General features: G+C 63.2%; 206 protein-coding genes, 1 tRNA gene, 1 other RNA gene and 4 pseudogenes (1 of these 212 running past the window's edge). 105 read left to right on the top strand and 107 right to left on the bottom strand.

Translation table 11 applies throughout. The annotated features are described in order from the left end of the window. From MESCI_RS01045 to MESCI_RS01015, 7 genes are all read right to left on the bottom strand, one after another. Positions 1–526: the 5' portion of an ABC transporter ATP-binding protein gene (locus MESCI_RS01045; protein WP_013528082.1), read on the bottom strand. The gene continues 488 nt to the left of window position 1, outside the view; 526 of the gene's 1,014 nt are visible here — the first part of the coding sequence; its start codon is at positions 524–526; the stop codon falls past the left edge of the window. Next, positions 519–1,631: an ABC transporter ATP-binding protein gene (locus tag MESCI_RS01040; RefSeq protein ID WP_013528081.1), complete on the bottom strand. Its 1,113-nt coding sequence runs from the start codon at positions 1,629–1,631 to the stop codon at positions 519–521. The genes MESCI_RS01045 and MESCI_RS01040 overlap by 8 nt, the downstream gene beginning before the upstream one ends. 2 nt (positions 1,632–1,633) lie before the next feature. Continuing rightward, on the bottom strand, positions 1,634–1,840 hold the full coding sequence (locus MESCI_RS01035; protein ID WP_013528080.1) for a hypothetical protein: 207 nt from the start codon (positions 1,838–1,840) through the stop codon (positions 1,634–1,636). After that, the gene (locus MESCI_RS01030) at positions 1,837–2,787 is read right to left on the bottom strand and encodes a carbohydrate ABC transporter permease (RefSeq protein ID WP_013528079.1); all 951 of its coding nucleotides are present in this window, start codon (positions 2,785–2,787) and stop codon (positions 1,837–1,839) included. The genes MESCI_RS01035 and MESCI_RS01030 overlap by 4 nt, the downstream gene beginning before the upstream one ends. Beyond that, on the bottom strand, positions 2,784–3,731 hold the full coding sequence (locus MESCI_RS01025; RefSeq protein ID WP_013528078.1) for a carbohydrate ABC transporter permease: 948 nt from the start codon (positions 3,729–3,731) through the stop codon (positions 2,784–2,786). Before MESCI_RS01025 ends, MESCI_RS01030 begins: the two co-directional genes overlap by 4 nt. Positions 3,732–3,840: 109 nt before the next feature. Continuing rightward, positions 3,841–5,172 carry an ABC transporter substrate-binding protein gene (locus tag MESCI_RS01020; protein ID WP_013528077.1) on the bottom strand — a complete coding sequence of 444 codons (1,332 nt, stop codon included), beginning with the start codon at positions 5,170–5,172 and terminating at the stop codon, positions 3,841–3,843. A gap of 277 nt (positions 5,173–5,449) precedes the next feature. Continuing rightward, complete coding sequence (locus MESCI_RS01015; protein ID WP_013528076.1) at positions 5,450–6,139, bottom strand: PIG-L deacetylase family protein; 690 nt, start codon at positions 6,137–6,139, stop codon at positions 5,450–5,452. Positions 6,140–6,167: 28 nt separating this feature from the next. Here MESCI_RS01015 and MESCI_RS01010 point away from each other — a divergent pair, with 28 nt between their 5' ends. The 5 genes from MESCI_RS01010 to nhaA all read left to right on the top strand — a co-directional run bounded on the left by MESCI_RS01010 (position 6,168) and on the right by nhaA (position 12,846). Then, the gene (locus tag MESCI_RS01010) at positions 6,168–7,058 is read left to right on the top strand and encodes a DMT family transporter (protein WP_013528075.1); all 891 of its coding nucleotides are present in this window, start codon (positions 6,168–6,170) and stop codon (positions 7,056–7,058) included. 47 nt (positions 7,059–7,105) lie between these two features. Next, positions 7,106–9,568, top strand: coding sequence for an ATP-dependent helicase HrpB (hrpB, locus tag MESCI_RS01005; RefSeq protein WP_013528074.1), 2,463 nt, complete (start codon positions 7,106–7,108; stop codon positions 9,566–9,568). 26 nt (positions 9,569–9,594) lie between these two features. Next, a complete protein-coding gene (locus MESCI_RS01000; RefSeq protein ID WP_013528073.1) occupies positions 9,595–10,926 on the top strand; it encodes an ActS/PrrB/RegB family redox-sensitive histidine kinase in 1,332 nt (443 codons plus the stop codon). Positions 10,927–11,011: 85 nt separating this feature from the next. Further along, entirely contained in the window at positions 11,012–11,575 is a 564-nt protein-coding gene (locus tag MESCI_RS00995; protein ID WP_013528072.1) for an ActR/PrrA/RegA family redox response regulator transcription factor, read from the top strand. Positions 11,576–11,637: 62 nt separating this feature from the next. Further along, positions 11,638–12,846: a Na+/H+ antiporter NhaA gene (gene nhaA, locus MESCI_RS00990; RefSeq protein ID WP_013528071.1), complete on the top strand. Its 1,209-nt coding sequence runs from the start codon at positions 11,638–11,640 to the stop codon at positions 12,844–12,846. A 14-nt stretch (positions 12,847–12,860) separates the two neighbouring features. Here the strand turns inward: nhaA and MESCI_RS00985 are convergent, their stop codons facing one another. The 4 genes from MESCI_RS00985 to cueR all read right to left on the bottom strand — a co-directional run bounded on the left by MESCI_RS00985 (position 12,861) and on the right by cueR (position 15,563). Further along, positions 12,861–13,361: an MmcB family DNA repair protein gene (locus tag MESCI_RS00985; protein WP_050596417.1), complete on the bottom strand. Its 501-nt coding sequence runs from the start codon at positions 13,359–13,361 to the stop codon at positions 12,861–12,863. A 91-nt stretch (positions 13,362–13,452) separates the two neighbouring features. Continuing rightward, positions 13,453–13,713, bottom strand: coding sequence for a hypothetical protein (locus MESCI_RS00980; protein WP_063171103.1), 261 nt, complete (start codon positions 13,711–13,713; stop codon positions 13,453–13,455). 937 nt (positions 13,714–14,650) lie between these two features. Then, on the bottom strand, positions 14,651–15,082 hold the full coding sequence (locus tag MESCI_RS00975; RefSeq protein WP_013528068.1) for an OsmC family protein: 432 nt from the start codon (positions 15,080–15,082) through the stop codon (positions 14,651–14,653). Positions 15,083–15,140: 58 nt separating this feature from the next. Beyond that, a complete protein-coding gene (gene cueR / locus MESCI_RS00970; RefSeq protein WP_013528067.1) occupies positions 15,141–15,563 on the bottom strand; it encodes a Cu(I)-responsive transcriptional regulator in 423 nt (140 codons plus the stop codon). 226 nt (positions 15,564–15,789) lie between these two features. On the opposite strand from cueR, the gene MESCI_RS00965 reads away from it, so the two are divergent. Beyond that, entirely contained in the window at positions 15,790–16,407 is a 618-nt protein-coding gene (locus MESCI_RS00965) for a L,D-transpeptidase (RefSeq protein WP_013528066.1), read from the top strand. A 111-nt stretch (positions 16,408–16,518) separates the two neighbouring features. On the opposite strand, the gene MESCI_RS00960 is transcribed toward MESCI_RS00965, so the two are convergent. The 7 genes from MESCI_RS00960 to MESCI_RS00930 form a co-directional block, all read right to left on the bottom strand. Beyond that, positions 16,519–16,845: an NIPSNAP family protein gene (locus MESCI_RS00960; protein WP_013528065.1), complete on the bottom strand. Its 327-nt coding sequence runs from the start codon at positions 16,843–16,845 to the stop codon at positions 16,519–16,521. 82 nt (positions 16,846–16,927) lie between these two features. Next, on the bottom strand, positions 16,928–17,497 hold the full coding sequence (locus MESCI_RS00955; RefSeq protein WP_013528064.1) for a NifU family protein: 570 nt from the start codon (positions 17,495–17,497) through the stop codon (positions 16,928–16,930). Between the two features lie 189 nt (positions 17,498–17,686). After that, positions 17,687–18,178 (bottom strand): universal stress protein, encoded by a 492-nt coding sequence (locus MESCI_RS00950; RefSeq protein ID WP_013528063.1) that lies wholly within the window; start codon positions 18,176–18,178, stop codon positions 17,687–17,689. A gap of 92 nt (positions 18,179–18,270) precedes the next feature. Continuing rightward, positions 18,271–19,338, bottom strand: a complete 1,068-nt coding sequence (trpS, locus tag MESCI_RS00945) for a tryptophan--tRNA ligase (RefSeq protein WP_013528062.1) — start codon at positions 19,336–19,338, stop codon at positions 18,271–18,273. 170 nt (positions 19,339–19,508) lie between these two features. Then, positions 19,509–21,116 carry a murein biosynthesis integral membrane protein MurJ gene (gene murJ, locus MESCI_RS00940; protein WP_013528061.1) on the bottom strand — a complete coding sequence of 536 codons (1,608 nt, stop codon included), beginning with the start codon at positions 21,114–21,116 and terminating at the stop codon, positions 19,509–19,511. Between the two features lie 46 nt (positions 21,117–21,162). After that, positions 21,163–23,964 (bottom strand): [protein-PII] uridylyltransferase, encoded by a 2,802-nt coding sequence (locus MESCI_RS00935; RefSeq protein ID WP_013528060.1) that lies wholly within the window; start codon positions 23,962–23,964, stop codon positions 21,163–21,165. A 78-nt stretch (positions 23,965–24,042) separates the two neighbouring features. Beyond that, complete coding sequence (locus tag MESCI_RS00930; RefSeq protein ID WP_013528059.1) at positions 24,043–24,867, bottom strand: glycosyltransferase family 25 protein; 825 nt, start codon at positions 24,865–24,867, stop codon at positions 24,043–24,045. A 189-nt stretch (positions 24,868–25,056) separates the two neighbouring features. On the opposite strand from MESCI_RS00930, the gene MESCI_RS00925 reads away from it, so the two are divergent. The 3 genes from MESCI_RS00925 (at position 25,057) to MESCI_RS00915 (ending at position 28,929) form a co-directional block, all read left to right on the top strand. Beyond that, positions 25,057–27,561: a heavy metal translocating P-type ATPase gene (locus MESCI_RS00925; RefSeq protein WP_013528058.1), complete on the top strand. Its 2,505-nt coding sequence runs from the start codon at positions 25,057–25,059 to the stop codon at positions 27,559–27,561. 43 nt (positions 27,562–27,604) lie between these two features. Beyond that, positions 27,605–27,997, top strand: coding sequence for a CopM family metallochaperone (gene copM / locus MESCI_RS00920; protein ID WP_013528057.1), 393 nt, complete (start codon positions 27,605–27,607; stop codon positions 27,995–27,997). A gap of 86 nt (positions 27,998–28,083) precedes the next feature. Beyond that, positions 28,084–28,929, top strand: a complete 846-nt coding sequence (locus MESCI_RS00915) for an aldo/keto reductase (protein ID WP_013528056.1) — start codon at positions 28,084–28,086, stop codon at positions 28,927–28,929. Here MESCI_RS00915 and mutS read toward each other — a convergent pair whose 3' ends face one another. Then, positions 28,930–31,659 carry a DNA mismatch repair protein MutS gene (mutS, locus tag MESCI_RS00910; protein WP_013528055.1) on the bottom strand — a complete coding sequence of 910 codons (2,730 nt, stop codon included), beginning with the start codon at positions 31,657–31,659 and terminating at the stop codon, positions 28,930–28,932. It lies immediately after the preceding gene. Between the two features lie 213 nt (positions 31,660–31,872). Here mutS and MESCI_RS00905 point away from each other — a divergent pair, with 213 nt between their 5' ends. After that, on the top strand, positions 31,873–34,152 hold the full coding sequence (locus tag MESCI_RS00905; RefSeq protein WP_013528054.1) for an NADP-dependent malic enzyme: 2,280 nt from the start codon (positions 31,873–31,875) through the stop codon (positions 34,150–34,152). A 33-nt stretch (positions 34,153–34,185) separates the two neighbouring features. Here MESCI_RS00905 and MESCI_RS00900 read toward each other — a convergent pair whose 3' ends face one another. Together MESCI_RS00900 and MESCI_RS00895 are read right to left on the bottom strand one after the other, a co-directional pair. Then, positions 34,186–34,887 carry an antitoxin Xre/MbcA/ParS-like domain-containing protein gene (locus tag MESCI_RS00900; protein ID WP_013528053.1) on the bottom strand — a complete coding sequence of 234 codons (702 nt, stop codon included), beginning with the start codon at positions 34,885–34,887 and terminating at the stop codon, positions 34,186–34,188. A gap of 389 nt (positions 34,888–35,276) precedes the next feature. Next, on the bottom strand, positions 35,277–36,269 hold the full coding sequence (locus tag MESCI_RS00895) for an adenosine kinase (RefSeq protein ID WP_013528052.1): 993 nt from the start codon (positions 36,267–36,269) through the stop codon (positions 35,277–35,279). 230 nt (positions 36,270–36,499) lie between these two features. Here MESCI_RS00895 and MESCI_RS00890 point away from each other — a divergent pair, with 230 nt between their 5' ends. Both MESCI_RS00890 and MESCI_RS00885 read left to right on the top strand, forming a co-directional pair. Next, positions 36,500–37,432 carry a DMT family transporter gene (locus tag MESCI_RS00890; RefSeq protein WP_013528051.1) on the top strand — a complete coding sequence of 311 codons (933 nt, stop codon included), beginning with the start codon at positions 36,500–36,502 and terminating at the stop codon, positions 37,430–37,432. Positions 37,433–37,522: 90 nt separating this feature from the next. Further along, positions 37,523–38,233: a sulfate transporter family protein gene (locus MESCI_RS00885; protein ID WP_013528050.1), complete on the top strand. Its 711-nt coding sequence runs from the start codon at positions 37,523–37,525 to the stop codon at positions 38,231–38,233. 9 nt (positions 38,234–38,242) lie between these two features. On the opposite strand, the gene MESCI_RS00880 is transcribed toward MESCI_RS00885, so the two are convergent. The 6 genes from MESCI_RS00880 to MESCI_RS00855 form a co-directional block, all read right to left on the bottom strand. Continuing rightward, positions 38,243–39,241 (bottom strand): proline racemase family protein, encoded by a 999-nt coding sequence (locus MESCI_RS00880; protein ID WP_013528049.1) that lies wholly within the window; start codon positions 39,239–39,241, stop codon positions 38,243–38,245. A gap of 13 nt (positions 39,242–39,254) precedes the next feature. After that, complete coding sequence (locus MESCI_RS00875; protein ID WP_013528048.1) at positions 39,255–40,058, bottom strand: isocitrate lyase/PEP mutase family protein; 804 nt, start codon at positions 40,056–40,058, stop codon at positions 39,255–39,257. Between the two features lie 80 nt (positions 40,059–40,138). Further along, positions 40,139–40,993 (bottom strand): hypothetical protein, encoded by an 855-nt coding sequence (locus MESCI_RS00870; RefSeq protein ID WP_013528047.1) that lies wholly within the window; start codon positions 40,991–40,993, stop codon positions 40,139–40,141. A gap of 69 nt (positions 40,994–41,062) precedes the next feature. After that, positions 41,063–41,725 (bottom strand): HAD family hydrolase, encoded by a 663-nt coding sequence (locus MESCI_RS00865; protein WP_013528046.1) that lies wholly within the window; start codon positions 41,723–41,725, stop codon positions 41,063–41,065. Further along, complete coding sequence (dut, locus tag MESCI_RS00860; protein ID WP_013528045.1) at positions 41,725–42,210, bottom strand: dUTP diphosphatase; 486 nt, start codon at positions 42,208–42,210, stop codon at positions 41,725–41,727. Before dut ends, MESCI_RS00865 begins: the two co-directional genes overlap by 1 nt. A gap of 165 nt (positions 42,211–42,375) precedes the next feature. Continuing rightward, positions 42,376–42,846 carry an Lrp/AsnC family transcriptional regulator gene (locus MESCI_RS00855; protein ID WP_013528044.1) on the bottom strand — a complete coding sequence of 157 codons (471 nt, stop codon included), beginning with the start codon at positions 42,844–42,846 and terminating at the stop codon, positions 42,376–42,378. A 115-nt stretch (positions 42,847–42,961) separates the two neighbouring features. On the opposite strand from MESCI_RS00855, the gene MESCI_RS00850 reads away from it, so the two are divergent. Continuing rightward, positions 42,962–43,210, top strand: a complete 249-nt coding sequence (locus MESCI_RS00850; protein WP_013528043.1) for a DUF6356 family protein — start codon at positions 42,962–42,964, stop codon at positions 43,208–43,210. A 335-nt stretch (positions 43,211–43,545) separates the two neighbouring features. On the opposite strand, the gene MESCI_RS00845 is transcribed toward MESCI_RS00850, so the two are convergent. Further along, on the bottom strand, positions 43,546–44,622 hold the full coding sequence (locus MESCI_RS00845; RefSeq protein ID WP_013528042.1) for an NAD(P)/FAD-dependent oxidoreductase: 1,077 nt from the start codon (positions 44,620–44,622) through the stop codon (positions 43,546–43,548). A 121-nt stretch (positions 44,623–44,743) separates the two neighbouring features. Here MESCI_RS00845 and MESCI_RS00840 point away from each other — a divergent pair, with 121 nt between their 5' ends. The 3 genes from MESCI_RS00840 to MESCI_RS00830 all read left to right on the top strand — a co-directional run bounded on the left by MESCI_RS00840 (position 44,744) and on the right by MESCI_RS00830 (position 47,959). Next, entirely contained in the window at positions 44,744–45,340 is a 597-nt protein-coding gene (locus MESCI_RS00840) for a TetR/AcrR family transcriptional regulator (protein WP_013528041.1), read from the top strand. Continuing rightward, complete coding sequence (locus MESCI_RS00835; RefSeq protein WP_013528040.1) at positions 45,337–46,266, top strand: haloalkane dehalogenase; 930 nt, start codon at positions 45,337–45,339, stop codon at positions 46,264–46,266. The genes MESCI_RS00840 and MESCI_RS00835 overlap by 4 nt, the downstream gene beginning before the upstream one ends. A 100-nt stretch (positions 46,267–46,366) precedes the next feature. Continuing rightward, positions 46,367–47,959 carry a peptide chain release factor 3 gene (locus MESCI_RS00830; RefSeq protein ID WP_013528039.1) on the top strand — a complete coding sequence of 531 codons (1,593 nt, stop codon included), beginning with the start codon at positions 46,367–46,369 and terminating at the stop codon, positions 47,957–47,959. A 75-nt stretch (positions 47,960–48,034) separates the two neighbouring features. Here MESCI_RS00830 and MESCI_RS00825 read toward each other — a convergent pair whose 3' ends face one another. Beyond that, positions 48,035–48,505, bottom strand: a complete 471-nt coding sequence (locus MESCI_RS00825) for a VOC family protein (protein WP_013528038.1) — start codon at positions 48,503–48,505, stop codon at positions 48,035–48,037. A gap of 268 nt (positions 48,506–48,773) precedes the next feature. On the opposite strand from MESCI_RS00825, the gene ilvD reads away from it, so the two are divergent. Next, positions 48,774–50,618: a dihydroxy-acid dehydratase gene (ilvD, locus tag MESCI_RS00820; protein ID WP_013528037.1), complete on the top strand. Its 1,845-nt coding sequence runs from the start codon at positions 48,774–48,776 to the stop codon at positions 50,616–50,618. Positions 50,619–50,782: 164 nt separating this feature from the next. Here ilvD and MESCI_RS00815 read toward each other — a convergent pair whose 3' ends face one another. Beyond that, positions 50,783–52,537: an ABC transporter ATP-binding protein gene (locus tag MESCI_RS00815; protein WP_013528036.1), complete on the bottom strand. Its 1,755-nt coding sequence runs from the start codon at positions 52,535–52,537 to the stop codon at positions 50,783–50,785. A 169-nt stretch (positions 52,538–52,706) separates the two neighbouring features. Between MESCI_RS00815 and MESCI_RS00810 the strand changes: the two genes are divergently transcribed. Together MESCI_RS00810 and MESCI_RS00805 are read left to right on the top strand one after the other, a co-directional pair. Next, the gene (locus MESCI_RS00810; protein ID WP_013528035.1) at positions 52,707–54,008 is read left to right on the top strand and encodes an amidohydrolase family protein; all 1,302 of its coding nucleotides are present in this window, start codon (positions 52,707–52,709) and stop codon (positions 54,006–54,008) included. A 149-nt stretch (positions 54,009–54,157) separates the two neighbouring features. After that, the gene (locus MESCI_RS00805; protein WP_013528034.1) at positions 54,158–55,081 is read left to right on the top strand and encodes a DMT family transporter; all 924 of its coding nucleotides are present in this window, start codon (positions 54,158–54,160) and stop codon (positions 55,079–55,081) included. A 7-nt stretch (positions 55,082–55,088) separates the two neighbouring features. Here the strand turns inward: MESCI_RS00805 and MESCI_RS00800 are convergent, their stop codons facing one another. Further along, positions 55,089–55,991, bottom strand: a complete 903-nt coding sequence (locus tag MESCI_RS00800) for a phosphotransferase family protein (protein ID WP_013528033.1) — start codon at positions 55,989–55,991, stop codon at positions 55,089–55,091. A 103-nt stretch (positions 55,992–56,094) separates the two neighbouring features. Here MESCI_RS00800 and MESCI_RS00795 point away from each other — a divergent pair, with 103 nt between their 5' ends. Further along, positions 56,095–56,727 (top strand): class I SAM-dependent DNA methyltransferase, encoded by a 633-nt coding sequence (locus MESCI_RS00795; RefSeq protein WP_164753586.1) that lies wholly within the window; start codon positions 56,095–56,097, stop codon positions 56,725–56,727. A 1-nt stretch (position 56,728) separates the two neighbouring features. Here MESCI_RS00795 and MESCI_RS00790 read toward each other — a convergent pair whose 3' ends face one another. Both MESCI_RS00790 and MESCI_RS00785 read right to left on the bottom strand, forming a co-directional pair. Beyond that, complete coding sequence (locus tag MESCI_RS00790; RefSeq protein ID WP_013528031.1) at positions 56,729–59,182, bottom strand: GcvT family protein; 2,454 nt, start codon at positions 59,180–59,182, stop codon at positions 56,729–56,731. Continuing rightward, entirely contained in the window at positions 59,179–60,066 is an 888-nt protein-coding gene (locus MESCI_RS00785) for a phosphotransferase family protein (protein ID WP_013528030.1), read from the bottom strand. The genes MESCI_RS00790 and MESCI_RS00785 overlap by 4 nt, the downstream gene beginning before the upstream one ends. A gap of 403 nt (positions 60,067–60,469) precedes the next feature. Here MESCI_RS00785 and MESCI_RS00780 point away from each other — a divergent pair, with 403 nt between their 5' ends. Continuing rightward, a complete protein-coding gene (locus MESCI_RS00780; protein WP_013528029.1) occupies positions 60,470–61,246 on the top strand; it encodes a DeoR/GlpR family DNA-binding transcription regulator in 777 nt (258 codons plus the stop codon). Here the strand turns inward: MESCI_RS00780 and MESCI_RS00775 are convergent. Both MESCI_RS00775 and MESCI_RS00770 read right to left on the bottom strand, forming a co-directional pair. Then, on the bottom strand, positions 61,243–62,142 hold the full coding sequence (locus tag MESCI_RS00775; RefSeq protein ID WP_013528028.1) for an NAD(P)/FAD-dependent oxidoreductase: 900 nt from the start codon (positions 62,140–62,142) through the stop codon (positions 61,243–61,245). The genes MESCI_RS00780 and MESCI_RS00775 overlap by 4 nt on opposite strands. Further along, entirely contained in the window at positions 62,132–62,581 is a 450-nt protein-coding gene (locus tag MESCI_RS00770; RefSeq protein WP_013528027.1) for an RrF2 family transcriptional regulator, read from the bottom strand. The genes MESCI_RS00775 and MESCI_RS00770 overlap by 11 nt, the downstream gene beginning before the upstream one ends. A 263-nt stretch (positions 62,582–62,844) precedes the next feature. Between MESCI_RS00770 and MESCI_RS00765 the strand changes: the two genes are divergently transcribed. From MESCI_RS00765 to MESCI_RS00735, 7 genes are all read left to right on the top strand, one after another. Further along, entirely contained in the window at positions 62,845–63,501 is a 657-nt protein-coding gene (locus tag MESCI_RS00765) for a DedA family protein (protein ID WP_013528026.1), read from the top strand. Positions 63,502–63,576: 75 nt separating this feature from the next. Beyond that, positions 63,577–64,488: a LysR family transcriptional regulator gene (locus MESCI_RS00760; protein WP_013528025.1), complete on the top strand. Its 912-nt coding sequence runs from the start codon at positions 63,577–63,579 to the stop codon at positions 64,486–64,488. A gap of 219 nt (positions 64,489–64,707) precedes the next feature. Beyond that, the gene (locus MESCI_RS00755) at positions 64,708–65,862 is read left to right on the top strand and encodes an ABC transporter substrate-binding protein (protein WP_013528024.1); all 1,155 of its coding nucleotides are present in this window, start codon (positions 64,708–64,710) and stop codon (positions 65,860–65,862) included. 229 nt (positions 65,863–66,091) lie between these two features. After that, entirely contained in the window at positions 66,092–67,102 is a 1,011-nt protein-coding gene (locus MESCI_RS00750) for an ABC transporter ATP-binding protein (RefSeq protein ID WP_013528023.1), read from the top strand. 14 nt (positions 67,103–67,116) lie between these two features. Beyond that, positions 67,117–68,067, top strand: a complete 951-nt coding sequence (locus MESCI_RS00745) for an ABC transporter permease (RefSeq protein ID WP_210161359.1) — start codon at positions 67,117–67,119, stop codon at positions 68,065–68,067. Next, positions 68,057–68,872, top strand: coding sequence for an ABC transporter permease (locus MESCI_RS00740; RefSeq protein WP_013528021.1), 816 nt, complete (start codon positions 68,057–68,059; stop codon positions 68,870–68,872). Before MESCI_RS00745 ends, MESCI_RS00740 begins: the two co-directional genes overlap by 11 nt. Positions 68,873–68,970: 98 nt before the next feature. Then, on the top strand, positions 68,971–70,398 hold the full coding sequence (locus tag MESCI_RS00735; RefSeq protein WP_013528020.1) for a gamma-aminobutyraldehyde dehydrogenase: 1,428 nt from the start codon (positions 68,971–68,973) through the stop codon (positions 70,396–70,398). Positions 70,399–70,568: 170 nt separating this feature from the next. On the opposite strand, the gene MESCI_RS00730 is transcribed toward MESCI_RS00735, so the two are convergent. From MESCI_RS00730 to MESCI_RS00685, 11 genes and pseudogenes are all read right to left on the bottom strand, one after another. Continuing rightward, the gene (locus tag MESCI_RS00730) at positions 70,569–70,883 is read right to left on the bottom strand and encodes a hypothetical protein (protein ID WP_013528019.1); all 315 of its coding nucleotides are present in this window, start codon (positions 70,881–70,883) and stop codon (positions 70,569–70,571) included. A gap of 54 nt (positions 70,884–70,937) precedes the next feature. Further along, a complete protein-coding gene (locus tag MESCI_RS00725; protein ID WP_013528018.1) occupies positions 70,938–71,300 on the bottom strand; it encodes a nuclear transport factor 2 family protein in 363 nt (120 codons plus the stop codon). Positions 71,301–71,381: 81 nt separating this feature from the next. Beyond that, complete coding sequence (locus tag MESCI_RS00720) at positions 71,382–71,861, bottom strand: carboxymuconolactone decarboxylase family protein (RefSeq protein WP_013528017.1); 480 nt, start codon at positions 71,859–71,861, stop codon at positions 71,382–71,384. Positions 71,862–71,971: 110 nt separating this feature from the next. Then, positions 71,972–73,525, bottom strand: a complete 1,554-nt coding sequence (locus MESCI_RS00715) for an alpha/beta fold hydrolase (RefSeq protein WP_013528016.1) — start codon at positions 73,523–73,525, stop codon at positions 71,972–71,974. A 113-nt stretch (positions 73,526–73,638) separates the two neighbouring features. After that, the gene (locus MESCI_RS00710) at positions 73,639–73,950 is read right to left on the bottom strand and encodes a formate dehydrogenase subunit delta (RefSeq protein ID WP_013528015.1); all 312 of its coding nucleotides are present in this window, start codon (positions 73,948–73,950) and stop codon (positions 73,639–73,641) included. Further along, positions 73,940–74,770, bottom strand: a complete 831-nt coding sequence (gene fdhD, locus MESCI_RS00705; protein ID WP_013528014.1) for a formate dehydrogenase accessory sulfurtransferase FdhD — start codon at positions 74,768–74,770, stop codon at positions 73,940–73,942. The genes MESCI_RS00710 and fdhD overlap by 11 nt, the downstream gene beginning before the upstream one ends. A gap of 2 nt (positions 74,771–74,772) precedes the next feature. Further along, positions 74,773–77,262 (bottom strand): annotated as a pseudogene (gene fdhF / locus MESCI_RS00700) (formate dehydrogenase subunit alpha); the annotation flags it as partial. 59 nt (positions 77,263–77,321) lie between these two features. Continuing rightward, positions 77,322–77,685: pseudogene (locus MESCI_RS33250) on the bottom strand (2Fe-2S iron-sulfur cluster-binding protein); the annotation flags it as partial. 10 nt (positions 77,686–77,695) lie between these two features. After that, positions 77,696–79,252, bottom strand: coding sequence for a formate dehydrogenase beta subunit (locus MESCI_RS00695; RefSeq protein WP_013528012.1), 1,557 nt, complete (start codon positions 79,250–79,252; stop codon positions 77,696–77,698). Next, complete coding sequence (locus MESCI_RS00690; protein ID WP_013528011.1) at positions 79,249–79,728, bottom strand: formate dehydrogenase subunit gamma; 480 nt, start codon at positions 79,726–79,728, stop codon at positions 79,249–79,251. Before MESCI_RS00690 ends, MESCI_RS00695 begins: the two co-directional genes overlap by 4 nt. Before the next feature lie 176 nt (positions 79,729–79,904). Beyond that, a complete protein-coding gene (locus MESCI_RS00685; protein WP_013528010.1) occupies positions 79,905–80,819 on the bottom strand; it encodes a LysR family transcriptional regulator in 915 nt (304 codons plus the stop codon). Positions 80,820–80,970: 151 nt separating this feature from the next. Here MESCI_RS00685 and MESCI_RS00680 point away from each other — a divergent pair, with 151 nt between their 5' ends. Together MESCI_RS00680 and MESCI_RS00675 are read left to right on the top strand one after the other, a co-directional pair. Further along, positions 80,971–81,612 (top strand): DUF47 domain-containing protein, encoded by a 642-nt coding sequence (locus tag MESCI_RS00680; RefSeq protein WP_013528009.1) that lies wholly within the window; start codon positions 80,971–80,973, stop codon positions 81,610–81,612. A gap of 3 nt (positions 81,613–81,615) precedes the next feature. Then, the gene (locus MESCI_RS00675; protein ID WP_013528008.1) at positions 81,616–82,620 is read left to right on the top strand and encodes an inorganic phosphate transporter; all 1,005 of its coding nucleotides are present in this window, start codon (positions 81,616–81,618) and stop codon (positions 82,618–82,620) included. 11 nt (positions 82,621–82,631) lie between these two features. Here MESCI_RS00675 and MESCI_RS00670 read toward each other — a convergent pair whose 3' ends face one another. Next, the gene (locus MESCI_RS00670) at positions 82,632–83,009 is read right to left on the bottom strand and encodes a VOC family protein (RefSeq protein ID WP_013528007.1); all 378 of its coding nucleotides are present in this window, start codon (positions 83,007–83,009) and stop codon (positions 82,632–82,634) included. Between the two features lie 269 nt (positions 83,010–83,278). Here MESCI_RS00670 and MESCI_RS00665 point away from each other — a divergent pair, with 269 nt between their 5' ends. Continuing rightward, on the top strand, positions 83,279–84,460 hold the full coding sequence (locus MESCI_RS00665; RefSeq protein ID WP_013528006.1) for an Mrp/NBP35 family ATP-binding protein: 1,182 nt from the start codon (positions 83,279–83,281) through the stop codon (positions 84,458–84,460). Positions 84,461–84,490: 30 nt separating this feature from the next. Here MESCI_RS00665 and MESCI_RS00660 read toward each other — a convergent pair whose 3' ends face one another. After that, the gene (locus tag MESCI_RS00660; RefSeq protein ID WP_013528005.1) at positions 84,491–84,943 is read right to left on the bottom strand and encodes an SRPBCC family protein; all 453 of its coding nucleotides are present in this window, start codon (positions 84,941–84,943) and stop codon (positions 84,491–84,493) included. A gap of 146 nt (positions 84,944–85,089) precedes the next feature. Here MESCI_RS00660 and MESCI_RS00655 point away from each other — a divergent pair, with 146 nt between their 5' ends. The 4 genes from MESCI_RS00655 (at position 85,090) to MESCI_RS00640 (ending at position 89,777) form a co-directional block, all read left to right on the top strand. Beyond that, positions 85,090–86,895 (top strand): IlvD/Edd family dehydratase, encoded by a 1,806-nt coding sequence (locus MESCI_RS00655; protein ID WP_013528004.1) that lies wholly within the window; start codon positions 85,090–85,092, stop codon positions 86,893–86,895. A gap of 215 nt (positions 86,896–87,110) precedes the next feature. Then, a complete protein-coding gene (locus MESCI_RS00650; protein WP_013528003.1) occupies positions 87,111–87,929 on the top strand; it encodes a chromate resistance protein ChrB domain-containing protein in 819 nt (272 codons plus the stop codon). Next, positions 87,926–89,314 carry a chromate efflux transporter gene (gene chrA / locus MESCI_RS00645; RefSeq protein ID WP_013528002.1) on the top strand — a complete coding sequence of 463 codons (1,389 nt, stop codon included), beginning with the start codon at positions 87,926–87,928 and terminating at the stop codon, positions 89,312–89,314. Before MESCI_RS00650 ends, chrA begins: the two co-directional genes overlap by 4 nt. 64 nt (positions 89,315–89,378) lie before the next feature. Beyond that, positions 89,379–89,777: a hypothetical protein gene (locus MESCI_RS00640; protein ID WP_013528001.1), complete on the top strand. Its 399-nt coding sequence runs from the start codon at positions 89,379–89,381 to the stop codon at positions 89,775–89,777. A 146-nt stretch (positions 89,778–89,923) separates the two neighbouring features. On the opposite strand, the gene MESCI_RS00635 is transcribed toward MESCI_RS00640, so the two are convergent. The 3 genes from MESCI_RS00635 to pdxR form a co-directional block, all read right to left on the bottom strand. Then, positions 89,924–91,153 (bottom strand): aromatic ring-hydroxylating oxygenase subunit alpha, encoded by a 1,230-nt coding sequence (locus MESCI_RS00635; RefSeq protein ID WP_013528000.1) that lies wholly within the window; start codon positions 91,151–91,153, stop codon positions 89,924–89,926. A 62-nt stretch (positions 91,154–91,215) separates the two neighbouring features. Beyond that, positions 91,216–92,805 (bottom strand): trimethylamine methyltransferase family protein, encoded by a 1,590-nt coding sequence (locus MESCI_RS00630; RefSeq protein ID WP_013527999.1) that lies wholly within the window; start codon positions 92,803–92,805, stop codon positions 91,216–91,218. 192 nt (positions 92,806–92,997) lie between these two features. Then, positions 92,998–94,491 (bottom strand): MocR-like pyridoxine biosynthesis transcription factor PdxR, encoded by a 1,494-nt coding sequence (gene pdxR, locus MESCI_RS00625; protein ID WP_013527998.1) that lies wholly within the window; start codon positions 94,489–94,491, stop codon positions 92,998–93,000. Positions 94,492–94,814: 323 nt separating this feature from the next. Here pdxR and pgi point away from each other — a divergent pair, with 323 nt between their 5' ends. After that, positions 94,815–96,458 (top strand): glucose-6-phosphate isomerase, encoded by a 1,644-nt coding sequence (gene pgi / locus MESCI_RS00620; protein WP_013527997.1) that lies wholly within the window; start codon positions 94,815–94,817, stop codon positions 96,456–96,458. Between the two features lie 5 nt (positions 96,459–96,463). After that, a complete protein-coding gene (locus MESCI_RS00615) occupies positions 96,464–97,186 on the top strand; it encodes an HAD family hydrolase (protein ID WP_013527996.1) in 723 nt (240 codons plus the stop codon). A gap of 354 nt (positions 97,187–97,540) precedes the next feature. Here MESCI_RS00615 and MESCI_RS00610 read toward each other — a convergent pair whose 3' ends face one another. Further along, positions 97,541–98,278, bottom strand: a complete 738-nt coding sequence (locus MESCI_RS00610; protein WP_013527995.1) for a class I SAM-dependent methyltransferase — start codon at positions 98,276–98,278, stop codon at positions 97,541–97,543. Continuing rightward, the gene (locus MESCI_RS00605) at positions 98,275–100,260 is read right to left on the bottom strand and encodes a long-chain fatty acid--CoA ligase (protein WP_013527994.1); all 1,986 of its coding nucleotides are present in this window, start codon (positions 100,258–100,260) and stop codon (positions 98,275–98,277) included. The genes MESCI_RS00610 and MESCI_RS00605 overlap by 4 nt, the downstream gene beginning before the upstream one ends. A 454-nt stretch (positions 100,261–100,714) precedes the next feature. Here MESCI_RS00605 and MESCI_RS00600 point away from each other — a divergent pair, with 454 nt between their 5' ends. The 5 genes from MESCI_RS00600 (at position 100,715) to MESCI_RS00580 (ending at position 105,977) form a co-directional block, all read left to right on the top strand. Further along, on the top strand, positions 100,715–102,307 hold the full coding sequence (locus tag MESCI_RS00600; RefSeq protein ID WP_013527993.1) for an ABC transporter substrate-binding protein: 1,593 nt from the start codon (positions 100,715–100,717) through the stop codon (positions 102,305–102,307). A 50-nt stretch (positions 102,308–102,357) separates the two neighbouring features. After that, positions 102,358–103,365 carry an ABC transporter permease subunit gene (locus MESCI_RS00595; RefSeq protein ID WP_013527992.1) on the top strand — a complete coding sequence of 336 codons (1,008 nt, stop codon included), beginning with the start codon at positions 102,358–102,360 and terminating at the stop codon, positions 103,363–103,365. 70 nt (positions 103,366–103,435) lie between these two features. Continuing rightward, positions 103,436–104,290, top strand: a complete 855-nt coding sequence (locus tag MESCI_RS00590; protein ID WP_224618710.1) for an ABC transporter permease subunit — start codon at positions 103,436–103,438, stop codon at positions 104,288–104,290. A 2-nt stretch (positions 104,291–104,292) separates the two neighbouring features. Continuing rightward, the gene (locus MESCI_RS00585) at positions 104,293–105,147 is read left to right on the top strand and encodes an ABC transporter ATP-binding protein (protein WP_013527990.1); all 855 of its coding nucleotides are present in this window, start codon (positions 104,293–104,295) and stop codon (positions 105,145–105,147) included. After that, positions 105,147–105,977 (top strand): dipeptide ABC transporter ATP-binding protein, encoded by an 831-nt coding sequence (locus MESCI_RS00580; protein WP_013527989.1) that lies wholly within the window; start codon positions 105,147–105,149, stop codon positions 105,975–105,977. Before MESCI_RS00585 ends, MESCI_RS00580 begins: the two co-directional genes overlap by 1 nt. 85 nt (positions 105,978–106,062) lie before the next feature. Here MESCI_RS00580 and MESCI_RS00575 read toward each other — a convergent pair whose 3' ends face one another. The 5 genes from MESCI_RS00575 to MESCI_RS00555 form a co-directional block, all read right to left on the bottom strand. Continuing rightward, positions 106,063–107,337, bottom strand: coding sequence for a cysteine desulfurase-like protein (locus MESCI_RS00575; RefSeq protein ID WP_013527988.1), 1,275 nt, complete (start codon positions 107,335–107,337; stop codon positions 106,063–106,065). Positions 107,338–107,383: 46 nt separating this feature from the next. After that, on the bottom strand, positions 107,384–108,058 hold the full coding sequence (locus MESCI_RS00570) for an amino acid ABC transporter permease (RefSeq protein ID WP_013527987.1): 675 nt from the start codon (positions 108,056–108,058) through the stop codon (positions 107,384–107,386). 153 nt (positions 108,059–108,211) lie between these two features. Beyond that, positions 108,212–109,009, bottom strand: a complete 798-nt coding sequence (locus MESCI_RS00565; RefSeq protein WP_013527986.1) for an ABC transporter substrate-binding protein — start codon at positions 109,007–109,009, stop codon at positions 108,212–108,214. Between the two features lie 73 nt (positions 109,010–109,082). Further along, complete coding sequence (locus tag MESCI_RS00560) at positions 109,083–109,232, bottom strand: hypothetical protein (protein WP_174299054.1); 150 nt, start codon at positions 109,230–109,232, stop codon at positions 109,083–109,085. 190 nt (positions 109,233–109,422) lie between these two features. Then, positions 109,423–110,184, bottom strand: a complete 762-nt coding sequence (locus MESCI_RS00555) for an HpcH/HpaI aldolase family protein (protein WP_013527984.1) — start codon at positions 110,182–110,184, stop codon at positions 109,423–109,425. A 121-nt stretch (positions 110,185–110,305) separates the two neighbouring features. Between MESCI_RS00555 and MESCI_RS00550 the strand changes: the two genes are divergently transcribed. Next, on the top strand, positions 110,306–111,397 hold the full coding sequence (locus MESCI_RS00550) for an LLM class flavin-dependent oxidoreductase (RefSeq protein WP_013527983.1): 1,092 nt from the start codon (positions 110,306–110,308) through the stop codon (positions 111,395–111,397). 24 nt (positions 111,398–111,421) lie between these two features. Here MESCI_RS00550 and MESCI_RS00545 read toward each other — a convergent pair whose 3' ends face one another. The 13 genes from MESCI_RS00545 to MESCI_RS00485 all read right to left on the bottom strand — a co-directional run bounded on the left by MESCI_RS00545 (position 111,422) and on the right by MESCI_RS00485 (position 125,267). Then, positions 111,422–111,817 (bottom strand): RidA family protein, encoded by a 396-nt coding sequence (locus MESCI_RS00545; protein WP_013527982.1) that lies wholly within the window; start codon positions 111,815–111,817, stop codon positions 111,422–111,424. A 77-nt stretch (positions 111,818–111,894) separates the two neighbouring features. After that, on the bottom strand, positions 111,895–113,043 hold the full coding sequence (locus tag MESCI_RS00540) for an acyl-CoA dehydrogenase family protein (protein WP_013527981.1): 1,149 nt from the start codon (positions 113,041–113,043) through the stop codon (positions 111,895–111,897). A gap of 75 nt (positions 113,044–113,118) precedes the next feature. Continuing rightward, positions 113,119–113,931 (bottom strand): enoyl-CoA hydratase family protein, encoded by an 813-nt coding sequence (locus tag MESCI_RS00535; protein WP_013527980.1) that lies wholly within the window; start codon positions 113,929–113,931, stop codon positions 113,119–113,121. Beyond that, positions 113,928–114,398 (bottom strand): MarR family winged helix-turn-helix transcriptional regulator, encoded by a 471-nt coding sequence (locus MESCI_RS00530; protein WP_013527979.1) that lies wholly within the window; start codon positions 114,396–114,398, stop codon positions 113,928–113,930. The genes MESCI_RS00535 and MESCI_RS00530 overlap by 4 nt, the downstream gene beginning before the upstream one ends. Then, complete coding sequence (locus MESCI_RS00525; protein ID WP_013527978.1) at positions 114,392–115,165, bottom strand: SDR family NAD(P)-dependent oxidoreductase; 774 nt, start codon at positions 115,163–115,165, stop codon at positions 114,392–114,394. The genes MESCI_RS00530 and MESCI_RS00525 overlap by 7 nt, the downstream gene beginning before the upstream one ends. After that, complete coding sequence (locus tag MESCI_RS00520) at positions 115,162–117,456, bottom strand: bifunctional salicylyl-CoA 5-hydroxylase/oxidoreductase (protein WP_013527977.1); 2,295 nt, start codon at positions 117,454–117,456, stop codon at positions 115,162–115,164. Before MESCI_RS00520 ends, MESCI_RS00525 begins: the two co-directional genes overlap by 4 nt. Positions 117,457–117,596: 140 nt before the next feature. Next, a complete protein-coding gene (locus tag MESCI_RS00515; RefSeq protein ID WP_013527976.1) occupies positions 117,597–118,196 on the bottom strand; it encodes a VOC family protein in 600 nt (199 codons plus the stop codon). Between the two features lie 78 nt (positions 118,197–118,274). Next, positions 118,275–119,111 (bottom strand): ATP-binding cassette domain-containing protein, encoded by an 837-nt coding sequence (locus MESCI_RS00510; protein ID WP_013527975.1) that lies wholly within the window; start codon positions 119,109–119,111, stop codon positions 118,275–118,277. Beyond that, positions 119,104–119,985: an ABC transporter ATP-binding protein gene (locus MESCI_RS00505; protein WP_013527974.1), complete on the bottom strand. Its 882-nt coding sequence runs from the start codon at positions 119,983–119,985 to the stop codon at positions 119,104–119,106. The genes MESCI_RS00510 and MESCI_RS00505 overlap by 8 nt, the downstream gene beginning before the upstream one ends. Then, positions 119,982–120,830 carry an ABC transporter permease gene (locus MESCI_RS00500; RefSeq protein ID WP_013527973.1) on the bottom strand — a complete coding sequence of 283 codons (849 nt, stop codon included), beginning with the start codon at positions 120,828–120,830 and terminating at the stop codon, positions 119,982–119,984. The genes MESCI_RS00505 and MESCI_RS00500 overlap by 4 nt, the downstream gene beginning before the upstream one ends. Further along, entirely contained in the window at positions 120,823–121,830 is a 1,008-nt protein-coding gene (locus tag MESCI_RS00495; protein ID WP_013527972.1) for an ABC transporter permease, read from the bottom strand. Before MESCI_RS00495 ends, MESCI_RS00500 begins: the two co-directional genes overlap by 8 nt. 222 nt (positions 121,831–122,052) lie before the next feature. Next, positions 122,053–123,582 carry an ABC transporter substrate-binding protein gene (locus MESCI_RS00490; protein WP_013527971.1) on the bottom strand — a complete coding sequence of 510 codons (1,530 nt, stop codon included), beginning with the start codon at positions 123,580–123,582 and terminating at the stop codon, positions 122,053–122,055. Between the two features lie 110 nt (positions 123,583–123,692). Then, complete coding sequence (locus tag MESCI_RS00485) at positions 123,693–125,267, bottom strand: phytoene desaturase family protein (RefSeq protein ID WP_013527970.1); 1,575 nt, start codon at positions 125,265–125,267, stop codon at positions 123,693–123,695. A gap of 118 nt (positions 125,268–125,385) precedes the next feature. Here MESCI_RS00485 and MESCI_RS00480 point away from each other — a divergent pair, with 118 nt between their 5' ends. The 5 genes from MESCI_RS00480 (at position 125,386) to MESCI_RS00460 (ending at position 132,316) form a co-directional block, all read left to right on the top strand. Then, positions 125,386–126,177, top strand: a complete 792-nt coding sequence (locus tag MESCI_RS00480) for a cyclase family protein (RefSeq protein ID WP_013527969.1) — start codon at positions 125,386–125,388, stop codon at positions 126,175–126,177. A gap of 314 nt (positions 126,178–126,491) precedes the next feature. Then, positions 126,492–128,063, top strand: a complete 1,572-nt coding sequence (locus MESCI_RS00475; protein WP_013527968.1) for a phytoene desaturase family protein — start codon at positions 126,492–126,494, stop codon at positions 128,061–128,063. Then, positions 128,063–128,545, top strand: coding sequence for a MarR family winged helix-turn-helix transcriptional regulator (locus MESCI_RS00470; RefSeq protein ID WP_013527967.1), 483 nt, complete (start codon positions 128,063–128,065; stop codon positions 128,543–128,545). Before MESCI_RS00475 ends, MESCI_RS00470 begins: the two co-directional genes overlap by 1 nt. A gap of 44 nt (positions 128,546–128,589) precedes the next feature. Then, entirely contained in the window at positions 128,590–130,743 is a 2,154-nt protein-coding gene (locus MESCI_RS00465; RefSeq protein ID WP_013527966.1) for a thiamine pyrophosphate-dependent enzyme, read from the top strand. Beyond that, positions 130,736–132,316 carry an indolepyruvate oxidoreductase subunit beta family protein gene (locus MESCI_RS00460; protein ID WP_013527965.1) on the top strand — a complete coding sequence of 527 codons (1,581 nt, stop codon included), beginning with the start codon at positions 130,736–130,738 and terminating at the stop codon, positions 132,314–132,316. The genes MESCI_RS00465 and MESCI_RS00460 overlap by 8 nt, the downstream gene beginning before the upstream one ends. A gap of 5 nt (positions 132,317–132,321) precedes the next feature. On the opposite strand, the gene MESCI_RS00455 is transcribed toward MESCI_RS00460, so the two are convergent. From MESCI_RS00455 to MESCI_RS00420, 8 genes are all read right to left on the bottom strand, one after another. Beyond that, positions 132,322–134,058: a sulfatase-like hydrolase/transferase gene (locus MESCI_RS00455; RefSeq protein ID WP_245268581.1), complete on the bottom strand. Its 1,737-nt coding sequence runs from the start codon at positions 134,056–134,058 to the stop codon at positions 132,322–132,324. 174 nt (positions 134,059–134,232) lie between these two features. Next, the gene (locus MESCI_RS00450; RefSeq protein ID WP_013527963.1) at positions 134,233–134,520 is read right to left on the bottom strand and encodes a GCG_CRPN prefix-to-repeats domain-containing protein; all 288 of its coding nucleotides are present in this window, start codon (positions 134,518–134,520) and stop codon (positions 134,233–134,235) included. A gap of 111 nt (positions 134,521–134,631) precedes the next feature. Beyond that, positions 134,632–135,093, bottom strand: coding sequence for a periplasmic heavy metal sensor (locus MESCI_RS00445; protein ID WP_013527962.1), 462 nt, complete (start codon positions 135,091–135,093; stop codon positions 134,632–134,634). After that, the gene (locus tag MESCI_RS00440; RefSeq protein ID WP_013527961.1) at positions 135,090–135,542 is read right to left on the bottom strand and encodes a hypothetical protein; all 453 of its coding nucleotides are present in this window, start codon (positions 135,540–135,542) and stop codon (positions 135,090–135,092) included. Before MESCI_RS00440 ends, MESCI_RS00445 begins: the two co-directional genes overlap by 4 nt. A gap of 86 nt (positions 135,543–135,628) precedes the next feature. After that, positions 135,629–136,171 carry an RNA polymerase sigma factor gene (locus MESCI_RS00435; protein ID WP_013527960.1) on the bottom strand — a complete coding sequence of 181 codons (543 nt, stop codon included), beginning with the start codon at positions 136,169–136,171 and terminating at the stop codon, positions 135,629–135,631. Positions 136,172–136,216: 45 nt separating this feature from the next. After that, positions 136,217–136,648, bottom strand: coding sequence for an EF-hand domain-containing protein (locus tag MESCI_RS00430; protein ID WP_013527959.1), 432 nt, complete (start codon positions 136,646–136,648; stop codon positions 136,217–136,219). A gap of 151 nt (positions 136,649–136,799) precedes the next feature. After that, entirely contained in the window at positions 136,800–136,988 is a 189-nt protein-coding gene (locus MESCI_RS00425) for a YodC family protein (RefSeq protein ID WP_013527958.1), read from the bottom strand. A gap of 446 nt (positions 136,989–137,434) precedes the next feature. Next, on the bottom strand, positions 137,435–138,313 hold the full coding sequence (locus MESCI_RS00420) for a LysR substrate-binding domain-containing protein (protein ID WP_276325700.1): 879 nt from the start codon (positions 138,311–138,313) through the stop codon (positions 137,435–137,437). Between the two features lie 132 nt (positions 138,314–138,445). Here MESCI_RS00420 and MESCI_RS00415 point away from each other — a divergent pair, with 132 nt between their 5' ends. From MESCI_RS00415 to MESCI_RS00390, 6 genes are all read left to right on the top strand, one after another. Further along, positions 138,446–140,563 carry an oxidoreductase gene (locus MESCI_RS00415; RefSeq protein ID WP_338048525.1) on the top strand — a complete coding sequence of 706 codons (2,118 nt, stop codon included), beginning with the start codon at positions 138,446–138,448 and terminating at the stop codon, positions 140,561–140,563. Further along, positions 140,560–141,564 (top strand): ABC transporter substrate-binding protein, encoded by a 1,005-nt coding sequence (locus tag MESCI_RS00410; RefSeq protein WP_013527954.1) that lies wholly within the window; start codon positions 140,560–140,562, stop codon positions 141,562–141,564. Before MESCI_RS00415 ends, MESCI_RS00410 begins: the two co-directional genes overlap by 4 nt. Before the next feature lie 85 nt (positions 141,565–141,649). Continuing rightward, complete coding sequence (locus MESCI_RS00405; protein ID WP_013527953.1) at positions 141,650–142,537, top strand: ABC transporter permease; 888 nt, start codon at positions 141,650–141,652, stop codon at positions 142,535–142,537. Continuing rightward, complete coding sequence (locus tag MESCI_RS00400; RefSeq protein ID WP_013527952.1) at positions 142,530–143,672, top strand: quaternary amine ABC transporter ATP-binding protein; 1,143 nt, start codon at positions 142,530–142,532, stop codon at positions 143,670–143,672. Before MESCI_RS00405 ends, MESCI_RS00400 begins: the two co-directional genes overlap by 8 nt. A gap of 3 nt (positions 143,673–143,675) precedes the next feature. Further along, on the top strand, positions 143,676–144,563 hold the full coding sequence (locus MESCI_RS00395; RefSeq protein ID WP_245268580.1) for an alpha/beta fold hydrolase: 888 nt from the start codon (positions 143,676–143,678) through the stop codon (positions 144,561–144,563). 29 nt (positions 144,564–144,592) lie between these two features. Beyond that, a complete protein-coding gene (locus MESCI_RS00390; RefSeq protein ID WP_013527950.1) occupies positions 144,593–145,573 on the top strand; it encodes a GlxA family transcriptional regulator in 981 nt (326 codons plus the stop codon). A gap of 50 nt (positions 145,574–145,623) precedes the next feature. On the opposite strand, the gene MESCI_RS00385 is transcribed toward MESCI_RS00390, so the two are convergent. Continuing rightward, positions 145,624–145,699 (bottom strand) — tRNA-Thr (locus MESCI_RS00385). A 331-nt stretch (positions 145,700–146,030) separates the two neighbouring features. Here MESCI_RS00385 and MESCI_RS00380 point away from each other — a divergent pair. Beyond that, positions 146,031–147,170, top strand: coding sequence for a hypothetical protein (locus MESCI_RS00380; RefSeq protein ID WP_164753685.1), 1,140 nt, complete (start codon positions 146,031–146,033; stop codon positions 147,168–147,170). 20 nt (positions 147,171–147,190) lie between these two features. On the opposite strand, the gene MESCI_RS00375 is transcribed toward MESCI_RS00380, so the two are convergent. After that, a complete protein-coding gene (locus MESCI_RS00375) occupies positions 147,191–148,792 on the bottom strand; it encodes a cisplatin damage response ATP-dependent DNA ligase (protein WP_013527948.1) in 1,602 nt (533 codons plus the stop codon). A 4-nt stretch (positions 148,793–148,796) separates the two neighbouring features. After that, positions 148,797–149,807: a ligase-associated DNA damage response exonuclease gene (locus MESCI_RS00370; protein WP_013527947.1), complete on the bottom strand. Its 1,011-nt coding sequence runs from the start codon at positions 149,805–149,807 to the stop codon at positions 148,797–148,799. Positions 149,808–149,913: 106 nt separating this feature from the next. Between MESCI_RS00370 and MESCI_RS00365 the strand changes: the two genes are divergently transcribed. Both MESCI_RS00365 and MESCI_RS00360 read left to right on the top strand, forming a co-directional pair. Then, entirely contained in the window at positions 149,914–150,843 is a 930-nt protein-coding gene (locus tag MESCI_RS00365) for a class I SAM-dependent DNA methyltransferase (RefSeq protein WP_013527946.1), read from the top strand. A 286-nt stretch (positions 150,844–151,129) separates the two neighbouring features. Continuing rightward, positions 151,130–151,492 (top strand): hypothetical protein, encoded by a 363-nt coding sequence (locus tag MESCI_RS00360; RefSeq protein ID WP_013527945.1) that lies wholly within the window; start codon positions 151,130–151,132, stop codon positions 151,490–151,492. On the opposite strand, the gene MESCI_RS00355 is transcribed toward MESCI_RS00360, so the two are convergent. From MESCI_RS00355 to MESCI_RS00325, 7 genes are all read right to left on the bottom strand, one after another. Continuing rightward, entirely contained in the window at positions 151,493–152,434 is a 942-nt protein-coding gene (locus tag MESCI_RS00355) for a 2-hydroxyacid dehydrogenase (RefSeq protein WP_013527944.1), read from the bottom strand. 29 nt (positions 152,435–152,463) lie between these two features. Continuing rightward, entirely contained in the window at positions 152,464–154,095 is a 1,632-nt protein-coding gene (locus MESCI_RS00350; protein WP_013527943.1) for an ABC transporter ATP-binding protein, read from the bottom strand. Beyond that, positions 154,092–155,237 carry an ABC transporter permease gene (locus MESCI_RS00345; protein ID WP_013527942.1) on the bottom strand — a complete coding sequence of 382 codons (1,146 nt, stop codon included), beginning with the start codon at positions 155,235–155,237 and terminating at the stop codon, positions 154,092–154,094. The genes MESCI_RS00350 and MESCI_RS00345 overlap by 4 nt, the downstream gene beginning before the upstream one ends. Further along, complete coding sequence (locus tag MESCI_RS00340; protein WP_013527941.1) at positions 155,237–156,334, bottom strand: microcin C ABC transporter permease YejB; 1,098 nt, start codon at positions 156,332–156,334, stop codon at positions 155,237–155,239. Before MESCI_RS00340 ends, MESCI_RS00345 begins: the two co-directional genes overlap by 1 nt. 30 nt (positions 156,335–156,364) lie before the next feature. Then, entirely contained in the window at positions 156,365–158,233 is a 1,869-nt protein-coding gene (locus MESCI_RS00335; RefSeq protein ID WP_013527940.1) for an extracellular solute-binding protein, read from the bottom strand. Beyond that, positions 158,233–160,110: an extracellular solute-binding protein gene (locus tag MESCI_RS00330; protein ID WP_013527939.1), complete on the bottom strand. Its 1,878-nt coding sequence runs from the start codon at positions 160,108–160,110 to the stop codon at positions 158,233–158,235. The genes MESCI_RS00335 and MESCI_RS00330 overlap by 1 nt, the downstream gene beginning before the upstream one ends. Before the next feature lie 157 nt (positions 160,111–160,267). Then, positions 160,268–160,945, bottom strand: coding sequence for a c-type cytochrome (locus MESCI_RS00325; protein WP_013527938.1), 678 nt, complete (start codon positions 160,943–160,945; stop codon positions 160,268–160,270). A gap of 192 nt (positions 160,946–161,137) precedes the next feature. Here MESCI_RS00325 and MESCI_RS00320 point away from each other — a divergent pair, with 192 nt between their 5' ends. Both MESCI_RS00320 and MESCI_RS00315 read left to right on the top strand, forming a co-directional pair. Then, the gene (locus MESCI_RS00320) at positions 161,138–161,866 is read left to right on the top strand and encodes a 3-deoxy-manno-octulosonate cytidylyltransferase (protein ID WP_013527937.1); all 729 of its coding nucleotides are present in this window, start codon (positions 161,138–161,140) and stop codon (positions 161,864–161,866) included. 9 nt (positions 161,867–161,875) lie between these two features. Continuing rightward, positions 161,876–162,739 (top strand): prephenate dehydratase, encoded by an 864-nt coding sequence (locus MESCI_RS00315; protein ID WP_013527936.1) that lies wholly within the window; start codon positions 161,876–161,878, stop codon positions 162,737–162,739. On the opposite strand, the gene MESCI_RS00310 is transcribed toward MESCI_RS00315, so the two are convergent. Genes MESCI_RS00310 through MESCI_RS00300 form a run of 3 tightly spaced genes read right to left on the bottom strand, consistent with a single transcriptional unit; the run spans position 162,736 to position 164,484 of the window. Further along, positions 162,736–163,041 (bottom strand): Dabb family protein, encoded by a 306-nt coding sequence (locus MESCI_RS00310; protein ID WP_013527935.1) that lies wholly within the window; start codon positions 163,039–163,041, stop codon positions 162,736–162,738. The genes MESCI_RS00315 and MESCI_RS00310 overlap by 4 nt on opposite strands. Positions 163,042–163,078: 37 nt before the next feature. Beyond that, entirely contained in the window at positions 163,079–164,023 is a 945-nt protein-coding gene (nudC, locus tag MESCI_RS00305) for an NAD(+) diphosphatase (protein ID WP_013527934.1), read from the bottom strand. A 41-nt stretch (positions 164,024–164,064) separates the two neighbouring features. Further along, a complete protein-coding gene (locus tag MESCI_RS00300; protein ID WP_013527933.1) occupies positions 164,065–164,484 on the bottom strand; it encodes an HIT domain-containing protein in 420 nt (139 codons plus the stop codon). A 172-nt stretch (positions 164,485–164,656) separates the two neighbouring features. On the opposite strand from MESCI_RS00300, the gene ffs reads away from it, so the two are divergent. The 13 genes from ffs (at position 164,657) to MESCI_RS32480 (ending at position 176,634) form a co-directional block, all read left to right on the top strand. Next, positions 164,657–164,753, top strand: an RNA gene (gene ffs / locus MESCI_RS00295) — signal recognition particle sRNA small type. 105 nt (positions 164,754–164,858) lie between these two features. Then, positions 164,859–166,676: a DNA polymerase III subunit gamma/tau gene (locus tag MESCI_RS00290; RefSeq protein ID WP_013527932.1), complete on the top strand. Its 1,818-nt coding sequence runs from the start codon at positions 164,859–164,861 to the stop codon at positions 166,674–166,676. A 30-nt stretch (positions 166,677–166,706) separates the two neighbouring features. Continuing rightward, positions 166,707–167,030 carry a YbaB/EbfC family nucleoid-associated protein gene (locus MESCI_RS00285; protein ID WP_013527931.1) on the top strand — a complete coding sequence of 108 codons (324 nt, stop codon included), beginning with the start codon at positions 166,707–166,709 and terminating at the stop codon, positions 167,028–167,030. 14 nt (positions 167,031–167,044) lie between these two features. After that, positions 167,045–167,452, top strand: coding sequence for a hypothetical protein (locus MESCI_RS00280; RefSeq protein ID WP_013527930.1), 408 nt, complete (start codon positions 167,045–167,047; stop codon positions 167,450–167,452). A gap of 230 nt (positions 167,453–167,682) precedes the next feature. Beyond that, positions 167,683–168,609 carry a cell wall hydrolase gene (locus MESCI_RS00275; RefSeq protein ID WP_013527929.1) on the top strand — a complete coding sequence of 309 codons (927 nt, stop codon included), beginning with the start codon at positions 167,683–167,685 and terminating at the stop codon, positions 168,607–168,609. A gap of 192 nt (positions 168,610–168,801) precedes the next feature. Next, positions 168,802–169,407: a recombination mediator RecR gene (gene recR / locus MESCI_RS00270; RefSeq protein ID WP_013527928.1), complete on the top strand. Its 606-nt coding sequence runs from the start codon at positions 168,802–168,804 to the stop codon at positions 169,405–169,407. A gap of 26 nt (positions 169,408–169,433) precedes the next feature. Further along, positions 169,434–170,747 carry a lytic murein transglycosylase gene (locus MESCI_RS00265; RefSeq protein ID WP_013527927.1) on the top strand — a complete coding sequence of 438 codons (1,314 nt, stop codon included), beginning with the start codon at positions 169,434–169,436 and terminating at the stop codon, positions 170,745–170,747. Between the two features lie 261 nt (positions 170,748–171,008). Continuing rightward, on the top strand, positions 171,009–172,652 hold the full coding sequence (locus MESCI_RS00260) for an ABC transporter substrate-binding protein (protein WP_013527926.1): 1,644 nt from the start codon (positions 171,009–171,011) through the stop codon (positions 172,650–172,652). 18 nt (positions 172,653–172,670) lie between these two features. Further along, positions 172,671–173,738 (top strand): ABC transporter permease, encoded by a 1,068-nt coding sequence (locus MESCI_RS00255; protein ID WP_013527925.1) that lies wholly within the window; start codon positions 172,671–172,673, stop codon positions 173,736–173,738. Further along, positions 173,735–174,655 (top strand): nickel transporter permease, encoded by a 921-nt coding sequence (gene nikC / locus MESCI_RS00250; RefSeq protein ID WP_013527924.1) that lies wholly within the window; start codon positions 173,735–173,737, stop codon positions 174,653–174,655. Before MESCI_RS00255 ends, nikC begins: the two co-directional genes overlap by 4 nt. 10 nt (positions 174,656–174,665) lie before the next feature. Next, positions 174,666–175,511 carry an ABC transporter ATP-binding protein gene (locus MESCI_RS00245; RefSeq protein ID WP_013527923.1) on the top strand — a complete coding sequence of 282 codons (846 nt, stop codon included), beginning with the start codon at positions 174,666–174,668 and terminating at the stop codon, positions 175,509–175,511. Then, positions 175,508–176,257: an ABC transporter ATP-binding protein gene (locus MESCI_RS00240; protein WP_013527922.1), complete on the top strand. Its 750-nt coding sequence runs from the start codon at positions 175,508–175,510 to the stop codon at positions 176,255–176,257. Before MESCI_RS00245 ends, MESCI_RS00240 begins: the two co-directional genes overlap by 4 nt. 224 nt (positions 176,258–176,481) lie before the next feature. Beyond that, complete coding sequence (locus MESCI_RS32480) at positions 176,482–176,634, top strand: hypothetical protein (protein ID WP_210161355.1); 153 nt, start codon at positions 176,482–176,484, stop codon at positions 176,632–176,634. Positions 176,635–176,646: 12 nt separating this feature from the next. Here the strand turns inward: MESCI_RS32480 and MESCI_RS00230 are convergent, their stop codons facing one another. Genes MESCI_RS00230 through MESCI_RS00220 form a run of 3 tightly spaced genes read right to left on the bottom strand, consistent with a single transcriptional unit; the run spans position 176,647 to position 181,957 of the window. Next, positions 176,647–179,745 carry an efflux RND transporter permease subunit gene (locus MESCI_RS00230; RefSeq protein ID WP_013527921.1) on the bottom strand — a complete coding sequence of 1,033 codons (3,099 nt, stop codon included), beginning with the start codon at positions 179,743–179,745 and terminating at the stop codon, positions 176,647–176,649. Next, the gene (locus MESCI_RS00225; RefSeq protein ID WP_013527920.1) at positions 179,742–180,821 is read right to left on the bottom strand and encodes an efflux RND transporter periplasmic adaptor subunit; all 1,080 of its coding nucleotides are present in this window, start codon (positions 180,819–180,821) and stop codon (positions 179,742–179,744) included. Before MESCI_RS00225 ends, MESCI_RS00230 begins: the two co-directional genes overlap by 4 nt. Next, a complete protein-coding gene (locus tag MESCI_RS00220) occupies positions 180,818–181,957 on the bottom strand; it encodes an efflux RND transporter periplasmic adaptor subunit (RefSeq protein WP_013527919.1) in 1,140 nt (379 codons plus the stop codon). Before MESCI_RS00220 ends, MESCI_RS00225 begins: the two co-directional genes overlap by 4 nt. A gap of 244 nt (positions 181,958–182,201) precedes the next feature. Between MESCI_RS00220 and MESCI_RS00215 the strand changes: the two genes are divergently transcribed. After that, positions 182,202–183,479 (top strand): 4-aminobutyrate--2-oxoglutarate transaminase, encoded by a 1,278-nt coding sequence (locus tag MESCI_RS00215; protein WP_013527918.1) that lies wholly within the window; start codon positions 182,202–182,204, stop codon positions 183,477–183,479. Between the two features lie 30 nt (positions 183,480–183,509). Here MESCI_RS00215 and MESCI_RS00210 read toward each other — a convergent pair whose 3' ends face one another. Continuing rightward, on the bottom strand, positions 183,510–184,763 hold the full coding sequence (locus tag MESCI_RS00210; RefSeq protein WP_013527917.1) for an NAD(P)/FAD-dependent oxidoreductase: 1,254 nt from the start codon (positions 184,761–184,763) through the stop codon (positions 183,510–183,512). Between the two features lie 432 nt (positions 184,764–185,195). Between MESCI_RS00210 and MESCI_RS00205 the strand changes: the two genes are divergently transcribed. The 18 genes from MESCI_RS00205 to trmB all read left to right on the top strand — a co-directional run bounded on the left by MESCI_RS00205 (position 185,196) and on the right by trmB (position 202,472). After that, on the top strand, positions 185,196–186,485 hold the full coding sequence (locus tag MESCI_RS00205; protein ID WP_013527916.1) for an imelysin family protein: 1,290 nt from the start codon (positions 185,196–185,198) through the stop codon (positions 186,483–186,485). Between the two features lie 112 nt (positions 186,486–186,597). Beyond that, positions 186,598–186,909: a (2Fe-2S)-binding protein gene (locus MESCI_RS00200; RefSeq protein ID WP_013527915.1), complete on the top strand. Its 312-nt coding sequence runs from the start codon at positions 186,598–186,600 to the stop codon at positions 186,907–186,909. Further along, the gene (gene bfr, locus MESCI_RS00195) at positions 186,875–187,360 is read left to right on the top strand and encodes a bacterioferritin (RefSeq protein WP_013527914.1); all 486 of its coding nucleotides are present in this window, start codon (positions 186,875–186,877) and stop codon (positions 187,358–187,360) included. Before MESCI_RS00200 ends, bfr begins: the two co-directional genes overlap by 35 nt. A gap of 12 nt (positions 187,361–187,372) precedes the next feature. Continuing rightward, the gene (locus tag MESCI_RS00190; RefSeq protein WP_013527913.1) at positions 187,373–188,974 is read left to right on the top strand and encodes a di-heme oxidoreductase family protein; all 1,602 of its coding nucleotides are present in this window, start codon (positions 187,373–187,375) and stop codon (positions 188,972–188,974) included. Further along, the gene (locus tag MESCI_RS00185; protein ID WP_013527912.1) at positions 188,974–190,053 is read left to right on the top strand and encodes an imelysin family protein; all 1,080 of its coding nucleotides are present in this window, start codon (positions 188,974–188,976) and stop codon (positions 190,051–190,053) included. The genes MESCI_RS00190 and MESCI_RS00185 overlap by 1 nt, the downstream gene beginning before the upstream one ends. Before the next feature lies 1 nt (position 190,054). Beyond that, complete coding sequence (locus MESCI_RS00180; protein ID WP_013527911.1) at positions 190,055–191,161, top strand: DUF1513 domain-containing protein; 1,107 nt, start codon at positions 190,055–190,057, stop codon at positions 191,159–191,161. A gap of 94 nt (positions 191,162–191,255) precedes the next feature. Then, on the top strand, positions 191,256–191,933 hold the full coding sequence (gene tsaB, locus MESCI_RS00175) for a tRNA (adenosine(37)-N6)-threonylcarbamoyltransferase complex dimerization subunit type 1 TsaB (RefSeq protein WP_013527910.1): 678 nt from the start codon (positions 191,256–191,258) through the stop codon (positions 191,931–191,933). A gap of 83 nt (positions 191,934–192,016) precedes the next feature. Beyond that, the gene (gene rimI / locus MESCI_RS00170; protein ID WP_013527909.1) at positions 192,017–192,511 is read left to right on the top strand and encodes a ribosomal protein S18-alanine N-acetyltransferase; all 495 of its coding nucleotides are present in this window, start codon (positions 192,017–192,019) and stop codon (positions 192,509–192,511) included. Between the two features lie 21 nt (positions 192,512–192,532). Then, positions 192,533–193,333 (top strand): lyso-ornithine lipid O-acyltransferase, encoded by an 801-nt coding sequence (gene olsA, locus MESCI_RS00165; protein ID WP_013527908.1) that lies wholly within the window; start codon positions 192,533–192,535, stop codon positions 193,331–193,333. A gap of 74 nt (positions 193,334–193,407) precedes the next feature. Continuing rightward, complete coding sequence (miaB, locus tag MESCI_RS00160) at positions 193,408–194,817, top strand: tRNA (N6-isopentenyl adenosine(37)-C2)-methylthiotransferase MiaB (RefSeq protein ID WP_013527907.1); 1,410 nt, start codon at positions 193,408–193,410, stop codon at positions 194,815–194,817. A gap of 83 nt (positions 194,818–194,900) precedes the next feature. Beyond that, a complete protein-coding gene (locus tag MESCI_RS00155; protein WP_023758127.1) occupies positions 194,901–195,893 on the top strand; it encodes a PhoH family protein in 993 nt (330 codons plus the stop codon). Between the two features lie 18 nt (positions 195,894–195,911). Next, positions 195,912–196,412 (top strand): rRNA maturation RNase YbeY, encoded by a 501-nt coding sequence (ybeY, locus tag MESCI_RS00150; RefSeq protein ID WP_013527905.1) that lies wholly within the window; start codon positions 195,912–195,914, stop codon positions 196,410–196,412. A 28-nt stretch (positions 196,413–196,440) separates the two neighbouring features. Further along, positions 196,441–197,571, top strand: coding sequence for a hemolysin family protein (locus MESCI_RS00145; RefSeq protein ID WP_013527904.1), 1,131 nt, complete (start codon positions 196,441–196,443; stop codon positions 197,569–197,571). 16 nt (positions 197,572–197,587) lie between these two features. Next, positions 197,588–198,058, top strand: a complete 471-nt coding sequence (locus MESCI_RS00140; protein ID WP_013527903.1) for a VOC family protein — start codon at positions 197,588–197,590, stop codon at positions 198,056–198,058. A 101-nt stretch (positions 198,059–198,159) separates the two neighbouring features. Continuing rightward, positions 198,160–199,752: an apolipoprotein N-acyltransferase gene (gene lnt / locus MESCI_RS00135; protein ID WP_013527902.1), complete on the top strand. Its 1,593-nt coding sequence runs from the start codon at positions 198,160–198,162 to the stop codon at positions 199,750–199,752. A 141-nt stretch (positions 199,753–199,893) separates the two neighbouring features. Next, positions 199,894–200,313 carry a helix-turn-helix domain-containing protein gene (locus MESCI_RS00130; protein WP_013527901.1) on the top strand — a complete coding sequence of 140 codons (420 nt, stop codon included), beginning with the start codon at positions 199,894–199,896 and terminating at the stop codon, positions 200,311–200,313. A gap of 169 nt (positions 200,314–200,482) precedes the next feature. Further along, complete coding sequence (metK, locus tag MESCI_RS00125) at positions 200,483–201,748, top strand: methionine adenosyltransferase (protein ID WP_013527900.1); 1,266 nt, start codon at positions 200,483–200,485, stop codon at positions 201,746–201,748. A gap of 22 nt (positions 201,749–201,770) precedes the next feature. After that, positions 201,771–202,472 (top strand): tRNA (guanine(46)-N(7))-methyltransferase TrmB, encoded by a 702-nt coding sequence (gene trmB / locus MESCI_RS00120; RefSeq protein ID WP_013527899.1) that lies wholly within the window; start codon positions 201,771–201,773, stop codon positions 202,470–202,472. Between the two features lie 66 nt (positions 202,473–202,538). Here the strand turns inward: trmB and MESCI_RS32195 are convergent, their stop codons facing one another. Continuing rightward, on the bottom strand, positions 202,539–202,706 hold the full coding sequence (locus MESCI_RS32195; protein WP_013527898.1) for a hypothetical protein: 168 nt from the start codon (positions 202,704–202,706) through the stop codon (positions 202,539–202,541). 299 nt (positions 202,707–203,005) lie between these two features. Between MESCI_RS32195 and rimP the strand changes: the two genes are divergently transcribed. The 11 genes and pseudogenes from rimP to MESCI_RS00070 all read left to right on the top strand — a co-directional run bounded on the left by rimP (position 203,006) and on the right by MESCI_RS00070 (position 215,254). After that, on the top strand, positions 203,006–203,650 hold the full coding sequence (rimP, locus tag MESCI_RS00115; RefSeq protein ID WP_013527897.1) for a ribosome maturation factor RimP: 645 nt from the start codon (positions 203,006–203,008) through the stop codon (positions 203,648–203,650). 49 nt (positions 203,651–203,699) lie between these two features. Continuing rightward, on the top strand, positions 203,700–205,295 hold the full coding sequence (gene nusA / locus MESCI_RS00110) for a transcription termination factor NusA (RefSeq protein ID WP_013527896.1): 1,596 nt from the start codon (positions 203,700–203,702) through the stop codon (positions 205,293–205,295). A gap of 38 nt (positions 205,296–205,333) precedes the next feature. Continuing rightward, positions 205,334–205,984: an RNA-binding protein gene (locus tag MESCI_RS00105; protein ID WP_013527895.1), complete on the top strand. Its 651-nt coding sequence runs from the start codon at positions 205,334–205,336 to the stop codon at positions 205,982–205,984. Then, positions 205,981–208,557: a translation initiation factor IF-2 gene (gene infB / locus MESCI_RS00100; protein ID WP_013527894.1), complete on the top strand. Its 2,577-nt coding sequence runs from the start codon at positions 205,981–205,983 to the stop codon at positions 208,555–208,557. Before MESCI_RS00105 ends, infB begins: the two co-directional genes overlap by 4 nt. Before the next feature lie 125 nt (positions 208,558–208,682). Then, positions 208,683–209,123 (top strand): 30S ribosome-binding factor RbfA, encoded by a 441-nt coding sequence (gene rbfA / locus MESCI_RS00095; RefSeq protein WP_013527893.1) that lies wholly within the window; start codon positions 208,683–208,685, stop codon positions 209,121–209,123. Continuing rightward, positions 209,123–209,792: pseudogene (gene truB / locus MESCI_RS00090) on the top strand (tRNA pseudouridine(55) synthase TruB); the annotation flags it as partial. The gene rbfA and the pseudogene truB (MESCI_RS00090), both read left to right, overlap by 1 nt. 86 nt (positions 209,793–209,878) lie before the next feature. Further along, a pseudogene (gene truB, locus MESCI_RS33245) lies at positions 209,879–210,118 on the top strand (tRNA pseudouridine(55) synthase TruB); the annotation flags it as partial. 44 nt (positions 210,119–210,162) lie between these two features. Beyond that, positions 210,163–211,257 (top strand): magnesium/cobalt transporter CorA, encoded by a 1,095-nt coding sequence (corA, locus tag MESCI_RS00085; protein ID WP_013527891.1) that lies wholly within the window; start codon positions 210,163–210,165, stop codon positions 211,255–211,257. Between the two features lie 139 nt (positions 211,258–211,396). Next, on the top strand, positions 211,397–211,708 hold the full coding sequence (gene rpsO / locus MESCI_RS00080; protein ID WP_269470859.1) for a 30S ribosomal protein S15: 312 nt from the start codon (positions 211,397–211,399) through the stop codon (positions 211,706–211,708). A gap of 278 nt (positions 211,709–211,986) precedes the next feature. Then, positions 211,987–214,134 carry a polyribonucleotide nucleotidyltransferase gene (gene pnp / locus MESCI_RS00075; RefSeq protein WP_013527890.1) on the top strand — a complete coding sequence of 716 codons (2,148 nt, stop codon included), beginning with the start codon at positions 211,987–211,989 and terminating at the stop codon, positions 214,132–214,134. Between the two features lie 100 nt (positions 214,135–214,234). Then, positions 214,235–215,254 carry a class I SAM-dependent methyltransferase gene (locus tag MESCI_RS00070; protein ID WP_013527889.1) on the top strand — a complete coding sequence of 340 codons (1,020 nt, stop codon included), beginning with the start codon at positions 214,235–214,237 and terminating at the stop codon, positions 215,252–215,254. A 72-nt stretch (positions 215,255–215,326) separates the two neighbouring features. Here MESCI_RS00070 and MESCI_RS00065 read toward each other — a convergent pair whose 3' ends face one another. From MESCI_RS00065 to fabA, 4 genes are all read right to left on the bottom strand, one after another. After that, positions 215,327–216,871, bottom strand: coding sequence for a putative bifunctional diguanylate cyclase/phosphodiesterase (locus MESCI_RS00065; protein ID WP_013527888.1), 1,545 nt, complete (start codon positions 216,869–216,871; stop codon positions 215,327–215,329). 207 nt (positions 216,872–217,078) lie between these two features. Continuing rightward, positions 217,079–217,891, bottom strand: a complete 813-nt coding sequence (gene fabI / locus MESCI_RS00060) for an enoyl-ACP reductase FabI (RefSeq protein WP_013527887.1) — start codon at positions 217,889–217,891, stop codon at positions 217,079–217,081. Between the two features lie 13 nt (positions 217,892–217,904). Continuing rightward, entirely contained in the window at positions 217,905–219,125 is a 1,221-nt protein-coding gene (gene fabB / locus MESCI_RS00055) for a beta-ketoacyl-ACP synthase I (RefSeq protein WP_013527886.1), read from the bottom strand. 51 nt (positions 219,126–219,176) lie between these two features. Next, positions 219,177–219,692, bottom strand: coding sequence for a 3-hydroxyacyl-[acyl-carrier-protein] dehydratase FabA (gene fabA, locus MESCI_RS00050; RefSeq protein WP_013527885.1), 516 nt, complete (start codon positions 219,690–219,692; stop codon positions 219,177–219,179). A 242-nt stretch (positions 219,693–219,934) separates the two neighbouring features. On the opposite strand from fabA, the gene irrA reads away from it, so the two are divergent. Continuing rightward, positions 219,935–220,366, top strand: a complete 432-nt coding sequence (gene irrA / locus MESCI_RS00045; RefSeq protein WP_064995785.1) for an iron response transcriptional regulator IrrA — start codon at positions 219,935–219,937, stop codon at positions 220,364–220,366. Positions 220,367–220,412: 46 nt separating this feature from the next. Next, positions 220,413–220,820, top strand: coding sequence for a DUF4260 domain-containing protein (locus MESCI_RS00040; RefSeq protein WP_013527883.1), 408 nt, complete (start codon positions 220,413–220,415; stop codon positions 220,818–220,820). Here the strand turns inward: MESCI_RS00040 and MESCI_RS00035 are convergent. Continuing rightward, positions 220,793–221,353 (bottom strand): SH3 domain-containing protein, encoded by a 561-nt coding sequence (locus MESCI_RS00035; protein ID WP_013527882.1) that lies wholly within the window; start codon positions 221,351–221,353, stop codon positions 220,793–220,795. The two genes, MESCI_RS00040 and MESCI_RS00035, sit on opposite strands and share 28 nt — an antisense overlap. A 209-nt stretch (positions 221,354–221,562) precedes the next feature. Here MESCI_RS00035 and MESCI_RS00030 point away from each other — a divergent pair, with 209 nt between their 5' ends. Continuing rightward, positions 221,563–222,564, top strand: coding sequence for a 2-hydroxyacid dehydrogenase (locus MESCI_RS00030; protein WP_013527881.1), 1,002 nt, complete (start codon positions 221,563–221,565; stop codon positions 222,562–222,564). Positions 222,565–222,611: 47 nt separating this feature from the next. Here the strand turns inward: MESCI_RS00030 and MESCI_RS00025 are convergent, their stop codons facing one another. The 5 genes from MESCI_RS00025 to dnaA all read right to left on the bottom strand — a co-directional run bounded on the left by MESCI_RS00025 (position 222,612) and on the right by dnaA (position 228,017). Then, on the bottom strand, positions 222,612–223,100 hold the full coding sequence (locus MESCI_RS00025) for a GNAT family N-acetyltransferase (protein ID WP_013527880.1): 489 nt from the start codon (positions 223,098–223,100) through the stop codon (positions 222,612–222,614). A 4-nt stretch (positions 223,101–223,104) separates the two neighbouring features. Further along, the gene (locus MESCI_RS00020; RefSeq protein WP_013527879.1) at positions 223,105–223,860 is read right to left on the bottom strand and encodes a molybdopterin-synthase adenylyltransferase MoeB; all 756 of its coding nucleotides are present in this window, start codon (positions 223,858–223,860) and stop codon (positions 223,105–223,107) included. 31 nt (positions 223,861–223,891) lie between these two features. Beyond that, the gene (gene recF, locus MESCI_RS00015; RefSeq protein WP_013527878.1) at positions 223,892–225,037 is read right to left on the bottom strand and encodes a DNA replication/repair protein RecF; all 1,146 of its coding nucleotides are present in this window, start codon (positions 225,035–225,037) and stop codon (positions 223,892–223,894) included. An 82-nt stretch (positions 225,038–225,119) separates the two neighbouring features. Beyond that, positions 225,120–226,238, bottom strand: coding sequence for a DNA polymerase III subunit beta (gene dnaN, locus MESCI_RS00010; protein ID WP_013527877.1), 1,119 nt, complete (start codon positions 226,236–226,238; stop codon positions 225,120–225,122). Between the two features lie 303 nt (positions 226,239–226,541). Then, complete coding sequence (gene dnaA / locus MESCI_RS00005) at positions 226,542–228,017, bottom strand: chromosomal replication initiator protein DnaA (RefSeq protein ID WP_127387494.1); 1,476 nt, start codon at positions 228,015–228,017, stop codon at positions 226,542–226,544. Positions 228,018–228,161 lie beyond the last annotated feature (144 nt).

The following is a 228,161-nucleotide window of genomic DNA, read 5'->3' as shown; positions in this document are numbered from 1 at the left end:
GCCGCAGATCCGCCCGCAGCTTGGCGTCGAGCGATGACAGCGGCTCGTCCATCAGATAGATGGACGGTTTGCGCACCAGCGCGCGGCCGATGGCGACGCGCTGCATTTCGCCGCCCGAAAGCTTGGTCGAGCGGTTGGCGAGCTTGTGATGGATGCGCACCATCTTCGCCACCTCCTCGACCCGGCGGCGGATCTGGTCTTCCGGCATTTTCCGCGCCGGCGAGCGCAGCGGAAAGGCGAGATTGTCGAACACCGACAGATGCGGATAGAGCGAATATTGCTGGAAGACGAAGGCGGTGTCGCGCTCGGCCGGCGACAGCGTCGTGGCATTGTGTCCGCCGATCTCGATCGTGCCGCTGTCCGGCCGTTCCAACCCGGCGATGAGCCGCAGCGTCGTCGTCTTGCCGGCCCCGGTTGGCCCGAGCAGCACGACGAATTCACCATCTGCTATGTGCAGGTCGAGGCCGTCGACGGCGACATGGTCGCCGAAACTCTTGGTCACGTTCTTGATGTGCACCTCAGCCATGCTGGGCCCTCCGTTCCGAGGCGACATCGTGGATCGCGGTTCTCACCGCGCGGCCCGATCCCTTCTCGAACAGCGACAGCCGCGCGCTGCTCAGCGTCAGGCCGACATGGTCGCCGGTGGCGAGCCTGATTTCGGCCGGTACGCGTGCCTTGATGATGCCATCCGCCGTCTCCACCGCGACGATCTGCGTGGTGCCGAGATATTCGGTGCCGTAGATGGCGCCGCGCAATTTTGAGGCGTCGTCGAAGCGGATGTGTTCAGGGCGGATGCCGAGCGCCATGTCGCCAGGTGCGATGTCCTCGCGCACCTCCGGCACCGCGACCTTCGCGCCTTGCACGATGATCTCCCTGGCGCCCTTGGCGAGCCCGCCGCCAAATCCCAAAAAGTTCATCGGTGGCGAGCCGATGAAGTCGGCGACGAACATGGTCGCCGGGCGGTCATAGATTTCGCGCGGGCTTCCGAACTGCTCGATGACGCCATGGTTCATCACCGCGATCTTGTCGGCCATCGACATCGCTTCCATCTGGTCGTGCGTGACATAGACCGTCGTGGCATGGATGCGGTTGTGCAGTTCGCGCAGCTCGTGGACCATCAAATCGCGGAATTCGGTGTCAAGGGTTCCCAGCGGCTCATCCATCAGGAAGCATTTTGGCCGCCGCACGATGGCGCGGCCGAGCGCGACGCGCTGGCGGTCGCCGCCGGCAAGTCCGGAGACGGATTTGTTGAGCAGATGGTCGATGCGCAGCAGCTTCGCCGTTTCCTCGACCCGCGTGCGGATTTCGGCCGAAGGCATGCCTTGCGCCAGCAGCGGGAAGCCGATGTTCTTGCGCACATTCATGTGCGGGTAGAGCGCGAACAGCTGGAAGACGAAGGCGATGTCGCGCTCGCGGGCCCGCAGCATGGTAACGTCGTCGCCGCCGAGCAGGATCTGGCCGCCGGTCGGCAGCTCAAGCCCCGCGATCATGCGCAAGGTCGTCGTCTTGCCGCAGCCGGACGGGCCGAGCATGACGAAGAACTCGCCATCCTCGACGACGAAGTTGGAATCCTGCACGGCGACGAAATCGCCGAAAGCCTTTCTCAGGTGCTGGACACGGATTTCGGCCATGATTATTCCGGGAACTTGGAGACGATGATGAACATCACGGTGCCAGCGAGCATGGTGATGAAGGAGTAGGTGTAGAGCGACAGCGCGAAGGGCTGGAACAGCATCAGGAAGCCGATGGCGATCAGCGCTGTCGCGATGTTTTCCATCAGCCCGCGCCGTGCCCAGGCCGGCCAGCGCGATTTGCGGTTCCCAGGCTTGGTCAAGCTCATTTGCGCACCGCGCCGAAGGTGATGCCGCGCAGCAATTGCTTGCGAAGCAGGATGGTGAAAACCAGGATCGGCACCAGGAAGATCGTCGTGCCGGCCGCGACCGCCGGCCAGTCCTGGCCGCCTTCGCCGATGATGGTCGGGATGAAGGGCGGCGCGGTCTGCGCCGTGCCGGAGGTCAGGAGCGCTGCGAACGCATACTCGTTCCAGGCGAAGATCAGGCAGAAGATGGCGGTCGCGGCTATGCCGGTCGTCGCCTGCGGCAGCACGGTGCGCCAGAAGGCCTGCAGCCGCGTGTAGCCGTCGATCATTGCCGCTTCTTCATATTCGCGCGGGATCTCGTCGATGAAGCCCTTCAGCAGCCAGACAGCCAGCGACACATTGACCGCCGTGTAGAGCAGGATCATGCCGAGCGCGGTGTCCGACAGGCCAAGCTCGCGGTACATCAGATAGATCGGAATGGCGACGGCGATCGGCGGCATGAAGCGCGTCGACAGGATGAAGAACAGGAGGTCGTCGGCGAGCGGCACCTTGAAGCGCGAAAAGCCGTAAGCCGACAGTGTGCCGAGGAAGACGGCGCAGAAGGTCGAACCGAAGGCGATGATCAGCGAATTGACGAAGCGCGGCAGGAAATTGGACGGACCGGCGATCACCATGTTGCGCTTGCGCGTGGTCTCGTCGCAGAAGCCCGTCGCCGGGCCCAGCGAGTTGATGTATTCCGGCGTCTGCCGGGTCCGCGTCGTGAACAAATTGCAGTAGCCCTCGAGGCTGGGCTGGAACAGGATCTTGGGCGGATAGGCAATCGAATCCGGCGGCGTCTTGAAGCTGGTGGCGAAGATCCACAGCAGCGGCACGATCGAGATCAGTGCGTAAAGCACGATGATCGTGCCGGCGATCCGTTTCGAGTTGCTGCTCGGTGCGACGACCGAATGGGCTGTGGTCAGGCTCATCTCTGCTTCACCTTGTTGAGCGCCTTGACGTAGATGTTGGCCAGGCCGAACACCGCCACGAAAAGGATGATGGCGAAGGCCGAGGAATAACCGGTGCGCCAGCTTTCGAAAGCCTGCCGCTTCAGCGTTATCGAGGCGACCTCGGTCGTCGAGCCCGGCCCGCCGCCGGTCAACAGATTGACCATGTCGAACATCTTGAAGTTCTCGATGCCGCGAAACAGCACCGCCAGCATGATGAAGGGCAGCGCCATCGGCAGCGTGATCGACCAGAACTGCCGCCAGTTCGAGGCGCGGTCGACCTCGGCCGCCTCGTAGATGTATTCGGGGATGGAGCGGAGGCCCGCGAGGCAGATCAGCATCACGTAGGGCGTCCACATCCAGGTATCGACGATGATGATCGACCAGGGCGCCAGCGACACGTTGGAGAGCATCTGGATATCGGTCGGCGGAATCCTCGTGACAAAGGAGATCGCATAGGCGAACAGGCCGATCTGCGGCTCATAGAGGAAGCGCCAGAAATTGCCGACCACCGCCGGCGACAGCATCATCGGCACCAGGATCAGCGTCGTCCAGAAGGCGTGGCCTCGGAACTTCCTGTCGATCAGCCAGGCCAGCGTGAAGCCGATCAGCGTCTGCAAAAGGATCGTCCAGAACACGAAATGCGCGGTCGTCTGCATGGCGATCCAGATATCCTTGTCGCCGAGGATGCGCTGGTAGTTGGCAAGGCCGAGATTTTTCACCACCTCGTTCGGGCGGTTGGCCCGGTAGTTGGTGAACGACAGATAGATCGCCCAGAACAGCGGGAAGATGTTGATGGCCAGCAGCAACAGGATCGTCGGCGAGATGAACAGCCAGGCGAGGCCCTTGTCGCTGATGCCCCGGACCTTGCGGGCCAACGGTTCCGGGGTCGCCCGGGCAACGTTCTCCGCGGTCCGATTGAGCATGGTGAGTCCTGCTTCGGTCACTTGGTCGTCTCTGTCATGGAATTTATCTGAACTGCATCCCGTGCCAAGGGGCGGCACGGGATGCTTGGCTTAGCTCGGGAGGAGCTGGTTACATCTTGCCATCGTCCTGGAAGACCTGGGTCCAGTCCTTGACCAGGCCGTCGAGCGCATCCTTGGCCGAACCCTGGCCGGCGACGACATAGTCGTGGAAGCGCTTCTGCGAGGCCTGCAGCAGCGGGGCGTAGCTCGGCTCGGCCCAGAAGTCCTTCACGATGGCCATCGAGTCGAGGAAGGTCTGCGCGTAGGGCTGGCTGGCCGGGAATTTCGGATCCTTGACCACCGCGTTGAGGCAGGAATAGCCGCCGAGCGACCACCATTTGGCCTGCACGTCCTTGTTGGCGAACCACTTGATGTATTTCAGCGCCGCCTCCTGCTTGTCGGAATAGGACACCACGGAGATACCCTGGCCGCCGAGCTGGGCGAACTGCTCGCCGTCGGGACCCTTCGGGTTGACGAAGTAACCGATCTTGTCGCCGCCGACATTCTCGTCCTTCTGCAGGCCCGGCCATGTGAAGGCGAAGTTCATGTGCATCGCCACCTGGCCGGATTTGAAGGCATCGACGCCTTCGCCCATGTAGCTGTTCGAGGCACCGGGCGGCGTGCAGCAATCATAGAGCGCCTTGTAGAATTCCAGCCCCTTCACCGACTTGTCGGAGTTGACGAAGCCTTCCATCTCGTAGGGCTTCTTGGGGTTTTCGTATTGGAAGCCATAGCTGTAGAGCACGTCCATGGCGCCCATGGTAATGCCTTCGGAGCCGCGCTCGGTGTAGATCGAGGCGCCATAGACGGTCTTGCCGTCGATCTCGCGCTTCTGGAAGAACTCGGCGACCTGCTTCAGCTGGTCGAAAGTGGTCGGCGGGCCGAGATCCCAACCGTATTTCTCCTTGAATTCCTTCTGCAGTTCCGGCTTGGAGAACCAGTCCTTGCGATAGGTCCAGCCGACGACGTCGCCCATGGCCGGCAGCGCCCAGTAGTTCGGCGTGTTCTTCGGCCATTCCGAATAGCCGACGACGGTTGCCGGCACGAAATCGTCCATGCTGATCTTCTCCTTATCGAAGAAGTCGTTCAGCTTGACGTAGTGGCCGTTCTCGGCAGCGCCGCCGATCCACTGGCTGTCGCCGATGATCAGGTCGCACAATTTGCCGTGCGAGTTCAGTTCGTTGAGAAAACGGTCGGCATAGTTGGTCCACGGCACGAACTCGAATTTCATGCCGATACCGGTTTCCTTGGTAAAATCCTTGGACAGTTCGACAAGCGCGTTGGCCGGGTCCCAGGCGGCCCAGCACAGTGTCAGGTCTTCAGCGTGCGCGGCGTTCGCGACGGCTGTCGACGCTGTGATCGCCGAGGTCAGTCCCAACGCCAGTTTCAAGCTCGATTTCATGATTTCCTCCCATTTGCGAAACGCGCCCGGATGACGGTTTCAAAAGCCCTCAACCCCTCTCCTCAGGGGCCCAAACATGGCGGCGCGGTTACGCTGCGGATGTTTAGTAATTTGTTTAGTGATGCAATTTTTACTAAACAAGGCAAGCGAATTCGTTGCTGCGCCGCAGCATGCTTATGGCGATGTCTGAAAACGTTGGAAAAAAGCGCGGACCGCTGGTCGGCTTACCGAAGCTGCTCAGGCCGATTCTGACGAGGACGTGGGGCAGGCTCGGCTTTCAATCGACCCTTCTGGTGCTCACCATCACTTTCCGGATCGGCGGCGCCGGCGGCAGCAGCATACGGATATCGGCGAACGGGAACGACGGTTCGAAGCGGAACGCTTCGGCCAATGAGCCTTGTGCGCTGTTGCACTGGCCGGCGCGAAAGGCGTTCTGTGTCCGCGCAATGTCGACGAAGCGGTCGGGATCCTGCGACTGATGCATGCGGATCGCCTCGGCCTTGACGTCGGCATGGGCGGAAATGTCGACATAGTGCGTCGGCGAGAAACCGGTGCCGCCCATCGTGTCGGCATGCAGCACCGGGACGGCGAAAGACGCCGCGATGCGCACGCCGTCCGACAGTGCGCGATGGTCGGCGTGATAGTCGTTGGGCGCATGCGTGACCACCAAATCCGGGCCGATTTGACCGATCAGTGCTTTCAGAGCTCCAATCAGCGCTGCATCGGCCACCAGCTCGCCGTCCGGGAAGTCGAGGAAGCGTGGCACTGCGCCTACCAGCGCGGCCGCGGCCGTTGCTTCGTCGCGACGGACACGAGCGAGAACAGCGGGATCACTTGTGCCGCCCCTGGCACCATCCGTGGCCATGGCAAAAGTGAGTTCTGCGCCTTGCGCAGCATAGGCGGCCATCGTACCGAACATGAAGATCTCGATGTCGTCCGGATGCGCACCGAGCGCCAGGATTTTCAAACCACTCTCTCCCCGGAATTGGAACAACGTGACGAACGGAATCCTGCTCGCCCTGATCGCCTACGCAAGCTATTCGGGTAGCGATGCCGTTGTCAAAAGCCTGGGCGGTCAGCTCACGATCTTCGAGATCGGCTTTTTCATAACCTTGTTCGCGGGCTTCTTCCTGTTCTTCACGCGGCCCGCGGGCGAACGCTGGCGCGATTTCTGGCGCACCAGAAGGCCATGGGCGGTGCAGGCGCGTGCCTGGGCGGGCATCGCTTCCGGCGTGCTCAGCGTCTACGCCTTCACCACCATTCCGCTGGCCGAGTCCTATGCGCTGATTTTCCTGGCGCCGCTCTGCGTCACCATCCTCTCCACGGTGATCCTCAAGGAGAAGGTCGGCCCCTGGCGCTGGCTGGCGGTGGTCGCCGGTTTCGCCGGTGTCATGCTGGTGGTGCGGCCGGGCTTTCGCGAGCTCAATCTCGGCCACCTTGCCGCCTTCGGTGTTGCCTTCCTCGCCGCCACCAGCGTCATCCTGATGCGCTCGCTGGCGCAGCAGGAAAAGCGCACCACCATGCTCGGCGTGCTGGTCGGCTACGGCCTGCTGTTCAACGGCATCGGTGCCGCCGCCACCTCGTTCACCGTTCCCGACGGCAAGCAGTTGCTGTGGTTGGTGGCGGCCGGTGCCTTCACAGCAGGTGGACAATTCCTTCAACTGCTGGCCATGAAATACGCGCCTGCCAACCGGGTCGCGCCGACGCATTATTCGCAGATCGCCTGGGCGGTGATCCTCGGCGCGTTGTTTTTCCAGGAATATCCGGACGGGCTGTCGCTGGTTGGCCTGGCGGTCGTTGGCGGCGCCGGCCTGTTGACCATGGTGCGTGAGGAAGCGCGGCTGGGGACCGTGCGCTGGAACCCGTTTTCGCGTACCCGGCTTTGAACCGAGTCTGGTTGCGCCGTGGCCGTAACCGCTGATATGCGGGCGCCATGACCACAAAACCCCTGCCGGAGCTTCCTGTGTCCGTCGTGCTGCCGGCGCTGAGGGAGGCGCTTGGCGATGGCAACAGCGCCGTGCTGGTGGCGCCGCCCGGCGCTGGCAAGACCACGCTGGTGCCGCTGGCGCTGCTTGACGCGCCTTGGCTCGGCGCCGGCAAGATCATCCTGCTTGAACCGCGCCGCCTCGCCGCTCGCGCCGCCGCTCGCCGGATGGCTGAGTTGCTTAGTGAGGAACCCGGCGCCACCGTCGGCTACGCCATGCGCATGGAAAACCGCATTTCGGCAAAGACCAGGATCGTGGTCGTCACCGAAGGCGTGCTGGCGCGCATGATCCTCGACGATCCCGAACTGCCCGGTGTTTCGGCTGTCATTTTCGACGAATTCCACGAGCGTTCGCTCGACGGCGATTTCGGTCTCGCTCTGGCGCTCGACGTGCAGGGGGCGCTCAGGCCGGATCTGCGCTTGGCTGTGATGTCGGCGACGCTCGACGGCGCGCGCGTCGCCAAACTCATGTCGGGCGCGCCGGTCGTCGAAAGCGAGGGTCGCGCCTTTCCCGTCGATATCCGTTATGACGAACGGCCGGCCGGCATCGCCATCGAGGACGCGATGGCCAAGGCGATCCGCGCCGCCCTTGCCGACGAGAGCGGCAGCGTCCTTGCCTTCCTGCCCGGCCAGCGCGAGATCGAGCGCACCGCCGAACGGCTGGCCGGCAAGGTCGGCACCGATACCGACATCGTCCCGCTCTACGGCATGCTGGACGGCAAGGCGCAGGACGCGGCGATCAAGCCGGCAACATCGGGCCGCCGCAAGGTGGTGCTGGCCACCTCGATAGCCGAAACCTCGATCACCATCGACGGCGTGCGCGTCGTCATCGATTCCGGCCTGTCGCGGCTGCCGCGCTATGAGCCGGCCAGTGGCTTGACCCGACTGGAGACCGTGCGTGTCAGCAAGGCTTCCGCCGACCAGCGCGCCGGCCGTGCCGGGCGCACGCAGCCAGGCGTCGCCATCCGGCTGTGGCGGGCCGAGCAAACGGCTGCACTTCCTGCTTTCACGCCGCCGGAAATCCTTGAGGCCGATCTGTCCGGACTGCTGCTCGATTGTGCTGCCTTCGGCGTTGCCGATCCGTCAGCGCTTGCTTTTCTCGATCCGCCGCCTGTTCCGGCCCTCAATGAGGCAAGGGGGCTACTGCGCGCGCTGGATGCCATCGACCACACGGGGCGCCTGACGGAGGCGGGTGCAGCGATGCGCAAGCTCGCTCTGCCGGTGCGGTTGGCGCATATGGTTGCCGAGGCATCCCGGAGCGGCCATGCCTTCGAGGCGGCAATGTTCGCCGTGCTCCTCACCGAACGCGGCCTCGGTGGCGACGGCGCCGATCTGGAGCGGCGGCTGATGCGTTTTCGCGGGGAAAGATCTCCGCGCGCCGCCGCCGCCAAGCAACTCGCCGAAAGGCTGGCAAGGCAGGCTGGCGGGGCGAAGGGCAGCGAAGCTGCGGCGGGCGGTCCCCTGCTCGTCCACGCCTGGCCGGATCGGGTGGCGAAGGCGCGTGGCGAGCGTGGCCGTTTCGTGCTGGCCAACGGTTCCGGCGCTATGCTCGACGCCGCCGATCCGCTGGCGGGCGAGCCGTTTCTGGTCGTCGCCGACCTGCAGGGCAAGGCACAGAATGCGCGCATCACGGCGGCAGCGGCGATCGGCGAGGACGATGTCCGTGTCGCGTTGGCGGACAGGATCGAGGCGCGCCGTGAAACGAGCTTCGATCGGGACAAGCGCGCCGTGCGTGTACGTGAAACCGTGCGCCTTGGCGCCATCACGCTCGCCGAGCGCATGCTGCCGCCGCCAACGGGGGCCGACGCCGACCGCGCCGTCCTCGATGCCGTGCGCCAGCACGGGCTGTCGCTGCTGACCTGGAGCAAGGAGGCGCAAACGCTGCGCCAGCGGCTTGGCTGGCTGCATCGCGGCCTGGGCGCGCCATGGCCCGATATGGCGGATGACGCCCTCGTCGAGCGCCTCGACGACTGGCTGCTGCCTTACCTCGCCGGCGCGGCATCGTTTGCCGCCATCGATGCAGGTGTTGTCTCGGCCGGACTGGCCAGCCTCGTGCCGCATGATCTGCAGCGCAGGATCGATACGCTGGCGCCAACCCATTTCGACGCTCCGTCCGGCAGCCATGTGCCTATCCGCTATGACAGCGAATGGCCGGTGCTGGCGGTTCGCGTGCAGGAACTGTTCGGGCTCGACCGGCATCCCGCCATCGCCAATGGCACTGTGCCGCTGACGCTCGAACTCCTGTCGCCGGCGCACCGGCCGATCCAGACGACGCGCGACCTGCCCGGCTTCTGGCGCGGCTCCTGGGCCGACGTACGCGCCGACATGCGCGGCCGCTATCCCAAGCATGTCTGGCCGGAGAACCCGCTGCTCGCCGCCGCCACCGCCAGGGCCAAGCCGCGCGGGACCTAGCCTTTGGAGCTTCGCGGCTGTAATTCATGGCCATGATCAACGTTTTGCGTTCGCCCGATTTCCAGCAGAGCCAGAGACTGCGCCTCAACACGCTAATCCGGTTGCGATGGCTTGCCATTGTCGGTCAGAGCCTGGCGGTGCTCGTCGTCGCCTATGGGCTGAAGTTTCCGCTGCCGGTCAGCCTCTGCTTTGCCCTGATCGCCTGTTCGGCCTGGATGAACCTGTTTCTCGCCTTTCGCTTTCCGGCGGCGCACCGGCTCACGCCGCTTGCGGCCTTCGGCATCCTCATCTTCGACAGCCTGCAGCTTGCCGGCCTGCTCTACATGACCGGCGGCCTCACCAATCCGTTCTCGCTGCTGATGACCGTGCCTGTCGTCATTTCGGCGACATCGCTGCCCCTGCGCCTGACCGCCATCCTCGGCGGGCTGGTCATGTCGGCGGCGACCTTTCTGGTCTTTGTCCATCTGCCGCTGCCCTGGCATGAGGATGCGCCGCTGGCGATGCCTTTTCTCTATGTCGCCGGCATGTGGATGGCAGTGCTGTCCTCGATCGCCTTCACCGCCATATACGCCTTCCGGGTGGCCGCCGAAGCCCGGCTGCTGGCCAATGCGCTCGCCGCAACAGAGCTGGTGCTGCAGCGCGAGCAGCACCTTTCGGCGCTCGACGGGCTGGCCGCCGCGGCCGCGCACGAGCTCGGCACGCCGCTCGCCACCATCGCGCTTGTCGCCAAGGAGATGGAAAAGGCGCTCGGCAAGGATCCGAAATACGGGGAAGACGTGACGCTGTTGCGTTCGCAGAGCGAGCGTTGCCGCGAGATTCTCAAGCGGCTGACCAGCCTGTCCTCGGAGGGTGAGGCGCATCTTTCGCGGCTGCCATTGACATCGCTGGTCGAGGAGGTCACCGCGCCGCACCGGGACTTCGGCATCTCGATCAAGCTTCGGCCCGGCGAACGCATCGGCCCCGAGCCGGTCGGGCAGCGCAATCCGGGCGTCATCTACGGCCTCGGCAATCTGGTCGAGAACGCGGTCGATTTCGCTCGCAAAAGCGTCACCGTGCGCTGGAGCTGGGACGAGGCCACCGTCACCTTCTCGATCGTCGATGACGGCCCCGGTTTTCCGGCCGAGATCATCGACCGCATCGGCGAGCCCTATATGTCGACGCGCCAGGGCAATGAAACCGGCGGTGGTCTGGGCCTCGGCCTGTTCATCGCCAAGACCTTGCTCGAACGCTCTGGTGCCGTGCTCGATTTCCGCAATTCGAGTGGCCTGGGGGAGGGCGCCATGGTCCAGATATCGTGGCCGCGTGGTGTGTTCCTCAATCCGGAAATCACTTCGGCCAGCATGTTCGACACTGCCTGAGAGCCTTGATGGGCCTCTAAAAATTGGACAAGGAGGCTCAGGAACTATATTTGCGTAAAATTAAGGCAGCAGGAATTTTGAGACTATGACAGGCGACGAGAATATTGGCGCAATGGTTGAAGGCGAGGACACCTCGCTGCTTGTCGTCGATGACGACAAGCCGTTCCTCACGCGTCTGGCCCGCGCCATGGAAGCCAGGGGCTTCGTGGTCGAGACGGCCGAGAGCGTCGAGGAGGCGGTTGCCAAGGCGCGCGCCAATCCGCCCGCCTACGCCGTGGTCGACATGCGGCTCGGCGACGGCAACGGCCTCGACGTGGTCGCGGCCATCCGCGAAAAGCGCGAGGATTCCCGCACCATCATCCTGACCGGCTATGGCAACATCGCCACCGCGGTGACCGCGGTGAAGCTCGGTGCGGTCGATTATCTCTCCAAGCCCGCCGACGCCGATGATATCTTCGCCGCACTCACCCGCACCGCCGGCGAGCGCGCGGCGCCGCCGGAAAACCCGATGTCGGCCGACCGCGTCCGATGGGAGCATATCCAGCGCGTCTATGAGATGTGCGAGCGCAACGTCTCCGAGACAGCGCGCCGGCTCAACATGCACCGTCGCACCTTGCAGCGCATACTGGCAAAGCGCGCGCCGCGTTAAGGCCACCGTTTGCCATCTTGCCGATTGAAACCCGCCGAAACAGGCGGCATGACGGAGGCGACATGCAGGATCTGAAGCAGCGGCCGATTTCCGTCTTCCGCGAATTTCTCGATAGCGAAGCGGCCGGCGGCATCATCCTGATGGCGGCGGCGGCACTTGCGTTGATCGTCGCCAACTCGCCGCTCGCCGAAACCTATTTCTCCGTGCTCCACGCCTATTTCGGCCCGCTCAGCGTCTCGCACTGGGTCAATGACGGGCTGATGGCGGTGTTCTTCCTGCTCGTCGGGCTGGAGATCAAGCGCGAGATGCTGGACGGCCAGCTCTCCACCTGGCCCCGACGCGTGCTGCCCGGCATCGCCGCCGCCGGCGGCATGCTGGTCCCGGCACTCGTCTATGTCGCCGTCAACCGCAACAATGCGGCCGCCCTGTCCGGCTGGGCGATCCCGACCGCCACCGACATAGCTTTTGCGCTCGGCGTGCTGTCGCTGCTCGGCAGCCGCGTGCCGGCTTCGCTGAAGGTGTTCCTCACAGCATTGGCCATCATCGACGACCTCGGTGCCGTCATCATCATCGCCATCTTCTACACCAGCGGCTTGTCGCTGGCTTATCTGGGTGCCGCCTTCGCAATCATTGCCGCGCTTGTCGTGCTCAACCGCATGCGGGTGATGACGCTTGTGCCCTATCTCGTTCTGGGCGTCGTCCTGTGGGTTCTGGTGCTGAAATCTGGCGTCCATGCAACGCTTGCCGGCGTGGCGCTGGCGCTGACCATCCCGCTTGAGCGCTCCGCCGGGATCGGTCACGATCTGGACCGTTCGCCGCTGCACCGGCTCGAGCACGGCCTGCACAAGATTGTGGCTTTCGTCGTCATCCCGATCTTCGGCTTTGCCAATGCCGGCGTTTCGCTCGCCGGCCTGAGCTTTGGCGCGCTGATCGAGCCGTTGACGCTGGGTGTCGCCGCCGGCCTGGTTGTCGGCAAGCTGGTCGGCGTGTTCGGCTCCTCGGCACTTGCCATCAGGCTCGGTCTTGCCGACCTACCCGCCAATGCCGGCTGGACGCACATGATCGGCATATCGCTGCTGTGCGGCATCGGCTTCACCATGAGCCTGTTCATCGGCCTGCTCGCCTTCGCCGGCGACGTGGCGCTGCAGGACGCGGTCAAGGTCGGCATCCTCGCCGGCTCCTTCATCGCCGCCATCCTGGGCGCTGCCGTGCTGCTCATGGCGTCCGCTAGGGGTGGCGTGGAGGACGGCGAAGAGGAGAGCCGGTCATAGAGTGAAGGACGCCGCTACTCGCTCTCACCCTCCAGCGCCGGCACCGACACGCCGGCAAGCTCCGCCGCCAGCAGCCGCGAAGCGCCGGCCCGCGCGATCCGCAGCATCAGCGCCTTGCGCGTTGCCGCTGCCATGCGGTGCTCGGGCGCATCGCGCAGGATCTCGGCGCCATAGCCGTCGGAAAGGATGAAGCCGCATTCGTGCGGGAAGATCTCCGAGGGTACGCCGGGATGGGTGGCGAAGAAGAAGCGGTCGGAATGCAGCCGGTAGTCGGGCCATTTGCGGTCGACCCTGAAATCCTCGATCGAGGATTTGATCTCGATGATCCAGATATCGCCCTGCCGGGTCAAAGCGACGAGGTCGGCACGGCGGCCGGTGGCCAACGACAGTTCGGGCAAGACATGCGCGCCCATATCCATGAGCAGCCGCTGCACACCGCGTCGCACCAGCATGGCGCGTTCGGACTGGCGACCGTCGATGAGAGGGTTGATGGGGATGGGCGAGATGATCGGCATGCCAGGCACCATGCCAGATTCTGTTCACGGTTTGAACCTGTTTTATGCAGGCGATTGTATATTCGATATACCCGGATATACCCAAAAGAAGTCAGGCATTGATCCTTGAAAGATTGAGCTTGTGGTGCACACCATCGTTCTCATGGGGACGGGCGGCACAAAATTGAACAGCACTGATGGTGAACAACTGTGGGCCTTTGATCTTGATGCTCTGCGCAAGGCTTTCAGAAAGTCCGTTCAGGAGCATAAAGTCACGACGGCTGATTGGGCGGAGCACGCCAAGCAGTTCCTGGAAAAACAAAGAGATCGTCAGCGCAAATCGACTTGATATGCTGCGCCGGTCAATTTCCATTTGGTAACTTTAAGATAGCAGCGAAAAAATCTTTGCGCGTCACCAACCAAAGTCAGATGCACCGCTTTAGTTCCGCGAATGCCGAATGGCATAAGCAGGGAGACGTCACTTCGACACTTTCGTGAAGTGCGCACCCCATCTGCGGGTGATGCATGGATTTATGTAAATTAGCTAAAGCGAATATAAGAGAAAAGTGATATTTTGGAAGCAGCCGGGGCTCCCCCAATACACCCCGCTCCGGTCAGGCCCGGTGGCGGTCCACCCAAAGGAAGGCTACCGGGCCGATCCCTGCAACCAACCGGTGACCCGCTCGTTGATCCCATGCCGGGTTGATCCCCCGGCACTCCAGGACCTGCCCGCTGCCGAGGGGCGGCGGGCCTTTTTTGCCGATTGGATTCCCCGCAGCGATAGCGAAGGCCCCGGCGGGCGCCGGGACCTTCGCGTTGCTGGTCTCGTCAGAAGTGGATCCAGAAGGATCTGCGGAAACATCTGCGGCGCCAATAGCCATTGCGCCAATAGCGACGGCAGACCCGCCTCCACCCGCGTCGGCGACGGCGGCGGTGCCATCTGCGGTGCCGCACCAACTCGACGCCATCCTGGACACTGGGACCATCCGGGTCGAGAATATCGTCGGACGGTTTGTCGAGCTCGTCGAGAATGCCGGGCCCCGTATTCGGGATGCCGGCCAAGGCGGTGGCAGGACGCGCGATTGCGACGACGGTCGCAGCCCCTGCCAGCCCAAGCATTCCAGTCAGAAACAATCGCCGATCCATGCCAACCTCCATCGTTGATCATTGCGACAAGGGAAGACATAGAGCGGCTGATTGACGCGCCCAGATGCCGAAGAAAATTGGGTCAATCGCTCTGCCGTGCCGGCGGCGGGCCTTTTTTGGCGATCTCTGACAATCCACGCGGCCAATGCGCCTGTTCCCGGGGATCATTCCTCCGACAAGCCGGCCGTCGTTGCGGCCGTTTCAATGCTCACCGACACGCCCTGGCGCAGGGAGTTGCTGACCGTGGAAATCGCCGCGGCCCTTGTAATGATCTCGGCCGGGTCGGAGCCGTCCAGCGTCGTACATGAAACCGCCATGGTTGACGAGGTCGCGAGCAAAGGCTTGCCTTCGAGGTTCAGCGTCACGGTCACGGCGATCTTGTCGAGCGTTACGCCCATTTCCTCGGCGACGTAGCGAAGATCGTTGCAGAAGCAGCCGCCGATCGCCAGGGCAAGCAACTGGCCGCCATTGAAGCCCAGGCCCATGCCGCCGGCCTTGCCTTCGGGCCGGTCGACGATGATCGTGTGGCCGCCGGCCCAGCCCATGGCGGCTCGCGTGTCCTCCACATTGCGCAGTTCGACGGTCATCGAGACCATTGCGGATGTCCTCCCGGCAGGAGTCGACCAGGCTTCGGGCGTCGTCGACGTACGGTCATTATGCAGGCGCAGAGGCGCCCTTGTCGCTGGGCAATGCCGCGCCCGCCATGTCATCAAGGATCGGACAATCCGGCCTTTCGTCGCCGTGACAGGCATGAATCAGTTTCTGCAGCGTCGAGCGCATTGACTGCAACTCGCGCACTTTCTCCTCGATCGCCGTGACATGGGCGGTGGCGATTTCGCGCACGTTTTGGCTGGCGCGGCTGCGATCCTGGTAAAGCGCCATCAGCTGGCGGCAATCGTCGATGGAAAAGCCGAGATTGCGCGCGCGGCGCAGGAAGGCCAGCCGATGGATGTCGTCTCCGGAATAATCGCGGTAGCCGTTGGCGGCGCGTGCCGGGGCGATCAGGCCGATCTCTTCATAGTAACGGATGGTCTTGGCCGGCAGGCCGGAGCGGTGGGCGGCGTCACCGACATTCATGACGGTTCTCCTCGATTTCCAGGAACCCATGGAGCAGGCCCCTTGAATTTGCTTCACAATCCTGTGAGTCCTGTTGCCAAAATGCCATAGTGATACGCTTACCGGTACGTCAAGGCAGGCATATAGGCATCGCGCGCTTGGCAAGCAAAGCAAATGCCAGCATGAATGATGATGAGAGAGCGGCCGACTCGTGCCGCCGAGTTTGGGCGGGGCACCGGATCACCTGATGCGCATGAAGTCGTTTGCAATCATCGCCGCACTGGCGCTCTCCACTGCTATCGCCGGTTGCAGCACCATCGGCTCGCAGATCTTCTCCAACGACTACGGCGCGGTCACCGACGCCGGTTATCAGCTGCCGCGCATCCCGATCGAGAAAGTGCCGATGAAGTACCATCGGCAGGAAGTGAACTACGATAGCCCGGAAAAGCCGGGCACGATCATCGTCGATACGCAGAACAAGTTCCTTTATTTCATCGAGGGCGACGGAAGGGCCATTCGCTACGGCATCGGCGTCGGCCGCGAGGGCTTCGAGTGGCATGGCACCGCCCACATTGCGCTCAAGCGCGAATGGCCGACCTGGACGCCGCCGAGGCAGATGATCCAGCGCCAGCCGGAATTGGAAAAGTTTGCCGGCGGCATGGAGCCGGGCCTGAAGAACCCGCTCGGCGCGCGCGCCATGTACCTGTTCAACAAGGGCGGTGATTCAGGCTATCGCCTGCATGGCAGCCCCGAATGGAATTCGATCGGCAAGGCGATGTCGTCTGGCTGCATCCGGCTGATGAATCAGGACATTATCGACCTCTATGACCGCGCCTCGGTCGGCGCCAAGGTCATCGTTCTCTAGAGGCAGTTTTCGTACGCGGACCGTCTAGGCAACAACGGACGTCCCAAGCAGAAAACCGGGCAATTCGGCCCGGTTTTTTGTTGTTTGCGCGATGCGACGCCTGCTCGGCGGTCAGGACACCGCCGAGAACGCGGTGGGTACCAAAATTTGGTTGATGATTGTCTCGGTGATCTGGCCATCACGCTCGGAGTCTTCCCGCGCCTGCGTCCAGGCAGGGTCCTTCACGAACGCCGTCCAGCGCTCTTCGCGTTCGGCCAGCGATTCCCATGCCAGCATGTAGGTCAGTTCGTTGTTCGAAGCTCCGATCAGCGTGGTAAAGAAACCCGCTTGGCGGATACCGTGCTTTTCCCATAATTTGAGCGTGATCTTGTCGAAGCGATCAAGAAGCGCCGGCAAGCGTCCCGGCAGAGCCCGGTAAACCCGAAGTTCGTAGATCATTTTGGAGTTCCTTCTGACCGATACGCCGGAAGCGAAGAAATCGGACCAGACGGTCAGCAGGGTAGAATTGTCAAAACGGGCGTCAGGAGACCTGCTCGACCTGCTGCACTTCCGGCACGAAATGGCGCAGAAGGTTCTGGATGCCGTGCTTCAGCGTCGCCGTCGATGACGGGCAGCCGGCGCAGGCACCCTTCATGTGCAGGAACACCGTGCCATTCTCGAAGCCGCGGAAGGTGATGTCGCCGCCATCCTGGGCGACCGCCGGGCGCACCCGCGTGTCGAGCAGCTCCTTGATGGTGATGACCAGCTCCTCGTCGGCCTTGTCGTAGAACTCACCGGTCTGGCTGGTCTCGGCGGCCGGGCCGGCCTTGGCCATGACGGGCGCGCCGGACATGAAATGCTCCATGATGGCGCCGAGGATCGCCGGCTTCAAATGCTGCCAGTCGGGGCCATCCTTGGTCACGGTGATGAAGTCATAGCCGAAGAAAACGCCGGTGACGCCAGGAATTTCGAACAGCCGGCCGGCCAGCGGCGAGGCGACGGCGGCGCTGTCGGCATCGCGGAAATCGGCGGTGCCTTCCACAAGCACTTCCTTGCCGGGCAGGAATTTCAGCGTCGCCGGGTTTGGCGTCGATTCGGTCTGGATGAACATGGCCGTCTCCGTGCCCGGTTGGGCATCTAGTTTGGAACAATTCTAAATAGGCTCAATTGGCTGGACATTCAAGCGAAACGCATCGCCGGAATGGCTGGCTGGCGGAATGTTTTTTGCGCGCCCCTGGGACGCGCCCGAAGGTGTGTTGAGATTCAGGTCAGGCCGGCATCACCTGAAAATCAGCACACCTCAGGCCAGGCTGTCTATTTCCTCGTCCGAAAGGTTCTGCGGCACGACAGTCACCGGGATCGGGAAGGCGGCACCCTTGCCGGCCACGGCGCCGACCAGCGGTCCCGGGCCTTCCTTGCCCGCACCGGCGGCCAGCACCAGGATGGCGATGTCCTGGTCTTCCTCGATCAATTTGTGAATCTCTTCCGTCGGCTTGCCTTCGCGGACCACCATCTCGGGCTCGATGCCGAGCTTCTGGCGCACCTTGTTGGCATAGCTGTCGAGTGCGGCGCGCGCCGTGGCGTTAGCTTCCTCGCGCATGATCTTCTCGACACCCAGCCAATGCTGGAAATCGTCCGGCACGATGACATAGAGCAGCACCAGCGTGCCGCTGGTGCTCTGCGCCCGTTTCGAGGCATAGGCGACGGCACGCTCGCATTCCGGCGTGTCGTCGATGATCGTCAGGAATTTCCTGCGATGGCCGGCTTCGCGGCTGAGGCGTTTGGAGACCATGTCTATCTACTCGGTGTCTTGCGGCGCAATCTGCCACTGCGGCGGACCGGCGGCAAGCCGCCGGCCTTGTGCCAGTGCACCCGATGTCGCGATCAGCCCTGCAGCAGGCCGATAATGTCGCGCACCGTCTTCATCGTCGCTTCGGCCAGCACGCCGGCGCGCTCGCCGCCGTCCTTGAGCACCGCGTCGACATAGGCGCGGTCATCCGAAATGCGGCGCATCTCGCTGGCGATCGGCGCCAGTTTTTCCACAGCAAGATCGGCCAAGGCCGGCTTGAACACGGAAAACTGCTGGCCGGCGAATTGCTTGAGCACATCCGCCTTCGACATCTCGGCGAGACCCGCATAGATGCCGACCAGGTTTTCTGCCTCGGGCCGGCCGGCCAGGCCATCCAGCTCGCTCGGCAACGCTTCCGGATCGGTCTTGGCCTTGCGGATCTTCTTCGAGATGTCATCGGCGTCGTCGGTCAGGTTGATGCGCGACAGATCAGACGGGTCCGATTTGGACATCTTCTTGGAGCCGTCGCGCAGCGACATGATGCGCGCCGCCGGCCCGCCGATGACCGGCTCGGTCAGCGGGAAATAGCCGTTCACGGTCTCTTCGCCGACCTGCATCTCGACGCCGACGCCGAGCGCTGCGATACGGTCGGAGAAGTCGTTGTTGAATTTCTGCGCGATGTCGCGGGTGAGCTCCAGATGTTGTTTCTGGTCCTCACCGACAGGGACGTGGGTGGCACGGTAGAGCAGGATGTCGGCAGCCATCAGCGAGGGATAGGCGAGCAGGCCGAGCGAGGCATTCTCGCGGTCCTTGCCGGCCTTGTCCTTGAACTGCGTCATGCGGTTCATCCAGCCGATGCGCGCCACGCAATTGAAGATCCAGGCAAGCTCGGCGTGCTGCATGACCCGTGACTGGTTGAAGACGATGTGCTTCTTCGGATCGATGCCGGAGGCCAGGAACGCCGCAGTGATCGACCGCGTCTGGTCGGCCAGGTCTTCATAAACGAGTTGGGCTGTCAGCGAATGCAGGTCGACGACGCAATAGATGCAATCGGAGGTGTCCTGCAGGGCAACGAATTTCTTGATGGCGCCGAGATAATTGCCGAGATGCAGATTGCCGGTCGGCTGGACACCGGAAAAGACGAGTGGCTTGAAGGCGGTCATGATTGTCCTCATGGCTTGTGGAGGGCCGTATAAGCGTGATTCCGAAAAGTTGCAGACTTTTCGGAGCCAATCACGCGGCTGGAAACCGCGCGCGGCGAAAGTCTTGCGACGGCGCGCTTATGGACGAAGACGGCGCTGCGATCAAGACGGCGCTGCGAGCGTGTCGGGCGCTACTCGTCCAGGTCGGTCTTTGCGATCGGTGGCGCCGACTTGCCAGATCCCCGCTTGACGTTGCGACGGATCATGCCGAAATCGGCGCCGCCGGTGGCAAACGCCGTGATGAAGTACAGCAGCGCCCCACCCGCGACCAGCGACAGCAGCGTCGTCGCCTTGACCACCAGCGGCGAGCCGGGCCCGAGCCTGACGGCGAACCAATGCTCGGCAAAATAGAGCGCTGCCCCCATCACGATAGCCGACAGCACCAGACGTGGAATGCGCTTCATCAGCGGCACGTCGCGGCCCCAGTGGCCGCGCCGGATCAGGACGCCGAGCAGCATCACCGCGTTGACCCAGCCGGCGACGGCCGAGGCCACCGCGATGCCGGGCGCGCCCATCCGTGGAAACAGCGTCAGCGCCGTGGTGACGTTCACCGCCACCGAGATGGCGGCAAAGATCATCGGAGTACGCGTGTCCTCTCGGGCGAAATAGCCCGGCGTGAATGCCTTGATCAGCACGAAGGCCGGGAGGCCGAGGCCGAAGATCGCCAGGATCGCCGCCACCGTTGGCGTCGAGCCGTTGGCGGCGAACGCGCCGCGCTCATAGACCAGCCGTACGATCGGCTCCGACATCACCCAGAGTGCGGCGGCTGCCGGCAGCGTCAGGAACAGTGTGAACTCGACCGAGCGGTTTTGCAGATTGGCCGCCTCGATCAGATTGCCCGACTTCAGCGCGCGCGACAGTTCGGGCAACAGCACGATGGCGACCGCGACACCGACCACGCCGAGCGGCAACTGGTAGATGCGGTCGGCATAGGCGAGCGAGGACACCGCGCTGTTCTGCGCCGAGGCGATCGCCGTGCCGATCAGCTGGTTGATCTGTGTGATGCCGCCGGTGATGGCCGCCGGCAGCGCCAGGATCAGCAGCCGCTTGACCGCGGGCGTCATTCTGGGACGGCGAAAGCCGATCGAGATGCCGGCATGGCGCACTGCCACCCAGACGATCGCCAGCTGCACCAGTCCGGCGGCAAGCACGCCCCAGGACAGCCCGTAGCCGACTGTGAGGGCATCCGAGCCCTTGTACCAGGCATAGGCGAGCACGCCGATCAGGATGATGTTGAGGAACACCGGCGCCACGGCGGCGGCGAAATAGCGGCGCAGCGAATTCAGCATGCCCGCCATCATCGCGCCCAACGACATGCAGATCAGATAGGGGAACATGATCGTCGCCAGCGTCACCGTGGTGTCGAACTTCCCCGGCGTGCCGGCAAAACCCGGCGCCACCAGATAGCGCACGATCAGCGGCATCGACAATTCCATGATGATGGTCAGCGCCAGCAGCGCCGTGAACAGCACGCCGAACACTTCCTCGGAAAAGCGCTTGGCGCCTTCGGTGCCGTGGGTCTCGATCTCCTTGGCGAACAGCGGCACGAAGGCGGCGTTGAAGGCGCCCTCGGCAAACAGCCGGCGAAAGGTGTTGGGAAACTGGAAGGCGGCGTTGAAGGCATCGGCGACCGGTCCGGTGCCGAGTGCGGCGGCCATCAGCATCTCGCGGCCGAAACCGAGCGCGCGGCTCATCAGCGTGCCGGAAGCGACCGTTGCGAATTTCTTGACGAGGCTCATGCTTTTGGGAACTGCCTGCGGAATTGGGACAAAGTGATGGTCGTTGTCACTCGGCCGCCGCCCTGGACTTGCCGCCGCGTTCGGGCACGATGCCTTCGAGCGTTGCCATCAGCCGATTGCGGATGGTGGCGATGCGGGCCGGGTTATCTATCTTCTGGCCAGTGAGATCGGTGACATAGAAAGTGTCGATGACCTTTTCGCCGAAGGTGGTGATGTGGGCCGATGCGATGTCAAGCGACAGGTCGGAAAGCGTTCCGGTGATCTCCGACAGCAGCCCAGGCCGGTCGAGGCCCTCGACCTCGATGACCGAAAAACGATTCGACAGCGTGTTGCGGATTTCGGCACGCGGCGGGATCTTGAACACCTTGGAGCCGCGCCGCGGCTTGGTGCGCTTCTCGATCATTTCCGGCAGCCAGCTCTTGCCCGACAGCACGTCCTCGATCAGCCGGCCGACACGCTCGGCACGCCGGCGCTCGTCCTCGTCGCGGTCGAATTCTCTGCTGATCAGGATCGTGTCGAGCGCACGGCCGTCCGACGTCGTGAAGATCTGCGCGTCGACAATGTTGCCGCCGGCCCCGGCGCACGCCCCGGCGATGACCGAGAGCAGGCGGGGGTGGTCCTGCGCCAGCACGGTGATTTCGGTCACCGCCTCGAACTGGTGGGTCTTGACCATGGTGGCAAGCTTGTTGCCTGACGCGTCAGCCTCACGAATGAATTCGGCATGGCGCAGCTGGTCTGCGAGATCGACGGTCAAAAGGTAATTCTCGTAGTGCTGGCCGACATAGCGCTTGCGGGCCTTGTCCGGCCAGTCGGCAAGCGCCTCGGCCAGACGCTCGCGCGCCGCCGCCGTGCGTTGCGCGCGCGACACTTCCGAAAACCCGCCGGTCAACAGCAATTCGGTCTCGTAGTAGAGCGTGCGCAGCAACTGGCCCTTCCAGCCGTTCCAGACACCCGGTCCGACGCCCCTGATGTCGCAGACGGTGAGGATCAAAAGCAGCTTCAGCCGCTCGACCGACTGCACGATCGCGGCGAAATCCTCGATGGTCTTGCGGTCGTTGAGGTCGCGGGTCTGGGCTGTCATCGACATCACGAGATGGTTCTCGACCAGCCAGGCAACGGTCTCGGTATCGGCAGGCGACAGCCCCATATGCGGACAGATGCGGCGTGCGATCCTGGCCCCCGCCTCGGAATGGTCCTCCGGCCTGCCCTTGGCGATGTCGTGCAGCAGTACGGCGACATAGAGCGCCTCGCGGCTCTTCTTCAGCCCCGGCATCAGCGTGTGCGACAGGGGATGGACCTTTTCGCCGTCGCCGCGTTCGATCTCGGCCAGCACGCCGATGCAGCGGATGAGGTGCTCGTCCACCGTGTAGTGGTGGTACATCGAGAACTGCATCATGGCGACGATCTTGCCGAAATCCGGGATCAGCCTGCCGAGCAGCCCGGCCTCGTTCATGCGGCGCAGATTGAGTTCGGCATTGCGATCCGAGGTCAATATGTCGAGGAACAGCCGGTTGGCCTCCTCGTCGCGCCGCAGCGACTTGTTGACCAGGCCGAGCGAACGGGTCAGCAGCTTCAGCGCATCGGGGTGGAATTCCAGACCGTGCTTGTCGGCGAACCAGAACAGCCTGAGCAGATTGACCGGATCGCGCTCGAACACCTGGTCGTCGGCGATGTTGATGCGGTGGTTGTCGACAATGAAGTCCGACGTGCCGGCCAGCTTGCGCTTGCGCCGCGAGAAAGTCAGGAAGATGCGGTTGAAGCCCGGCACGTGCTTGGCCTGCTCCTCCTCGAGCGCGGCACAGAAGATGCGGGTCAGGTCGCCGACGTCCTTGGCAACGAGGAAGTAGTGCTTCATGAAGCGCTCGACCGCCGACAGGCCGGGGTGCGTGGTGTAGCCGAGCCGTTCGGCGATCTCGCGCTGGATGTCGAAATGCAGCCGCTCCTCGGCCTTGCCGGTGAGGAAATGCATGTGACAGCGTACCGCCCACAGGAAATCCTCGGCTTTCTGGAACTCGCGGTACTCACCCTCGGTGAAGACGCCTTTATCGACCAATTCCTCGCCGGTGCGCACCCGGTAGAAATATTTGCCGATCCAGAACAGCGTCTGCAGATCGCGCAGGCCACCCTTGCCGTCCTTGACGTTGGGCTCGACCAGATAGCGGCTTTCGCCGGCCTTGGCATGGCGGTCATCGCGTTCGGCAAGCTTGGCCTGGACATATTCGGGGCCGGTCGTGCGCACCACCTCATGGTCGAAGCGCAGCATCAGTTCATCATAGAGCTTTTCCTCGCCCCACAGGAAACGTGCTTCGAGGATCGAGGTGCGGATGGTGACGTCGGTGCGCGACAGGCGCAGGCATTCGTCGATATTGCGTGTGGCGTGGCCGACCTTCAGCCCCAGGTCCCACAGCATATAGAGCATGTATTCGACTGTCTGTTCGCCCCACGGCGTCTGCTTGTAAGGCAGCAGGAACAACAGGTCGATGTCGGACCCCGGCGCCAGCGTTCCACGGCCGTAGCCGCCGACAGCGACGACGGCCATGCGCTCCGCGGAGGACGGGTTCTTGACCCGGTAGACATGGGTGACGGCGAAATCGTAAAGCGCCCGGATGATCTCGTCCATGAGATGCGACAGCCGCGCCGCGCAGGCGCTGCCGCCGCCATCGTCCCTCAGCATGCGTTCGGCAATGGCGCGCCCGTCCGCCAGTCGTCCCTTGAGCAGCTGGAGCACACCATTGCGCGCAGCCTGCCCTGAGCCGTCGCCCGCCGTGCCCGCGGTCAGCACGGTCATCTCGCGGCGCAAGGCTTCGCCGTCGATCAATTCGTCGAGCTTCAGGGAGATTCTTGCCATATATCCAGTCGGCCTTGCCGTTTCGGCGGCGTCTATAGCGCGTTTTGGCGGCGCTGGGTATGGGGCGTTGAAGCCGGTTCAAGACCCGGCTGAGTTTTGGCTCGGATAAGTAAATGGAATGACCATTCTCCGCTTCAGTCGACCGAAATCGACAATGCGCTTGCCTATTCGCCGAGCCTCGGCTTTGACCCTAGCTATGGCTGTCTTTCTGCGTTTCCCGGTCCCGGCGGGTGCGGCGCACTGGATATCCCGCTTTTCTCTGAGCAGGCTTGGCAATTGGAGCGCCCTGTCGCCAAGGAACTGATCTTGCGCGCAGAGCGCAGGAACAAGCTGATAGATCGTCTCGCCTCGCAAAACCGAAAACTCGGGGTTGAAGACAAGGTCGTCGACAGCGATGCCGATCTCCTCGGTGGCCTTGATCAGGTCGAGCGCGGTTTGCCTGGAGATGATGTAGCCGGCGGTTCCTATATGTTCGGCGTCGAGTTTGGATGTGGAAAAGCCGTGACCGATGGCAATGCGCTTGCGTCGGATCACGGTCTTACAGAAGTAGCTTTCGAGCTTGACGACTTCGGCATCGGCTGGGATCCAGTCGCTGTCGCGAAGCAATGCGCCGGCTTTTGCGGCAAAGACGATGTCGTCCTCGAAAATCGCTCCGTAGCGGGCGTCGCCTTGCGCGATGACAGCCCAGCAGGCCCGGTGACTGAGCAGGCAGGCGATCTCGCCGTCAGTCAATGGCAGCCTGTTCCGATATCCGACATTTTGCGGCAGCTGGTCCAGCTCCGGCCGGTCGCGTGCGTCTATGGCCTGAACGCGTTCGAATGCAACGCCGATGCGGGCAAACTCCGCCGTCACACGGGCAAGGCGATCGGGAGACCGATCGAGATTGATGACCAGACGCTTCATTGCCGAAGAAAATCCCCACCCCCGCGACGCTCGCGCTTTCTAGCAGGCCTGGTGTTGCCGCGTGAGACTTTTTCTGGGGTGGATGGACGCGCCGTGGACCGGAGAAGAAAAGTCGAAACAGCCCTTGACCTTCCAGTTACTGGAAGCCCTATCTCCACGTCACACACCGATCCATCAAGGCATTTTCGAATGACGCATTCAGATCACGATCATCACGCGCACGGCAGCTGCTGCTCGACAAAAGGCGCCGTGCCCACCACGAAGAGCGTCGTCCGCGACCCGGTCTGCGGCATGACTGTCGATCCGGCGGCTGGCAAGCCGACGGCCGAGCATGATGGCCATCTCTATCATTTCTGCAGCCAGGGCTGCCGCACGAAATTCGTCGCCGAACTGGAAAAATTCCTGACCGCCACCGATCCGGTCTGCGGCATGAGCGTCGACCGCGCGACAGCCAGTCATTTTGCCCGCCACGAAGGCCAGGGCTTCTATTTCTGCTCGGCCGCTTGCCAGGCGAAATTCGAGGCGGAGCCGCAAAAATATCTCGGCGGCAGGCCAGCACCGCAGCCGATGCCCAAGGGCACGCAATACACCTGCCCGATGCACCCGGAGATCGTCCGCGACAAGCCCGGATCCTGCCCGAAATGCGGCATGGCGCTGGAGCCGATGGGCGTACCAACGGGTGACGAGGGTCCCAATCCGGAACTGGTCGATTTCACCAGGCGATTCTGGGTCAGTGCCGCTCTATCCGTCCCTTTGCTGGTCGTCGCCATGGCGCCGATGCTTGGCCTGACTTTCCAGGCTTTTGTCGACGAGCGGACGAAGGTCTGGCTTGAGCTGGCATTGGCCAGCCCCGTCGTGTTGTGGGCGGCACTGCCTTTCTTCCACCGCGGCTGGGATTCGCTCGTCAACCGCAGCCCCAACATGTGGACGCTGATCTCGCTCGGCGTCGGCGCCGCCTATCTCTACAGCGTCGTCGCCACGCTGTTTCCGGATATCTTTCCGCATCAGTTCCGCGGCCATGGCGGTGCGGTGCCGGTTTATTTCGAGGCTGCCGCCGTCATCGTCGCGCTGGTCTTCCTTGGCCAGGTGCTGGAGCTGCGCGCCCGTGAAAAGACCGGCTCGGCGATCCGCGCCTTGCTCGATCTCGCACCGAAGACAGCGCGGCTGATCGCCGCCGATGGTTCCGAAAACGACGTGCCCCTCGCCGCCGTCAAGGCCGGCGATCGCCTGCGCATACGCCCCGGTGACGCCGTGCCGGTCGATGGCACGGTGCTGGAAGGACGGTCCTCGCTCGACGAATCGATGATCACGGGCGAGCCGTTGCCGGTCGAGAAGGTCGAGGGCGATGCGCTGACCGGCGGCACGCTCAACAAGAATGGTGCGCTGATCATGCGCGCTGAGAAGGTCGGCGCCGAGACGACGCTGGCGCGCATCGTCGAGCTCGTCGCCAAGGCGCAGCGCTCGCGCGCCCCGATCCAAGGGTTGGCTGATCGCGTTTCTTTCTACTTTGTCCCGGCCGTCGTCCTTGTCGCGATTGTCGCCTTCATCGCTTGGGCCGTGTTTGGACCCGAGCCCAGCCTGATCTTTGCCATCGTCTCGGCGGTGTCGGTGCTGATCATCGCTTGTCCCTGTGCGCTCGGCCTCGCCACGCCGATGTCGATCATGACCGCCACCGGGCGCGGGGCGCATGCCGGCGTGCTGATCAAGGAAGCCGCAGCACTCGAACGCTTCGCTTCCGTCGACACGCTGATCGTCGACAAAACGGGGACGCTGACCGAAGGCCGGCCGAAGCTGACCGATGTCGTCACGGCAAACGGCTTTTCCGAAGACGAATTGCTGGCGCTTGCCGCGGGCCTGGAGAAAGGCTCGGAGCATCCGCTGGCTGAAGCCATCGTTGACGGCGCCGCTACGCGCGGCGTGACCGTTGCAGAGGCCAGCGGCTTCGAGGCGGTCACCGGGAAGGGTGTGTCCGGTTCGGTCTCGGGAAAGACGGTCGCGCTCGGGAACGCCGCGATGATGGCCGACCTTGGCGTCGACATCGCATCCATCTCGGCCAAGGCCGAGGCGCTGCAACTCGAAGGCAAGACGGCGATGTTCGTTGCTGTCGACAAAAAACTGGCCGGCATCGTCGCCGTCGCCGACCCTATCAAGACAACGACGGCCGAGGCGATCAAGGCGCTGCATGAAAGCGGCTTGCGGATCATCATGGCGACCGGCGACAATGAACGCACGGCCAACGCGATCGCCAGAAGCCTCGGCATCGACGAGGTCCGCGCCGGCCTGCTGCCGGAACAGAAGGCAGCCCTTGTCGAGGAACTGCGCGCAAAAGGCACCGGCGTTGCCATGGCCGGCGACGGCGTCAACGATGCACCGGCCCTTGCCGCCGCCGATGTCGGCATCGCCATGGGCACCGGCGCCGATGTCGCCGTCGAAAGCGCCGGCATCACCTTGGTCAAAGGCGACCTCAACGGCATCGTGCGGGCGCGCACGCTGGCTCAGGCGACGATCCGCAACATCCGCCAGAACCTGTTCTTTGCCTTCCTCTACAACGTGCTTGGCGTGCCGGTCGCCGCCGGCGTGCTCTATCCGCTCACCGGCACGCTGCTGTCGCCGATGCTGGCAGCGGCGGCGATGAGCCTGTCCTCGGTGTCGGTGATCGCAAACGCATTGCGGCTGAGAACATTGAAACTCTGATCCAAGCCCCCAAATACGAAACCCATCCAACAGGAGACCATGTATGACCTTCGCCAAAAAACTCGTGCTGCTGCTGATGGCGGCCGGAATGCTGGTTGCCGTCTTCCTCGAAAGCGTTCCGGCGCAGAGCGAAGAGATGAAACACGACATGGGCGCTATGGCGACGGACGCGACCAGTCCTTCGACGGAAGGCTACAAGGCGGCGATGGACAAGATGCATGCCGACATGATGGCGTCCGACTATACCGGCAATGCCGACGTCGATTTCGTCAGAGGCATGATCCCGCACCATCAGGGTGCGATCGACATGGCCAAGGTTGAACTTGCCAATGGCAAGGACCCGGAAATCCGCAAGCTGGCCGAAGGCGTCATCGCCGCGCAGGAAGCAGAGATCAAGCAGATGCAGGCCTGGCTCGCCGCCCATCCGGTGAAGTAAGTCTTCAGCCATCGCCAGCGCGGCGAGAACGCCTCTGGATTTATCGCCCAGCCTGTGATGCGATCCGGCCCCAACTGGAGCCCGCCATGCCACCGACCATCAGAACCACCAAACTGCCCTCCGGCGAAGCCGTTCAGGTGCTTGGCCAGGGCACATGGAAGATGGGCGAAGATTCCCGTCGCCGCGCCGATGAGGTGAATGCCCTCAAGCTCGGCCTCGACCTCGGCATCACGTTGATCGACACCGCCGAAATGTATGCCAGCGGCGGTGCCGAGGAGGTGGTGGCCGAAGCCATTGCCGGGCGCCGCGACGAGACCTTCCTGGTCTCGAAAGTGCTACCGTCGAACGCCTCGCGCGCGGGCGTGCAGCGGGCCTGCGAAAACAGCCTGAAACGCCTGCGCACCGACCGCATCGATCTCTATCTCTTGCATTGGCCCGGCAGCGTGCCATTGACGGAAACCGTCGCGGCCTTCGAGGCCCTGAAAAAGGCCGGCAAGATCCGCCACTGGGGCGTCAGCAATTTCGACACCGACGAGATGGAAGAGCTGATCGGCCTGCCCGATGGCGGCAATGTCCAGTCCAACCAGGTGCTCTACAATTTGGTCCGGCGTGGCCTCGAATTCGATCTGGCGCCCTGGAGCCGGCAGCGCGGCATCCCCTTGATGGCCTATTCTCCGGTCGAGCAGGGTGCGTTGGCGCGCAATGCCAGGCTCGAAGCCATCGCCGGGCGCCACAATGCGACCCCAGCGCAAATCGCCCTGGCCTGGGTGATGCATCAGGAGGGCGTCATCGCCATCCCGAAGGCCAGCAGCGAGGAGCATGTCCGCCAGAATGTCGCTGCGCTCGACATCAAGCTTGCGCCGCAGGACATCGCCGATCTCGACCGCGCCTTCCCGCCACCAGCGCGCAAGCGCGGGTTGGAGATGATCTGACTACGTCCCCGCCAACCCCTTCAGCCGGTAGAGCGCTTCCAGCGCCTCGCGTGGCGTCATTTCGTCCGGGTTGATCTCGCCGAGCGCCATACCCAGCGCGTCGCTCTTGACCGGCTTCGGCGCTTCTCGCTTCACCGCCACCGAAAACAATGGAAGATCGTCGACCAGCCGGTTGGTCTTGCCCGAAACTTCGCCCTCTTCCAGTTGGTGCAGCACTTCCTTGGCCCGGTCGACCACCGCTTCCGGCAGGCCGGCCAGCCGCGCCACCTGCACGCCGTAGGAGCGGTCGGCGGCACCCTTGCCGACCTCGTGCAGGAAGACGACGTCGTTTTCCCATTCTTTGACCCGCATGGTGACATTGTGGAGCCGCACCAGCTTGCCGGCCAGCGAGGTCATTTCGTGGAAATGGGTGGCGAAGATTGCCCGGCAGCGGTTCTTCTCATGCAGATATTCGACCGCCGCCCAGGCGATCGACAGGCCATCGAAAGTGGCGGTGCCGCGGCCGATCTCGTCGAGGATCACCAGTGCGCGCTCGCCGGCCTGGTTGAGGATCGCTGCCGTCTCGACCATCTCGACCATGAAGGTCGAGCGGCCGCGCGCCAGATCGTCCGAGGCGCCGACACGCGAGAACAGCCGGTCGACGACGCCGATATGGGCCGATGTCGCCGGCACGAACGAGCCGGTCTGGGCCAGGATGGCGATCAGCGCGTTTTGCCGCAGGAATGTCGATTTACCGCCCATGTTCGGGCCGGTCAAAAGCCAGATCGCGCCGTTCCGGGCAGCTCCCTCCGGCGACAGGTCGCAATCATTGGCGACGAACGGGCCTTCGCCGGAGCGGCGCAAGGCCTGTTCGACCACCGGATGCCGCCCGCCCGTAATCTCGAAGGCAAGGCTCGAATCCACCACCGGCCGGCACCAGGCTTCGCTTTCCGACAGAAGCGCGAGCGCCGCGGAGACATCGAGCACGGCCAGTGCATCGGCGCCGGCACGGATCTTCTCCGCTTCGCCGACCGCTTCCGTCGTCAGCGCCTCGAAGGCGGCCAGTTCGATGTTGAGCGCCCGGTCGGCGGCATTGGCGATCTTGGTCTCGAGCTCGGCAAGCTCGGTCGTGGTAAAGCGCATGGCGTTGGCCATGGTCTGGCGGTGGATGAAGCGCGCCTTGGCGCCATCGCTGCCGGTCATCACAGCATGGTGGTTGGCGGTCACCTCGATATAGTAGCCGAGCACATTGTTGTGCCGGATTTTCAGCGAGCGGATGCCGGTCTCGTCGATCAGCGAGCGTTCCAGCCCGGCGATCACCTTTCGCGATTCGTCGCGCAGCGCCCGCATCTCGTCGAGATCGGCATGGTAGCCGCCACGAACGAAGCCGCCGTCGCGCTTGAGCAGCGGCAGTTCGTCGCCAAGTGCCTGCATCAGATGCTGCGAAAGCGCTTGGGGCAGTGCATGGATGGCGGCCAATGCCGCCGCAAGTTCCGGGGGCAGGGCGGTCGCGGCAAAGATTTCGGCGATCGCGCCTGCCGCCTCGAAGCCGGCGCGCAGCGCGCCAAGGTCGCGCGGCCCACCCCGGTTGAGCGCCAGCCTGGACAGCGCGCGGGGCATGTCGGCAACGCTCTTCAGGCTCGACCGCACCGCCTGGCAAAGTCGCGTTTCGGAACGGAAGAACGACACTGAGTCCAGCCTGGCGCCGATCGCCGCCGGGTCGGTCAGCGGCGCCATCAGCCGGTCGGCGAGCAGCCTTGCGCCGCCGCCGGTCACCGTGCGGTCGATCGCCTTGAACAGCGAGCCTTCGCGGCTGCCCGACAGCGTGCGCAGCAGTTCCAGATTGCCGCGTGTCGCCGGATCGATGAACAGGGTCGAACCCTGCTCCTCGCGTTCGGGCCGCGACAGCGGCGGGCGCTCCGCTTTCTGCGTCTTCTCGACATAGGCAATGGCGCCCGAGATCGCCGATAGTTCGGCGCGCGAAAAGGCGCCAAAACTGTCCGGCGTCGCCACATCGAAGAAGCGGGCGATGCGCCCTGTCGCCGACGCCGAATCGAACAGTGACGGTGGTTGCGGGCTGGCGACGCGGCCGAGCACGTCGAACACCGGCTTCAGTTCCGGATCGTGGAACACTGGCTCGGCAACGATCAACTCACGCGGATCGACACGGAAGATGTCAGCCAAAAGCCGGTCGGCGGTGGTGTCGGTGACGCGGAAGGCGCCGGTCGAGATGTCGATCCAGGCCAGCGCAAAGGAGGGGTCCGCTCCGCCTTTCACCCGCCCCAGCGCCATCAGGAAGCTCGATTCCGACGGCGCCAGCAATTTGTCCTCGGTGATGGTGCCTGGTGTCACCAGCCGCACCACATCGCGGCGCACCACCGATTTGCCGCCGCGTTTCTTCGCCTCGGCCGGATCCTCGATCTGTTCGCAGACGGCAACGCGGAAACCCTGGCCGATCAGCTTCTGCAGATAGTCGTCAGCAGCATGCACCGGCACGCCGCACATCGGAATGTCGAGCCCTTGATACTTGCCGCGCTTGGTCAAGACGATGCCCAGCGCCCGGCTCGCCTTCTCGGCATCGTCGAAGAACAGCTCGTAGAAATCGCCCATGCGGTAGAACAGCAGCGAATCCGGGTTTGCCGCCTTGATCTCGATGAATTGCTCGATCATCGGCGTGGCGCCGGCGTGGGCGGTCGGCACCGGCGTCATCGCCTCGGGGGCGTCTGGCTCGTTCGGGCTGTGCATGTTCATGCGCCGCACGCTAGCAGATGTGATCGCGCGGTTTAATGCCGGGGCTTCGAAAAACAGGGGACGACCGGGACGGCAGGATGCCCGCAATCGCGCGTACCAACCGCGATTCCGCACGCTGGCGGTTTACACGCGGCGGCGCGTGGTCTTAATTCGGTCCGACACAAAGCACCCGCTTCAACGAGGTGCTGCACCGGTGAGGAAATCAAGTACATCATGGCCAGGAAAACCGAGAACAGCGGTCCGTCCGTCAGTGCGCAGGAAGCGCTCGAATTCCACGCCATGGGTCGGCCGGGCAAGCTGGAGGTCGTCGCCACCAAGCCCATGGCAACGCAGCGCGACCTTAGCCTCGCCTATTCGCCTGGTGTCGCGGTTCCGGTCCTGGCCATCGCCGAAGACCCCTCGCGCGCCTTCGACTACACGACGCGCGGCAATATGGTCGCAGTCATCTCCAACGGCACAGCCATCCTCGGCCTTGGCAATCTCGGCGCGCTGGCCTCCAAGCCGGTGATGGAGGGCAAGGCGGTGCTGTTCAAGCGCTTCGCCGATGTCGATTCCATCGACCTCGAGGTCGACACCGAGGGCGCCGACGAGTTCATCAACTGCGTGCGTTTCCTCGGGCCCTCTTTCGGCGGCATCAATCTCGAGGACATCAAGGCGCCGGAATGCTTCATCATCGAGCAGCGGCTGCGCGAATTGATGGACATCCCGGTCTTCCATGACGACCAGCACGGCACTGCGATCATCTCCGCCGCCGGCCTGATCAACGCGCTGGAGATCACCGGTCGCGACATGAAGACCACGAAAATGGTCTGCAACGGCGCCGGCGCCGCCGGCATCGCCTGCATCGAGCTGATGAAGGCGATGGGCTTTTCGCCCGAAAACATCATCCTGTGCGACACCAAGGGCGTCGTCTTCCAGGGCCGCACCGAAGGCATGAACCAGTGGAAATCGGCGCATGCGGTCAAGACCGAGGCGCGCAGCCTCGCCGAGGCGCTCGACGGCGCCGACGTCTTCCTCGGCCTTTCCGCCAAGGGCGCGCTGACCACCGCCATGGTGCAGTCGATGGCCAAGAACCCGATCATCTTCGCCATGGCCAATCCCGATCCGGAAATCACGCCGGAGGAAGTGGCCGAGATCCGCACCGACGCCATCATGGCCACCGGGCGTTCCGATTATCCCAATCAGGTCAACAACGTGCTCGGCTTCCCCTATATCTTTCGCGGCGCGCTGGATGTCAGGGCAACCACCATCAATGACGACATGAAGATCGCCGCCGCCCAGGCGCTGGCGGCACTGGCGCGCCAGGACGTGCCCGACGACGTCGCCGCCGCCTATCAGGGCAATCGGCCGAAATTCGGCCCCAACTACATCATCCCGGTGCCGTTCGACCCGCGCCTGATCTCGGCCATTCCGATTGCGGTCGCCAAGGCGGCGATGGATTCAGGCGTCGCCCGCAAGCCGATCCTTGACCTCGACCGTTACGCGCAGGAACTGTCGGCCCGCCGCGACCCGATCGCCTCGACCCTGCAGCGCATCTACGACCGCGTGCGCCGCCAGCCCAAGCGCATCGTCTTCGCCGAGGGCGAGGAGGAACAGGTCATGCGCGCCGCCGTCTCCTATGTGAACCAGAAGCTCGGCACCGCCATCCTGCTCGGCCGCGACGACGTCATCAAGGAAAACGCCAAGCATGCCGGCATCGATCTCAACAAGCAAGGCATCGAGATCATCAATGCAAGGCTGTCGCGCCGCAACGGCATCTACACCGACTACCTCTACGAGCGCATGCAGCGCAAAGGCTTCCTGTTTCGCGACTGCCAGCGGCTGATCAACAACGATCGCAACCACTTTGCCGCCTGCATGGTGGCGCTGGGCGACGCCGACGGCATTGTCACCGGCGTCACCCGCAACTATTCGACAGCGCTCGACGACATCCGCCGCGTCATCGATGCCAAGCCCGGCCACCGCGTCATCGGCGTCTCGATCGTGCTGGCGCGGGGCAAGACCGTGCTGGTCGCCGACACCGCCGTGCACGATATGCCGAACGCCGAGCAGATCGCCGACATCGCCGAGGAGGCGGCAGGCTTTGCCCGCCGCATGGGTTATGAGCCGAGGCTCGCCATGCTCGCCTATTCCACCTTTGGCCATCCGCAGGGCGAACGCTCCGAGCGCGTCCAGGAAGCCGTGCGCATCCTCAACAAGCGCCGCGTCGATTTCGAATATGACGGCGAAATGGCCGCCGACGTCGCCCTCAACGCCCGCGCCATGGCGCAATATCCGTTCATCCGCCTGACCGGCCCGGCCAATGTGCTGATCATGCCGGCGTTCCACTCGGCCTCGATTTCGACCAAGATGTTGCAGGAACTCGGCGGCTCGACGGTGATCGGGCCGCTGCTGGTCGGCCTGAACAAGCCGGTTCAGATCGTGTCGCTGAATGCCAAGGACAGCGATATCGTCAACATGGCGGCGATCGCGGCGTACACGGCGGGGACTTGAGGGGCTGGCCTCAGCGGTGAGTCCGCGAGGCGTTCAGCCTGGCGCGAATACGCGCGCGGCCTCGACGACCTCGTCCACCTGATCCTGCCGCAGCAAGTCGATCGGGACGCGGCCGTCGAGCTGCGCCGAGGGCCGCGTCAGCCACAGCCATGCGAGCCTCGGATTGGTGATCAGGGATAGCACGTCGCGAATGCCTGCAACCGGCCGGCCGTCGACGAACTGCGCCAGCGGGAAGACATGTTTGCGGCCGCCCTTGCGCAAGGCGATGACCTCACCCCGCCGCTGCCAGCGGTGCAGGGTCGAGCGGGCGATGCGCAGATGCTCTTCCAGATAGGTCGAACCGGCGACGCGGCCGGCCCAGTCCTCGATCAGCATCGATTCGAGATCGTCGGACTTTGGCAGCGAAGGAGGCTCGACATCGGCCAACGGGGTCGTCGGCGGATTTGTCACGCCGGCAATACCGGCTTCGCTGCGGCGCGCGGCTTCCGCCGCCAGCGCGCGCACGAATTTCGACGCCAGGCCGGGCAGGTCGGCATGGATGGCGTCGATGGCGCGCTGGTGCTTCGGTGACAGCAAGGTGACAGCGGACGCTATGCTGCCGGCGATCTTGCCGACCGAGACCATGGTGGGCTTGTTGATGGCCTCGTCATAGTGGGCAAGTGCACGTTCGACGTCTTCCGCGACCATCTCCGCGAAGTCGTCCTGCTTGAGGCCCTGGATTTGAAATCTGTTCATGCATCTGTCTTCTGGCCGCGCGCTCCCCCTCAGCTGCGGCCGATTGTTGAACTTCTAGTGCGGAAAACGGAAATCGCGGCGGCAACCGGTCCGGCCGCCCGACAGCTTGCTGTCTTGCATGTCTTGACACCCCAACTGACTGAGGGCGCACCGATGTTAGTCGCGGGCGCCCAGATTGCGTGTAGGTGTCATGTGTGACAGCCGCGCGACGGCATTTCCTTCTCCCCTTGTGGGAGAAGGTGGATTGGCGCGTAGCGCCAAGACGGTTGAGGGGTGTTCCAGCTTGGCGCCAAGCTACCCCTCACCCGGATTGCCATCCGATTTGTAAAGGACAAATCGGGGCAATCCGACCTCTCCCACAAGGGGAGAGGTTAAAAGCGTCGGGACCCCTACAGCAATCCCGCCTGCTCAGCCTCGCGGCGCAGATTCTGCCGGGGCCTGGGGCCGATCTGCTGGATCACCAATCCGGCCGCCAGTGAGCCAAGGTCGCCGCAGGTTTGCAGGTCGCGGCCTTGCGTGTAGCCATGCAGGAAGCCGGCGGCATAGAGATCGCCGGCGCCCGTCGTGTCGACCAGTTCCTTGATGGCGGTCGCCTTGATCACCACCGTCTCGTCGCCGCGCACGATCACGGAGCCTTTTTCCGAGCGGGTCACGGCGGCGATCCGGCAATCCTTGCGGATCTGCGCCAGCGCCTCGTCGAACGAGGATGTCTGGTAGAGCGATTTGATCTCGTGGCTGTTGGCAAAGACGATGTCGACCGTGCCCGAACGCATCAGCTCGAGGAATTCGTCGCGGTAGCGGTCGACGCAGAACGAATCCGACAGCGTCATCGACACTTCGCGGCCTGCTGCGTGCGCCAGCTTCGCCGTCTGGCGGATCGCTTCCTTGGCGCGCGGCGGGTCCCACAGATAGCCTTCGAAATAGGTGACCTTGGCGCCAGAAGCCTTATCGGCCTCGACATCCTCCGGCCCAAGCTCGACGCAGGCGCCGAGATAGGTGTTCATCGAACGCTCGCCGTCAGGGGTGACGAAGATCATCGACCGCGCCGTCGGCGGCTCGCCCTTGAGCGGCGTGGTGTCGAAGGCGACGCCCTGTGCATGGATGTCGTGCGCGTAGATTTCGCCCAGCGCATCGTTGGAGACCTTGCCGAAGAAGGCGGCGCGGCCGCCGAAGCTGGCGACGCCGGCCGCCGTGTTGCCGGCGCTGCCGCCGGACGCCTCGATCGCCGGGCCCATGCGGCTGTAGAGCAGTTCGGCGCGTTGTGTGTCGATGAGGTTCATCGCGCCCTTGATGATGCCGTTGGTCTCGAGGAATTCCTCGTCGCACTGGGCGATGATGTCGACAATGGCATTGCCGATGCAAAGCACGTCATAATCCGGCATCAAAATCTCCGCCAAAAACCCGAGCCGGCTTCTTGCCACGCCGGCCCGGCGCGGGTCTAGCGATTTGAAACCGGTTTGCCTAGGGCGTGACACGCAACTTTGGCGGAACAGGCAAAGGCGCATCAGCCGCGAGGCGCTATGAGAATTCGACCGTGGCCGAAGCATTTCATCGCCGCACCGCCTATAAGCCTGGATCAGACGATCCCGCTTCGAAGGCGAGCCAGCCCCCAATGTCTACAAAAAGCATGTCGACGAAGAACGAGCCTGCAAAAAACGATCTGACCACCGACCTGGTACTGCTCGTCGTGCTGGCAGTGCTCTGGGGCGCCTCCTACACCTTCATCAAGATCGGCGTCGAAACCATCCCGCCGGTCACCTTCATTGCCGCCCGCACCCTGATCGCTGGCGGCATCCTGTTGGCCATCATCCGCTGGCGCGGGCTCGCCTTGCCGGGCGACGCTGCAAGCTGGCGCCGCTTCGCCTTCCAGGCCTGCCTCAACAGCGTTATTCCGTTCACCCTGATCGCCGCGGCCGAACGCTCGGTCGATGCCGGCCTCGCCACCATCCTCAACGCGACCTCGCCGATCTTCACCTTCCTCTTGACCGCGCTCATCACCCGCCACGAGCCGGTCACCTTGCGCAAACTGATCGGTGTGGGCGCCGGCATTGCCGGCATCTGCCTCATTATCGGCACGCAGGCGCTGAGTGGCCTCGGTCATGAATTGTGGGCGCAATTGGCAATCGTCGCCGCGACGGTCTGCTATGCCGGGGCCGCCATTTTCGGCCGCGGTTTCAAGGGCCTCGACCCAATGCTACCGGCCGCCGGTTCCATGCTGTGCGGCGCCGTCATCCTCGTGCCGCTCAGTCTGGTGTTCGACCAGCCGTGGACGCTGGCGCCATCGACCGCGTCGATCCTGGCCCTGCTCGGCCTGTCGGTCTTTTCCACCGCGCTGGCCTTCGTTATCTATTTCCGCCTCATCCACACGCTGGGTTCGGTCGGCACCACCTCGCAGGCCTATCTGCGCGTGCCGATCGGCGTCGGCATCGGCGCTCTCTTCCTCGGCGAAAGTCTTGGTTCGACGGCATGGCTGGGCATGGGTTTTGTCGTGGCCGGGGTCGCTGCCATGACCATCCCAGTTCGAAAGCCGGCGTTTGCGCGGTAAACGCCAGCCCGCTTGTGCTCATGGCCTGCGCTGCCTATCTCGGAAGCATCCGCCTTTTAGGCGGCGTCCGCTAACCGGGGGTGTGACAAGGTGATTTTCGACGCTGCCCGCGCTGCGGCCCTCGAGCTGATTTCGCCTCCCTTTCGGGCCGTGTTCGTCAAGACGCTGGGCTTGACCGTGCTGGCACTGGTGGCTCTGTGGTTCGGCCTGACCAGCCTCGTCGAGTGGCTGGCGCTGCCGTGGCTGCAGACGCTGTTGCCCGGCATGCCGTCCTGGGCCGGGTGGCTCGGCGGCATCATCGCGGCAATAGCGCTTGCCTTCGGCATGGCGTTGCTCATCGCGCCGGTGACGGCTGTTGTCGCTGGCCTGTTCCTCGACGATATCGCCGAAGTGGTCGAGCGCACCGACTATCCCCGCGATCCGACCGGCCGCGCCATGCCGGCGCTGCGCTCGCTGGTGCTGTCGGCGCGATTCCTCGGTGTCGTCACTCTCGGCAACATCGTCGCCCTGCTGCTTCTCTTGGTGCCGGGCGTCAACATAGCCTCCTTCTTCATCGTCAACGGCTATCTGCTCGGGCGCGAGTTCTTCGAATTCGCCGCCATGCGCTTTCGCGGCGAAGACGAGGCCAGGGCCTTGCGCAGGCACTATGCCGGCACAGTGTTTCTCGCCGGGCTGCTCATCGCCGCTTTCCTCGCCGTGCCGTTGCTCAACCTGCTGACGCCGCTCTTCGCCGCCGCCATGATGGTGCATCTGCACAAGGCGATCTCGGTGCGGGAAGTGGCTCGCCCCTCACGCGGCTAGGCATTTTCTTCAGCGCAACAGAAATCCGCGTCCGAGCTCGTCATCGGCCTCGACGATGAATTCGGCCCGCCCGGAATAATAGGCGCGGCCGCCGACGCGGGCGATGATCGCCTCATGCCGTCCAGCCTTCGCCGTCCGCGCCACGGCTCCGGAAAAACGCGAGCCGGCGATGCTCTCGAATGTGCGCGTCTGTCCGATCGCGATCTCGCCTTTGGCATGCATGGCCGCCAGCCTTGCGGTGACGCCGGAACCGGTTGGCGAGCGGTCGACCTCGGCTTCGGCGAAGACGCAGATGTTTTTGGTCACCTCGCCGGAAAATGTGTCGCGGCCATCGGTCAGGATGGTACCGTATAGGAAGGCAAGGTCGCCGTGGTCGGGATGCGACAGCGGAAATTCAGCCTTGAGCCTGTCCGTCAGCCCCGTTGCCGCATCGACGAAATCGCGCATCCGGCTTCTGCCGAATTCGAGCCCGAATTGGTGACAATCGGCCAGCGCGTAGAAGGCGCCGCCATAGGCGACGTCGAAGCCAATCGTGCCGTGGCCCGCCAATTCGATCGCCTGTCCACCGGCGAACAGGAAGGCCGGCACGCTTTCGAACGACACCGCACCGGCCTTGCCGTCCCTGACCTCGACCGAGGCGACGACCAGCCCGCACGGCGCCTCGATATTGACTGTCGTGACTGGTTCCTGTTTCGCCACCAGCCCTTCATCGATGGCGTAGCGGCCGAGCGCGACGATGGCGTGGCCGCACATCGTCGAATAACCCTCATTGTGCATGAACAGCACGGCGAGGTCGGCGCCGGGCAGGTCCGGCTCGACCAGCAAGGCGCCATACATGTCGTAATGGCCGCGTGGCTCGAACATCAGGATTTTCCTGAGATGATCGAGATGGTCGCGCACATAGGCGCGCTTTTCCAGGATCGTGCCCTTGGGGATACCGGGATAGCCGCCGGTGACGATCCTCAGCGGCTCGCCGCCGGTATGCATGTCGATCACGGTCAGCGTCATGCGACGGGCCCCATTAATCCGAAGATTTGCCGAAGAGGGCCTGCAATTTGCTGAACGGCATGGCGGCGCGGGTGAAGCCGAAGGTGCCGTCTTGCTGGATTTCGCGTGCCGCCGTTTCCAGCATGCCGTAGGCGAAATTGGTCAGCCACGGCCCGAGCGAGATACGCTTGACGCCGGCCATGGCGAGATCGGCGATGGTAAAGCCCGGTACCGCCATGACATTGACCGGCTTGCTGACGGCAGAGCAGAGCGTGCGGATCATCTCGACGTTGCCGATGCTTGGCGCATAGAGTACGTCGGCGCCGGCCTTCTCGAACGCCTGCAGCCGCTTGATCGTGTCGTCGAGGTCGGACTTGCCCCAGAGGAAATTCTCGGCCCGCGCAGTGAAGACGAAATCGCGTTTCAGGGCCCGCGCCGCTTCCACGGCCGCCGCAACGCGTTCGACGGCGTGCGCAAAATCATAGATCGGCTTGTCCGGATCGCCGGTGTGGTCTTCGATCGAGCAGCCGGCAAGGCCGGCAGCTTCCGCCGCGAAGATGGTTTCGGCGGCCTGCTCGGCGCTGTCGCCCTTGCCTTTCTCGAGGTCGGCCGAGACCGGCAGGCTGGTCGCCGCGGTCACTTCGCGGCAATGGTGGATCATCTGGTCGAAGGTCACCGCGCCGTCCGGCAGGCCGCGCGAAAAGGCAAAGCCGGCGCTGGTCGTCGCCAGCGCCGTGAAGCCGAACGAGCCGAGCAGCTTGGTCGTGCCGATATCCCAGGGATTGGGCATGACGAAGGTCGAGGCATGCAGGTCGCGAAAGATCTTGCCCTTGTCCATGGTAGTTCCCCCATCATATGCGGTGTGGCCGAGCGGATTTTATCCTGCTCCATCTGGCCGGGCAAACGAATGCGGTTGGTTCAGAAGCGTTTGGCGTTCTCTCCTGCCAAATTGTTCAGCGCGTCGGAATCCTTGGCGTAGTGCGACGTTGTCTTGTCCCAATGATAGGTGACGGAGATGTCGTGAGATTCAGGTTTGGGCGGCTGGTCATCGCAGCTTTCGTCGTTCACGACGGTGGCATCGGTCACCGTTACCTTGATCGCCGCATGGCGTCGGCCCTCTGCGATGGCTTTAAAGGCAACGTCCTGCGTCCGGCTATAGGCACACACGTGCTCGTCGAACAAATAGATGATGTCGATCAGCTTCAACTTGTCCCTGGCGACCATAATCAGCGGGACGATCATATAGTTCTGGTTTGAATTGGAATGCGAACTCTCGATCATGAGGATATCATCATTGGCGCCGATGCCGAGCTTGCCGGGTTCGCGGAAATAGGTGCTGCGGTCGAGGGCGACATTGGCGGCGTCGAGCAGCCTTGGTTTGCCCGTAATGTCGTAGAGCGCTAGCACCGCATAGCCTTCTGCGCTGTCTGAGGAATCGCCGAGATCGAACAGCATGGTCAGGCGGTCCTTGCCTCCCGCCTTGATGGCAAGCACGGAGGCATTGGAAAAGCCTGAGGTTTCGGGCGGCGAGCCGCCGCTGTCGGGTCCCTCGATATGGCGCATCGCGATCGGCAGCCCGCCCCTGTAAAAGCCATTCTTGTCGGCGGCGAGGTCTGGAATGATCATCCTGGCGAGGTCGAGATAGGTGATGTCTTTTTGGCCGGGCAGTGGGCTGCCGAGCTCCGGAAGGCTGGCGTCTTGCGCGCCGGCTGCGGTCCACAGCAATGGCAGCAGCATCACGGCGAGGATGAAGCGAAGCAGGTTCGTCGGCATGGTCGCCTCAGGCTGTCGGGCGCGCGGAACGTAGCACAGCCTCCCAACCCGTCCAGTCCGTCAGCCAGCTCAGTGGATCGGCACCAGCCCGGCCAGTTCGCGCATGTCGTCGAACAGGATGCCGCCGGCCTGGATAAGGCCGTCGCGGTCGGAATAGGGATCGGCGTGATAGGAAAACACCCGCATGCCGGCCGCGATGCCGGCCTGCGTGCCAGCGACGCTGTCCTCGATGACGATGCAGTCGGCAGGTGCAAAGCCCACGGTTTTCGCAGCATGCAGGAACAGGTCCGGAAACGGCTTGCCGCGCGCGACCATCGTTGAGGAAAACATCGCGTGTTCGAACAGCGGCAACAGCCCGGTCTGGCCAAGTGTGATGTGCATCTTCGACACCCGGGCCGAGGTGGCGACGCAATAGGCGATCCCGGCTGACCGCACGGCCTCGACGAATTCGCGGACATAAGGGATTGCTTCGACGCCGTGGGCGAACAGGTCTGGCAGGCCGGCGTTCCAGCGATCGACAAAATCGGCGCCAAGCCTGACGCTGGTCTCTTCTTCGATCTCTTTCTGCACCGACGCCATGCTGCGGCCGGAGAAATTCTTGCGGCAATATTCGAAGCTTGTCGGATAGCCGGCAGCGGTCAGCCATTCGGCAAGGCGCCGATTGGCCAGGTTCTCCGTATCGACCAGGATCCCGTCGCAGTCGAAGATGACAAGTTTAGGCAGTTCAGGCATCAGGCGGTGCCGGTCGATCCGAACCCGCCCGCGCCGCGCGCCGTGCCGCCGGCCAGGTTGCGCTCTTCCACGGCGGCTTGCGTCACCGCGGCAAAAACGATCTGGGCGATGCGCATGCCGCGCGTCACGGCAAAGTCCTCATCGCCGAGATTGATCAGCAGCACCTTCACCTCGCCGCGATAGTCGCTGTCGATGGTGCCGGGCGTGTTGAGGACGGTCAGCCCATGCTTGAAGGCAAGGCCCGAGCGCGGCCGCACCTGGCCTTCCATGCCTTCGGGAATTTCCAGGATCAGCCCGGTCGGCACCAGAGCGCGTTTTCCGGGCAGGATCAGCAGCGGCCGGTCGTCCGGCACCGCGGCGCGCAGATCCATGCCGGCAGCACCGGTGCTTTCATAAGCAGGAAGGGGAAGTCCTTCAGCATGCGGCAACCTGACGAAGCCGACGGTCGGACCGATGACGGAGGGAGTTTGAAGGGCTGCGCGCATAAAATCGATCCTATCGGCGCGAACGGCGATTCGGTCAACTCGCCCGCAAGCCTATCAACGGCTTTCTTTCAGGCATCAGTATGGCCTGAGGTGTGTTGAGATTCAGGTCAGGCCGAGTCGAAACCCGTCGTTTGCAGGCCGGCATCACCTGAATATCGACATATCTTAGCGCACTTCCATCGGAACCACCGTCGTCTCCTTGATCTCTTCCATCACGAAAGAGGCGGAAACATCAGACAGCGCCACCTTGGCGATCAGCCGCTGGTAGAGCCGGTCATAGGCCTTCACGTCGGCGACGCGGGCGCGCAGAACGTAGTCGAGGTCGCCGGACATGCGGTAGACGCCGATGATCTCGGGAAAGCCGGTCACCGCCGCCCGGAATCTCTGCAGCCACTCCGGATCGTGGTTGGACGTGCGGATCAGGATGAAGACGGAAAGGCCAAGCCCGAGCTTTTCGGCATCGACCAGCGCCACCCTGCCGGTGATGACACCGGCCTCCTCCAGCCGCTTCACCCGGCGCCAGCAGGCATTGCGCGACAGCGCCACCCGTTCCGACAACTGGTCGACCGACAGCGTGCCGTCGCGTTGCAACTCGGCGAGCAATTTCCGGTCGATTTCGTCAATTTCCAGCGCCATGTGGGATATTTGTCCCATGCGTCACCGAAATACAAGGACATTTTGAGACCGATGAACCGGCGAAGCATGTCAGGATACTCATATCAGGAACTTCAAGCGCTGAAGGGGAACCAGCATGTCGGTCGCAAGGATTTTCACCTCTCATCCGGCCAAGGTCGGCGAAACCTATTTCAGCCACATGGGCTTTGCCGCCTGGTTTTCGTCGCGCCTGTTGATGGCGGCGGGCGCCGCGCTCGTTCATGCTTTCTTGCCATTTCTGTTTGAAACTACCGCCAGCCGAATCGTTCGCGAGCTTTACGAGCGGACGCACAACAGAGGCACGCACGCGACCAAGGAGCCTGCGGCTCTTATGGATCGCGCCTAGGCGATCCCGCCATCGAGCTTCGTCACCATGACCAGGGACGGGATCAACATTCGGCCTTTTGCTCCGGCCGTGGCGAAGCTGGCGTTGGCCGGGTAGTTGCAAATTGCGGCAACGCCGCGGGCCAGCGCCCCCCTCTGTCCTGCCGGACATCTCCCCCTCAAGGGGGGAGATTGGATGTCGCGACGGCTTTCGCCAATCGCCGACCTTGCGGGACCGAGCGAGGCGCCGAAACTGCCAATCTCCCCACTCGAGGGGGAGATGTCCGGCAGGACAGAGGGGGGCGCCGTAGGGCGTTAACCTATACAGACATCGGCCGACGCTACCGTCCGTCCGGGTTATTGAGCAAACCGTCCCAACCCGTAAGGCGCGAGCAGCGGATCGCGCTCGCCATCAAGGATTTCGCGAGCGGCAAACAGGCCGACGGCCGGCGCCAGCGTGATGCCGGAATGCATGACGCTGACATAGACGCCGTCCATGCCCTCGGCGCGGCCTACGATTGGAAAGCCATCGATCGGCGTCGGCCGGTAGCCGACCGTGTGGAAATCGAGTTCCAACCCGTCGCTGTCGCGCAGCATGGCTTTCATGGCCGCAAACAGCGCGTGGGCGGTGGCTTCGGCATCCATGCCCGGGTCGGCGCCGCCGAAATCGGAACCGGCGATGATACGGCCCTCGGCGGTCTGGCGCATATGCAGCCGCTCGGCCAGCACCAGTCCGTTCAGCAGTTTCTCGTAGGGCCGCGAGTGGACGATCAGGCCAGGTGGCGTCTCGAGCGGCAGATTTATGCCGGCGGTGGCGGCAATGCCCGCCGAGCCGACGCCGGCCGCGATCAACACCTCGTCGGTGGCAAGCAGCCCATGCGATGTGTCGACGCCCGAAATCCTGCCACCTGTCTGGACAAGCGCCGTCACCGTGCTGGAGATGATCCGCGCGCCGCGTCGTTCGGCATCGGCCAGCAGCGCCTTCGTTGCCGCGACCGGCTCGGCAACGCCCTCTTCGGCGACATGCAAAGCGACGTCCGGGAGTTCGGTGAGATTAGGCTCTATACGGGCCGCGCCGGCGCGGTCGACGCGCTCGATGCCGTAGCCCCAGGCCGAATGCTGCGCGGTATAGGCTTCCATGTCGGCCGCCGATAGATCCCAGCACAGGCCGCCGCACCAGTTGAGCGGCAGGCCGGGCACGTCCCGCGCCAGCCGCGACCATTCGGCCATGGCGCGGGTGCGCAGCCGGAAATAGGGCTCCGGATTGCCCCAGGTGGCATTGATCCAGGCAAAGGAGTTCGGCGTGGCGACCCCACCGGCGGCGCTGTCGGCGGCGATGACCGTCACCTGTGCGCCTGCCCTGGTCAGGTGCCAGGCCATGGAAGCACCGATGATGCCGGCGCCGATGACGATCACTTGTTTCACCGCAGCCATGTTCGCTCCTCAAACTCGCCACCCCCTGAGGGACACTCTTCCAGTGCCACCCCCGCTTGCCAACATCGGCAACGCAAATTATTCGGCTTGACATCAATACGTACGTACGTATTATATCGGTATGGCCAGACAATCACTCCGCGAAAACCTCCTTGACGCCGGGTTCCGGACCATCTGGAATTCCGGCTATGCCGCCGCCGGTGTGCGCGACATCGTTGCCGCCGCCGACGCCCGGCCCGGCTCGTTCACCAACCATTTTGCCTCCAAGGAGGAGTTTGCCGGGGAGGTGCTGGACCGCTATTTCGCCTATGTCGGCACGTTGGTCGAGAAAGCCTTGGCGCAGGACGGCACGCCGCCCATCAGCCGGCTGAGGCGCTACGTCGATGTCATCACCTCGAAGCTTGAGGCGCATGATTGGGCACGCGGCTGCATGATAGGCAATCTCAGCCTCGAGACCGCGGTCCACAGCGAGCCGCTGCGCCTGCAACTCGTCGACATCTTCGAACGCTGGCGCCAGCCCTTCGCCGCCTGCATCGCCGAAGGCCAGGCAGCCGGCGACATCTCCAAGACCTTCGAGGCCGAGGACCTTGCCGACTTCCTGCTGTCGTCTTGGCAGGGCGCCATGCTGCGCATGAAGGTTGAACGTAGCCCCGCGCCGCTCGAGCGGTTCAAGAAAATCATCTTCAGCACAGTTTTTGCAAAGGAGCCGACCCCATGAGTTCGAAAGCCAACATTTCTCAAGCTGGCGTCGCTGCACCGAGACGCTCGCAGATCGCCGTGCTCGATTCGACCATGTCCTATGTCGAGACGGGAGCGTCCGGCCCCACCGTTCTGTTCCTGCATGGCAATCCGACCTCATCCCACATCTGGCGCAACATCATCCCGTATGTCGCGCCGCTCGGTCGCTGCATCGCGCCCGACCTGATCGGCTACGGCCAATCCGGCAAGCCCGATATCGATTATCGCTTCTTCGATCACGTCCGCTATCTCGACGCCTTCCTGGACGTGCTCGACATCCAGGAAGTGGTGTTGGTCGCGCAGGACTGGGGCACGGCCCTGGCTTTCCATCTCGCGGCGCGGCGACCGCAACGCGTGCTCGGCCTTGCCTTCATGGAATTCATCCGACCCTTCGAGCGCTGGGAGGATTTTCATCAGCGCCCGCAAGCCCGCGAAATGTTCAAGGCGCTGCGCACGCCGGGTGTCGGCGAGAAGCTGGTCCTGGAAGACAATGTCTTCGTCGAAAAAGTGTTGCCGGCCTCGGTGCTGCGTACACTGAGCGATGAGGAGATGGCCGTCTACCGGGCGCCGTTCCCGACACCGCAATCGCGAAAGCCGGTGTTGCGCCTGCCTCGGGAATTGCCGATCGAGGGCCAGCCCGCCGACGTTGCCGCCATCAGCGAACATGATCATCGCGCACTTCGGCTCTCCACCTATCCGAAACTGCTGTTTGCGGGCGATCCCGGCGCGCTGATTGCACCGCAGGCCGCACGCGAATTCGCCGCCGGGCTGAAGAACTGCCGGTTCATCAATCTCGGACCCGGTGCGCACTATCTGCAGGAAGACCATGCCGACGCGATAGGCGGCACCATTGCCGGCTGGCTCCCCGAGGTCGTTCAGGCGAGCCGCACGGCCGAATTGGCCTGAAGCAAGCCATGGCTTCCGGCGGCTTCCCTGCCGCCGGACCGGTCGACAGGCCCGCACTGCGCTGCTAGAAGCCCGGCCTGTCACACGGAAATCCCAGAGAATGCCCGAAGCAATAGAAGAAGAAGTGGCGCGCCGCCGCACCTTCGCGATCATCGCGCACCCGGACGCCGGCAAGACCACGCTCACCGAAAAGCTGCTGCTGTTCGGCGGCGCCATCCAGCTTGCCGGCGAGGTCAAGGCCAAGAAGGACAAGATCCAGACGCGGTCGGACTGGATGAAGATCGAGCGTGAGCGCGGCATTTCGGTCGTCACTTCGGTGATGACCTTCGAGTATGAGGACAATGTCTTCAACCTGCTCGACACGCCCGGCCACGAGGATTTCGCAGACGACACCTATCGCACGCTATCGGCGGTCGACTCGGCCGTCATGGTCATCGATGCCGCCAAGGGCATCGAGCCGCGCACGCTGAAGCTTTTCGAAGTCTGCCGGCTACGCGACATCCCGATCATCACCTTCGTCAACAAGATGGATCGCGAAAGCCGCGATCCGTTCGAGATTCTGGATGAGATCGAGCAGAAGCTGGCGCTGGATACGGCGCCGATCACCTGGCCGATCGGCCGGGGCAAGAATTTTTCCGGCACCTACCATCTGGCGCTGAACGCCGTGCGCAGGGGCGACGACGAGAAGGAGCGCACGCCGGTCAACGGTCCCGATTCCAACCGCGTCGCCGGCCTTTTGCCGGAGAACGAGCGCGAGGCCTTCATCGAGGAGCTGGAGCTGGCGCGGGAAGCGTGCAGACCCCTTGATATAGAAGCCTTCCGCGAGGGTCACCTGACGCCGGTCTATTTCGGCTCGGCGCTGCGCAATTATGGCGTGCGCGACCTGATCGAGGCGCTCGGCGCTTTTGGACCGCCGCCGCGTGCTCAAGAGGCCGACACCCGCAAGGTCGAGGCGACCGAAGAGAAGATGACGTCCTTCGTCTTCAAGATCCAGGCCAACATGGATCCCAACCACCGCGACCGCATAGCCTTCGTCCGCGTCTGTTCGGGTAAGCTCGAGCGCGGCATGAAGGCCAAGCTGGTACGCACGGGAAAACCGATGTCGCTGTCGGCGCCGCAGTTCTTCTTTGCCCGCACACGCGTCACCGCCGACGAGGCCTTTGCCGGCGACGTCGTCGGCATTCCCAACCACGGCACGCTGCGTATTGGCGATACGCTGACCGAGGGCGAGGAAATCTTGTTCCGCGGCGTTCCGAATTTCGCCCCGGAAATCCTGCGCCGTGTCCGCCTCGGCGACGCGATGAAGGCCAAAAAGCTGAAGGAAGCGCTGCACCAGATGGCAGAGGAGGGCGTCGTGCAGCTGTTTTCGCCCGAGGACGGCTCACCGGCCATCGTCGGTGTCGTCGGCGCGCTGCAACTCGACGTCCTGAAGGAACGGCTGAACTTCGAATACACCCTGCCGGTCGAATTCGAGATGTCGCGCTTTTCCGTGTGCCGCTGGATCTCGGCCGACGACAAGGCCGAGGTCCTGCGTTTCATCGAGGCGCATCGCGGCGACATCGCCCGCGACCTCGACAACGACCCGGTGTTCCTCGCCCAGCACGCCTTCTCGCTGAACTACGAAGCGGAGCGCTGGAAGGCGATCAAGTTTGCCACGATCAAGGACTATCAGGTCCGCGACAGAGCGGCGTAAGTCGCGCTTTTTCCTACTCCCCGTTCACGGGGAGAAGGTGCCCGAAGGGCGGTTGAGGGGCGGCGCGACCCTCGACTATCCTCTGGCGGCTTCTTCGATCTTGGCGATGTCGATCTTGCTCATCTGCATCATCGCCGACATCACGCGGCCGGCCTTGGCCCGGTCCGGATCCAGAAGCAGGCGCGGCAGCTGCTCCGGCACAACCTGCCAGGAGACGCCGAATTTATCCTTCAGCCAGCTGCATTGCGATGGTTGGCCGCCACCTTCGATGAGCTTGTCCCAGAAGTAATCCACCTCTTCCTGCGTCTTGCAGTCGATCGACTGCGACATCGCTTCGCTGTGCTTGAACTGCGGTCCACCATTGAGCGCCTGGAACTGCACGCCGTCGAGTTCGAACGTGGTCACCAACACCTTGCCTGCATCGGCGTGGCCTTCGGGCCAACGCATCACGCTCAGCACCTTGGAATTCTTGAAGATGGAGACGTAGAAGTTCGTGGCCTCTTCGGCCTGGCCGTCGAACCACAGGCAGGTGGTGATCTTTTGCATGTCGTGCTCCTCGGATTGCTCTTTTGCTGTTACAGGGAAAACGGCCGACTCCGAGAATGGTGCCGTTGCCTCGCCGTTTGCCCAAGGACGGCCGCGCGCGGTGCAATCCGACACCAGGATGCATTTTTTTGTAAGATCCGATTCTTGGAGGAATCTGGCGCATTGCAAAATTGTGGCCAGACCATACTTGGGCGTCTATAACGCCTGCGGTCCGAATTCAGCTCTGCCGCGCCATTTCTGGGCTGCGGCCAGCCACCAAGGAAAAAACATGCCTGCCTATCGTTCCCGCACCACCACCCATGGCCGCAACATGGCCGGCGCTCGCGGCCTCTGGCGCGCCACCGGCATGAAGGACTCGGATTTCGGCAAGCCGATCATTGCGGTGGTCAACTCCTTCACTCAGTTCGTGCCGGGCCATGTCCATCTGAAGGATCTCGGCCAATTGGTCGCGCGCGAGATCGAAAAGGCCGGCGGCGTTGCCAAGGAATTCAACACCATCGCCGTCGATGACGGCATCGCCATGGGCCATGACGGCATGCTCTATTCGCTCCCGTCGCGCGAGCTGATCGCCGATTCCGTCGAATACATGGTCAACGCGCATTGCGCCGACGCCATGGTCTGCATCTCCAATTGCGACAAGATCACGCCCGGCATGCTGATGGCCTCGTTGCGCCTCAACATCCCGACCGTCTTCGTCTCCGGCGGTCCAATGGAAGCCGGCAAGGTGGTGCTCGCCGGCAAGACGCAGGCGCTCGATCTGGTCGATGCCATGGTCGCGGCCGCCGACGACAAGATCTCCGATGAGGATGTCAAGGTCATCGAGCGCTCGGCCTGCCCGACCTGCGGCTCCTGCTCGGGCATGTTCACCGCCAATTCGATGAATTGTTTGACCGAGGCGCTTGGCCTGTCGCTGCCCGGCAACGGCTCGACATTGGCGACGCATGCCGACCGCAAGCGTCTGTTCGTCGAGGCCGGCCACCTGATCGTCGATCTCGCCCAGCGCTATTACGAACAGGACGACGAAACCGCACTGCCGCGCAACATCGCCTCGAAGGGCGCTTTCGAGAACGCCATGACGCTCGACATCGCCATGGGCGGTTCGACCAACACCGTGCTGCACATCCTGGCTGCCGCGCATGAGGGCGAGATCGATTTCGATCAGGACGACATCGACGCGCTGTCGCGCAAGGTGCCGGTGCTGTGCAAGGTTGCGCCCGCCAAGTCCGACGTCCACATGGAAGACGTCCACCGCGCCGGCGGCATCATGGCGATCCTCGGCCAGCTCGACAATGCCGGCCTGCTCAACCGCGACCTGCCGACGGTGCATACGTCAACCCTGGGCGAGGCGCTCGACCATTGGGACATTTCCCGCACGACCAGCCAGAGCGTGCGCGATTTCTTCCTCGCCGCCCCTGGCGGCGTGCCGACGCAGGTCGCCTTCAGCCAGGAGCGCCGCTGGGACGAGCTCGATCTCGACCGCGAGAAAGGCGTTATCCGCTCGACCGAACATCCCTTTTCCAAGGATGGCGGCCTTGCCGTGCTGAAGGGCAATCTGGCGCTCGACGGCTGCATCGTGAAGACGGCGGGCGTCGATGAATCGATCCTGAAATTCACCGGCCCGGCCCGCGTGTTCGAAAGCCAGGATTCCAGCGTCAAGGCGATCCTGTCCAATGAGATCAAGGCCGGCGATGTCGTCGTCATCCGCTATGAAGGACCGCGCGGCGGCCCCGGCATGCAGGAGATGCTCTATCCGACCAGCTATCTGAAGTCGAAGGGCCTCGGCAAGGCCTGCGCTCTGGTTACTGACGGCCGCTTCTCCGGCGGCACCTCGGGTCTGTCGATCGGCCATGCGTCGCCGGAAGCTGCCGAAGGCGGTTTGATCGGACTGGTGCAGGAGGGCGATACGATCGAGATCGACATCCCGAACCGCAGCATCCGCCTGGCTGTCGATGAGGCGGAACTCGCTGCGCGCCGGGCGGCGATGGAGGCCAGGGGCGCCCTGGCCTGGAAGCCTGAGGAAAAGCGCAAGCGCAAGGTGACGACCGCCTTGCGCGCCTATGCCGCCATGGCCACCAGCGCGGCCAAGGGCGCGGTGAGGTTTGTGCCGGAGTGAGGTTTCTTCCTTCTCCCCTGTGGGAGAAGATGTCGCCGCAGGCGACGGATGAGGGGTGGTCCAGAGAACACCGACGTCTCACTCCGCTGGAACACCCCTCATCCGTCTCGGCGCCGCGCGCCGATCCACCTTCCCCCACAAGGGGGGGGAAGGGAAGAGAAGTGCTACGGCATCAACTGATACTCATAGAGCTTCTGATAGAGCCCGCCCTGCTTGAGCAAGGCCTTGTGCGGGCCGCTTTCCACCACCTTGCCGGCTTCGAGCACCACGATTGTGTCGGCCTGGTGCACGGTCGACAGACGGTGCGCGATGACGATCGTCGTGCGGCCTTCCGTCAATTGCTGCAGCGCGTCGCGGAACAGCGCTTCCGATTCGGCGTCGAGCGCGCTGGTCGCTTCGTCCAGCAGCAGGATCTCCGCATTGCGCAGCATGGCGCGTGCGATCGAGATCCGTTGGCGCTGGCCGCCCGACAGTAGGCCGCCATTCTCGCCGACATCCGTCTCGTAGCCTTTCGCCTGCGCGCTGATGAAGTCATGCGCGTTGGCCGCCTTGGCGGCGGCGATCACCTCATCGTCGGTCGCACCCTCGCGCCCAAGCCGGATGTTGTGCATGATGGTGCCGGCAAACAGGAACGTATCCTGGCTGACATAGGCGATCTTTTCCCGCAGCGATGCGAGCGTCGCATGGGAAATATCCTGACCGTCGAACAGCACCCTGCCGCTCTGCGGATCATACATGCGCATGATCAGGTTTAGAATCGTCGACTTGCCGCCACCGGAAGGCCCGACCAGCGCCGTCATCTTGCCGGGCGCAAGCGTCAGATCGAACCTGTCCAGCACCGGCGGCCCTTTCTGATAAGCGAAGTCGACGGCGTCGAACCGGATCTCGCCCGGTCCGGCCAGAAGCGGCTTCGCGTCCGGCTTCTCGACCAGAGTGAGCGGCTGGTCGGCGAGCTCGAACATCATGCGCACGCCGACAATGCCGCTTTCCAGCGATATACGCACGCGCGCAAGGCGCTTTGCCGGCTCATAGGCAAACAGGAGTGCCCCGATGAAGGCCATGATGTTTCCCGGCATTTGGCCGCCCTGCAAGACCAGGAAGCCACTGACGAAGATGGCCCCGGCAATTGCCAGCCCGGCCAGCGTCTCCATCACCGGGCTTGTCGCAGCCTCCAGCGTCGCGATGTTGTTGGCCCGGTTCTCGACGTCCGACACCGCTTTGTACATGCGGTTGCGCATTGCGCCTTCGAGGTTGAAGGATTTGACGACGCGCACGCCGATTGCCGTTTCCTGCATCACCTGCACGATCTGGCCGACCGAGCGAAACTCCATCGCGGCGAACTTGCGAACACGTTTCAGGATGCGGTTGACCCCGTAGATAGCCAAGGGGCCGACGACGAAGCAGATTATGGACAAGGCTGGCTGCTGCCAGACCATGACTCCTACCAGGACGACCAGCGACAACAGATCGCGCACATAGGACGTGACAACGAGGTCGAGCACGTTGCGTGCCGCCTGCGCATTGTTGGTCATGCGTGTGATCAGGTCGGACGACGAGGTCGAATGGTAGAATTCGATGCCTTGCGCCAGGATGCGGTCGTAGATCTTGCGCTGGCGGTCGGCGATGATGGCGTTGCCGACACGGCTCATGAAATAGGCCTGAATGAAGTTGGCGAGGCCCTTGAGGATGAAGATCGTGGCGACCCCGCCCGCAATCAGGTTGACCCGGTCAATCCGCTTGAAGACTACGAATTCGTCGGTGATCTCTTTGAGAATCCAGGCGCTGGCGCCGGTCGTGGCGGCCACCACAAGCATCGACAAGATCGCGGCGCCGTAGCCAAACCTGTGCTGATAAAAGGATTCCCGGATCAACCTCGCGACGAGGCGCTGGTTTTCCGTCGAGCGGAAGAAACGAAACAAACGGCGGATCCTTGAAACCGGGACAACGAAGGTGGCTTATAGAGGGAGTTGCGGCCGGATGAAACCATCCGCGGCCGCCGCGGACAAATCGCTGTTGCAAGCGGCATCGACGGGATGCGATTTTCAGCCTCGGCTATATCAGATGATTCTTTTGACGGGATGACGACGGATGGATTTCGACCTTATCGTTCGCGGCGGCACACTGCCTGATGGCAGGGTTGCCGACATCGGCATCAACGGTGAGACGATCGCGACGATCGAGCCCGTTCTCCAGGGTTCCGCGCGGACCGAGGTCGACGCCCGTGGCAATCTGGTCTCGCCGCCCTTCGTCGATCCGCATTTCCACATGGATGCGACGCTCTCCTACGGCATTCCGCGCATCAACGCGTCGGGTACGCTGCTCGAAGGCATTTCGCTGTGGGGCGAGTTGAAGCCGCTTTTGACGCATGAGGCGGTGCGTGATCGCGCGCTGGCCTATTGCGACTGGGCGGTGTCGATGGGCCTGCTCGCCATCCGCACCCATGTCGATGTCTGCGATGACCGCCTGCTGGCGGTCGAGGCGTTGCTCGAGGTCAAGAAGACGGTCGCTCCCTACATCGACCTGCAATTGGTCGCCTTCCCGCAGGACGGGTTTTATCGCTCTCCATCGGCGCGTGAAAACACCATCCGCGCGCTCGACATGGGCGTCGACATTGTCGGCGGCATCCCGCATTTCGAGCGCACCATGGCCGACGGCACGCGCTCGGTAACGGAGCTGTGCGAGATCGCGGCCAGCCGCGGCCTGATGGTCGACCTGCATTGCGACGAGACCGATGATCCGCTGTCGCGCCATATCGAGCAGTTGGCCTATGAAACGCAGCGTCTTGATCTGCAGGGCAAGGTCGCCGGTTCGCACCTCACCTCGATGCATTCGATGGACAATTACTACGTCTCGAAGCTGCTGCCGCTGATCGCCGAGGCCGGCGTCTCGGTCATTCCCAATCCGCTGATCAACATCATGCTGCAGGGCCGCCACGACACCTTCCCGAAGCGCCGCGGCCTGACCCGGGTCAAGGAGATGCTGGCGCTCGGCATTCGCGTCGGCTGGGGCCAGGATTGCGTGCTCGATCCCTGGTATTCGCTGGGCACCGCCGATATGCTCGATGTCGCCTTCATGGGTCTGCACGTCGCTCAGATGTCGAGCCCGGCAGAGATGGCGCGCTGCTTCGACATGGTCACCAACGTCAATGCCGCGATCATGGGCCTCGATCATCTCGGCCTGGCGGTCGGCAAGCGCGCCAGCCTTGTCGTCCTCGATGCCGGCAATCCGGTCGAGGCCCTGCGGCTGCGCGCCGAGCGCCTGTGCGTCATCGCCAGGGGCAAGGTGGTGGCGGAGCGGACGAAGCAGGAAACCAGGCTGTCCATCGGCGGAAGGCCGGGAATGGTGAACCGGCGGCACATATCCAGCTCCAATCAAAGAGATAGAGCATGATGTCGTCCGAAAACCGCTTCACACTTTTCGGCATCATGCTCTAGATACAGCCGATTCCCGGCGCTGGTCTTACCCATTGCCCGAATTCTCCTCGTCAAGGCAGCCACTTCCGTCTACGACGCGGCTACCAGGGAGGAATCGGGATCGGCATGACGCAGCCCGTGGCGCAGAATTCGACGATCAGGAATGTGCTTTTGGCCGGCATTCTGCTGATGCTGGCCGGCGATTTCCTGTTTGCGCTGAACGACGCCATGGGCAAATGGCTGGTCGCCAGCTTCTCCGTCGGCCAGGTGGTGCTGATCCGCTCCATCGGCGCCTTCTTCGTGCTCGGCCCGATGATCGCCAACCAGGGCCCGGCCAAGCTGTTTCGCATGGAACGCCTGGAGCTGCAGCTGCTGCGGGTGGTGATGACCACGCTCGACACTGCGCTCTTCTATGCCGCCGTGGTCTATCTGCCGCTGGCCGATGTGATGAGTTTCTACATGGCGGGGCCGATCTACGTCGCGGCACTCTCGCACCTCTTGCTTGGCGAAAAGGTCGGCTGGCGCCGCTGGATGGCGATCCTGCTCGGCTTCTGCGGTGTGCTGATCATGCTGAAACCGTCCTCGGCGGCCTTCTCGCTGTCATCGGGTTTTGCGCTGGTGGGCAGTATCTCCTTCGCCTTCGCCATCATCCTCAACCGCCGGCTGCGTGGCACCAGCGACACCAATCTGGTGACATGGCAGACCATCGGCACGCTGCTGGTCGGCGGCGTGCTGAGCATCGGCGCCTGGCAGACGCCGTCGGCGCTCGATCTCGGCGCCATGCTGCTGCTCGGCATCGTCTCCTGCGGCGCCCATCTGATGATCACCAGGGCGCTCAAGCTGGCGCCGGCCTCAACGCTGGCGCCGCTGCATTACACGCTGCTGCTGTGGGCGGTGGTGTTCGGACTGGTGTTCTTCGGCGACGTTCCCGGTCCGCGCATCCTGATCGGCTCGGGCATTGTCGTTCTCGCCGGCCTGTTCATCTTCCACCGCCAGAAAGTGGTCGAGACCACGGTGCCGCCCGAAAACGTGCCGAAGGGCGTGAATTAGTCCAGGCTCACCCCCGGCGGATCGCCGCCAGATGCCGTGAAAACTCGGACGTCTCCATCAGCGCCTTGCAGCGCGCGAACCGCCCGTCGGCATAGGCGCGAAAATCATCGACCGGGTTGTTGTTGGCGAGCTGGATCAGCCCCCACAGCGTCCACAACAGGTCGCACATCGCCTTGTAGATGACGATGCGGCCGCGCTGCGCCGGCCTCGCCTCGCCGCCGAAATAGGCGCGCATCATCTCTTCGTCTTGCGCCAGATCGAATTTACCTTCCACGGAGAGGTCGCCAAGGTCCCAGAGCGGGTCGTTCATGCCCGAATATTCCCAGTCGACGATCCACATCCGCTCGCCCGTATCGAGGAAGTTCTCGCACAGCGGATCGCAATGACAGGCGACAAGCGGCAGCGGATGGGCGGCCAGCGCCGACCGGACTGTCTCGGCCTCGCGCACCACGTCATGATAGCCGGCGGGCAGGGCGATCTCCTTGGTGGACAGCACCTTGAGATAGTCGTCGATCATCGCAAACAGCTCGAAGCGGAAGGGAAACACCGCGCCTGAATTGTGCAGCTTGCGAAAGGCCTCGCCGGCGCGGGCTGGACTGCCCGGCCGAACCTTGAATTTCTCCTCCGACATGGTTTCGGCGCCGGCGATGTAGCGTGTCACCATCAACCCGGTGCCGGCATCGACATGCAGCACCTCGGGACTGACCCCTGCATTTGCCGCCTCGCGCGCTGCCACCGCCTCGTTGGCACGGTTGATGTATTCCTCGGTGCCCTTGCCGGGAATGCGCAGGCAGAAGTCGCCGGCCTTGAAGACGAGGTTGGTGAGGCCGCCCAGCCGTTCCAGCGGCCCGCTGTAGCCGGCCAGCATGGGAATGGCGTCCAGTGCCGCACGCGCCTCGTCTGTAATCATGCCTGCGCCCCCACACACTGTTATTTGTCGCGGCAACGGTTCCACAATTTTCGCGCTTTGGCTATCATCACTGCGAGATCAAAAATTGGCGGACTGGATCAAAGTGGCGGACAGCAAACATCAGGGCGCGCTTGGCGCGGCCTACGCGGCAAAGCGGCCCGAAGAGGTCGCCGCACTTTATGATCGTTGGTCGCAGACCTACGACGCCGACATGTCGGCCGCCGGCTATCGCCATCCGACGATCTGCCTTGCGCTGCTGACCCGCCATCTGCCGCGCGGTTCAGCACCGCTGCTCGATGCCGGGGCCGGCACCGGTCTCATCGGCGAATGGCTTGATATTGCCGGTTACCCGCAAGTCGAGGCACTCGATATTTCACAAGGCATGCTGGATCAGGCAGCCCGCAAGGGTGTCTATTCCGCGCTCCATTGCCTGGCGCTGGGCGGTCATCTGCCCTTTGCCGATGATGCCTATGCCGGAGTGATCTCGGCCGGCGTCTTCACATCAGGTCATGTCGGCGTCGAGGGGCTGGACGAACTGATCCGCATATGCCGGCCGGGCGGCATCATCGTGCTGACGGTCAAGAACTCGCTGTGGGATCAGGGCTTCGCCACGCGCGTCGCTGAGCTCGAGGCGCAGGGCCTCGTCACCCGCGTCGAGGAAACGCGCCCTTATGTCTCGATGCCCGGCGAAGCCGACACCGTGCCCAGCCGCGGCCTCGCACTGCGCGTGACCTGACCTACGCTTTGACCCTCGCGCCTGCCGGGTCGTACATCGGCTCGAGGTGGATCCTGGCCGGCGTCCTCTCCATCGCAACCACCAGTTCGTAGTCGCCCGAGGCGAGAAAATCGTCGCTGACCCCGTCGGCGTTGCGCACGTAGCCGTAGCCGATGGTCTTGCCCAGCGTGTAGCCATAACCGCCGCTGGTGAGATAACCGACAGGCTCGCCATTGCGCAGGATGGTTTCGCGGCCGAGCAGCACGATCTCGGGGTCGTCGACCGTGAAGCCGGCAAAGCGTTTCTTCATTGCCGTGCCGCTGGTCTTCTCCAGCGCACGCCGTCCGATGAAATCCGTGTTCTTGCGCAGCTTGACCGCCCAGCCGAGCCCGGCTTCCTGCGGCGTGTCGTTGGGCGTGATGTCGGAGCCCCAGGCACGATAGCCCTTTTCCAGCCGCAGCGATTCCAGTGCCCGATAGCCGATCGGGCGGATGTCGTGCTTTTTGCCTGCCGCCATCAGCGCGTCGAAGACTTCGCCGGTGGCCGCGATGGGCACGTGCAGTTCCCAGCCCAGTTCTCCGACATAGGTGACGCGCAGCGCCCGAATTGTGTGGCCGGCGATGGCAATCTCACGCACATGGCCGAACGGGAAGCTCACGTTTGAGACGTCGGCTTCGGTCACGGCCGAAAGCACGTCGCGCGCCCGAGGACCCATCAGCGACAGCGTGCCGAAATCCTCGGTGACATCGACAAGCCTGGCATCGAGCCCTTCGCCGATATGATCGCCGATCCACGAGGAATCATGCGTGCGGAAGCCTGTGCCGGTGACGATGTAGAACTTCTCTTCGGCCAGCCGCGCCACCGTCAGATCGGCCTCGATGCCGCCGCGTGTGTTGAGAAGCTGCGTGTAGGTCAGCCGGCCGACCGGCTTGCTGACGTCGTTGGCGCAGACCCAGTCCAGCGCCTTCAGCGCATCGGGCCCGCTCAGCTCGTATTTGGCGAAGGAGGATTGATCGAATATGCCGACTTTTTCGCGCACATGCCGGTGTTCGTCGCCGACCGCCACAAACCAGTTCTGCCGGCCCATCGAATAGATGTCCTGCGGCTCGACGCCTTCGGGCGCGAACCAGTTAGGCCGTTCCCAGCCGAGCTTCGAGCCGAACACGGCATTTTGCTGTTTCAGCCTGTCGTAGAGCGGCGAGACGATGCGCGGCCTCCCGCTGGCATACTCCTCATGCGGAAAGCCGATCGTATAGTGTTTGCCATAGGCCTCCAGCGTGCGGTCGCAGACCCACTGACGGTCACGGTGCAAATTGGAAAAGCGCCTGATGTCGACCACCCACAGGTCGAGCGGTGCTTCGCCATCGACCACCCACTGCGCCAGCACCCAGCCGGCGCCGCCGCCCGAGGCGATGCCGAAGGCGTTGAAGCCGGCGCCGACAAACATGTTGGCGCATTCGGGCGCTGTGCCGAGAATGAAATTGCCGTCCGGCGTAAAACTCTCCGGCCCGTTGATCATCTGCTTGACGCCGACGGTTTCCAGTGCCGGCACGCGCGCGATCGCTTGGCTCATGTGCTGCTCGAAATGGTCGTAATCATCGTCGAACAGCCTGAATTCCCAATCATTGGGGACGTCACCGCCGGGGAGACCAGTAGCCCAGGCCTGCGGGTTCGGCTCATAGCCGCCCATCACCAGCCCGCCGACCTCTTCCTTGAAATAGGTGCGCCGGTCCGGATCGCGGATGGTCGGCGCGTCGGTCGCCAGTCCGTCGATCTTCTCGGTGATGATGTACTGGTGCTTCACCGGCTGCAGCGGCACGTTGATGCCGGCCATGGCGCCGACCTGCCGCGCCCACTGGCCGGCGCAGTTGACCACCTTGTCACAAGCAATGTCGCCCTTGTTGGTCTTCACCGCCGTGATGCGGCCGTCCTTCATTTCGAAGCCGATGACGCGGACATCCTCGAACAGTTTGGCGCCATGCATGCGCGCGCCCTTGGCCAGCGACTGCGTGATGTCGGAGGGGCTCGCCTGGCCATCGGTCGGCAGCCAGGAGGCGCCGACAAGATCGCCGGTTTCCATGAGCGGCCACATTGCCTTGACTTCCGCCGGTGATAGCAATTGCATGTCCATGCCGAAGCTTTTCGCCGTCGTCGCCAGCCTTTTGTACTCGGTCCAGCGGTCGGCATTGGTGGCGAGCCTGAGGCAGCCGGTCATCTTCCAGCCGGTGGCAAGGCCGGTCTCGGCCTCGAGGCCCTTGTAGAGGTCGACGGAGTATTTCAGCACGCGGGTGATCGAAGCCGACGAGCGCAACTGGCCGACAAGGCCGGCGGCATGCCAGGTCGAGCCCGAGGTCAGCTTGCCTTGTTCGAGCAGAACGACATCGGCTTTGTGGTCGCGCGCCAGATGATAAGCCGTCGAACAGCCGATGATGCCACCGCCGATGACGACGATGGCGGCCTGGGTCGGCAATGTCATGATTTCTGCATCCCGTACTTCGTTCTGTAGTTTTCCAGCGCCGTGTCGAGCCGGGCGAGGTTTTCCTCGGTGTAGGCGACGTAGTCGATACCGGGCGCGTCGAGATAGAGCTCGGACACCATGCTCCACGTCGCCTCGCGTAGCAGCGAGGCGCATTGCATGGCCGCGTGCGAACGGCGGATCGCTTCGTCCGGTTCTTTCATGAAATAGGCGGTCAGGAAGGCGAAGGATTCCTCGTCGCTCATGCCGGCGTTGGAGGCGGCGCCTGCGAGGTCGAACATCGCCGTGTTGAAGCCGGCATATTCGAAGTCGATCAGCCACAGCCTGTTGCCGTCGTCGAGAATGTTGGCCGGCAACAGATCATTGTGGCCAAAGACGATCGGCAGCAGTTTCTGCGCGCGCTCCAGTTCGTCGGCCAGCGTCAGCAGGCGCGGCAGGTCGCTGCGCTTGCGGCTGCCGCCTTCTTCAAGCGTGCGCGCATAGTCGCGAATGACATGGAACACCCAGAACATGAAGCCGGCGCCGGAGACGTGATTGGGCATCTCCCGGTGAAAGGCGCGCATCAGGGCTGCGACGCGGCCAAGATTGGCGCGTACGTCCTCGGCGAGATAGGTCTTGGCGCCGAGAAACTCTGTGACCATGATGCCCGGTTCGGCATGGCGGACGGCCGGCGCGAAACCGGCGGCATGCGCCGCCCGCGCCGTCATCACCTCGCGCTCGCGAAAGACATGGTGGAACGGATAGTCCTTGCCGAAGCGCACGACGTGTCGTCCCGCCGCGTCCGTGACCACATAATTCGCGTTGCTCAGACCGCCGGGCAGCGGTGCGATCTCGATGCCACCGGTCCAGCAGGGCAGGGCGCGGATGCGATCTTCGGCGGTCACGGAATCATCCCTGGTTTGCTGGGCTTCGACAAGGCGCCGTGAACAGCGCAACGACGGCGGGGAGAAACGTAAATAATCTCGTCGGTGCGGGACGCCAGGATCGGTATCCCGCACCGCACCGACGAGCCCCTTGGCCAGGTTTTTGAGCCCGGCATCCGCCCCCGCGGATCTGAAAATTCCTTGTACAGGCACGTTCCAAACGGCCTGATCGCTGAGTTGCGGCTCTGCCCCCAGTCGCAGATCTGAAGCCTGTTGATGTCTTTGATTTCACGCCAGGGTTTCCCGCTTGTCAATAAAAAGCTGTGACTTTTTTCGGGTATTTTGCCTGAAAGCATAAGGTAGTTCCTTTAAAAGCAATTGAATTACCTTAGAATCGGTCAAGAGCATCAGTTCGGGAAACCAGATGGCCCAGTCCAAACGACACGGCGAGATCCTGCGGCTCCTGCAGGAAGAGGGCACCGTCACCATCGCCAGTCTGGCCGACCGGCTGGGCGTGTCGCTCGAGACGGTGCGCCGCGACGTCAAGCCGCTGACCGGTGACGGCTCTGTCCTCAAGATGCATGGCGCCATCGGCCTGCCGTCAATGATCGGCGAAGCGCCGTTCGAGCGGCGCATGCGTGAGAACGCCGACGCCAAGCGCGTCATTGCCCGCATGGTCGCCGCCACCATCCGCGACGGGGAATCCATCATGCTCGACACCGGAACGACGACCTCGTTCCTTGCGCGTGAACTGCTCGGCCACCGGCGCCTGACGGTCGTCACCAATTCCTCGGACATCGCCCGCACGCTGGCCACCATCAACGGCAACAAGGTCTATATGGCCGGCGGCGAGCTGCGCAGCGATTCCGGCGCTGCTTTCGGCGCCTCGGCGATCGATTTTGTCAGTCGCTTCTCGGTCAGTCACGCCATCATTTCCACCGGGGGCGTCGACGCGGTGATGGGCGTCATGGATTTTGATCTGGATGAGGCCGAGTTCGCCCGCATGGTGCTGTCGCGCGGCCAGCGGTCCCTCGTCATCACCGATCACTCGAAATTCGGCCGTCTTGGTCTGGTCCAGGTCTGCGGCTTCGACAGCTTTTCCGAACTCGCCACCGACCGCTCGCCGCCGCACGACCTGGCCGCCGCCCTTGCGCAGGCCGGCGCCCGGCTCAGCATCGCCGGCGCGGAAGCCGGGTTCTAGCCGAAGACCAGCGATTGGTGGGCGCAGACGCCCGCAAAGGTGCCACCCGATACTGCAAAGGCGATGTTGTGCATCGAACGTGCCGCGTCGCCGGCGGCGTAGACGCCGGGCACGGTCGTCTGCTGCCTGTCGTCGACTGATATCACCGTGCCGAGGAGGCCTTCGGTGAAGCCGCAGCCGAGCTGTTCGGCCAGCGGGCTGGCCATGATATTGCGCGGAGCGGTGAACATCGCCCTGACGCCGGCCTTTCTGCCGTCGTCGAGGTGGACGATCAATCCGCCGGAGCCGTCTTCCTCTAGCTCGGCAACGCTGGTGGGCTCAAACCGCACCTTTCGGCTCTCCAGCGCGCGCATCTGCTCTGTGTCAGGTTCGAACAGGCCATTGCCGAACAGCGTGACATCGCCCCAATCGGTGATCAGCTGTGCCTGATGCATGGACATCGGACCGGTTGCGAGCACGCCGAGCGGCCCGCCGGAAACTTCGTAGCCGTGGCAATAGGGGCAGTGCAGCACGCTCTTTCCCCAGAGCTCGGCAAGTCCGGCAACCTCCGGCAGGATATCGCGCACCCCAGTGGCCAGTACCAGCCGTGCCGCGCCGAATGTCTCGCCACCCTCGGTGGTGATTTCGAAATCGCTGCTGCCAGCGGCAAGGGCCTTGTCGGCGCGCCCGTCGACAACCCTGGCTGCCGGATAGGCCAGTAGTTGGCGCCTTGCGTCATCCAGGATTGCGCCGGGCGCGCGCCCGTCATGTCCGAGGAAGCCGTGCGAATGCTCGGCAAAGCGGTTGCGCGGCCGTCCGGCGTCGATCACCAGCACCTTGCGTCCTGCCCGCGCCACTTGGATGGCGGCGGACAGGCCGGCAAAGCTGCCGCCGACGACGGCAAGATCATACTGCATGGCTGGAGACTCCAATGAGGTCAAAACGGCGGCGGAAATCGGCGGTCAGGTCAGCCAGCGTGATGCGGCTCAGCTTCTCCGCCAGCAGCCTTTCGGCGGCGATGCGAAAATCGTCGAGCACGGCGATCACCGCCTGCTCGACGAGGCAGCCGGGGCTTTCCGGCTCGGTGCTGAACGGCAGCAGCGTCTCGCCAAGGGCGACGCTGATCTCGGCCAGGGATATTTTCTCAGGCACCCGCCCGAGCAGCCAGCCGCCACCGTGCCCGCGCGACGAGGTGACGATGCCGGCGTCGCGCAAGCCTGCGATGGTGCGGCGGACCACGACCGGATTGGTGTGGATGAAGGTGGCAAGCTGCTCGGAGGTCAGCGCCTGTTCGGGCTTCTCGGCCATGTGGACGAGAATGTGCAGGGTAGAGGACAGCCGGCTGTTGCGCTTCATGTAACTTAGTTAGTTACGATTGGTGTCGATGTCAAACACGTCTCATCCGCGCCGGGGCGCAATGTCCACGCAATCCATTCGCGGCAAACAGAACCAGTCGGTGCGCGATTCGCCTCGTATGCCGGCGCCAAGGCGTCGGACCCGACATATGCAACGGATTTCGGGTCCGACGCTGACTGCAGCAAACGCCACGCCGACCGATCGAAGCGTTGGATCCAGGATGAAGGTTGCCTGATGCTTTGTCTTTTCTCCAGAGATGGACCGTGGCGCCGTTTGGTGTTGGCGTCACCATGTCGCTTCGCATGACGGGGCCGCTGGCGGCCATCCTCGGCTTCGGTCTGTTCGGCGTCTTCTGCCTCGCCTTCACCGAAAAGATCCTGCCAATCCCGCCCTCGCATGTGCTGCTGCTGTTCCTCGGCATGACGGCGGCGCCGGATGCTTCGACGCTGGCGATCCTGCTGATGGTGACGACGCTTGCGTCCGCCAGCGGCTGCCTTGTCTGGTATGCGGTCGGCCGCCGGGTTGGACCTGCCCGTGCCGACAGGCTGGTCGAGCGTTTCGGCAAGTACGTGTTCCTGCGCCACGCGACCTACCGCTGGCTCGGCCAGGCCTATCGGCGCAATCACGTCCGGGTGTCCTTGCTGGCGCAGTTCATCCCGACTGTGCGCAATTACCTGCCGATCGCCGCCGGCGCGCTCTGCCTGCCCGCGTTGCCCTTCGCGGCCGCGACGCTGCTCGGCGCCACGTTCTGGAACGCGGGCTTTCTCACCACCGGCTATCTGCTGCGCGGCAGCGGCCGGGACTCCTTCACGGTGGGCCTGCGCATCATTGTCATCGTCGTGGCTCTGGAGACGGCATTCATGCTTGCGCTGCGCTATGGCCCCGCATGCCGGCGGCGCATCAAGTTGGCGCTCGGTTGAGCGCCAGCTCTCAGGTCATGGGATAAGCTCTGCAGTCGGCTTTCCTTCGTTCGGCCGCCGGTGTTTAGTCCGGGCATGGCTTTCACCATCCGCCAGCTGCAGTTCTTCATCGCCGTTGCCGAGCAAGGCACGGTCTCGGGCGCCGCCCAGAACCTCTCCATCTCGCAATCGTCGGTCACCGAAGCAATCAAGGAACTCGAAAGCGATCTCGGCGTCGAACTGTTCGAACGCCACCCGCGCGGCCTCAACATCACCCACAAGGGTCACCAGTTCCTGCGCCATGCGACGAAAATCCTCGCCGATGTTTCCGACGCGCGTCGCTCTTTCTCCGGCGAGCAGGCGGTGGCGGCCGGCCGGCTGCAGCTCGGCGTCACCTCGCTGGTCGCCGGCTATGTGCTGTCGGATCTGCTCGCCCGCTACCGCCGTGCCTATCCGGGCGTCGAGGTCTCTGCCATCGAGGACAATGGCGATTATCTCGAACACCTCCTGATCGGCGGCAAGCTCGACATTGCCGTCATGGTCACCTCCAATTTGCGCGACCGCACCGCGTTGCAGTCGGAAATCCTCGAAGTCTCGGCCTATCGGCTGTGGCTGCCGCTCGGTCATCCGCTCGTCGGCGCCGACATCATCAGCATTGGCGACATTGCCTCCGAAACGCTGATCATGCTGACCGTCGACGAGATCGAGGAGAATACCGGCAAGCTGCTGACGGCGATCGGCGCCAAGCCGCATGTCGCCTTCCGCACCCGTTCCGTGGAGGCCGTGCGCAGTCTGGTCGCCACCGGTGCCGGCGTGGCGCTGCTGCCCGATCTCGTCTACCGGCCCTGGTCGCTGGAAGGCGACCGCATCGAATCGCGCGATATTTCCGGCTCCTTGCCGGTGGTCCAGGTCGGCATGGTCTGGCGGCGCGGCTCCGGTCTGCCGCAGGCCGCGCGCGATTTCATCGGTCTTGCCCAGTCGCAACGGACGGTCCGCCAGCGTCCCTGAGAGGCCGGCTGCACATCTATCGGAAAAATCGATATCGCCCTTCTGATAAATGAATTTGCGAAACCGGAATTTTCAAAGCACTTTCGGTTCAGGGACCAAAGCCGCCATCAGAGCGGCATCAAGCCCAACGGACGAACTGACAGTTTTCAGTCCGCGCGTGACCCCTAACGAAGACCGAAACCGGCTTTCAGGGTCAGGCGCCTAAATGGGAGATCGACAATGAATTCATTCCTGAAGTCGTGCACTGCTCTGACGGTCGCGCTGACCTTTTCCGGTCAGGCCGTCGCCCAGGTCAAGGAACTTGGCAAGGGCGAAGGCCAGGTCAACATCGTTGCCTGGCCGGGCTACATCGAGCGCGGCGAAACCGACAAGGGCTATGACTGGGTGACTTCCTTCGAGAAGGAGACCGGCTGCAAGGTCAACGTCAAGACCGCCAACACCTCCGACGAGATGGTCTCGCTGATGAATGAGGGCGGCTTCGACCTCGTCACCGCTTCGGGCGATGCCTCGTTGCGCCTCGTTGCCGGCAAGCGCGTGCAGCCGATCAACACCGATCTCATCCCGAGCTGGAAGACGGTCGACGAGCGCCTCAAGGACGCGCCGTGGTTCACCGTCGGCGGCGCCCACTACGGCGTTCCCTACCAGTGGGGTCCCAACGTCCTGATGTACAACACCGACGTGTTCAAGGAGGCTCCCAAGAGCTGGAACATCGTCTTTGAGGAAATGAAGCTGCCGGACGGCAAGTCCAACAAGGGCCGCGTCCAGGCCTATGACGGGCCGATCCACATTGCGGATGCGGCCAACTATCTGATGTTCCACAAACCGGAACTCGGCATCAAGGATCCCTATGAACTGAACGAGGACCAGTACAAGGCGGCGCTCGAATTGCTGCGCGTCCAACGCACACTGGTTGGCCGCTATTGGCACGACGCCGCCATCCAGGTCGACGATTTCCAGAACGAAGGCGTCGTCGCTTCCGGCTCGTGGCCGTATCAGGTCAACACGCTGGTCGCGGCCAAGAAGCCGGTCGCTTCCACCATCCCGGAGGAGGGCGCCACCGGTTGGGCCGACACCACCATGATGGAGGCCGACGCCGCCAACCCCAACTGTGCCTATATGTGGATGGAACATTCGCTGTCGCCGAAGGTGCAGGGCGATGTCTCAGCCTGGTTCGGCTCACTGCCCGTCGTGCCCGCCGCCTGCAAGGGCAATGAGCTTTTGACCGACGAGGGTTGCAAGACCAACGGCTACGAGAACTTCGACAAGATCAAGTTCTGGAAGACGCCGGTGTCGAAATGCGCCACCCAGAACGATCAGTGCGTGCCCTACTACCGCTGGGTGTCGGACTATATCGGCGTCATCGGCGGACGATGAGCATCCTTACCCTCCCCCTTGTGGGGAGGGTCGACGCATAGCGTCGGGGCGGGGTCTGCTCGGCACTTCGTGGCAGTGCCTGGCCCTTCGCAAGGCTCAGGCGTTCGAAGCTCGAAAAGCCAAGCAATTGGCTTTTCCTCCGCTATGCGGACCACCTCTCACCCCCACAAGGGGGAGATAGGATGTCGCGCGACATCAACACATCAAACCGGCAACGGACTGACAGCCCATGACCTCCGCCGTCTCCTTCCAGAAAGCCTCGCGCCATTTCGGCAGCGTGCGCGCGGTCGACGCGGTCGATCTCGACATCGCGCCTGGGGAATTCTTCGCCATGCTCGGGCCGTCCGGTTCCGGCAAGACCACTTGCCTGCGCCTCATCGCCGGCTTCGAGCAGCCGACATCGGGCTCGATCTCGATCTTCGGCGACCGCGCCGAGGGCGTTCCGCCCTATCGCCGCAACGTCAACACCGTGTTTCAGGATTATGCGCTGTTCCCGCATCTGAACGTGCTCGACAACGTTGCCTACGGCCTGATGGTCAAGGGCGTCGGCAAGGCTGAGCGGCACAAGGCGGCGGAAGAGGCGCTGTCACTGGTGCGGCTGCCCGGCTATGGCGCCCGCCGGCCCGGCCAGCTTTCCGGTGGCCAGCGCCAGCGCGTGGCACTGGCCCGCGCGCTGGTCAACCAGCCAAAGGTGCTGCTGCTCGACGAGCCGCTCGGCGCGCTCGACCTCAAATTGCGCGAGAACATGCAGGAGGAGTTGAAGTCGCTGCAGAAGGCGCTCGGCATCACCTTCGTCTTCGTCACTCACGACCAGGGCGAAGCGCTGTCGATGGCCGACCGCGTCGCCGTCTTCAACGATGGCAAGATCATGCAGATCGGCACTCCGGAAGATATCTACCAGCGGCCGAGGACCCGCTTCGTCGCCGATTTCGTCGGCTCCTCCAACGTGCTGCCGCCGGATTTCGTGCAGCGCTATTCCGGCCAGCATCGCTGGGGGAGTCTCCGCCCCGAATCCATTCGCGTCGGCCGCGCGGCCAAGGGGGTCACAAGTGGTGAAGGTGTGTCGGCCCGCCTCGTCTCGACCAATTATCTCGGCGCCACGACAAAGCTGGCGCTCGACGCCGACGGGCTGCGGCTGCACGCCATCGTGCCGGCCGGCATCGCCTTGCCGGCAGAAGGCGAGGCGGTGGTGCTGACCTTCAACCGCGAGCACCTGCATCTGATGGACGAGCCGGCATGAGCCTCGACGCCGCCATGGTGCGTGCAACCGCTCCCGCCATCCTGCCGGGTAGCGGCGGTCTGCGCGGCGCTCTGTCGGACCTTTTCTGGCGCAAGCCGAAGGTCCTGTTGCTGCTCATGCTGCTGCCTCCGGTTTTGTGGCTGGGCATCGTCTATATCGGCTCGCTGTTTGCGCTGCTGGCGCAGAGCTTTTTCTCCATCGACGAGTTTTCCGGCCTCATCGACCGCGAGTTCACGCTCAAGACCTATGGCGATCTGTTCCAGGCTGCCAATCTCGACATCATCCTGCGCACGGTGACGATGGCGGCTCTGGTCACGCTGGCCTCGGCCGTCATCGCCTTCCCCATCGCCTACTACGCGGCGCGCTATGCGCGCGGCCGCTGGAAGGCCTTGTTCTATCTCGGCATCATGCTGCCGCTGTGGTCGAGCTATCTGGTCAAGATCTACGCCTGGAAGCTGATCCTGGCCAAGGAAGGCATCCTCACCTGGCTGCTCGCCAAGCTGCATTTGTTGTGGGTTCTCGACGCTTGGCTGTCGCTGCCGATCGTCGGCGGCAATTCCCTGTCGGTATCGTTCACCGGCACCTTCATCGTCTTCGTCTATGTCTGGCTGCCGTTCATGATCCTCCCCGTTCAGGCGGCGCTCGAGCGCGTGCCCGGCAATCTGGTCGAGGCCTCGTCCGACCTCGGCGCTTCACCGGGACAGACCTTCCGCAACGTGCTGTTTCCGCTGGCGCTGCCGGGCATCGTCGCCGGTTCGATCTTCACCTTCTCGCTGACGCTCGGCGATTACATCATCCCGCAGATCATCGGCACCTCGCGTCTGTTCATCGGCCAGGCGGTCTATTCGCAGCAAGGCACCGCCGGCAACATCCCGCTCGCCGCCGCCTTCACCGTGGTGCCGATCGTCATCATGGGCTTCTATCTCTGGGGCGCCAAGCGCATGGGGGCCTTCGATGCGCTCTGATGGTTCCCAGTCGGCTCCGCTCGGCCTGAAGATTGCCGCCGCCTGCGGGCTGCTGTTCCTGCACCTGCCGATCCTGCTGATCTTCGTCTATGCCTTCACCACCGAAGAGAAGAGTTTCGTCTGGCCGCCGCCAGGGCTGACGACGCAGTGGTTCGCCGTGACCTGGAACCGGCCAGATGTCTGGCAGGCGCTGTCGCTGTCGGTCAGGGTGGCCGCGATTTCGACGGCGATCGCGCTCATCCTCGGCACGCTCTGTTCGGCGGCGGTGTCGCGGACAAGATTCTTCGGCCGCGAAACCATCTCGCTGCTGGTCATCCTGCCGATCGCGCTGCCCGGCATCATTACCGGCATTGCGCTGCGCTCGGCCTTTTCGCTGGCCGACATCCCGTTCTCGTTCTGGACGATCGTGCTTGGCCACGCCACCTTCTGCGTGGTCGTCGTCTACAACAACGCCGTCGCCCGTTTCCGCCGCACTTCCGGTTCGATGATCGAGGCCTCGATGGATCTCGGCGCCGACGGTTTTCAGACCTTCCGCCATGTCGTGCTGCCCAACATCGCCACGGCGCTGCTTGCCGGCGGCATGCTGGCCTTCGCGCTGTCCTTCGACGAGGTCATCGTCACCACCTTCACCGCCGGCCAGCAGCAGACGCTGCCGATCTGGATGCTGGAAGAACTGATCCGTCCGCGCCAGCGCCCGGTCACCAATGTCGTTGCCATGGTCGTCATGCTGGTGACGTTGCTGCCGATCCTTGCCGCTTATTACCTCAGCCGTGACGGCGACCAGATCGCTGGAAGCGGGAAATGAAAAACAGCGAATAGGGAGTAGCGAAGAGGGATCATCGACGGTCAAACCCTACTCGCTTTCAGCTACTCGCTACTCGCTTCTGTAAAGGGAGAAACCTTATGGACACCCAGATGCTGATCGGCTCGAAATTCGAGAAGGGCACCGAGACCGAGGAGCCGATCCTCAATCCAAAGACCGGGGCGACCATCCTCAACCTGCCCGAGGCCAGCCAGGCGCAGATCGAGGCGGCGGTCACTGCTGCCGAACAGGCGTTCGTCTTGTGGTCGCGCACCACGCCGGCGCAGCGCTCCGGCTATTTGCTGAAGATCGCCGACCGCATCGAAGCCGACGCGAAGGAGTTCGCCACGCTCGAGGCGCTCAACTGCGGCAAGCCGATCAACGCCGTGCTCAATGACGAAATCCCGGCGATCGTCGATTGCTACCGCTTCTTCGCCGGCGCCGTCCGTTCGATGCCGGGCGTCGTCGCTGGCGAATACATTCCCGGCCACACCTCGATGGTCCGTCGCGATGCCATTGGCATCGTCGCTTCCATCGCGCCGTGGAACTATCCGCTGATGATGATGGCCTGGAAGCTGGCGCCGGCGATCGCCGGCGGCAACACCGTCGTCTTCAAACCGTCCGAGCAGACACCGCTGACGGCGCTGAAGCTGGCAAAAATCCTTGCGGACATCCTGCCCGAAGGCGTCGTCAATGTCGTGCTCGGCCGCGGCGACAGCGTCGGCAACACGCTGATCAATCATCCCAAGGTCAACATGATCTCGATCACCGGCGATGTCGCCACCGGCAAGAAGGTGCTGCAGGCGGCCGCCAAGTCGGTCAAGCGCACGCATCTCGAGCTCGGCGGCAAGGCGCCGGTCATCGTCTTCGACGACGCCGACCTCGGCGCCGTGGTCAACGGCCTGCGTGCCTTCGGCTATTACAATGCCGGCCAGGACTGCACCGCCGCCTGCCGCATCTACGCCGGCAAGAAGATCTACGACAAGCTCGTCGCCGATCTCTCCTCGGCCGTCTCGACCATCAAGTACGACCGCCCCGATGATACCGAAAACGAAATCGGCCCGCTGATCTCGCGCCGCCAGCGCGACCGCGTCTCGAGCTTCGTCGAGCGCGCCTCGGAACTGAAACACATCGAGATCACCACCGGCGGCAAGCCGGGCGAGGGCTCCGGCTTCTATTACCAGCCGACCGTCGTCGCCGGCGCGCTGCAGGAAGATGAGATCGTGCGCCGCGAAGTGTTCGGCCCGGTCGTCTCGGTTACTCGTTTTTCGGAAGTCGACGAGGCGGTGAACTGGGCCAATGACAGCGACTACGGCCTGGCGTCATCCGTATGGACCAAGGATGTCTCGCGCGCCATGGCGACGGCCGCCCGCCTGCAATATGGCTGCACCTGGATCAACACCCACTTCATGCTGACCAACGAGATGCCGCATGGCGGGTTGAAGCAGTCCGGCTACGGCAAGGACATGTCGCTCTACGCACTGGAGGATTACACCGCCGTGCGGCATGTGATGGTTGCGCATGGCTAGTTGTGCCTTCTCCCCTTCTTGTGGGAGAAGGTGGATCGGCGCGAGACGGATGAGGGGGTGTTCCAGCTTGACGCCAGCTTACCCCTCACACGGGTTGCCAACCGATTTGTGAAGGACAAATCGGGGCAATCTTACCTCTCCCACAAGAGGAGAGGTAAGACCGCAGACCACTACTCCACGATGCGATAGATATTCCACAGGCTGGTGCCAGACACGACATAGGGCTCGATCTCCTTGCCCCATTTCGCGTGCGCGTCGATCTTGCCGATCTTGGCGAAGAACGCCTCCAACTGGGCCAGGCTTTCGACCTGGTGATGGGACTCGACCGTCGCCTCCCGCGCGCCGATCGAACCGGTCATGATCTGGAATTCCAGCTCGTCGAGGCCGACCTGTGACCCGATCTCGCGTTCCCATTTCTTCAACAGGTCGAGCACGGTCTGCTTGTGTCCGAACTTGGCGTCGATCTGCCATCTGGCGCTGAACATCGTCTTCTCCTCCAGGTTTGCGGCTCAGGCCGCGGTTGATCCACGGTTGTTGATCTACTCGTCCCAAGCCTGCACGACGGTCTGTCTTGCGATCCGACCGTTCTTCAGCACCAGCATCGCTGCGCAGAACACCTTGGTGCCGTCCGGATAGGCGCAGGCCTGGGTGAAGGCGAGGCTGTCGCCGTCGGCGATGGTGGTGTCGACCTTGTGGGTCATCGCCCGGCTGCAGATGTCGTCCCAGAATGTGGTGATCGCGGCGCGCCCGCGGATTTCACGCGGCTTGCTCGGCGGGTTGTTGCGGTCGATCACCCGCACCAGCGCGTCTTCGGCATAGAAGCTCGACAGCATCTTGCCGTCACGGGTTTCGATCGCCTTCTTGATCGCGGCGCCGTCCACTGTTTGGGTCTTGGTCAGCATTTCATCCTCCATTGGCCCGTCTTCCGACCGGGCGGTTGATGGTCGATGTGCCGTCCGGCGCTCATCGCCGGGCAGTGGTTCTTACTGCGACTTCGCCTTGACGGCCGCGAATACGTCGTCGGTCTGCTTCTTGAAGGTCGTCAGATCGACCTGGCTGCCGTTGAGCATCGTCGACCAATGGCGCACGATGGCGGACATCGCCACCGCCTCCTTGATCTCCTCGTCGCTGGCGCCGTTGAGCTTGGCCGCCTCGGTGTGGAAATAGATGCAGTACTGGCATGGGATCTGCGCCGCGACGGCGAGGCCCAACAGTTCCTTGGTCTTGCCGTCAAGCGCCGTCTTCGGGTTGAGCTGCACGCCCTTAATCTCGGCCCAGGCGCCGGCGACGGCCACATCCGGCAGGGTCTTGAACATGTCCGGCACCGAGCCGAGCGTTGCCTCGATGTCCTTGTAGGCGGCCGCCGCGGACGCGTCCTCGGCCTTTGCGGGAGAGATGGCGAACAACGCGCCAACGCTTGCAGCGATCACAAGCAATTTGAGTGTCCGGTTCGACTTCAGCATTTCCTCCTCCGTTCGCAGCGCCTTTCCCAGCGACATCCGCCTAGCCTGCGTGGAGAGAATTGATAGCGCTTACCCGCCCATGGCCGCTTCGCCCGAAAGCGCCATGGCTCTCATGGCCCGTGCGGGCCAGGGTGCCTGGCCGAAAACGCCGCCGCCGCCGCCCGCGACGGCAGATCCAGCTTGAGCAGTATGTTGGCGACATGGCGCTTGACCGTGTGTTCGCTCAGCCGCAATTCGGCGGCGATCGCGGCATTGCTCTTGCCGTCGGCGACGAGGTTCACCACCTCGCTTTCGCGCGCCGTCAATGCGGCCGGCTCGGCGGTCTTGGGTTTGGGCCGGCAGGCGGGTTCCAGATGCTGTTCGGACGTCGCATGGACCAGCGCCAGCGGCTGCTCCAGCTCGTCGACACTGATGCGCCCGGCGTCGGTGAAATGCAGGCCCGACCCAGCCGCCAGATCGGCGATCAGACGCGACGCGATAATGTCGCCGCGGCCGGCATGGGCGGCCAGTTGAATTGCCACCCGCGCCGTCGTCCCAACGGGTGGACCGCGCACTTCGATCTCGCCGACATGCGCCCCTTGTGCGCTTGCCACGCCGATTTCCTGCGCCGCCTCGCGCAGCGCTGCCGCGCAGCGTATGGCGCGTGCCGGGCCGTCGAAGCGCGAAATCATCAACTCGCCATGCAGGCCCACAGAGCGCCCGCCATGGCGCCCGACCAGCAGCCGCCAGGTTTCCTGGAAGCGTTGGCTGCGTTCGCTCCACATCCGGTCGCCGAGCCGTGCCGTGTCGTAGATGCGTGTCACCAGCAGTGCGGCCAGCACGCGGTCTACTTCGCCCACGGCGCGTTCGCCGGTCAGGAATTCCTCGATCAGGTCGGCCACCCCATCGACATCGCCGGTCCAGATCGGATGGTCGCGTCCGGGAATCTCGACCAGCCGGGCGCCGGGGATCTTCTGTGCAAGGAAGCGGCTGGCATCGGGGTCGACCCGCGCATCGTTGCGGCGATGGATTACAAGCGTCGGCGCGCTGATCACGCTCAGGATATGGCGGATGTCGACGTCAGCGTTCATGCGCGCCAGCGCCGCCGCCGCCGTCGGGCTCGCCGACAATCGTTCGAAACGTGCCCACCACTGGGCGAAATGCGCGTCGTCGACCCGGCTCGGCGCGAAATGGGGCAGCGTGGCGCCAGTGCCCCAGGCTGTCTCCGCCATCTCGATGAAAGCGTCGAGGCGTTCGGGCGACATCACCCATTTCTGGAAATGCGCATAGCCGCCATAGAGCGCCAGCGCCCGTGTCCGCTCCGGATAGGTGGCGGCGAACAGCATCGCCATCGGCGCGCCTTCGGAGGAGCCGAGCAGCGCCGCACGGCCGCTGCCGGCGGCGTCCATTACCGCGCGCACATCGTCCATCCGCGTCTCGAGACTGGGCAGGTTATGCGCGTCGACACGGTCGGACAGGCCGGTGCCGCGCTTGTCGAACAGGATCAGCCGAGAGAACGCCGAAAGCCGCTTCAAGAGCCTGGTGTAGCCCTCGTCTTCCCAGTGCAGGTCGAGGTTGGAAATGAAGCCCGGCACGAAGACGAGATCGAACGATCCCTGCCCGACCACCTGATAGGCGATCCGCACATCGCCGCTACAGGCGTATCGCGTCTCGATCGGCCTCACGAGATTTCCACCCCGGCCTGACGATTTCTGGTCGTCAAACCATAGCAGAACAGCGCAGATTGCGGCAGCTTAAACTTTAGCGATTGTGAATGTAAGCTGGCGCGGCTTGGCGGCTATTCCTGCGAGGCGGCGACGTCGGCAGGGGAGGGCTTGAGCCCGAGTTTGAGGTCGGCCGCAGCCGGCGTGATCGGTCGCTTGATCCTGGCGGAGGCGGCCACCACCAACTCGTTGAAGTTCCCGGTGCCGTCGTCCAGCATTTCGAAGAACTGCCGCCGCATCCTCGGCTCCCAGAACTTGTTGATGTGCTCGGCGACGCCGGCAATGCCTTCCTCGCGCGGCTTGGAATGGAAGAAGTCGGCGATCTGGTTTGCCATGCGCACCAGCTTCTCGGCGGTGCTCATAATGTGTTCTTCGTCATGCGACATGCTTGGCAACTCCGCAAACCACCCGGTCGGGGTGGGTGAAAATATCAAAATCGTCGCCGCGAACCAGCGCCACCAGCGTCATGCCGGACTCTTGCGCCGTGCGGATGGCAAGGGCGGTCGGCGCCGAGACGGCGATGATGAAGGCCGAACCGATAGAAGCCGTCTTCTGCACCATTTCGACCGAAACCCTGGATGTCACCACGACAGCACCGGATGCGCCCCCGATGCCGGCTTTGGCCAGCGCACCCGCCAGCTTGTCGAGCGCATTGTGACGGCCGACATCTTCGCGCGCCATGACGATGCCCTTGCCGGGCACATAGAAGCCGGCGGCGTGCACGGCTCCGGTCTCGGTGTGCAGCGGCTGCACTTTCGACAAAAGCTTGACCGAACGGACGATATCGTTGGCATCAAGCGTAAGCTTTGACACACCAACCGCATCGACCGAACGCATCGCTTCCTCGATCGATTCGATGCCGCAGAGCCCGCAGCCGACCGGACCCGCGAGCCTTCGCCGCCGCGCTTCGAAGCGCGTGTTGGCTCGGTCCTTCAGCCGGATCTGGATGTCGATGCCGGCGCCATGGTCCTCGACCTCGATGGCTTCGATCTCCTCCGGCGCAGCTACAATGCCCTCGGTCAGCGAGAAGCCAAGCGCGAAATCCTCGAAATCGGCCGGGCTTGCCATCATCACCGCATGCGTGGTGCCGGCAAAGGAGAACGCCACCGGCGTCTCTTCCGGCACCATGCGGTTCGCCGTAGCAGTGCCGCTGGCGCGGTGCGCCAGCCGCGATACCTGCGTCGTGGCTTTGCGCCGCGCGCTCAAGACTACTCCGCCGCCTGCAAAGACGCGATGCGCCGGCTCTGCTTGGCTTGCTCGTCATAGTCGCGCTGCCATTCCGACGGCCCATTGGAGGCGCCGACCTGCACCGCCGTCACCTTGTATTCCGGGCAGTTGGTCGCCCAGTCGGAGAAGTCGGTGGTGATCACGTTGGCCTGCGTGTCCGGATGGTGGAACGTCGTGTAGACCACGCCGGGCGACACCCGGTCGGTGATCAGCGCGCGCAGCGTCGTCTCGCCCGAGCGGCTGGTCAGCCGGACCCAGTCGCCGTCGCGCAAGCCGCGGTTCTCGGCATCGTGCGGATGAATCTCCAGCCGGTCCTCCGAGTGCCACATGCTGTTGTCGGTGCGCCTGGTCTGCGCGCCGACATTGTACTGCGACAGGATGCGGCCGGTGGTGAGCAGCAGCGGGAAGCGCGGCCCCGTCCTTTCGTCCGTCGCCACATATTCGGTACGGATGAACTTGCCCTTGCCGCGCACGAACCCGTCGATATGCATGATCGGGGTGCCGAGCGGCGCCTTCTCGTTGCAGGGCCATTGCACGGACCCGACACGGTCGAGCAGCTCGAAGGAGACGCCGGCGAAGCTCGGCGTGGTCATCGCGATCTCGTCCATGATTTCGGAGGGATGTTTGTAGTTCCAGTCCAGCCCGATCGCGCGGGCAAGCTCCTGCGTCGCCTCCCAATCGGCGTAGCGCGCCTTCGGCTCAAGAACCTTGCGCACCATGTTGATGCGGCGCTCTGCGTTGGTGAAGGTGCCGTCCTTCTCCAGGAAGGTCGAGCCCGGCAGGAAGACATGCGCGTAGTTCGCCGTCTCGTTGAGGAAGAGGTCGTGCACGACGACGCATTCCATCGCGGCAAGGCCGGCTGCGACATGCTTGGTGTCGGGATCGGACTGCAGAATGTCTTCGCCCTGGATGTAGATGCCCTTGAAGCTGCCGTCGACGGCGGCGTCCAGCATGTTGGGGATGCGCAGGCCGGGTTCGTCGTCCAGCTTCACGCCCCACAAGGTCTCATAGATATCGCGCACGGCTTCGCCGGAGATGTGGCGATAGCCCGGCAGTTCGTGCGGGAAGGAACCCATATCGCAGGAGCCCTGCACGTTGTTCTGGCCGCGCAGCGGGTTCACGCCGACGCCGGGCCGGCCGATGTTGCCGGTGGCCATGGCGAGATTGGCGATTGCCATCACAGTGGTCGAACCCTGGCTGTGTTCCGTCACGCCCAGGCCGTAATAGATGGCACCGTTGCCGCCGGTGGCGTAGAGACGCGCAGCACCGCGGATCAGCTCGGGATCGACGCCGGACAATTTGCCGACGGTTTCGGGGCTGTTTTCCGGCAAGGCGACGAACGATGCCCAATCCTGGAACTCCGTCCAGTCGCAACGTTCGCGGATGAAGGCTTCGTCGAACAAGCCCTCGGTGACGATCACATGCGCCAGCGCCGTCAGCACGGCCACATTGGTGCCGGGCTTCAGCGGCAGGTGGTAATCCGCTTCGATATGGGCCGACTTGACCATCTCGGTGCGGCGCGGATCGAGCACGATCAGCTTGGCGCCCTGGCGCAGCCGCTTCTTGAGCCGCGAGGCGAACACCGGGTGAGCGGAAGCCGGATTGGCGCCGATGATGACGGCGACGTCGGTGAAGTCGACGGAATCGAAATCCTGCGTGCCGGCAGACGTGCCATATGTCTGGCCGAGCCCGTAGCCCGTCGGCGAATGGCAGACGCGTGCGCAGGTGTCGACATTGTTGTTGCGGAAACCCTGCCGCACCATCTTCTGGACGAGGTAGGTTTCCTCATTGGTGCAGCGCGACGAGGTGATGCCGCCGATCGCGGTGCGTCCGTACTGGTACTGGATGCGGCGGAATTCCTTGGCGGTATGGGCGATCGCCTCTTCCCAGCTTACTTCGCGCCACGGATCGGTGACCTTTTCGCGGATCATCGGCGACAGGATGCGGTCCTTGTGGCTGGCGTAGCCATAGGCGAAACGGCCCTTCACGCAGGAATGGCCGTGGTTCGCCTTGCCCTCCTTGTAGGGCATCATGCGAACGACTTCGTCACCCTTCACCTCGGCCTTGAACGAGCAGCCGACGCCGCAATAGGCGCAGGTGGTGACGGCCGAGCGCTCCGGCAGGCCCTTGGCAAGCACCGTCTTCTCACGCAGCGCATCGGTCGGGCAGGCCTGGACGCAGGCGCCGCAGGACACGCATTCCGAATCGATGAACGCCTCGTGCATTCCCGCCGAAACCCGGGATTCGAAGCCGCGTCCCTCGATGGTCAGCGCAAACGTGCCCTGCACTTCTTCGCACGCCCGCACGCAGCGCGAGCAGACGATGCATTGCGAGGCATCATAGGTGAAATAGGGGTTGGATTCGTCGCGGGCGATGTAATCGACTGCCAGCGAGCCATGGCCGGGCGCCACGCCACCTTCCGGCTTGACGTGGTTGCGGCCCTCGATGCCGTAGCGGTTCTCGGTCAGGCCGATCGACTTCGCCACCGCGTCGAACTCGCTGGCGCCGGTTCCGGCCTGTTCGTTCCAGCCGGTCGGATGGTCGGAGACGTAGAGCTCCATGACGCCACGGCGAATGGCATCGAGCCGCTCGGTCTGCGTGCGCACGATCATGCCTTCGCCGACAGGCGTCGTGCAGGATGCCGGCGTGCCGCCGCGTCCTTCGATCTCCACAAGGCAGACACGGCACGAACCGAAGGAGTCCAGCATGTCGGTGGCGCAGAGCTTCGGGATTTCGACCCCGCCCTCCATCGCGGCACGCATGATCGAGGTGCCTTCCGGCACGGTGATGCTGCGCCCGTCGACGTTCAGCGTGACCTGCTTCTGCGCCTTCGATTGCGGGGTTCCGTAGTCGATCTCTTCGACGAGGGATGGGAAGTCGGCCTTGATGTTCATCTGCCAGCTCCTATTCGGCAGCCACGCGCACGGGCGCGGGCTTGAAGTCGTCAGGGAAATGGGTGATCGAGCTCATCACAGGGTAGGGCGTGAAGCCGCCCAGCGCGCAGAGCGAGCCGAATTTCATCGTGTTGCAGAGGTCGGTGACCAGAGCGAGGTTCTTCTCCGGCTCGATGCCCGCGGCGAGTTTGTCGATGGTCTCGACACCGCGCGTCGAGCCGATGCGGCAGGGCGTGCACTTGCCGCAGCTTTCGATGGCGCAGAATTCCATGGCGAAGCGCGCCTGTTTCAGCATGTCGGCGGTGTCGTCGAACACCACGATACCGGCATGGCCGATCAGCCCGTCCTTGGCCGCGAAGGCTTCATAGTCGAATGGCGTGTCGAACAGCGCGCGCGGGAAATAGGCGCCGAGCGGTCCGCCGACCTGCACTGCCTTGACCGGCCGGCCGGTGGCCGTGCCGCCGCCGATCTCGTCGACGATCTCGCCAAGCGTCATGCCGAAAGCGGCTTCGAACAGCCCTGCAAATTTGACATTGCCGGCGATCTGGACCGGGATCGTGCCGCGCGAGCGGCCCATGCCGAAATCCTTGTAGAAGGCCGCACCCTTGTCCATGATGACGGGCACAGAGGCTAGGCTGATGACGTTGTTGATCACCGTCGGCTTGCCGAACAGCCCCTTATGCGCAGGCAGAGGCGGCTTTGCCCGCACCATGCCGCGCTTGCCCTCGAGCGAATCGAGCAGCGCCGTCTCTTCGCCGCAGACATAGGCGCCGGCGCCGACCCGGATCTCCATGTCGAACGCGTGAGGGGAACCCAGCACGCTGGCGCCAAGAACGCCGGCCTTGCGGGCGATCTCGACGGCCTTGTTCATCGCCGCCACCGCATGCGGATATTCCGAGCGGACATAGACGAAGCCCTTGGTCGCGCCCGTGGCTATACCGGCGATCGTCATGCCTTCGATCAGCACGAAGGGATCGCCCTCCATGATCATGCGGTCGGCGAAGGTGCCGGAGTCGCCTTCATCGGCGTTGCAGACGATGTATTTGCGGTCGCCTGCTGTATCGAGCACCGTCTTCCATTTGATGCCGGTCGGGAAGCCGGCGCCGCCGCGCCCGCGCAGGCCGGATTCGGTCACCTCTGCGACGATGGCGGCAGGCGTCAGCGCCAGCGCGTTCATCAGTCCATTCAACCCGCCATGTTTTTTGTAGGATTCGAGCGACAGCGGATCCGTGACGCCGCAGCGCGCGAAGGTCAGCCGTGTCTGCTTGGCCAGGAACGGGATCTTGTCCGGCGCGCCCAGCCAGCGTTTATGATGGCCGCCGGTAAGGAAGCCGCTGTCGAACAGGCTTTTGACGTCGGACGGTTTGACCGGCCCGTAGGCGATGCGGCCGTTGGCTGTAGCGACTTCGACCATCGGTTCGAGGAAATAGGCGCCGCGCGAACCATTGCGCACGATCTTGGCTTCGATGCCGCGCTCGGCGAGTTCGCCGGCGATCGCCTTGGCGACCTTTTCGGCGCCAAGCGCCAGCGCACCGGAATCGCCGGGAATGTAGATACGCGGGATCATGAGAGCACCTCTGCAACGATCTCGTCGAGCTTCTCGTCATCGAGCCGTCCGATCACCTCGCCATCGAGCATGGCGGCGGGCGAACAGGCGCACAGGCCGAGACAGTAGACCGGCTCCAGCGTCACCGAACCGTCGCGGGTCGTTTCATGAAAGCCGATGCCCAGCAGTTGCTTCAGCTTGGCGGCGATGGCATCCGACCCCATGGACTGGCAGGATTCCGCCTGGCAGAGCTTCAACACATGCCGGCCTGCCGGATGGCTTCGGTAATCGTGATAGAAGCTGACGACGCCGTGCACCTCGGCCCTGGAAATGTTCAGCGCCTCGGCGATGACCGGCAGCGCATCCTTGGGCACATGGCCGAACTCTTCCTGGATGCCGTGGAGGATCGGCAGCAAAGGGCCTTCGAGCCCCTTCATCTCCTGGATGATCGCGGCCGTGCGCGACGTAATCTCGGTACTTGCAGGCTGCATTGTCATGCAGCGCCCTCCCTATCGTAGCGACCCACGCATATCGGCCAAAAGCATCAAGCTGTTTTGGAACAACGACATGCGCGTGCCGCTTTATCGCTAAGTGCTTAAGAAACCAGAGAAAACCTCTGAAATCAATAAAGCGGTTTCGTTGTACGATAGAAATCTTCTATCGTTCCGTTTGACTAACCCTGTCTAGCGGAACGGTTGGCATGGAAATCGTCCGCCAGCGCCATTGCCTCGTCCAGCAGCGCCGAGACCAAAGGTGTGTGCGGTTCGCGCGGTGTCGCCACCAGGCCGACCGTGTGGCTGGCGTCTGGTTCGATGATTGGAATGGCCCGGATCGGTTCGGAAAAGCCGAATGTTTCCGCAAGGTTGAGCGGCATGATCGACGACCATTTGCCGGTGCGGATGTGCGAAAACAGCACGATCATCGAATTGGATTCCAGCGTCGGTCGCACCTGCACGCCGGCTTCGGCCAGATGCTGGTCGATGATGCGGCGGTTCTGCATGTCCGGCGTCAACAGGCACAGCGGCAGGCTTGAGAGCTCCGCCCATGTCACTTTGTCGCGGTCGGAATAGGGATTTCCCATCGCGGTGATCAGTTGGTAGCGCTCGTCATAGAGCGGCACGCTGGTCACCCGCCCCAGCGGCTCGTTGTCGAGATAGGTGATGCCGGCATCGATGTCGAAATTGCCGAGCAGCGACAGCACCTCGATCGAAGTCCGCGACAGCACCGAAAAGGTGACGCCGGGATGCTTTTCGCGAAATGGCGTCGTCAGCCGCGGCAGCATGGCGAGCGCCGTCGGGATGGCGGCGATGCGGATACGGCCCGAAAGTCCGTGGCGCGCCGCGCGCATTTCCTCGCGCATGGTCCTGGTGTCGCCGACGATGCGGCGTGCCCACACCAGCACCTGTTTTCCCTCCGGCGTCAGCCCCTGGAAGCGTGAGCCGCGCAGAACCAGCATGACGCCAAGCTGGCCTTCCAACTGCTTGATGCCGGCCGACAGCGTCGGCTGCGTGACGCCGCACACCTCCGCCGCCCGGCCGAAATGCTCCTCCCTGGCGAGCGCGATGAAGAATTCCAGCTTGTCGATCATGTGATCTTTCCGGTCGTTCGCTGCAAGGTCGGGGAAATTGTGCTCTACCGCAAGCGCCACGCACAATTGCCCTGCATCCACACCTTTAAGCCGGCTACCTGTTTCCCGCGGCTGAATGCGGCGCTATGTGGATGAAACTGGGAGATCGACCATGCTGGGCTGGTTCCGCAAGCTTTTGCCGCGCGAAGATCGCTTCTTCGACCTGTTCGAACGACATTCCCGCACCGTGGTCGGCGGCGCCGAGGCGCTGGAGCAGCTTCTCCAGGGCAGGGATATCGATCTCTGGTGCCAGAAAATCATCGATCTCGAAGATGAGGCCGACCACATCACCGCGGAAGTCCTGCTGGCTGTACGGCGCTCCTTCATCACGCCTTTCGATCGCGGCGACATCAAGGACCTGATCCAGTCGATGGATGACGCCATCGATATGATGCACAAGACGGTCAAGACGGTGAAGCTGTTCGAGCGCAAGGAGTTCGATCCGCTGATGCAGGAAATGGGTGGCGTCATCGTCGCCGCCGCCAAGCTGGTGGCCGAGGCGATCCCGCTGCTCAACAAGGTCGCAACGCATACTGTGCGCCTCAACGCCATCGCCGAAGAGGTGATGCGCGTCGAAAGCCGGGCCGACGACCTGCACGAGCAAGGGCTGAAGGATCTCTTCAGGAAGCACGGCAGCAGCGATCCGATGGCCTATATGATCGGAAGCGAGATTTATGGCCAACTGGAAAAGGTGGTCGACCGCTTCGAGGACGTCGCCAACGAGATCAGCGGCATCGTCATTGAGAATGTCTAGGTGATGGAAGCAACCATTGCCTTTCCCGTGCTGGCCGGCCTCGTCGCCGTCGCACTGTTCTTCGACTTTCTCAACGGCCTGCACGACGCCGCCAATTCCATCGCCACCATCGTTTCCACCCGCGTGCTGCGGCCGCAATATGCGGTGCTGTGGGCGGCATTCTTCAATTTCATCGCCTTCATGTTCTTCGGCCTCCACGTTGCCGAGACCGTAGGCAAAGGCATCGTCGACGTCAGCATCGTCACCCCGGCGGTGATCTTTGCAGCCCTGGTCGGCGCCATCGTCTGGAACATCGTCACCTGGATCGCCGGCATCCCTTCGAGCAGCTCGCATGCGCTGATCGGCGGCCTGGTCGGCGCCGGTGTTGCGAAGGCAGGCGTGGGCGCCATCGTTTGGACCGGGCTTGGCAAGACGGTCGCGGCAATCGTCTTGTCGCCAGCGACGGGCTTTATCCTGGCGCTCGTCCTGGTTCTCGTCGTCTCGTGGCTCTTCGTGCGCCAGACGCCGTTTGCGGTCGACAGCACCTTCCGCGTCATGCAGTTCTTTTCCGCCTCGCTCTATTCCCTCGGGCACGGCGGCAATGACGCCCAGAAGACCATGGGCATCATCGCCGTGCTGCTCTATTCGCAAGGCATGCTCGGCGCGACTTTCTACGTGCCGCTGTGGGTGGTCCTCACTTGCCAGTCGGCACTGGCGCTCGGCACCCTGTTCGGCGGCTGGCGCATCGTCCACACCATGGGCTCGAAGATCACCCGGCTGAACCCGATGCAGGGTTTTTGCGCCGAAACCGGTGGGGCGATCACGCTGTTTGCGGCGACCTGGCTCGGCGTTCCCGTATCGACCACCCACACCATCACCGGCGCCATCATCGGCGTCGGCGCCGCCCGCCGCGTCTCGGCCGTGCGCTGGGGCATTGCCGGCAACATCGTCATCGCCTGGATCGTTACCTTGCCGGCCACCGCTTTGATTTCGGCGCTCACCTACCTCGCGGTTGGCCTGGCGAGGTGAGGTGAAGAAATCTACCTGTCCACAAGGTTCAGGATGTTGCCGTCTGGATCCTTGAACCAGGCAACTTTCATTCCGTAACCGACGTGGAGATCGCCCTCCAGCGTCAAGCCCGGCATCTGATAGTGCTGGAAGGCGACGCCCTTCGACTTCAGCTCCTTGACGATGTTGCCGATCTCGTCGCCAACCATCCAGGTCACCGCTGTCGCCTTGTTGGTTCCGGCAAATTGGGAATGATAGACGTTGAGGGTGGTATCGCCGCTTTTGTACACGATCAGTTCGCCCCCCTCATCCTGCACCTGTTTCAGGCCAAGCGTTCCTTCGTAGAAAGCCTTGGCCTTTGCCAGATCGCTTACCGCCAGATTTGCCGTTGCGTTGCTGTTTGCGAGCATAATCGCCTCCTTCTCGGCTTGTCGGTCCCGTGCTGGTCGTTGAAATAGGTCGCTGCGATCGTTTGGCGACTGTCGGCTGGATTGATTGCTGGCCGCATCGGCGCTCGCTTATCTGGAGGACGTTTGGCGCGGATGAAATCCGGCAGGACCCGCCGGTTTTTCAGGCACGCCAAGACAGCCATTGCTCCACGGCTTGGTTCTGTCCGGAAACTGCATTATCTCAGGTGCAAGCTGCATCTCAGGCGCAAGCTGCGTAAGGAAAAACTGCCATGTCCGTCACCAAGGAAATCGTCACCGAGCGTCTGAAGACGGTCAACGGGCCGGATTTCACCGGCAACATCGTCGACCTCGGCATGGTTTCGGAAATTTTCATCGCCGACGGGAAGGTCTTCTTCTCGATTACCGTTCCCGCCGCCCGCGCCCAGGAAATGGAGCCGCTGCGCGCCGCTGCCGAGCGTGTCGTCAAGGCGATCCCCGGTGTCGCCGGCGCCGTCGTCGCGCTGACGGCGGAGAAGAAGGGCGGCGGCATGGAGGCGCCGGTTCCATCGCGCCCCGCACCCAGGCCCGTTCCGCCGGCTGCGCCCGCTGCCGCCGCGCCGCGTGCGGCTCCGCACGCGCCGGCCTCGCACAGCTCGGGCAAGCGTGGCGTACCCGGTATCGAGGCGATCATTGCCGTTGCTTCCGGCAAGGGCGGCGTCGGCAAGTCGACCACCGCCGTCAACATCGCGCTCGGCCTCGCCGCCAACGGCCTGCGCGTCGGCGTGCTCGATGCCGACATCTACGGCCCGTCCATGCCAAGGCTGCTCAACATCCACGGCCGGCCGCAGACCGTCGACGGCAAGATCCTGAAACCGATGGAGAATTACGGCCTGAAGGTGATGTCGATGGGTTTCCTCGTCGACGAGGAAACGCCGATGATCTGGCGTGGTCCGATGGTGATGTCGGCACTGACGCAGATGCTGCGTGAAGTCGAATGGGGCCGTCTCGACGTGCTCGTCGTCGACATGCCGCCCGGCACCGGCGACGCGCAGCTGACCATGGCCCAACAGGTGCCGCTGGCTGGCGCCGTCATCGTCTCGACGCCGCAGGACCTGGCCCTGATCGACGCGCGAAAAGGCCTCAACATGTTCAAGAAGGTCGACGTGCCGCTGCTCGGCATCGTCGAGAACATGAGCTATTTCATCGCCCCGGACACCGGCAAGCGCTACGACATCTTCGGTCATGGCGGGGCGCGGCGCGAGGCCGAGCGCCTTGGCGTCACCTTCCTCGGCGAGGTGCCGCTCGAGATGGGCATTCGCGAAAGCTCGGATGCCGGCACGCCGGTTGTCGTCTCCAAGCCCGACGGCGCCGAGGCGAAAATCTACCGCGACATCGCCTCGAAGGTCTGGGACCGGGTTAACGAAGAGCGTGGTGCTGCGGCAGCGGCGGTGCCGAGTATTGTTTTCGAGTAGCTTGTTCGGTAGCCGCCGCCGCTCTGCAGCCTAGGCCGCGCCGACCTTCTCGCCGAAGCTGGAAAAAAACTGTCCGGCCAGTTTCTTCGAGGTCGATTCGATCAACCGGCTGCCGAGCTGGGCGATCTTGCCGCCGACATCGGCCTTGGCCGCGTAGTTCAATATCGTGGCGTCGGGTCCATCTGCCGTCAGCGTCACGTCGGCGCCACCCTTGGCGAAGCCTGCAATGCCGCCCTTGCCTTCGCCCTGGATGGTGTAGGAGTGCGGCGGCTTCAGGTTCTTCAGCGTCACTTCGCCGTTGAACGTCGCCTTGATCGGTCCGATCTTCACCACCACGGTTGCCGCCATCTCGGTCGGCGACTTCATCTCCAGGCTCTGGCAACCGGGAATGGTCGCCTTCAAGACCTCGGGATCGTTCAGCGCTTCCCACACTTTTTGCAGCGGTGCGGCAATGCGCTCCTCGCCTTCGATCACCAAAGCCATGAAAACCTCCCGGACAAGACTGTCCGAACCCGTAACGCACGGCTTGGTGCGTGTCTATCGCACCAAAGTCCGGTTGCGACCGCACGCCCTCTTGCCTGCTCCCGCGCGTTGCCATATCGATTTGTCTTACAAATACGGAGACCATGATGGCAGGCGCCCCCACCCATAAGAAAAAATTTCGCTCGCAGGAGTGGTTCGACAATCCCGACAATCCGGGCATGACGGCTCTCTATCTCGAGCGCTATCTCAATTACGGCCTGACGCGCGCCGAACTGATGTCCGGCAAGCCGCTGATCGGCATCGCCCAGACCGGCTCGGATCTGTCGCCCTGCAACCGTCATCATATCGAACTGGCCAAGCGTGTGCGCGAAGGCATCGTCTCGATGGGCGGTATTCCGTTCGAGTTCCCCTGCCATCCGATCCAGGAGACCGGCAAGCGCCCGACCGCAGCGCTCGACCGCAACCTTGCCTATCTCAGCCTGGTCGAGGTGCTTTACGGCTACCCGCTCGATGGCGTCGTGCTGACCATCGGTTGCGACAAGACGACGCCGGCGCTGCTGATGGCAGCGGCCACCGTCAACATTCCGGCGATCGCGCTGTCGGTCGGGCCGATGCTCAATGGCTGGCACAAGGGCAAGCGCACCGGCTCCGGTACCATCGTCTGGGAATCACGCCAGCGCCTGTCGGCCGGCGAGATCGATTATGACGAGTTCATGGACATCGTCGCCTCGTCGGCGCCGTCCACCGGCTATTGCAACACCATGGGCACCGCCACCACGATGAACTCGCTGGCCGAGGCGCTTGGCATGCAGTTGCCGGGCTCGGCCGCCATTCCCGCGCCCTACCGCGAGCGTGGCCAGATTTCCTATGAGACCGGAAAACGCATCGTCGAGATGGTGCATGAGGATCTGAAGCCGTCCGACATCATGACGAGAGAGGCTTTCGAGAACGCCATCGTCGTCAATTCGGCCATTGGCGGCTCGACCAACGCGCCGATCCACCTCAATGCCATCGCCCGCCACCTTGGTGTCAAGCTCGACAATGACGACTGGCAGACGGTCGGCCTCAATGTGCCGCTGCTGGTCAATTTGCAGCCGACGGGCGAATATCTTGGCGAGGACTACCATCATGCCGGCGGCGTGCCGGCGGTCATTGCCGAACTGATGAAGGGCGACCTGTTGCCGCATCCCGGCGCACGCACCGTCAACGGCAAGTCGATCGGCGAGAATAGCGAGGGCGTCGCCAACGAAAACCCCGACGTCATCCGCTCTGTCGCCAAGCCGCTGAAGGCCAATGCCGGCTTCATCAACCTCAGGGGCAATCTGTTCGATTCGGCGATCATGAAGACCAGCGGCATCTCGCCCGAGTTTCGCGAGCGCTATCTGTCCAATCCTAGGGATCCCGAGGCTTTCGAAGGCAACGCCATGGTTTTCGACGGGCCGGAGGATTACCACGCCCGCATCGACGACCCGGCGCAAGGCATCGACGAACACACCATCCTGTTCATGCGCGGCGCCGGCCCGGTCGGCTATCCCGGCGGTGCCGAGGTCGTCAACATGCAGCCGCCGGCCTATCTCATCAAGAAGGGCATCCACGCGCTCGCCTGCATCGGGGACGGCCGCCAGTCGGGCACGTCGGGTTCGCCGTCGATCCTCAACGCCTCGCCGGAAGCGGCGATCGGCGGCGGACTGGCGCTGCTCAAGACGGGCGACCGGGTCCGCATCGACTTGCGCAAGGGCACGGCCGACATCCTCGTCACCGACGACGAGATCACCCGGCGCCGCGCCGAACTGCAGAACAATGGCGGCTTCCACTATCCCGAGCACCAGACGCCCTGGCAGGAGATCCAGCGCGGTATGGTCGCGCAGTTTTCGGAGGGAATGGTGCTGAAGCCGGCGGTGAAATACCAGGATGTCGCGCACACCAGCGGTGTCCCCAGGGACAATCATTGATTCTGGATCGACGGATGGCGGCTTGATCAAATCAGGCCGCCGTCGGTTTTCCGGTCAGCGTGTTGCATCGCGGCCGGGTAGGTCGAGAACGGCCACCGTCCTTGACAAGCGCGCCCAAGAAATCCACCATCATGACAAGGGGTGCATCGCGACGACCCCGTGAGGCGTCAGCCCAACGTTCGCGTCCAAGCTTCTCTTTTCAGGAGGTGGACGCCATGCCGTCAACAACCGCTATCACCGTACCGCAATTGTCCCGGCTCATAGGTCTGCCGGGCGCCCCAGTCATTGTCGATGTTCGCATAGATGAAGATTTCGACGCCGATCCGCGGCTGTTGCCGGCGTCGTGCCGTCGCGATTTCAAAACCGTTTCAAGCTGGGCGGCCACGTTCGCCGGCAAGCCGGTGGCCGTCGTTTGCCAGAGGGGGCAAAAGCTCTCGCAAGGCGTGACCGCATGGCTGCGCCATGAGGGGATATCAGCTGAATCTCTCGAAGGCGGGTTTGAGGCCTGGCGCGATGCCGGAGGGCTTTTGGCCCGCACCGCCAAGATGCCGCCACGCAATGAAAAGGGCGCCACCGTCTGGGTGACGCGATCGCGCCCGAAGGTCGACCGCATCGCTTGCCCGTGGCTGATCCGGCGTTTCGTCGACCCCGACGCGGTGTTCCTGTTCGTCGAACCCGCTGAAGTATTGGCTGTTGCCGACCGCTTTCAGGCCGTGCCGTTCGACATCGACAATGTGTTCTGGAGCCATCGCGGCGAGCGCTGCACCTTCGACACGATGATCGAGGAGTTCGGGCTGGAATCCGCGGCGCTCGATCGCCTCGCTGCAATCGTGCGCGCGGCCGACACTGCAAGCCTCGACCTGGTGCCCCAGGCGGCCGGCTTTCTGGCTGCCTCGCTTGGTTTGTCGCGTATGTACCGCGACGATCTGGAACAACTGGAAGCAGGCATGCTGCTCTACGACGCGTTCTTCCGCTGGTGTCGCGACGCCACCGAAGAAACGCACAACTGGCCGGCTGCGGGTAAGCCGTCGTGACCGCTCTTGTCCCGGACAATAAGGCGGGAACCGTCCCGGTGCCGGCTGCACCGACCTTCACCGAGGCCGTGAAGGTCTGGGCGAAAATCGGATTGCTCAGCTTTGGCGGTCCGGCCGGGCAGATCGCGCTGATGCACAAGGAACTGGTCGAGGAGCGGCGCTGGATCGGTGAGCGGCGTTTCCTGCACGCGCTGAACTACTGCATGCTGCTGCCTGGCCCGGAAGCCCAGCAACTCGCCATCTACATCGGTTGGCTGCTGCACAGGACGGCCGGCGGCCTTGTCGCCGGCATCCTGTTCGTCTTGCCGGGCGCGCTCGTCATGCTCGCCTTGAGCAGCCTCTACGTCCTCTATGGCGACGTGCCGCTTGTCGCGGCGCTGTTTTTCGGGGTCAAGGCCGCTGTGCTTGCCATTGTCGTCGAGGCGGTGGTCCGGATCAGCCGGCGTGCCCTCAAGAACCGGGTCATGGTGTCGATCGCGGTCGCGGCGTTCATCGCCATCTATGCGTTGAATGTGCCCTTTCCGCTCATCGTCCTGCTAGCCGGCCTGACGGGATGGCTGGGGGATCGCATTGCTCCCGCCCTGTTTTCCGGCTCGGCCCATGGCAAGGACGATGTTGCCGACTTCAAGGGAGCGGTCGACCTGATGTTCGAGCGTGGCGAACTGGCCCATGTCAAACCGACCAGATGGCATGCACCGCGCACCGTCGCCATCTGGCTGCCGCTCTGGCTCGGGCCTGTTCTTTTGATCTGGTGGTTCACCGGCTCTGCAAGCGTCTGGACCGAGATAGGCCGGTTCTTCAGTCTCATGGCTGTCGTCACCTTCGGTGGCGCCTATGCGGTCCTCGCTTATGTCGCACAGGCAGCCGTCCAGTCCTTCGGCTGGCTGGCGCCGGGTGAAATGGTCGATGGCCTTGGGCTCGCCGAAACGACGCCAGGGCCGCTCATCCTGGTGCTGCAGTTCGTCGGCTTCATCGCCGCGTTCCGCCATTCCGGCTCGCTGGACCCGTTGGTTGCCGGATCGCTGGGGGCTTTGCTCACTCTGTGGGTGACGTTCACGCCTTGCTTCTTCTGGATATTCCTCGGTGCGCCCTACATCGAGGCCTTGCGCGGCAACAAGGCACTGTCGGCCGCACTGGGCGCGATCACCGCCGCCGTTGTCGGGGTAATTATGAATCTGGCCCTATGGTTTGCCTTGCACGTCATCTTCCGTGAGGTGCACGCGACGGGCCTTGGCATGAACGTGCCGGTGCCTTCGTCGATCGACTGGCGCGCGGCCTTGCTTTCCGTGGCCGCCATGGTCGCCATCCTGAAGCTGAAAGTCGGCATGCTGCCGACACTCGCGCTATCCGCCCTTGCAGGGATCTTGCTGGCGGCGGCTGGTTAGACAGCACCGCCTTTGCAATCCGCTTGCCCACCACCTAAGTGGGCTGGAAATGGAAGGAAACATCATGGCCGGACGGCGATCTTCCCTCGGCTTTCTCGGAATGTTCGGCCGTTCGGGCGACTTGAGGCAGCTCGACGATGCATTGCGCGGCGCCGATCTGCATCCAGCCCTTGTGCCGGAGGGCGTGAAGCTTACCCTCGTCAATCTCATGAAGGATCGCTGGCCCGACGAGCCGCCACCGGGCACCTATGCGTCGGTGGCACAATTATGCAGCTATTGCATCGCGGGTCCCGAAACCTTCGAGCAAGCCAATGGCCATGAGCGGACGCTGGGAGCCGAGCGCCGCATCGAGGCGGCGCTTGAAGCCGGTGACAGCCTCGACGCGCAGATCGTGCTGATAACGCTGCATGCCAAGCTCATCAACCCCGAAGTCGTCGACCGATACGGGCTCAGCGCGGAATGACGCGAAAGGCAAGATCTGCCTGATTCTCCTAGAGCAATTCTAGGAAAAGTGTGAGCGGTTTTCCGTCTAGAATTGCGTCAAAACAAAGAGTTAGAGCAGATCGCCGTTTCCGTGAAACGGTGAATGCTCTAAGGCAGCCGAGCCGTTCAGGCCCGGCTGATCTCCTCGAGATACCAGCCGATGTAGCGCAGTTCGTTATATTCCATCGGCGCGATAGGTCCGGGCACGAAATAGTGCGAGCGCACGCCGCGCGCAGTGTGCTCGATGATCTTCTTGTCCTCTTCGGTGGTGATCTTCCACAGCCAGGTCAGCTTCTCCAGATCGTAATCCTGGCCCTCGACCGTGTCGCCGCGCACCAGCCAGATCAGTTCCATCTCGCAGGTGCCAGCCGTTTTCGGGATGAAGCGGTAGATCATGCCGTGATCGGGATAGCATACGAGGAAGGTCGTGCCGCCGAGATGGATGGAAGTGACGCCACCGTCATAGTCGGAGAAGCGTCCCATCAGCGGGGCCACCGGCGATCCATCCTGGCTGCCGCTCGAAACGCCGTCATAGAGCGCATAGCGGAAGGTGTGGATTGCTTCCTGACCGGCCGCCGAGTTCTGCCAGCGGTTGGCGCTGCCGATCTCGATGCCGAGCGCGCAGGTGCGTTGCTCCATCGCCGCATTGAGCTGCTCGATCATTTCTGCCGGCTTTTCCAGCGCATGCGTCTGCGAATATTCCGGATGCGCCGGCCCGCAATGGTAACATTCGACATAGTTCTCGACGGCGAGCTTCCAGTTGGCGTCGAGCGGATAGGACTGACGATACGCAACCTTGGCGTCGCCCCAGCCATACTGGCCGCAGCTCGTTCGCAGCGACTGTTCGATCGGATCGAAATCGAGCGGCGTCTCGGCGAAGGAAATGAAGACCAGACCGGATGCGACGCGGACATGAAGCTTCTTCAGCCCGTGCGCCGTGCGGTCGAAATCCTTCGGCATCAGGCGGGCAGCGCGCAACGATCCGTCATTGGAATAGGTCCAGGCGTGGTAGGGGCACACGAACATCTTCGCGTTGCCCTTCTGCTTGGTGCAGACCTCGGCGCCGCGGTGGCGACAGACGTTGAGCATGGCATGCACGGTGCCATCCATGCCGCGTGTCAGGATGACCGCCTCGTCGCCCAGTTTGAACAGCTCGAAATCGCCGGGGTTCGGGATAACGCTGGCGTGGGCCAGGCAATGCCAGTGGCGGCGAAAGACCCGTTCCATGTCGCGCTCGAAGATCGCCGGGTCATGATAGAAGGCACGCACCAGGCCGTGGCCTGGCCGATGAGATGCCACCAGCCGATCGATCGCGTCGCCGTCGGTGGGGGCTTGCTGGATAGGATGCACACTCATTTGTCGTTCTGCCCGATGGTTGGTCGTGTATGGCTGTATGGCTGCACGAGACTTGTCTCCGGTCAGCCGCCCATATGCGTGCGCGGCAGGTGGATCAGGTTGCCGAAACGGGCACGCAATCTGTCGTCGACCTGTTTTGGCACATGGCGCGGAAATCGTTCGGCAAGAATGCGCTTCTTCTCGGTGATCGCACGCAGCAATATATCAGGCCGGCCTTTTTCGTTCCATTCCTTCGGCGAGGAACGATCGCCGAGGGCAGGATAGAAGTGCTCGGTCTGCATCAGCTTGAGCGTTTGTTCGTTGTCGAGATAGTGGCCCGGACCCTTGAGGCAGACCTCCGCGATGCTGTCGATCGACAGGGCTTCGTCAGTCACGTCGATGCCACGCGCGCAGCCCAGGCAATGACCGAGCATGTCGTTGTCGATGACCAGGCTCTCCAGGCAGAAGCCGAGCAGCGAGGCATGCATGCCGGCCGCCTCATAGACGAGGTTGAGGCCGGAGAGGCCGGCCATCACATTGGTGATGCCCTTTTCGTAGCCGGACTGAATGTCGGGCAATTTCGAATCCGTCATACCGGCGGCGGAGCCACCGGGCAGGTCGTAGAATTGCGCCATCTGGGCACAGGCCGCCGTTGCCACCGACTGCTCGGCCGACCCGCCGGCCATGGCGCCGGTGCGCAGGTCGGACATGAACGGCCATGCGCCGAAGATCGCCGGATGGCCGGGCTTGAGCGCGTTGACATAGACCAGGCCGGCCAGCACTTCGGCCACTGCCTGCACGACGGCGCCGGCCATCGCCGCGGGTGCCGTCGTGCCGGACTGGCCGGTCGACAGCAGCAGGATCGGGATGCCGCCTTCGACGCAGGCCTCGAGCACGCCGCAGGCATCCTCGGCGAACCTCATCGGCGGCACGACGAATGAATTGGAGTTGGAAACGAATGGCCGGGCGCGGAAATTCTCCTCGCCTCCGGCGATGGCGTACAGCATTTCAAGTGCAGGCTTCACGTTCTCACGCACCGTGAAGGATGTTCCGACGTGCTTCGATGTTCCCATCACACAGGCATAAAGCGTGTTGAAATCCATCTCGAGCGGATCGGCGATGTCGCGCGCCACCATCGGCCGCTGGAAGAAATGAATGTTGTCCAGCCCGTCAACGATGCGGGCGGCATCATAAATATCCTGCAGCTTGGACTCGCGGTACTCGCGTTTCTCGATATCCACCAGGTGCACGGCGATGCCTGCCGTGCCGTAGTGCACGCGCTTGCCCTGGACCACCATGTCGTGCCTGGGGTCCTGGCCATGAAGCGTGAAATGTCGTGCCGCCCGCTTGATGGTGTCGAGCACGAGCGCGCGCGGAAAGCGGACCCGGCCATCGTCGCCATGGATCGCCCCCACCTTGGTCAGCACCTTTATGCAGGAAGGAATGGCGTTGGCGAAACCCACTGTCTCCAGAAGCGTCAGCACGCCTTCGTGGATACGCTCGCGGTCATCCCCGCGAAGCGGCCCGTAGCCGCCGCCCTCGATGGCCTTGTGCTGTGGTCTGGCATCCTCCACCAGGGGAGATGATCGCATGGCATGTCCTGTTTCGCGAAGACCGGAGCGTTGTGGACGACGGTTCGCCGGCGTGTCCTGCTGTTCGACAGCCACTGGCATGGAAGCACTCCAACTTCGTCGGCAGGAACTCGTGGCGGTTGGTCCACCATCGGCCTGCTTCTTCCCCTGATGACGCCGACTATGCCGCCGGCACTGGCCCATCCTATGGGCCAGCTGGCTCAGTTCCATGTGCCAGAACTAAAATACCGGAGCCGCTGCGAGCGGCTCCGGTCACGAGAGGTCGATGATGGATCAGGCGGCCGCGGGTCTGCGTCCGGCGGCCGTGGCCAGTTCGCGGATGCCTGGCTCGATGTGCTGAAGTGCGATCGACGAGATGCCCAGCCGCATGAAACGCGAAGGCTTTTCAGTGCGATCGAAGAAGCGGTCGCCTGGCTCGATGATGACGCTGCGCGAGGCCGCTGCCTCGGCAAGCCCGCGCGAATCGGTGCCGCGCGGCCCTTCGAGCCACAGCGACGTACCGCCGGCCGAATCGGTCGAGCGCCATTCCGGCAGGAAGGCGGAAATCGCATGGACCAGCCGCTTGCGCCGCTCGTCGAAGGCTGACGACAGCCGCCGCACCAGCGCCTCGTGGTGGCCGAGCGACAGGAACAGTGCGACGGCGCGCTGATTGTTGGCCGGCGGATGACGCAGCATGAAGCGGCGCAGCGCCCGGAGCTCCGCGATCAGTCCGGCGGACGCCACGATGTAGCCGAGCCGCAGGCCGGGAGCCAGCGTCTTGGACATCGAGCCGACATAGACCACGCGGCCGGAACGATCGAGGCTCTTCAGCGCTTGCTGCGGTGCCTCGTCGAGAAGCTGGCTGTCATAGCCGTCCTCGATGATGATCTGGTTGTGGCGGTTGGCGCGCGCCAGAAGATCCTGCCGCCGTTCCGCCGACAACGGCACCATGGTCGGGCAATGATGGCTGGGCGTGACGAAGACGAAGCCGGAATCATTGGGAATAGAAGCAGTTACGATGCCGGACTGGTCGACCGGCACCGGCTGTATCTCTGCGCCCGCAAGGCGGAAGATCGAGCGCGCGTCGGGGTAACCGGGGTCCTCCATCGCCACCTTGGAGCCTTTGGACATCAGCAGCGTCGCCAGCATGTAGAGCGCGTTCTGGGCGCCCAGCGTGACGATGATCTCGTCGGGATTGGCGAAGATGCCACGCCGGGGCAGGAGCCGCGCCTGGATCTGCTCGATCAGCAGCGGATCGTCACGATCAACCATATCGGACGCCCAGTTGCGGATTTCCAGCACGGCAAGCGCCATGCGGTTGCACTCGCGCCATTCAGCGGTCGGGAACAGCGCCGGGTCGAACTGCCCGTAGACGAAAGGATAGGACGACTTGATCCAGTTCTCGTGCTTGGCCGGCGGCGGCATGTCGCTTGCGGCGATCTTGCGGCGTGCCTTCCAGTCGATCTCATTGGCCTGGTCGGGCGCCTTCTGGTGCGGCTTGGCCGGTGTCGCCAGCACATCGGGATTGACGAAATGGCCACGCCGCTCGCGCGCCACCAGGAAACCCTGGTCGACGAGCTGCTGGAACGCCAGCACCACGGTTCCGCGCGCCACGCCGAGTTTTTCGGCCAGGATGCGGCAGGAAGGGAGCGGCATCGAAGCGGCGATCTGGCGGTCGAGAATGGCGGCTACGATGGCCTGGCGGATCTGCGCCTGCAGGGTTTGGCCGGATTCGGCCGAAATCCGGAACAGGCCGGACCATATCGCCGTGTCGTTTCGCTGTGGCATGGGAGATTTCCTCGATGGCCAGCCTTTTTCGTTTGGCTGGACCAGCCGAACGTAGCCGTGGCACAAGGGGTTGCGCCAATCAATTTTTCTGATCGTTGGGATTTATGCCAGTGATCCTTCACGTCCTTTTGATGCCGCGTTGCGGCATCGTGGGGTGACGCGGCGCTTCATCCCGGCGATGACATCGTGCGTCATGGCGGCGTGTGGGTGTGCGTCATCGCTGCGCATTGATACGGGTGGAGTTCGGCCCGATAGATTGTCGCGACGACACGCGCCGGAAACATCCGGTCCGTAATGATGGCTCGAGGTCTCGGAGTTTGGCAGTGGATCAATCGTCCTTTCAAAAACAGCTCGCCGCCTTGCGCGACCACCGCGCGGCGGTGCCCGCCAGCATGCGCCAGGCCTTCGCCGCCGATCCCAAGCGGTTCGTGGAATTCTCCGCCACCGACGGCGATCTGCTGCTCGACTGGTCGAAGTGCGCGGTCGACGCGACCACCATGGAGCTGCTGGAAAAGCTCGCCCAGGCCGCCGATCTTGAAGGCCGCCGCGCCGCCATGTTCGCGGGCAAGAAGATCAACGTCACCGAGGACCGTGCCGTGCTGCACACGGCGCTGCGAAACCTGACCGGCAAGGGCGTCACCGTCGATGGCCAGGACGTCAAGGCGGACGTCATCGCCGTGCTCGACGCCATGGGCGCCTTTGCCGATGCCGTGCGCTCGGGCAAGGCGGCCGGCGCCACCGGCAAGAAGATCACCGACATCGTCAACATCGGCATCGGCGGTTCCGATCTCGGCCCGGCCATGGCGACGCTGGCGCTGGCGCCCTATCATGACGGGCCGCGCGCGCATTACGTCTCCAACATAGACGGCGCCCATATCCACGACACGCTGAAGGGCCTCTCCGCCGAGACCACGCTTTTCATCATCGCTTCCAAGACCTTCACCACCGTCGAGACGATGACCAATGCGCAGACGGCGCGCGACTGGGTGGAGAAGGCGCTCGGCAAGGAAGCGGTCGGCAAGCATTTCGCCGCCGTCTCGACCGCGCTCGACCTTGTGGCCAAGTTCGGCATCGCGCCCGATCGCGTCTTCGGCTTCTGGGACTGGGTCGGTGGCCGCTATTCGCTCTGGGGCGCCATCGGCCTGCCGGTGATGATCGCTGTCGGCCCGCGGAATTTTCGCGCCTTCCTTGATGGCGCGCATGAGATGGACGAGCATTTCCGCACCGCGCCGGTGCAGGAGAACCTGCCGGCGCTGCTGGGACTGGTCGGCTGGTGGCATCGCGTGATCTGCGGTTACCCGGCGCGCGCCGTCATCCCTTACGACCAGCGCCTGTCCAGGCTGCCGGCCTATTTGCAGCAGCTTGACATGGAATCGAACGGCAAGAGCGTCACCCTCGAAGGCACGGCGGTGACGACGCCGACCGGACCGCTGGTCTGGGGTGAGCCCGGCACCAACGGCCAGCATGCCTTCTTCCAGCTGCTGCACCAGGGCACCGATTTCATTCCGGTCGAGTTCCTTGCCGCGGCCATCGGTCACGAGCCCGATCTCAAGCACCAGCATGATCTGCTGCTCGCCAACTGCCTGGCGCAGTCGGAAGCGCTGATGAAGGGCCGCACGCTGGAGGAGGCGCGCGCCCAGATGCTGGCCAAGGGCATGAAGCCGGCCGAGGTCGACAAGATCGCGCCGCACCGCGTCTTCTCGGGTAACCGTCCCTCGATCACCATCCTCTACAGAAAGCTCGACCCGCGCACCTTCGGCCGGCTGATCGCGCTCTACGAGCACCGCGTCTTCGTCGAGGGCACGCTGTTCAACATCAACTCCTTCGACCAATGGGGCGTCGAACTCGGCAAGGAACTGGCCACCGGCCTGTTGCCTGTCGTGGAGGGCAAGGAAAGTGCCGCCAATCGGGATGCATCGACCGCTGGCCTTGTGGGATTCATCCAGCATTTGCGTGGCTCGGAGTGAAAAGCTTGGCAGACATCAAGGGAATATTGTTCGACAAGGACGGCACGCTTGTCGACTTCAACGCCACCTGGCTCGGCGTTGCCGACTTCATGGCCATGGATGCGTCGGAAGGCGATCGCTGGAAAGCCGACAGGCTGCTGGCCGCTGCCGGCTTCGATTTCGCCAACAAGCGTTTCAAGCCGGACTCCATCTTTGCCTCCGGCACCAATCTCGACGTCGTCGAATTGTGGTTCCCACGCCTGTCCAACGAGGATCAGATGCTTGCGGTTGCCCGCTTCAACGAGATCACCTCCGTACAGGGCTCGGCGATGGCTGTGGCACTGCCGGGCATCGTCGATACGCTGACGGCACTGCACAGGAAATCCTACCGGCTTGGCGTCGCCACCAACGATTCGACCAGCGGCGCGGAAAAGACGCTGGTCACGCTCGGCGTCGCTCAATTGTTCGACGCGGCCTATGGCTACGACGCGGTGGCCAATCCGAAGCCCGCCCCCGACACGATCCAGGCCTTCAGCGATCTCACCGGCCTCAAACCGGCGGAAATCGCTATGGTCGGCGACAACAGGCACGACCTCGAAATGGCACGTGCCGGCGGCTGCGGGCTGGCGGTCGGCGTGCTCTCCGGCACCGGCACCCGCGAATCGCTGGCCGGCATTGCCGACGTTGTCCTGGATTCGGTCGCCGACCTGCCGGATTTTTTGTCGGCACGGGTCAAGGAGACGATCTGACGGAAAGGCTAGGTCAAACTCGATTCACCTCGGGATTTTCTGCCAATGGCCGAGATGGGGGAGCAGTCCATGGAAACTATCGAGCTTCTGGTTTGTCGGACACAATGGGCCACTCATCAGCAGAACAAACGTACCCGCATTTGCCGCACCTGATCTTGGCGCTTGCGCTGTCGATGTCTTCGCCTGGCTGAAGATCGAAGTCCCGATTTTCGCATTTTGGGCAAACTGTGAAACCGATACGTTGAACAACTTTAATCTACGCCACTCGACTTCTCCGATCAACGGCCAGTCGAATCTATCTTCTGCCCTCAATGTTTGTCCACAATGAGTAGAATTTAGGCTTGCCCCGTGGCGTCAGCGCGCTCCCTCCTCAAACGAAAAGACGCCGCTAAGCCTCGTCGCAGCCCCCTTCGCGTCGCCGAAATCCGGCACCCGGTATTCGGCGACCAACCGCAGCCGGGACAGCGGCAGGTCGTTGCGGCGGGGATCTCCGACCAGCACCTCGATGCCGGCCGCCAGGCAGCGGTCGAGGAACGGGATGACTCGCAGAGCGACCTCAGGGCCGTAGAACACGTCGCCGGCAAGCACGAGCTCGACCGCCGGCGGGGGACCCGTGGTAATGTCCTTGTCGACAATGGCGATCTCGACGCCGTTGGCCGCGGCATTGAGGCCGATCGCGGCAACGCCGTTACGGTCGATCTCGGCGGCGATCACTTCGCGCGAACCGGCCTTGGCTGCGGCGATGCCGACAAGGCCGGAGCCAGCACCAAGGTCGAGCACGCGGCGACCGGTTACCGTTTGCGGATGATCCAGTATATGGCGCGCAAACACCGCGCCGCCGGCCCACACGTAAGCCCAGTAAGGCGGCTGCGGCTCAGGTCCATTGTTGTCCGCCTCGATCGTGTCGTCATCGTCGTCAGCGCTTTGGTGCGTATCGGTAAGCCGTCTCAGGCCACTGGCCGGGTGCGGTGTAAAAAGCTGGATCTCAGGCACCGACGGCACCGGGGCGAGGCGCATGTTCGTCCTGATGAACTCTGCCGGGTCAGGACGGCAAGGTGCATCTACGGCATCCGCGCCGCCGGCTGCAATCATTCGCGCAGCGCTCGCCGCAGGATCTTGCCGACCGGCGTCTTCGGCAGTTCGGTGCGGAATTCGATGTATCTGGGCCGCTTGTAGCCCGTCAGGTTCTCGCGGCAAAAGGCGGTCAGTGCCTCGGCGGTCAGCGCCGGATCCTTCCTGACCACGAACAGTTTCGGCACCTCGCCCGAATGCTCGTCCGGCACGCCGATCGCCGCCACTTCGAGCACACCCGGATGCATCGCCACGACTTCCTCGAGCTCGTTGGGATAGACGTTGAAGCCCGAGACCAGGATCATGTCCTTCTTGCGGTCGACGATCTTGGTGTAGCCGCGCTCGTCCATGAAGCCCATGTCGCCGGATTTGAAGTAGCCGTCCTTGGTCATCACCTTGGCGGTCTCATCCGGCCGGTTCCAGTAGCCCGCCATCACTTGCGGCCCCCGGATGCAGACTTCGCCGACCTCGCCGAGCGGCAAATTGTTGCCGTCTTCGTCGCGGATGGCGATCTCCGTCGAGGGCAGCGGCAAGCCGATGGTGCCGGTGAAGTCGCCGGCGGTGAACTTGTTGGCGGTGGCCACCGGCGAGGTTTCCGAGAGGCCGTAGCCTTCGGTGACCGAACATCCGGTCAGCGCCTTCCAGCGTTCGGCGACGCCCTTCTGCACCGCCATGCCGCCGCCCAGCGTCAGCACCAGCGGCTTGAAGTCGAGCTTGCGGAAATCCTCATTGTTGAGCAGCGCGTTGAACAGCGTGTTGAGGCCGGGAAAGATGTGCACCGGATATTTCTGCAATTCCTTGACGAAGCCTGGGATGTCGCGCGGATTGGGAATGAGCACATTGCGGGCGCCCTGCTGCATGCCCATCAGTGCGTTCACCGTCAGCGCGAAGATATGATAGAGCGGCAGCGCGCAGATGAAGTTGGGGTGCGCGGGTTTCGGCTTGATCGTGTAGGCGTCCTCCATCCACTGCGCGTTCTGCGCGACGTTGGCGAGCACGTTGCTGTGCAGCAGCGTGGCGCCCTTCGAGACGCCCGTGGTGCCGCCCGTATATTGCAGGAAGGCGACATCGTCGGCTTCCACCTTGGCCGGCCTGAAGCCCAAACCGGCGCCGGCCTTCATGGCGGCATTGAACTTGACATGGCCGGGCAGCGACCATGCCGGCACCATTTTCTTCACGCGGCGCACGACGAAATTGACGATTGTGCCCTTCAGCCCGCCGAGCATGTCGCCCATCGCGGCGACCACCACATGCTTGACTGCGGTCCTGGCGATCACCGCCTGCAAGGTGTTGGCGAAGTTCTCCAGGATGACGATGGCTTGCGCCCCGGAATCCTTCAGCTGGTGTTCGAGCTCGCGCGGCGTGTAGAGCGGATTGATGTTCACCACCACATAACCCGCTCGCAAGATCGCCATCATCGCCACCGGATATTGCAGCACGTTGGGCATCATCAGCGCGACGCGCGCGCCTTTCTGCAGGCCCTTCGATTGCAGGTAGGCGCCGAAGGCCGCCGACAGCCGCTCGACATCGGTGTAGCTGATGGACTTGTCCATGCAGGTGAAGGCCGGCTGCGCGGAAAACTGCTTGCAGGCGGCGACGAGGAAATCGCCGATCGAGCTGTAGGGCAGGGCGCCGATCTCCGCCTGCACGTTTTTCGGATAGCTCTTGAGCCACGGCTTTTCCGGCAAGCCGGCGGCCAGCGCCGTCAGCGCTTTCGGCAATCGGTTGGCGGTGGCGTCGGCCGGCTTTGCCGCCGCGGCCTTCGAGGCCGGCCTGGCAGCGGGCTTTGCCGCACCCGCTTTACGCCCCGGCGCCGTCTTTCCGGCCGCAGCCTTGGCCGGGGCTTTCGCCGCCGGCTTTGTGCTTGCCCTTACAGGTGCCGCGGCCGCCTTCGGCTTGGCGGCTTTGGCAACGGGTGCTTTCGGCTTGGCAGTACCGGCTGCTTTCGACGGCGCCTTGGCTCCCGCTTTCACCGGCGCCGTCGTCCTTGATGCTTTTGCCAACCGTTCCTCCCTGGACAAGTCTTGTTCATCCGTGCCGCACTCGCCCCTGAATTGGCAAGGGCGCCCTCCGCTGCGGCCGCTACACCCTATGTATTGCCTCCCTTGGTGAGCGTGCAAGTCTTGCCCTTGCGGCAACGCGGCGAAAGATTTGCCGTCGAAAGTCTTTGCCGCCGCCAGCGCTCCAGGCGGTGTCCTGACGCATCCCACGGCCGCTCGGAAGCGCCGGGAACATTTATATCGTCAGCCAGGCGATCAATAAAAAAATTCGGCTGTTAATAATCTCGTGAACGGAAGAAACGGCTAATTTTTTTCTGCAATTTGGCAAAGTTGCGGATTTTTTTCCTGCTTCCCGCGGGGTAAGCAAACGGGGTGTTCCAAAGCCGGAAAAACGGTGCTTATATGCGCGCTTCGCGAGCCTGATAGAGGGGCTTGGAAGAACATCAGGGAGTGCTCAATGAATAAGAAGCTGACTTTTGCAGCCGCGTTGCTGGCTGCAAGCGTCCTGGGCGGCATGGCCAATGCGAAAACTCTGGTCTACTGCGCGGAAGCTTCGCCGGAAGGTTTCGATCCGGCGCCGTATACCGCAGGCCAGACGTTCGACGCGTCCTCGCGCACCGTCTTCAACCGCCTCGTCGAATTCGATCACGGCAAGACGACGACCTCGCCGGGCCTGGCCGAAAGCTGGACGATCTCCGACGATGGCAAGGAATATGTCTTCAAGCTGCGCAAGGGCGTCAAGTTCGCCGCCACCGACTATTTCACCCCGACGCGCGACTTCAACGCCGACGACGTGGTGTTCTCGTTCGAACGTCAGGTCGACAAGAACGGTCCCTGGTTCCAGTACATTCCGGGCATTGCCTACCAGTATTACAATGACCAGTTCGGCGACAACATCACCAAGGTCGAGAAGGTCGATGACCTGACGGTGAAGTTCACCCTCAAGGAGCCGGCGATCACCTTCATTCCGACGCTGGGCATGGATTTTGCTTCCGTCGTCTCCAAGGAATATGCCGACAAGCTGCAGGCCGACAAGACGCCTGAGCTGTTCAACCAGAAGCCGATCGGCACCGGCCCGTTCATCTTCGTCGACTACCAGACCGACGCCGCCATCCGCTACAAGGCCAATCCGGACTATTGGGGCGGCAAGCAGAAGATCGACGATCTGGTCTTCGCCATCACCACCGATCCGGCCGTGCGCGCACAGAAGCTCAAGGCCGGCGAATGCAACATCATGTCGTACCCGGCACCGGCCGACATCGCCGGCCTGCAGGCCGATGCGAACCTGAAGGTCGAGGAGCAGGAAGGCCTCAATGTCGGCGCGCTGATGTACAACACCCAGCAGAAGCCGTTCGACGACGTGCGCGTGCGCAAGGCGCTCAACATGGCCATCAACAAGAAGGCCATCATCGACGCGGTCTTCCAGGGTGCCGGCCAGGTGGCGGTCAACCCGATCCCGCCGACCATGTGGTCCTACAACAAGGAAGTGAAGGACGATCCGTACGATCCGGATGCAGCCAAGAAGCTGCTTGAAGAGGCCGGCGTCAAGGACCTCAAGATGAACGTCTGGGCCATGCCGGTGTCGCGCCCCTACATGCCGAACGCGCGCCGCACCGCCGAATTGATCCAGGCGGACTTCGCCAAGGTCGGCGTCACCGTCGAGATTGTCAGCTACGATTGGGGTGAATACCTCAAGCGCGCTTCCGCGGTAGATCACGACGGCGCCGTCATCGTCGGCTGGACCGGCGACAATGGCGATCCGGACAACTTCCTCGGCGTGCTCCTGAGCTGCGCTTCCGTCGGTTCGAACAACCGCGCGGAATGGTGCAACAAGGACTTCGATGCGCTCATCAACAAGGCCAAGACCGTTTCGGACCAGGCCGAGCGCACCAAGCTCTATGAACAGGCACAGGTCATCTTCAAGGAACAGGCACCCTGGGCGACGCTCGCTCACTCCAAGGTGTTCATGCCGATGCAGAAGACCGTCACCGGCTTTGCGATGGATCCGCTCGGTATCCACCGCTTCGACGGCGTCGATATCGCCGAATAAGGTTGCGAAACGGGGGCGCCACCATGTGGTGACGCCCCCACTCGCCCGCCATGCTGCGTTATATCCTCGGCAAGCTCGCCCTCATCATCCCGACCTTCATCGGGATAACCATCCTCGCCTTTGGCTTCGTGCGCATCCTGCCCGGTGATCCGGTGCTGGTGCTTGCGGGCGAACGCGGCCTGTCGCCCGAACGCCACACGGCGCTCATGCATCAGTTCGGTTTCGACCTGCCGATCTGGCAACAATATCTGACCTATCTGACGAACATCCTCGGCGGTGATTTCGGCACCTCGTTTTCCACCAAGACGCCGGTGCTCAAGGATTTCCTGGTGCGCTTCCCGGCAACGGTCGAGCTCGCCATCTTCGCCATGATCTTTGCCATTGTCCTAGGTGTCGCCGCCGGCATCTTCGCCGCTATCCGCCGCGGCTCCTGGTTCGACCAATTGACCATGGGCACGGCGCTGGCCGGCTATTCCATGCCGATCTTCTGGTGGGGTCTGCTGCTGATCATCGTGTTCTCCGGCATGCTGCACTGGACGCCGGTTTCAGGCCGCATCGACCTCCTCTACTTCTTCAAGCCGGTGACCGGCTTCATGACCATCGATTCCCTGATCTCGGGCCAGAAGGGCGCCTTCCGTTCGGCGCTGTCGCACCTGATCTTGCCGACCATCGTGCTCGGCACCATTCCGCTCGCCGTCATCGCGAGGCAGACGCGCTCGGCGATGCTCGAGGTGCTGGGTGAGGACTATGTCCGCACCGCGCGCGCCAAGGGCCTGGCGCCGCGTAGGGTCATCGGCCTGCACGCCTTCCGCAACGCGCTGATCCCGGTCGTCACCACCATCGGCCTGCAGGTCGGCACGCTGTTGACCGGCGCCATCCTGACCGAGAGCATCTTCTCCTGGCCCGGCATCGGCAAATGGATGATCGACGCCATTTCCAAGCGCGACTATTTCACCGTGCAGGGCGGGTTGCTTTTGATCGCGCTGATCGTCATGTCGGTGAACCTCATCGTCGACGTGCTCTACGCCGTCATCAACCCACGCATCCGGGCCAACTGACATGAGCAATGAAGGCCCCGCCACCATCGAAGCCGCGACCGTCGTCAAGCCGCAGGACGCCAGGTTGCAGATGTTCGGCGAGTTCTGGCATTACTTCTCCGTCAACAAGGGCGCGGTGATCGGGCTCTTCGTCTTCGCGCTGCTGATCCTGATCGCCATTTTCGCTCCGCTGCTGGCGCCGCATTCGCCGGACGATCAGTTCCGCGACTTCTTCCTGACGCCGCCGGCCTGGCAGGAGGGCGGCAATGCGCAGTTCCTGCTCGGCACCGACGCCGTCGGCCGCGATATGCTGTCGCGCCTGATCTACGGCTCGCGCTTCTCGCTCGCCATCGGCTTCGTCGTTGTCACGTCAGCGCTGATTTCAGGCGTCATCCTCGGCCTGCTCGCCGGCTACTGCCGCGGCTGGGTCGACACGCTGATCATGCGCATCATGGACATCATCCTGGCCTTCCCGTCGCTGCTCTTGGCCCTGGTGCTGGTCGCGGTGCTTGGCCCCGGCCTCGTCAACGCCATGATCGCCATCGCCTTCGTGCTGCAGCCGCATTTCGCCCGGCTCACCCGCGCCGCCGTGATGGCCGAAAAGACCCGCGAATATGTCGTCTCGGCCAAGGTCGCCGGCGCCAGCCATCTCAGGCTGATGCTGGTCACCATCCTGCCAAACTGCATCGCGCCGTTGATCGTGCAGGCGACGCTGTCCTTCTCCAACGCCATCCTCGAGGCGGCGGCCCTTGGCTTCCTCGGCATGGGCGCGCAGCCGCCGACGCCGGAATGGGGCACCATGCTGGCCGAGGCGCGCGAATTCATCCTGCGCGCCTGGTGGGTGGTGACCTTCCCCGGCCTCGCCATCCTGATCACCGTCTTTGCCATCAACCTGATCGGCGACGGTCTGCGCGACGCGCTCGACCCCAAGCTGAAGAGGTCGTGAGCATGTCTCTGCTCGAGATCAAAAACCTCACCGTTTCCTTCGACACCGCGGCCGGACCGTTCATGGCCGTGCAGGGCATCGACCTGTCGATCGAGCCGCGCGAAGTGCTGGCGATCGTCGGCGAGTCCGGCTCCGGCAAGTCGGTGTCGATGCTGGCGGTGATGGGGCTGTTGCCCAACACGGCAACCGTCAAGGCCGACCGCATGGCCTTCGACGGCGTCGATCTGCTGAAGCTCAGCCCGTCCGAACGGCGCAAGATCGTCGGCAAGGACATCTCGATGATCTTCCAGGAGCCGATCGCCAGCCTCAATCCGTGCTTCACCGTCGGGTTCCAGATCGAGGAGGTGTTGCGCTTCCACATGGGCATGGACCGCGCCCAGCGCCGGGCGCGTGCCATCGAACTGATGAAGCTGGTCGGCATCGCCGACCCTGAAGAGCGGCTGAGTTCGTTCCCGCACCAGATGTCGGGCGGCCAGTGCCAGCGCGTCATGATCGCCATCGCCATTGCCTGCAATCCGAAACTGCTGATCGCCGACGAGCCGACCACGGCGCTCGACGTCACCATCCAGAAGCAGATCCTCGATCTGCTGGTTTCGCTGCAGGCCAAATACGGCATGGGCCTGATCATGATCACCCACAATATGGGCGTGGTGGCCGAGACCGCCGACCGCGTCATCGTCCAGTACAAGGGCCGCAAGATGGAAGAGGCCGACGTGCTGTCGCTGTTTGAATCGCCAAAGAGCAATTACACGCGGGCGCTGTTGTCGGCCTTGCCGGAAAACGCCGTCGGCGACCGGCTGCCGACCGTTTCCGACATGATGTTCGAGCCGGCGCCTTCTGCTGCGGGAGCCACCTGATGAGCACCACGGTTCTCGAAGGCAAGAACATCGTCCGCGACTACCACATCGGCGGCGGCCTGTTCACCGGGCCGCGCACCGTGCACGCGGTCAAGGGGGTCTCGTTCAAGGTCGACAAGGGCAAGACGCTGGCCATTGTCGGCGAAAGCGGCTGCGGCAAGTCAACGCTTGCCCGCATCATCACGCTGATCGATCCGGCGACATCGGGCGAATTGTTCATCGACGGCAACAAGGTCGACATCGCCAAGGGCGGATTGACCAAGGAGATGCGCCGCAAGGTGCAGATCGTCTTCCAGAACCCCTACGGATCGCTCAATCCGCGCCAGAAGATCGGCGACGTGCTGGGCGAGCCGCTTTTGATCAACACCGACAAGCCGGCGTCCGAGCGGCGCGACCTTGCGATGAAGATGTTGAAGAAGGTTGGCCTCGGCCACGAGCACTACAATCGCTATCCGCATATGTTTTCCGGCGGCCAGCGTCAGCGCATCGCCATTGCCCGCGCGCTGATGCTGAACCCGAGCCTGCTGGTGCTCGACGAGCCGGTCTCGGCGCTCGATCTGTCGGTGCAGGCGCAGGTGCTCAACCTGCTTGCCGACCTGCAGGATGAGTTCCAGCTGACCTATGTCTTCATCAGCCACGATCTGTCCGTGGTGCGTTACATCGCCGACGATGTGATGGTGATGTATTTCGGCGAGGCGGTGGAATACGGCTCGCGCGACGAGGTCTTTGCCGATCCCAAGCACAGCTACACCCGGACGCTGTTCGCGGCGACACCGCGCGCCGACGTCGCGTCGATTAAGGCGAGGCTGGCGAAGAAGAAAGCGGCTTAACGTCTCTTCGTCATCCTCGGGTCTGCACTGCGTCGCTACGCTCCCTTGTTCCGCCCGTGGATGACGACGCTGGAGAGGCCGCCTCTCACGACAGCTTCGTGACAATCGCACGCAGAGCTTCGCCGAAGCGCCGGACTTCCTCGACCGTGTTGTAGTGGACCAGCGAGGCGCGGATGGCGCCGCTGTCCATCGACAGGTTAAGGCGCTTCATCAGCCGCGGCGCGTACATGTGGCCGTCGCGGATGCCGATCTGCATCTCGGCCATTTCCTCCACGATGCGCTGCGGCGACAATTTGCCGATGTTGAAGCAGAAGGTCGGCACGCGCTCATGGATGCGCGCCTCGTCGGCAACGCCGTAGATGGTTGCCCCGCAATCCTTCAGCACGGCCAGCATCTCGCGCGCCAGCACCAGCTCGTAGTCGCGGATGGCGCCCATGCCGGCAACGATGTTTTCGCGTCGGGAGCGGTTGTTGGACGGCGCCAGATTGCGGCCGATCAGTTCCAGATACTGCACCGCCGCATCCATGCCGGAAACGTTCTCGTAGATGAAGGTGCCGGCCTCGACCTTGTAGGGCGGCTCGTCGGGGATGAAGTCCTCGCGGAAGGTCGGCAGCCGCTTCAGCGTTTCGAAGCGGCCCCACAGGAAGCCCATATGCGGCGAGAAATTCTTGTAGCCGGAGCAGACGAGATAGTCGCAGTCCCAGGCCTGCACGTCGATCAGTCCATGCGGCCCGTAATGCACGCAGTCGAGGAACACTTCGGCGCCGGCCGCATGCGCGATCTCAGCCACCGCAGCGACATCGACGATCGAGCCGATCGAGTGCGCTGTCACCGTGCAGGCGACCAGGCGGGTGCGGTCCGAAACCAGCGGACGCAGATCGTCGACATGCAGATTGCCGTCCTCACGCATCCGCCACCATTTGAATTTCGCACCGGCCGACTCCAGCGCCAGCCAAGTCGCGATGTTGGCGTCATGATCCATGTCGGTGACGACGATCTCGTCGCGCTCTTGCAGCATCTGGCCGATGCCGAGGCTGACCAGGCGGATGAACGAGGTGGCATTCATGCCGAAGCAGATTTCCGCCGGGCTGTAGGCGTTGATGAGCAGAGCGACGCTTGTCCGCGCATCGGCGACCGATTGGTCGACGGTGACGCTGCGGCCATAGCGGCCGCCACGCTGCACATTGTGCGAAACCAGATGATTGGTCACCGCGTCGAGCACGCTCTGCGGGATCTGCGCGCCGGCGGCGTTGTCCAAAAAGATGAAATCGCCGGCCCGCTGCAAGGCTGGAAACATGGCGCGGATGGTGTCGACGGGGAACGCGGTGGCATTCGCATTGTCGGTTTGATGCTTATTCACGGGTAGGCTCCTGCGGAGGGCTTGGACGGGGATCAGGTGGCGGAGGTCAGCGCTTCTTTTCGGTCTTGAAGCGCTCTTCAAGCAGGCTGACGAGGCGGACCATCGGCCAGAGGAAGATGAGATAGACGAGGGCGGCGCCGATCAGCGGCGAGGGGTTGGCGTAGAGCGACTGCGCGTTGGTCGCCTCCTTCAAGAGTTCCGGCAGCGCCACGGTGGAGGCGAGCGAGGTGTCCTTGAACATCGAGACGCAGTTGCTGGTCATCGGCGGGATGACGACGCGGATCGCTTGTGGCAGCACCACCTTGCGCAAGGTCAGGAGGAACGGCAGGCCAAGCGCCTGCGACGCCTCGAACTGCCCGCGCGGAATGCTTTCGATGCCGGAGCGGAACACCTCGGCCGAGTAGGCCGACATGATGAAGGCGAAGGCTGTCACCGCCGATGCCCAGGACGACAGGCGTATGCCGAGGAAGGGCAGCGCATAGTAGATCAGGATCAGCACGACCAGCACCGGCAGGGCGCGGAAGATGTCGGTGTAGCCGACCGCGAGCCAGCGCAGCGGCTTCGGCGCATAGAGCCGCACCAGACTGATCCCCAGGCCGATGGGGATGCCGATGCCGATGCTCAAAATGCCGAGCAGCAGCGTGTTCAGGAAGCCGCGCAGCAGCGCCGGCAGGCTGGACATGATGACGTCGGGGTTGAAGAAGGTGTCGATCAGCGACATGGGAGCGTTCCCGAACCCCAGAGCAAAGAATGCTCACGTTAAAATCGATTGGCCCCGCCGAGGGCGAGGAGATTTGCGGCAGAAGCCGGCGGCCAGGCGTGAAAGAATCGTGCCGGCCTGGAAAGCCGGCACGATGTTACCGCAGCTTTCAGCTCAGGCCTTCGGCAGCGGCATTTCCTTCATGGTCGAAGAGTCGGCGGGCGCGTCGCTGCCGAACCACTTCTTGTGGATGGCGGCCAGCGTGCCGTCCTTCTTCATCGCGCTCAGCGCATCGTTCAGCTTGCCGAGCAGCGGGTGGTCCTTGGTCATCATCAGGCCGTATTGCTCACCGGTCTTGATGCGCTCCTTGACCACCAGGTCCTTCATCTTGGTGAAGGAATATTCCATGCCCGGAATGTCGCTGACTGCCGCATCGACGCGGCCGGCGCTGAGGTCGAGCAGCAGGTTCTGCTGCGTGTCGTAGCCCTTCACGTCGCTGAAGCCGTCGGCTTCCTGATGCGCCTTGACCCAGGTTTCACCGGTCGAACCGGACAGCACGCCGACGATCTTGCCCTTGAGGTCGGCCTCGGCCTTGATCGGGCTGTCGGCCTTGGTGGCGATGCCCATATCGGAATCATAATAGGGCTGCGTGAACGACTGTGACTTCAGCCGCTCCGCCGTGATGGTGATCGACGAGATGGCGACGTCGATGCGCTTCGAGGTGGTGGCGGCAAACAGCGCCTGGAAACCGAGATCGGCGATGTCGGTCGTCATGCCGATGCGCTTGGCGGCTTCGTTGACGATGTCGACCTCGAAGCCTTCGAAAGTGCCGCTCTCGTTCTTGAATTCGAAGGGCGGGTTGGTCGGGTAGGCGCCGACATTGAGCATGTCGGCGGCATAGGCGGTGGCGGGGCCGGCGGCGATGCCGATGGCGGCGGCGAGAAGAAGCAATTTGCGACGCGTGAAGCTCATTTGTGTTCCCTCTGTTGTTGATCGGGCGGGTTGCTCCCGCACGGTTATTTGCCGCCCCGCTTCAGGCAGGGCGTCAATTCAAGGCAGCGACCATGCGGTCGAGCGCGGTCGCCCGCACGGCAAGGTTGGCGATGTTTTCGGTGTGCAGGTAGCGGATCTGGGCGCGCACGCCATTGAAGACATAACGCGCGCTGGACGATGACTGGGGCAGCATGAACGACAAGGACTGAAACCCCTCCCACCCGAAACACCACGATGCACTGGCCGGCAAGTCCCTCCGGCACCGCAGTCGCCATCGATCCTGGAATGCTTATCCAAAGCGCGGTGCTTTTCAAGGCGAAAGTTTTAAGCTTAAAAAGTTTGACCGTCCTGTTGCCCGGACGATACGCCTTTTTCGCCTAGCTGTGCCCGCTTCATGCCAATTCAGCACGTGCGGCGGCACAGTTGGCCGCCGCGCCAGCACCGAGAAACATCGTGTCGCTGGCCAGGACGAAGAAGCTGGCGCCGATAGCTGCCCATTGCCCGACAGGCTGCGGGCTGGCGCAAAATATGCCGGCTACCTTGTCGTGTGCGATCGTCACGCCGATAATCGTGCGGATCGCCGCATTGAGCTTGTTGTCGCCGGTCGGCCCGATCGCGTCGATCGACACCGAAAGATCGCCAGGACCGACGAAGATCACATCGACGCCGTCGACGGCTGCGATCGCCTCGATGTTGGCCAGTCCTTCCGATGTCTCGACCTGGACCGCGACGACGATCCTGTCATTGGCGCCGGCCAGATATTCCGGAATGCGATAGCCATAGCCGGCGGCTCGGCCGGGTCCGACGCCGCGCTCGCCCTTGGGCGGGTAGCGCGAGGCTTTCACCGCGGATTCGGCCTGGGCGGCGGTCGAGACGCGCGGCACCAGCACGCCTTGCGCGCCGCTGTCCAGTGCCGCCTGGATCGCCTCCGGCATATGGCCGGGAACGCGCACCACGGCCGGCACACGATGCACGTCGGCCGCGCGCACCATGGTCTCGATCATGTCGCGCGAGATCTGCGCATGCTCCCAGTCGATGCAGAGGAAATCGAGGCCGGACTGCGCCATCACCTCGACCGCGACGGGATGGGGAATGGCTGCAAAGGAACCGACGAGGTTCGTCTTGCCAATGCATTTCTGGCGGAACTCGCTCATGCCCATCCCCTCTTTGTCTCTGCCAGAATCATATCCGCAAACCATGGCGAGGCGAAGCTATTTCATGCTTGAAATATTTCTGCGGAGCCGTAGCGTGCGATCTTCGCCGGGAGGTCGCGACATGAACAAACCATACCCCTTGCACGGCCCGAACAGACTGAAGCTAGGCGTCTTTTCAACCAATGCCGATGGCGGGCTCGCCATCACCGATGTGCCGGAGCGCTGGGCGGCGAGCTGGCAGGACAATGTGACCGCAGCCCAGATCGCCGACCGCGCCGGGCTGGAGTTCATGCTGCCGATCGCGCGTTGGCGCGGCTTCGGCGGCCGCAACAAGGTGCGCGAATGGTCGTTCGAGACCTTCACCTGGGCGGCGGCACTCGCCATGGCCACCGAGCAGATCGGCCTGTTCATGACCGTGCATGTGCCGCTGGTGCATCCGCTCTATGCCGCCAAGGCGCTGGCGACGGTCGACCATATTAGCCAGGGCCGCGCGGGCTTGAACATCGTCTGCGGCTGGAACCCGAAGGAATTCGGCATGTTCGGCACGCCTTTGGTCGAGAAGGGCTACGATCAGGCGGCCGAATGGATCGAAATCCTGGAAAAGCTTTATGCGTCGGCCGAGCCGCTCGATTACGAAGGCACTTATTACCGCCTCAAGGAGGCTGTCAGCCGGCCGGCCAGTCTGCAGGTTCCGCGCCCCGTGACCATGAACGCCGCCTTCGGCGGGCCGGGCCGCGATTTCGCTGCCGCCCGGTGCGATTATCTGTTCACGACATTTTCGGAAATGAGCGATGCCGGCAAGCATGTCGCCGACATCAGCGAGCGGGCCGATAAGGCAGGCCGCGATGTCGGCGTCTACACCGTGGCGCATGTCGTCTGCCGCCCGACGATGGAAGAGGCGCAGGCCTACTACACGCGCTACGCCGTCGATATGGCCGACCATGACGCCGTCGATGCCCACATGGCCGGCAAGAAGGAATTCTCGCAATCGCACGACCCGCACGCCTATGACCGCTACCGGCAACGTTTCGCCGGCGGCGCCGGCACCTACCCGCTGATCGGAACGCCGGAAACGATCGCCGCCGACATGGTCGCCATTGCCGGGCACGGATATCAGGGTATCGCGCTGTCCTTCGTCAACTACACCCAAGAACTGCCCTATTTCTGCGATCACGTGCTGCCGATCTTGAGGCAGGCGGGGCTTCGCGAATAATTTATTCCTGAGGCAGCCAATAATTTATTCCGGGATGACGGCAGTTGCCTGGATTTCCACCTTGGCGCGATCCTCGACCAGCGCCACCACCTGCATGGCGGCCATCGCCGGAAAATGCCGGCCGATGACCTCGCGATAGGCCTCGCCGATACCCCTGAGATTGGCAAGGTATTCGGCCTTGTCGGTGAAGTACCAGGTCATCGAGGTGATGTGCTGCGGCCCCGCGCCGGCTTCCGCCAGCACCGCGACGATGTTCTGAAGCGTTTGCCGCACCTGGCCGACGAAGTCGTCGGTTTCGAACTGGCATTGCCCGTTCCAGCCGACCTGTCCGCCAACGAAGACGAGCCGACCGCGCGCCGCGACGCCGTTGGCGTAGCCGACAGGTTTGGCCCAGCCTTCCGGCTGCAAAATCTGGTGCATTTCAGTCTCCCGATTCGTCAAAACTCGGTTCGCAATATCCATTGTCAAAACAGTCTGGTCCGTGGGCGCGACCTGCTTCAGGCCGCGCCCATCACTTGCCGCGCAATCACCACTTTCTGCACGTCGGAGGCACCCTCATAGATGCGCAGCGCGCGGATCTCGCGATACAGGCTTTCGACGATGTGGCCTTTGCGGACGCCGTCGCCGCCGTGCAGCTGCACGGCCTTGTCGATCACCTCTTGCGCCTTGTCGGTGGCGAACAGCTTGGCCATCGCCGCCTCGCGCGTGACGCGGGCAGCACCCATGTCCTTGGTCCAGGCGGCGCGGTAGACCAGCAGCGCCGCCGCATCGACATCGAGCGCCATGTCGGCGATGTGCCCCTGCACCATTTGCAATTCGGCCATCGGCGCGCCGAACAGTTTGCGCTCGGCCACGCGTTTGATGCTTTCATCCAGTGCGCGGCGGGCAAAGCCGAGTGCCGCCGCACCGACGGTCGAGCGGAACACATCGAGCACCGACATGGCGATGCGGAAGCCGTCGCCTGGCTTGCCGATCAGTGCGGTGACCGGCAGGCGGACCCGCTCGAAAGACAGCCGCGCCAGCGGATGCGGCGCGATCACTTCGAGCCGTTCGGCGATGCCAAGGCCCTTGGCGTCGCCAGGCACGAGGAAAGCGGAAAGTCCCTTGGCGCCCGGCGCCTCGCCGGTGCGGGCAAAGACGACATAGAGGTCGGCGATGCCGCCATTGGAGATCCAGGTTTTTTCGCCTGTAAGAACGTAGCTGTCGCCGTCGCGGGTCGCCGTCATTTCCGTGTTGGCGACATCTGATCCCGAGCGCGGCTCCGACAGGGCGAAGGCTGATATCGCCTTGCCAGCGCGCGTCTTCGAAAGCCATTGCCGCTGCTCCACCGTGCCGAACAGGCTGAGCGCGCCGGTGCCCAGCCCTTGCATGGCGAAGGCAAAGTCGGCCAACCCGTCATGGCGGGCGAGCGTCTCGCGCGTGATGCACAAAGTGCGGACGTCGAGGGGACCCGGGTTGTCGGTGTCGAGCGCCGTTGGCTTCAGCCAGCCGTCTCGGCCGAGCTTGCTGACCAGCTCGCGGCAGGCGGCGTCGACATCATGGTGATCGACTGGGAGGTTGGTCGTGCACCATGCCTCGAGGTGCTCGGCGAGGTGGCGATGGCGGTCTTCGAAGAACGGCCAGGAGAGGAAGGAACGATCAGGCATTGGTGGCCCCGCTATTGAGGCCTTGCGCACTACGGCGCCCCCCTCCCGCCAACGTCTCCACGCAAAGCATCATCCTCAATCCCCCTCGAACACCGGCTTTTCCTTGGCCACGAACGCCTTGTAGGCGCGTTCGAAGTCGCGGGTCTGCATGCAGATCGCTTGCGCCTGCGCTTCCGCCTCGATCGCCTGGTCGAGACCCATCGACCATTCCTGGTTGAGCTGGGTCTTGGTGATGCCGTGCGCGAAGGTCGGGCCGGAGACGATGCGCGCCGCCATGTCGAGCGCGTCGGCCTCCAGCGATGCGGCATCGACCAGCCGGTTGTAGAAACCCCAGCGTTCGCCTTCATCAGCGGTCATGGTGCGGCCGGTGTAGAGCAGCTCGGCGGCGCGGCCCTGGCCGATGATGCGCGGCAGGATCGCGCAGGCGCCCATATCGCAGCCGGCGAGGCCGACGCGGGTAAATAGGAACGCGGTCTTGGCTTCCGGCGTGGCGATGCGGATGTCGGAGCTCATCGCAATGATGGCGCCGGCGCCGACCGCGACGCCGTCGACCGCCGCAATGATCGGCTTGCCGCAATTCAGCATCGCCTTGACGAAATCGCCGGTCATGCGGGTGAAGACCAGGAGCTCCTTCATGTCCATTTTGACCAGCGGGCCGATAATGTCGTGGACATCGCCGCCGGAGCAGAAATTGCCGCCATTGGAAAGGAACACCACGGCGTCGACATCGTCGGCATAGACGAGGTCGCGGAACGTGTCGCGGAGTTCCGCATAGCTGTCGAAGGTCAGCGGGTTCTTGCGCTCCGGCCGATCGAGCCGGACCTTGGCGATCCTGCCCTCGACCTCCCAGAGGAAATGCTTCGGCTTGCGCCCGGCCATTGCGGTCATTCGCGTCCCTCCCAGTTGCTGCGGAACGAGGTCAGCATGCCGGTCAGCCGGCGCGCGTCGTCCTCGCTGACCTTGCCCAGCAATTCGCCGATCCAGCCTTCATGCGCCGCGGCAATGGCGGCAAAGGCCTGCGTCCCTTCCTCGGTCAGCCGCACCATCGAGGTGCGGCGGTCGCCATTGCGCCGCGCGCGGGCGACAAGTCCTTCCGAAACCAGCCGGTCGACGATGCCCGTGACATTGCCGTTAGAGACCAGCAGGAAACGCGACAGGTCGCTCATCAGCATGCCTTCCGGCGCGCGATAAAGCGCTGCCATCACGTCGAAGCGCGGCAGCGTGGTGTTGAAGTCCTTCTTCAGCCGCTCGCGCAGCTCGGCCTCGATCGTGCGCGAGGCACGCAGCAGCCTGATCCACAGACGCAAGCGGTCCTTGCCGGGTCCCGACGGCGCGGGCAGGGGGCCGGCTACCATGTTTCGCCTCCTGAGATGGAAATCGCCTGTCCGGTGATCGATTGGGCGGCGTCGCCGCACAGCCACAGCACGGCGGCGGCGACCTCATCCGGCTGGATGAAGCGGCCTTGCGGGTTGGTCGAGGCGAGGCTTGACCGCGCTTGCTCGACCGAGCGGCCGGTCTTCTCGATGATGCGCTGGATGGACTCTTCCAGCATTTCGGTTTCCACAAAGCCTGGGCACACCGCGTTGACGGTGACGCCGGATTTCACTGTTTCGGCGGCAAGCGCCCGCATCAGGCCGATGACGCCATGCTTGGCGGCGACGTAAGACGCGACATAGGCGTAGCCTTTCAGGCCGGCGGTCGAGGCGATGAAAACAATTCGTCCCGTTTTCCGCGCGGCCATGCCGCTCAGCGCCGGCTTCACCGTCAGGAAGGCGCCGGTCAGATTGACGTCGAGCGTCCGCTGCCAGTCGCTGAGCGCGGTTTTGTGCGCCGGCGCGCTGCCGGCCATGCCGGCATTGGCGACGACGATGTCGAAGGCCCCACGCGCGGCTTGCGCCCTCTCGTAGAGCGCCGCCATTGCCGCCTCGTCGGTGACATCGGCGGCGATGCCAGAGATGCGGTCGTTTTCGCCGGCCACCTTGGCGAGCTCTGCTTCCCGGCGGCCGCAGATGGTGACGCCGATGCCGGCAGCAGCCAGCGCCAGCGCGATGGCCCGCCCGACGCCGGAGCCGCCGCCAGTGACCAGCGCATGCTTGCCGGGTATCGTCGCGGCGGCCGTCATACTTTCAGCCCCGCTGCGGCGTCGCGCTCGGCCAGACGGTAGAGCTGGTCGCGTCCGGGCAGATAGGGATCAGGCCATTTGACACCGCGGTCGCCGAGCATGACGGCGGCATGCAGCGTCCAGTAGGGATCGGCAAGATGCGGCCGTGCCAGCGCGACGAGGTCGGCGCGGCCGGCCATCAGGATGGAATTGACATGGTCGGGTTCGTAGATGTTGCCGACCGCCATCGTCGCCATGCCGACCTCGTTGCGGATGCGGTCGGAAAACGGCGTCTGGAACATGCGGCCATAGACCGGCTTTGCCAGCGCCGAAGTCTGGCCGGCCGAGACATCGCAGATGTCGACGCCGGCCTCATGCAGCAGCCGCGCGATCTCGACCGCGTCGGCCGGCGTCACGCCCTCGATGCCGACCCAGTCATTGGCCGAAATGCGCATCGAGATCGGCTTCTCCGCCGGCCAGGCGGCGCGCACCGCGCGGAAGATTTCGAGGGGATAGCGCATGCGATTGTCCAGCGAACCGCCATATTCATCCGTGCGTCGGTTGGTGACCGGCGTGATGAAGGACGACAAGAGATAGCCATGCGCGGCGTGGATTTCGAGCATGTCGAAGCCGCAACGATCGGCCATCTCGGTGGACGCCACGAATTCGTCGCGCACGCGGTCCATGTCGGCGCGGTCCATCGCCTTCGGCACCTGATTCTGCGGCGACCACGCGACCGCCGAGGCCGCCATCACTGGCCAGTTGCCTGAGACCAACGGCACGTCAGTGCCCTCCCAGCCGAGCCGGGTCGAGCCCTTGGCGCCGGAGTGGCCGATCTGGGCGCAGATCTTGGCCTCGGTCTCGGTGTGGACGAAATCGACCAGCCGCTTCCACGCCACCTCATGCTCGGGCGCGTAGAAGCCGGGACAGCCGGGCGTGATGCGCCCTTCCGGGCTGACGCAGGTCATCTCGATATAGATGAGGCCGGCGCCGCCCTTGGCGCGCTCGGCGTAGTGGGTGAAATGCCAGTCGGTCGGACAGCCGTCGACAGCCTTGTACTGCGCCATCGGCGAAACGACGACGCGGTTCTGCAGCCTCATGTCGCGCAGCTTGAACGGCGCGAACATCGGCGCGCGGCGCAGGCTGTTGCCGCCGGCGCCCGCCTGGCGCTGGAACCATTCTTCCGCGCTTTCAAGCCATTCGGCATCGCGCAGTCGCAGATTCTCGTGGCTGATACGCTGCGAGCGGGTCAAAAGCGAATAGTTGAACTGCACCGGATCGAGGCCGAGATAGCGCTCGACCTCCTCGAACCATTCCAGCGAATTGCGCGCCGCCGATTGCAGCTTGAGCACCTCGGTGCGGCGGGCATCCTCATATCTGCGGAAGGCGGCATCCAAGTCCGGCTCGGTTTCGACATATTCGGCCAGCGCCACAGCACTTTCCAGTGCCAGCTTGGTGCCGGAGCCGATCGAGAAATGCGCCGACGCCGCCGCATCGCCCATCAGCGCGAGATTCTTGTAAGACCAGCGCTCGCACAGCACGCGCGGGAAATTGATCCAGGCCGAACCGCGGATATGGTTGGCGTTCGTCATCAAGGCGTGGCCGCCGAGATGTTTTTCGAAGATCCGCTCACAAACGGCGATCGATTCCTGCTGCGACATTGCGCCGAAGCCGAATGCGCCCCAGGTCTGTTCGCTGCATTCGACGATGAAGGTCGCCGTGTCGCTGTCGAACTGGTAGGCGTGGGCCCACACCCAGCCATGCTCGGTTTTCTCGAAGATGAAGGTGAAGGCGTCGTCGAATTTCTGGTTGGTGCCGAGCCAGACGAACTTGCATTTGCGGGTGTCGATGTCGGGCTTGAAGATGTCGACGAAGCTGTTGCGCGCCCTTGAGTTCAGGCCGTCGGCAGCGACGACCAGATCGTGCGTCGCCATGTAAGGCTTGGGATCGGCGATGTCGGTCTCGAACATCAGCTTGACGCCGAGTTCACGCGCCCGGCGCTGCAGCAGGACCAGCAGCCGCTTGCGGCCGATGCCGCAGAAGCCGTGTCCTGACGAGACCGTGCGCACGCCGTCATGGATGACGGCGATGTCGTCCCAGTAGGCAAAGTGCTTCTTGATCCAGACGGCGCTGACCGGATCGTTTTTCGACAGATTGTCGAGCGTTTCGGCCGACAGCACGACGCCCCAGCCGAACGTGTCGTCGGCGCGGTTGCGCTCGAACACCGTCACATCGTGGGCGGCGTCCCTCAGTTTCATCGAAATGGCAAAGTAGAGGCCGGCTGGTCCGCCGCCGAGAACCGCAACCTTCATCTGTGCGATCTCCTCTTCGCTTGCTGGAGTTCAGTATCGCGCCGGCGACAAGATATTTCAAGCTTAAAGTTTTATATCAGAATGATCGTCCTGACATGGCGAAAGCGCGCCTGCGTGTCATGACGCAAGCGCGCTGCCGATCACTTTTCCGGGTTCTTCGGGCTCCACAGCACCGTCTCGGCGCCCTTCTCATAGGCCATGCCATCGGGATAGCTGATCGCTTCCAGTTGCAGCCCCCACGGCGCCTGGAAATAGAGGATGGTCTGGCCGGCGGCCGGCCCTTCCTTGACCGGCAGCGGCCCCATCCGCGTCTTGACGCCCTTGCCTTCGAGATAGGCTTTGGCAGCAGCGACATCGTCGACATAGAAGGCGATGTGGAAGCCGCCAATGTCGCTGTTCTTCGGCGTCAGGTCCTTCTGGTCCGGTGCTGTGTATTTGAACAGCTCGATGTTCGAGCCGTAGCCACAACGCACCATGGTGACCTCTTCGATCACCGCCTTCGGATCGACGCCCAGGAGATCCTGCATGAAGGTGCCCTTGTCGTCGGCGAACGGGCCGAACGACATCGCCCTCTTGCAGCCGACCACTTCTGTGAAGAAGTCGACCGCCTGCTTCATGTCAGGAACGGTGATGCCGGTGTGGTCGTGGCCGCGCATGCCCGGGATCGAATCCGCCGAGGCCATGCCGGCGCTGCCGAGCATAGCGGCGGCGAGCGTTGCAATTGCGATTGTGGTCTTCATGTCAGTCCTCTCCATTTGGCGGGACTTGGGTCTTTGTGGTCGCACGTCCGAGGCCCGCTCTTCGGCGTGCGTATGCATTCATGTCGGCGGCTTGGCTGCGGAAGGAATGTCCAGCCAGCTCGCATCGATCTCGGGCAGCGGAATGGCCGCGATGAGATCGCGCGTGTAGGCCTGCCGCGGCTTATCGAACAAGGCGTCGGTGGCGCTTGCTTCGACGATCGCGCCTTCGCGCATGACGATCACTTGCCGGCACAGCCGCCGGATGACAGACAGATCGTGGCTGATGAAAGCGACGGTCAGCCCCATCTCCGCGGCAAGCTGCTCCAGCAGGGTCAGGATCTGCGCCTGCGTCGACACGTCGAGCCCGGAGACGATCTCGTCGGCGAGCACGAATTTTGGCGACAGCGCCAGAGCGCGCGCAATGCCGACGCGCTGGCGCTGGCCGCCCGACAGTTCGTGCCGATAGCGGCTGGCAAAACTTTGCGGCAGGCCGACACGCTGCAGCGCCTCGGCGACGCGCGCCTTCAGGTTGTCGCCAAGACCATTCTGCTTCAAAGGCGCGGCGATAATGCTGGCAATGGTGCGGCGCGGGTTGAGCGACGACATCGGATCTTGAAAAATCATCTGCAGATTGCGCCGCAGCGGCCGCAGCTCCGCTTCCGGCAGATTGGTGATGTCGCGGCCGTCGAAGCGGATGCTGCCGGCGCTTGGCTCCAGCAGGCGCACCAAAGCGCGGCCGAGCGTCGACTTGCCCGAACCGGATTCGCCGACAATGCCGGTCACCGAGCCCCGCGGCAGGTCGAAGTCCAGGCCCTTCAGGATTTCGGCCAATGGCGCGCGGCCGATCAGTGGCTTGCGCGTCATGTCGGGCAGCGCGACCTTCAGCCCGCGCACGGAGAACAACGGTTCAACCATGCGGCCGCCTCCAGGCTTGGTCGGCGGCAGCGATCTCCGAAGCAAGTCCGGCCAGCACCGCCTCGTCCACCGGTCTTAGCGAGGCGAAAGGATCGGTGTAGCGTGGCGTCGCCGCGATCAGCGCCCGTGTGTAGGGGTGCTGCGGCGCGGCGAAGAGCGCTGCGGTCTCGGCCTCCTCCACCACCTTGCCGGCATAGAGCACCGAGACCCTCTGGCTGATCTTGGCGACGACGCCGAGATCATGGGTGACGAACAGGATCGCCGTGCCATGCTCGCGCTGCAACGCAGCGATCAGCCGCAGGATCTGCTTCTGCACGGTGACGTCGAGCGCCGTGGTCGGCTCGTCGGCGACGATCAGCCTTGGCTCCGCGGCGAAGGCGGCGGCGATCAGCACGCGCTGGCGCATGCCGCCGGACAGTTCGTGCGGATAGCTTTTGAGCACGCGGTCGGGGTCGCGGATCTGCACCTCGTCCAGCAACTGGCGAATGCGGGTATCGGCCTTCTCGCCACTCCAGCCGAGGATGCGCACCAGCCGGTCGGTCATCTGCGAGCCGATGCGGCGTGACGGGTTGAGAGCGGTCAGCGGGTCCTGCGGGATCAGCGCCGTGCATGCCCCGATCAGCGTGCGCCGTGCCTTGGGCGGCAACTTGCCGAGGTCTTCGCCCTCAAGCAACATATCGCCTTCGACGATGCGCACGCTCGACGGCAGCACACCAAGCACAGCCTTGCCGATCATCGTCTTGCCGGCGCCGCTTTCGCCGACCAACGCGCGGACCTCGCCGGGTTGGACGGAGAGCGACACCGAACGCAGCACGCGCTGGCCGTTGGGCAGCACGGCGCTCAGATTGGCGATGTCAAGGCAGACCGCGCTCATCGCAGCACCGGGTCGAAGCGCGTCTTCAGCGCCTCGCCGAACTGGCTGAACGACAGCACGGTGAGGATCAGCGTGATCAGCGGAAATACGAGCACCCACCACGCCTGATGGATCGACAGCCGGCCCTCGGCGATGATGCCGCCCCAGGTCGGATCGTCGGTCGAGATCGACAGATTGACGAAGGACAGGATCGCCTCGACGATGACGGCGATGCCCATCTCCAGCGACAGCAGCGCCACGATCGACGGCACCACATTGGGCAGCACTTCGCGAAGCATGATGCCGATGCGGCCATAGCCGGCGATGCGGGCATTCTCGACATAGTCCATGCGCGACTGGCCCATCGTCTCGGCACGGATCACCCGGCAGAAACGCGTCCAGTCGATGATGGCGATGGCCAGGATGACGGAACTCAAGCCTGTGCCGAGCACCGCAACCAAAAGGATGGCGAACAGCACCGGCGGAAATGCCATCCAGACATCGACGATGCGCGAGATGATGCGGTCGGCCCAGCCGCCGAAATAGCCGGCTATGAGCCCCAGCATCGAGCCGACCAGGCAGGCGGCGATGGCCGCGGCGAAAGCGACGATGAAGGCGATGCGGCCGCCGAAGATCAGCCGGGACAACAGATCGCGGCCGAGGCTGTCGGTGCCGAGCCAATAGCCGGGTTCGGCGCCGGCCATCCAGAACGGCGGCAACCGTTCCAGCATCAAATCCTGCGCCAGCGGATCCTGCGGCGCGACCAGCGGCGCGAAGATTGCCGCCAGAAGCGCCAGCAGCAGCCAGCCGCCGGCCAGCCACAGACGCGGCGACACAGCTCGTCTTTGAGCGCGGCCCTCATCCATGGCGCAGCCTTGGATTGAGCAGTGCGTACATCATGTCGACGCTGAGGTTGATCAGCACGAACAGCAGCGCGAAGACCAGAACGATGCCCTGGATCAGCGGCAGGTCGCGGTTGATGACGGCGTCGATCGCCATGTTGCCGAGGCCTTCATAGGAAAACAGCCGTTCGACGATGACGGTGCCGCCGATGAGGAAGGTGAACTGCACGCCGACCAGCGTCAGCGTCGGCAGCGCGGCATTCTTCAGCGCTTCGCGCAGGATGACCTGTGTTTCCGAGAATCCCTTGACCCGCGCCAGCACGACGTAGTCGAGGTCGAGCACTTCCTTCAGCGACTGTTTCAGCAGCTGCGAGATGATCGCCGCCAGCGGCAGCGCCAGCGCCACGGCCGGCATCAGCATGTGTTTCAGCAGATCCCAGGTCAGGTCGAGGCGCAGACGAAGCAAGCTCTCGAACAGATAAAACTGGGTGACGAAGGGCAGGTCGAGTTGCGGCGACACCCGGCCGGAAATGTCGAAGATCGGCACCAGCACCCCGAACAGCAGGATCAGCACCAGGCCCCACAGGAAGTCGGGAATGGAAAGCGCCGCGCCGCTGGCGATGTCGATGCCGGCCTCGACCGCCGTGCCGCGTTCGCGCGCGCCGATGATTGCCGTCGTGCCGCCGAGTGCCACCGCCATCACAAGCGCGACGATGGCAAGCTCCAGCGTCGCTGGCAGCCGGTTGAAGACGAGACCCAGCACATCCTGCCTGAGCGAAATCGAGGTGCCGAAATCGCCCCTGGCGACGCCTGACAGCCAGATGAAGAATTGCTGCACGATGGTCTTGTCGAGGCCGTAGAGCGCTCGCAGCCGGGCAATGTCGGCATCCGTAGCACCAGGCGGCAGCATCATGGCGATCGGATCGCCGGGCGCGACGCGGATCACGACAAAGACGACGACGGCCACGCCGAACAGCGTGATCAGCATCGTCAGCAGACGGATCAGGAATCTTTGCAGGAGCATTCTGGCGTAGGCCTAATGCGTTTCAGTGACTGATGGAACGAAGACCCCTCATCCGGCCGCTTCGCGGCCACCTTCTCCCCGAGGGGAGAAGAGGTCGCCGACGGCTGAGCCGGTCTCTTCTCTCCAGCGGGGAGAAGGTGGCCCGAAGGGCCGGATGAGGGGGCCTGCGCAAGTTGGGAGAAGGCATGCCGGCTTTGCGACAGCGCGCCTTTCTCGACTCTCTCAGGCCGGGGTCATCAGGGCCGGCAGCAGCGCGCCCGACACATGCTGAACCACATTGACGCCCTTGGCATGGACGATGGGCTGCGCATACTGCATCAGCGGCAGCACATAGGCCTGCTCGGCGATGTATTTGTCGACAGCCTTCCAGCCGGCGATGCGCTTGGCCTCGTCCTTCTCGCCCCACAGCGGGTTGATCATGTCGATCAAATCCTGGCTGTCCCACACCGAATGCGGGCTCGGGCCGTACATGGCAAAGCCGGTCGAGGTGGTCGGATCGCCGATGGCGTTGCCCCAGTTGTAGAAGGCGGCCGGCGCCAGCTTATCGGCGGCGCGCAGTTCGTAGTGCTTTGCGATCTCGTAGACCTCGATCGTCGCCTCGATGCCGACCTTGCGCCACATGCCGACGATCGCCTGGATCATCTCATAGTCCTTGGGCTTGAAGCCCTTGGTCGTCTGGATGGTGAACTTGACCGGCTTTTCCGGCGAATAGCCGGAGGCAGCCAGCAATTCCTTGGCCTTTTCCGGATTGTGCTCGACCTTGATCGACGCGTCGTAGGATGCGTATTCCGGCGTTTCCAGCGTATCGATCGGCTGTCCGTAGCCGCGCAGCAGGCGATCGACCAGCAGCTTCTTGTCGACGGCCATCACGGCGGCCTGACGGACGTTCTTGTCCAGCATCGCCTCGATGTCGTTGAAGAAGATCATGCCGATGTCGGAAACGTTCTTGCACGAGCCGGCCAGCCCGTCCTTGGCGATCAGCCGGTCATACTCCTCGTAGGGGATTTCGAGCGTCACTTGCGAGGAGCCGGATTCGATCTCGGCGACGCGGCTTGCCGCGTCGGCGACGAACTTGATCGTCACATTCTCGAAGGCCGGCTTGCCGCCCCAGTAGTTCGGGTTTGCCTTGAGCCGCAGGAAAGCGTTGCGCTCGAACTTTTCCACCATGTAGGGGCCGGTGCCGATCGGCGCCTTCTCGAAACCTTCGGCGCCGACCTTCTCATAATAGGCCTTCGGCATGATGTAGCCGGTCAGGAACGACATCCATTTGAAATAGACCGGGTCGAACTGCACGACGTCGCCGGTGATCTTGTTGCCGTCGATCTTGAAGTTTTTGACGTTCTTCCAGACGAACTGGATCGGGTTGCCGGTCTTTTCGTCGCCTGCCCGCTGCAGCGACCAGACGACGTCCTCGGCCGTGAACGGCGAGCCGTCATGCCAGGTCACGCCTTCGCGCACCGTCATCATGATCTTGGTGTGGTCGTCGTTCCAGCCCCATTCGGTGAGCAGGCCCGGCGCGAAGGACAAATCGGGCTTCTGCGGGATGAACTGGTCGAATACCGACTGGTAAAGCCCCTGGATCGTCGGGTTGACGGCCGAAGGCCCGGTGGTCGGATCCCAGGATGGCAGGTTGACATTGTAGGCGATGGTCAGTTCGCCGGCAGCCGCCCTAGCGATCTGCGGCAGGCCGACGGCGGCCACTCCGAGTGCCGCGGCGCTGTATCCCAGCAATTCCCGTCTGTTGATTGTCATGGTCGTTCCCCTTGTTGGTTTTGTTTCTGCGCGGCGTCTTCATGTCATCGGTTCAGGCTTCTTGGGCAGCAGCGCCTTGCCCCTCGTAGCCTCAAGGAAATCTCCGGCTCCTACCTCCCGCCAAGCTGTTGTGCGAGCATGAAGCCCGACGCCGCACCGGTGCCGGCGCCCGGCCATGTCGCGGCTCCAGTGAGGTGCAGATGCGCCACCGGCGTGTTCCAGCCGGCATAGTTGCGCGCCGGGCGGAATAAAAAGTTCTGCGCCAGATGATGGCTGCCGCAGACCTGGTCGCCACCGACGAGATTCGGGTTCTCACGCTCGAGGTCGATGGGCGAGAAGACGGCGCGGCCGAGAATCTTGTTGCGCAGGCCGGGCGCATAGGTCTCGATGATGTCGAGGACACGCTCGGCGTAGGCTTCCTTCACCTTGTCCCAATGGTCCGGTGCGATCTTGCCGGCGGCATCGCCTGTGATTTCGGCGGGCAGCATGCGCACTTGCACCCACAGCACATGCTTTCCCTGAGGCGCCCGCGACGGGTCGATCGCCGTCGGCTGGCCGACCACCAGCACCGGCTCGTCCGGCAGCATGCCCGCCATCGCCTGCTGATAGGTGCGCGACATGGCGTCGAGCGACGGCGACAGATGCACATAGGCGAACTGCCGAAGCTCCGCTCCGGCACGCCAATCCGGCAAATCGTCCAGCGCCAGGTGGATCATCATCGTGCCTGGCGCATGGCGGAATTTCTGCATCGTCGTGTCGAAGCCGGCGTCGCCCGAACCATTGGGCAGCAATCTGCCCGTCAGCGCCGTAGGCGCGACGCCGGCAATGACTGCCCTGGTGGCGGTATGCGACGCGCCTGAAGCAAGCCGTACGCCGGTCGCCCTGCCGGCGGAAACCGTGATCTCGGCGACTTCGGCGCCGGTGACGATCTTGCCGCCGGCGGAGGTCACCATGCCAGAGAGGGCACGGATGATGCTATCGGCGCCGCCCTTGCCCAGCACCATGCCGAAACTCTGGTTGGCCATCGATTCCAGATAGGGGAACACGGCACCGCCGGCGATATCCGGGGCGAAGTCGAGATGCATGCCCCAAGTGGCGAGCGTTGCCCTGATATGCGGCGACTCGAAAGTTTCCTCCAGCCAGGCGCGGGGTGAGGACAGCAGCAGCCGGCCCGTATCGAGCGCTCCGGACATGCCCTTCTTGCGCCACAGGTTCCACGCCGTGCCGGCAAGCGCGCGGGCACTCATCGGCGAACCCAGCAGCCGGAACAGGTGTTCGGCCTCTGCCGGGAAGGCGGCAACCAGCCTGCGCCATGTGGCGGCGTCAGCGGCTGAGAAGGCGGCGATGCGCGCGGCCGTCTTTTCCAGATCGTTGCTGACGCCGAACCAGCGCCCGTCAGGGAATGCGCTGGCGAAACAGTCGGCGACCGGGGCGAACTCCAGCCCCTGCGCTTTCAATTCATTTGCATATTTCCGGTGGAAGGCCGAGCCGGCGAAGAGGCTGAGATTCATCGCGCCGAAATCGTGGCGGAAGCCGGGAAGGGTGAATTCGCGCGTCTGGACGGCGCCGCCGATTGCCGCGCCACGCTCGAAAACCCCTGTTTTCCAGCCTTTGAGAGCCAAATGCGCAGCGCATGCCAGACTGTTGTGGCCCGCTCCGACAAAGATGGCGTCGAACTCGCTCACGCCCCGTCCCCATTCCTTTATGCTTAAAGATAATTGCAGATGCATATGTTTTCGTCTAGTAGGATATTAAGGGCCGAGACGAGCCTTGATCATCACACGAAAGAGGGAACTTCAAACCATGGACACGCAAAAACTCCTCGGCGAAGTCGCCAGCCAGCTTCTTTCAGGCGCCATCAAGGTGGTCGACCTGTCGGCGCCGCTCGGGCCGGACACGCCGTTGATCAAGCTGCCGCCGGAACTCGCCGTCGACACGCCGAAGGTCGAGATCCACAACATCTCCCGTTACGACAAGAACGGTCCGTGGTGGGCCTGGAACTGGCTGAAGCTCGGCGAACATTCGGGCACGCATTTCGACGCGCCGCAGCACTGGATCAGCGGCAAGGATTATCCGGACGGCGCCACCGACACCATTCCGGCGCAGAATTTCGTCGGCCCGGTCAATGTCATCGACTGTTCGAAGGAAGCCGCCGCCGACCCCGATTTCCTGCTCACCGTCGACCACATCAAGGCCTGGGAAGCCAAGCACGGTGCGATCAATGCCGGCGAATGGGTGGTGATGCGCACCGACTGGTACAAGCGCAACGGCTCGGAAGCCGAGTTCCTCAACGCCAACGAGACCGGCCCGCACACGCCCGGCCCGACGGCCGAAGCCATCCAGTTCCTGATCAGTAAGGACATCAGGGGCTGGGGCTCGGAGACGATCGGCACCGATGCCGGCAAGGCCGGTGGCATGGAGCCGCCATTCCCGGCGCACACGCTGATGCACAAGGCCAACCGCTACGGTCTCGCCAGCCTCTGCAACCTCGACCAGCTGCCGCCGAAGGGCGCCATCCTGATCGCGGCGCCGCTCAAGATCGAGCACGGCACCGGCAGCCCGATCCGCGCGCTGGCGCTGGTGTCGAAGCAATAAAGCGAGGTGGGTCTTCGGGAGAAGATCATGCGAGAAGGCGAAACCGGGTTGATGGCAGGTAGAGGGTGGCAGGCTTGTAGCGCTAGCGCCCTACGGCGCGCCCCTCTGTCCTGCCGGACATCTCCCCCTCAAGGGGGGAGATTGGCCTTCACAATGGTTTTCGCCAATCTGCGACGTTGCAGGATTGAGTGGGGCGCCGAAGCTGCCAATCTCCCCCCAAGAGGGGGAGATTGCCGGCAGGCCAGAGGGGGGCGCCGCAGAGCGCAATTCCACGCGATTGAACTCCACTGCCCGCAAGCAAAGAGCAACCGCCAATGACCGCCCCCGATCACATCATCGTCGGCAGCGGCATCAACGCGCTGGTCTGCGCGGCGATGCTCGGCGGCAAAGGGGCGCGTGTGCTCGTCCTCGATCGCAACGACCGCATTGGCGGTTGCTTGCGCACCGAGGAGATCACCGCGCCCGGCTTCATCCATGATGTGATGGCGACGACCTTCGTGCTGTTCATCACCTCGCCGGCCTTTGCGGCACTGGGCGCCGATCTCGCGCGCCACGGGCTGGAGTTCTGCCACACGGGCACGCCGACGGGCGTGCTGCGGCCGGATGGCAGCCATGCCGTGCTCAGCACCGACCGTGCCGCCAACATCGCCGTCCTCAACGCAATCGCGGCAGGCGACGGTGACCGGCACGCGGATGATGTCGGCGGCATCGAACGCAATGCCGGCCTGCTGTTTGGCTTGCTCGGCGGCAGCCTGTGGTCCTACCCGACAGCGAAGCTGCTTGCCGGTGATGGCTGGCGGCGTGGCCCGCGCGGCCTTGCCGCCTTCCTCGGCGAAGCTCTGGTGCCGGCGCGCGGCTGGCTCGAAAACACCTACCGGTCCGAAACCATCCGCGCGCTGTGGGCACCCTGGGTACTGCATGCCGGGCTTGGACCCGAGGACGCCTTCTCCGGCCAAATCGCCAAGGTGATCGCCTTCGCACTTGAGGCGGCCGGAGCACCGATCGTCAAGGGTGGGGCAAAAAACCTGCTGGCGGCCTTCGAGGCTTTGATCCGAGAACGCGGCGGCGATGTCCGCACCGGCGCCGATGTCGCTTCGATCGTTCAAAACAATGGCCGGGCAACCGGCGTGCGGCTGGCCTCGGGCGAGACAATCAATGCCGACAAGAGCGTCATCTGCTCGGTTACGCCAACGCAGCTCTATGGCAGGCTGCTTGGCACGGATGCACCCAAAGCCGATGTCGAGGCGACGCAAAAGTACCGCTACGGCAAAGGCAATTTCCAGATCCACTACGCCTTGGACAAACCGCCCGCATGGTCGGGCGAAGGCTTGGATAAGGTGGCGTTGCTGCACCTCACGCCCGGCCTGGATGGCGTCTCGAAAGCTTGCAACGAGGCGGCGCGCGGCATGCTGCCGGAGGTGCCGACCATCTGTGTCGGCCAGCCGCATGCGCTTGACCCATCGCGCTGCCCTGAAGGCAAGGCGATCCTGTGGCTGCAACTGCCAGAGGCGCCTCGCCACATCAAGGGCGACGCGGCCGGCAAGCTGCAGGCGCCGGCAGACGGGCAATGGACCGATGTGCTGCGCGAAGCCTATGCCGACCGCATTGAGGCGATCCTCGCCAGCCATATCGAAGGCTTCAAGGACAGCGTCATCGCGCGCCGCGCCTATTCGCCGGCCGATCTGGAGGCGATGAACATCAACCTGGTCGGCGGTGACCCCTATGGCGGTTCCTCGACCATCGACCAGTCTTTCCTGTGGCGGCCGTTCAAGACCAGCCGCAACCATCAGACCGGCATCAAGGGTCTCTACCATATCGGCGCCTCGACCCACCCGGGTGCGGGTCTAGGCGGCGGTTCCGGATTTCTCCTGGCGGGGAGGCTGTGATGGAAGAGAAGGTCGCGGAAAAGCGCCAGCGCATTTCGACCCTGGGGCAGATCGGGCTGCAGCAATTCGCGCCCTATCTGATGAACCGCATCATGGGCCGCTACAACGCCACCTTGCGCGACGATTTCCGCAAGCAGGGCCTGACCATCCCGCAGGTCCGCACGCTCGCCGTGCTGTCGGTCACCGACGGTATCACCGTCAACGACCTCTCGGTCTATACGGTCATCGAGCAATCAACCTTGAGCCGGACCCTCGATACGCTGGAGGGCCAGGGTCTGGTGCGACGCGAGCAGGGTGTCACCGACAGCCGAATCCGCCATGTGTTCCTGACCGACGAGGGCCGCGCCGAGTTCACCCGCGCCTGGCCGGCCATGCACGACGCGTTCGAAGCGATGTTCGACGACATCGACGATGCCGAATATTCCGCACTCATCGCTACGCTTTTGAAGATGCTGAAGAACATTCGCAAGCACGACATCTAGACCTACGCGCCGCCAGCGCTGGCGGTAACGGAAGGGAGAAAAGAATGGCCGAACGGTCTTTTGCCAGGGAAGTCGAAAAACTCAGGCTCGGTGCCGGCGAGGAGTTTGCCGGCGAAGGCATTCTCGCCATCACCAAGGCGCTGCTGCAATGCGGCGTCGGCTATGTCGGCGGCTATCAGGGCGCGCCGATCAGCCACCTGATGGACGTGCTGGCCGACGCGCAGGACATTCTGGGCGAGCTCGGCGTGCATTTCGAAGCCAGCGCCTCGGAAGCCACTGCCACCGCCATGCTGGCGGCGTCAGTGCATTATCCCATTCGCGGTGCGGCGACCTTCAAGTCGACCGTCGGCACCAATGTTGCCTCCGACGCGCTCGCCAATCTCGCCTCCGGCGGCGTCACCGGCGGCGCGTTGATCATCGTCGGCGAAGACTATGGCGAGGGCTCCTCGATCATGCAGGAGCGCAGCCATGCCTTCGCCATGAAAAGCCAGGTGTGGCTGCTCGACCCGCGACCGAACCTGCCATCGATCGTCAAGGCGGTGGAGGATGGTTTCGAGCTGTCGGAGATTTCCAACACGCCGGTCATGCTGCAGGTGCGCATCCGCTGCTGCCACGTGCATGGCCATTTCATCGCCAAGGACAACAAGCGGCCGCCGATGACGGTCGCCGATGCCCTCGACGCGCCGCGCCGCGACACCGGCCGCATCGTGCTGCCGCCCGCCTCCTTCCTGCATGAGAAGGAGAAGGTGCAGAAACGCTGGCCGGCGGCGGTCGACTTCATCGCCAAGAACAAGATCAACGAGTTCTTCGGCTCGGACCATGGCTCGGTCGGCATCGTCATGCAGGGCGGCATGTACAATTCGGTCATCCGCGCGCTGCAGCGGCTCGGCCTTGCCGACATTTATGGCGACACCGACGTGCCGCTCTATGTGCTCAATGCCGTCTATCCCTTGATCGATGACGAGTTCCTGTCGTTCTGCGAGGGCAAGCAGTCGGTGCTGGTCGTCGAGGAAGGCCAGCCCAACTACATCGAACAGGCCTTTGCTTCGATGCTGCACAAGGCCGGTCGAGGCACCAGGCTGGTTGGCAAGGAGCATCTGCCGATGGCCGGCGAATATACCGGCCAGGTCATGCTCGACGGCATCGGCGCCTTCCTGCGCGCCGAGGCGCCGCATCTGCTGCCGGGCGAGGTGCGCGCGCCCAACAAGGTCGGCGACGGCGTTGATGCAGCCGACCTCATCAATGTCGTGCCGGGCCGTCCGCCGGGCTTCTGCATCGGCTGCCCGGAACGGCCGATCTTTGCCGCGACAAAACTGGTCGAGCAGGAGCTAGGCAAGCATCACATCGCCTCCGACATCGGCTGCCATCTGTTCTCGATCATGCCGCCTTTCGAGCTCGGCGCCACCACCATGGGCTACGGGCTGGGCCCGGCCTCCGCCTCGGCCTTCAATTCGCCTGATGCCAAGCGGCGGTCCATCTCCTTCGTCGGCGACGGCGGCTTCTGGCACAACGGCCTGACCTCCTCAATTGGCAACGCGGTGTTCAACAAGAACGACGGCGTCATCGTCATCGTCGATAATTTTTACTCGGCCGCCACCGGCGGCCAGGACATCCTCTCGTCCCGCGCCGGCAACAAGACCAAGTCGACGAAGCATCCGATCACCGAGGCGGTCAAAGGCATGGGCGTCAAATGGCTGCGCCATGTCGACCGCACCTATGACGTGACCAAGATGCAGGACACGCTGCGCGAGGCGCTGACGACGGAGGAGAAGGGGCCGAAAGTCATCGTCGCCTCGTCCGAATGCATGCTCAACCGCCAGCGCCGCGAAAAGCCGCTGGTCGACAAGGCGATCAAGGGCGGGACCCGTGTCGTGAAACCGAAGTTCGGCGTCGATGAGGACATCTGCACCGGTGACCATGCCTGCATGCGGCTGTCCGGCTGCCCATCGCTGTCGGTCAAGTCGCTCGACGATCCTTTGCGCGACGATCCGGTCGCGCATATCGACCAGAGTTGCGTCGGCTGCGGCAATTGCGGCGAGGTCGCCGATGCGGCGGTGCTCTGCCCGTCCTTCTATCGCGCCGACGTCGTCCACAATCCAAGCCGCTGGGATCGCTTCCTGGAAGCCGCGCGCCGCGCCACCATCAGCCTGTTGCAGCGTCGCCGCGAAAGCCGGCGCCTGACTTTCGCCGATGCTTGACGCCGTCCCCCCACTTCGCGCCCACGCCGGCGCTCAGGATGGTGAGCGTGTCATCAAGCTCGCCGTGCTGGCGGTCGGCGGCCAGGGCGGCGGCGTGCTCGCCGATTGGATTACCGACGTCGCCGAGCGCAACGGCTATGTCGCGCAGTCGACCTCGGTCGCCGGCGTCGCCCAGCGTACCGGCGCCACCATCTATTATGTCGAGATGGCCCGCGACACCGGCCGGCTGCCGGTCTTCGCTCTGTCGCCCTCGCAGGGCGACGTCGACATCCTGATCGCCGCCGAATTGATGGAAGCCGGCCGTGCCATCATTCGCGGCTTCGTCACGCCCGAGCGCACCACGCTGATCGCCTCGTCGCACCGCATCGCCGCCGTGTCGGAAAAGATCGAACCGGGCGACGGCCGGGCTTCGTCCTCCAAGGTGCATGCAACGGCGGAAGCCGCATCGAAGCGCTTCATCGCTTTCGACATGGAAAAGATCGCCGCCGACAATGGCTCGATGATCTCGGCCAGCCTGCTTGGCGCGCTGGCGGGGTCCGACGCCCTGCCGTTCACGCGCGAGAGCTACGAACAGGCGATCGGTGCCGGCGGCCGGGGCGTCAAGGCCAGCCTCGCCGCCTTCGGGGCCGCGTTTGATCGTGCGCGCGGCACGGCAGCACCGGCGCCTAGGCCGGCCGAGCCAGCGATCGTCGAATCTGCCCTGGGCGCAGGACAGGTGAGTGGCCCGCAAAACCTGCTGCAAGGCTGGCAGGCCTTGGCTGCCCGCATCGATCTGTTGCCGGTGGCCGTGCGCGACATGGCGCTTCGGGGCTTGAGAAAGGTCGTCGACTATCAGGACATCGCCTATGGGCGCGACTATCTCGACCGGTTGGACAAGGCCGTCGCGCTGGACGGGCCGATTCAGGGCTATGGCTTGTCCATCGCTGCCGCCAAGCATCTGGCCAACGCGCTGTGCTACGACGACATGATCCGCGTCGCCGATCTCAAGACACGTTCGACGCGCGACAAACGCGTGCGCCGCGAGGTCGGCGTCAAGGATGGCTCGATCCTGCAGGTCACCGAATATTTCCATCCGCGCATCGAGGAGTTCTGCGGCACGCTGCCGGCGGGTCTGGGCAGCTACATCGAGGACCGGCCGAAGCTCGCCGCCTTTCTCGACCGCCGCATCAACCATGGCCGCCGCATCCGCACCGACAGTTTTGCCGGCTTTGCAGCACTCTGGTTCATCGGCGGCCTGCGCCGCTGGCGCCGCAGCCTGCTGCGCCACAAGGTTGAGATCGCGCATCTCGATCGCTGGTACGCGCTGGCGCTCGACCATGTGCCCCAGGATTACGCACTGGCCGTCGAAATCCTCAATTGCCGCCGGCTGATCAAGGGCTACAGCGACACCCATGTCCGGGCGCAGTCGAAATTCGACCGGGTGCTGTCCGCGCTCGACATGGTCAAGGGCCGCACCGACGCCGCCGACTGGATCCGCCGCCTGCGCGAGATGGCGCTGAAGGACGAGAAGGGCGACATGCTCGACGGTGCGCTGAAGACCGTGGCGACGCTGGGGCCAGATAAAATCGGCTGAGATAACTAGCGAGCATCTACCGATTGGAGCGGCGCCAGCCCATGCAGCGGCGCCGCTTCCGGGAACAGATGCAGCAGGCCTGAATCGACGCGCCGGCGCAGATGTGCGTCCACTTCGGCCCGATCCTGGCAACCATGGAACCGGCCGCCGCAATGGTCGCGCAGGCGCACGAGATCGGCCATGACAGGCGACATCGGCAGGCCGGCGGCGTCGAGCAGGCTTGCGCTGAGGAAGCCGATGTCGAGCGGCGCCAGGTCAGGCATCGGATGGCGCAAAGGATGGTTGAAGGTGGTGAGCGTGTAGAAAGTGCGATAGGCAAGCGAGCCAGGGGTCGCCAAGGCGTCGTCCCCGGCGATCGCCTCGACGAACGGCTTGGTCGCCGACGACTGGTGATCGCCGAATTCGAGCACCACGGCGCCGCGTTCACCGGCATCCGCTTGCCTCTTGTCGAGGAAATCCTGGAAATCGCCGCGCGCTACCGCCATCCGGCGCAGATACTCATTGGCCTGGAAATCGCCCGAGAAAGGCTCGCCCTCGACCTTCAGCCCGGGCTCCATCCGCCCCTCATAGGGTGAGTGCGGAAACATGGTCTGGATTTCGAGGAACAGCGGCCGGCCGTCTTCCCTATGGTGCCTGGCGATGAATGCCTCGGCCGCCTGGTAATAAAAGTTGTCGCGCAGGTGATAGAAGGGCGCGGCGATGTCCTTGATGTCGAGCACGGTCTCGAAACCGATCGATTTCAGGAACGGCCCTTCATTGACGAACGAAAAGTCCATCGGCGTCATCACGACAGTCCGATATCCGCAGCGCGCCAGCACCTCCGGCAAGGCTCCGGCGACCTTGTCCTGCAGGGTGATGGTCAGATAGGGGCTTCGCCAGCCGAAATCGGTGGCCGACAGGCCGGTCATCAGCGACAGATTGGTGATCCAGGTGCCGCCGCCAAACGTCTCGACCTGCATCTGGTGCGGCGTGCCGGCCCCCGGTGCGAATCTCTGCAGGAATCCCGCGCCGTTGCCGACCTGCGGAAAATAGCCGGGATCGGACTGGCTTTCGCTGAGCACGAAAAAGACGTCGGGAAGATCAGCCCGGTCGCCGCAATCGACCGTGTCGGCAAAAGGCGGCTGCGGCGCCACGGCTTGCAGCCGCTTTTCGAAGCCCGATTCTACAACGAGGTTGTGCAAATCCAGCAGCGAGACGAAGAAGGCCGACATGTGCCGGCCCTGCATGTAGTAGAAATAGCGGTCCTTCGAGGCCTCGGCCGGAAAGGTCAGCGGCACCAGAACGACGAGCGCCGCCATCACCAGGACGCGTGCCGACACCGGCCAGCCAATTTTCCGATCGATCCGGAACAGAAGCACCGCCGCCCCGATGCCGAGCCCTAGGGCAATGACGACCGGCGCGATCAGATGGAGGTAGGAGCCGAGCAGGAAACGATACACTTCCGGGTCCCTCGACACGAAGACCGTGTCGTAGAAGTGCAGCGAAAATCCTTTCAGCCGGAACTTGATCGCCGAAACCACGGTGACGAAGGCAATGCCCATCCAGGCGAGGTAGACGGAAAAGGCAAGGCGCCCCGAAGCCAGGAACAGAAGTCCGGCAAGGGCTGCCACCAGCGCCAGCGAGAACGGCACCGACAGCCATTCGTGCTCGGCCCGTCCGGCGGCGAAGACGCCTGCAAGGCTGACCACGGCCAGCGTCAGCGGATGGCAGAGCACCCGTCCAAGACCTTGAAGCTGAACCACAGATTTTCCCATGAAGATGCCTGAGCATAGTTTCGGGAAATTCTTCGATTATTTGCGGGCTAAGAACAAATGTATAGTGGATTTAACCTTAACTCGGCTGGTCGGGATTGTCCGGTGCGCGCCAGCGCTCGCGCGGGGCCGCCCCGAAAGGTGCCTGGCCCCGCGGTGCTTTGATCAGTAATGGTGCCAGTGGCGCCAGTGATGATGCGGATGCCAGACGTAGGCCGGACCGTGCCAGTAGTGGTAGCGCGGGCGCACGACGACGACGCCGTTCGGCACGCAGCGGCCCCATCTGTTAGGGTGCCAGCCGATGCCGCAGCCCCAGCGGACATGCTCGACCAGTGCCGGGGTGGCTGGCTTGGCAACGGACACGATGGGCATTGCGCTGGACGCGGAGGCTGTCGCGACAGTTCCACCGATGGCCAGGATAGCGGTTGCTGCATAGTTTTTCAGGCGACTCATAATTGGACTCCGAGTGCTTTCGACGATGAAGATGGCCGTCCCGTATGGTGCACAGGGCAGGCTTGTCCCTTCGCATCGTTAAACGGCGTCTCCGGCCTTTTCCGTCGGTCGTCATGGCGATTTTTTTGGCGCAACGGTGGCGCGGCGTTCCATATGGCGCAGCAACGCCTGTGCCAGCACGCTCCGGTTTTCAGGCGATGTGCTCGCCGCGAAGTCGACAATGGCCTGTTCAAGCCGGGTGCGCACCGTCACATCGGCATTGCGTGCCCGTTCCAGGGCGGCGGACAAGGCGGCCTTGTCCATGACAGGCTGCTGCAACAGGTCCGCTGCCTCCTGCCTCGCCTGCTGGCCATCGAGAATGATCTGACTGGACTGCACGCGAGCCTGGCGCAGCGCCTCGCGGAACGCCTTGCGGTCCTGGTTGGCAAGCTGTCGGCCAGCCGATTCCAGCGAGACAGCCGCGCCCGCTTTGGCATTTCTCAGCCAGACCGCGCCGCCGACGAATGCGCCCGCAAGAAAGACGTTCAGCACCACGGAAGTAATGACCAGACCACGGATCCAGCGCGGGCTCATAGGTTTTCCTCACCGTTCTCGGCATCCGGGCCGGGATCGCCAAACGCCGTTACATCGGTATCCAGCACATAGTGGTCCGGCTGGACCTCCGGCGTGACGATGGTCACCAGGGCCAGTCCTGCCACGGCACCGGCCAGACCAATGCCGGCAAGTCCAAGTCCCAGCCACCAGAACCACTGACGCCGGCGCTGGACGAGGTGCCGGCCGGCAGCCTGCAGAATGCTGCTGTGCAGTGCCTTGTCCGGGGCGTCGACGCGGTAGCTGTCGAGCAGCGCGTCAAGTGTCCCGGCCTGCCTCAAGATGGCCTCGCCCGCGTCGCTTGCGGCAAAGACCGTGCCGGCCATTCGCTCGGCCTCGGGCCATCGCCGCAAGTCGCCGCCATAGGCCTGCGCCAAGGCGGCAAAGCGCCTGGCATCCATTGCGGGTTCGTTCCTGGACCCTTCAGCCATGTGTCTCCCCCTTGCCCGTCGGCGCCGAGCGCCAGGCGGCACCAGCAAGGCGCAATGGCCGTGCTGCGTTGCTGCTTGCCCGGCGTTTACTCATCGGCGCCATCCTCCGCCAGGATCGCTTGCAGCGACCGCCGGCCGCGCGCGAGCAGGCTTTCCAGGGCATCGACGCTGATCTGCAGTGTCGCTGCCGCCTCGATATTGGACATCTCCTGATAGTAGACCAGAACGATCGCTTCGCGCTGGCGCGGCGCTATGGCTTGCAGCGCCCGTTCGACCCGATGGGCTTCTTCCTCGGAATGAGCATCGGGAAGCGGCGCAGGATCGGCGACGTCCGGCAGGTCGCCGGTCACCCACTCGCGCCTGCGACGCAGCCGGTCGTAGCAAAGGTTGAGCGTCACCCGGTGGATCCAGCTGTCGAAGCGCGCATTGCCGCGCCGCCAGCTCGCGGCATGGCGCCAGATCCGCACGAAGGTTTCCTGCGCGACATCCTCGGCCTCCGCCGCATCGCCGAGCATGCGCACGGCAAGCGCCAGGATACGCGGCAGCTTGCGCGCGACGAGCGTTTGCACGGCTGCCGGCTCGCCGGCGCCGACACGGCGAACCAGCTCCTCGTCCGGATCCGCAGCCATCAGTCGGCGCACTCCCGATGTTCATCGCGCGTCATTGCCTCTTGGTCATTGCTCTTGCTTGGGAGCGGTTTTGTGGCCCGGCAGTTCGTCGGCTGTCAGAATGCCATCGGCATTCTTGTCCAGCCGGGCGAAGCGCTTGGCGAAGAAGGCATCGAGTTCGGCGCGATCGATGAAGCCGTCATGGTTGGAATCGATCCGAGCGAAGGATCTGGCGGCGTCGCCCTTGACGTTGCGCTTCGCCTGAAAGGCCTCCCATTCCAGCAGGCTGATCTTGCCGTCGCCATCCGTGTCGGCCGCCATGATCGCCTTTTCGCGCCGCTTCTGGAATTTGGCCAGCGTGATGTCGGACCTGGTCCCCGACGCGCCTGGCGCGGCAAGTGGCGCGCCGGTCTGCGGTGCAGGCGGGGTCGTTGCCTGGGCAAGAGCCGCAACCGTCTGCAAACTCAAGGCAACGACTAATATCGAACGGCTGATCATGTTGTGCGTCTCCAGCTTGGCGCGATGCAGACGGCTTGTGCCGTCATCGCGCTTCAACCGTTAAACGCCGCGACCCGGAAAATCCGTCGGTCGCGCGTGCTGATCCATTCGTGCTCGGGTGCGCATCCCGTCGATCGGGATGGAAGGAGCTCTAGTCCGACTGGTCGGCCGCAATCAGTTGTTCGGGCTTGAACCCGGCATGCTGCGGGGTCCACACCTCGCCCTCGCGATTGAACCAGTGGCACAGATACATGCCCGAGGCTGCGCCATCGCTGACCGTCATTCTGGGGCCTCCGGATTTCAGCTTGACCACGTCTCCGGTCTTGAAATTGTTGGGCATTTTTTGACCTCCCATGCTGAGGCCATGAGTTTCACACCAAACCGGGGTCTCGACAATGGCAGATCTGCCAGGCCGGCGCCGCAATCCTTTGCACCAGATGCGAAGGGGTAGACGACGAAAAGGAGGGGAAATGGTGCGCTTGCGGGCAGCCAATTGCCGGCTCAAGCCATTAGAATCAAAATCGTTTTCGATGCCAAGCGGGTCGCAACGAGTTCCCTGGAGATCGTCCCGTAACGTCCTTGCCCGCGCCTTGAGCCGGCATGGGATCGGCCATCCCAGTGAGGGCGCGTCGTCCATGAACTCAACTGGAAAGCTGGCCAGTTACGAATCAGTATAAATCCGCGATGTACAAGAACACTACTGTGTGCGGCCTTCAGCGGGTAACGGCGCTGTTACATACGAAAAAATCCTTGCATGGTTTCCATAAGCGCCCGACGGCGACGGGACTAGATGCGCATTTTGTCGCGTATCCAGTTCCTAAAGATCTTGCTGGCACGATTTGGAGCATTCGCTGGAGCTTCAACAATGTAGTAGCCATTACCAGTCGTGAAGGCGAGGTCAAAAGGGCGTACGAGACTCCCATTTGACAGCTTCTCCTCAACAAGGCGTGTCCATCCCAACGCCAACCCTTGCCCTTCGAGGGTGGCCCGCAGCAGATTGTCGTAATTTTGAAACCAGATTCCTTGCTGAGGGCGTAAAGAAGTTAGCTTCGCGAATTCAAGCCACTTGTCCCAATTCTCCCATTCGTGAGCCCGCCCATCTAGATGCAGCAGTGTCACGTTTTGGAACTTGCGGAGGTTTTCGGCGCCGACAGAATTTACATATCCTGGACTGCAAATCGGAAAAAATTCCTCACTAAACACTTTCTCGGACTTCAATTTATTCCAGTCACCGCGACCATATCTAATCGAAATGTCTATCCCGAATTTGCTCATATCCAAGCATTCATCGGTTTCAACCAGTTTTATATTGATCCCGGGATTGCGAATTCGAAAATCAGCCAACCTCGGCATCAGCCAGCAACTTCCAAATGCAACGGTTGTACTAACTGTTACATTTGCCGGAATGTCAGCGACTTTCTCGTTAAACTCCCTTGAGATCAGCCATAAGCTTTCTGAAACTGTATTGTGAAATTGGCGCCCATATTCTGTAAGTGCCACGCCTCGTTGCCCCCGCTCGAACAATTTGGCGCCAAGCCTGGATTCCAGGAGCCTGACCTGCATGCTTACCGCTTCCCTGGTGACATTCAACTCATGAGCCGCAGCGGTAAAATTCATGTGGCTTCCCGCCGCTTCGAACGCGACCAGACTGTGTAGTGGCGGCAATCTCAAAGGCGGACGAGACGTCAATCTGATTTACCTCAGGCGTGATCGATCTTACGCTGACTATCCGAAAAGCACCCCGTAATCATAGTCCCAGCCATAATACGCTGAGGAAGCCAAGAGTGCCATCTCACGATAGCCATCGACAAAAGGACCCGTTGCTCGATTCATTCCAGCTCAGGTCTCTGCAAACTTCGAAACAGGATTATGAGCACCGCTCATGCGCCGGCTTATGTAGAGAACGGTTGGCCTACGGAGCGCTACCGGCTCTATCATGAGGAGAAGGCCAAGGGAGGGCTTGCTCTAACGGTGGTGGGGGGATCGACCAACGTTTCGTCGGACAGCCCGTCCGCGTTTGGGCAACTTTATGCCGGCGATGACAGCATCCTGCCCTGGTTTGAACTGCTTACCGGGGGCGTTCATTCCCATGGCGCCGCGATTATGTGTCAGCTGACACATATGGGGAGGCGTACATCCAGCGACGTAGGGGAATGGCTGCCAGTAATAGGACCATCTAACACGCGAGAACGGGCGCACCGAGCCTATCCAAAGAGTATGGAAAGGGCTGACATAGTACGCGTCACCAAGGACTTTGCGGCCGCGGCTGTACGATGCAAAAAGGGCGGTTTTGACGGAATCGAAATCCTGTCGCACTCGCACTTGCTGGGACAATTCCTATCCCCTCTGATCAATTTCAGACAGGACGATTATGGCGGCTCCCTGGAGAACCGGCTTCGACTCACCTTCGACGTCCTGAACGGCGTCCGCGATGCTGTGGGTGACGAGTTCATCATAGGACTGAGGATCACCGGTAACGATTTCCTCAAAGGTGGGCTCAGCCGCGAGGACTGCATCGAGATCGCCCAGCGGCTTGAGCAGTGCGGCCTGGTCGACTTCCTCAACGTGCTTGCGGGAGCGCCATACGACGATCTGGGCTTGGCTCAATGGATGCCTCCTATGGGCACTCCCGCAGCCCGTTTCCTTGGAGTTGCCAAAGACATACGTGAGGCCGTTTCACTACCCATATTCTATGCAGGAGGCATTGCCGATATCGCAACTGCTCGCCATGCCCTGCGCGACGGCATTGTCGATATGGTGGGAATGACCAGGGCTCACATCGCCGATCCCTACCTGGTCTCAAAGCTGCAAACCGGGCAGGAAGATCGTATCCGCACCTGCGTCGGAATGAACTACTGCGCAGACCGGGTTAATCAAGGCAAAGACGCTTTATGCGGCCAGAATGCCGCGACCGGTCGCGAGCGCTTCTTCCCGCATCGCTTTCGCCGCCATGAAATAGCGGGTTTGCGCGCGGTCGTTGTTGGTGGAGGCCCAGGAGGACTGGAGGCGTCCCGTGTTCTCGCCGAGCGGGGCTACAGGGTGACCCTGTTCGAAGCGTCCAACCAGCTGGGTGGGCAGATTAACATGGCGGCCGGAGGTTCCACCAGGCGCCAGATGCGCGGGATCATCGATTGGCTGGTCAATGAACTCGAGCATCTCGGCGTTGATGTTCGCTACAACATGCTGGCGGAAGCCGAGGACATCCTGCGTGAGAAACCTGTGTTGGTGGTGATCGCGACAGGCGCACTGCCGCGCTCGCTGAACATTGGCGGCGCGCATCTTGCCCGGCCGATTTGGGACGTGTTCACCGGACAGCCTCCCGTTGGAGAGGTCATCATTTTCGACGATCGAGGCGACCATCACTCGCTGGTGGCGGCGGAGGTAGCAACCCAATCCGGTGCTTGCGTCACTCTCTTAACGCCGGATCGCACACCTCTTCATAATCTCGGGCCGACGAACTACGGCGTCGGCATGCGCAACCTGTATCAGCGCGGGGTGAACTTCCTCACCGACCGTGAGATCGTTGCCTTGAGCCCAGACGGCAACCGTTTGACCGTCACCGTGCGAAACGTCCTCACCGACCTGGAAGAAAAATTCCAGGCCGATCATGTCTTCTATGAAGTCGGGACGGAAGAAAACGCTGAATTGTACTTCGAACTTCAAAGTCATTCAGTCAACAACGGCCAAATAGAAGTAGCGTCTCTATTGGACGGCAAAGCCGAATACCGAACGGTGAACCCGGCCGGTGATTTCGTGTTGTTCCGGATTGGTGACGCGGTCTCTTCGAGGAACATCCATGCTGCGCTCTTTGATGCGTTGCGTGTCTGTTCCGTCATCACGGTCGCCGGACAGACCGGCTCCGATCAAGCGCGCTACTCAGTAACACATAGGCAAATGAAAGGGGAAACGACGTGAAAAATCTCCCACTGGCGGCGGCATGCCTGACAATTCTTGTACTGGAGTCACTCCCTGCGAATGCTGCATCAAACTGCGGTGAGCTGACAATCTCCAGCATGAATTGGCAGAGCGCTGAAGTGCTGGCAAGCCTGGACAAGTTCATTCTTAAAGCTGGGTTCGGATGTGATGCGGAAATTCTCGAAGGGGACACCGTGCCGACGGTCACCTCCATGATCGAAAAGGGAAAGCCCGATGTTGCTCCCGAGATCTGGGTCGATCTGCTGCCAGATGTTGTCGCTACCGGCATCAAGCTAGGCAAGCTTGTTGAAACTGGCGCGGCCCTCAAAGATGGTGGCGTCAACGGGTGGTGGATTCCAAAGTATGTGTCCGAAGCACACCCGGATATCAAAACCATTGCGGATGCGCTCAAACATCCGGAGCTCTTTCCAGCACCTGAAGATTCATCGAAAGGGGCGGTCTTCAATGGGCCTCAGGGCTGGGGCGCGACGGTTGTTACAACGCAGCTCTTCAAAGCCTACGGCGCTGAAAAAGCCGGCTTCACCTTGATCGACACCGGATCGGCAGCCGGCTTGGATGGATCGATAGCAAAGTCATATGAGCGCCACCAAGGCTGGCTCGGATTCTATTGGGCTCCGACGTCGATTCTGGGAAAGTATGAAATGGTGAAGCTCGACTTCGGGGTTCCTTACAATCAGGCTGAATGGAAGCGTTGCAATACAGTGGCGGACTGTGCCGATCCAAAGCCAAACGTTTGGCCGCAAGATCGAGTAAAGACGATCGTCACGAAAGGCTTTTCGGATCGTACTGATCCCGCAGTGATGGAGTACCTGCAAACCCGGTCGTGGTCCAACGATACGGTGAACGGTCTCTTGACCTGGATGACCGACAACCAGGCCACTGGTGACGATGCGGCAAAGTATTTCCTCAAGACACGCGAGGATATCTGGGCCAAGTGGGTCCCGGTCGGCGTCGCCGGAAAAATCAAAGCGGCACTTTAATCAACGTGTCGCGGTGGTGGCCTTTAGAGCGGCCATCATTGCGACCGCCATTGCCCTCACTGGGCTGACCGACCGAGAACTCCTCATGGATTGGCTGACAAATTTTCCCCATCTCAATGACGAGGCCTTGCGGCTTGTCAAAAAGGGGCTGGATGACGCTTTTCGAACCTTCACCCGAACATACGGCGATTCAATTGAGGGCCTTTTCGCGCCGTTGCAGTACCTTCTGATCAAGTGCGAGCACTTTCTAACCGACACGCCCTGGCCGCTGATCATTTCGCTGGCGGCTGGGCTGGCATGGCTTGCATCCCGAAACTTGACAACCGTGGCTGGAACCGTCGTCACCCTCGTTGCAATCGGGTTCCTGAACATGTGGGACGATACGATGAAGACGGTGTCCATGATCCTTGTCTCGACGATCATAGCCATCGTGCTCGGTGCGCCGGTTGGAATTGCGATGTCGAGATCGGAGCGCATCCAGAGGGTCATCAATCCGGTACTCGATGTCATGCAAACCATGCCAAGCTTCGTTTATCTGATCCCGGTGGTGATGCTGCTGGGAATCGGCAAGGTTCCTGGTGTGATTGCCGTCGTAATCTATGCGATCCCTCCCATGATCAGGCTGACAAATCTGGGCATCCGCCTCGTGGACAAGGATGTATTAGAGGCGGCCGATGCCTTCGGTTCGTCCAATTGGCAAAAGCTGCGAGACGTCCAGATTCCCCTGGCGCTGCCGACCATCATGGCTGGCGTCAATCAGACCATCATGATGGCATTAGCCATGGTCGTCATTGCGTCGATGATCGGGGTGCAGGGTTTGGGTCAACCGGTCCTCAAAGCGATCAACAATCAGTATTTCACGCTGGGTTTGTTCAATGGACTAGCCATTGTTGGTATCGCCATCATTTTTGACCGTATCAGCCAAGCTTATGGCAAGCGGCTGCAGCGACACCTGGAGTTGATGCATGCCTGATCGTGAAGAAAAACAAGTCGGAATCGTTATCTCACATCTGTTCAAGATCTTCGGAGCCAATGCCAATAACCACCTGAATGCATTGGCGAAAGGCATGACGAAAGCTGAGTTGAACGAACGCCACGGGCTTGTCCTCGGACTGAACGACGTTAGCATCAATATGGCTGCTGGTCAGGTCCACGTCATAATGGGCCTTTCGGGATCCGGGAAATCCACCTTGATACGGCACATTAACCGGCTGGTTGAGCCGACGGCTGGCCAGATCATCGTTGGCGGCCAGGACGTTCTCAAATTGGATGAGCATGCTTTGCGGGCCTTTCGTCGCAACACCACGGCGATGGTGTTTCAAAAATTTGCTTTGCTTCCGCATCGCAACGTTCTGGAGAACACCCTGTACGGCCTGGAGATCCAAGGCGGCGATCGCTATAGGCATCGTGAAAAGGCGATGCGCTGGATTTCACGCGTTGGGTTGAACGGATTTGAAAACCGGTATCCGAATCAGCTTTCGGGCGGCATGCAGCAACGTGTCGGGTTGGCTCGGGCTTTGGCAAGCGACTCGCCAATCCTGCTGATGGACGAGGCGTTTTCTGCCCTCGATCCCCTCATTCGATCAGACATGCAGGAGATGCTGCGGAATATTCAGCAGGAGGTGAAAAAAACGATCGTGTTCATCACGCACGATCTTGATGAGGCGTTGAGACTGGGAGACCAGATTGCCATCCTTCGCAACGGCGAGGTGGTTCAACAAGGTTCGAGCCAGGACATCGTTCTTCGGCCGGCAGATGACTACGTGGCCTCGTTTGTAAAGGACGTCAACAGAGGACGTATAATACGAGTTGACGCGATCATGACGCCGTCAAATCCGGCGAGCGCTTTGCCGAAATCTCTTCTCTCAGCTGACACCACCCTGAATGCGGCTGCAAAGCTGATGTGCCAGCATGGCGGGCACGAGAGCGTCGTCGTCGACGGACACGGCAAACCGTTGGGTCGAGTGACAAAGGACCAGATCATGGCGGCCATGATTGGATACGGCGGACTGTGGGGTAGCGAAAACGGTGGGGGCACCAGTTCATTTCGACCGGTGTTGTACTCTGCCAATCAGCCGGCGAATCCAGGGAACCGCGCAGAACGATAGGCTATGTCGCTCGGGATCGTTCCGCCTTGGCACGATTTCCGCAATCATCATCATCATAGAGGTTATCAAGAGGCACCGATGCTGAAGCTAGATCAGTCGTTTCGTTTTGAAGGCCAGGACGTTGCGTGGGGCCGGATCGGGGAGGGCGCTCCCTTGGTGATGCTTCATGGAACGCCGTTTTCGTCACAAGTATGGCGCCGCATAGCGCCTCTCATAGCTTCACGCCGGACGGTCTATTTCTTCGATCTCCTCGGATATGGTCAATCCGCAAAGGCGGATGGTCAGGATGTGTCGCTAGGCGTGCAGAACAAACTTTTTGCCTCACTGTTGAAGGAGTGGGGCGTGAAGGAGCCTGACGTCCTTTGTCATGATTTTGGCGGCTCGACTGCACTTCGCACCCACTATCTTAACGATGTGCGGTATCGTAGCCTGTTGTTGGTCGACCCTGTGGCGGTCGCCCCTTGGGGCTCCGCATTGGTGCAGCATGTGCGAAAGCATGAAGCCGCGTTTGCCGGCGCCCCGGATTACATTCACGAATCGATCTTGCGAGCGTACCTGCAAGGCGCGGCGTTCCAGACCCTTCGCAGCGAAGCTCTGGACCTCTATATGCAGCCTTGGCTTGGGCCCGTAGGCAAGCCGGCCTTCTATCGACAGATCGCCCAAATGGATCAAAAATTCACCGACGAAGTCGAAAAGCTTTATAGGCCGATGAATTTTCCCGTTCGAATTCTATGGGGTCGTGAAGACGAGTGGATCCCAATCGCGCAAGGACAGAAATTGTCCGAGAAGCTCACCAACGGGGTGATGACGGCCGTGCCTCAAGCAGGTCATCTCGTCCAGGAAGATGCGCCTGAAATGATCGTCGCGGCACTTTTCGATACGCTGCAGTAGTTCTCCGATCTAACCGGTGATGACGAGAGATGGCCAGAAAGTTTGCGTTTCTGCTGACGCGCCATTTTACGCTTTCGCCGTTTGCGCTTTTCGTCGACACGCTGCGGCTTGCGGGCGACGAGGATGATCGGAGTCGAAGAGTAGAGTTCGACTGGCAAGTGGTTGGCGAGCGTGGTTTGCCTATCCGCGCAAGTTGCGGCATCGAAGTGATGCCGACGAGAGAACTCCAGCACCCGGAGGAATACGACGATATCGTTGTCGTTGGCGGGCTTCTGAACACGGGCGATACTCTTGGAAGCCAGAAGGAAGCCTTCCTGCTAAAAGCCGCATCGCGCGGAGTTCGATTGACGGCGCTCTGCACAGCCAGTTTCGTACTCGCTCGATATGGATTGCTGGACGGCTACAACGTGTCCGTGAGCTGGCTCCACGTCAAAGATTTCCGTACCATGTTCCCGCAAGTCTTGGCACATGCGGATAGCCTGTTCTCCGTCGACAGAAGCCGCGCAACCTGCGCTGGCGGTGTCGGAGCGGCGGACCTTGCTGGTCATTTTGTGGCAGAGTCCATTGGTAAGAAAGCCAGCGAGAAAGCTGCCAAGATCCTTATTCTTGATCGGGTCAGGACGACCCGCGACGTCCAGCCCGTTGGAGATCTTTTCCCAAACGCCGAAAGTAGACAACTGAGGCGTGCCCTCCTTCTCATGGAGAGCAACGTCCAAGAAACGTTGGCTGTCAGCGACATTGCAGGGTCGCTCAGCGTTTCGAGACGACAGCTTGAACGGTTGTTTTTTGCTGAAATCGGTAGGAGCCCACTGTCGGCATATCTCGCGATACGCGTGCAATACGCAAAGACGCTCCTCGAGGTTAGCGACCTAAACATGGGCGAGATTGGATTCCGCTGTGGCTTCAGCAATGCGGGACACTTCAGCCGCGCCTTCAAGCGCCAAACTGGCCTTACTCCCACCGACTTCAAGCAGTCCCGAGGCACGTCAGCCGTCCCATCTAGGTCGTGAGATGTTGGGGGGGGCGGCCCCCAACGAATGGACGGCTGTGAACAAGTGAATGGTGCCGCTTGCGTGACTCGAACACGCGACCCCCGCATTACGAATGCGGTGCTCTACCAACTGAGCTAAAGCGGCCCGGGAAGCCAACGCCTCCAAGATGCGGCGGTGATAGACGCAACCGGGCGCGAATTCAAGATGCGACTTGGCAATTCCTGCGGCGGCGTCATGGCACCCTCGAAAGCCGGCCGCCGCCTTGTCCGCCAATCAATCGTCAAGGGGATGCGGCGCATGGTGCGTGCGCTCCCCGCGCGTGAAGATTGGTGAAACATGCTGATTTTGTTGCCGGAACAGCGCCGGAATGGACTTTGCATACCTCCGCGAGGCAGAATGCGCCGCTCGCCCGTTGATTGATTGGTCGCCTGCGGCTAACGATCACGGCAAGGTTGGCAAAGACAGAGGGACCCGCTTGGACGCGATCGAAAAAGCGATCCGGAACGCCTTGGAGAAAGGCAATGCCGAGGACCGCGCGTTCCGCGAGAGGGTCTATCGCTCGGCTTTTGCCGCGCTTGATCGCGCGCTCCAGGCCAATCCCGGTGTGACCGTTGAGGTCGCCATCAAGCGCCGCAAGGCAATCCAGGCGAAAATCACCGAAATCGAATCCGAGTTCCTGCCGGCGGTGCCGGATGTCGGCCCGCAGGGCGATGCACCGGCGGTCGAACTCGGAGCGGACTCGGCGCCCGCGGTCGAAACCGGCCGACAGGCATCGTCCCCCGATGTCGTCGTCGACGGCCCCGTGCAATCCGCTGCCGATGCGCCGCGCTCGCGCGTCCTGCCCGTCGTTCCCGACATCATGCCGGACGCCTCGCTTCCCGATGCTCCGGCCATCGACATGTCGGTTCCGGCCGCGGCCGGCGCGACCACGGAAGTGGCGCCCGACCGCGATGAAAGACGCATAAGAGGGCGTCGCCTGCCGCTGACCGCCATCTTCCTGACCGTGACACTGCTGGCAGCAGTTGGCATCGGCCTGTTCTTCGCCGTGCAGACCGGCGTGTTCAAGACATCCGCGCAACTCGACACCGCACCGCCTGAAGCGCCGCCGACCGTCGAGGACGACGATTTCACACCGGCCGACGGCGGTCCGGCAAAACCCGGCGCCGCCGACCAGTCGCGCGACTGGATCAATGTGTTTTCGCCGGCCGATGCATCGCATGTCAGTGCGCCATCGGACGCCAGGGCCGAGGTGATGAAGGACGATACCGGTTCGTTCCTGCGCATCCGTTCCGGCGCGTCCGGTTCGGCGATCAGCTTCGACGTTGGACAAGGCGTGCTGGAGAAACTGGCCGGCAAACATGCCGTGTTCGACATCATTGCCCGCTCCGAAGAAGGCAAGGAGACGCAGATTTCGGTCGACTGCAATTTCGGCGAACTCGGCGACTGCGGCCGCAAGCGCTATGCGGTCGGCCAGCAGCAGAACGAATATCTGTTCGACGTGCAGTTTCCCGACAAGCATCCGGGCTCGGCCGGCACCATTGCCATCAATTCCGACTTCGACAAGCAGGGCAAGGCCGCCGACATCTACGAAATCCGCGTTTCGATCGAGCCATAGCGAACCCCGCACCGCGCGAATTATCGGTCGAGCAGCGCCTGCAGCGTTTCGATGCGGTCGGCCTCGTTGGCCGGCTTGTCCCAGCGCAATCGCGAAATGCGGGGAAAGCGCATGGCGACGCCGGATTTGTGCCGGGTCGAGCGGTTCAGTCCTTCGAAGGCGACTTCCAGCACCAGGCCGTTGTCGCGGTCGGCCCGCACCGAGCGCACCGGCCCGAAACGCTCGATCGTGTTGTCGCGGACATATTTGTCGATCTGCTTCAGTTCCTCGTCGGTGAAGCCGAAATAGGCCTTGCCGACCGGTACCAGTTCCTCTTCGCCTTCGGCACCTGTCCAGACACCGAACGTATAGTCGGAATAGAAGCTCGACCGCTTGCCGTGGCCGCGCTGCGCATACATCAGCACCGCGTCCACTGTGTGCGGATCGCGTTTCCACTTGAACCACGGACCTTTCGGCCGGCCGGCGACATAGGCTGAGTCCCAGCGCTTCAGCATGACGCCTTCGATGATCGGATGCGGCGGCGCCCGGCGCAGTTCCTCCAGCGTTTGCCAGTCCGTGAAGTCGACGAATGGCGACAGATCGAAACGGCTCGGGTCGAGTGTCGCGACAAAGCTTTCCAGCCGGCCGCGCCGTTCGCGAAACGGCAGCGCGCGCAATTCCTCGCCGCCGACCTGGAGCAGATCGTAGCAGCGCATGAAGGCCGGGTATTGCTGCTGCATCTTCGGTGCCACCGTCTTGCGATTCAGCCGTTGCTGCAGATCGGAGAAGGTTCCCGTCGCCTCCCGGGGATCGCCGACAAGCAGTTCGCCGTCCAGCGTTGCGGAAAAATGCATGGCCTCGGCGAGGTCCGGAAAGGCGCCCGAAACGTCATCGCCGGTGCGCGAATAGAGCCGGCGGATGCCGCCCTCCGCCACCGCCTGGACACGGATGCCGTCCCATTTCCATTCGGCGGCATAATCGGCCGGATCGAGCTTTTCGAGATCGCCGTCGCCGACCGGGTTCGACAGCATCACCGGGCGAAACAATGCCAACGCCGTGTTCCTGGGCTTTTCGGCCTTGCCTTCCAGCCAGGCGAACAACGCTGTGTAAGGCGGTGACAGCCCGTGCCAGAGCTCCTCGATCTCCGCGACCTCGACCTTGCCGAAATCCGCCAGCGCCTGTTTGGCCAGACGCGCCGACACGCCGATGCGCAGGCCGCCGGTGACCAGCTTGATGATGGCAAAGCGTGCCGAGATGCCGGCGCTGTCGAGCAGCCCTGCCAGCACCTTCGGTCCGTCGGAGCGGCTTGCCGCCTGCAGCTTGGCGACGACCTCGCCAAGCGTCGGCTCGCGGTTCGGGATGTTTCCGGGCGTTTGCGGCCAGACCAGCGACACCGTTTCGGCGAGATCGCCGACATAGTCGTAGGAATAGCCGAACAGCACCGGATCCATGCGCTCGGTGACGAGCATGCGCAGCATCGCCGGCTTGACCGCGGCGATGTGGAGATCGCCAGTGATGGCAGCCAGCGCCAGGCCGCGATCGGGATCCTCGACGCTGCGGAAATAGTCGGTCAGCAAGGTCAGCTTGCCGTTGCGCGACGGCGTCAGCACCAGGCGGTCGAGAAGTTCGGCGAAGCGGTTCATGGCTTCAATCGCCCTCGTCCTCGTACCCCACCAGGTGCAGCGGCCGCGCCGCGATGCCTTTGAGCTCGCACCAGCGGACCAGCGCCTCCTCGCGGCCATGCGTCACCCAGACCTCTTCGGCTCCGGTCTCCTTGATGGTGGCGGTCAGCTCATCCCAGTCGGCATGGTCCGAGATGATCAGCGGCAGTTCGACGCCGCCCTGCTTGGCGCGCTGGCGGATGCGCATCCAGCCTGACGCAAAGCACGAGATCGGATCGGGAAACCGCCGCGCCCAGCGATCCGCGAAGGCCGAAGGCGGGCCGACGACGATGGCGCCGGCAAAATCATCCTTGCCGCCGCTTTCGACGGTCGCCGGTTCGAGGGTGCCGAGATCGATGCCTTGGCTCTGGTAGTACTCACTGAGTTTGGCCAGCGCGCCATGGATGTAGAGCGGCCTGTCGTAGCCGGCGTCGCGCAACAGCCGCATCACCCGTTGCGCCTTGCCCAGCGCATAGGCGCCGACCAGATGCGAGCGTTCGGGGAACTGCGCGGCCGATTTCAGCAGGCGGGCGATTTCTTCGGTGTCCGGGGGATGGCGAAACACCGGCAGGCCGAACGTCGCTTCGGTGATGAACACATCGCACGGGATCGGCTCGAATGGCGCGCAGGTCGCGTCCCTCTGCCGCTTGTAGTCGCCGGAAGCGACGATGCGCGTGCCCTGATGCTCGACCGCTATCTGCGCCGAGCCCAGCACATGGCCGGCCGGATGGAAGCTGACGCTGACGCCATCGAGGGCAATCGTCTCGCCGAGCCTTGCCGCTTGTGTTGTTCCAGCGAAATCCTCACCGTAGCGCAGCCCCATAATGTCGAGCGTCTGCTGCGTCGCCAGCACCGAGCGGTGGCCGGAACGCGCGTGGTCGGAATGGCCATGCGTGATCAGTGCCCGGTTGACCGGCCGCACCGGGTCGATGAAGAAATCGCCCGGCGGGCAATAGAGGCCCTCGGGCCGGGGGTGAAGCAGAACACTGGTGCGCATGGTCTCCAAGATAGGATATAATTCCGCGGCGGGAAGCCTGTTGTAAGTCACTGCTGACTCCCGCATAGAGCACCGCCGGCTCGATCCGCCGGCAGGACCCGCCGCCATGAAACCGCTTCAGGCCTCGTCAGGCGACTTGAACGCCGATCGCCGCGCCGACTATGCCGAGATGCTGCACGCTGATGGCGATCATGCGGCGGCGGCGGAATTGCTGCTCGGTGCGCTGGAAATAACGCCGCAATGGGCGATGGGCTGGTTTCGCCTCGGCGAGATGCAGCAGGCGGCGGGCGCGGCGGATCTGGCCGCACAGGCGTGGACGATGTCGTTGCAACTCGATCCATCGGATCGTCAAGGCGCTGCACTGAACCTGCAATTGATCGGCAAGGCGCCGGCGGTCGATGCGCTCCCCAGCGCCTTCGTCGAGACCTTGTTCGACCATTATGCCGAGAGCTTCGACGAGTCCCTGGTCGGCAGGCTGGGTTACCGCCTGCCTGGGATGCTCGACCAGGCCATTCGAGCGGCAAGGCCGGGCCGCTTCGCGCTGGCGCTCGATCTCGGCTGCGGCACAGGCCTGATGGGGCAGAGGCTGCGGCCGATCGCCGACCGGCTGGAGGGGTATGACATTTCGGCCAAAATGCTGAGAAAGGCGCGGGCCAAGGGCGTCTACGATTTCCTCGACAAGGCCGATCTGCGGGATTTTCCCTATGCCGGTCCGAAAGCCGATCTGGTGACGGTGGCCGATGTTTTCATCTATGTCGGTGCGCTGGGCGGCGTGGTGAAGACGATTGCCGGCCTGCTGGCCACGGATGGCCTGTTCGCGTTTTCCGTCGAGACGCTGGCTGGCGATGGCGATTTCGCGCTGCTGCCGTCACGCCGCTATGCGCATGCGCAACGCTATGTGCTCGACGTGCTGGCCGCCAACGGGTTTTCGGTCCTGTCACTGGAACCAACCGCGATCCGGCAGGATCGCGGGGAACACGTCAACGGGTTGGTCGTTGTGGCCAGGGCTCCGAACTCAGCTGAACAAAGGACCTGACGGCAGCCGGTCGGCGGTGTCGGCAGCTTTTCGTCGGGTGCGATAGGAATTTTTTCTTGACACCCTGCCCTCAGCTATGGTACATTTTCGCCCATGGTGCTGATTTGCGCCAGTGACCCGCCGGACAGGCGGGTTTTTCGTTTGATGCTCCGTCAGCCGCGCGCCTGCGGAGGGGCAGCCTCGCCGCCTCGCAAATATTCCTGCTGTGAAAAAGTCCGATTTGCATGCGCGACTGATATTTGGCATCTGCTCGCGTCAGGGCGGGATATCAGGAGGAGCATAGCCGATGCGCTGGAACATGATGATCTTGGCCTCTTGCCTGCTGACCGCCGGCTGTGTCGGTGGCACTTCGATGTCGGAACAGCAGGATGCGAACATCCAGTCGTCCCTGCAATATGACAACGTGCCGTGCGACCAGTTGCTGGCGCAGCGCAATGGCTTGGCGCAGCAATACAACCTGCCGATCAAGGCCAAGCCGGCCTTCTCCAATCCGGCGATGGGCTTCGGCCCGTTCACGCCGGACATGCGCTCCAAGGCCAAGCGCGATACCGACAAGGCGAGCGGTGAGATCGATGCCATGAACCGGTCGATCGACCGACGCGACTGCGGCCAGCCGGAGAAGCAGAAGAAGATCGCTCTGCCTGGCTAGCTAGTACCCCGCCTTGCGGTCCACCAGATTGTCGAGCTTTTCGCCGCGTTCGAAGGCGTCCATCTGGCGCAGCATGATCGGCGCCAGATGCACCGGATCGGAGGTCGCCGCCGCATGTGGCGTCACGAACACTTTCGGATGCCCCCACAGCGGACTGGTCTTCGGCAGCGGTTCGACCTCGAACACGTCGAGGCTTGCCTCCTTCAACGTGCCGTCATCCAGCGCCCGCAAAATGTCGGCATCCTTCTGCAGGCGGCCACGCCCGGCATTGATCAGCACCGAGCCGCCGAGGCCGTTGCGTTTCCGCAGCTCCTTCAGCACGCCGTAGTTGATGATGCCCTTGGTCTCCGGCGTCAGCGGCAGAAGCACCACCAGGATGTCGGTTGCCTTGAGGAAGGGGATCAATCCAGCTTCGCCGGAATAGGTCGCGACGCCTTGCATGGCCTTGTCGGTGCGCGACCAGCCATTGACGGCAAAGCCGAGCGAGAGCAGCACCGAGGCCGCGGCGCGGCCGAGACTGCCGAGGCCCATGATGCCGACCGAAATGTCACCGGCAGGCCTCTGCTGCGGCTCATGCCAGATCTTCTTCGACTGCTGCGACCGGTAGAGCAGGCCCTGGCGGTGATGGTCGAGCACCCGCCAGACGACATATTCCGTCATGTACTGGGTGAGGTTGTCGGCAACGATTTTGACGATCGGCACGTCGGGCAGGCCGGGATCGGCGAAGATATGGTCGACGCCGGCGCCGATCGAGAAGATGGCGCGCAGATTGGGCAGCGACGCCAGGATGTTCGGCTTCTGCTTCCATACAACGGCATAGGTGATCGAGGGGTCGCTGGCGCCGTCCGGCTCCAGCACCACCTCGCGTTCGGCCGACAGCAGGTCGCGCCAGCGCTGCGGATGAAAGCCGGTGACGGCAAGCAGGATGCGGCCTTTTTCCATTGCGGTCCTTTAGTCCCTCTTTACGCAAATCACTCGCTGACGATGCCGACCGGTGCCGTCTCGATCTTGAAGGCGGCCGAGATCAGCGCCCGAGTATAGTCGGTTTGCGGATTTTCAAAAATCTGCTGGGAAGGGCCGGCTTCGACGATCCTGCCATTGCGCATGACGATGACGTCGTTGGCGAGCGCGCGGATGACTTTCAAATCATGGCTGATGAAGAGATAGGCGAGGTCGTGCTTGGCCTGCAGGCTGCGCAGCAGGTCGACGACCTGCGCCTGCACGCTCATGTCGAGTGCCGATGTCGGCTCGTCCAGCATGACGAAGCGCGGGTTGAGCACCATGGCGCGTGCGATGGCAACGCGCTGGCGCTGGCCACCGGAAAACTCGTGCGGGTAGCGGTTGCGGGTCGCCGGATCGAGCCCAACCTCCTTCAGCACGGCGGCCACCTTGTCGTCGCGCTCGTCGGGCGACAGCTTCGGCTCGTGGATCTTGAGGCCTTCCTCGATGATCTCGGCGATCGACATGCGCGGGCTGAGCGAGCCGAACGGATCCTGGAAGACGATCTGCAATTCGCGCCTGAGCGGCCGCATTGCATTGAAGGACAGCTGGTTGATGTCGCGACCGTTGAACTGGATCATGCCGGTCGACGAGATCATGCGCGCCAGCGCCAAGCCGAGCGTCGTCTTGCCGGAGCCGGATTCGCCGACCACGCCGAGCGTCTGGCCGGCGCGCACGGTGACATCGATGCCGTCCACTGCCTTCACATTGTCGACGGTGCGGCGGAAGAAGCCCTGCTTGATCGGGAACCAGACCTTTATGTCCTTGCCGGTCATGACCGGCTTGGCGTCGGCATTGGCGGCCGGCGGCTTGCCCTTCGGCTCGGCCGCCAGCAGATGCCTTGTGTAGGCATGCTGCGGATTGGCGAAGATCTCCTTGGTCGGGCCGGTCTCGACGATCTTGCCCTTGGTCATCACGCAGACGCGGTCGGCAATCTTGCGCACGATGCCGAGATCATGGGTGATGAACAGCATCGACATGCCCTTGCGGCTCTTCAAGCCGGCCAGCAGTTCGAGGATCTGCGCCTGAACGGTGACGTCGAGCGCCGTCGTCGGCTCGTCGGCGATCAGAAGTTCGGGCTCGTTGGCCAGCGCCATGGCGATCATCACGCGCTGGCGCTGGCCCCCGGACAACTGGTGTGGATAGGCATCGAGGCGCTTGTGCGGATCGCGGATGCCAACCTCGTTGAGCAGGGCCAGCGTGCGCTCCTTGGCGGGGCGGTCGGCCATGCCTTGGTGCAGCTTCAGGATCTCGACGATTTGATGCTCGATCGTGTGCAGCGGATTGAGCGAGGTCATCGGCTCCTGGAAGATCATGGTGATCTTGTTGCCGCGCACCTGCCGCAACTGCTTCTCGCCCATCGCCAGCAGGTCGTTGCCCTGGAACACGATCTTTCCCGAGGGGTGGCTGGCGCTTGGATAGGGCAAAAGCTTCAGCACCGAAAGCGCCGAGACCGATTTGCCGGAGCCGGATTCGCCGACCAGCGCCACCGTCTCGCCCTTGGCGATGTCGAACGAGATGTGGTCGACCGCCGTCGACTGGCCGCCGCCCTGGCTGAAGGCGACGCTGAGGTCCTGTACGCTGAGCAAGGGGGCTTCGCTCATCGGAACGTCTTGCGCGGATCGAAGGCGTCGCGCGTCGCCTCGCCGACGAAGACCAGCAGCGACAGCATCAGCGAGATGACGACGAAGCCGGAAATGCCGAGCCACGGCGCATTGAGGTTGCGCTGCGCCTGCTTCAGCAGCTCGCCAAGCGAGGCGGAGCCGGGCGGCAGGCCAAAACCGAGATAGTCGAGCGAGGTCAGCGTCGAGATCGAGCCCGAGAGCAGGAAGGGCATGAAGGTCAGTGTCGCCACCATGGCGTTGGGCAACAGGTGCCGGAACATGATGGTGCGGTTGGGCACGCCGAGCGCCCGGGCCGCGTTGACATATTCGAAATTGCGGGCGCGCAGGAACTCGGCCCGCACCACGCCGACCAGCGCCACCCAGGAAAACAGCAGCATCAGGCCGAGCAGGATGAAGAAGCCCGGCGGCAGGATGGCGGCGACGATGAGCAGGAGATAGAGCACCGGGATGGCGGACCAGATCTCGATGAAACGCTGGAACAAGAGATCCGTCCAGCCGCCGAAATAGCCTTGCACGGCGCCGGCCGCGACGCCGATCAAGGCGGAGCCGGCGGTCAGGATCAGGCCGAACAGCACCGAAATGCGGAAGCCGTAGATGACGCGCGCCAGCACGTCGCGCGCCTGGTCGTCGGTGCCGAGCCAATTCCAGTTGCCGACGATGCAGGCGGGGTCGGCAGCACCCTGCGGATACTGGTTGCAGCGTGTCTTGGCGTCATACTGCCACGACGGCCTGGCCGGTGCTGCTTCGGGAATAGCGTTGTTGACCGTCTGATAGGAGTAGCGCACCGGCGGCCAGATCATCCAGCCATTGGCGTTGATCTCGTCCTGGATGACCGGATCGCGATAGTCGGTGACGGCATAGAAGCCGCCGAATTTTTCCTCGGGGTAGGCGACCAACACCGGAAACAGGATTTCGCCCTTGTAGGAAGCGATGATCGGCTTGTCGTTGGCGATGAACTCGGAAAACAGCGACAGCACGAACAGGACGAGGAAGATCCACAGCGACCAGTAGCCGCGGCGGTTGGCTTTGAAGTTCTGCAGGCGGCGCTTGTTGAGCGGCGACAGAAACGGCCGCTTGATCCGCGCGGGTGCCGCGTCGACGGGGACTGTAGCCTCCGACATCAGACGTCTCTCCGCTCGAAATCGATGCGCGGATCGACCCAGGTGTAGAGCAGGTCGGACAAGAGCCCGACGAACAGCCCGAGCAGCGAGAAGATGTAGAGATTGGCGAACACCACCGGATAGTCGCGCTCGACCACCGACCGGAAGCCGAGCAGACCGAGGCCATCGAGGGAGAAGATGTTCTCGATCAGCAGCGAGCCGGTGAAGAAGGCCGAGATGAAGGCGCCGGGAAACCCGGCGATGACGATCAGCATGGCGTTGCGGAAGACGTGGCCGTAGAGCACCTGCCGTTCCGACAGACCCTTGGCCCGCGCCGTCACCACATACTGTTTGCGGATTTCTTCGAGGAACGAGTTCTTGGTCAGCAGCGTCGTGGTGGCGAAGGCCGACAGCACCAGCGCGGTCAGCGGCAATGTCATGTGCCAGAAATAGTCGACGATCTTTCCCCACCACGACAATTGATCCCAATTGTCCGAGGTGAGGCCGCGCAACGGAAACCAGTCCCAGAAAGACCCGCCGGCAAACAGCACCATCAGCATGATGCCGAACAGGAAGCCCGGAATGGCATAGCCGACAATGACGACGCCGCTGGTCCAGACGTCGAAGGGAGTGCCGTCCTTGACAGCCTTGCGGATGCCGAGCGGGATCGAGATCAAATAGGACAACAGCGTGATCCACAGCCCGATCGAGATCGACACCGGCATTTTTTCCAGGATCAGGTCGAGCACCGAAATGTCGCGGAAATAGCTGTCGCCGAAATCGAAGCGGGCATAGTTCCACAGCATCATGCCGAAGCGCTCGAGCGGCGGCTTGTCGAAGCCGAACTGCTTTTCCAGCTTCTTGATGAATTCCGGATCGAGCCCCTGCGCACCGCGATATTTCGAGCTGACGTCACCGGCGGCATCGAAATTGCCGCCGGCACCCGCGTCGCCGCCACCACCGCCGAGGCGGTCGCTGCCGCCCTGATTGGTCAGCCGGGCGATGACCTGTTCGACCGGACCGCCGGGGGCGAACTGGATGACGGCGAAGGATATCGCCATGATGCCGAACAGCGTCGGGATCATCAACAGGATGCGGCGCAGGATATAGGCGCCCATCAGGCCTTCTGCCCTCGTTGAGCGAACATCTCAGCCTTTGCCAATTCTTGCCGCCTTGCCCTTATCGAACCACCACAGCGTCTCGACCGGAAAGCCGAAATCGGGCTTCTGTTCGACAAAGCCGAACATGTCCCAATAGGCGACGCGGTGATTCGCCAGATAGTATGTTGGAATCCAGTCCAGCCGCGCGCGCAAGACCCGGTCGAGCGCTCTGAGCGCCGTGACGAGTTCTATACGGTCTTTCGCCTTGGCTGCTGCCGCGATCAGGGCGTCGATGGCCTTGCTTTCGGTGCCCGGATAGTTGCGTTGCCCCGGGATTTTCGCCATGCGGGAATCATAGAGCATCTGCAGGCTGTCGTCAGTCGGCGTCGCCCCGATCGACCAATGCAGCAAGGCAAGATCGAAGTCGTAATTGCTGTGCCGCTGCTCATACTGCGCCGAATCGATTTGCCGGATCGATGCGTCGATCCCGATCGCCTTCATATTCTCCGACCACGGGGTGTAGATACGAACGATGCCATCGTCCTCCGCCAGCATTTCGACCCGCAGCGGCTCACCCTTGTCATTGACGACGAAACTGCCGTCGCGCTTCCAGCCGGCTTGCACAAGCAATCTCGAAGCCTCGCCCAGCAGCTTGCGGTCATGGCCCGAACCGTCGGACAGGGGCTGTGTTACCGCTTCACCGAAAACCTCTGGCGGCAACTCGGCCCGGAATGGCTCCAGCAGGGCCAATTCGTCAGGCGAGGGCAGGCCTTCGGCCTTGTAATCCGATCGTTCGAAGTTCGATTGAGAACGCTCGTAGGAGCCGTAAAACAAGGCCCGCTTCATCCATTCGAAATCGAAACATCTGGCGATCGCCCGCCGCACCCGCTCATCGCGGAATTGCGGACGACGCTGGTTCAGCGCGACGCTCTGCATGTCTGGCGTCTTCTCGCCGGGAAATTCCCGTTTGAGGACCTTGCCGTCCTTCAGCGCCGGAAAGTCGTATCCGGTCGCCCATACCCGTGAGGTGAATTCCTCGCGAAAATGCGTGTCGCCTTTCTTGAAGGCCTCGAATGCCGCCTGCCGGTCAAGATAGAAGTCGATGCGGATGCGGTCGAAATTGTAGAGGCCGCGGTTCACCGGGAGATCGCGGCCCCAATAGTCGGCGACGCGGTCATATTCGACCGTCTGTCCGGCCGCCACGCGTCCAATCTTGTAGGGTCCCGAGCCAAGCGGCGGCGTCATGGTCGAAGCATCGAAATCATTGGCCGTGTAAAAGGCCTTGGAGACGATAGGCATCCCCACGATCGCAAGGACGTTTTGCGCCGACTGCTTGCCGTTGAGGGTGAGATCGACGGTGGTGGGATCGACCGCAACCACGTCGGTCATGTACCGCAACGCCTGGGAAAGGTTCGGATGGCCCTTGTCCTTATAGAGCTTCAGCGCAAAGACAACGTCTTGCGCGGTCAGCGGCGAGCCGTCGTGGAAACGCGCTTGCGGTCGCAGCACGAAGCGGAAACCGTTGCGGTCCGGCGACAGGGTAACGGTTTCGGCAAGCAGGCCATAGACTGCATCCGGCTCATCGAGCGCGCTTGTCATCAGCGAATCGAAACAGAGTTCGGCGCGCGGCGGCGCCTCCCCCTTCAAAACCAGGAAATTCAACGTGTTGAAGGTCAGGAAGCTCTGATTGAGGGTTGCGTTCGGCGGCGCGAAATTCATCTGGCCGCCCTTGGGCGCGTCCGGATTGACGTAGTCGAAATGCGCGAAATCGGGCTTGTACTTGAGGTCGCCGAAGGCCGACAGGCCATGCAGCTTGATGCCGGTCGCAATGCCGGCGAAGGCCCGGCCCGGCAACAGGGCAGCGGCTGCCGCGGCACTGCCCAGGGCGAGAAAGTCGCGGCGGGCAAGGGCCGCCATCAATTGCCGCCCTTGTATTTGGCCGCCAGCGCCCTCTCCTTGTCCGGGTCGATCCACCAGGAATCGATGTCGGCACCGACATAGGCGGGCTGCTTGTCGGGGAATTTGAACTTGTCCCAATAGGCCAGCCACACCGCCGACCGGTGATATTGCGGCAAGACATAGAAGTTCCACAGCAGGATGCGGTCGAGCGCATGGGTGGCGGCGACGAGATCGTCGCGATCGGTGGCGAAGATGATGCGATCGACCAGCGCGTCGATGGTCGGATCCTTGATGCCCATCAGATTGCGCGAACCGGGCGAATCGGCAGCTTTCGAGCTCCAGAAGTCGCGTTGCTCGTTGCCCGGCGATTCCGACTGCTGGAGGATGCCTGTGACGACATCGAAATCAAAATTGTTGACGCGGTTGATGTACTGCGTCTGGTCGATGATGCGCAAAGTGGCATCGACACCGATCTTGCGCAGATTGGCGATGTAGGGACTGGCGATCACCTGGTCAGTGTCGTTCCAGCCGAGGATCTCGAACTTGAACGGCGCGCCGGTCTTGGCATTGACCATCTTGCCGCCCTTGATCACCCAGCCCGCCTTGGCGAAGAGATCGACTGCCTGTTTCAGGTACTTCCGTTCCGCCTGCGGCGAATCGTAGACCGGCAGCTTGAATTCCTGGGTGAAAAGTTCGGGCGGCAGCTTGTCGCGGTATTTTTCCAGGATCTCCAGTTCCTTGCCTTGCGGCAGTCCGCTCGACGCCAGTTCTGTGCCCTGGAAATAGCTCGATGTACGGGTGTTGAAGCCGAAGAACAGGGTGCGGTTCATGCTCTCGAAATCGAATGGGATGGTCAGCGCCTCACGCACCAGCCGGTCCTGGAACAGCGGCCGCCGCTGGTTGAGGACGAAACCCTGCATCGGTTGCGGCGCCTGGGTCTGGAAATCCTTCTTGATGACATCGCCGGCCTGGAATGCCGGGAAATTGTAAGCCGTCGCCCACTTACGCGAACTGTATTCGCGGTTGATGTCTTCCAGCCCGCCTTTGGTGAAGGCGAGCCAGGCAGCATTGTCGTCGAGGATATAGGTGTAGCGTCGGGTGTCGAAGTTCTCGCGGCCGATCTTCACCGGCAGCTTGGCCGCCCAGTAGTCCGGCACACGCTGCCAGATGATCTCCGAGCCCGGCTTGAAGCTGGCGATCTTGTAGGCCGCCGAACCGAGCGGGATTTCCAGGGTCGGCTTGGTCACGTCGCGTTTCTTGCCGTTGGCATCGGCGCCTTCCCACCAATGTTTCGGCAGCACTGCGAGGTCGCCGATGATCTTGGGCAGTTCGCGATTGCCCTTCTGGTTGAAATGGAACTCCACCTCGCGGTTCGAAATCGCCACCGCATCGGTGACATTCTCGAAATAGCGGCTGTATTGCGGGCTGTTGGCCTTGAGCACCTGGAACGACCAGATCACGTCATCGACGGTGATCGGCTGGCCGTCATGCCATTTGGCGCGCGGATCGAGCCGGTAAGTCGCGGAGGAATAGTCATCAGGATATTTGTAGGCATCGGCGATCAGCGGATGGCTGGTGCTGCCTTCATCGGTCGCCTGCTCCATCAGCGTGTCGTAGAGCAGGCCGCCGCCGAACCCGACCAGGCCGGCGGCCGGTGATCCCTGGACGACATAGGGATTGAAACTGTCGAATGTGCCTGGCACCACCGAATTCAGCGTGCCGCCCTTGGGCGCGTTCGGATTGACGTAGTCGTAGTGCTGGAAATTGGCGCCGTATTTGGACTCGCCGATCAGCGATGAGGTGGTGCGCCATTCGTCGGCGCGGGCAGCCTGCAATCCCGCCGCCAGAAGGGCTGCCGCCAGCAACGACTTGAGAAGCGTTCGGCCAACCGTCATGCACTATCCTCTTCGCGATGCCCGTTCATGGGCAATCTAGATGATTTGGCGCTCGTGAAAACCGTCATGCGCGGCTTTGTCGCCGCCTATGCGGTTTTCCCAATAAAAAAGCCGGGCTGAACCCGGCTTTTTCAAGGTCGTCGAGATGATATCGAAATTATTGGGCAGGCGCCGGTGCCGGTGCGGCCGGAGCCGGGGCGGCGGGAGCGGCCGGCGCGGCACCCTCAGCCGGCTTTGCCGGAGCGGCTGCATCGGCAGGCTTGGCGCCTGCATCGGCGGCAGCCCCTGGTGCCGGCAGCGGCTTGGGATTGTCGGACAGCGTGCGCAGATAGGCGATGACGTTGGCGCGGTCCTCGTCCTTGGGCAGGCCGGCGAAGCCCATGGCGGTGCCTTTCACGAATTTCTTCGGCGAGGTGATGAAGTGGTTGATGTTGTCGTAGGTCCACTTCTCGGTGCCGCCCTTGGAGAATTCCTTCATGCCGGCCGAATAGGCAAAGCCTTCATGCTCGGCGACCGGGCGGTCGACGAGGTCCCACAGGTCCGGGCCGACCTTGTTGGGGCCGCCCTTTTCGCCGGAATGGCAGGCCTGGCACTTCTTGAAGACGGCAGCACCCTGCTCGACATTGGCGGTCGCCAGCAGGTCGGCGATCGGCTTGGCCGCCGCGGCAGGCGCGGCCGGACCGCCTTCGGCGGGCTCGGCGGCCTCGATGGCGAAACCAGGCTTTTCCGGCGCCGGCGACGCAAACAGCGCATCGGACACAATGCCGACCGAGAAGACGACGAAAACGGTTCCGAGCAATCCGGCGAGCAGCTTGTTGACTTCGTTGGAATCCATACGCCCCTTGCTCCCTTTTCCGGCGGACAGAACCGTCCACTCCGTCCGTCGGTATCGTGACCGTCCTGCCAGGGCGGTCAAATCGGGCGGAAACTAGGTCTTTTGCTGCGGCGTTGCAACACCTATAAGGGCGCTTCCAGTGAGACCTTTTGCCACTTTCCCTGTCCTCTTTCGAGACGCCTTGCACCCGAAATGTCCACGCTGATCCTGATCCCGGCCCGCATGGCTTCGACCCGCCTGCCGGGCAAGCCGCTGGCCGACATCGCCGGCGCCCCGATGATCGTCCATGTCGCCCGCCGCGCCGCCGAAGCCGGCCTTGGCCGGGTGGTGGTGGCGACCGACACGCAAAGCGTGGCGCAAGCGGTGCGCGCGCACGGTTTCGAGGCCGTGATGACGCGCATGGATCACGAATCCGGCTCCGACCGCATCCACGAGGCGCTGGTCGCGCTCGACCCCGGGCGCAAGGTCGAAACCATCGTCAATGTGCAGGGCGACCTGCCGACCATCGATCCCCGGATCATCGCCGCGTCGCTCAGGCCTTTCGAGGACAGTGCGGTGGATATCGCCACGCTCGGCGTCGAGATCGTCCGCGATGAGGAAAAGACCAATCCCAATGTCGTCAAGATCGTCGGCTCGCCGCTTTCCGGCAGCAGGCTGAGGGCGCTCTATTTCACCCGTGCCACGGCGCCTTGGGGCGAGGGGCCGCTCTACCATCATGTCGGCCTCTACGCCTATCGCCGCGAAGCACTCGAGCGTTTCGTCGCGCTCAAGCCGTCGCCGCTCGAACGGCGCGAGCGGCTGGAACAGTTGCGGGCGCTGGAAGCCGGCATGCGCATCGACGCCGAGGTCGTCCAGTCGCTGCCGCTCGGCGTCGACACGCCTGAAGACCTCGAACGCGCCAGAACAATCCTTTCAACCTGAGATATCGGCATGCCTGAAAAGACCAACAGAATATCCTTCCAGGGCGAACCGGGCGCCAATTCCGACACCGCCAGCCGCAACATGTTCCCTTCGATGGAGCCGTTGCCCTGCCCGACCTTCGAGGATGCCTTCAACGCGGTCGAGACCAACAAGGCCGACCTCGCCATGATCCCGATCGAGAACACCATTGCCGGGCGCGTCGCCGATATCCATCATCTCCTGCCGGAATCGAAGCTGCACATCGTCGGCGAATATTTCCTGCCGATCCATTTCCAGCTGATGGTGCTGCCAGGCGTCAAGCGCGACGAGATCAAGACGGTGCACAGCCACATCCATGCGCTTGGCCAGTGCCGCAAATACGTTCGCAAGAACGGTTGGAAGGCGATCGTCGCCGGCGACACGGCCGGCGCCGCCAAAATGGTCTCCGAGGTCAAGGACCGCAGCATGGCGGCGCTGTCGCCGGCCCTGGCCGCGACCCTCTACGGGCTCGATATCATCGAGCAAAACGTCGAGGACACCGACTCAAACGTCACCCGCTTTGTCGTCCTGACCAAGAACAAGCAATGGGCCGAGCGTCCTTCGCCCGACGTCAAGATGATGACGACCTTCATCTTCCGCGTCCGCAACGTGCCGGCCGCGCTCTACAAGGCGATGGGCGGCTTCGCCACCAACGGCATCAACATGACCAAGCTGGAGAGCTACCAGCTGGGCGCTTTCACGGCGACGCTGTTTTACGCCGACATCGAGGGCCACCCCGACGACCCGCTGGTCAAGCTGGCGCTGGACGAGCTTCGTTTCTTCTCGCGCGAAGTGCGCATTCTCGGCGTCTATCCGGCCAGCGAGTCGCGTGAGCAGTGGAAGGTTGCGGACTAGATCACCGCGCCCAGCGGCACATAGTCGATCTCCATGAACGTCTCGACCTCCGGCACCCAGCGGTCGCGCACGAAGGCGACATGGTCTGGATGGTCGTTGTACCTGGTGTAGGCGGCCTGGTCGGCGAACTCCATCGAGAAGCCGAAATGATAATCGTTCTTGGGGCTGATCTGCCGCAATTGCTCGAAATGCGTGACGCCCCTGATCGCGGTGAGGATCCTCTTGGCGTCGACCAGGAACCGCTTTTCCTCCAGCGAATGCGGCGGATGCTTCAGCGTGAAAACGACGGTGTGACGGATCATGTCCTGCTCCTGCAATGTCTTTAGGTGTTCGCTGCCATCATTCTGAATCGACCCAGGCGCGGATGAGGTGATGCGCAATGGCGCCTTTCGGCGGCGTGATCAGATTGTCCTGGTGCGTCCTTTCCAGCATCCGGCGCACCTCGTCGCGAAAAAACCAGCGGCAGTCCTCAAGCTCGTTGAGGTCGGCCTGGATATCGTCATTGAGCGGCTCGCCGAAGCAGCCGATCATCAGCGAATAGGGGAACGGCCAGGGCTGGCTGGCGTGGTAGACGACGCGGCCAAGCCGGATGCCGGCCTCCTCCAGCGTCTCGCGGCGCACCGCCGCTTCGATCGTCTCGCCCGGCTCGATGAAGCCGGCGAGGGCCGAATACATGCCCGGCGCGAAATGACGGCCGCGCCCGAGCAGGCACTTCTCCCGCGTCGCCGTCAGCATGATCGCCACCGGGTCGGTGCGCGGAAAATGTTCGGTGCCGCAATTCGGGCAATGCCGCTTGTAGCCGCCGGCCCGCATCTGCGATTCCGTGCCGCATTTGCTGCAGAAGCGATGGCTCGCATGCCAGGCGAGCAAAGCCGCCCCTTGCGCCATCGCGCCGGCCGCCGCCTCGTCGATCAGCCCTTGCATGTAGACCGAGCGGTAGTCGATGGCCTTGACTGTTTCCGGAAGCTGTTCGGGTTCGACGCCGGCGGGCACGGCCAGCACCGGTCCTCGTTCGGAAAAACCGAGCAGGATGCCTTGCGCCAGGGAAACCTTGAAGGGCTCGCTCTCGGTCGCACCGAACCAGGGATCGAGAGCGCCGCCATCGCCGAGCTTCAGATAGAGCCGGCCGCCATGCATCAGAAGCAGCCGCGTCGCCGGATCGGCCAGCGCCTTGTCGACCGAATCGTCGGCGCGGTTCTCGGACTGCCGGTCGATCGTGTTGCCGGCGAAGCCGACGAACTGGCTCGGCTCGCGCAAAGGCGCGTCAAACAGGCGGAAGCTCATGGGGACTCTGGAATATGTTGAGGGATGGACACGGGGAACGCTTATAGCGCCGCCTTGATCGTTTCGGCAAACCGTCGCAAGTCGGAACGCTGATAGGGCTCTCGCAGGCCATGTCCCCACACAGGACCTGGCCAGCCGGGATCGCCTTCAGAACGCGCGATGACATGGATGTGCAACTGGCGCACGATGTTGCCGAGCGCGCCGGTGTTGATCTTGGTGCAGCCGGTCGCTTTCTTCAGCGCCTGCGCCACCATATTGGTCTCGAAGGTCAGCATCGCCTGGTCAAGCGGCGTCATGTCGTGGATTTCCTCCGCGCCGGGGCGCTGCGGCACCAGCAGCAACCAGGGCCAGCGGCGGTCGTTCATCACCCGCAGCTCGCACAGCCCAAGCCACATCAACTGCTCGCTGTCCGCCTCCAGCCGTGCGTCCAGCGTGAATCCGGCCTTCAGGCCCGGCAGCATCGGCGTTTCCCTTGCTTTTCTTGTTTTCCTCAAACGCAGGAACGCTAGAGCGGCGGCAGGGGGGCTGCAAGCGAATCATTGCGCCCCTCACGCTTTGGTGCGCCAATTCCATATTTTTGCGATTTCTGCGGCGCACTTGCATTTCGTCGCGCAATTGCCGATATGGAAAGCGGGAGGTTGGTGGTGGACGATCCACTCGCCAACCGGGTCAGGTCCGGAAGGAAGCAGCCCTAACGAGCCCGGAACGGGTCATTGTTCCAGCCTCCCACCTCATCGGCCCCTCTCGCGACATTGACGACGCATTGCAGCGCGGGCGAGACTATGCGCAGGAATCGGCCGCCTTCGGGCGCGGCCATTTGGAGCTTTACGGGCGTATGAGCGAAGCCGGAAATTCGGGACCAAAAAGCCTGGAGATAGGCAAGGCCGCCGCCTATCGCGTGCTGGCACGCAAGTACCGTCCTTCGAACTTCTCCGAGCTGGTCGGCCAGGAGCCGATGGTGCGCACCCTCACCAACGCCTTTGCCACCGGCCGTATCGCCCAGGCCTGGATGCTGACCGGCGTGCGCGGCGTCGGCAAGACCACGACGGCGCGCATCCTCGCGCGCGCCCTGAACTATAAAACCGCTGATATCGACCAGCCGTCGGTCGACCTTGCCGTCCTCGGCGAACATTGCCTGGCGATCATGGAAGGCCGCCATGTCGACGTCATCGAGATGGACGCCGCCTCGCACACCGGCATCGACGACATCAGGGACATCATCGAGCGCGTGCGCTACGCGCCGGTCTCGGCCCGCTACAAGGTCTACATCATCGACGAAGTGCACATGCTGTCGACGCAGGCCTTCAACGGCCTTCTGAAGACGCTGGAAGAGCCGCCGCCGCACGTCAAATTCATCTTTGCCACCACCGAGATCCGCAAGGTCCCGATCACCGTCCTGTCGCGCTGCCAGCGCTTCGACCTGAGGCGCATCGACGCCGGCGCGCTGGTCGGGCATCTCGCTTCGATCTCGGCCAAGGAGGGCATTTCGGTCGACGACGACGCGCTGGCGATGATCGCGCGCGCCGCCGAGGGCTCGGCCCGTGATTCGCTCTCCATCCTCGACCAGGCGATTGCCCATGGCGCCGGCTCTGTCGGCGCCGACGCGGTTCGGGCGATGCTGGGGCTTGCCGACCGCGCCCGCATCGTCGACCTGTTCGAACATGTGATGAAAGGCGATGTCGCGGCGGCCCTTGGCGAATTCCGTGCGCAATACGATACCGGCGCCGATCCGGCCGCCGTGCTGACCGACCTTGCCGAATTCAACCACCTCGTCACCCGGCTGCGTTTCGTGCCGACGGCCATCGAGGATGCCTCGCTGTCCGAGGACGAGCGGCAGCGCGGCGCCGATTTCGCCAGGACGCTGTCGGTCAGGGTGCTGTCGCGGACATGGCAGATGCTGCTCAAGGGCATTCCAGAGGTGCAGTCCTCCAACCGGCCGGTCAGTGCCGCCGAAATGGTGCTGATCCGGCTGGCGCATGCCGCCGACCTGCCGACGCTGGACGAGGCGTTGAGATCGCTTGAAGGCGCCGCGCCGGCGCAGAATGGCGCGCTGCGCCCAAATGGGGCGCCTGCAGGGGGAGGCAACGGCAACGGCGCCAGCGCGGTGGCGCAGACGCGCATGCCGTCTGGCCCGGGCGGCGCGCAGACCATGCGGCTGGTCGAAGCCTCGCCTGCGCCCGTTGCCTACGTCGCTCCGCCGGAGCCGGTCACGGAGGCGCAATCGGCGCCGCTGAAATCGCTGGCCGACATCATTGCCCTGGCAGACGCGCAGCGCGACATCGCCTTCAAGGTGCTGGTCAAAAGCTGCATCCGGTTTGTACGCATCGAGCCCGGCCGCATCGACGTTGGCCTGACCAGCGATGCGCCCAAGATGCTGCTCAACGACCTGACGACGAAATTGCGCGCCTGGACCGGTCGCAGCTGGCTTGTCTCGCTGTCGAAGGAAGAGGGCGGCCAGACGCTCGCCGAAATGGAATCGGCCAAACGCGAGACGGCTTTTCTCGATGCCAAGAGCGACCCGACAGTGGCCGCCATCCTGGCGCGCTTTCCCGGTGCCAAGATCATCGACGTGCGCATTCCGGACGCGCCGGAAGCCGAAACGGCAGAGGCCGAAGTGCCGGTCGAGCCGCCGGCTGACGACGATGAACCCTGATCCAGCCACGAATCCGCAAAGGACCCGACCATGAAAGATCTTCTCGGCCTGATGGGCAAGGCGAAGGAAATGCAGGCCAAGTTCCAGGCTATGCAGGACGAGATCGCCACGCTGGAAGCGTCCGGCCAGGCCGGCGGCGGCCTGGTCAATGTGACGCTGACCGGAAAATTCGAGATGAAGTCGTTGAAGATCGATCCGTCTCTGTTCAAGGAAGACGATGTCGAGATCCTGGAAGACCTGGTGCTGGCCGCTCACAACGACGCCAAGACCAAGGTCGAGCAGATCATGCAGGAAAAGACCAAGGCGCTGACCGCGGGCCTGCCGATCCCGCCGGGAATGAAACTGCCCTTCTAGCCTTCGGTGCGGCCATGGCCGAAGAGCCGTCCGAAAGACTGATCGAGCAGCGTATCCGCAACAGGATCTACGAGATCCTGGAAATCCTGGCCGATTGTGACGACGGCGTCGATCTCGTCGGCATCAAGGGTTATTTCTATCTGTTCGAGGATTTCCTCCATCGCCCATCGATCGAAGCCGGCACATCCGCGCTTTCGAAGGACGAGCGCGCGATCGTGCTGGAGATCGCCGAATTCCTCGAGGCGGCAAGCGAGACAAATCCGGACTTCACCAAGGCTGAGTTCATAGACAGCGACTGGCCGGGAAAGATCGCGCCGACGGCCAGGGAGGCGCGGACGCTGTTCCTCCGGCGCGGCCTGTTTTCGGAGAAGGTCGAGGAGCTTGAGCCTGGCCAGCCGGCCGCGATAGCGGCCGGGCGGTAGATCGCTTCAGGAAAAATCGCGTGGTGCTTTCCCTTGGGGCAATTGCGGCGAAACAAAGAGAGAGCGGTCATCGCTTTTGTGAAATGACGGCTCGATCTATCTGGAAAGCCACGAAATTGTGCCAATTTGGCAACAGTACGTTGTTAATAACGTTTTGGCCATCATTTTGCCCGAAAGTGTCTCATTCTTGCCGCAGACTGGGGGCGGGCACGAAGTGAGAGGGTTACCTGTTGATTTCCACGCGATGGAAGACGCCGCTGTTGCTCGGCGCCGTCATTTCACCCCTGTTTTTGGCTGCCTGCAGCCAGACCACTTCACACGGCATGTCCGTCGCCAGCCTGACCGACGCCATCACGCCGGGTTTCCTGAGTTCAGGGGCCTACAGCCACACGCCGAAGGACAAGGAATGCCTGGAACGGGCGATGTTCTTCGAGTCGAACCGCTCGAGCCGCGACGGCATGATCGCGGTCGGCACGGTGGTGATGAACCGGCTGCGCTCCGGCAACCATGGCAGCACCATCTGCCAAGTGGTGGGCGAGCCCGGGCAGTTCGCGCCTGGTGTCATGACAAGGCCGATGAATTCACGCGCAATGCCCGATGTCGAGGAAGCCGCCGACGCGGTGCTGAAGGGCGAGCGCAAGTCCAAGCTCAAGAACACCATGTTCTTCCACACAGCCGGCCTCCGCTTCCCCTACAAGAACATGCACTACACGATGGTTGCCGGCGGCAATGCCTTCTACGAGAAGCGCGGCCGCAACTGGCAGCCGCTGCCGGATGAGCCGCAGGTCGCTATTGCCTCGGCGGCGCCCGACAAGTCAGCCGCGCCGGTGACGATGGTCGCGTCCGCCGAGCCGGTGCGTCCAGCCAGGACGGCAACCGTTCGATCCGCTCCCGCCCAGCAGACCTATGTGACCGCCGCCGCCGCGCCGGCCGCGAAATCCGCGCGTGTCTCGCAAGAGCCGACGGTGGTGGCGATGCAGGAGCCGATGGAAGAGCCGGATGCCGCGCGTTTTGGCGGAAGCTTGAACACAAGGGTCATCTCGTCGGTTCAAGACGCGCCGCAAGAGGCGTCGATGGGGTTCCAGTCGACGCCTGAGAACACAGACGCCATTGGCGCGATGATTGTCAGCCAGGGCCGGCCGCTCGAGACCAACTGATCTGCGCCCCGCGGGTCCGCCAAGGCCCAATATGTCGGTCATGCGGATGCAGATGTTCCAAAGCGCTCTGAAAAATCCTGGAGCGGTTCACCGTTTCGCGGAAACGGTGAACCGCTCCAGCTTTTCGTTTTGACGCAATTCCGGACGGAAAACCGCTTCGCACTTTTCCTGGAATTGCTCTAGATCAGAGCGATGTCGAAGCGAATCGCCGGTCCCGAGATCGAACGTCTGATCCAGCTCCTGGCCAAGGTGCCGGGGCTGGGACCCCGTTCGGCCAGGCGTGCCGCCCTTCATCTGATCAAGAAGAAAGAGCAGCTTTTGTCGCCCCTTGCCGCCGCCATGGCCGAGGCGGCCGACAAGGTGCGCATCTGCTCGACCTGCGGCAATGTCGATACATCGGACCCTTGCATGATCTGCACCGATCCGCGCCGTGATGCCGGCACCATCATCGTCGTCGAGGACGTCTCCGACCTGTGGGCGCTGGAGCGCGCGGCGGCGATGAATGTGCGCTACCACGTGCTCGGCGGCACGCTGTCGCCGCTCGACGGCATCGGCCCCGAGCAACTCAACATGCGCTCGCTGGTTGATCGCGTCGCCGGCGGCGAGGTCAAGGAGATCATCCTCGCCGTCAATGCGACGGTGGAGGGCCAGACGACCGCGCATTACCTCACCGACCAGTTGTCCGGCTTCGACATCAAGGTGACGCGCCTTGCGCATGGCGTGCCGGTAGGCGGCGAACTCGACTATCTCGACGAGGGCACGCTGGCCGCGGCGCTGCGTTCGCGGACGGCGTTTTGACAAAGTTGCGGCAGAGGATGCGGAGCATGATTTTTGCGTGTCCACCAAGGCTGGTGCCAAGCACCCCCCTCGGCAGGACAGAGGGGGGTGCGAAGGAACGCAAACCTCTCAGATTGGCTCTGTTTTCCTTTTTTGCAGTTCTTCTCTCGGTCTTTTCCACCCCCGCCTCCGCCGCAAAGATCGACGACCAGTTCCGCGCCTGGCTGCAGAACGACCTGTGGCCACAGGCCAAGGCGAAAGGCATTTCCAAAACCACCTTCGACGCCGCCTTCGACGGCATCAAGCCCAATCTGAAGCTGCCGGACCTGGTCAAGCCGGGCGAGAAGGCGGCCACGCCGCAGAAGCAGCACCAGGCCGAATTCGGCTCACCCGGCGCCTATTTCGCCGAGAAGACGGTTCGCGCGGTGACGGCGGGCGGGCGCGCGCGCGAAGCCGCCAATGCCAGGACACTTGCGGCCATCGAAAAGCGCTATGGCGTGCCGGGCGAAGTGCTGCTGGCGATCTGGGGCCGCGAGACCGGATTCGGCGCGGCGAAGATGCCTTATGACGCCTTCGAAGTGCTGGGCACCAAGGCATTCATGTCGACCAGGAAGGACTTCTTCCGCACCGAACTGCTTGCCGCACTCGAGATCGTCGAGCGCAGGCTGGCTCCGGTCGGCGCGATGAAATCGTCCTGGGCCGGCGCGCTCGGCCAGCCGCAATTCATGCCGACCTCGTTCCTGAAACATGCCGTCGATTTCGACGGCGACGGCCGCGTCGACATCTGGAACTCGACGCCGGACGTGTTGGCCTCGATCGCCAATTATCTCGTCCACTATGGCTGGGTAAAGGGTCGTGGCTGGGGATTCGAGGTGACGGTGCCGGAAAGCGTTTCCTGTTCGCTGGAAGGCCCGGACCAGGGCAAGAAAATCTCGCAATGGGCTGATATGGGCATCAAGCGCGTCGGCGGCAAACCGTTTCCAGTGAGTGAGCTGAAGGCCGAAGGCTTTCTGCTGATGCCGGCAGGGCGCAGCGGCCCGGCCTTTGTCGCCACGCCCAATTTCTACGTGCTGAAGCAATACAACACAAGCGACCTGTACGCGCTGTTCATCGGCCATGGCGCCGATCGCATCGCCCATGGCGATCAGAACTTCGCCGGCAGCTGGGGCGCGGTCGGCGGGCTGCACCGTTCGGACATCGCCGCCCTGCAGCGGGCGCTGGAGGCCAAGGGCTATGACGTCGGCAGCGCCGATGGCCTGCCCGGCTTCAAGACCCGCCGCTCGATCGGCATATGGCAAGCCAAGAACGGCCGCGCCGCCACCTGCTTTCCTGACGCCGAACTGGTCGCAGTGCTGAAATAGCTCCGAAATTAGCAGATTTTTCTCGATCGGCAGCCTCGATTGGCTGGCCTATGCGTCGACACCCCACCGGCCTTTCTGGCCCAATGAGCCGTCGTATAAATGCTCGTTGCCCGCCACGGGGCCGCCGGATATGGTGTTGACCAACTGGACAAAAACCACGACGGTAAGTGGGCAGAGGGGCCGTCTCCAGGCCCCGAAAAAATTCCGCAACCCTGAGCCGGGAACTCAGGTCAACAAACAACAAAACAGGGAACAATCACAATGATGATGGAAAAGTTTGCTCTACGCTCTCGCTTCCTGCTCGCGGGTGCCGCCATGTCGGCGCTGCTTCTGGCCGGCGCGCCCGCCGGTGCGGTCACGCCCGCCGACACGCTGGTCGAAGGTTTCGCGATCGACGACATCATCTCCATGGATCCGGGCGAGGCGTTCGAGCTGTCGACCGCCGAGGTCACCGGCAACACCTATGATCTGCTTGTCCGTCTCGACCTCAGCGACACCTCCAAGGTCAAGGGCGACCTTGCCGAAAGCTGGACCGTCTCCGATGACGGCCTGACCTACACGTTCAAGCTCAAGCCCGGCCTGAAATTCGCTTCCGGCAATCCGATCACGGCGTCCGATGTCGCCTGGTCGTTCGAGCGCGTCATCAAGCTCGACAAGAGCCCGGCCTTCATCATCGGCCAGTTTGGCATCAGCGGTGACAACGTCACCGAAAAGGCCAAGGCTGTCGACGACGGCACCTTCCAGTTCACCGTCGACAAGGCCTATGCGCCGAGCTTCGTGCTGAACTGCCTGTCGGCAACGGTGGCTTCGGTGGTCGACGCCAAGCTGGTCAAGGAGCATGTCGCTTCGGTCACGCCGAGCGCCGACTACAAATGGGACAATGACTTCGGCAATGCCTGGCTGAAGACCGGCTATGCCGGCTCCGGCGTCTTCAAGCTGCGCGAATGGCGGGCCAACGAAGCCGTCGTTCTCGAGCGCAACGACAATTACTACGGCGAAAAAGCCAAGCTTGCCCGCGTCATTTATCGCAACATGAAGGAAAGCTCGGGCCAGCGCCTGGCGCTCGAGGCTGGCGACATCGACGTTGCCCGCAATCTCGAACCGAACGACCTCGACGCCATCGCCAAGAACGCCGACCTCACCACCACCAGCGCGCCCAAGGGCACGGTCTATTACATCAGCCTCAACCAGAAGAACGCCAACCTCGCCAAGCCGGAGGTGCGCCAGGCGTTCAAGTATCTGGTCGACTATGATGCCTTGAGCTCCACCATCCTCAAGGGCATCGGCGAAATCCATCAGACCTTCCTGCCCAAGGGCGTGCTCGGCGAATTGGATGAGAATCCGTTCAAGCTCGATGTCGCCAAGGCCAAGGAATTGCTGGCCAAGGCCGGTCTGCCCGACGGCTTCAGCGTAACCATGGACGTACGCACCGGCCAGCCGACGACCGGGATGGCGGAATCGATCCAGCAGACGCTCGGACAGGCCGGCATCAAGCTCGAGATCATCCCGGGCGACGGCAAGCAGACGCTCACCAAATACCGCGCCCGCAACCACGACATCTATATCGGCCAATGGGGCCAGGATTATTTCGACCCGAACTCCAACGCCCAGACCTTTGCCTCGAACCCGGACAATTCGGATGCGGCCAAGACCAAGACGCTGGCCTGGCGCAACGCCTGGGACATTCCGGACCTGACCAAGCAGACGGAAGCGGCACTGCTCGAGAAGGATGCCGGCAAGCGCGCCGACATGTACAAGGATCTCGAGAAGAAAATCCTCGACACCAGCCCCTTCGTCGTCATCCACCAGCAGCTGGAAGTGGCCGGCCTGCGCAAGAACCTCAAGGGCTTTGCGCTCGGCCCGAGCTTCGACACCAACTTCGTCGGACCGGTGTCCAAGGAATAGTGCTCGCGGACACGCCGCATGAGCGCGGTTGAAAAAGAAGTGGCGGCGGGGCGCGGCAGCGCCCGCGCCGTCGCTGTTGCATCATCGCTTGGCCGTTTCCTGGTCATTGCGATCACGACCTATCTTGGTCTGCTAGCGGTCACCTTCTTCATCGGCCGCGTCATTCCGATCGACCCGGTGCTGGCGGTGCTCGGCGACCGGGCGCCGGCCAATGTGGTTGAGCGCACGCGCCGCGAGATGGGTCTCGATTTGCCGTTGATCGAGCAGTTCTACATCTATGTGAAGAATGCGCTGAACGGCAATTTCGGCGTCTCCGTGCTGACCACCAATCCGGTCATGACCGACATTCGCCGGGCGCTTCCGGCCACGACGGAACTGGCGACCCTCGGAACGCTGATCGGCGCGTTGTTCGGCGTGCCGCTCGGTGTGCTGGCCGCGGTCAGGCGCGGCAGCCTCATCGACCAGATCGTGCGCGTCATCGGCCTGATCGGTTATTCTGTGCCGATCTTCTGGCTGGGGCTGCTTGGGCTGGTGCTGTTTTACGCCAAGCTGCAATGGGTTGCCTTCCCGGCGAGGCTCGACGTCGTCTACGAATATACCTTTACGCCGATCACTGGCTTCTATCTCCTCGACTCCGCAATGCAGGGGCAGTGGGACGTTTTTTACGACGCCTTCCGCCACATCATCCTGCCGGCCTCGCTGCTCGGCTATTTCTCGCTCGCCTATATCAGCCGCATGACGCGCTCGTTCATGCTCAACGAATTGTCGCAGGAATATATCGTCGCGGCGCGCGCCAAGGGCCTGTCGGAAACCCGCATCATCTGGGGCCACGCGCTGCGCAACGCAGCGGTGCCGATGGTGACGGTGATCGCGCTGTCCTATGCCGGACTGCTGGAAGGTTCGGTGCTGACCGAGACCGTCTTCTCATGGCCGGGCATCGGTCTTTACATCACCAATTCGCTGCAGAATGCCGACATGAATGCGGTGCTCGGCGGCACCATCGTCATCGGCTCGGTGTTCATCGCCATCAACCTTCTGTCCGACCTGCTGTATCGTGTGCTCGATCCGAGGACGAAGTCCGCATGAGCGTCGACACCATCCAGAGCCGTCGCGACTGGCTGCTCAGCGAGCGGCCGGCCTCGCGCATGCAGGCAAGGCTCGGCCGCGCCTATGTGGCGTGGCGGCGCTTTTCCGCCAACCGGTTGGCGTTTCTGGGCCTGCTCATCATCATTGCCCTGCTGGTCGTTGCCGCCCTTGCAGGCGTGCTGGCACCTTATTCGCCAACGTTTGGCGACCTGAAGAACGCGCGCCTGCTGGCGCCGAGCGCCGAGCACTGGTTCGGCACCGACGATCTCGGCCGCGATATCCTGTCGCGCATCCTCTACGGCTCGCGCTGGACGCTTTACGTGGTCATCCTGGTCGCCATCATCGCCGCACCCATCGGCCTTCTGGTCGGCACCGTGGCCGGCTATGCCGGCGGCTGGACCGATGCCATCCTGATGCGCATCACCGACATCTTTCTCGCCTTTCCCAAGCTGATCCTGGCGCTGGCCTTCGTCGCAGCACTTGGCCCCGGCATCGAGAATGCGGTGCTGGCCATCGCCATCACCTCATGGCCGCCCTACGCCCGCATCGCGCGGGCAGAGACGCTGACGGTGCGCAATTCCGACTACATCAAGGCGGTGCAACTGATGGGCGCTTCGCCCTTCCGCATCGTGCTGCGCCATATCATGCCGCTTTGCATTTCGTCCCTGATCGTCAGGGTGACGCTCGACATGGCCGGCATCATCCTGACCGCCGCCGGGCTCGGTTTCCTCGGCCTCGGCGCGCAGCCGCCGCTGCCCGAATGGGGCACGATGATCGCGTCCGGCCGCCGCTTCGTGCTCGACCAGTGGTGGGTGGCCGGTGCGCCGGGCTTCGCCATCCTCATCGTCAGCCTCGGCTTCAACCTGCTTGGCGACGGCCTGCGCGACGCGCTCGATCCGCGGAGTGGCGACCAATGAGCGGCGACCAATGAGCGGAGAAACGAAAACGCTTCTCGACGTAGACGACCTGCGCGTCACCTTCCCGACCCGCACCGGACTGATCGAGGCGGTGCGCGGCGTTTCCTTTTCGCTCGGCCGCGAACGGCTCGGCATCGTCGGCGAATCCGGCTCGGGAAAATCGCAGACCGGCCGCGCCATCATGGGCCTGACGCCACCGCAGGCGCGGATATCGGCCAACAAGCTCGCCTTCGACGGCATCGACCTGCTCACCGTCTCGCCGCGCGAACGCAGGAAGCTGCGCGGCAAGCGCATCGCCATGATCCTGCAGGATCCGAAATATTCGCTCGACCCGGTGATGAGCATCGGTCGCCAGATCGTCGAGACGCTGCGCACCCATGAAGAGGTCGGCAAGGCGGAGGCACGCGACCGTGCGCTGGCCATGCTGGAGGCGGTGCAGATCCGTGATCCCTCTCGCGTCTTCAATTTGCATCCGCATGAAGTTTCGGGCGGCATGGGCCAGCGCGCCATGATCGCCATGATGCTGATCGCCGGTCCGGAAATGATGATCGCCGACGAGCCGACCTCGGCGCTCGACGTCACCGTGCAGCTCGATGTGCTCGGCATTCTCGACCGGCTGGTCAGTGAGCGCGGCATGGGGCTGATCTTCATCTCGCACGATCTGCGCCTGGTCTCGTCCTTCTGCGACCGCGTCATCGTCATGTATGCCGGCAAGGTGGTCGAGCAGCTCAAGGCGTCCGAACTCGGCCAGGCCCAGCACCCCTACACGCGCGGCCTGCTCAATTGCATGCCCAAGATCGGTGCCGACCGCCACCCGCTGCCGGTGCTCGACCGCAAGCCGGAGTGGGCGGCATGACTTCTGCGATTGCCGTCGACAGGCTGGAAGTGATCTTCGACCGTTTTCGCGCACTGAAGGGCGTCAGCCTCGACGTGCAGCCGGGCGAATCCTTCGGCCTGGTCGGCGAATCCGGCTCCGGCAAATCGACGCTGCTGCGGGCCATCGCCGGCCTTGCGCCGGTTGCATCGGGCGGCATCGTCGTCAACGGCAAGACGCTCGGCGCGCGCCGCGACAAGGCCTTCTACCGTGAAGTGCAGATGGTCTTCCAGGATCCGTACGGGTCGCTGCACCCGCGCCAGACCGTCGACCGTCTGCTGCAGGAGCCGCTTGCCATCCATGGCTTTGCCGACGGCGAAAAGCGTATCCAGCGGGCGCTGGACGAGGTCGGCCTCGGCAACGGTTTTCGGTTTCGCTATTCGCACCAGCTCTCCGGCGGCCAGCGCCAGCGCGTGGCGATCGCGCGTGCGCTCATTCTGGAACCGTCGATCCTGCTGCTCGACGAGCCGACCTCGGCGCTCGATGCCTCGGTGCAGGCGGAAGTGCTCAACCTGCTGGAAGAGGTACGCAAGCGCCGCAAGCTGACCTTCCTGATGGTCAGCCACGACCTCGCCATCATCACCCATATGTGCGAGCGGCTGATGGTGATGCAAAGCGGCGAGGCGGTGGAGAATCTGGCGGCGGCAGACCTTGTCGAGCGCCGCGTGACCAAGGACTATACGCGCAATCTGTTGCGGGCCAGCGACGGGTTTGTGAGAACCGCTTGAATTCGTTTTCTCTTTTGCGCCGAACAACCATCTTGGGGAATTCCCATGGAGGAATGGAAGTTTGCGGATCCGCCCAATGTCGCGGTGTTTGTGGATAGGGCAGTCGTTACCCGCGGCGATTGGATTGCATACGTCTCACATGACGATGACGACGGCAGTTGGCAATTCCACAACAGCGAAACCGGACCTACAGCGAAACCGGACCTGTTGACGAAGGCGATATCATGATCGTCAGCTTGCAAAACGTTGTGCAGCGGGACGAAAGCATCCAGGCGTTGGCGGACTTGCCAGAAGGCTGGCACGCTTGGCGCACCTCGAAATCGTCGCCATGGCAACGCGCCAAGTCGCGCCCTGTGCCCTCCAACGACAACGAATGATCAGGCAAAGCCTTAGGCTGAGCCTTTCGCCAGTTCGCCGTTCTCCAGAACGGGTGGCTCTTCCCGGCCCTTCGGCTCCTTGATCCTGAACCACGTCACATAAAGCGCCGGCAGGAACAGCAGCGTGATTGCCGTGCCGGCGATGATGCCGCCCATCATCGCATAGGCCATCGGCCCCCAGAACACTTCGCGCGCGATCGGGATCAGCGCCAGGCTGGCGGCCGCCGCCGTCAGTGCGATCGGCCGCATCCGGTGTTCGGTCGCTTCGATGACCGCCGCCCAGCGGTCCTTGCCCTCGCGCACCAGATCCTCGATCTGCACGATCAGGATGACCGAATTGCGGATCAGGATGCCGATCAGCGCCAGCACGCCCAGGATGGCGACGAAGCCCAGCGGCGCTCCGCTCGGCACCAGGGCCGCCACCACGCCGATCAGGCCGAGCGGCGCCACCGCCACGACCAGGAACAGGCGCTGGAAGCTCTGCAACTGCACCATCAGGATCGTTGCCATGACGAACAGCATCAACGGCACGACGGCGGCGATCGGTCCCTGACTTTTGGCACTCTCCTCGACCGAGCCGGCGGTGGCGATCGAATAGCCCGGCGGCAGCTTGGCGGTGAAGGCATCGACCGATGGCTTCAGTTCGTTGACGACCGTGGCCGGCAGCACGTCGCCGACCAGCCCGGCGCGCACGGTGATGGTCGGGATGCGATCGCGTCGCCACACCGTCGGTTGCTCCAGATCGTAGCGGAAGTTGGCGACCGCCGCGAGCGGGATCGCCTCGCCGGTGCTGGTCGGCAACTGCATGTTCTGCAACGTCTCGATCGAGCCGCGTTCGGCGCCGCGGGAGCGGGCCACGACATTGATCAGGTAAGTGGCGTCGCGCACCTGCGTGATGGTGGCGCCGCCGACCGTACTGTTCAGCGCGCTGGCGATGTCGGAGGAGGTGATGCCGAGCTGGCGTGCCTTGTCCTGCAGCACGTCGACCCTCAGCACGCGCTGCGGCTCGTTCCAGTCGAAGGTCGGCGCGGCGAGCTTTGGATTGGCGGAGATGACACCGGCGAATTGCTGCGCCAGTTCGCGCACCGTCTGGATGTCGGGACCGCCGACGCGGTATTGCACGGGGCGGCCGACCGGCGGTCCGAGTTCGAGCGGCTTGACGAAGGCGTCGGTGCCGACGAACTCCTCGCGCAGCAGCTTTTCCAGCGCCGGCTTGACCCGGTTGCGGGCCTCGATGCTCTTGGTGACGATGACGGTCTGGCCGAAATAGGGGTTGGCCGGCTGCACGTCATAGGCGAGCACGAAACGCACCGCGCCCTGGCCGATATAGGACGAGAAATGGTCGATGTCGGGATTGCCGACCAGTGCCCGCTGCTCGAACCGCTCCATCTGGTCGCGCGTGTCGGCGATCGAAGAATTCTGCGGCAGGTTCCAGTCGACGATCAGCTCCGGCCGGTCCGATGGCGGGAAGAACTGCTGCTGCACCAGGCCGAAGCCGGCGATCGAGCCGGCAAACAACAACACGGTGGCGATGATGGTCAGCCAGTGATGGCGCACCGAGCCGACAAGCACGCGCCGGAACAGCGAGGTGAAGCGGCCCGGCTGGTCGTGATGCTTGGTTTTCATCGTCGCCGGCAGGATGGTGACGCCGAGCAGTGGCGCAAACAGCACCGCCACGATCCATGACACCAGCAGCGAAACGGCGATGACCACGAACAGGGTGAAGGTATATTCGCCGGCGGCGCTGTTGTTGAGGCCGATCGGGATGAAGCCGGCGACAGTTACCAGCGTACCGGTCAGCATCGGAAAGGCGGTCGATGTGTAGACATAGGTCGCCGCCTTGCGCAGATTGTCGCCGACCTCAAGCCGCGCCACCATCATCTCGACCGCGATCATCGCGTCGTCGACCAGAAGGCCGAGCGCGATGATCAGCGCACCCAGGGAAATACGCTGCAGCGAAATGCCGAGATAGGCCATGACCGTGAAGGTGATGGCCAGCACCAGCGGGATCGACAGCGCCACGACGAAGCCGGCGCGCATGCCGAGACTGATGAACGACACGGCGAGCACGATGGCGACCGCCTCGAACAGCGCGCGCGTAAAGCCCGAGACGGCCTCCTCGACGATGACCGGCTGGTCGGCGACCAGATGCACGCCGACGCCGACCGGCAGGTCGGCCAGCACCTTGTCCATCTCCTTGTGCAGCGCCTCGCCGAATTCGAGCAGGTTGGCGTTGGGCTTCATGCCGATGGCGAGCCCGATCGCGTCCTGGCCGTTGAAACGGAACAGTGCCGTCGGCGGATCGACGTAGCCGCGTGTGATCGTCGCTACGTCGCTCAGGCGGAAGAAGCGGTCGTTGACGCGCAGATTGATGGCGCGCAGGCTTTCCTCGGAGGTGAACTGTCCGCCGACACGCACGCTGATGCGCTCCGGCCCGGACTGGATGACGCCGGACGGCGTGATCGCGTTCTGCGCCTGCAGGCTGGCGACGATCGCTTGCTGGTTGAGGCCGAGGGCGGCGATCTGGCGGGTTGAGAATTCGAGATAGATCGCTTCGTCCTGGGCGCCGACCAGGTCGACCTTGCCGGCGTTGGGCACGGTCAGGATCTTTGTTCTGGCATCCTCGACATAGTCGCGCAACTGGCGCGGCGTCAGCCCGTCCGATGTGAAGGCGTAGATGTTGCCATAGACGTCGCCGAAGCGGTCGTTGAAGAACGGGCCCTGCACACCCTGCGGAAACTGTGCCCCGATGTCATTGACCATGTTGCGCACCTGAATCCAGTTCGGCACGACATCGCGTGCCTTGGTGGTGTCCTTCAGGTTGACGAAGATGACGGTCTGGCCGGCCGTGGTGACGGACTTGGTGTAGTCGAGGCTATCGAGTTCCTCGAGTTTCTTCTCGATCCGGTCGGTCACCTGCTGCACGGTTTCCTTGACCGAGGCGCCCGGCCAGTTGGCCTGGATGATCATCGTCTTGATGGTGAAGTTGGGATCTTCTTCACGGCCGAGATTGAGGTAGGAGAACACGCCAGCCACGACGAAGACCAGCATGAAATACCAGACCATGGAGCGGTGGTTGAGCGCCCAGTCGGAGAGATTGAAGCCTTTCATGAGGCCCCTCCCTCGGGCACTGTCACCTTCTGGCCTTCGCTCAGGCTGTGGACGCCCGCCGTGACAACACGCATGCCGGCCTCCAGCCCCTCGGTCACCGTGAAGGTGCCGCCATTCTTCGACGCGACCTTTATGTCGCGTGCGTTCACGCTCGATGTCTGCGGGTCGACGATCCACACTTTCGCGGAACCGTTCTTTTCGAACAGCGCCGACATGGGCAGTTCGATCGTCGGTGCCACCTTGGTCACGCGGGTCGCCGTCACCGTCGAGCCGAGCCGGAAGGCCTGTGGCGGATCCGTGAGCGTCAGCCTGACGCGCCGGGTGCGGGTCGAGCCCTCGGATTGCGGTGCGATCTCGCGCAGCTTGGCCCCGGTCTGGATCGTCGGCAGCGACTGCAGGATGACCTGGAAGGGCGTGCCGGCCGCGAGATCACCGGTCAATTGGTCGGGAATGTCGACCACCGCCTCGCGCAGGTCCGAGCGCGCCACGGTGACGACGGTCTGGCCGGGCGAGACCGTCTGGCCAACTTCGGCGCCGACAGCGGTGACGACACCGTCGAAATCAGAGAACAGCCTGGCATAGCCGAGCTGTTCCTGCGATTTGGCAAGCGAGGCCTTGGCCCGCTCGACACCTGCCTCCGCAGCTTTGCGCGCCTGCTGCGCGGCGTCGAAGACAGCTTGCGTGGCGTTGGCCGAGGCGAGTAACTGGCGCTGCCGTTCCTCGCTGGCGGCGGCGTTGGCGAACTGCGCCTCGGCATTGGACAGTTCCGCCTTGGCCGCCTGGAGCGACAACTCCAGCGCGGTCGGATCGAGTGCCGCTATCGTCGTGCCCTTGCTGACGATGTCGCCGACCTGGACGTCGCGCGAGACGACCCGGCCAAGCAGACGGAAGGCCAGATCGGCGCTGACCTGCGGTTCGACGGATCCGGCAAAACCGAAGACTTGCGTGGTGCGCGGCTCGATCACCATCGACAGCACCGGCCGGATGATCTCGGGCGGCTTTTCCTCCGACCTGGAGCAGGATGCCAGCGCGCCGAGCATGAGCACGCCGAGCAGGACGCGCGGCGCCCGGCTCATTGGCCCGCTCCTGATATCTCGATCGTCTGTCCAGGGCTGAGCAGCTGTCCTCCAGCGGTGACGACGCTCTGGCCTTCGTCCAGCCCCTTGGCGATCACGACCGTGCCCGAATTGAACGCCAGCACTTCGACCGGCGCCATCGTCACCGCCTTTGTCGAGGGATCGACGATCCAGACCGCCGGCTTGCCGGCGCTGGACGTCAGCGCCTGCCAGGGCAGCAGGATCGCCTTCGCCGGCTTGGCGCTTACCGAGCCGATGACGGCTGCTCCCAGCGGCATGCCGGCGGGCGTGGCGGGAATGGCGACCTTGACCCGGATCGAGCCCGAAGCCGGGTCGACCGCAGGCGAGATTTCGCGGACCTTGCCCGTTGCCCTGACCTGCGGATCGGACAACAGCGTGATCGTCACCGCAGGCGATGCCGGTGTCTTGGCGATCAGCGTCTCCTGCACGTTGAACACCGCGTCGCGGTCGCCGTCCTCGGCGACGGTGAAGACGGTTTGCGCGGCTTGCACCACTTGGCCGGTTTCGACTTGGCGGGCGGTGATCACGCCGGCGGCACCGGCCTTGAGCTCGGTGAAGGACAGGTTTTGCTGGGCGTTGGAGAAAGCGCTCTGCGCGGCTTCGACGCTGCCTTGTGCCACCTTCAGGGCCTGGTCCGCGGCGTCATAGTCGCGCCTGGTGGTGAAGCCCTGCGCCAGCAGTGTCTTCTGCCGCTCGAAGGCGGCAACGGACTGGGTCAGTTGCGCCTTGGCTGCATCAAGATCGGCCTGCGCCGAGCGCAGGTCGGATTCCTGCTCCTGCGGGTCGATGCGGGCAAGCACCGTGCCTTGATCGACATGCTGGCCGACATCGACAAACCGTTCGGCGACGCGACCGCCGACCCGGAACGACAGATTGTTCAGCGTACGCGCCGCGATCACCCCGGTCAGCGAAGTCCTTGGCGCATAGTCGGCCATCGCCACCGTTTCGGTGCGCACCATGATCTGCAGTTTCTTGTCCGCCGCTTCCTGCTTCTGACAGCCGGCCAGAAGCAGCGCCGCCGTGCAGGCGAAAAGCGCCGGGGCGGCTGGAAAAGACAAAAGACCGGGAGCTCTGACCGATGGCTGCGAGACGGGCGAAGTCACGTTCCTGCTCATGGGCTCCCCCGACCGCGGGCCGCTCGCTGATCGCGGTGCCTCGCGGCCATCCAGAGGATAGTCGATCCCCGGGAAAAGGAAACCGGTCTCGTACGTGTATCGCCCGACTGGCTAAGCGCCGGGATCTGCCCACCGCAGGCCCAATCGCCTGCCGGTGGTGCCGACTTGAGGAAAACGTGAAATAAGGTCAGAAGACATCTCAACGGCATCAAACAGGACGGGCGACGGCCCGGTGAGGGATACGATGAAGAATTCAGCCATTTCCGAACGCAAGAACCAATCGATTTCCCGCGGCGTCGGCATGACCACGCAGATTTATGCCGACCGGGCTGAAAATTCGGAAATCTGGGATGTCGAGGGGCGTCGCTATATCGATTTCTCATCGGGCATCGCCGTCGTCAACACCGGGCATCGCCATCCCAGGGTGATCGAGGCGGTCAAGGCACAGCTCGACCGCTTCACCCACACCTGCCACCAGGTGGTGCCCTATGAGAGCTATGTGCGCCTGGCCGAACGGCTGAACGGCATGTTGCCCGGCAAGTTCGAGAAGAAGACGATCTTTGTCACCACCGGGGCCGAGGCTGTCGAGAACGCCATCAAGATCGCCCGCAATGCCACCGGACGTCAGGCGGTCATCGCCTTCGCCGGCGGTTTCCATGGCCGCACCTTCATGGGCATGGCGCTGACCGGCAAGGTCGTGCCTTACAAGGTCGGCTTCGGCGCCATGCCGGGCGATGTCTATCATGCGCCGTTCCCTGTGCCGCTGCACGGTGTCTCGGTCGCCGACTCGCTGGCGGCGCTCGACCGGTTGTTCAAGGCCGATGTGGATCCGGCGCGCGTCGCCGCCATCATCATCGAGCCGGTTCAGGGCGAGGGCGGCTTCTACGACGCGCCGCGGGATTTCCTGGTTGCGCTGCGCAAGCTTTGCGACCAGCACGGCATGCTGCTGATCGCCGACGAAGTGCAGACCGGCTTTGCCCGCACCGGCAAGATGTTTGCTATGGATCACCATGAGGTGGCCGCCGACATCACCACCATGGCCAAGAGCCTGGCCGGCGGCTTTCCTCTGGCGGCGGTCACCGGCCGCGCCGAAATCATGGATGCGCCCGGCCCCGGCGGGCTCGGCGGCACCTATGGCGGCAGCCCGATCGGCGTTGCCGCGGCGCACGCCGTGCTCGACGTGATCGAGGATGAAAAGCTGTGCGATCGCGCTAATACGCTGGGCGCAAGGCTGAAACAGCGGCTGCAGTCGATCCGCGACGACGTGCCCGAGATCGTCGACATCAGAGGTCTCGGCTTCATGAACGCTGTCGAGTTCAACGACGTCAAGAAGGGCCTGCCCTCAGCCGAGATCGCCAATGCGATCCGGTTGAAGGCGCTCGACAAGGGCCTGATCCTGTTGACCTGCGGCGTCTACGGCAACGTCATCCGCTTCCTGGCGCCGATCACCATCCAGGACGAAGTCATGAACGAAGCACTCGACATTCTGGAAAGCTCGATCCGCGAAGTCTGCGCCGCCTGATCAGTAAGGTGCCGCGCCTGAGGGACGGAATTATCCCGCCGCTCTGGCGGGCTCATTCTCGAGGAAAGCGGCCAGTGCCGCTTTCAGCCCCTCGGGGCCAGCGGCCACCGTCTGCGGCGTCGGCGAGAAGCCGGCGCCCAACATCTTGCGGCCAAGCATATGGTCGCCCGGACGGTTGACCGATTCGATGCCGAGCAGCCGGTCGCCGGCGTAGTGGTAGATCGAGAATTTGTTGTCGGGCAGGTCGCCCAGCACGACATGGCTGTCGCCGCCGGCGGTCAGGCCGACCATCTGCAGCTTCATGTCGCCGATGTCGGACCAGAACCATGGCACCGCAGAATAGGCGTCGGCATGGCCTGATATCGTGCGCGCGGCAAGCCGCGCCTGGTCGGTGGCATTCTGCACCGATTCCAGCCGCACGTCGCCGCCGGTGAACCAGTGACGGTAAGAGGCAGCATCGCCAATAGCGAGAATCTCCGGCACCGAAGTCCGCATCTGGTGATCGACGCGGATGCCGTTGGCGATGCCGAGGCCAGCTTCCTGCGCCAGTTCGACATTCGGCACGGCACCAATGCCGACAATGACCATGCGCGCCGGCAGCCTTTCGCCTGACGAGGTGATCGCGGCCACGACATGACCGTTTTCGCCTTCGAGCCTGGCGATCGAGGTGCCGGTGAGGATGCGCACGCCCGTCGCTTCCAGCCGTTGCCGGACGTGGCTCGCCACCACCGGCGCCACGGCGCGGCCGAGCAGCCGGTCCACCGCCTCGACCACTGTCACCGTGCGGCCGGCGGCCCTCAACGTGGCTGCGATCTCCAGCCCGATGAAACCGCCGCCGAGGATGACGACTTCGTCGGTTTGCGCGCTGAGGTCGCGGATCAGCCGCGCATCGGCCAGCGAGCGCAGCGACAGCACCCCGGACAGATCGGCACCGGGCAGCGGCAGCGTGCGCGGGCGCGAGCCTGTCGCCAGGATCAGGTGGTCGAAGGCAAGCGCACCACCGCCGGCAATATCCAAACTGCGGCGTCCGGCATCGAGGCGATCGATCCTGACGCCAGGCCGGTAGTCGATGGCGCTGCCGGTGTAAAAGGCCTCGCCGCGCAAGGGTTGTGGCTTGGCCTCGGCATCCTTGATGAAGGTCTTCGACAGCGGCGGCTTGTGGTAGGGCAGTTCGTCCTCATCTCCGACGAGGATCACCGGCCCGTCATAGCCGTCCTCGCGCAGACTTGCGGCCGCTTGCACGCCCGCATGACCCGCGCCGACAATGACCACACCGTTCTTCATCGCACTCAATCCCGATTCTACCCTAGGATGTTCCGCCAGATGGCAATTGTCTGGCACCGCTGCAAGCGAGCTTTTGCGGGTCGCATCCGGGATGGCGGCTGTCAATCGCACAGTTCAGCGGCAAGACCGGTGCAGGAAACGCATAAAGTTGACAGTTGCAGTTTAGAATAATTCTAAACTGTTGTTTCGATTGACTTTTCTTGCGGATTGTCATTGACATCCGACGGTGTCGCAGCTTTATGGAAGTTCGCGCGTCAGCGCATCCCTTTAATGTTTGGGCCTTGAACCCTTTCGATTGGAGGCATTTTGGTGTCTTTCTTCCGCGAACCGCGCGATGGCGCGGCATCTCTTGCGCCCAATGGCCCGCAGATGGCCTGGCGCCGGTTGCTGCGCGCGCCGTTTACAGAATTTCCGAGAAACTGGAGAGTGATCATGACAGCACGATATGGCAGCAGGCTTGCGGCGATCGGCGCCACTGCCCTGCTGACGGCGGCGGTATTCGTGTTGCCGGCAAAGGCGGAAACCGATGTAAAGGCGGTCATCAAGACCTATTCCGACATCGCGCTCGCGAAATACGAAGATTCGCTGACCACCGCGCAGGCGCTCGACAAGGCGGTCGACGCGCTGCTCGCCACGCCATCGGTGGAAACCCTCAACGCTGCCCGTGACGCCTGGAAGGCATCGCGCGTTCCCTACCAGCAGACCGAAGTCTACCGCTTCGGCAACAAGATCGTCGACGACTGGGAAGGCAAGGTGAATTCCTGGCCGCTGGATGAAGGGTTGATCGACTATGTCGCCAAGAGCTACGGCACCGAATCGGACGCGAACGCGCTCTACACGGCCAATGTGATCGCCAACAAGGAGATCGAGATCAACGGCAAGAAGGTCGATGCATCGAAGCTTTCGCCGGAATTCCTTTCCGGCACGCTGCAGGGAGCCGGCGGCATCGAGGCCAATGTCGCCACCGGCTATCACGCCATCGAATTCCTGCTCTGGGGCCAGGACCTGCATGGCACCGGCCCGGGTGCCGGCGAGCGCCCCTACACCGACTACGACCTCAAGAACTGCACCGGCGGTAATTGCGACCGCCGCGCCGAGTATCTGAAATCGGCCAGCGACCTTCTGGTTTCGGATCTTCAGGAGATGGTCGGCAACTGGAAGGAAGACGGCGCCGCCCGCAAGGCTCTTGTCGATGGCGAGCCGAGCACGGCGATCTCGACGATCTTCACCGGCATGGGCTCGCTGTCCTACGGCGAACTGGCCGGCGAGCGCATGAAGCTCGGCCTACTGCTGCATGATCCGGAAGAGGAGCACGATTGCTTCTCCGACAACACCTACAATTCGCATCTCTACGACGCCATCGGCATTCGCGCGGCCTATCATGCGAGCTACACGCGTCTCGACGGCACCATCGTTTCGGGTCCTTCGGTGGCCGATATGGTGAAGGCGGCCGACCCGGCGATCGACAAGGAACTGTCTGACAAGCTCGATGTTTCGGTCGCCAAGATGGAGGCGATCAAGGCGCGTGCACTGGCCGGCGAGGCCTATGACCAGCAGATCGCCGAGGGCAACATTGAGGGCAATGCCACCGTCCAGGCGGCGATCGATGCGCTGATCGATCAGACCAAGTCGATTGAGCGCGCCGTCGGCTCCCTGAAGCTCAGCACCATCGCCTTCGAAGGGTCCGACAGCCTCGACGCGCCGGACAAGGTGTTCAAGTAAGGGGTAAACGACGGAGACTGACCCGGAGCCGGACAACCGGCTTTGGAACGGCCTCCGCCAGAAGATCAAGCCACACGGCACGGGAGACGCCGTCAGCCAGCCGAGCAAGCCAATGCTGATTTGTCATTGCAACATCATCACCGAGAAGGAGATCGAGCAGACGATCGTCGGGCTGCTGGACCAGGATCCCTGGCAGTTGATCGTGCCGGCGAAAATCTATCATGCAATGCAAAAGCGCGGTCGCTGTTGCGGCTGCTTCCCAAATGTGGTGGAAACGATCATTCGGGTCACCGAAAACTACCACGCCCGCTCGGAGGCGAGCGGCGTGGATGTCGTTTCACACCTGGATCGCGTCAGAGGCCTGCGCATCCAATACGGGAGCAGAATTCATGAAAGGCGATCCGCAGATCATCGAGCGGCTTAACGAGGCCCTTTTCCTGGAGCTTGGGGCCGTCAATCAGTACTGGGTGCATTTCCGTCTGCTTGAGGACTGGGGATACGCGAAGCTGGCAAAGAAGGAGCGGGCGGAATCGATCGAGGAGATGCACCATGCCGACAAGCTCGTCGCCCGCATCATCTTCCTCGAAGGCCATCCGAACCTGCAGTCCGTGGCGCCGCTGCGCATCGGGCAGAACGTCAAGGAAGTGCTCGAATCCGACCTTGCCGGAGAATATGACGCACGTACCGCCTACAAGCGTTCGCGCGAAATCTGCAACGACGCCGGCGACTACGTGACGATGAAGCTGTTCGAGGAATTGCTGGCCGACGAGGAGGGTCACATCGACTTTCTCGAGACGCAGCTCGACCTGCTTGCCTCGATCGGCGAGGAGAAATACGGCCAGCTCAACGCCGCATCGGCAGACGAGGCGGAGTAAGGGCATGCGGGAATGCGGCGCCTGCTAGAATTCGTGCGCCGCTCGCGGCGGGCCAATGGCTCGCCGCCCCCTGAGAAGACGCCAGCCGGATTGGCGCGTCGGCGCTGTGTCATGCTCGTGTTGGCGCTTACCTCTTCGGCGATGGCGGGTGATCTTCAGCCGGCCGGCTTCGCCACCACGCGCACCGACCTCAATGCGAAGGATCAGGCGCGCGTCATTGCCGTCACCAGGCCGACCACGGATTTTTCCAGGCCAGAGCCGTTCGAATTGATGCAAGGTGGCGCCGGCACGTCCCGAAAGGACGTCAGCCGCGATTCCTTCTCGCAATCCTCGGCCAACATCACCTTCGAGGAAGAGGGCGACTTCAAGCTCGGCAATGCCCTTTTCCGCAAGAACTGGGTCTCGTCGCCATCCTCGACGCAAGCGTCGGACGGGCTCGGCCCGCTGTTCAACGAACGTGCCTGCCAGAACTGTCATCTGAAGGATGGCCGCGGCCGCCCGCCGCAAGGCGACCCCGGCACCACGTCGATGTTCCTGCGGCTGGCCCGCGACGCCAGCAGCGTGGAAGAGAAGGCGGCGCTTGCCGACCATGAGGTGCTCAACTTCCCCGACCCGGTCTACGGCAGGCAATTGCAGGAGCTCGCCGTACCCGGCCTGCCCGGTGAAGGCAGGATGCATATCGATTACCAGGAACGTAAGGTGGAGCTGACGGACGGCTCCGTGATCTCCTTGCGCAAACCGAGCTATTCGGTTGACGGCCTTGGCTACGGGCCGCTTGACCCGCGCACCACGCTGTCGCCGCGGCTCACACCGCCGATGATCGGCCTGGGCCTGATCGAACAGATCGCGCCGTCTGATATTCTCGCCCAAGCCGATCCGGACGACAGGGACGGCGACGGCATTTCCGGCAGGCCGAACATCGTGCGCGATAGCCTGAACGGAGAACTGACGCTTGGCCGTTTCGGCTGGAAGGCACAGACCGCGTCGATCCGCCAGCAGGCGGCGGATGCCTTTGCCGGCGACATCGGCATCTCGACGCCCGAAGAGCCGAAGCATTGGGGCGATTGCACTGCTGCGGAGGCAAAATGCCTCGCCATGCCGAACGGCGTGCAGCAGCGTCTTGGCCCGGTCGAGGCGCCGCCGCCGGTGATGGATCTCGTCACCTTCTATTCGCAGAACCTGGCCGTGCCGTCGCGCCGGGACCTCGACCGGCCGGACGTGCTCGCGGGCAAAAAGACATTCTACGAGATCGGCTGCATTGCCTGCCATACGCCGAAATTCGTCACGCGCCGCGATACGCCCAATAAGGCGCAGGCCTTCCAGTTGATCTGGCCTTATTCGGACTTCCTGCTGCACGACATGGGGCCTGATCTGGCCGATGGCCAGGCCGTGGGCGATGCGACGGGCAATGAGTGGCGCACGCCGCCGCTGTGGGGCATCGGCCTGACCGAGACAGTCAACGGCAATTCCTTCTTTCTGCATGACGGGCGCGCGCGCAGCTTGGCTGAGGCGATCCTGTGGCATGGCGGCGAGGCGCAGAAAGCGCGCGACCGTTTTGCCGCCGCTAACGCGGCCGAGCGTGACGCATTGCTCAAATTCCTGGAGTCACTGTGATGTTCAAGCGTTCTGCATTGTTTTTCGCTCTTCCGCTGGCCCTGCTGGGCGTTGTCCCTGCGTCTGCGGCGGTCAAAGCCTCCGACATCATCCAGCGGGCGATCGATGGCTTCGTCCGCCCGGCCTATGCCGGCCTGCACGAGCATGCGGAAGCCTTGACCGGATCCATGCGCAAGCTGTGCGTCACGCCCTCGCAAGGAGAGCTCGATGCCGCACGCGCCGAATTCTCCGCCACCGTCTATGCCTGGTCGTCAGCCGAAATCATCGGCTTCGGGCCGATCAAGGAGAACAACCGGCTGGAACGCATGCTGTTCTGGCCGGATCGCAAGAGCATTGGCCTGAAGCAGGTGCAGGCGGCGCTGTCGGCGAAGGATCCAACCGCCACAGATCCGGCACAGCTGGCCGGCAAGAGCGTCGCCATGCAGGGGCTGGGCGCGCTGGAGTTCGTACTTTACGGCGACGGCGCCGATGCACTGGCCGGCAAGGATGATCCCTACCGCTGCGCCTATGGCACTGCTGTTGCCGGCAACATCGAAACCATGGCCGGCGAGGTCAGCGCCGCCTGGAACAAACCGGACGGCTTTGCAGCGCTTTGGGCCAATCCGGGGCCGCAGAACCCGCTTTACCGCGACGGCAATGAAGCGGTGACCGAACTGGTCGGCGTCTTCGTCAACGAGCTGGAAATGGTGCGTGACGTGCGCCTGAAAGGGTTTTTCGGCGGCAAGCCGGACGCGGACAAGCCGAAACAAGCGATCTATTGGCGCTCGCAAAACACCACCGCGTCACTGGCCGGCAATCTCTCCGGCATCGATACGCTGTTCCAGGCCTCGAAACTTGGCGACGCCCTGCCGGCCGATGCGCGCTGGATGGCCGAATCGATCCACATCCAGTTGGTCAACGGTGTCGCCACCGCCAAGGCCGTCAGCGGTCCAATCGACAAGGCGCTTGCCGATCCGGCATTGCGCGACAAGCTCGAGCATTTCGCGCTGATCACCTCCAGCCTGTCGACCCTGATCGGGACCAGGTTGACCGCTGAATTCGGCCTGACCGCAGGCTTCTCCTCGCTGGATGGGGACTGAATTGAAAACCCCGCTGATAGATCGCCGCGATTTCCTGAGAGCTGCAGGCGTTGGCTTCATGGCCGCGATGGCGCCATCGGCCTGGGCAACGACGCTTGCGGCCGACGCCGTCTTCGCCACCGCTTTCGTCAAACGCGACGGCAGCTTTGGCGCTGCCGTCCTGTCCGAGGCCGGCAAAGTCCTGCATGCGATCGATCTGCCCGATCGCGGCCACGATGTCACCTTCGATCCCATATCGAAACGCTCGGTGGTCTTCGCGCGCCAGCCCGGCACCTTCGCTGTGGTTTTCGACCATTCGGGCCGTGATGCGCCGCTGACCATCGCCAGCATCGCCGGCCGGCATTTCTTCGGCCATGGCGTGTTCTCGGCCGATGGTGCGCTGCTCTATGCCACCGAAAACGACTTCGACAACGCCGCCGGCGTCGTCGGCGTCTACGATGCGCGGGCGAAATTCAGCCGTGTCGGCGAGTTCCCGACCTATGGCATGGGTCCGCACGAGCTTCTGCTCCTGGGCGATGGCAGGACGATCGCGGTTGCCAATGGCGGCATCGAGACCCATCCGGATTACGGCCGCGCCGAGCTCAACATTGCGACCATGAAGCCGTCCTACGTATTGATAGACCGCGTCACCGGCGACCTCATCGAGAAGCACGAATTGCCGGCCGCACTGCATCAGCTGTCGATCCGCCATATGGACACAGATCCATCCGGGACCGTCTGGTTCGGCTGCCAGTACCGGGGGCCGGGCACCGATCGTCCGCTGCTGGTCGGCCGCGCGGTGCGCGGCAAGGAATTGCAACTGCTCGACATGCCGCAGGACGTTTTGTCCGGCTTCCGCAACTACATAGGCTCGGTCGCCGCCAATCCGGCTGCCGGCACGGTCGCGGTCTCCTCGCCGGAAGGCAACTCGCTTGTCGTGCTCGATGCGGCCAGCGGCCGGGTCGTCGCGAACAGCGCGCTGGTCGAGGTCTGCGGCGTGGCACCTGACGGAACCGGCTTCATGGCCACCACCGGCGCTGGCGAGATCGTCGAGGGCAGTGGTGCGACACGCTCCGAACCGGACTATGTCTGGGACAACCACATGCTGCGCATCGAGCAGGCCGCATAGGCCACAAGCGAAGCCGCTTAACGAATTATGCACTATCCCCTTGCGGTGGCGGGCCGTGGCGGGCACAGGGAATTGTTTTCGAACCGGTTGCTTCATGAAATTGCTTGCCATCGACTGTGCCGCCAACCTCTGCGCCGCTAGCGTCTATGACGCGACGGCGAAGCGGGAGCTCGGCCGCTCGGTGCTCGATCTCGGCAAGGGCCATGCCGAGCAGCTAATGGCGGTCATCGCCGAAGCGCTGGAGGCAGGCGCAACCGACTATGCAGGTCTTGGCGCCATTGCCGTGTCTGTCGGCCCCGGTTCCTTCACCGGTCTGCGGGTCGGCGTCTCGACCGCGCGTGGCCTGGCGCTGGCGCTGAAGATACCGGCAATCGGAGTGACGACACTGGAGGCGCTGGCTGCCGAAGCAGCGACGGCATTTCCCGGTCGCGCCGTGCTGGCGGCGCTGGATGCCGGCCGTGAGGAGATCCACGCGGCCTTTTACGACGAAAGGTTAGTCTTGACTTACGGTCCGGCCGTGGCCACGCTGGCCGACGTGGTGGCAATGGCGATGGCAACGTCTCCGGTGCTTGCCGGCACCGCTGCAGCGCTCATCAGTGCATCGGCCGGGCGCGAATTCGATGTCGGCCCTCGGACGGCCACCGCCGACATTGTCACCTACGCCCGCCTGGCTGCCGCCAAGGGCGCGGGCGAACGGCCGAAACCACTCTATCTGCGCGGCGCCGACGCCAAGCCGCAGGCCGGGTTCATTCTTTCAAGGATCAGACCATGATCCCGAAAAGTGGAAGCCGGTTTTCACGGACAACGGTTCCCGTTTGTCCAGAGATCATGGTCAAACAAGAAAACAAAAATTAGATGCGCATACCTTTTCTCCAATCACGCCGCCGGGACTATGCGCTCGAGCCGCTGAGGATCGCCGACAGTCCGGCGGTCTCGCTGCTGCACCGCGAGGACTTTGTCCGCCCCTGGACCGATGGCGAATTTGCCGCCTTGCTCGAACAGGGCACTGTGTTCGGCTATGCCGCGCGCGAAACCGGACAGGGCTCCAAGCCGCCCGTCGGCTTCGTGCTGGCGCGGCTTGCGGCAGGCGAGGGCGAGATCCTGACCGTCGCGGTGGCGCGATCGCATCGCCGGCAGGGGCTGGGCTGGCAATTGATGGACGCGGTGTTGCGCGAACTGCACGCGCAGCGCGCCGAAGCGCTGTTCCTCGAGGTCGACGAGACCAATGTCGCGGCGATCGCGCTTTATCGCCGGCTGGGCTTCCGCGAGGTCGGCAAGCGGCCGAATTACTACAGGTCGGCCGAACACGGACCGACCGGCGCGCTTGTCATGCGCCGCGATCTTCGCTAGCGAGACGGCCGGGATGGGGCGATGATCAAGAAAATCAGGATTTTCCTGGCGCTGGGCCTCGTTGTCGCCGGTTCGCTGGTCCTCGTGCCGTTACAGATACTGTCGATGAAGACCGGCTGGTGGCCGGAAACCTTCATCCTCAAGATCTGGCACAGGCTGATCATCAGGGCGCTCGGCATGCGCATCCATGTCAAGGGGACGCTGTCCGACAAGCGCCCGCTGCTGGTTGCGTCCAATCACATCTCCTGGACCGACATCATGGTGCTCGGCTCTTTTGCCGACGTAAAATTCATCGCCAGGGCTGATATGGAAGGCTGGCCGCTGATCGGCATGCTTTCGAAGCTGCAGCGTACCGTGTTCATCGAGCGCGAGCGCAAGCGTTCGTCGAGCGACCAGGCAAGCGAGATTGCCAGCCGCATGGCCAAGGGCGATGCGATGGTGCTGTTTGCCGAGGGCTCGACCGGCGACGGCAATATGGTCCTGCCGTTCAAGAGCACGCTGTTCGGCGCCGCCTCGATGGCGATTTCGGAAGGCGCGGCGGAACAGGTGTTCATCCAGCCGGTGGCGATCGCCTATACGCGTCTGCACGGCGTGCCGCTCGGCCGCCGGCATCGCCCGCTTGCCGCATGGATCGGCGATGAGGATTTGATGCCGCATCTCAAGGTATTGCTGGCGGAGGGCGCGCTCGACGTCGAGGTGCATTTCGGCGAGGCAATCGCCTTTTCCAAGGGTTCGAACCGCAAGGAGACGTCGAAACTGATGGAAAGCCAGGTGCGTGAGATGATGCAGGCGGCGCTTGCCGACCCGCGGCCGAGCCGCTAGCCCCGGCATGCCCTTGCTGGCGCGGGCTGAGAATCGTCTGTTTTTTGTCACGGAAAGGCGTTAGAAGCCGCCTTATGGACTTGAACACGATAGAAAGCAACGACATCGGCACTTTGGCTGGACAGCCGGCAGTGCTTTCCACGGCAGCGAGAAAAGTCTTCATCAAGACCTATGGCTGCCAGATGAATGTCTATGATTCGCAGCGTATGGCCGATGCGCTGGCTGCCGACGGCTATTCCGCGACCGATGCCATTGGCGAGGCGGACCTGGTGCTGCTGAACACCTGTCATATCAGGGAGAAGGCGGCCGAAAAGGTCTATTCCGAGCTCGGCCGTATCCGCGACATGAAAGCCGAGCGTGCCCTGGCCGGCCGCGAGATGCTGGTCGGCGTCGCCGGCTGCGTGGCGCAGGCCGAAGGCGCCGAGATCATCCGCCGTTCGCCGGCCGTCGACCTGGTCATCGGCCCGCAGACTTATCACCGGCTCCCCGACGTGCTGGCGCGGGTGCGCGGCGGCGAAAAGATCGTCGAGACCGACTACGCCATCGAGGACAAGTTCGAGCATCTGCCGCAGCCCAAGCGCGCCGAGGTCATCAAGCGCGGCGTCACCGCCTTCCTCACCGTGCAGGAAGGCTGCGACAAGTTCTGCACCTTCTGCGTCGTGCCCTATACCAGAGGCTCCGAAGTTTCCCGGCCGGTGGCGCAGATTGTCGCGGAGGCTGAGCGCCTGGCTGAAGCCGGGGTGCGCGAAGTGACGCTGCTTGGCCAGAACGTCAATGCCTGGCATGGCCAGGGCGAGAACGGCCACGAGTGGGGCCTTGGCCGCCTGCTGTTCAGGCTGGCCGAAATCCCCGGGCTGGCGCGTCTGCGCTACACCACCAGCCACCCGCGCGACATGGATGACGAGCTGATAGCGGCCCATCGCGATCTGCCGTCGTTGATGCCCTATCTGCATCTGCCGGTGCAATCAGGCTCCGACCGCATCCTCAAGGCGATGAATCGCCGGCACACGGCGAGGGATTATCTGGCGCTGCTCGACCGTATCCGCACTGCCCGGCCTGACATCGCGCTTTCCGGCGACTTCATCGTCGGCTTCCCCGGCGAGACAGAAGCGGATTTCGAGGCGACCATGGAGCTGGTGCGTCAGGTGAATTACGCCTCGGCCTTCTCCTTCAAATATTCGCCGCGCCCCGGCACGCCAGGCGCCGAAATGGCCGATCATGTGCCGGAAACGGTCAAGGACGAGCGCCTGCAGCGGCTGCAGGCTCTGCTTGTGAAGCAGCAGCAGGACTTCGGCTTGAGCCTCATCGGCAGCACCATCGACACGCTGATCGAGAAGCCCGGCCGTCAGACCGGCCAGAAGGTAGGCCGCTCACCTTGGCTGCAGCCGGTTATTGTTGATGAAAAGGCCGGCGAAATCGGTGACATTATCCAGGTGCGAATCACGAAGACGGGCTACAACAGCCTGTTCGCCGAATTGGCCTGAGGGTCTCGGCAGATGAGGAGAGACGGTTGAGCGCAGCAGAGCTGAAGAACCTGCCCCCGGTACCGGCATCTGGGGCTTCTGACATGGCGCACATCGTTCTGACTTTCGACAACAACAAGCTTGCCAGCGCCCTCTATGGTCAGTTCGACGAAAACCTCGCCCGGCTCGAGCAGAAGCTTGGCGTCGACATCCGCTCACGCGGCAACCAGCTGACCATCAAAGGGTCCGCTTCTGCCGCCGAGCAGGCGCGCCGCGCCCTGGACAATCTTTACGGCATTCTCCAGAAAGGCGTCGATATCGGCCAGTCCGACGTTGACGGCGCCGTGCGCATGGCGATTGCCGCCGACGATCAGTTGACCCTGCCAACGCTGGAACGCAAGGGCAAGGTCTCCGCCGCCCAGATCGCCACCCGCAAGAAGACGATCTATGCCCGTTCGCTCAACCAGGACGCCTACATGCGGGCGCTGGAACGGTCGGAACTGGTGTTCGGCATCGGCCCGGCCGGCACCGGCAAGACCTACCTGGCGGTGGCGCACGCGGCGATGCTGCTCGAGCGCGGTATGGTCGAGCGCATCATTCTCTCGCGGCCGGCGGTCGAGGCCGGCGAGCGGCTGGGCTTCCTGCCCGGCGACATGAAGGAGAAGGTCGATCCCTATCTGCGGCCGCTCTATGACGCGCTCTACGACATGATGCCGGCCGACAAGGTCGAGCGCGCCATTGCCGCCGAAGTGATCGAAATCGCGCCGCTTGCCTTCATGCGCGGCCGCACGCTGGCGCATGCCGCCGTCATCCTCGACGAGGCGCAGAACACCACGCCGATGCAGATGAAGATGTTCCTGACGCGTCTGGGCGAAAACTCGCGCATGATCGTCACCGGCGATCCGACCCAGATCGACCTTCCCTCGAACACCAAATCGGGCCTGGTCGAAGCCTTGCGGGTGCTGGACGGCGTGGCGGGCGCGGTCACCGTGCGCTTCAACGACGGCGACGTGGTCCGCCATCCGCTGGTGGCGGAAATCGTCAGGGCCTACGACCGGGACGCCAAGCTGGCGCGTGGCCTCGGCGCCGAGAATTGATGTTGGCGATGCGGCTTCATGCCTGAGGACATAATATCCGGCGACGGGAATATTCCCGTCGACATCGACATAGCGGTTGAGGCGGGCAACTGGCCCGACGAGGCAAGCCTGACGCGGCTGGTCGATAGGGCCGTTAAGGCGGCTTTTGCCGAAACCGGCGTGGCGGGCCGTTCCGAACTCAGTCTCGTTTTTTCCGACGACGCCCATATCCAGGTTCTCAACGCCGGCTGGCGCGGCAAGGACAAACCGACCAACGTCTTGTCTTTCCCGGCTTTTCCGTTTGCGCAGGGCGGTCCGTTGCCGCCGATGCTGGGCGACATCGTGCTGGCCGCCGAAACGGTCGCCCATGAAGCGGTACTGGAAGACAAGCCTGTCGAGAACCATATCACCCATCTCGTCATCCACGGCCTGCTGCATCTGCTGGGCTACGATCACGAGACCGAGGCCGAGGCCGAGGCGATGGAAGCCGTCGAACGCGCGGCGCTTGCAAGGCTTGCCATTCCCGACCCCTACGCGTAACTACATCTGACCAATTGACCGGACGACGATGAACGACAAACCAGAGACTGCCGCCCGCCCCGACGCCGGCAGTGCAACCAAGGCTTCCGATACGTCGGAAGAGGGATCAAGTCCGAGTACCGTTACCTCTGGTGCTAGCAGTACCTCTGCTGCTGCCGGCACCTCTGGTGCTGCCAGCATCGGCAGCGCTGCCAGCGAGACATCGCCTGCCGGTCCCTCCCTGTTCGACCGCGTTCTTGGCCTGTTCAGGCAACGCAACGGAACCAGCCTGCGGGAGGAAATCGCCGGCGCGCTTGCCGAGACAACGAGCGATGCCGGCGCCTTCTCGCCCGGCGAACGCGCCATGCTCAACAACATCCTGCGGCTGCGCGAAGTGCGCGTCGAGGACGTCATGGTGCCGCGCGCCGACATTCAAGGGGTCGAAATCACAACGACGCTCGGCGATCTGCTGGGCACCTTCGAGCAATCCGGCCATTCCCGCATGCCGGTCTATTCAGAGACCCTCGATGATCCGCGCGGCATGGTCCATATCCGTGATGTGCTGGCCCACATCACCAAGATCGCGCGCGTCAAGAAGGGCCGCTCGACCAGGAAAGCACCCGTCGCCACGGTTCTCGATCTCGCCCAGGTCGATCTCGCACGCACCATTGGCGACCTCAATCTGATCCGCCCGGTGCTGTTCGTGCCGCCGTCGATGCTCGCCTCCGACCTGATGGCTCGCATGCAGACGACGCGCACGCAAATGGCGCTGGTCATCGATGAATATGGCGGCACCGACGGCCTTGCCTCGCTGGAAGACATCGTCGAGATGGTGGTCGGCGACATCGAGGACGAGCATGACGACGACGAGCCGATGATCACCCAGAGCGGCGACGGCGTGTTCATCGTCGATGGCAAGGCCGAGATCGACGACGTCGCCAAGATGATCGGCGGGGATTTCGCCGCCGGTGAACATGGCGAATATGTCGACACCATCGGCGGCATGATTTTCAACACGCTTGGCCGTGTTCCGGCCCGCGGCGAGGTGGTGCAGGCCATACCCGGTTTCGAATTTCACGTCCTCGACGCTGATCCGCGCCGCGTCAAGCGCGTGCGCATCGTGCAGAGCCAGAAGGGTGAGCGTCGCCGGCGTGCCACGGCGCGCACCGAACAGGCGTGAGCGTTTCGCTCGCACGATGACTATCGACGACCCGTTCAAGCATCCAAGTCTGGGCTCTGGTGTTTTCTACAAGGATCCGCATGCCGCGCTGGACTGGCTCGAGGCGGCTTTCGGCTTCGAGCGCAGCATGGTGGTCAGCGATGCCGAGGGAAAGCTCATCCATGCAGAGATGCGGTTCGGCGACAGCTACATCATCGTCGATTCCGAATGGAGCGATTACGTCGCCAGCCCGGCTTCGCTCTCGGGCAAGAACACGCAGTCGATCTATGTCAGGCTGAAGGGTGGCCTGGATGCGCATTGCGAGCAGGCGCGGGCGCTCGACGCTGATATAATCCAGGAGCCGGCGGATCAGTTCTACGGTGAGCGCCAGTATCGTGCACGCGACCCCGAGGGCCATGTCTGGACCTTCACGCAGACCATCCGTTCGGTTCAGCGCGAGGAGGCCGAGCGGCTGGGGGGCGTTCAGATCGAGGGTTGGCACCGGTAGGCAGGGCCGGAGCTGTGCATCTCAGCTAGCCCATGCGCCGTTTGGAGCGCGGAGCGCAGCCTGTTAAATCTTGTGTCCTGATTCGCGACTCGGAAGTATGCATGGAGCGCCTCACCGGCCGGATAATTCTGCTTTGGGGTTGGCGGCGTGCGCTCGTGGCGTTTCTCGCAGGCGCCCTCGCGGTGCTTGGGCAGGCGCCTTACGACTTCTTCGCCGCCTGTTTCGTCTCGTTCCCGCTGCTGGTCTGGCTGCTCGACGGCGCCACCGGCGAAGCTTCAGGCAGTCTGTTCCGGCGTATGCGGCCGGCTTTCGCCGTCGGTTGGTGGTTCGGTTTCGGCTATTTCCTCGCCGGCCTCTGGTGGATCGGCTCGGCGCTGCTGGTCGAGGCCGACAGCTTTGCCTGGGCGCTTCCCTTCGCGGTGGTCGGCATTCCTTTCATGCTCGCCTTTTTCTACGGCTTTGCGGCAATCGTTGCTCGGCTGCTGTGGAGCAACGACATTGGCCGCATCGCCGCCCTTGCCTTCGGCTTCGGCCTGGCGGAATGGCTGCGCGATTTCCTGTTCACCGGTTTTCCCTGGAATGCCGTCGGCTACGCGGCCATGCCCGTGCCGCTGCTGATGCAGAGCGTCTCGGTGACGGGCATGATCGGCATGAACGCGCTCGCGGTGTTCGTCTTCGCACTGCCGGCACTGCTGGCGGCACGTCGGCACCTGCGCCTCGGCGCGGCACTGTTTGTCGTGCTCGTCGCTGCCCATGTCGGCTTCGGCTATATCAGGCTTGCCGCTCCCGAACCGCCAGCTTCACGCAGCCTGGATGTCCGCATTGTCCAGCCGGCCGTGGACCTGTCGGAAAAATGGGATGCCTCGGTGCGCGACCGCATCTTCGCGGTCCTGATGGGGCTCTCGGGCAAGGCGCCGGATCCAGGCCATCAAAAGCCGCAACTGATCCTGTGGCCCGAAACCTCGGTGCCGTTCCTCTTCACCGAGCGTCCGGACGCATTGACGGCGCTGGGGGATATGCTCGGACCCGGCCAGATGCTGATTGCCGGCGTCGTCCGCGAGGAAGGCGGCTCGGCCGCAAATGCCGACAGCCGCTACTACAACTCCGTGGTGGCGATCGACGACAAGGGTGAAATCACCGACGCCGTCGACAAGGTTCACCTGGTGCCGTTCGGCGAATACCTGCCTTTCGCCGATCTGCTCCAGCGTTTCGGCATCGAGCAACTGGTTGCCGGGCCGATGAGTTTCGCGGCCGGCAATGAGCGGCACGCCATTACGCTGCCCGACGGCATCCGTGCGCTGCCATTTATCTGTTATGAGGTGATCTTTCCCGATCTTGTGGCAGTTGACGCTGCGTCAGCGCAGCTTATTGTGAACGTTACCAATGATGCGTGGTTCGGCGACACGCCGGGTCCGTATCAGCATTTCAGGCAGGCCCAGATCCGTGCGGTGGAAAATGGATTGCCATTGGTGCGTGCCGCCAACAACGGCATCTCGGCCGTCGTCGATCCGCGCGGGCGCATCGTCGATGCGCTTGCTATCGACGCGCGCGGCGCCATCGATGCCCACATACCGATTTCCGGACAGGCGCTCATATCTCCCGGCCAACGGCGCATTAACGGAATGCTGATCATGTTGCTGTTTGCCGTTGGGGCAGCGCTGTTGAACGTAAGGCAAAGGCTACGGGTGAATTGACAGCCAACACATTAGAAACTCATACTGTAAGTGCCTGAAAATTTCTCGAAGCCGGTGGATCGTTCTGTTGGGGCAGTTGCCTCCGGCTTTGTTTGGGCAGGAAAAAAATAGAGAAAGCCGAAAAAATTCGGCGAGGAAAAAATGACAGAAGATAACAAGAAGAAACCGAATCCGATCGACATCCATGTTGGCAGTCGCATTCGGCTTCGCCGCAACATGCTTGGAATGAGCCAGGAAAAGCTGGGAGAAAACCTCGGCATCACATTTCAACAGATTCAGAAATATGAAAAGGGCACCAACCGCGTCGGCGCCAGCCGTCTGCAGGCGATCGCGTCCATACTCGGCGTGCCTGTCGCTTTCTTTTTTGAGGATGCGCCCGGCCAGGAGCCTGTGGCGGGCCGGGGATTTGCCGAGGACGCTTCGATGGCTTTCGCTGTCGAATTCTGCGGCAGCCCTGAAGGCCTTCAGCTCAACCGGGCCTTTGTCAAGATCGCCGACGCCAAGGTGCGCCGCAGGATCATAGACCTGGTCAAGTCCCTCTCCGCCGACGATCCCGACTGATCCTCAATCACGCCAGGACCGGCGGCGCCCCGCCGCCGGTGGCACAAGATAACGGCATCGACATTCATGCCAGAGCCGAAGCACCGCTTGACGAGCGGCGCTTCGCCCCGCTAACACGTGGCGCGCCAAAATCGGCAGCCTGCCGATCGTTTTTCAAGAGGGGACACCCGTGACGCGGCAGAACTACTTCTTTACCTCGGAATCCGTTGCCGAGGGCCATCCTGACAAAGTCTGTGACCGGATTTCCGACGAGATCGTCGATCTGGTCTATCGCGAAGCCAAGAAGACCGGCATGGACCCGTGGAAAGTCCGTGTCGCCTGCGAGACGCTGGCCACCACCAACCGTGTCGTCATCGCCGGCGAAGTGCGCGTCCCGGAAACGCTGCTGAAGAAGGACAAGGCAGGCAACATCCTCAAGGATGCCGCCGGCCATCCGGTCGTCAATCCGGCCAAGTTCAAATCGGTCGCCCGCAAGGCGATCCGCGAAATCGGCTACGAGCAGGCCGGCTTCCACTGGAAAACGGCGAAGATCGAGGTTCTGCTGCACGGCCAGTCGCCTGACATCGGCCAGGGCGTCGACAACGCTGCCGACCGTCAGGGCGAAGAGGGTGCCGGCGACCAGGGCATCATGTTCGGTTATGCCTGCCGCGAGACGCCGGATTTGATGCCGGCGCCGATCTACTACAGCCACAAGATCCTCGAACTGCTGGCTGCTGCCCGTCACGAAGGCAGCGGTGAAGCCGGCAGGCTCGGGCCGGATGCCAAGAGCCAGGTCACCGTTCGCTATGTCGATGGCAAGGCCGCCGAGGCGACGCAGATCGTGCTGTCCACGCAGCATCTCGATGCGAGCTGGGATTCAAAGAAGGTCCGCAAGGTCGTCGAACCCTATATCCGCGAGGCGCTGGGCGACCTCAAGATCGCCGACGATTGCATGTGGTACATCAATCCGACCGGCAAGTTCGTCATCGGCGGGCCGGACGGCGACGCCGGCCTGACCGGCCGCAAGATCATCGTCGACACCTACGGTGGTGCCGCACCCCATGGCGGCGGCGCCTTCTCCGGCAAGGATACCACCAAGGTGGATCGTTCGGCGGCCTATGCGGCGCGCTACCTGGCCAAGAACGTGGTGGCGGCGAAACTCGCCGACCGCTGCACCATCCAGCTTTCCTACGCCATCGGCGTCGCCCAGCCGCTGTCGGTCTATGTCGACTTGCACGGTACCGGCAAGGTCGACGAGGCAAAGCTCGAGGACGCGCTGCGCATGGTGATGGATCTGTCGCCGTCGGGCATCCGCCGTCACCTCGATCTCAACAAACCGATCTACGCCAAGACGTCGTCCTACGGCCATTTCGGCCGCAAGGCCGGCCGTGATGGGTCTTTCTCCTGGGAAAAGACCGATCTCGCCAAGGCGCTCAAGGACGCGGTCGCCGCCTGACAGCGGCGCCGGAAGTCCCGCCATGGATCCGAAGGACAGACCAAGCCGCGCGACCGAAGCCTTTTTCGGTCGCCGGCGCGGCAAGACCATGCGTCCGCAACAGGCGGCCGCGCTGGAAAGCGGCTTCGGTGCATATCGGCTCGATCTGGCGGCCGGGCCGCCGGCCGATCTGCAAACTCTGTTTCAAACCGATGTCAGCGCGGTTCGCCTCGAGATTGGCTTCGGCGGTGGCGAACATCTCCTGCACCGCGCGACCGAGGCGCCTTCGATCGGCTTTATCGGCGTCGAGCCCTTCGTCAACGGCATGGCCAAGATGATGATGGCGGTGCGCGAGAAACCGCTCGCCAATCTGCGGGTTTATGACGACGACGCCACAAGGCTGCTCGACTGGCTGCCGCAGGCCTCGCTCGGCGGCATCGATCTGCTCTATCCCGACCCCTGGCCGAAGAAGAAACACTGGAAGCGACGTTTCGTAAGCCCGGTCAATCTCGAGCGGTTCGCGCGCGTGCTGAAGCCTGGTTCAAAATTCCGCTTCGCCTCCGACATCGACACCTATGTCAACTGGACCTTGCTGCATTGCCGCGCGCATGGCGCGTTCGCATGGCAGGCTTGCGAGGCGGCGGACTGGCACCGGCCCTATGATGGTTGGCCGGGCACCCGTTACGAGGCCAAGGCCATTCGTGAGGGCCGGCGGCCGGCCTATCTTACCTTCATTCGGAAATAGGCTCGCTGTCTTAGAGCAATTCCAGGAAAAGTGTGAAACGGTTTTCCGTCCGGAATTGCGTCAAAGCTAAAAGCGGCGGCCGATGCGATCGAAGGCGGCCGGCTCGACGCCGAGGTTGCGCAGGTCGTCGGCGCGCGGCCTGCGACCGGCTTCCACGGCCCGTGAAGCGGCCACGGCGCTGCCGAATACGGTGAAGAAGTCGCCTATTGCAGAAAATATCTTGCGATTGCTCATGATCATGTCCTTTCGCGCACGTGTGGCGCACGGCCACCTTTGTGCAGCGCAGCGTAAGTAGGTGCGTTTCAGCGCCAATCCCATGGGGGCCGCCGCATGGGCGCCATGCGCTCCATGCAACGCTGGCGGGGGCCACCTCGATGGCAGCGTTGCCCGACCAGCATAGCGGGCTTGAAACACAGGCCGCGATCGTCTATATCAGCCTCAAATTCTTGGTCGGTATGACGAAGAGTGGGTCCACCCGGTCCCGCTCTTTTTTATTACCTGCCGATAACTTGGTAGAGAACGACAGGGCTTCAATGACTGCAACGGCAAGCGAGGGCGACGATCGCATCATCCGCGAAAGCGGCATCGATGCGCGCATCGCGCTGATCGTCCAGCCGGTTCTGCGCGGCATCGGCTTCCGCCTCGTGCGGGTGCATCTGTCGGGCCAGAACGGGCTGACGCTGCAGATCATGGCCGAACGCGAGGACGGCACCATGACCGTCGAGGATTGCGAAGAGGTCAGCCGCGCGGTGTCGCCGGCGCTCGATGTCGATGATCCGATCGAAAAGGCCTACCATCTTGAAGTCTCGTCGCCCGGCATCGACCGGCCGCTGGTCCGCAAATCGGATTTCACGACCTGGACGGGTCATCTGGTGAAAATGGAAACATCGATCGTCGTCGCCGACCGCAAGCGCTTCAAGGGCAAGATCGCCGAAGCCGGCGAAGACGATGTGCTGATCGAGCGCGACAAGGCAGCCTATGGCGAGGAGCCGACGGTGCGCGTCCCCTATGACGCGATTGCCGATGTGCGCCTGATCCTGACCGACGATCTCATCCGCGATGCCCTGTCGAAGGACAACAGGGCGCGCAAGGAAGCCAAGAAGCGCCGTGGCGAACCGGACGACGACGAGTCGGGTGCGGAAGCGGACGCCACGGAAGAACACGAACAGGAACTATGATTGAGCTGCCGGGCGCAAAGGTCCGGCAAACAAGCTCGGGAGAAAAACGATGGTTGTAAGCGCCAACAGACTTGAATTGCTGCAGATCGCCGACGCGGTCGCGCGTGAAAAGTCGATCGACAAGTCGATCGTCATCGCCGCCATGGCCGATGCGATCCAGAAGGCGGCGCGCTCGCGTTACGGTCAGGAGACCAACATCCGCGCCGACATCAACCCGAACACCGGTGAGATGAAGCTGCAGCGGCTGATGGAAGTGGTCGAGAAGGTCGATGACTATGCCACGCAGATCGCCATTTCCTCGGCTCGCGAGCGCAATCCCGACGCCCAGCTCGGCGACTTCATCGCCGAACAGCTGCCGCCCATGGATTTCGGCCGCATCGCCGCCCAGTCGGCCAAGCAGGTCATCGTCCAGAAGGTCCGCGAGGCCGAACGCGACCGCCAGTATGACGAGTACAAGGACCGCATCGGCGAGATCGTCAACGGTACCGTCAAGCGCGTCGAATACGGCAATGTCATCGTCGATCTCGGCCGCGGCGAAGCGATCATCCGTCGCGATGAGCTGATCCCGCGCGAGAACTACAAATATGGCGACCGCGTCCGCGCCTATGTCTACGATGTGCGCCGCGAGCAGCGCGGCCCGCAGATTTTCCTGTCGCGCACCCATCCGCAGTTCATGGCCAAGCTGTTCACCATGGAAGTGCCGGAAATCTATGACGGCATCATCGAGATCAAGTCGGTCGCCCGCGACCCAGGTTCGCGCGCCAAGATCGCCGTCATCTCGCGGGACTCTTCGATCGATCCGGTCGGCGCCTGCGTCGGCATGCGCGGCAGCCGCGTCCAGGCCGTCGTCGGCGAATTGCAGGGTGAGAAGATCGACATCATTCCGTGGTCGCCTTCTGCGGCGTCCTTCATCGTCAATGCGCTGCAGCCGGCGGAAGTCGCCAAGGTCGTGCTCGACGAGGATGCCGAACGCATCGAAGTCGTGGTTCCCGACGACCAGCTGTCGCTGGCCATCGGTCGCCGCGGCCAGAACGTGCGTCTGGCTTCGCAGCTGACCGGCTGGGATATCGATATCCTGACCGAAGCCGAAGAATCCGAGCGCCGCCAGAAGGAATTCGTCGAGCGTTCGTCGCTGTTCATGGAAGCCCTCGACGTCGACGAGATGGTCGGCCAGGTGCTGGCCTCCGAAGGCTTCACCAGCGTTGAGGAAGTCGCTTATGTCGATTCCGGCGAGATCGCCTCTATCGACGGTTTCGACGAGGACACCGCTTCGGAAATCCAGACCCGCGCCCGCGAATATCTGGAGAAGATCGAGGCCGAGCACGACGACAAGCGCAAGGCGCTCGGCGTTTCGGACGAATTGCGCGAAATCCCCGGCGTCACCACCGCCATGATGGTGACGCTTGGCGAGGACGGCGTGAAGACGATCGAGGATTTCGCCGGCTATGCCGCCGACGACCTGACCGGCTGGAAGGAACGCAAGGACGGCGAGACAAAAGTCTATCCGGGCGTGCTGGCCAATCATGGCGTGACCCGCGCAGACGCCGAACAGATGGTTCTGGCCGCCCGCCTCAAGGCCGGCTGGATCACCGAAGACGAGCTTGCAGCCGAAGAAGTCTCGGCTGACGAAGCCGTTGGTGCGTGAGGTGAAACCGCATCGCACCGAACCCGCCCTTGGACGAGATGAACGATCGCACCTGCATCGTTACGCGCAAACAAGCCGAACCGGATGATCTGATCCGGTTCGTCGTCGGCCCGGATTCGGCCGTCGTTCCCGACATCAAGAGAAATCTGCCCGGCCGCGGTTGCTGGGTGAGCGCCGACCGCCTACATATCGACAAGGCTGCGGCGAAGAACCTCTTTGCCCGCGCCTTCAAGGCACAGGTGGTCGTGCCGCCCGATCTTGGCGGCATGGTCGACGGGCTGCTTTCCAGGCACGCTCTGGGCATGCTTGGTCTTGCCCGCAAGGCAGGCGCAATTTCGCTTGGTGCTACCAAGGTCGAGAGCGCGGTGCGCGGCGGATTGGCGCTTTTCGTGCTGCATGCTTCCAAGGCGTCCGATGACGGCGTGCGCAAGATCAGCCAGGCACGACGGGCGACGGTCCATCTCGGTGGGCCCGCTATCCTTGCCTACAAACTTTTCTCCGAGGCCGAGTTGAGCTTGGCATTGGGGGGTACAAATGTGATACATGCTGCCGTTCTCGCGGGAGACGCGGGCAGGGCGGTCCAGAAGCGCATGGTTGCGCTCGACCGGTATCGGGGCGGTTCCCCGGACGATCTGGCAATGCTTGCGGCTGTTGCTGACGAAGATGATGCCGCAGAGGATATGGAATGAGCGATACGAAATCGGGTGACGACAATACGCTGAGTGTGACGCCGAAGAAGACCTTGACGCTGAAGCGCCCCGGTATGGAACAGGGCACTGTGCGCCAGAACTTCTCGCACGGCCGCACCAAGCAGGTCGTCGTCGAAACCAAGAAGCGCAAGTTCTCGATGCCCGGCGACAAGCCGGAGCCTGTTGCCGCCCCCGTCTTCACACCGAAGCCGGCGGTCGTGGCCGCACCCGTCGTCGTGCCGGAAGCACCGAAGGCGCCGCCACCCCCGCCGCCACCGGCCCCAGTCGAGCGCAGCGGCATGGTGCTGAACGAACTGTCGCGCAGTGAAATGGAAGCACGCCGCAGGGCGCTCGAGGGCTCGAAGGTTCGCGAGGTCGAGGACCGCCAGCGCGCCGCCGAGGATGCCAAGCGTCGCGCCGAGGACGAAGAGCGCCGCAAGCGCGAACGCGATGAATCCGCGCGCCGCCAGGCCGAGGAAGAAGCACGGTTGCAGACCGAGGCCGAATCCCGCCGTCGGGCCGAGGAAGAGGCGCGTCGCCGCGCGCCATTGGCTGCCGAACTGGCAACAGTCGATGACGAGGAAGTGGCCAAGCCGAAGCGGGTTGGCGCCGGCGCACCGGTACGCCGTCCGGTCACGCCTGAAGTGGCGCGTCCGGCCAAGCCGACCAAGAGCGAGGAAGATCGCCGCCGTGGCAAGCTGACGCTGAATTCGGCATTGTCCGACGAAGATGCGCGAGCCCGTTCGCTGTCGTCGATGCGTCGCCGCCAGGAAAAATTCAAGCGCGCGATGCACAATGAGCCGCGCGAGAAAGTCATGCGCGAAGTGATCCTGCCAGAGACCATCACCATCCAGGAACTGGCGCAACGCATGTCCGAGCGCGCGGTCGACCTGGTCAAGTTCTTCATGAAGCAGGGCCAGATCCTGAAGCCGGGCGACGTCATCGACGCCGACACGGCCGAGCTGGTCGCCACCGAATTCGGCCACACGGTCCGCCGCGTCGCCGAATCCGACATCGAGGAAGGCCTGTTCAACATCGCCGACAATGCCGAGGACCTGGTTTCGCGTCCGCCGGTCGTGACGATCATGGGTCACGTCGATCATGGCAAGACCTCGCTGCTCGACGCGATCCGCAACGCCAATGTCGTCTCCGGCGAAGCCGGCGGCATCACCCAGCATATCGGCGCTTACCAGGTCGAGAAGAATGGTCACAAGATCACCTTCATCGACACGCCCGGCCACGCCGCCTTCACGGCGATGCGTGCTCGTGGCGCCCAGGCGACCGATATTGCCATCCTGGTGGTTGCGGCCGATGACAGCGTCATGCCGCAGACGATCGAATCGATCAGCCATGCCAAGGCGGCCGGCGTTCCGATCATCGTGGCGATCAACAAGATCGACAAGCATGATGCCGATCCGCAGAAGGTGCGCTCCGAACTGCTGCGCCACGAGGTTTTCGTCGAATCCATGGGCGGTGAAGTTCTGGACGTCGAAGTATCGGCGACCAAGGGCACCAATCTCGACAAACTGCTCGAGGCGATCCTGCTGCAGGCCGAAATTCTCGACCTGAAAGCCAATCCGGACCGTACCGCCGAAGGCGTCGTCATCGAGGCCCAGCTCGACAAGGGCCGTGGTCCCGTTGCCACCGTGCTGGTGCAGACCGGCACGCTGATGCCGGGCGACATCCTCGTTGCCGGCAATGAATGGGGCCGGGTGCGTGCGCTGGTCAACGATCGTGGCGTGCAGATCAAGGAAGCGCCGCCGGCGATGCCGGTGGAAGTGCTTGGCTTGCAGGGCACCCCGCAGGCCGGCGATCGCTTTGCCGTGGTCAACAACGAGGCCCGTGCCCGCGAGATCACCGAATACCGCCAGCGTCTGGCGCGCGAGAAGGCGGTTGCCAAGCATGCCGGCCAGCGCGGTTCGCTCGAGCAGATGATGTCGCAATTGCAGACAAGCGGGCTGAAGGAATTCCCGTTGGTCATCAAGGGCGACGTGCAGGGCTCGATCGAGGCGATCAACGCCGCACTCGACAAGCTCGGCACCGACGAGGTTCGTGCACGCATCGTCCATGCCGGCGCCGGCGCCATTACCGAAAGCGACGTGTCGCTGGCCGAGACTTCGGGTGCCGCGATCATCGGCTTCAACGTCCGCGCCAACGTCCAGGCACGTGCCGCTGCAGCGGCGGCTGGCATCGAGATCCGCTACTACTCGATCATCTACAACCTTGTGGATGACGTGAAGGCGGCTCTGTCGGGCCTGTTGTCGCCGGAGCGTCGCGAGACTTTCATCGGCAATGCGCAGATCCTCGAAATCTTCGACATCACCAAGGTCGGCAAGATCGCCGGCTGCCGTGTCACCGAAGGCAAGGTCGAGCGTGGTGCGGGCGTGCGCCTGATCCGCGACAACGTCGTCATCCACGAAGGCACGCTGAAGACGCTGAAGCGCTTCAAGGACGAAGTTTCGGAAGTCCCCGGCGGCCAGGAGTGCGGCATGGCCTTCCAGAACTACGAGGACATGCGCGTCGGCGACGTCATCGAGTGCTTCCGCGTCGAGATGGTGACCCGGACACTCTGAGTTCGAGTGACTTGTCCATACCGGGCGGTGGTCGAAAGGCCGCCGCCCCAAGTCTATTGAGAATGCCCATATGAGACATGCGGCACGGTTCCATCCCGCGCCTCACGCTTTCAGGATTGAGAAAAATGCCCCGTCCAACCGCATCCAGCCCATCCCAGCGCATGCTGCGCGTCGCCGAACAGGTGCGCCATGCGCTATCCGAAACCCTGCAGCGCGGCGAGATCATCGATCCGCTGATCGAGAACACCGTGGTGTCGGTCTCGGAAGTGCGCATGTCGCCCGATTTGAAGGTCGCTACCGCTTTCGTCTCGCCGCTCGGCGCCAAGGATACCGATGCGGTGGTCGAGGCGCTGAACAAGCATGCGAAATTCGTCCGTGGCCGTGTCTCCGGCGCGCTGCGGCAGATGAAGTTCATGCCGGAGTTCCGCTTCAAGCTCGACACCTCCTTCGACAATTTTGCCAGGATCAACGACCTCTTGAAATCGCCGGAAGTGGCGCGCGATCTGGGTCCTGAGGACCAGGAAAACGCAGACCAGGACAAAGACGACAACAAGGACACCGAATAGTGGCGCGTCGCGGCAAGAAGAAGGGCCGGCCGATCTCGGGCTGGCTGATCCTGGACAAGCCGGTCGGCATGGGCTCGACCGAAGCCGTCTCCAAGATCAAATGGCTGTTCCAGGCGGAAAAGGCCGGCCATGCAGGCACGCTCGACCCGCTGGCGTCCGGCATGCTGCCGATCGCGCTTGGCGAGGCTACCAAGACCGTGCCTTACGTGCAGGACGGCGCCAAAATCTATCGCTTCACCGTTGCCTGGGGACAGGAGCGTTCGACCGATGACCTCGAAGGTCCGGTGACGAAAGAATCCGACCTGCGTCCGTCGGAAGCCCAAGTGCTCGCCCTGCTGCCGAAATACACCGGCGTCATCATGCAGACGCCGCCGCAATTCTCGGCGATCAAGATCGCAGGCGAGCGCGCCTATGATCTGGCCCGCGACGGCGCGACGGTCGACATACCCGCGCGAGAGATCGAGATCGGCCGTCTGGACGTTGTCGAGCATGGCGCCGACCATACTGTTTTCGAGGTCGAGTGCGGCAAGGGCACCTATGTGCGCTCGCTGGCCCGCGACATGGGCCGCGACATCGGCTGCTTCGGTCACATCTCCGAATTGCGCCGGGTCGAGGTCGAGCCGTTCACCTCGGAAGACTTCGTCACCATCGCCGAACTGGAAGCCGCCCGTTTCGGTGTGGAGGAGGTCGACAGCTCGGACACGACAGAAGCCGCTGACAAGGCAGAGGCTGCCGACAAGGTGGAAGCGCCAATCGACTTCGACGCCATCGATGCGCTTCTGGTCGACACATCGGCTGCCCTCGATTGCCTGCCGCAGATCGCCATCAGCGATGACGCGGCAACCAAGATCCGCCTCGGCAACCCGGTCATCATCCGCGGCCGCGACGCACCGGTGGAAGCCGAAGAAGCCTGCGCCACGGCGCGCGGCAAGCTGGTCGCCATCGGTGCCATTGAGCAAGGCATGTTCAAGCCCAAGCGGGTCTTTGCCGGTTGATTCCTGTCGTCTAATGTCGAGGCGAGGACTCGCACGAGGGGAATATGGCAAAGGCTGAGACCGTGAAGACGCGGGCACCGGCGAAAACGCGGCGGCCGCCGGTCGGTGCGTCGCCCGGCACGCTGATCGCCGACCCGTCGGCGCGTCGCTCGGAACTGCGTTTGACGCTGATCTCGCCCGAAAAATTCAAGACTATCGAAAATGCCAGCATCGACGACCTCAACACCCATTGCGACAAATGGCCGGTCCTCTGGCTCGACTGCACCGGCCTCGCCAACATCCCGCTGATCGAGGAGATCGGCCGCATTTTCAGCCTGCATCCGCTGGCGCTGGAGGACGTCGTCAACACCGGCCAGCGGCCCAAGGTCGACTTCTTCGAGGACCATGCCTTCGTCGTCGTCAGGATGATCGACGATGTCACCTCGCACCGCTATGAGCAGATCGCCGTCTTCTTCGGCAGCAACTTCGTCGTTACCTTCCAGGAGCGGGAAGGCGATCCATTCGATCCGGTGCGCAAGCGCATCGAAAGTTCGGCGCCCAACCGGCTGCGCGCCCGCGGCGCCGACTACCTTGCCTATGCGCTGATCGATGCCATCGTCGACAGCTATTTTCCGCCGATCGAGGCCGCCGGTGACATGGTCGACAGCATCGAGGACCAGATGCTGCATTCGCCGCACAAACACCAGATGCGGCAGCTGCATGAATTGCGGCGTGACGCCAACGTGCTGAAAGGCGTGCTGTGGCCGATGCGCGATGCGCTGGCGACGCTGATCCGCAACGATGTGCCCTATGTGAAGGCCGAGACCAAGATCTTCCTCAACGACACGCTCGACCATGCGCTCAGGCTGATCGAGCTGGTCGAGACCCAGCGCGATATGCTGACCGGCCTGATCGAGATGCACCTGTCGCTGAGCCAGGCGCGCACCAACGACGTTATCAGCTATCTCACCATCGTCTCGGTCATCTTCATGCCGCTCACCTTCCTGGTCGGCATCTGGGGCATGAATTTCGATCCGGAGTCTTCGCCCTGGAACATGCCGGAACTGAAGGCCTACTACGGCTATCCCTTGTCGCTGCTGTTCATGGCGCTTGTCGCGTTCGGGCTGATCGCCTTCTTCAAATGGAAGAAATGGCTTTGACAGGGATAAACCTGCCATTTTGGCCTGAAAAGCCGGCTTGTGAATTGGGCTGGTGTTTTCCGGGGAATTGCACTATATGCGCCGCAGCTTAGCGCTATGACGCTTTGCTTGCACCGGCCCCTGCTGGACGACATCCCGGCTGAGGGCGACCCGTTTCCTCAAACAGATAAGGAAAAACACGATGTCGATTACTGCCGAGCGCAAACAGGAATTGATGGGTGAATTCGCAACCGCCAAGGGCGATACCGGGTCTCCGGAAGTCCAGGTGGCCATCCTTTCCGAGCGCATCAAGAACCTGACCGACCATTTCAAGGACCACAAGAAGGATAACCATTCCCGCCGTGGTCTGCTTGCTCTCGTCTCCCAGCGCCGCAGCCTGCTTGATTATCTCAAGCGCAAGGACGACGCGCGCTACCAGACGCTGATCGAGAAGCTCGGTCTGCGTCGTTGACGAATCGACCGGCGGGCTTTCGAAGGAGAGCCCGCCGGTCGCGCATTCTGCCAGTCGTATCGACTGGCCAGACCCGGTTTCGATCGTGCAGAGGGCACTCGAAACCGCCCATGGACGGTCATGGGGCAGGATTGCAGGACGCTCGCGCGCGCACCGCGCCGAAATCACCCGAGCCTCCCGTTGTCTTGCCCGTGGCTGCCCGAGAAAGGAAGCCAGGGAAAGGGCATCTCCGCGCACCGTGAAACGGCGCGGCCCTTTCCTCATATTAAGGACAAGAGATGTTCAATCACCACAAAGTGGAAATCGAATGGGGCGGTCGTCCGCTCATCCTCGAAACCGGCAAGATCGCGCGCCAGGCTGATGGCGCGGTGCTCGCCACCTACGGCGAGACCAAGGTCCTCGCCACCGTCGTTTCGATGAAGGAGCCGAAGCCCGGCCTCGATTTCTTCCCGCTGACCGTCAACTACCAGGAAAAGACCTACGCCGCCGGCAAGATCCCGGGTGGCTATTTCAAGCGTGAAGGCCGTCCGAGCGAGAAGGAAACGCTGGTTTCCCGCCTCATCGACCGCCCGATCCGCCCGCTCTTCGCCTCCGGCTACAAGAACGACACCCAGATCGTCGTCACCGTCGTCCAGCATGATCTCGAGAACGATCCCGACATCCTGTCGATCGTTGCCACTTCGGCCGCCCTGACGCTCTCCGGCGTCCCCTTCATGGGCCCGGTCGGCGGCGCCCGCGTCGGCTACATCAACGGCGAATACGTTCTGAACCCGCATGTCGACGAGATGCAGGAATCCAAGCTCGACCTCGTTGTCGCCGGCACCGCCGACGCTGTGCTGATGGTTGAGTCCGAAGCCAAGGAATTGGGCGAAGAGCTGATGCTCGGCGCCGTCATGTTCGGCCACAAGGGCTTCCAGCCGGTCATCGACGCCATCATCAAGCTGGCCGAAGTCGCCGCCAAGGAGCCGCGCGACTTCACCGCGCCGGACTATTCCGCGCTTGAAGCCGAGATGCTGAAGATCGTCGGCGACGAACTCAGCAACGCCTACAAGAACGTCGACAAGCAGAAGCGTTACGCCGCCGTCGACGCCGTCAAGGCGAAGGTCAAGGCAGCGTTTGCCCCGGCCGAAGGCGAAGATGCCAAGTACACTTCCGAGCAGATCGGTTCGGTATTCAAGGAACTCCAGGCCAAGGTCGTGCGCTGGAACATCCTCGACACCGGTTCGCGCATCGATGGGCGTGACCTCAAGACGGTCCGCAAGATCGTCTCCGAAGTCGGCGTCCTGCCGCGCACCCACGGTTCGGCGCTGTTCACCCGCGGCGAGACCCAGGCGCTGGTCGTTGCCACGCTCGGCACCGGCGAGGATGAGCAGTATGTCGATTCGCTGACCGGCATGTATAAGGAGAAGTTCCTCCTTCACTACAACTTCCCTCCCTATTCCGTCGGCGAGACCGGCCGCATGGGTTCGCCGGGTCGCCGCGAAATCGGCCATGGCAAGCTCGCCTGGCGCGCCATTCGCCCGATGCTGCCGAGCGCCGACCAGTTCCCCTACACGCTGCGTGTCGTCTCGGAGATCACCGAGTCCAACGGTTCGTCGTCGATGGCCACCGTCTGCGGCACCTCGCTGGCGCTTATGGATGCCGGCGTGCCGCTGGCCAAGCCCGTCGCCGGTATCGCCATGGGCCTGATCAAGGAAGGCGAGCGTTTCGCCGTTCTATCCGACATCCTCGGTGACGAGGATCACCTCGGCGACATGGACTTCAAGGTCGCCGGCACCGCCAACGGCATCACCTCGCTGCAGATGGATATCAAGATCGAAGGCATCACCGAGGAGATCATGAAGATCGCGCTGGACCAGGCCAAGGATGGCCGCCAGCACATCCTCGGCGAGATGGCGCATGCTCTGACCGGCGCGCGTTCGGAACTCGGTGAGTTCGCACCGCGCATCGAAGTGATGCACATCCCGACCGACAAGATTCGTGACGTGATCGGCTCGGGCGGCAAGGTGATCCGCGAGATCGTCGAAAAGACCGGCGCCAAGATCAACATCGAGGACGACGGCACGGTCAAGATCGCTTCGTCCAATGCCAAGGAGATCGAGGCGGCGAAGAAGTGGATCCACACCATCGTCGCCGAGCCGGAAGTCGGCGAGATCTACGAAGGTACGGTCGTCAAGACCGCGGACTTCGGCGCTTTCGTCAATTTCTTCGGTCCGCGTGACGGCCTCGTCCACATCTCGCAGCTTGCCAACGACCGGGTCGCCAAGACCTCGGACGTGGTCAAGGAAGGCGACAAGGTCTGGGTCAAGCTGATGGGCTTCGACGAGCGCGGCAAGGTCCGCCTGTCGATGAAGGTCGTCGACCAGGCCACCGGCAAGGAACTCGCCCGCGACAAGAAGACCGAAGGCGAAGAAAACGCCGCCTGATTGGTCTGAGATCATGAATCGAAACGGGCGCGGCTTATGTCGCGCCCGTTTTCATTTTCAGCCTAGGTTTCAAAGCGCTTAGACAAGTCGAGATCGAACAATGTCCGCCGAGCCGTTGAAGACGCTTTTCCATTCCTTCGAGGCGGAGGCTGTTTCTCTACCGGGCAAGGGCACGCGCGCCCTGTTTCTCGGCGCTGAGCCGGGTTTTCGCCTGCCTGGAGGCTTTGAGGCGACGCTTCACCTCGTACAGGGCTTCCGGCCGCATTTCAGCGCGCTGCAGGCGTCTGGCTTCGTCGTCACCGCGCAAGTGGAAGGCGATGGCTTCGATATGGTACTTGTGCTTGCCGGCCGGCATCGCGGCCTGAACGAAGTGCGCATCGCGCAGGCGCTTGAGTGCGTGGCGCCGGGCGGCCTGGTCGTCATTGCCGGCGGCAAGGACGATGGCATTGCCAGCCTGCGCAAGCGCGTTGACGAGCTTGTGCCGCTTGAAGGCCACTTGCCCAAATATCACGGCATTGCCTTCTGGCTGCGACGTCCCGCCGATCTCGCCGCCGCGGAAGAATTGCGCGCTGCCAACCCCGCTCGGCTGGTTGAAGGCCGGTTCCACACCGCGCCCGGCATGTTCTCGTTCGACCGGATCGATACCGGCTCGAAATTGCTGGTCGAGAATTTGCCCAATGACCTGCGTGGCAACATTGCCGATCTCTGCGCCGGCTGGGGCTATGTGGCGGCCGAGATCGCCGCCCGCTCCCCCGGCGTTCAGGCGCTCGACCTCTATGAGGCCGATTTCGCCGCGCTTGAAGCCGCGAAGCTCAATCTGGCAGCGGTCAGCCAGCCGATCGCCAGGAATTTCTTCTGGATCGATCTGCTGAAGGAACCAGTCGAGAAGCGCTACGACGCGATTGCCATGAACCCGCCCTTTCACCGCAGCCGGGCGGCCGAGCCGGAGATCGGCGCCGGCATGATCCGAGCGGCGGCCAAGGCCTTGAAGCCGGGTGGGCGGCTGTTCATGGTCGCCAACCGTCAGCTTCCCTACGAGCCGATCTTGGCGGCTGTCTTTTCGAGCCATGCCGAACTCGCTCGTGACGGCATGTTCAAGGTGCTTTCCGCTCGTCGTTGAAGCATGATCCCGAAAGTGGATACCGGTTTCGGAAAAGATCATGCTCAGACGAAAACAGATATCGCGTCGCACTCAATGCAGATTGGCAACGCCCCGGACCTCATCGGTGATATGCACGTCGCCGACCCTGATCTTGAGGGGGGCGGGCCTGCCATACAGGTAGCCTTGCACCACCTCGCAGCCGGCTGCCCTGAGCAGTGTCGCCTGGCTTTCGGTCTCGACGCCTTCGGCAATGATGCTGACGCCGAGCGCGCGCGAAAGCCCGACGATGGTCGAGACGACCGCACCGGAGCTGGAATCCGTGTCGAGGCGGCTGACGAAGGACCGGTCGATCTTCAGCTTGCCGAATGAGAAATCGATCAGGTAGCTCAAATTGGAATAGCCGGTGCCGAAATCATCGACGGCGACCGAAATGCCGATATCCGCAAGCTCCTTCAGGATGGCGGCGGCGCGGTCGCGATCCTGCATCATCGCCGTCTCGGTCACTTCCAGTTCCAGCCGTGACGGCTTGATGCCGGTGCTCGTCATGGTGTCGCGCACGATGCCGACGAAGTCCTTGGTCATGAACTGGACGGGCGAGATGTTGACGGCGACGAAGCAGTCGTCGGGCAGATGCCGGGCGTCGCTGCAGGCTTTGCGCAGCACCCATTCGCCGATCGGACCGATCATGCCGGTTTCCTCGGCGATCGGAATGAACTCCATCGGCGGGATCATGCCGCGTTCCGGATGCCGCCAGCGGATCAGCGCTTCGTAGCCGACGATGCGGCCGGTCGGGAGATCGAGCTGCGGTTGGTAATGAAGGTCGAAGTCACCGCGCTCGAAGGCTGTATGCAGTTCGGATTCGATCCACTGGCGATGGTCGGCGACCCTGCCCATTTCGGCATGGAAGACGGACCAGTTGCCGACGCCGCTGGCGCGCGCGTTCTGCAGCGCCAGATTGGAGCGGCGCAGGATGAGGACGGGATCGACACCGTCCTTTGGCATCGCCACGATGCCGACCGACAGGCTGACCGATTGCAGGTGCGTACCGAGATCATAGGGCTCCATCATCTCGTCGATGAGCCTCTCTATGGTGCTTTCCAAGGACCCTGCGACTTGGTTGTCGGGGAGCAGGATCGCGAATTCACCGGCGCCGATGCGTCCGATCAGCGCGCGCGGCGGCACGCACGTCTTCAAGCGCTTGGTGAAGGCGCGGATCAGCTCGTCGCCCTGGCTGTAGCCGATGGCGTCATTGATCTGCTTGAACCGGTCGATGTCGATATCGATGAGGAACATCGGCTCGCCGGTCCGGCTGGTCGCGCATGCCGCCTCGGCAATCTTGCCGACCATCGCCGGACGTGCCACCAGGCCGGTCAGCTTGTCGAAATGGGTTTCCGTGAAGACGAAATCCGCCGATTCATCGACGCCGGCGAAGAAGGACATCGCGGCGACCGACGCCGCCAGTGCGCAAAGAGCGGCCATCACCGAGACCATCATGTCGGCGGAGATGCCGGCAAAGCCATCGCCGAGACCGAGCTTCAGGCCCCAGAGCCCGAGGACGAAACTGCCGAGACCCGAACTCGCTATGGTGAGCAGTCGGAACACCGGTGTTCGCTTCGGGTTGCTGACGGCGAGCATTGAAAGTTCCCCTGAGTACGGAGCTTTCTACCGGATATCTCCTTAAAATGAGTTTCCGCGAATGAATCCAATTTTATTGGACCTCAAGTATTTCTTGAGCGGATCAATGCGACTGGCGCTGAAACGGGGTTTAGCCGCGCGCTTTAAGCTTCGTGTTTTCAGATGTCCGCCATTTCAAAACCGTCGCGCACCTTTGGCCGACAGGCGTTAGTCTCGCCCGCCGTCGGTCTGCTTCAATTCGTCGAGCGTCGGCATGGAAACGATGTGATAGCCGGAATCGACATAGTGGATTTCGCCGGTAACCCCGGAAGACAGATCCGACAACAGATAAAGCGCCGAACCACCGACCTCGTCGATGGTCACCGTGCGGCGCAGTGGCGAGTTTCGCTGCTGGTAGGAGAACATGTGGCGGGCGTCCGAAATGCCGGCGCCGGCGAGCGTGCGCACGGGCCCAGCCGATATGCCGTTTACCCTGATGCCGCGCGGACCGTAATCGTTGGCGAGGTAGCGCACGCTGGCCTCCAGTCCGGCCTTGGCGACGCCCATGACATTGTAGTTCGGCATGACGCGGACGGAGCCCGCATAGGTCAGCGTGATCATCGATCCGCCGTCCTTCATCAAGGTGGCCGCATGGCGGGCGACCTCGGTGAAGGAGTAGCAGGAGATCACCATGGTGCGGACGAAATTATCCCGGCTGGTGTCGGCGTAGAGGCCTTTCAACTCGTTCTTGTCGGAAAAGCCGATGGCGTGGACGATGAAATCCAGCCCGCCCCATTCGTTGCCCAGGGTCTCGAACGTGGCGGCGACCGAAGCGCTGTCCTCGACGTCGCACGGCACGACCAGCGAGGCGCCGAGCTTGTCGGCCAGCGGCTTGACCCGGCGTCCGAAGGCATCGCCCTGATAGGTGAAGGCGAGTTCCGCCCCGTGTTCGGACAATTTCCGGGCGATGCCCCAGGCGATCGAATGATCGTTGGCGACACCCATGACAAGCCCGCGCTTGCCCTTCATCAATCCGTCCATGGCCGGCAAATCCTTATGCGGAATAGCGCTGGAAAACGAGCGTGGCGTTGGTGCCACCGAAGCCGAACGAATTGGACAAAACAGTGTCGATCCTGGCATCGTCGATGCGCTTTCGCACGATCGGCATGCCCTCGAATTCGGGGTCGAGGGTCTCGATATGGGCGCTTTCGCCGATGAAACCGCCCTGCATCATCAGGATCGAGTAGATGGATTCCTGCACGCCGGCCGCGCCCAGCGAATGGCCGGTCAGCGACTTCGTCGAGGTGATGTACGGCATCTCTGGGCCGAACACCTCGCGGATGGCGCCCATTTCCTTGGAATCTCCCACCGGCGTCGAGGTGCCATGGGTGTTGATGTAGTCGACCGGCGTGGAAACCGTGGCCAGCGCCTGGCGCATGCAGCGGACCGCGCCTTCGCCTGAAGGAGCAACCATGTCGTAGCCATCCGACGTCGCGCCATAGCCGACGATCTCGGCATAGATCTTGGCGCCGCGCGCCTTGGCATGCTCAAGCTCTTCCAGCACCAGCACACCGGCGCCGCCGGCAATGACGAAGCCGTCGCGATTGGCGTCATAGGCACGAGAGGCGGTCGATGCCTTGTCGTTGAATTTCGACGACATGGCGCCCATGGCGTCGAACAGGTCCGACATCGTCCAGTCGAGATCCTCGTGGCCGCCAGCGAAGACGATGTCCTGCTTGCCCCATTGGATCAATTCATAGCCATTGCCGATGCAATGCGCCGAGGTCGAACAGGCCGACGAGATCGAGTAGTTGACGCCGTGGATCTTGAACCATGTGGCAAGCGTCGCCGATGCGGTCGACGACATTGCCTTCGGCACCGCGAACGGACCGATGCGCTTGGGACTACCGTTCTTCAGCGTCGTTTCGGCAGCTTCGACGATGGTGCGGGTGGATGGTCCGCCCGATCCCATGACGATGCCGGTGCGCTCATTGGTGATGTCGCTCTCGCCGAGGCCCGCATCCGCGATCGCCTGGTCCATGGCGACGTGGTTCCATGCAGCACCCTGGCTCAGGAAGCGCATCGCACGGCGATCGATCATCGCCGATGGATCGAGCGTCGGCGCTCCCCAGACCTGGCAGCGGAAGCCGTGTTCGGCGAAGGAATCCGAGAAGCTGATGCCTGATCTGGCGTCATGCAGCGAGGCTTGCACCTCGTTGGCATTGTTGCCGATCGACGACACGATGCCGAGGCCTGTGACTACGACACGTCTCATTCGCAACTCCTTCCAGGGATGCTGGCCAAGGGGGCTGGCCAGGGGTGCCGGTCAGCCGACCGCCGACTGCTTGGACAGACCGACTTTCAAATCCGTTGCCGCGTATATGGGTTCGCCATCCGCCTTCAGCCAGCCATCGGCGATGCCGAGCACCAGCCGGCCCCGCATCACGCGCTTGAAGTCGATGCCATATTCGACCTTCTTCACCGAAGGCGTGACCATGCCCTTGAATTTCACTTCGCCGGTCGACAGCGCCATTCCCTTGCCGGGTTCGCCAAGCCAGCCAAGGTAGAAGCCCGTCAATTGCCACATGGCGTCGAGGCCGAGGCACCCCGGCATGATCGGATTGCCGATGAAATGGCAGGCAAAGAACCACAGGTCCGGCTTGATGTCGAACTCCGCGCGGATAAAACCCTTCTCGAAGGCGCCGCCGGTCTCGCTGATCTCGGTGATGCGGTCGAACATCAGCATTGGCGGATAGGGAAGCTGGGCGTTGCCCGGTCCGAACAGTTCGCCGCGGGCGCAGGCCAGCAATTCGTCGTACTCGTAGCTGGATTTACCCGCCATCAATCTCATCCCATATCGTTCCGGGCCATCGGGTGCCCTTGTCGTTGGTTTCCTAACACAATCTGTTTCAGGCCGGAAACCGGCGTTTGCGCTTAGCCTGCTCGTCTGCCTGGGTCAATGCGCGCTATTGATCGCATTCGGACGACAGAATATATGTCCTGAGAGGTCCGGTTTCGGCAGACGTTCATTTTTTTGCCATTCTGGGCGTGTCTTGGGGCGGAACTGTGGGGTTCGACGAGAAGATGGACCTGGACGGCCGGAAGGAAAATGTCGCTGTGGACAAGCGGGTCCGTGAAGCCGGGCTGAGGCCGACGCGTCAGCGCATTGCGCTGGCCGATCTGCTTTTCGCCAAGGGCGACCGGCATCTGTCGGCCGAGGAACTGCACGAGGAGGCGGTTGCCGCCGGCGTGCCGGTGTCGCTGGCCACCGTCTACAATGCCCTTCACCAGTTTACCCAGGCGGGACTTTTGCGCATCCTCGCCGTCGAAGGCGCGAAAACCTATTTCGACACCAACACCTCCGACCACCACCATTTCTACATCGAAGGCGAAAACCGTATATTCGACATCGACAGCGGTCCGGTGACGGTTGCCAACCTGCCGGAGCCTCCGGAAGGGATGGAGATCGCCAATGTCGACATCGTCGTGAGGCTGCGCCCCAAACGCCTCGAATGACTGGCGAGGCCAGAATCATCTGCCAAGCCAGAATTATCGGCCAGGGATGAAACCCCTCGATCTCGTAATCCGGCTCGAATGGGCGATCGTGGCACTGGCTGCCGTCATTTTCTACGGTTCGACCGGCATCTCCTGGTGGCTCTTCGGATTGCTTATCCTGGCGCCTGACCTATCGATGTCGGGCTATCTGGCCGGTCCGCGCGTCGGTGCCCTTGCCTACAACGCCTTGCACATCCTGATCGTGCCCGTGCTGCTGCCGCTCGGAGGGCACATGTGGGGCAATGCGGCCGCGATGGCGGTTGCGCTGATATGGATCGCCCACATCGCCATCGACCGTGCGCTGGGCTACGGTCTGAAGCTGCCGACCGGCTTCCAGGACACCCATCTCGGCCGTATCGGGCATAAAGCCAGGACCGCGAAAGAGAATCAGTCCTTGACCCGTTCGCCGGGATAGGCGCCCCAGACGACCGACTGGGCAAGCCAGCCGGTGTGGCCTTCGAACGTCATTTCGCACCACTGGCCGTCGCAGGATTTGATCGTACCCATGACGCCAGGTTCGATCATCGCGACCACCCTTGCATCCTTGTCGGGGCTGTTGAGAAGATTGATCCGGGTGCCCTTGCCGCGCTGCCATGGTGCGACGATTGCCGTGCGTCGGCCGGAAAGCAGCGACTGGTTGATCCAGCCTTCCGAACCATCGGCATCGCGCACGCGGCGCCATGTGTCGAATTCCTGGATGATCTCCATCGGCAGGCCGGCCTTCATGTACATCCAGTCGACCGAGTAGTTGGCGCCGGGGCCGACGCGCGAGTTGACGCGGCCGGATTTCAGGCTGACGAACCGCGGCAGCGGCAGGCCGCTCGGCCCGAGCGTGACGACGCTCTGGGCAGGTGCAGCCGCACTCTGTGCCGCCGTAAGCGGAGAATAAAGCAGAGCGCCGAGAAATGCTGCACTGAGGGTCAGGCGAAGCGACGCGAAACCAGACACTTTCATTCCTTTCGGCGCTTGCCTCGGCGCCCCTTTTTCTTTGTCTTCGGCGGCACCGCTTGTTACATGGGTAATCGGCACCGCGACCGGCTTTCAGTTTCGCCGGTCTTGGTTAAAGAGGTCTCAACGAGATCGGGTTAGAGCAATTCCAGCAAACCTGTGAAGCGGTTTTGCGTTCGGTATTGCGGCAAATACTCGAGAGGGAAACAATGGCAGGCAAAAAAAGGCCTCTCGTCGTCATCACGCGCAAGCTGCCCGACCCGGTCGAGACCCGCATGCGCGAACTGTTCGACGCAAGGCTGAATGTCGAGGACCGGCCGATGACGCAGCCGGAACTGGTCGCGGCGGTCAAGGAAGCCGACGTTCTGGTGCCGACCATTACCGACAATATCGACGCGGCGCTGATCGCTCAGGCAGGCGACAACCTCAAGCTGATCGCCAATTTTGGCAACGGCGTCGACAAGATCGATGTCGCGGCTGCGGCCAAGAGGGGCATCACCGTCACCAACACGCCGAATGTCCTGACCGAAGACACCGCCGACATGACGATGGCGCTGATGCTGGCGGTGCCGCGGCGGCTCGCGGAAGGCGCCAATGTGCTCACCGGCGACAAGAAATGGGCCGGCTGGTCGCCGACCTGGATGCTGGGCCGGCGCATCTGGGGCAAGCGGCTCGGCATTGTCGGCATGGGGCGGATCGGCACGGCCGTAGCCAGGCGGGCCAAGGCCTTCGGACTGTCGATCCACTATCACAACCGCCACCGCGTGCTGCCGGCCGTGGAAGACGGGCTGGAGGCGACCTATTGGGAAAGCCTCGACCAGATGCTGGCCCGGATGGATATCATCTCGGTCAACTGTCCCTCGACGCCGGCAACCTTCCATCTGCTTTCGGCGCGGCGGTTGGCGCTGCTGCAGCCCACCGCCTATGTCGTCAACACCGCGCGCGGCGACATCATCGACGAGGAAGCACTGGTCAAGCTGATCCAGGACGGCAAGATCGCCGGCGCCGGCCTCGATGTCTACGAGCACGAGCCAGCCTTGAACGGCAAGCTGCTGAAGCTCGCGGCCAAGAACAAGGTCGTGCTTTTGCCGCATATGGGCTCGGCGACGCTCGAGGGCCGTATCGACATGGGTGAAAAGGTCATCATCAACATCCGCGCCTTCGTTGACGGCCACCGCCCACCAGACCGCGTGCTGCCGCTCAGGACCTGATGCTGTCGCGGTGCAATATCCGTGGCCCACAAACCGTAAGATAAGACTTACGGGAGGGCTTTGCGCATGGTGACCGAAGTCGGCCTGGCATAGCCGTCATGCGCCGTCCGTTCAGTTTCGCGAAAGCCGAGGCGAGCAAAGGCCGCATGGTTTGCGGTCAACTCGATCCGCGTCTGAAGCTCGATGGCGGCCTTGCCGCGGCTGCGGGCAAGGTCTTCGACCGCCTGCATCAGCTGCCGTCCAATGCCTTGTCCCTGGCAGTCCGGCGCCACGGCGAGCTTGCCGACATAGAACTCTGCCACCTTTTCAAGGGCAAAGACGCAGCCGACGATCCGATCGCCCTTGAGCGCCACGAAGCCGGTCTCCCGCCCTGCCTTGTCCCGCAGAGTGTCGGCGGTCAAAAGGTGGGCCGAGGAGGGCGGGTCGATAACATCGTCCATCGAGGCGAAGGCACGCATGATCAATGCGAGCACATCGTCCCAACGGTCGAAATCGGTCGGGATCCGCCTGATGGAGACTGCTTCGATCCGGCCCAAGAATTCAGCTTCTCTTGTAACGGATGGTGTCGAAGCGCGCCGCCAGCCCATCATAAAGCAGCAGCCGGCCGACCAGCGGTTCGCCCACGCCGGTGATCAGCTTGACCGCCTCCATGGCCTGCAGCGTGCCGATGACGCCGGTCAGCGCGCCAAGCACGCCGACTTCGGCGCAGGACGGCACCAGGCCCGGCGGTGGCGCTTCGGGAAACAGGTCACGATAGCCTGGGTTGGGCTTGCCGTCCTTGCCGTCTTCGAATGGCTTCAGCACCGTGACCGAGCCGTCGAAGCGTCCGACGGCGGCATGCACCAGCGGTTTCCCAGCGCTCGCGCAGGCATCGGCCACGGCGTAGCGCGTTTCGAAATTATCGGAACCGTCGACGACGATGTCATAGCGGGCGACGAGGGCAGGCGCATTGTCCGTGGTCAGCCGGAATGTATGCGGTTCGACTGTGGTATTGGGATTGATGCGGGCGATTGCCGCCTTGGCGCTGTCGGTTTTCAGCAGGCCGACAGTGTCGGTGCCGTGAATGACCTGACGCTGCAGGTTGGAGAGCGAAACGGTGTCGTCATCGACCACGCCGAGCGTGCCGACGCCGGCGGCGGCAAGATATTCAAGCACCGGGGCGCCCAGCCCGCCGGCGCCGATGACCAGCACCCGGGCCTGCTTCAGCCTCTGCTGTCCGGCGCCGCCGATTTCCGGCAGCACGATGTGGCGGGCATAGCGTTCGATCTCGTCTGCGGTCAGGGCGGCAGTGGTCATTGCCTGATCATACAGGCACGGAAAAACCTTGTCAGGGGTCTTCGGTTGGCCCAACCGTCCCATGGTCGACGGTCAGGAATTGCGCGCGGCCCTGGAGACTGGAAAACAGCGCAGCATCGGTTCCTGTCATGAATGCCTGGCAGTTCAGTTCCTCCAGGATGGAAAACAGCGCCGCGCGCCGCCCGCTGTCGAGATGCGCAGCGATCTCGTCGAGCAGCAGGATCGGCGTCATGCCCGACATTTCGCCGGTCAGCCTCGCGTGCGACAGCACGATGCCGACCAGCAGCGCCTTCTGCTCGCCGGTCGAGCAGAGCTCGGCCGGCATCGCCTTGGGGCGGTGCCGAACCACCAGGTCCGAACGGTGCGGGCCGTCGAGCGTACGCCCGGCGGCGCGATCGCGCTCGCGGCCCTCGGCAAGCGTCCGACGGAAGCGTTCCTCCACATCGACCGCCGGCGCCACGGCAATCTCGGCTTCCAGCTCGCCTGAAAGGCCGATATCGGCTTGCGGAAACGGTCCCGTGTCGGGCAGCCTGTCGATCATGGCGGCCAGCAGGCGCACCATCTCGGCGCGCGCCGCGGCAATCGCCACACCGGTTTCGGCCATCTGCGTCTCGATAGCGTCGAACCAGCGGTCGTCCCGAGAGCTTTCGGTAAGCAGCCGGTTACGACCGCGCATCGCCTTCTCGTAGTCGATCGCACGTTGCCCGTGGCCGGGATCGATCGCCAGCACCAGCCGGTCGAGGAAGCGCCGGCGATCCGCGGCCGGTCCGGTGAATAACGCGTCCATGGCTGGCGTCAGCCAAACCACGCGCAGCCATTCCAGCATGTCCTCGGCCGAACGCGCCGAAGCTCCGTTGATGCGTACCCGCCTGCCGCCTTCGCCGGCGGTGTCACCGCCGGAAATACCTGTTCCGATCTCGACCTGGCCATCAGGTCCGTCGAGCCGAGCATGCAGCGCAAAGCCGCCGTCGCCGCCCTCGCGCGCGACATCGGCGTAGGGCGCGCGGCGCAAGCCACGTCCCGGTGTCAAAAAGGAGATCGCTTCGAGGAGATTGGTCTTGCCGGCGCCGTTGTCGCCGGAAAAAACCACGGCACCTGGCGCCAGATCGATCGTCAGCGCCGCATAGTTGCGGAAATTAGTAAGTGTTAGCTTACTTATATGGTTCTGTGCCGGCAACCGCTATCCGCCTATAGAAGTCGCCGTAAATATCGCGCTTGCCGCCGGTCCACAACAGGACCGAAGTGCTGACACCGCGCCGCTACACGCGCATCGGCATCAGCACATAGAGTGCGGTCTCGTCGGCCATGTCGTGGATCAGCGTCGGCGAACCGGCATCCGCCAGCATGAACTTGGCCTCCGTGCCGGTCAGCTGCGCGGCAACGTCGAGCAGGTACTTGGCGTTGAAGCCGATCTCGATCGGATCGGATGAATAGTCAGCGGACAGTTCTTCGGTGGCGCTGCCTGAATCCGGATTGTTGACCGCAAGCGTCACCTGACCCTCGCTGATCGACAGCTTCACCGCGCGACCGCGTTCGGAAGAGATGGTCGAAACACGATCGACGGCGGCGGCAAAGCTCTGGCGGTCGATGATCAGCTTCTTGTCGTTGCCTGTCGGAATGACCCGCTGATAATCGGGGAAGGTGCCGTCGATCAGCTTCGAGGTCAAAACCACGCTGCCGATGGTGAAGCGGATCTTGGTGTCCGACAGTTCGGTGGTCACCGCAACATCCGGATCGTCGACAAGCTTCTGCAGCTCGCTCACCGTCTTGCGCGGAATGATGATGCCCGGCATGCCCTCGGAACCCGCCGGCGCGTCGATCTCGGCGCGCGCCAGGCGGTGGCCGTCGGTCGCCACCGAGCGCAGCTTCAGCTTGCCGCCAACCTCATGCGTGTGCAGGTAGATGCCGTTCAGGTAATAGCGTGTCTCCTCGGTGGAGATGGCGAACTGGGTCTTCTCGATCAGGCCTTTCAGGGCAACCGAGTCGAGACGGAAGATATGCGAGAAGGATCCGGCCGAAAGCTCCGGGAAGTCGGATTGCGGCAGGCACTGAAGGCGGAAGCTCGAGCGGCCAGACGTCACCGTCATGGCGTTGCCGTCCTCGTCCGTCTTCAGCATCACCTCGGCGCCATCGGCGAGCTTGCGCACGATGTCGTAGAGCAGATGTGCCGGGACCGTCGTCGCCCCGCCGCGCTCCACCTTGGCGGGCGTCGCTTCGGTCACCTCGAGGTCGAGATCGGTTGCCTTCATTTCAAGGCTGGCGCCTTCGGCGCCGAGCAGCACGTTGGACAGGATCGGTATGGTGTTTCGCCGCTCGACCACACGATGGACGTGGTTGAGCGACTTCAGGAGATTTGACCGTTCCAGGATAACACGCATGACGAAACAGGCTCGCTTGAATGAATGACGGGTCACCAGTGAGCGGCGTCCCGCGAAAGGTCTGAATAGGCTCAGAATCTGCGTAAACTGACAGGAAAAAACCAGCAAACGCAAGCCCGCGCCGCCGGTTCAGGCCGGCTACGCGGGCTTTCTGGGGATAACGCGCCCGAAGTCCGCGAGCCAGTGTCGAAAAACCGAAATCCAGATCGCTTCCAGGCGATGCCACGAGCCCGATGCAGGCCCGGCGCCGCACTGGCAAGCCATTGAATCCCGGCGTTGTTTCGGTTCGGCCCTCCCGGAGGGTCAGGCCTGATCGTTGATCAGCCGCCTCAGAAGCTCAAGTTCCTGCGCCAGCGTGTTGTCGTTGCCGGAAAGGTCCTCGATCTTGCGCACGGCATGCAGCACCGTGGTGTGATCGCGGCCGCCGAAACGCCGTCCGATCTCGGGTAGCGAGCGCGGCGTCATCACCTTCGACAGGTACATGGCGACCTGCCGCGGCTTGACGATGGTGCGCGTGCGCCGGTTGGACAGCAATTCGGTCTTCGACACATTGTAGTGACGCGCCACGATGCGCTGGATGTCCTCGATACGGACACGCTTCGGCTCGCCTGTGCGATAGATGTGGCCGAGGATTTCGTCGATCCGGTCGATGGTGATCTGCGGCTCGAAGGATTGACGGAACAAAAGCTGATTGAAGGCGCCTTCCAGCTCGCGTCCGCTGCCGGTCACGGTGCGGGCGACGTGATTGAGGATCTCCTCCGAAATGTCGAGGGATGCGTCGTCGCTCCTGGCCGTGGCAAGGCGCAATTTGAGCATGCCGAGGCGCATGGCGAAATCGGGCGCCGACATTTCAAGCGCGACACCGCCATTGAGGCGCGAACGGACCCGCGGTTCGAGCGATTCCAGTTCCGATGGTGGCCGGTCGGCAGCGACGACGACCTGCTTGGCGCTGTCGAGCAGCATGTTGATCAGGTGGCAGAATTCATGCTGGATCGACTTGCCCTGCAGGAACTGCATGTCGTCGATGATGAGCAGGTCGATGTCGCGCAGCTGCTCCTTGAGCGTCAGAGCGTTGTTGTCGCGGATCGCGGTGGCAAAGCGCCACATGAAATACTCGGCCGTGAGATAGACGACGCGCGACTTGGGGTTCTGCTTCAGCGATTCCGCGGCGATGGCCTGCAGCAAATGGGTCTTGCCGAGCCCGACGGTTGCGTGAAGGAAGAGCGGATTGAAACGCACCGCGCTCGATTGCGATTCCGCCACTGCCTTGGCGGCGGCGAAGGCCACCCGGTTCGACGGCCCCTCGATGAAAGAGCCGAACGTGTAGCGTGGATCGAGCGGTGACCCCAGAACGTTGTGGCGGAATTCGCTCTCGATGGGTGTGCCCGGACGCGGAGTCGATGCGCGCTCCACCCGGCTGGGGCTGACTGTGCCTGCGGCAAGCGCCGTCTGCGTCTGCCGTGTCACCTTGCTGCGTGCCGGCGTTACCTCTGGCTCGGCCTGGGCGCGTCCCTGACGGGTTGCCGTGCGCACGACGATGTCTATCTTGAGAAGATCGGGATCCTCCTGCTTCCACAGCTCGGAGATGAGGTCGAGATAGTGGCCGTTGATCCATGAGCGCAGGAAGGCGGTAGGCACCGAGATGCGGACAATGCCCTTGGAAGCCTCGGCGACTTTCATGCGGCCAAACCAGCTCGAATAGACTTCGGTTCCCAGGCGCGCCTTCAACTGGGTCTTGACCCGGTCGAATTTCTGTTCCGCGTCGCTGGACACCGCCATGTCGTTTGCTCCGATCAAAGTTCCAGGAAATGGGAGGTCGCCCGTAAGTTCCCTTTCGATGCCGCTCTGCATGATCTTTTCCTTGTCCTTCCGTACCTGTTTTCCGCCGGGGATGCGCCTCCTGCATCCGGTTCCGGCGACCTA

It is taken from the genome of Mesorhizobium ciceri biovar biserrulae WSM1271 (assembly GCF_000185905.1).
Classification (GTDB): domain Bacteria; phylum Pseudomonadota; class Alphaproteobacteria; order Rhizobiales; family Rhizobiaceae; genus Mesorhizobium; species Mesorhizobium ciceri.
The sequence above is the reverse complement of the archived record's forward strand: the minus strand, read 5'-3'. Positions and strand labels throughout refer to the sequence as shown.

Excerpts from the sequence above, each read along its gene's own strand:
- MESCI_RS00570 (WP_013527987.1), bottom strand. The coding sequence starts at position 108,058 with ATGTCGCTGATCGACACCTTCTTCAACCCCGACGTCATCATGTCCAGC.
- MESCI_RS00550 (WP_013527983.1), top strand. The coding sequence starts at position 110,306 with ATGAACAAACCATACCCCTTGCACGGCCCGAACAGACTGAAGCTAGGC.
- MESCI_RS00220 (WP_013527919.1), bottom strand. The coding sequence starts at position 181,957 with ATGAGCAGGAACGTGACTTCGCCCGTCTCGCAGCCATCGGTCAGAGCT.
- mutS (WP_013528055.1), bottom strand. The coding sequence starts at position 31,659 with ATGAACATGCACAGCCCGAACGAGCCAGACGCCCCCGAGGCGATGACG.
- MESCI_RS00265 (WP_013527927.1), top strand. The coding sequence starts at position 169,434 with ATGATTTTTGCGTGTCCACCAAGGCTGGTGCCAAGCACCCCCCTCGGC.
- MESCI_RS00630 (WP_013527999.1), bottom strand. The coding sequence starts at position 92,805 with ATGCCAGTGGCTGTCGAACAGCAGGACACGCCGGCGAACCGTCGTCCA.
- MESCI_RS00430 (WP_013527959.1), bottom strand. The coding sequence starts at position 136,648 with ATGATCAGCCGTTCGATATTAGTCGTTGCCTTGAGTTTGCAGACGGTT.
- MESCI_RS00320 (WP_013527937.1), top strand. The coding sequence starts at position 161,138 with ATGTCCACGCTGATCCTGATCCCGGCCCGCATGGCTTCGACCCGCCTG.
- MESCI_RS00780 (WP_013528029.1), top strand. The coding sequence starts at position 60,470 with ATGGCCCAGTCCAAACGACACGGCGAGATCCTGCGGCTCCTGCAGGAA.
- MESCI_RS00040 (WP_013527883.1), top strand. The coding sequence starts at position 220,413 with ATGAAACCCCTCGATCTCGTAATCCGGCTCGAATGGGCGATCGTGGCA.
- MESCI_RS00790 (WP_013528031.1), bottom strand. The coding sequence starts at position 59,182 with ATGACATTGCCGACCCAGGCCGCCATCGTCGTCATCGGCGGTGGCATC.
- nudC (WP_013527934.1), bottom strand. The coding sequence starts at position 164,023 with ATGAGCTTCCGCCTGTTTGACGCGCCTTTGCGCGAGCCGAGCCAGTTC.
- MESCI_RS00300 (WP_013527933.1), bottom strand. The coding sequence starts at position 164,484 with ATGCTGCCGGGCCTGAAGGCCGGATTCACGCTGGACGCACGGCTGGAG.
- MESCI_RS00290 (WP_013527932.1), top strand. The coding sequence starts at position 164,859 with ATGAGCGAAGCCGGAAATTCGGGACCAAAAAGCCTGGAGATAGGCAAG.
- MESCI_RS00355 (WP_013527944.1), bottom strand. The coding sequence starts at position 152,434 with ATGGAAAAAGGCCGCATCCTGCTTGCCGTCACCGGCTTTCATCCGCAG.
- MESCI_RS00330 (WP_013527939.1), bottom strand. The coding sequence starts at position 160,110 with ATGACGGTTGGCCGAACGCTTCTCAAGTCGTTGCTGGCGGCAGCCCTT.
- MESCI_RS00975 (WP_013528068.1), bottom strand. The coding sequence starts at position 15,082 with ATGGTCTCGATGACCGTCGAACTGCGCAATGTGGAGGACACGCGAGCC.
- MESCI_RS00845 (WP_013528042.1), bottom strand. The coding sequence starts at position 44,622 with ATGGCTGCGGTGAAACAAGTGATCGTCATCGGCGCCGGCATCATCGGT.
- MESCI_RS00930 (WP_013528059.1), bottom strand. The coding sequence starts at position 24,867 with ATGAAGCGTCTGGTCATCAATCTCGATCGGTCTCCCGATCGCCTTGCC.
- MESCI_RS00285 (WP_013527931.1), top strand. The coding sequence starts at position 166,707 with ATGAAAGATCTTCTCGGCCTGATGGGCAAGGCGAAGGAAATGCAGGCC.
- MESCI_RS00955 (WP_013528064.1), bottom strand. The coding sequence starts at position 17,497 with ATGTTCATCCAGACCGAATCGACGCCAAACCCGGCGACGCTGAAATTC.
- MESCI_RS00935 (WP_013528060.1), bottom strand. The coding sequence starts at position 23,964 with ATGGCAAGAATCTCCCTGAAGCTCGACGAATTGATCGACGGCGAAGCC.
- MESCI_RS00890 (WP_013528051.1), top strand. The coding sequence starts at position 36,500 with ATGTCTACAAAAAGCATGTCGACGAAGAACGAGCCTGCAAAAAACGAT.
- MESCI_RS00310 (WP_013527935.1), bottom strand. The coding sequence starts at position 163,041 with ATGATCCGTCACACCGTCGTTTTCACGCTGAAGCATCCGCCGCATTCG.
- MESCI_RS01025 (WP_013528078.1), bottom strand. The coding sequence starts at position 3,731 with ATGCTCAATCGGACCGCGGAGAACGTTGCCCGGGCGACCCCGGAACCG.
- MESCI_RS00280 (WP_013527930.1), top strand. The coding sequence starts at position 167,045 with ATGGCCGAAGAGCCGTCCGAAAGACTGATCGAGCAGCGTATCCGCAAC.
- MESCI_RS00245 (WP_013527923.1), top strand. The coding sequence starts at position 174,666 with ATGAGCGGAGAAACGAAAACGCTTCTCGACGTAGACGACCTGCGCGTC.
- MESCI_RS00525 (WP_013527978.1), bottom strand. The coding sequence starts at position 115,165 with ATGACGGCCGCCGCGACGATACCCGGCAAGCATGCGCTGGTCACTGGC.
- ilvD (WP_013528037.1), top strand. The coding sequence starts at position 48,774 with ATGCCTGCCTATCGTTCCCGCACCACCACCCATGGCCGCAACATGGCC.
- MESCI_RS00200 (WP_013527915.1), top strand. The coding sequence starts at position 186,598 with ATGCTGATTTGTCATTGCAACATCATCACCGAGAAGGAGATCGAGCAG.
- MESCI_RS00660 (WP_013528005.1), bottom strand. The coding sequence starts at position 84,943 with ATGGCTTTGGTGATCGAAGGCGAGGAGCGCATTGCCGCACCGCTGCAA.
- MESCI_RS00580 (WP_013527989.1), top strand. The coding sequence starts at position 105,147 with ATGAGCACCACGGTTCTCGAAGGCAAGAACATCGTCCGCGACTACCAC.
- MESCI_RS00655 (WP_013528004.1), top strand. The coding sequence starts at position 85,090 with ATGGCAGGCGCCCCCACCCATAAGAAAAAATTTCGCTCGCAGGAGTGG.
- MESCI_RS00925 (WP_013528058.1), top strand. The coding sequence starts at position 25,057 with ATGACGCATTCAGATCACGATCATCACGCGCACGGCAGCTGCTGCTCG.
- MESCI_RS00865 (WP_013528046.1), bottom strand. The coding sequence starts at position 41,725 with ATGCCTGAACTGCCTAAACTTGTCATCTTCGACTGCGACGGGATCCTG.
- MESCI_RS00600 (WP_013527993.1), top strand. The coding sequence starts at position 100,715 with ATGAATAAGAAGCTGACTTTTGCAGCCGCGTTGCTGGCTGCAAGCGTC.
- MESCI_RS00520 (WP_013527977.1), bottom strand. The coding sequence starts at position 117,456 with ATGAAGGTTGCGGTTCTCGGCGGCGGACCAGCCGGCCTCTACTTTGCC.
- MESCI_RS00500 (WP_013527973.1), bottom strand. The coding sequence starts at position 120,830 with ATGGATGAGGGCCGCGCTCAAAGACGAGCTGTGTCGCCGCGTCTGTGG.
- MESCI_RS00640 (WP_013528001.1), top strand. The coding sequence starts at position 89,379 with ATGGCCGGACGGCGATCTTCCCTCGGCTTTCTCGGAATGTTCGGCCGT.
- MESCI_RS00825 (WP_013528038.1), bottom strand. The coding sequence starts at position 48,505 with ATGCAAAAGATCACCACCTGCCTGTGGTTCGACGGCCAGGCCGAAGAG.
- MESCI_RS00260 (WP_013527926.1), top strand. The coding sequence starts at position 171,009 with ATGATGATGGAAAAGTTTGCTCTACGCTCTCGCTTCCTGCTCGCGGGT.
- MESCI_RS00840 (WP_013528041.1), top strand. The coding sequence starts at position 44,744 with ATGGCCAGACAATCACTCCGCGAAAACCTCCTTGACGCCGGGTTCCGG.
- MESCI_RS00480 (WP_013527969.1), top strand. The coding sequence starts at position 125,386 with ATGGACACGCAAAAACTCCTCGGCGAAGTCGCCAGCCAGCTTCTTTCA.
- MESCI_RS00965 (WP_013528066.1), top strand. The coding sequence starts at position 15,790 with ATGCGCATGAAGTCGTTTGCAATCATCGCCGCACTGGCGCTCTCCACT.
- MESCI_RS00390 (WP_013527950.1), top strand. The coding sequence starts at position 144,593 with ATGGCCAGAAAGTTTGCGTTTCTGCTGACGCGCCATTTTACGCTTTCG.
- MESCI_RS00465 (WP_013527966.1), top strand. The coding sequence starts at position 128,590 with ATGGCCGAACGGTCTTTTGCCAGGGAAGTCGAAAAACTCAGGCTCGGT.
- MESCI_RS00755 (WP_013528024.1), top strand. The coding sequence starts at position 64,708 with ATGAATTCATTCCTGAAGTCGTGCACTGCTCTGACGGTCGCGCTGACC.
- dnaN (WP_013527877.1), bottom strand. The coding sequence starts at position 226,238 with ATGCGTGTTATCCTGGAACGGTCAAATCTCCTGAAGTCGCTCAACCAC.
- MESCI_RS00950 (WP_013528063.1), bottom strand. The coding sequence starts at position 18,178 with ATGGTCTCCAAACGCCTCAGCCGCGAAGCCGGCCATCGCAGGAAATTC.
- MESCI_RS00315 (WP_013527936.1), top strand. The coding sequence starts at position 161,876 with ATGCCTGAAAAGACCAACAGAATATCCTTCCAGGGCGAACCGGGCGCC.
- MESCI_RS00540 (WP_013527981.1), bottom strand. The coding sequence starts at position 113,043 with ATGCCTGATCGTTCCTTCCTCTCCTGGCCGTTCTTCGAAGACCGCCAT.
- MESCI_RS00695 (WP_013528012.1), bottom strand. The coding sequence starts at position 79,252 with ATGATCCCGCGTATCTACATTCCCGGCGATTCCGGTGCGCTGGCGCTT.
- MESCI_RS00495 (WP_013527972.1), bottom strand. The coding sequence starts at position 121,830 with ATGCTCCTGCAAAGATTCCTGATCCGTCTGCTGACGATGCTGATCACG.
- nhaA (WP_013528071.1), top strand. The coding sequence starts at position 11,638 with ATGCAGGATCTGAAGCAGCGGCCGATTTCCGTCTTCCGCGAATTTCTC.
- MESCI_RS00535 (WP_013527980.1), bottom strand. The coding sequence starts at position 113,931 with ATGACCGCAATGGCCGGGCGCAAGCCGAAGCATTTCCTCTGGGAGGTC.
- MESCI_RS00750 (WP_013528023.1), top strand. The coding sequence starts at position 66,092 with ATGACCTCCGCCGTCTCCTTCCAGAAAGCCTCGCGCCATTTCGGCAGC.
- miaB (WP_013527907.1), top strand. The coding sequence starts at position 193,408 with ATGGACTTGAACACGATAGAAAGCAACGACATCGGCACTTTGGCTGGA.
- pnp (WP_013527890.1), top strand. The coding sequence starts at position 211,987 with ATGTTCAATCACCACAAAGTGGAAATCGAATGGGGCGGTCGTCCGCTC.
- MESCI_RS00810 (WP_013528035.1), top strand. The coding sequence starts at position 52,707 with ATGGATTTCGACCTTATCGTTCGCGGCGGCACACTGCCTGATGGCAGG.
- fabB (WP_013527886.1), bottom strand. The coding sequence starts at position 219,125 with ATGAGACGTGTCGTAGTCACAGGCCTCGGCATCGTGTCGTCGATCGGC.
- MESCI_RS00350 (WP_013527943.1), bottom strand. The coding sequence starts at position 154,095 with ATGAGCGAAGCCCCCTTGCTCAGCGTACAGGACCTCAGCGTCGCCTTC.
- MESCI_RS00900 (WP_013528053.1), bottom strand. The coding sequence starts at position 34,887 with ATGAACAGATTTCAAATCCAGGGCCTCAAGCAGGACGACTTCGCGGAG.
- MESCI_RS00255 (WP_013527925.1), top strand. The coding sequence starts at position 172,671 with ATGAGCGCGGTTGAAAAAGAAGTGGCGGCGGGGCGCGGCAGCGCCCGC.
- MESCI_RS00325 (WP_013527938.1), bottom strand. The coding sequence starts at position 160,945 with ATGGATTCCAACGAAGTCAACAAGCTGCTCGCCGGATTGCTCGGAACC.
- MESCI_RS01040 (WP_013528081.1), bottom strand. The coding sequence starts at position 1,631 with ATGGCCGAAATCCGTGTCCAGCACCTGAGAAAGGCTTTCGGCGATTTC.
- MESCI_RS00735 (WP_013528020.1), top strand. The coding sequence starts at position 68,971 with ATGGACACCCAGATGCTGATCGGCTCGAAATTCGAGAAGGGCACCGAG.
- MESCI_RS00440 (WP_013527961.1), bottom strand. The coding sequence starts at position 135,542 with ATGGCTGAAGGGTCCAGGAACGAACCCGCAATGGATGCCAGGCGCTTT.
- MESCI_RS01000 (WP_013528073.1), top strand. The coding sequence starts at position 9,595 with ATGGCCATGATCAACGTTTTGCGTTCGCCCGATTTCCAGCAGAGCCAG.
- MESCI_RS00340 (WP_013527941.1), bottom strand. The coding sequence starts at position 156,334 with ATGGGCGCCTATATCCTGCGCCGCATCCTGTTGATGATCCCGACGCTG.
- MESCI_RS00740 (WP_013528021.1), top strand. The coding sequence starts at position 68,057 with ATGCGCTCTGATGGTTCCCAGTCGGCTCCGCTCGGCCTGAAGATTGCC.
- MESCI_RS00460 (WP_013527965.1), top strand. The coding sequence starts at position 130,736 with ATGCTTGACGCCGTCCCCCCACTTCGCGCCCACGCCGGCGCTCAGGAT.
- MESCI_RS00400 (WP_013527952.1), top strand. The coding sequence starts at position 142,530 with ATGCCTGATCGTGAAGAAAAACAAGTCGGAATCGTTATCTCACATCTG.
- MESCI_RS00665 (WP_013528006.1), top strand. The coding sequence starts at position 83,279 with ATGTCCGTCACCAAGGAAATCGTCACCGAGCGTCTGAAGACGGTCAAC.
- infB (WP_013527894.1), top strand. The coding sequence starts at position 205,981 with ATGAGCGATACGAAATCGGGTGACGACAATACGCTGAGTGTGACGCCG.
- MESCI_RS00360 (WP_013527945.1), top strand. The coding sequence starts at position 151,130 with ATGCGCTGGAACATGATGATCTTGGCCTCTTGCCTGCTGACCGCCGGC.
- MESCI_RS00595 (WP_013527992.1), top strand. The coding sequence starts at position 102,358 with ATGCTGCGTTATATCCTCGGCAAGCTCGCCCTCATCATCCCGACCTTC.
- MESCI_RS00875 (WP_013528048.1), bottom strand. The coding sequence starts at position 40,058 with ATGGACAAGGGCAAGATCTTTCGCGACCTGCATGCCTCGACCTTCGTC.
- MESCI_RS00870 (WP_013528047.1), bottom strand. The coding sequence starts at position 40,993 with ATGCCGACGAACCTGCTTCGCTTCATCCTCGCCGTGATGCTGCTGCCA.
- MESCI_RS00395 (WP_245268580.1), top strand. The coding sequence starts at position 143,676 with ATGTCGCTCGGGATCGTTCCGCCTTGGCACGATTTCCGCAATCATCAT.
- MESCI_RS00690 (WP_013528011.1), bottom strand. The coding sequence starts at position 79,728 with ATGACAATGCAGCCTGCAAGTACCGAGATTACGTCGCGCACGGCCGCG.
- MESCI_RS00745 (WP_210161359.1), top strand. The coding sequence starts at position 67,117 with ATGGTGCGTGCAACCGCTCCCGCCATCCTGCCGGGTAGCGGCGGTCTG.
- cueR (WP_013528067.1), bottom strand. The coding sequence starts at position 15,563 with ATGAATGTCGGTGACGCCGCCCACCGCTCCGGCCTGCCGGCCAAGACC.
- MESCI_RS00405 (WP_013527953.1), top strand. The coding sequence starts at position 141,650 with ATGGATTGGCTGACAAATTTTCCCCATCTCAATGACGAGGCCTTGCGG.
- olsA (WP_013527908.1), top strand. The coding sequence starts at position 192,533 with ATGATCAAGAAAATCAGGATTTTCCTGGCGCTGGGCCTCGTTGTCGCC.
- MESCI_RS00720 (WP_013528017.1), bottom strand. The coding sequence starts at position 71,861 with ATGCTGAAGTCGAACCGGACACTCAAATTGCTTGTGATCGCTGCAAGC.
- MESCI_RS00895 (WP_013528052.1), bottom strand. The coding sequence starts at position 36,269 with ATGCCGGATTATGACGTGCTTTGCATCGGCAATGCCATTGTCGACATC.
- trpS (WP_013528062.1), bottom strand. The coding sequence starts at position 19,338 with ATGACCGCCTTCAAGCCACTCGTCTTTTCCGGTGTCCAGCCGACCGGC.
- MESCI_RS00365 (WP_013527946.1), top strand. The coding sequence starts at position 149,914 with ATGAAACCGCTTCAGGCCTCGTCAGGCGACTTGAACGCCGATCGCCGC.
- ybeY (WP_013527905.1), top strand. The coding sequence starts at position 195,912 with ATGCCTGAGGACATAATATCCGGCGACGGGAATATTCCCGTCGACATC.
- MESCI_RS00680 (WP_013528009.1), top strand. The coding sequence starts at position 80,971 with ATGCTGGGCTGGTTCCGCAAGCTTTTGCCGCGCGAAGATCGCTTCTTC.
- MESCI_RS00545 (WP_013527982.1), bottom strand. The coding sequence starts at position 111,817 with ATGCACCAGATTTTGCAGCCGGAAGGCTGGGCCAAACCTGTCGGCTAC.
- MESCI_RS00685 (WP_013528010.1), bottom strand. The coding sequence starts at position 80,819 with ATGATCGACAAGCTGGAATTCTTCATCGCGCTCGCCAGGGAGGAGCAT.
- MESCI_RS00805 (WP_013528034.1), top strand. The coding sequence starts at position 54,158 with ATGACGCAGCCCGTGGCGCAGAATTCGACGATCAGGAATGTGCTTTTG.
- MESCI_RS00980 (WP_063171103.1), bottom strand. The coding sequence starts at position 13,713 with ATGGAAATTGACCGGCGCAGCATATCAAGTCGATTTGCGCTGACGATC.
- MESCI_RS00830 (WP_013528039.1), top strand. The coding sequence starts at position 46,367 with ATGCCCGAAGCAATAGAAGAAGAAGTGGCGCGCCGCCGCACCTTCGCG.
- MESCI_RS00670 (WP_013528007.1), bottom strand. The coding sequence starts at position 83,009 with ATGCTCGCAAACAGCAACGCAACGGCAAATCTGGCGGTAAGCGATCTG.
- MESCI_RS00185 (WP_013527912.1), top strand. The coding sequence starts at position 188,974 with ATGTTCAAGCGTTCTGCATTGTTTTTCGCTCTTCCGCTGGCCCTGCTG.
- MESCI_RS00775 (WP_013528028.1), bottom strand. The coding sequence starts at position 62,142 with ATGCAGTATGATCTTGCCGTCGTCGGCGGCAGCTTTGCCGGCCTGTCC.
- MESCI_RS00070 (WP_013527889.1), top strand. The coding sequence starts at position 214,235 with ATGTCCGCCGAGCCGTTGAAGACGCTTTTCCATTCCTTCGAGGCGGAG.
- MESCI_RS00230 (WP_013527921.1), bottom strand. The coding sequence starts at position 179,745 with ATGAAAGGCTTCAATCTCTCCGACTGGGCGCTCAACCACCGCTCCATG.
- recR (WP_013527928.1), top strand. The coding sequence starts at position 168,802 with ATGTCGAAGCGAATCGCCGGTCCCGAGATCGAACGTCTGATCCAGCTC.
- MESCI_RS00140 (WP_013527903.1), top strand. The coding sequence starts at position 197,588 with ATGACTATCGACGACCCGTTCAAGCATCCAAGTCTGGGCTCTGGTGTT.
- irrA (WP_064995785.1), top strand. The coding sequence starts at position 219,935 with ATGGACCTGGACGGCCGGAAGGAAAATGTCGCTGTGGACAAGCGGGTC.
- MESCI_RS00370 (WP_013527947.1), bottom strand. The coding sequence starts at position 149,807 with ATGCGCACCAGTGTTCTGCTTCACCCCCGGCCCGAGGGCCTCTATTGC.
- pdxR (WP_013527998.1), bottom strand. The coding sequence starts at position 94,491 with ATGCCACAGCGAAACGACACGGCGATATGGTCCGGCCTGTTCCGGATT.
- MESCI_RS00960 (WP_013528065.1), bottom strand. The coding sequence starts at position 16,845 with ATGATCTACGAACTTCGGGTTTACCGGGCTCTGCCGGGACGCTTGCCG.
- MESCI_RS00105 (WP_013527895.1), top strand. The coding sequence starts at position 205,334 with ATGAACGATCGCACCTGCATCGTTACGCGCAAACAAGCCGAACCGGAT.
- fabI (WP_013527887.1), bottom strand. The coding sequence starts at position 217,891 with ATGGACGGATTGATGAAGGGCAAGCGCGGGCTTGTCATGGGTGTCGCC.
- MESCI_RS00555 (WP_013527984.1), bottom strand. The coding sequence starts at position 110,184 with ATGAGCGAGTTCCGCCAGAAATGCATTGGCAAGACGAACCTCGTCGGT.
- MESCI_RS00905 (WP_013528054.1), top strand. The coding sequence starts at position 31,873 with ATGGCCAGGAAAACCGAGAACAGCGGTCCGTCCGTCAGTGCGCAGGAA.
- MESCI_RS00065 (WP_013527888.1), bottom strand. The coding sequence starts at position 216,871 with ATGCTCGCCGTCAGCAACCCGAAGCGAACACCGGTGTTCCGACTGCTC.
- MESCI_RS01030 (WP_013528079.1), bottom strand. The coding sequence starts at position 2,787 with ATGAGCCTGACCACAGCCCATTCGGTCGTCGCACCGAGCAGCAACTCG.
- MESCI_RS00995 (WP_013528072.1), top strand. The coding sequence starts at position 11,012 with ATGACAGGCGACGAGAATATTGGCGCAATGGTTGAAGGCGAGGACACC.
- MESCI_RS00710 (WP_013528015.1), bottom strand. The coding sequence starts at position 73,950 with ATGTCGCATGACGAAGAACACATTATGAGCACCGCCGAGAAGCTGGTG.
- rimP (WP_013527897.1), top strand. The coding sequence starts at position 203,006 with ATGACTGCAACGGCAAGCGAGGGCGACGATCGCATCATCCGCGAAAGC.
- rbfA (WP_013527893.1), top strand. The coding sequence starts at position 208,683 with ATGCCCCGTCCAACCGCATCCAGCCCATCCCAGCGCATGCTGCGCGTC.
- MESCI_RS01035 (WP_013528080.1), bottom strand. The coding sequence starts at position 1,840 with ATGAGCTTGACCAAGCCTGGGAACCGCAAATCGCGCTGGCCGGCCTGG.
- MESCI_RS00490 (WP_013527971.1), bottom strand. The coding sequence starts at position 123,582 with ATGACAATCAACAGACGGGAATTGCTGGGATACAGCGCCGCGGCACTC.
- MESCI_RS00585 (WP_013527990.1), top strand. The coding sequence starts at position 104,293 with ATGTCTCTGCTCGAGATCAAAAACCTCACCGTTTCCTTCGACACCGCG.
- MESCI_RS00190 (WP_013527913.1), top strand. The coding sequence starts at position 187,373 with ATGCGGCGCCTGCTAGAATTCGTGCGCCGCTCGCGGCGGGCCAATGGC.
- MESCI_RS00590 (WP_224618710.1), top strand. The coding sequence starts at position 103,436 with ATGTTCGGCGAGTTCTGGCATTACTTCTCCGTCAACAAGGGCGCGGTG.
- MESCI_RS00425 (WP_013527958.1), bottom strand. The coding sequence starts at position 136,988 with ATGCCCAACAATTTCAAGACCGGAGACGTGGTCAAGCTGAAATCCGGA.
- copM (WP_013528057.1), top strand. The coding sequence starts at position 27,605 with ATGACCTTCGCCAAAAAACTCGTGCTGCTGCTGATGGCGGCCGGAATG.
- MESCI_RS00675 (WP_013528008.1), top strand. The coding sequence starts at position 81,616 with ATGGAAGCAACCATTGCCTTTCCCGTGCTGGCCGGCCTCGTCGCCGTC.
- trmB (WP_013527899.1), top strand. The coding sequence starts at position 201,771 with ATGGATCCGAAGGACAGACCAAGCCGCGCGACCGAAGCCTTTTTCGGT.
- lnt (WP_013527902.1), top strand. The coding sequence starts at position 198,160 with ATGGAGCGCCTCACCGGCCGGATAATTCTGCTTTGGGGTTGGCGGCGT.
- MESCI_RS32480 (WP_210161355.1), top strand. The coding sequence starts at position 176,482 with ATGATCGTCAGCTTGCAAAACGTTGTGCAGCGGGACGAAAGCATCCAG.
- bfr (WP_013527914.1), top strand. The coding sequence starts at position 186,875 with ATGAAAGGCGATCCGCAGATCATCGAGCGGCTTAACGAGGCCCTTTTC.
- nikC (WP_013527924.1), top strand. The coding sequence starts at position 173,735 with ATGAGCGTCGACACCATCCAGAGCCGTCGCGACTGGCTGCTCAGCGAG.
- MESCI_RS00915 (WP_013528056.1), top strand. The coding sequence starts at position 28,084 with ATGCCACCGACCATCAGAACCACCAAACTGCCCTCCGGCGAAGCCGTT.
- MESCI_RS00505 (WP_013527974.1), bottom strand. The coding sequence starts at position 119,985 with ATGAGCGCGGTCTGCCTTGACATCGCCAATCTGAGCGCCGTGCTGCCC.
- MESCI_RS01020 (WP_013528077.1), bottom strand. The coding sequence starts at position 5,172 with ATGAAATCGAGCTTGAAACTGGCGTTGGGACTGACCTCGGCGATCACA.
- MESCI_RS00435 (WP_013527960.1), bottom strand. The coding sequence starts at position 136,171 with ATGGCTGCGGATCCGGACGAGGAGCTGGTTCGCCGTGTCGGCGCCGGC.
- MESCI_RS00240 (WP_013527922.1), top strand. The coding sequence starts at position 175,508 with ATGACTTCTGCGATTGCCGTCGACAGGCTGGAAGTGATCTTCGACCGT.
- MESCI_RS00770 (WP_013528027.1), bottom strand. The coding sequence starts at position 62,581 with ATGAAGCGCAACAGCCGGCTGTCCTCTACCCTGCACATTCTCGTCCAC.
- MESCI_RS00205 (WP_013527916.1), top strand. The coding sequence starts at position 185,196 with ATGACAGCACGATATGGCAGCAGGCTTGCGGCGATCGGCGCCACTGCC.
- hrpB (WP_013528074.1), top strand. The coding sequence starts at position 7,106 with ATGACCACAAAACCCCTGCCGGAGCTTCCTGTGTCCGTCGTGCTGCCG.
- MESCI_RS00725 (WP_013528018.1), bottom strand. The coding sequence starts at position 71,300 with ATGCTGACCAAGACCCAAACAGTGGACGGCGCCGCGATCAAGAAGGCG.
- MESCI_RS00565 (WP_013527986.1), bottom strand. The coding sequence starts at position 109,009 with ATGAGCTTCACGCGTCGCAAATTGCTTCTTCTCGCCGCCGCCATCGGC.
- murJ (WP_013528061.1), bottom strand. The coding sequence starts at position 21,116 with ATGAGCCTCGTCAAGAAATTCGCAACGGTCGCTTCCGGCACGCTGATG.
- MESCI_RS00215 (WP_013527918.1), top strand. The coding sequence starts at position 182,202 with ATGAAGAATTCAGCCATTTCCGAACGCAAGAACCAATCGATTTCCCGC.
- MESCI_RS00760 (WP_013528025.1), top strand. The coding sequence starts at position 63,577 with ATGGCTTTCACCATCCGCCAGCTGCAGTTCTTCATCGCCGTTGCCGAG.
- MESCI_RS00510 (WP_013527975.1), bottom strand. The coding sequence starts at position 119,111 with ATGGTTGAACCGTTGTTCTCCGTGCGCGGGCTGAAGGTCGCGCTGCCC.
- tsaB (WP_013527910.1), top strand. The coding sequence starts at position 191,256 with ATGAAATTGCTTGCCATCGACTGTGCCGCCAACCTCTGCGCCGCTAGC.
- fabA (WP_013527885.1), bottom strand. The coding sequence starts at position 219,692 with ATGGCGGGTAAATCCAGCTACGAGTACGACGAATTGCTGGCCTGCGCC.
- MESCI_RS00650 (WP_013528003.1), top strand. The coding sequence starts at position 87,111 with ATGCCGTCAACAACCGCTATCACCGTACCGCAATTGTCCCGGCTCATA.
- MESCI_RS00225 (WP_013527920.1), bottom strand. The coding sequence starts at position 180,821 with ATGAGCCGGGCGCCGCGCGTCCTGCTCGGCGTGCTCATGCTCGGCGCG.
- MESCI_RS00835 (WP_013528040.1), top strand. The coding sequence starts at position 45,337 with ATGAGTTCGAAAGCCAACATTTCTCAAGCTGGCGTCGCTGCACCGAGA.
- MESCI_RS00985 (WP_050596417.1), bottom strand. The coding sequence starts at position 13,361 with ATGCCGATCATCTCGCCCATCCCCATCAACCCTCTCATCGACGGTCGC.
- MESCI_RS00145 (WP_013527904.1), top strand. The coding sequence starts at position 196,441 with ATGAACGACAAACCAGAGACTGCCGCCCGCCCCGACGCCGGCAGTGCA.
- dnaA (WP_127387494.1), bottom strand. The coding sequence starts at position 228,017 with ATGGCGGTGTCCAGCGACGCGGAACAGAAATTCGACCGGGTCAAGACC.
- MESCI_RS00210 (WP_013527917.1), bottom strand. The coding sequence starts at position 184,763 with ATGAAGAACGGTGTGGTCATTGTCGGCGCGGGTCATGCGGGCGTGCAA.
- dut (WP_013528045.1), bottom strand. The coding sequence starts at position 42,210 with ATGCGCGCAGCCCTTCAAACTCCCTCCGTCATCGGTCCGACCGTCGGC.
- MESCI_RS00470 (WP_013527967.1), top strand. The coding sequence starts at position 128,063 with ATGGAAGAGAAGGTCGCGGAAAAGCGCCAGCGCATTTCGACCCTGGGG.
- MESCI_RS00375 (WP_013527948.1), bottom strand. The coding sequence starts at position 148,792 with ATGAACCGCTTCGCCGAACTTCTCGACCGCCTGGTGCTGACGCCGTCG.
- MESCI_RS00610 (WP_013527995.1), bottom strand. The coding sequence starts at position 98,278 with ATGATTGCAGCCGGCGGCGCGGATGCCGTAGATGCACCTTGCCGTCCT.
- nusA (WP_013527896.1), top strand. The coding sequence starts at position 203,700 with ATGGTTGTAAGCGCCAACAGACTTGAATTGCTGCAGATCGCCGACGCG.
- MESCI_RS32195 (WP_013527898.1), bottom strand. The coding sequence starts at position 202,706 with ATGAGCAATCGCAAGATATTTTCTGCAATAGGCGACTTCTTCACCGTA.
- MESCI_RS00030 (WP_013527881.1), top strand. The coding sequence starts at position 221,563 with ATGGCAGGCAAAAAAAGGCCTCTCGTCGTCATCACGCGCAAGCTGCCC.
- MESCI_RS00880 (WP_013528049.1), bottom strand. The coding sequence starts at position 39,241 with ATGACGCTGACCGTGATCGACATGCATACCGGCGGCGAGCCGCTGAGG.
- MESCI_RS00445 (WP_013527962.1), bottom strand. The coding sequence starts at position 135,093 with ATGAGCCCGCGCTGGATCCGTGGTCTGGTCATTACTTCCGTGGTGCTG.
- corA (WP_013527891.1), top strand. The coding sequence starts at position 210,163 with ATGGCAAAGGCTGAGACCGTGAAGACGCGGGCACCGGCGAAAACGCGG.
- MESCI_RS00515 (WP_013527976.1), bottom strand. The coding sequence starts at position 118,196 with ATGAAGACCACAATCGCAATTGCAACGCTCGCCGCCGCTATGCTCGGC.
- MESCI_RS00530 (WP_013527979.1), bottom strand. The coding sequence starts at position 114,398 with ATGGTAGCCGGCCCCCTGCCCGCGCCGTCGGGACCCGGCAAGGACCGC.
- MESCI_RS00850 (WP_013528043.1), top strand. The coding sequence starts at position 42,962 with ATGTCGGTCGCAAGGATTTTCACCTCTCATCCGGCCAAGGTCGGCGAA.
- MESCI_RS00020 (WP_013527879.1), bottom strand. The coding sequence starts at position 223,860 with ATGACCACTGCCGCCCTGACCGCAGACGAGATCGAACGCTATGCCCGC.
- MESCI_RS00335 (WP_013527940.1), bottom strand. The coding sequence starts at position 158,233 with ATGGCGGCCCTTGCCCGCCGCGACTTTCTCGCCCTGGGCAGTGCCGCG.
- MESCI_RS00345 (WP_013527942.1), bottom strand. The coding sequence starts at position 155,237 with ATGTCGGAGGCTACAGTCCCCGTCGACGCGGCACCCGCGCGGATCAAG.
- MESCI_RS00450 (WP_013527963.1), bottom strand. The coding sequence starts at position 134,520 with ATGAGTCGCCTGAAAAACTATGCAGCAACCGCTATCCTGGCCATCGGT.
- MESCI_RS00130 (WP_013527901.1), top strand. The coding sequence starts at position 199,894 with ATGACAGAAGATAACAAGAAGAAACCGAATCCGATCGACATCCATGTT.
- MESCI_RS00155 (WP_023758127.1), top strand. The coding sequence starts at position 194,901 with ATGGCGCACATCGTTCTGACTTTCGACAACAACAAGCTTGCCAGCGCC.
- MESCI_RS00635 (WP_013528000.1), bottom strand. The coding sequence starts at position 91,153 with ATGAGTGTGCATCCTATCCAGCAAGCCCCCACCGACGGCGACGCGATC.
- MESCI_RS00855 (WP_013528044.1), bottom strand. The coding sequence starts at position 42,846 with ATGGCGCTGGAAATTGACGAAATCGACCGGAAATTGCTCGCCGAGTTG.
- rimI (WP_013527909.1), top strand. The coding sequence starts at position 192,017 with ATGCGCATACCTTTTCTCCAATCACGCCGCCGGGACTATGCGCTCGAG.
- MESCI_RS00800 (WP_013528033.1), bottom strand. The coding sequence starts at position 55,991 with ATGATTACAGACGAGGCGCGTGCGGCACTGGACGCCATTCCCATGCTG.
- MESCI_RS00475 (WP_013527968.1), top strand. The coding sequence starts at position 126,492 with ATGACCGCCCCCGATCACATCATCGTCGGCAGCGGCATCAACGCGCTG.
- MESCI_RS00730 (WP_013528019.1), bottom strand. The coding sequence starts at position 70,883 with ATGTTCAGCGCCAGATGGCAGATCGACGCCAAGTTCGGACACAAGCAG.